Below are 230,686 nucleotides of genomic sequence, written 5' to 3'. Positions count from 1 at the left end.
CTCCGGGCGCCCGACCGCGGGCGCCCTTCCCCGGGGAGTGACAGGAGCGCGTGCGCGGGGCATCCTATGGGCACTCCTTGTCAGCCGGCGGACACCTTCCGTCAGCGCCCGGCCGAGACTCCGGTCCCCTTACGAGGAGGGACGTCCGCCATGCCCCGGGATGCCAGGATCCTCATCGTCGACGGCCACGACGACACCCTGTACGCGCTGGAGAGCGCCCTCGCCCCGCTGGGCCGCCCCCTGGGCCGGGCCACCACCGGCGAGGCGGCCTTGAAACAACTGCTGCGCGGGAACGTCGGACTGGTCCTGCTCAACCTGCGCCTCCCCGGCACCGGCGGCCTGGACGTGGTCGGCTACATGCGGCGCCTGGAACAGACCCAGCACATCCCGGTCGTGCTGCTCACCGCGCACGGCCGCGACCGCGAGTTCGGCGCCGCCGCCTACGCCCTCGGCGTCGCCGACGTGGTCGCCAAGCCCGTCGACCCCTGGACCCTGCGCATCAAGGTCCGCCACCTCTACGACGCGCACCAGCGCCGCCTCGCCCTCGAACGCGAACTGCGCGACCTGCGGGCCCGCCTCGCCCCGGTCCCCGCGACCGCCCGCCCGGCCCTGCCGCACCCGCACCCGCACCCCCACCTGCCCCCCGGACATCCCACGGGGGCGCACGGGGAGCTCGCACCGGACCGGACATAGGCCGCGTACCGGACCGACCCTGTGCCGTGCCGACGCCATCGGGCAGCATGGCCTGCATGTCCGTACTGACGCGCGACGAAGCGCAGAACCGAGCACAGCTCCTCGACGTCCACCGGTACACCGTCGAACTCGACCTGACCGTCGGGGAGGAGACCTTCGACTCCCGCACCGCGATCTCCTTCACCGTTCTCGCGGACCGGGACGCCACGGACACCTTCGTCGAGGTCAAGCCCGCCGAACTGCGCTCCGTCACCCTCGACGGACAACCCCTCGACCCCGGGATCCTGGACGGCAACCGCCTGCCGCTGAAGGGTCTCGCCCCCGGCGGGCACGAACTCCGCGTCGACGCGCGCATGCGCTACTCCCGCACCGGTGAGGGCATGCACCGCTTCACCGACCCCACCGACGGCGAGACCTACGTCTACACCCAGCTCTTCCTGGACGACGTGCAGCGCGTGTTCGCCGCGTTCGACCAGCCCGACCTCAAGGCCGTCTTCGAGCTGAGCATCACCGCCCCGCCCGCCTGGACCGTCCTCGCCAACGGCGTCACCGAACACCTCGGCGACGGCCGCTGGCGGGCCGCCCCCACCCCGCTCATCCCCACCTACCTCGTCGCCGTCGCCGCCGGCCCCTGGCACAGCGTCCGCGCCGAACACCGCGGCCTGCCCTTCGGCCTGCACTGCCGCCGCTCGCTGGCCCCCCACCTCGACGCCGACGCCGACGAACTCCTCGACATCACCCGCGCCTGCTTCGACCGCTACCACGAGAAGTTCGAGGAGCCCTACCCCTTCGACTCCTACGACCAGGCGTTCGTCCCCGAGTTCAACGCCGGCGCCATGGAGAACCCGGGCCTGGTCACCTTCCGCGACGAGTTCGTCTACCGCTCCGCCGTCACCGACACCGAGCGCCAGACCCGCGCCATGGTCATCGCCCACGAGATGGCCCACATGTGGTTCGGCGACCTCGTCACCCTCACCTGGTGGGACGACATCTGGCTCAACGAGTCCTTCGCCGAGTACATGGGCTACCAGATCACCTCCGAGGCCACCCGGTTCACCGACACCTGGACGGACTTCGGCGTCGCCCGCAAGACCTGGGGCTACGACGCCGACCAGCGCCCCTCCACCCACCCCGTCGCCCCCGAGCACGTCGAGGACACCGCCTCCGCGCTGCTCAACTTCGACGGCATCTCCTACGCCAAGGGCGCCTCCGCCCTGCGCCAGCTCGTCGCCTGGCTGGGCGAGAAGGACTTCCTGGCCGGCATCAACGTCCACTTCTCCCGGCACCGCTTCGCCAACGCCACCCTGGCGGACTTCATCGACTCCCTGGCCGCCGCCACCGACCGCGACGTCCACGCCTGGGCCGACGCCTGGCTGCGCACCACCGGCGTCGACCGGCTCACCGCCGACGTCGACTCCCGCCCCGGCCAGTGGACCCTCGCCCTCGGCCGCGACGGCCACCGGCCGCACCGCGTCACCGTCGGCGTCTACGATCGCGACCTCGGCGGCGGACGCGCCCTGGTCCTGCGGGAACGCTTCGAGACCGACGTCCCCGCGGACGCCGGCCCGGTGACCCGCCCCGGCACCCACCCCGCCCTCGTCGTGCCCAACGACCTGGACCTCACCTACGCCAAGATCCGCCTCGACGACACCTCCCTCGAAACGGTGCTGCGCGGCCTGTCCGGCATCCCCGACGCCCTCACCCGGGCCGTCGTGTGGAACTCCCTGCGCGACATGGTCCGCGACGGCGAACTCGCCCCCGGCGACTACCTCGCCACCGCCTGCGCCCACCTGCCCGAGGAGACCGATCTGGCGCTGGTGCAGGGCGTCCTGGCGTTCACCGCCACCCACGTCACCGACCGCTACCTCGCTCCCGACCGGCGGCCCGCCGCGCTCGGCGCCCTCACCGGCCTGTGCCGCGACCTCCTGCGCCGCACCGAGGACGGCGACCACCCCGGCCTGCGGCTGATCGCCGTGCGGCACTTCATCGACGCCGCCGCGCACCCCGAGACCATCACCACCTGGCTCGACGACGGCACCGTCCCCGGCGGCCCCGAACTCGACCCCGAGCTGCGCTGGCGGATCCTCGCCCGCCTCGCCGTCCTCGGTGCCACCGACGAGGCGGCCATCGCCGCCGAACTGGAACACGACCCGAGCGCCACCGGGCAGGAGGGCGCCGCCCGCTGCCGCGCCGCCCTGCCCGACGAGGACGCCAAGGCCCGCGCCTGGCAGGCCATGTTCGCCTCCGACGACCTGTCGAACTACCTGTTCACCGCCACCGCCCGGGGCTTCTGGCAGCCCGAACAGGCCGACCTGGTCCGCCCGTACGTGGCCCGCTACTACGAGGACGTGGTGCCGCTCGCGGCCCGCCGCGGCCCCGCCATCGCCGAGGCCGCCGGCCACTGGGCGTTCCCGGCCCACGCCGTCGACGCCGAGCACCTGGGCCTGGGCGAGCGGTGCCTGCGCGAGGGCGACCCGGTGCCCGCCCTGCGCCGCAGGCTCACCGACCAACTCGACGACCTCGCCCGCGCCCTGCGCGTCCAGGAGGCGTGACGGGGGCGGGCACCCGGGCCCGGCGGCACCGCCCGGGGCGGGCGGGGGGTCTGGGGCCGGGCACCCCCGCCGGCGCGGCCTCCGGCCTCCCGGACGGGGCGCCGCGGGGGACCGGCATCCTCTGCGCGGTGACCTCTCAACGGCGGGGGCCGACGGCCGGGGCGTCCCGGGACCGTGCCGCCGCCGTGGCCGGGTGCCGGTGACGCCGTCGGCCCCCCGGGCCGACGTGAGCCACCGCTTCCGCGGGCCCGCCCGCTGACCGGCCCGCTGTGGAGACGGGGGAGACCACTGTGGGAACGGGAAAGACCGCTGTGGGAACGGGCGTGAGCTGACACAGTGGGCGTATGGCCACCCCCCACGACGGACGCCCGGCGCCGCGGTCCGGTACGTACGGCACGCCCGCGGCCCCCCACCTCGCCGTGCGCGGGGAGGCCCGTCTCGACGTCGCCCCCGAACTCGCCCGCCTCGACATCACCGTCGGCGCCCGGGGCCGCGACCGGCGCGCCACCCTCGACGACCTGACCCGCCGCAACGCCACGGCCCTCGACCTCGTCAGGTCCTACGGTGACGGCGTCGAGCGCCTGGAGACCGGCAGTCTCACCGTGACGCCGGAACTCGGCCCCCGGGGCCGGGGCGAGCGCGTCCGCAGTCACCACGGCACGGTCCGTCTCGCCGCCGAGCTGAGCGACTTCACCGTGCTGGGGGACCTCGCCACCCGTCTCGCCGACCTGGAGCTGACCCGTGTCGAGGGCCCCTGGTGGTCCCTGCGGCCCGACTCGCCCGCCCACCGCCGGGCCCGGCAGGAGGCGGTCCACGACGCGGTCCGGCGGGCCCGTGAGTACGCCGAGGCCCTGGGCACCGCCCTCGACGCCCTCGTGGAGCTGGCCGACTCCGGCGTCCCGGACGTGAGGCACCCGGAGTCCTTCGCCGGGATGCGGTCGCGCGGCTTCGCCCGCTCCGCCGCCGGCGAGGAGCCGCCGCCCCTGGACCTGGAGCCGCAGCGGCAGCGGGTCCACGCGGAGGTCACGGCCCGCTTCACCCTGGTGCCGCCGGACCTCTAACCAGGCCCCGTGCCGGAATTCCGTACCGCGATCCGGCGCCGGCGTGCTCGTCCGAGCGTCCTGGCGCACATGTCGAAGGGTGTCGGCAACGCTTCACCGAGGCGCTTTCGAACCGTCACGGGACGCCACGTGCCTACTGGACGGTAAGCCATAGGCTCGTACCATGCGCCGAGCGAAAATCGTCTGCACCCTGGGCCCCGCCACCGATGCCTACGACCGGATCAAGGACCTGGTCGACGCGGGAATGGACGTGGCCCGTTTCAACCTCAGCCACGGCAGTCACGCCGAGCACGAGGAGCGCTACCGACGGGTGCGCAAGGCCGCCGACGAGACCGGTCGCAGCGTGGGACTCCTGGCCGATCTCCAAGGCCCGAAGATCCGGCTCGGCGAGTTCGCCGAGGGGCCGGTACTTCTCGAACGCGGTGACTCCTTCACCATCACCGTGGAGGAGGGCGCCGAGGGCGACCGGCACCGGTGCGGCACCACCTACGCGGGCCTCGCCGACGACGTCACCCCGGGCGAGCGCATCCTCGTCGACGACGGCAGGGTCACCCTCGAAGTCACCGCCGTGGAAGGGCCGGAGGTCCGCACGACGGTCGTGGAGGGCGGGGTCGTCTCCGACCACAAGGGCCTCAACCTGCCCGGCGTCGCCGTGTCCGTCCCGGCCCTGTCCAAGAAGGACGAGGACGACCTCCGCTGGGCCCTGCGGACCGGATTCGACATCATCGCGCTCTCCTTCGTCCGCAGCGGCCGGGACATCAAGGAGGTCCACCGCATCATGGACGAGGAGGGCCGTCGCCTTCCGGTCGTCGCGAAGATCGAGAAGCCCCAGGCGGTCGAGAACATCGACGACATCGTGGCCGCCTTCGACGCCATCATGGTGGCGCGCGGGGACCTCGGCGTCGAGATGCCCCTCGAACTCGTCCCCATCGTGCAGAAGCGCGCCATCAAGCTGGCCCAGCGCAACGCCAAACCGGTCATCGTCGCCACACAGATGCTCGACTCGATGATCGACCACGTCCGGCCCACCCGTGCCGAGGCGTCGGACGTGGCGAACGCGGTCATCGACGGCACGGACGCCGTGATGCTCTCCGGCGAGACCAGCGTCGGCAAGCACGCCACGGAGACCGTCCGCACCATGGCCCGCATCATCGAGGCCGCCGAGGAGGACATCCTCGCCAAGGGGCTGCCGCCGCTGACCGACCGCAACAAGCCCCGCACCCAGGGCGGGGCGATGGCCCGCGCGGCGGCCGAGATCGGCGACTTCCTGGGCGCCCGCTTCCTCGTCGCCTTCACCCAGTCCGGCGACACCGCCCGCCGCCTGTCCCGCTACCGCTCGCCGATCCCGCTGCTCGCCTTCACCCCGGACCCGGCCACCCGGTCCCAACTCAGCCTGTCCTGGGGGGTGGAGACCTTCCTGGGCCCGCACGTGGAGTCCACCGACGCCATGGTCGACCAGGTGGACGAGATGCTGCTGAAGTACGCCCGGTGCGAGAAGGGGGAGACGGCCGTCATCACGGCGGGCTCCCCGCCGGGGGTCTCCGGCTCCACCAACCTGGTCCGCGTCCACCACATCGGCGAGGACGACAGCCCGAAGTGAGACCCCCGGCCCCGGCAGGTCGGGGGGTGCGGTGCGGGGCATCCCGCGAGGGATCGAGGAGGGGTGCCGCGGCGCCGCGCCGGAGTTACGGGGAAGGATCCGGGGGGCCGGTCACGGGGGCGTATCGGCCCACTCCCGGGAAGAGACCTTGTAATCGGAGGAAAAGTACCCCGGGTCGGATTCGAACCGACGCTGGATGGTGTTTGAGACCATTGCCTCTACCGCTGGGCTACCGGGGCGCCCTTCGAAACGAAGGTCGGCGGTCACCCGCCGTTCACCCACCTTACCGCAGCTCGGTACGCTCTTGTCAGCAGTACCGGCCTGCCCCGCACCAAGGAGCCCACGTGAGCGCCCCCGAGTCGCCCCAGCCCGTCGACGTGCCCGATGACGACCAGTCGCACGTGCCCCCGATGACGACCCGTGTCGTCATCGCCGAGGACGAGGCGCTGATCCGGCTCGACCTCAAGGAGATGCTGGAGGAGGAGGGCTACACGGTCGTCGGCGAGGCCGGCGACGGCGAACGGGCCGTCGAACTCGCCCGGGAGCACCAGCCCGACCTGGTGATCCTCGACGTCAAGATGCCCAAGCTGGACGGCATCTCGGCGGCCGAGAAGATCGCCGAGGAGCGCATCGCGCCGGTGCTGATGCTGACCGCGTTCTCCCAGCGCGAGCTGGTGGAGCGGGCCCGGGACGCCGGGGCGATGGCGTACCTGGTGAAGCCGTTCTCCAAGAGCGACGTGGTGCCGGCGATCGAGATGGCGGTCTCCCGGTTCACCGAGCTGAAGGAGCTGGAACGCGAGGTCGCCGACCTCAGCCAGCGGCTGGAGACGCGCAAGCTGGTGGAGCGCGCCAAGTCGATCCTGCAGACCGGGTACGGGCTGACCGAGCCCGCGGCGTTCCGCTGGATCCAGAAGACCTCGATGGACCGGCGGATGTCCATGCAGCAGGTCGCCCAGGCGGTCATCGACGACGCCGAGGAGAAGAAGGCCGCCAAGGGCTGACGGACACCCGCCGGCACGCCACGAGGCCCGCGCCCCCCGAAGGGGACGCGGGCCTCGCTCTCGTGCGGTGCGGGGGTGTCAGTCCTCGCCGAGGTACGCCTTGCGCACGGACTCGTCGTGCAGCAGGTCGCGCCCGGTGCCGGACAGGACGATGTTGCCGGTCTCCATCACGTGGCCCTGGTCGGCCAGGGACAGCGCCGCCTGGGCGTTCTGCTCGACCAGCAGGATGGTGGTGCCCTGCGCCTTCAGCTCCGCGATGGTCGCCATGATCTTCTGCATCATGATCGGCGAGAGACCCATGGAGGGCTCGTCGAGCATCAGCAGCTTGGGCTGGGACATGAGGGCCCGGCCCATGGCGAGCATCTGCTGCTCACCGCCGGAGAGGGTTCCGGCGGCCTGCTTGCGGCGCTCCCCGAGGATGGGGAACAGGTCGTAGGCGCGCTTGATGTCCTTCTCGATGCCCGCCTTGTCGCTGCGCAGGAAGGCACCGAGGCGGAGGTTGTCCTCGATGGTCATGCGCGGGAAGATGTGCCGCCCCTCGGGGGAGTGGGCGAGCCCGTGGGACACGATGTCGTGGGGCGGGATCTTCTTCAGCGACTTGCCGTTGAACCTGATCTGGCCGCCGACCGGCTTCAGCAGGCCGGACAGGGTCCGCAGGGTGGTGGTCTTCCCGGCGCCGTTGGTGCCGATGAGAGTGACCACTTCGCCGGCCTCGACCTTGAAGGAGATGCCCTTGACGGCCTGGATCTTGCCGTAGGCGACCTTGAGGTCTTCGACTTCGAGGAGTGCGGTCATCGGTCGTTCTCCTTGCCGGGCGCTGCGTCGGTGGTGGCCTCGGCGGCTGCTTCCGCCGCTTCGACCTCGGCCGCCTCCTCGGCGCCGGGGTCGTCCGCGATGGGCTCTCCGATGTAGGCGGCGATGACGCGTTCGTCGCCCTGGACGGTCGCCGGGTCGCCCTCCACCAGCTTCTGGCCCTGGACCAGGACGGCGACGCGGTCGCAGAGGTTGAAGATGAACCGCATGTCGTGCTCGATCACCAGGACCGCGATGCCCTTGTCCCGGATGGCGAACACGAGTTCTTCGGTCTCGCGGGTCTCCTGGGGGTTCATGCCCGCGGTGGGCTCGTCCAGGAGGAGCAGCCCCGGCTCGCTGGCGAGCGCGCGGGAGATCTCCAGCCGCCGCTGCTCGCCGTAGGGGAGGTTGCGGGCGAGGTGGTCGGCCTTGTCGGCGAGGCCGACGAACTCCAGCAGCTCCATGGCCCGTTCGCGGGAGGCCGCCTCGGCGCGGTGGAAGCCCGGGCCGCGCAGGAGGGCGGACCAGAGCCCTTCCTTGGTGCGGGTGTGGCGGCCGACGAGGACGTTCTCCAGCACCGTCATGTTGCCGAACAGCCGGATGTTCTGGAACGTCCGGGCGATGCCGGCGGCGGTCACCTTGAAGGACTTGGGCGGCAGGACCTTGCCCTTGTAGCGGACTTCGCCCTCGGTGGGGATGTACAGACCGGTCAGGCAGTTGAAGAAGGTGGTCTTCCCCGCGCCGTTGGGCCCGATGAGTCCGACGATCTCCCCGCTGTTCACGGTGAGGTCGACCTCGCGGACGGCGGTGAGGCCGCCGAAGCGCATGGTCACGCCGCGGGCGTCGAGGATCGTCTCGCCCTTGGCGGCGCCGGCGGACGCGCTCTTGGTGGTGGTGTCGGTTGTCATGGTGGTCAGGCCCCTGCCTTGCTGAGGACTGTCGGCGCTTCGGCATCCTCGTGGAACTCGAGCTGACGGCGCCGGTTGGGGATGAGGCCCTCGGGCCGGAAGCGCATGAGCAGGACGAGCGCGAGGCCGAAGGCGAGGAGCTGGTAGTCGCCGAGGAACTGGAGCTTGGCGGGGATGAGGTAGAGCAGCGCCGCGCCGACCAGCGGTCCGCTGATGGTGCCCATGCCGCCGAGGACGACGGCGGCCAGCAGGAAGGCGCTGTTGGGCGGGACCACGTGGGCGAACATGTACTGCTCCGGCGTCACGGTGTAGGTGACGTGCGCCTGCACCGTGCCCGCCAGGCCGGCGAGGGTGGCGCCCAGGGCGAAGGCGATCAGCTTGACCCGGAAGCCGTTGATGCCCATGGCGCGGGCCGCGGTCTCGTCCTCGCGGATGGCGACCCAGGCCCGCCCGATGCGGGAGTCGCTGCTGCGCCGGAAGACCACCACGACGACCAGCGTGATGAGCAGCATCAGCAGGAAGTAGTTGGCGAACCGGGCGATGGTGAACCCGAAGATGGTGTGCTCCTGGCCGAAGTCGAAGCCCAGGATGTTCAGGTTCGGGATCGAGGAGATGCCGTTGGAGCCGTTGGTGACGTCGGGTCCGGAGGTGCCGTCGGTGTTGAGGACGGCGATGCGGAAGATCTCACCGAAGCCCAGGGTGACGATGGCGAGGTAGTCGCCGCGCAGCCGGAGCGTCGGGGCGCCGATGAGGACACCGAAGATCATGGCGACGAAGGCGCCGAGGAGGGCGCTGGCCCAGAACGGCAGCTGGATGTCGAACGGGCTGGACGGGCTGCCGGAGACCATGGCGGCGGTGTAGGCGCCGACGCCGAGGAAGGCGACGTACCCGAGGTCCAGGAGGCCGGCCAGGCCGACGACGATGTTCAGGCCCAGGGCGACGGTGGCGAAGATCAGGATGTAGACGCCGATGGTGGCGTACTGGTCGTCGGACTGGGTGAAGGGGAAGGCCGCCGCCGCGACGAACGCACCGATCATGGTGACGTTGCGGTGCTTGGCGGTGATCGCGGAGACCCGGTTGATCAGGCCGGCCTTGAGGAGGGCCGCGAAGCCGAACCCGGCCGTGATCAGGAAGCCGATGAACAGCTCGTCGTACTCGGTGGCGATGCCGTAGGTGAAGACCAGCAGGCCCACGGCGAGGGTGGCGACGATGATGAGGATCTCGGCGTAGGAGGGCAGCGGGCGCGGGGCGCGGGTGCGGCCGGTGGCTATGGAGGCGCGCAGGACGGCGAAGCCGTCACGGGCGTCGTGGCGGAACTTCTCCCAGCCGGTGTCGTCGGGGTCGTGCGGGTCGGGCTCCGGCCGCTCGAACGGCAGGGAAAGCGCGCCCACGACGGCGACGAGGGTGGCGACCGCGGCGACCCAGGCGCCGGGCTCCAGGTTGACCAGTCCGCCGAGCGTCGCGGACATGGCGAGCACGGTGTACCAGGTCGTGCCGAGGGCGGCGAGCGCGGACAGCTTCATGGCGCTGTCCGCGCCGGCCGGCGTCAGCCACTGCAGGCCCTTGACGCCGTAGGAGGCGAGGCCGAACAGCGCGGTGAGGGCGCCGCCGATGAGGACCAGGACCTGCAGGCCGCCCGGGTAGCCGTAGACCGTCAGGTCACCGGGGAACGCGGAGGTCCACGTCCAGGCGAGGAAGGTCGACAGGACGGTGAGGACGCCACCGCCGGTGGCGAGGGCGCGGCCGACGGGCTCCGGGAGGCCGATGAGGCCCCTGGAGGGCTCGACGGCGGGGGAGTCGGGGGTCTTTGCTGTGGTGGTCTGTGTCGTCATCGGTGTCACGCCCTGTCCGCCACGCGCTCGCCGAGCAGACCCTGCGGCCTGAAGAGGAGCACGAGGATGAGGAGTACGAAGGCCCAGACGTCGGCCCAGGACTGGCTGCCGAACTGCTGCATGCCGGGGATGTCGGAGATGTAGGCGGTGGACAGCGCCTCGGCGACGCCGAGGACCAGGCCGCCGAGCATGGCGCCGTAGATGTTGCCGATGCCCCCGAGGACGGCCGCGGTGAAGGCCTTCAGACCGAGGATGAAGCCCATGCGGAAGTCGATCTGGCCGTACTTCAGGCCGTAGGCGACTCCTCCCACGGCGGCGAAGACGGCGCCGAGGGCGAACGCGATGACGATGATGCGGTCGGTGTTGACACCCATCAGCTTGGCGGTGTCCGGGTCCTGGGCGGTGGCCTGCATGCCGCGCCCGGTCCGGGTGCGCATGACGAAGTAGCCGAGGATGGCCATGCTCAGCGGGGCGGCGCAGAACAGGAAGACGTCACCGGTCTGGATGGTGACGGAGCCGAACTCGAAGGGCCCGCCGGGGATGCTGGGGAAGGTCCGGGCGGACTTCGCCTCGGGGTACCAGGCCCAGACGGCCTGCTGGAGGGCCAGCGACAGGCCGATGGCCGTGATGAGCGGCGCGAGGCGGGGTGCGCCGCGCAGGGGACGGTAGGCGAACCGTTCCGCCCCGACGGCCACGGTGGTGGCCACGATCATCGCTCCGATGATCATGAGGGGCAGGGCGATCAGCATGGAGGTGCCGTCGGGCAGGATGTAGACGTAGACCGTGAGCGCGCCGAAGGCGCCGGTCATGAAGATCTCGCCGTGGGCGAAGTTGATGAGCTGGACAATGCCGTAGACCATTGTGTAGCCGAGGGCGACCAGCCCGTACATGGATCCCAGTAGCAGGCCGTTGACCAGCTGCTGCGGCAGTTCGTTCACCGCATGTCCTCCGAGACGTTCGGAAAGTTCGACGGATGGGGCCGGATGCGAGCCGCGCGGGGCGCCAGTGGTGCGGCGCCCCGCGCGGCTCGTTGGTGCTGGGCTGGGTCAGCCGGTGAAGGTGCCGGACTTGACGTCCTTCCAGTCGCCGTTCTCGACGGCGTAGACGGTCAGCTGCTTGTTGGTGGCGTCGCCGAACTCGTCGAAGGAGACCTTGCCGGTGACTCCGTCGAAGGAGACGTTCTGCATGGCCGCGGTGACCTTCTCGCGGGCGTCGTCGGGGAGCTTGCCGTCGTTGTCCTCGACGACCTTCTTCACGGCCTCGATGATCGCCCAGGCCGAGTCGTAGGAGTAGCCGCCGTAGGCCTCGAAGTCCTCCTTGTAGCCCTCGGCCTTGTAGTTGGCCACGAACTCCTTGGCGGAGGGCAGCTCCTCGACCGGCGCGCCGACCGAGGTGGCGAGGTCGCCGGTGCCGCTGGCGCCGGCCAGCTTGATGAAGTCGGCGCTGTAGATGCCGTCGCCGCCGACCAGCGGGATCTTGGCCCCGGCGGCCTTGATCTGCTTGCTGAGCGGGCCGGCCTGCGGGTACTCGCCGCCGTAGTAGACCACGTCGGCGCCGGAGTTCTTCACCTTGGTGGCGACCGCGGAGAAGTCCTTGGTCTCGGGGTTGATGTGCTCGGTGCCGACGACCTTGCCGCCGAGCTTCTTGAACTCCTCGGTGAAGGTGGCCGCGAGGCCGGCGCCGTAGGTCTTCTTGTCGTCGATGACGAAGACCTTGCGCTTCTTGGAGTCGTTGTACAGGTACTGCGCGGCGAACGGGCCCTGGATGGCGTCCGTCGTCGACGTACGGAAGTACGACTTGTACGGACGGACCTTGTTCGTCTGCCAGTCCTGGCCCTGGGAGAGGGACGGGTTGGTGTTGGCCGGCGAGACCTGGACCAGCTTGGCGTCGTCGAAGACCTTCTGCATGGACTCGCCGACGGAGGAGTTCAGCGGGCCGACGACGCCGAGGACGTCGTCGTTGGCGACCAGCTTGGTGGCGTTCTGCTGGCCCGAGGAGGGCTGCGCCTGGTCGTCCAGCGCCTCGATCTTGAAGGTGACGCCCTCGACGACCTTCTCCTTGTTGGCGGTCTTGGCCGCGAGGTCGACGGAGTTCTTGATGCCGAGACCCAGTGCCGACAGGTCGCCGGTCAGCGGCGCGTCGACGCCGATGACGACGGTGGTGCCACCGTTCCCGGAGTCCGAGCCGCCGCCGTTGTCGTCGCGCGAGCCGCAGGCGGTGAGGGTGAGTGCTCCCGCTGCCAGCGCGGCGGTGATGGCGATGAGCGAACGTTGACGCACGATCCAGTCCTTTCCCCTGACAACCGCTTCCCGGTGGAAACGGCCGAGTCGAGCGCTGGGCCGAAATGACGAGTGACAATCGGGCGGCGCGGTGACTGGCCGTGACTCTAAGCGGGTGTGGGGAACGTGGAGGAGGGTCTGGCCAAGGCTGTGACTCTCTTGTTATGACACGACGTATTGCAGAGCGGTACTGAGTGGGGGGAACGGCGGAATTCTCGCCGTTTTGCCCTGTCCGCATCCTGAGAAACCGCAGGACCCGAGCGGGTCGGTTCAGGCGTCTCAGGGGTTTTGGTGATTACCCGAATTCGTTGCCGCAGGCGACTTGCAGGGCCCGGGAGAGGTCCCGTGCGTAGCGCGGGCCGAGGATGAAGCTGTGGTCCTGCAGGGCACGCGCATTACGTAGAGTGACGTCCAGAAATGGGAGCCCGGCATTCCGTGGGACATTTCCACAATCGTTCACGCGGAGAGTGATCATGATCTTGCGCGAGGGGCCCGCTTTTGTCCGGAAAGGCGTGCGTGGGGTGGAGGTCACCGAACCCCCCTCGTATGGCTGGGAAATACGCGAGACGGTGACCGGAGGGCCGGAATCCACTTCGATCTCCACCTGGAAAGTGAAGATCCGAAAGGGTGTTCTTCCTTCGGATTCCTCTCCCGAAGTGGCTTCTGGCCGTGATTCCCGGTAGGAGAGGGTGGTCACCTGCGCGGGGAACGGCGGCGGCGCCGACGGTGCCGGAACGGGGCGCGTGGCGTACAGCAGGACGCCTCCCGCCAGGACGGCCGAGGCGGCGCACGCGCCCGCCAGAGCCCGACGGTGACGCCTCGACAGCCGTACGGCAGCCGACAGTCGGGCGCTACGGCGGGCGGGGGCGGCGTCGTGCACCCGGGTGCCCTCACCGGGTTCGACGGGGCCGACGCCGCTCATCACCAGGGCCTCTCGGCCGGCCCGTCGCCCCGGTGACGGTCGGCGCACGCCTCACGCACCCGACGGTCGATCAACCGGTGCGCCGCAGACCGTCCCTGACGGCGTTTCACCGGTCCCGCGGCGGCCACCGCCGCGCGCAGGATGTCGTACTGGCCGTTGGACAGGCCCATGGACTGGTAGTCGCCGTACGCGGTGCCGTCCAGCACCTTCCGGGACCAGTGGGCCACGAGCCGCACGCACACGTCCTCGGCGGATGTCGCCGACGCCGGCCCCGGCCGGGAGGGGGAGGGAGGGGGCGCGGGAGCCGGCGACGCCGCGGCGCGTTCCGGACCGGGAGCAGCGCAGCCGGCCGCCGAGGCACCCGCCAGGAGCACCGCCGCGAGCACGGCGGCTCCCGCCCCCGTGCCGGGCCGCCCACGGCCTCCCCGCTCCATGGCTGAAGACGCTAGAGCGCCCGCCGCTCAGCGGCAACAAGGGGGCGCGGGACGCGTGGGGTTGGGGCAGCCCCCGCACCGTCGCATCCGCCGCCGAGGCACCCGGAGGTTCCGGCGGGAGGGACACGGAGCGTCACGAGGACGACGAGGGCGACGAGGACGACGAGGACGAGGACGACGACGAGGACGAGGACGACGACGAGGACGGCGAGGGGGTGCGGGGCGCCGTGTGCCCCGCACCCCCGGGGTGTGCGGTGTCCGCGTGGCGGCCGGGCCGCCGGGCGGTCAGCCCGTCGCGCCGACCCGCTCCTGGTCACTGGGGTTCACGTCCCGCAGCAGGCAGGTCAGGCGGGCCGTGCACACCCGCTTGTCCGCCTCGTCGGTGATCACGATCTCGTAGGTCGCCGTGGACCGGCCGCGGTGCACGGGCGTGGCCACACCCGTCACCAGTCCCGACCGCACCCCGCGGTGGTGCGTGCAGTTGAGGTCCACGCCCACCGCGATCTTGGAGACCCCGCCGTGCAGCATCGAACCCACCGACCCCAGCGTCTCCGCCAGGACGGCCGAGGCCCCGCCGTGCAGCAGTCCGTACGGCTGGGTGTTGCCCTCCACGGGCATCGTCCCCACGACCCGCTCGGCCGACGCCTCGACGATCTGCACGCCCATCCGGTTGCCCAGGTGGCCCGCCGAGAAGAGCGCCTGCAGGTCCACGCCGAGGGCGGCGTACTCGTCGATGACCTCGCTCGGGAACTTCACGTTCTGCTGCTCACCCATGGGCCGGGCTCCGTTCGTCGTCGTCAACTGCGGCCACCGCACGGCACACCGGGCGCCGGGTCGGGCCGCACCGCACCGCGTGGTCGCTGAGCAAACGCTCAGTCGGTCGCCGATTGTTCCAGACGGACCACCACGGACTTGCTGGCCGGGGTGTTGCTGGTGTCCGCGGTGGCGTCCAGCGGCACCAGGACGTTCGTCTCCGGGTAGTACGCGGCGGCGCAGCCCCGGGCCGTCGGGTAGTGCACGACCCGGAAGCCGGGCGCCCTGCGCTCCACCCCGTCCTTCCACTCCCCGACCAGGTCGACGTACCAGCCGTCCGCGTGCCCCAGCGCCCGCGCGTCCTCCGGGTTGACCAGCACCACCCGGCGGCCGTTCTTGATGCCCCGGTAGCGGTCGTCCAGGCCGTAGATGGTGGTGTTGTACTGGTCGTGCGAGCGCAGCGTCTGCAGCAGCAGCCGCCCCTCGGGCACCTTCGGGTACTCCACCGGCGCGGCCGTGAAGTTGGCCTTGCCGGTGGCCGTCGGGAAGCGGCGCTCGTCGCGCGGCGCGTGCGGGAGCGCGAAGCCGCCCGGGCGGGCGACCCGCGCGTTGAAGTCCTCGAAGCCGGGGACCACGCGGGCGATGCGGTCGCGGATCGTCGCGTAGTCCTTCTCGAACTCCTCCCACGGCACCACGCTGTCCGCGCCGAGCACCCGGCGCGCCAGCCGGCACACGATCGCCGGCTCCGACAGCAGCCGCGGGCCGGCCGGTTCCAGCCGCCCGCGCGAGGCGTGCACCATGCCCATCGAGTCCTCGACGGTCACGAACTGCTCGCCGCCGTCCTGGACGTCGCGCTCCGTGCGCCCGAGGGTCGGCAGGATCAGCGCCCGCGCGCCGGTGACGGTGTGCGAGCGGTTCAGCTTCGTCGACACGTGCACCGTCAGCCGGGCCCGGCGCATCGCGGCCTCGGTGACCTCCGTGTCGGGGGAGGCGGAGACGAAGTTGCCGCCCATGGCGAAGAACACCTTCGCCTGTCCGTCGCGCAGGGCGCGGATGGCCCGCACGACGTCGTAGCCGTGCTCGCGGGGCGGCGCGAAGCCGAACTCCTTCTCCAGGGCGTCCAGGAAGGCCGGCGCGGGACGCTCGAAGATGCCCATGGTGCGGTCGCCCTGCACGTTGGAGTGGCCGCGCACCGGGCACACGCCCGCGCCCGGACGGCCGATGTTGCCGCGCAGCAGCAGGAAGTTGACGATCTCCCGGATCATCGGCACGGAGTGCTTGTGCTGGGTCAGGCCCATCGCCCAGCACACGATGATCCGCTCCGACTCCAGGACCATCCGCAGGCACCGCTCGATGTCCTCGCGCGTCAGCCCGGTGGCCGTCAGCGCCTCGTCCCAGTCGGCGGCGCGCGCGGTCTCGGCGAACTCCTCGAAACCGTGCGTGTGCTCCCGCACGAACTCCTCGTCCACCGCGCCGGGCGTCTGCAGGATCAGCTGGTTCAGCACCCGGAAGAGAGCCTGGTCGCCGCCGAGCCGGATCTGCAGGAACAGGTCGTTCAGCGGGGCGCCGGTGGTCAGGCCCTTGGCGGTCTGCGGGTTCTTGAACCGCTCCAGTCCGGCCTCGGGCAGCGGGTTGACGCTGATGATCCGCGCGCCGTTCGCCTTCGCCTTCTCCAGGGCGGACAGCATGCGCGGGTGGTTCGTGCCCGGGTTCTGGCCCGCCACGATGATCAGGTCGGCCCGGTACAGGTCCTCCAGCAGCACGCTGCCCTTGCCGACGCCGATCGTCTCGGACAGGGCCGAGCCGGACGACTCGTGGCACAGGTTGGAACAGTCGGGCAGGTTGTTGGTGCCCAGTTCGCGGGCGAACAGCTGGTAGAGGAAGGCCGCCTCGTTGCTGGTGCGGCCGGAGGTGTAGAAGACGGCCTCGTCGGGGGAGGACAGGGCGTCGATCTCCTCGGCGACGATGTCGAAGGCCCGCTCCCAGGTGACCGGCTCGTAGTGGTCACCGCCCTCGGGCAGGTACATGGGGTGGGTCAGCCGCCCCTGCTGGCCGAGCCAGTAGCCGCTGCGGCCGGCCAGGTCGGACACCGGGTGTGCGGCGAAGAACTCCGGCGTGACCCGGCGCAGCGTGGCCTCCTCGGCCACCGCCTTCGCACCGTTCTCGCAGAACTCCGCCCGGTGCCGGTGCTCCGGCTCGGGCCAGGCGCAGCCCGGGCAGTCGAAGCCGTCCTTCTGGTTGACGCTGAGCAGCGTCAGGGCGGTGCGCCGCACGCCCATCTGCTGGTGCGCCATGCGCAGCGTGTGCCCGATCGCGGGGAGCCCGGCGGCCGCCCGCTTCGGCTCGGTCACCTGCGGCGCGTCCTGAACCGGATCGCCCTTGGGCGGTTGCGTGGCCATCGCGCACTCCCCTTCGCGTACACGTGAGACGTCCCACTGTCGATCCTCGCACGTCGCGGACCGGAGCAGCGGGGCCGTGCGCGGGCGGGCGCCGGGGCAGCGGGCGGGCGCCCGGGCGCGGAAGGAGGCGTCGGGCGGTGGGAGAGCCGTCGCGGGCCCCGTGCGGGGTGCGCCGCGGGAACGTCCGGGGCGTGCTGCGGGCCCGTGCGGGGTGCGCCGCCCCGGGCCCGTGCGGGCTGCGCCGCGAGCCCGTGCGGCGCCTGCTGGGGGGAGGCGAAGGCGGGCGGCGACCGGCGGGCGCGCCTCCGTGGGCGGGCGGCGCGGCGGCCTGGGGAGACGGTGGCCCCCGGCCGGATCCGGGGGTGGCCCGCGGCGCGGGTACGTCGACCGCGGCGACGGGGTGGGGGCTCGTCGCGGGGCGCGGCGGGTCCGGCTGTCGGTGGGGCGTGGCAGGATCGGGGGCGTGGCAGAGACAGCATCGAAGAAGACCGACCAGACCTCCGGCGCCGACCGTCCCCGGCTGATGCTCATGGACGGGCATTCGCTGGCCTACCGCGCGTTCTTCGCGCTGCCCGCGGAGAACTTCACCACCGCGACCGGCCAGCCGACGAACGCGATCTACGGCTTCGCCTCGATGCTGGCCAACACCCTGCGTGACGAGGCGCCCACGCACTTCGCGGTGGCCTTCGACGTCTCCCGCAAGACGTGGCGCTCCGAGGAGTTCACCGAGTACAAGGCGAACCGCTCCAAGACCCCCGACGAGTTCCGGGGCCAGGTCGAGCTGATCGGCGAACTGCTCGACGCGATGCACGCCCAGCGCTTCGCCGTCGAGGGTTTCGAGGCCGACGACGTCATCGCCACGCTCGCCACCCAGGCCGAGGCCGAGGGCTTCGAGGTCCTGATCGTCACCGGCGACCGGGACTCCTTCCAGCTGGTGTCCGAGCACACCACGGTGCTGTACCCCACCAAGGGCGTCTCCGAGCTGACCCGGTTCACCCCCGAGAAGGTCGTCGAGAAGTACGGGCTGACGCCCGCCCAGTACCCGGACTTCGCCGCGCTGCGCGGCGACCCCTCCGACAACCTGCCCGGCATCCCCGGCGTCGGCGAGAAGACGGCCGCGAAGTGGATCAACCAGTTCGGCTCCTTCGCGCAGCTCGTCGAGCGGGTCGACGAGGTCAAGGGCAAGGCCGGGCAGAACCTGCGCGACCACCTGGAGGCGGTCAAGCTCAACCGCCGCCTGACCGAGCTGGAGCGGCAGGTCGAGCTGCCCAAGGGCGTCGCCGACCTGGCGAGGATCCCGTACGACCGCAAGGCCGTCGCGATGCTCCTGGACACCCTGGAGATCCGCAACCCGTCGCTGCGCGAGCGCCTGTTCGCCGTCGACCCGGGCGCCGAGGAGGCCGAGGCCACCCCGGTCGTCACGGAGGGCGTGGAGCTGGACGGCAGCGTGCTGGGCGCCGGCGAGCTGGCCGGCTGGCTCACCGAGCACGGCACCGCACCGCTCGGCGTCGCCACCGTCGACACCTGGGCGCTGGGCACCGGCTCCGTCGCGGAGGTCGCGCTGGCCTCGGCCGACGGACCGGCCGCCTGGTTCGACCCGGCCGAGCTGGACGAGGGCGACGAGCGCGCCTTCGCCGCCTGGCTCGCCGACGCGGACCGGCCCAAGGTGTTCCACAACGCCAAGGGCGCGATGCGGGTCTTCGCCGAGCACGGCTGGACCATCGAGGGCGTCACCATGGACACCGCGCTGGCCGCCTACCTGGTCAAGCCCGGCCGCCGCTCCTTCGACCTGGACGCGCTGTCCCTGGAGTACCTGCACCGCGAGCTGGCCCCCGCCGCGGCGGCCGACGGCCAGCTGGCGTTCGGCGCGGACGACGCCGCCGAGGCCGAGGCGCTCATGGTGCAGGCCCGCGCGGTGGTGGACCTCGGCGAGGCGTTCCGCACCCGTCTCGACGAGGTGGGCGCGGCCGACCTGCTCCGGGACATGGAACTGCCCACGTCGGCCCTGCTCGCCCGCATGGAACGGCACGGCATCGCCGCCGACCGCGCCCACCTGGAGGCCATGGAGCAGATGTTCGCGGGCGCCGTGCAGCAGGCCGTGAAGGAGGCGCACGCGGCGGCCGGGCACGAGTTCAACCTGGGCTCGCCCAAGCAGCTCCAGGAAGTCCTCTTCGGCGAGCTGGCCCTGCCCAAGACCAAGCGGACCAAGACCGGCTACACCACCGACGCGGACGCCCTCGCCTGGCTCGCCGGCCAGACCGACAACGAGCTGCCGGTGATCATGCTCCGCCACCGTGAGCAGGCCAAGCTGCGGGTGACCGTCGAGGGGCTGATCAAGACGATCGCCGCCGACGGCCGCATCCACACCACCTTCAACCAGACCGTCGCCGCCACCGGCCGGCTCTCCTCCACCGACCCGAACCTGCAGAACATCCCCGTCCGCACCGACGAGGGGCGCGCCATCCGCCGCGGCTTCGTCGTCGGCGAGGGGTACGAGTCGCTGATGACGGCCGACTACAGCCAGATCGAACTGCGCGTGATGGCCCACCTCTCCGAGGACGCGGGCCTGATCGAGGCGTTCACCTCCGGCGAGGACCTGCACACCACCGCCGCCGCACAGGTCTTCTCCGTCGAGCCCGCCGCGGTCGACGCCGAGATGCGCCGCAAGATCAAGGCCATGTCCTACGGCCTGGCGTACGGCCTGTCCGCCTTCGGCCTCTCCCAGCAGCTGAACATCGAGGCGGCCGAGGCCCGCGCCCTGATGGACGCCTACTTCGAGCGCTTCGGCGGGGTGCGGGACTACCTGCGCCGGGTGGTCGACGAGGCCCGGGCCACCGGCTACACGGCGACGCTCTTCGGCCGCCGCCGCTACCTGCCCGACCTCAACAGCGACAACCGCCAGCGGCGGGAGGCCGCCGAGCGCATGGCGCTCAACGCCCCCATCCAGGGGACGGCCGCGGACATCGTCAAGATCGCCATGCTGAACCTGGACCGCGCCCTGCGCGAGGCCCGCCTGACCTCCCGCATGCTGCTCCAGGTCCACGACGAGATCGTCCTGGAGATCGCGCCGGGGGAGCGGGACCGGGTCGAGGAACTGGTCCGCCGCGAGATGGGCGCCGCGGTCCGGCTCCGTGTCCCCCTGGGCGTCTCCGTCGGCGCGGGCCCGGACTGGGAGTCGGCGGCCCACTGACCGCAGACGTGCGAGCCCGCCGAGCCGGGCCGCACCCGCCTGCTGCCCTGGGCCGCCGCCCGGTGCATAGGGCAGCGGCCGGCGCACCGGGCGGCGGGGCCGGGCTTCCGACCTCCGCCGCCCGCCGGACGTCGCTCCCGGCCTGGACCCGCCCCCGGCCCGGTCGTCGCGCTCGGCTCGTAACGTCCATCGCCGTCGGGCCCAGGTCGTGGCGCGGCCCAGGCGCCGGACACCGGCTGCGGGCGCCCTCGCCCGGCCCGGCGGGTCGTCTGTCCTGCCGTCGCGGAGGGTCCGTTCCGCCGTGGTGAGTCGTCCGTCCTGCGCTGTCGGGGGCGCAGGGGTGAGCCGCCTGTCCTGCTGCAGCCGGCGGTCCGTCCGCTGCGGTGAGCCGCGCGTCCCGCCGCTGTCGCGGCCGGCGCTCCCCTGCCCCGGCGCGTCCCCCGTCCTGCTCCCGCCGTCCGCGCCGCCCGTTCCCCGCAAGGGCCCCGTCCGGTGTGTCACTCGCGTGGCCCCCGCGGAACGGCCGGGCGCGGACGCTGCGGCCAGGATGCGGGGCATGGGTATACGCATGCTTCACCGCACAGCGGGACCCCCGCCCCGGGCCGGCGCCGACGGCCCCGGACCCGAGGCGCGACCGGCGGTCCCCGTGTTCGCGTCCGCCGCGAGTACCGCACGCATCCCCGTCACCCTCGCCACCGCGCTGCGGCGCGCCTCCGCCGGCCTCGGCCGGCGCATCTCCCGGGCCGCCGGGCCGGTCACCGCCGTCCTGCCCGAGAGGCCGCTCCCGTGGCGGCTGTGGGCCGAGGTGGCCCGCGGCTATCTCACCCTCGCCCTGACCCTGCTGCCCCGGCCCCGCCCCGTCCGCACCATCACCGTGTTCGTCGCCGCGGGCGACCCCGTCAGCGTGCGGCGGTACGGCTCGGGGGCTCCGTACCGAGGGTTCCAGGGGCCCGGACGGCCGGAGCCGGGCGGCGCCACACCCTGACCGCCACCGCGAACAGCGGCAGGGCCACGGCCAGCCCCGCGCCCGCCCCGAAGCACACCGTCGGAATGATCTCCCAGGGCTTCGCGGACGGCCCCCAGTAGGCCCACCACCGCGCCGCCCGGTGCACCGCCCCCACCAGCATGCAGCCGCCGATCAGACCGACGGCGGCCCACCGGTCGGGGGCGGACAGCAGCGGAACTCCGGCCGCCCCGCCGCCGGAAGGCGTGCGGCGCAGGGCCCGCAGCACGAACCAGACGATCACCACCGCGGCCACGGCCGACCCCCCGTACTGGAGGTACCAGTACAACGGCGACCCCGCGAACTCCTCGCCGAGCACCGGGAAGAGCCGCGTCCCCCACCGGTCGAGATGGGTGAACGCGTCCCACACCACGTGCGTCAGCGCGCCCAGCACGGCCGACAGGTACCACTGCGCCGCCGACGACGGCCGCAGCGCCGTGCGCGGCGCCCCGCACCGCAGCAGGGTCGCCGGCCGGTCCTGCCGGGACCTCGGCAGCAGGCCCACCAGCGGTTCGCGGACCAGCAGCCACAGCCCCACCAGGGCCCAGGCGAGGAGCACATCCACGGTGAACACCCCCGCGAACGAGTGCGTCACGTCCCCGAACTCCATGGCCCCGGACACCACGCTCGCCGCGTAGTAGGTCAGATCGGGCGCGAAGGTGCCCGCGACGAGCACCGACGGCACCAGAGGGCCGCGACCCCGTCCGTCGGCCCGGAGAGCGGGCAGGACCGCCGCCGCGTGGCTCAGCGTGAACGGCAACTCGGCTCCTCGGGTGGGTCCTTGACCGGCGGGGAGCCGGGCCGGTGATCGTCCGCGCCGGCGCGACTCAGTATGCGGTACGGCCCGGACACCGGTCCGCCGCCGGTGAACATGGTGAAGCGGTGAACATCGGTCGGGAACGGGTGTCCGGTCCAAGGAAGTTGCCGTAGGGTCGCGAACGTCGCCGTGCCGGAGCGGGCCGGGCGGGTGCGGACGGGCGAACGACCGGGGCACCGCCCCCACCGTCACGCAACCGGTGGGGCGGGCCGACCGTCCCACACAGGACGGGCACGACACACGGGTCGACGGACGCCCCGGCGTCCAGGGGAGGGGTTCACTGTATGGCGGCGCATTTCGGCAGGAGGCTGCGCAAGGGAGCGACCACCACCGCCGTGGCCGCGGTCGCGGTGGCGGCCCTGTCCGCGTCCCAGGCACCGGGGGTGACGGTCGACCAGCACGGCCGGCAGTCCACCTCGGACGCCGTGCCCACCCCCGACACCGCCGACGGAGCCGACAGCGCGACCGGCAACTCGCCGTACTACACGGACCTGCCGCCGCTCAACAGCCCCAACCCGTCCCCCTCCGCGGGCGGCGACGGCCCGAGCGCGGGCGGCGGTGAGGCCGGGATCCCGGCGACCGTCCTCGACGCCTACAAGAAGGCCGAGGCCGCGCTGCGGGAGAAGAAGCCCGGCTGCAACCTGCCCTGGCAACTGCTCGCCGCCATCGGCAAGGTGGAGTCCGGGCAGGCCCGCGGCGGCAAGGTCACCGCCGACGGCACCACACTCTCCCCGATCCTCGGCCCCCAGCTCGACGGCAACGGCTTCGCCCTCATCAGGGACACCGACAACGGCGCCTACGACGGCAACAGCACCTACGACCAGGCCGTCGGCCCCATGCAGTTCATCCCCTCCACCTGGGCGTGGGCGGGCCGGGACGGCAACGGCGACGGGGTCGAGGACCCCAACAACATCTACGACGCCGCCCTGGCGGCCGGCCACTACCTGTGCCGCTTCGGCTGGGACCTGTCCGACAGCAAGGACCTCGACCGGGCGATCCTCAGCTACAACCAGTCGACGGACTACCTGAACACCGTCCTGTCGTGGCTGGAGTTCTACCGCAAGGGCACCCACGAGATCCCCGACGGCACCGGACCCCTGCCCGAGGGCCGCAGCGACGACCGCACCCCGCGCCCCGGCTCCCGCACGCCCGGCACCGCGGCACCCGGCACCACCTCCCCCAAGCCGCCCCGCACCGAACGGCCCTCCGACAACCGGCCGAGCCCCGGCCCGAGCAGGCCCGGTGGAGGCGCCACCGAGCCGCCCACCCGGCCCTCCCCGTCACCCACGACACCGCCCACGACCCCGCCCACCACTCCGCCCGGCACCCCGCAGACGCCCACCGACACGGTGCACCGCCTGAAGGACGCCGGCACCGCCGAACTCACCGCCCGGGCGGGCGACGCGTTCGCCCACCGGGCCGGCGCCCGCGCGGAGACCGAGGCCGGGAAGCCCGTGGCCAAGGTGCGGATCAGGTTCACCGTGACCGGTGACACCGACACGACCTTCACCGGCGGCGAGAAGGTCGCCACCGTCGTCACCGACGGCTCCGGTGTCGCCGTGGCTCCGCGGCTGAAGGCCGGTGAGAAGGTCGGATCGTTCACGGTCCGCGCCACGGTCGTCGGCCGCTCCGTCCCGGCCCTCGAACACCGGGCCACCGTCACCGAACGCACCGCCGACCGGCTCGTCCGCGTCGGCGACGAGGCACTGACCTGCACGCCGGGAGGCGCGTTCGAGCACCGGGTCACGGTGAAGGCCACCCACGACGGCTCCGCCGCCGACCGGGTCGCCGCCACCGCCACGCTCATCACCTCGGCCGACGAACCCGACGAGAACGACCGGGGACCGTACTTCAAGGACGCCGACGACCAGCCGGTCCGCACCCTCACCGGCCTCGAGACGGGTCCCGACGGCCAGCTGAAGCTGCCGCCCCTGTTCGCGGACGACACCACCGGCACCTTCCTGCTCCGCATCACCACCGCGGGCGGCGCCACGCTCACCGTCGAACTGACCGTGGCGCAGGACGCGGACGGCGAGGAGGAGACGGAGGCGTCACCGGTCCCGTCCGAGCCCGCGGGCGACTGACCCGGGCCCACTCCGGCACGAACGCGAGCAGGGCACCCCTGGAGCCGTCCGGGGGTGCCCTGCCCGCGTGTGTGGGTGCGGGATCCTGAGCGTCGCCCGGGAGTCGACGTGGACAGCTGTCTGACGGTGTGTCACCGACCGTCCGGCCGGGGGCCGTCCACGTCGGACACCGCTCGCCCGCCCGCGTGCCCGCTCCGCGCGGAGCCGCGTGCCGACGCTCCGCCCCGCGCGGCGGCCGGTGCCGCCGATCAGGGCTCAGGCTCCCCGGGTCGCCCGTTCAGGGCTCTGGCCCCTCGGGTCGCCGTTCGGGGCTCAGGCTCCGGGCCGCCGTCCGGGCCGTCGTTCACCGCCGGAGCCGGGCGTTGGTGTGCCGGGTCGGCTCCGCCGTGGCGGGGTCCTCCGGCCACGGGTGCTTCGGATACCGGCCCCGCAACTCAGCCCGCACAGCCCGGTAGCCGTCCTGCCAGAAGGAGGCAAGGTCGGCGGTGACGGCGGCCGGGCGCCCGGCCGGGGACAGCAGGTGCACCAGCAGGGGAACCCCGGCCACCCGGGGCGTCTCGCGCAGCCCGAACATCTCCTGCAGCTTCACGGCGAGCACCGGCCGGCCGGGGTCGGCGTAGTCGACGCGGATCGCGGACCCGCTCGGCACGGTGATCCGCTCGGGAGCCAGCTCGTCCAGCCGGGCGGCCTCCCCGGACGCCCACGGCAGCAGCCGGCCGAGCGCCTGTCCCGCGTCGATCCGCGCCAGATCGGCCCGCCGCCGGGCCCGCCCCAGCTCCGGCTCCAGCCACTCGTCCGCCCGCGCGATCAGCGCCTCCTCGGCCACGTCGGGCCAGGGCTCACCGCGCTGCCGACGCAGGAAGGCCAGCCGCTGCCGCAGCGCCACCGCCCCCGGCGGCCACCGCAGCAGGCCCGTCCCCTCCCGCCGCAGTCCGTCCAGCAGCGCGGCCCGGACGAGCCCGGGGTCCGCGTCCCGCAGCGGGCGCACCGACAGCTCGACCGCTCCCAGCCTCTCAACCCGGCGGGCGACGACATCCCCGTCGGCCCAGCGGACCTCCTCGGCCGACTCCGCGAACGCGTCCGCCGCGTACCGCGCCACGGCCTCGTCGACGGCCGCGCCCAGCCGCACGCGCGCGTGCCCGCGGCCCGCCGGCCGGTCGGCCACCGCGACCGCGATCCAGGGAGCGCCACGCAGCGCGCTGCCGTCCCCCGCCTCGGCACGGGTCCCGGACACCATCAGATACGAACCGCCGTCCGCCCGGGCGACCCGTTCCGGAAAGGCCAGCGCGGCCACCAGTCCGGCCCGGGCGTCCGGCCCCGTCAACGGCCCCGCACCGGGCTCCCGCCCGTCGCCCCGGACCGCGGGCGCGTCCCCGCCGGGCTCCCGCCCGTCGCCCCGGACCGCGGGCGCGTCCCGGCAGGACCCCTTGCCCGCGTCCCCGCCGGACCCCTCGCCCGCCTCCCCGGCGGACGACCGCAGCCGCCGCACCTCGGCCCGCCAGCGGGCCGCGTAGCCGTCGCCGCCGCGCCGGGCGGTCCGCAGGGCGGTGGCCAGGTCGTCGCCGTACTCGTGCGGCGCCTCCTCGCTCAGCAGGGCCACCACCTCGGCGGCCGGTTCGGCACCCACCACGGGCGCCGCGTCCAGCAGGGCCCGCCCCAGACGCGGGTGCAGCCCCAGCCGGGAGAGCCGCGCACCGCGCCGGGTGGCGCGCCCGTCGGGACCGACGGCACCGATCGCCGTCAGCACGCTCCGGGCAGCCGCCATCGCCCCGGCGGGCGGCGGGTCGAGCAGCGCCAGCCCGGTGGCGTCCGGGTCGCCCCAGCAGGCCGCCTGCAGGGCGAACGCCGTCAGGTCGGCCACCGCGATCTCGGGGGCGGGGAACCGGGGCAGCCGCGCGTCCTCCGCCTCCGCCCAGCAGCGGTAGACCGTGCCGGGCGCCTCCCGGCCGGCCCGCCCGGCGCGCTGCCGACCGGCCGCCCGGGAGGCCCGGACCGTGGTCAGCGCGCTCAGCCCGCGTGCGTGATCCACCCGCGGCTCGCGCGCGAGGCCCGAGTCCACGACGACCCGCACCCCCGGAACGGTCAGGGACGACTCCGCCACGGCGGTCGCCAGCACCACCCGGCGCCGCTGCCCGGGAGCGAGCACCGCGTCCTGCACGGCCGCCGGAGCCCTCCCGTGCACCTGGAGCACCTCCGCGCCCCCGGCGTCCCCCAGCAGCCCCGCCACGCGGACGATCTCGCCCACCCCGGGCAGGAACACCAGCACGTCCCCGTCCCGCTCGGCCAGCGCCCGCCGCACCACCGACGCCACATGTGCGAGGAACGCCGGGTCCACCCGCATGCCGTGCGGGGGCCGCACCGGCCGCGCGGGCGGCGCCCACACCACCTCCACCCCGAACGCCGTGCCGGTCGCCTCGACCACCGGCGCGTCGCCCAGCAGCCGGGCCCAGCCCTGTGCGTCGGTCGTCGCCGACGCGGCCACCAGCCGCAGCTCCGGCCGCAGGGTCTCGCGCACGTCCCACAGGAACGCGGCGGCCGTGTCCGCGTCCAGGTGCCGCTCGTGGCACTCGTCGAGCACCACCACGTCCACCCCGGACAACTCCTGGTCACGCTGCAACCGCTGCAGGAGCACCCCGGTGGTGACCACCTCCACGCGCGTGTCCCGCCCCACGGCCCGCGCCCCGCGGACCGTGTAGCCGACGGCCCCGCCCACCCGCTCGCCCAGCAGCCACGCCATGCGGCGGGCCGCCGCCCGTGCGGCGATCCGGCGGGGCTCGGCCACCACCACCCGCCGCGCGGGCCCGTCACCCACCAGCCCGGCCAGCTCCAGCGGCACCAGCGTCGTCTTGCCGGTGCCGGGCGGCGCCACCAGCACCGCGGTGCCCCGGTCGTCCAGCGCCTCCCGCAGCGCGGGCAGCGCGGACCGGACCGGGAGGGAGTCCAGGGCGTCGTGACGGATCACCCGCCCCGTCCCCGCCCGGCCGCTCGCCGCCTGCTCGGTCCCCGCCCGCTCGGTCCCGTCACCCACTGAGTCCGTCCCGTCCCCTGTTCGGTCTGGTCCCCTGCTCGGTCCCGTCCCCTGCGCGGTCCCGGTTCGCGCTCAGTCCCGTGCGCACACGAAGATCGCCGTGCCCGGGATCAGGTTCCCGCGCAGCGGCGACCAGCCGCCCCACTCGGACGTGTTCCAGGCGGGCCACTCCGGCTCCACCAGGTCCACCAGCCGGAAACCGGAGCCGACGACGTCCCGCACCCGGTCGCCCAGCGTGCGGTGGTGCTCCACGTAGACGGCGTGACCGCGCTCGTCCTGCTCCACGTAGGGCGTGCGGTCGAAGTAGGACCCGGACACGCTCAGGCCCTCCGGGCCGGGCTCGTCCGGGAACGCCCAGCGGATCGGGTGCGTGACCGAGAAGACCAGCCGCCCGCCGGGACGCAGCACCCGGTGCACCTCACGCAGCACCAGCCGCGGGTCGGCGACGAAAGGCAGCGCCCCGTACGCCGAGCAGGCCAGGTCGAAGGAGGCGTCCGGGAACGGCAGCGCCGAGGCGTCCGCGCAGACCAGGGGGAACGCCCCGCCGATGCGCAGCGCGTGCTGCAACTGCCGGTGCGAGATGTCCAGGGCCACCGGGCGGGCCCCCTGCGCGGCCAGCCAGCGCGAGCACTGGGCCGCTCCCGCCCCCAGCTCCAGCACGTCGCGGCCCTTGAGGTCCTCGGGCGGGCCGAGCAGTTCGGCCTCCACCTCGTCCAGCCCCTCGGGTCCCCACACGAAGCGGTCGTCGCCGAGGAACGTCCCGTGTTCGACCTGGTACTCGTCGGCGTTGCGGTCCCACCAGCCCCGATTGGCTCGGGCGCTCTCGGTGACGCCGGCCTCCCGCCGGGTCGCCTCCGGTTCGGGCGCTTCGGGCTCTTGGATGATCGGCTCCCTCGTCGTACTCTTCCGTCCAGCCGGACCCCGGCCGGCCGCCGGGCGCGTCACCGGATCCTGCGTGGTCCGGCTGCGGTGTCCGACGTGCGTCTTCGGCCGTGCGGGCGAATTGTGCCGGTTATGCGGCGATCCGCCCCGGGTGGGCGGCTTCGTGCATTGACCCTGCCCGGCTGCCCCCGTATGCTACAAGTTGCGCTGCGAGCCTGCGTGCCTCAGACGTAGCAGGCTGCGCTCGCGTCTGTTGTATGTCCCCTCGGTTCTCGAGGCGTCGTCACCAGTTCCTGGTGGGGCGCTTCCTTGGCTGTCCGGCTTCTACAGAGCGAAACGGGCTCCGGCGTAGCAGTACCTACGACTTCAATGTCCGTACCGGAGCCCTTTCCCACATGACGAGCAGCACCGAGACCACCGCCACCACCCCGCAGGTAGCGGTCAACGACATCGGTAACGAGGAAGCATTCCTCGCAGCGATCGACGAGACGATCAAGTACTTCAACGACGGCGACATCGTCGACGGCGTCATCGTGAAGGTCGACCGGGACGAGGTCCTGCTCGACATCGGTTACAAGACCGAAGGTGTCATCCCGAGCCGCGAGCTCTCGATCAAGCACGACGTCGACCCGAACGAGGTCGTCGCCGTCGGCGACGAGATCGAGGCCCTGGTCCTCCAGAAGGAGGACAAGGAAGGCCGCCTGATCCTCTCGAAGAAGCGCGCGCAGTACGAGCGTGCCTGGGGCACCATCGAGAAGATCAAGGAAGAGGACGGCATCGTCACCGGTACCGTCATCGAGGTCGTCAAGGGTGGTCTCATCCTCGACATCGGCCTCCGCGGCTTCCTCCCGGCCTCCCTGGTCGAGATGCGCCGTGTCCGCGACCTCCAGCCCTACGTGGGCAAGGAGCTCGAGGCGAAGATCATCGAGCTGGACAAGAACCGCAACAACGTGGTCCTGTCCCGCCGTGCCTGGCTGGAGCAGACCCAGTCCGAGGTCCGCCAGACGTTCCTCACCACCCTCCAGAAGGGCCAGGTGCGTTCCGGCGTCGTCTCCTCGATCGTCAACTTCGGTGCCTTCGTGGACCTGGGTGGCGTCGACGGTCTGGTCCACGTCTCCGAGCTGTCCTGGAAGCACATCGACCACCCCTCCGAGGTCGTCGAGGTCGGCCAGGAGGTCACGGTCGAGGTCCTCGACGTCGACATGGACCGCGAGCGCGTCTCCCTGTCGCTGAAGGCGACCCAGGAAGACCCGTGGCAGCAGTTCGCCCGCACCCACCAGATCGGCCAGGTCGTGCCCGGCAAGGTCACGAAGCTGGTTCCGTTCGGTGCGTTCGTCCGCGTGGACGAGGGCATCGAGGGTCTGGTCCACATCTCCGAGCTGGCCGAGCGCCACGTGGAGATCCCGGAGCAGGTCGTCCAGGTCAACGACGAGATCTTCGTCAAGGTCATCGACATCGACCTCGAGCGCCGCCGCATCAGCCTCTCGCTGAAGCAGGCCAACGAGTCCTTCGGTGCCGACCCGTCGGCGGTCGAGTTCGACCCGACCCTGTACGGCATGGCCGCGTCCTACGACGACCAGGGCAACTACATCTACCCCGAGGGCTTCGACCCCGAGACCAACGACTGGCTCGAGGGCTACGAGAAGCAGCGCGAGGAGTGGGAGCGCCAGTACGCCGAGGCGCAGAGCCGCTTCGAGCAGCACCAGGCGCAGGTCATCAAGTCCCGCGAGGCGGACGAGAAGGCTGCCGCCGAGGGCACCGAGACCGCTGCTCCGGTCGCGTCCGGTGGCGGTTCGTACTCCTCCGAGGGCCCGGACAACTCCGGCGCGCTGGCCTCGGACGAGGCGCTGGCCGCGCTGCGCGAGAAGCTGGCCGGCGGCCAGAGCTGACCGCAGCCCACCGGGCAGGCCACTGAGGGCCGACCTTTGACCGAGGGCCCGCACCCTTCCGGGGTGCGGGCCCTCGGTGCTGCCAGGACCCGGCCGCAGCCGCGTCCACGGGCCTGCGGCGTCGGCGCGGGATGTGCGCAGGCAGGCGGCCGTGCTTCGGACGTGCCGGAGCCGTCTTTCGGGGGCTGCGGCCCCGGGGTCGGCGCGGGCGGCGCGGGACGCGTTACGGGCCCGCGCGCCGGTCGGGCCGGACTGCTCCCGCGCGCCCGCGGCCCGGGGTCGGCGCCGGATGGGTACGGGCCGCGTGCCGAACCGGCCGGCCCGCCTCCGCGGGCCGAGGCACCCGCCGGCTCCCTCCACGCCGTGGCCCGGCGGCTCCCGGCACCACCAGGGGGGTGCCCCCGCCTGGGAATGTCGGCGCCGCATGGCACGTTGTCCCGTACGGACACGAGGAGGAGCGGTCACTGTGCTTGATCCGCAGGGTTTGTACTCATGGGAGCCGAAGGGGCTGGCCGTCGTCGACATGGCGCTCGCCCAGGAGTCGGCCGGCCTGGTCATGCTCTACCACTTCGACGGTTACATCGACGCGGGGGAGACCGGCGACCAGATCGTCGACCGGATGCTCGGCTCACTGCCGCACCAGGTCGTCGCGCGCTTCGACCACGACCGGCTGATCGACTACCGCGCCCGCCGCCCGCTGCTGACCTTCACCCGCGACCGCTGGACCGAGTACGACGACCCCGCCCTGGAGGTCCGCCTCGTCCAGGACGCCACCGGAGCGCCCTTCCTGCTGCTGTCCGGGCCCGAACCGGACGTGGAGTGGGAGCGGTTCGCCGCGGCCGTCCGCCAGATCGTCGAGCGGCTCGGCGTGCGCCTCGCCGTGAACTTCCACGGCATCCCGATGGGCGTCCCGCACACCCGCCCGGTCGGACTCACCCCGCACGGCAACCGCACCGACCTCGTGCCGGGCCACAGCGGCCCCTTCGACGAGGCCCAGGTGCCCGGCAGCGCCGAGGGGCTCGTCGAGTACCGGCTGATGCAGGCGGGCCACGACGTCCTGGGCGTCGCCGCCCACGTCCCCCACTACATCGCCCGCTCCCCGTACCCGGACGCGGCGCTCACCGTCCTGGAGGCCGTCACCGCCGCCACCGGACTGGTCCTGCCCGGCATCGCCCACACGCTGCGCACCGCCGCCCAGCGCACCCAGACCGAGATCGACCGGCAGGTCCAGGAGGGCGACGACGAGCTCACCGCCCTCATCCAGGGCCTGGAGCACCAGTACGACGCCGCCGCCGGCGCCGAGACGCGGGGCAACATGCTCGCCGAGCCGGTCGACATCCCGTCGGCGGACGAGATCGGCCGGGAGTTCGAGCGGTTCCTCGCCGAACGGGAGGGCGAGGGCTGATCGGCTACGCTGCCCTTCGCCCGGTCGGCTGCTCACCGGGTACCGAAGTCCCCGCCCCGGCGGGGCAGGCAGAGGTGGAGGCGCGGTCGTGCTGTCCGTGGGTCTGACCGGCGGCATCGGCGCCGGCAAGAGTGAGGTGTCGCGGCTGCTCGCCGAGCGCGGTGCCGTGGTGATCGACGCGGACCGCATCGCGCGGGAGGTCGTCGAACCCGGAACGCCCGGGCTGGCGGCGGTCGTGGAGGCGTTCGGCGAGGACGTGCTGGCCGAGGACGGCAGCCTGGACCGGCCCCGGCTCGGCTCGATCGTCTTCGCCGACCCGGAGAAGCTCGCGACCCTCAACTCCATCGTCCACCCCCTGGTGGGCGCCCGCTCCGCGGAACTGTCCGAGGCCGCCCCCGAGGACGCGGTGGTCGTGCACGACGTGCCGCTGCTCACGGAGAACGGCCTCGCCCCCCTCTACGATCTCGTGATCGTCGTGGAGGCGAGCCCGGACACCCAGCTCCACCGGCTCGTCCGGCTGCGCGGCATGACCGAGGAGGACGCCCGCGCGCGGATGGCCGCCCAGGCCACGCGCGAGCAGCGCCGGGCCGTCGCGGACGTCGTCATCGACAACGACGTGCCGCTCGACGAGCTGGAGCGGCGGGTCGACGCCGTCTGGACCGACCTCGTCCGCCGGGCGAAGGAGCCGAAGGATCGGTCCCCGCGGCCGGGAGCCGGATAGGGACGGACGGGCGGACGGCGCCGCCCCGGCCGACGCCGGGACGAGACGCGCGGAGGTCCAGTGCGAGGCGCGAGGCGCGAGGGTGAGAGGGCCACTGCGAGGCGCGGTGCGGGAGGGGTGCCCGGGAGGGTGCGGGAATAGCGGGCCGGACCGGAGGCGTTGAAAGACGTTCGACCAGGGGAAGGACGTCGCAGTGCCCGAGACCAGCGGTTCGACCGGACGCACGCCGGAGACGCACGTCATCGACTTCCGTGCCGCCGAGCAGTTGCTCGCCGCCCGGGACCCGCGAGGTGCGGTGAAACTGCTCGACGGCGTCATCGACATGCATCCGGAGAACACCGCGGCCCGCCTGCTGCGTGCGCGGGCCTTCTTCGCGGCGGCCCAGCTGCGCGCCGCCGAACTGGAGTTCTCGCTCGTGCTGGAGCGGGAGCCGGACAACGCCTTCGCCCACTTCGCCCTGGCCCGCACCTACGAGCGGCAGGGCCGCGCCCACCCGGCCAAGCGCCACTTCCGCCTGGCGGCCGCCCTGGACCCGAACCCGGAGTACCTCCAGGCCGCCCGCTTCGACGCGTAGCGGGCGGGCCGCCGCCCCGCCGGGACGCCGCGGCCCGTCCGGCCGGTGTCACGGCGGGTCCCTGGGCGGCAGGTACGGCGGCACGTCGCGGCCCGGCTGGTAGTGCGGGCCGCGGCGGATGTGCCGGACCACGATGATCAGGTCGACCGTCATGACGAGCCACAGCAGGCCGCAGGCCAGGGCCCAGCCCGGACGGTCCGTGAGGGCGAAGGCGGCGGTGCCGAACACCGTCCAGGCCACGCCCCACACACTCAGCCAGAACCGCAGCCGCAGGGCACTGCGCGCGGTCACCGGTTCACTGCCGGTACGCATCACGATCACCGTCCCGTCCTGACCCCGAGCTGCGCGGACTCCCGGACCGGGAGCCCGTTCAATCCCGTTCCTTTCACTGTCTCACTCGCTCCATCTCACTCGGTCGAGTGAATCCGTTCGGTTCCGGAACGCACGTGCGGATCCTGCCCGTTGGAACGGACATGGAGACGATCATGCGCGAGGGATACGCGGGGACGGGGCCGGGGGCGATCACACCCGACGGTTGTGCGGTGGAGCTCTACGCTCGGCTCCCCGTCGGGGACGAGCCGGACGTCATCGCTGCCGCGGTGCCGCCGGGGGCGCGGCTGCTGGAACTGGGGAGCGGCGCCGGCCGTGTGACGCATGCGCTGGTGGAGCGCGGCTTCCCGGTCACGGCGGTGGACGAGTCCGCCGATGCTGGAGCGGGTGCGTGGCGCCCGCACGGTGTGCGGCCCGATAGAGCGGCTCGCCCTGGGCGAGCGGTTCGACGTGGTATTGCTCGGATCCTTCCTCGTGCACGCGGGCGACCGTGCCGTGCGGCGGGGGCTGCTGCGGACCTGCGTGCGGCACGTGGCGGACGGGGGCTGCGTCCTCATCCAGCGCGAGGGCGAGAACTACCACGCCGATGTGCCGCGGGAGCGCGTGGACCCGGCCGGCTTCACCGTGCGCATCCGCTCGGCCACACCGGTCGGCGACGGCGTCGTCTCCGTCCACGCGGAGTACGAGTTTCCCGACGCCACCTGGACCCAGACGTTCCGATCCCGCCCGATGACGCGGGATCAGTTCGAGCAGGCGCTGGAGGAGGCGGGACTGAGAGTGGACCGGTACCTGACGGAGGACCGGACATGGGTGCGGGCGGTTCCGGCCGGGGAAACGGGCGGATCGGGCGGGGGAGCGAGCGGATCAGGTGGGGGAGGGGGCGAGGAGGGCCGAGGAACACTGCACGGGAACGCGGAGGGCTCAGAGACACAGCACGGGAACACGAAGGGCTGAGGGACACACGGCGGGAACAACGGTGCGCGTCGACCGATGAGTTCCGGGGCACGCACGGGTCCTACCTGTGACAGCGACACGACCACCGAACGCGTTCACCACAGGAGACCCCGATGTCCGAGACCACCGCCTCCGCCCCCACCGCCTCCGCCTCCACCGCTTCCGCTGCTTCCGCCTCGGCCACCACCTCGGCCTCCATCATCGGGCCGGGGCCCGTCCCGGGGCCCTCGGTGCCCCGGCGGGTACGGCGGGGTCGCGTCGCGCTCCGTGTCGTCCAGGTCCTGCTCGCCCTGTTCTTCGCGTTCGCCAGCGCACTGCCCAAGCTGATCGCCCACTCCTCGGCCGCCGAGTCCTTCGACACGATGGGCTGGGGGAGCGCCGGGATGTACGCCATCGGGGCGCTGGAACTCGCCGGGGCGGTCGGCCTGTTGGTCCCGGTGCTCCAGTCGGCGGCGGCGACCGGACTGAGCGCGCTGATGGTGGGCGCCTTCGTGGTGCAGGTCGCCGTCTTCGACGGCGAGTTCGCGGCGACGCCGCTCATCCTGATGGTGCCGCTCGTCCTGATCGCCTGGTCGCGACGCGGCCACCATGCCGACCTGCTGGGCCTGCTGCGGGGGAAGAGGAGCGCGTCGGCGCAGGCGTAGCACCGGGTGTGCGGCGAGGAGGGGAGGCGGGGCCGGCCGGGCCCGAGCGGGGTGCGGCACGGGACCGACCCCACCGATCCCACCGGGCCTGGAACGGCTTGTGAGGCGTCCGCTCACCATGCGGAGGGTGCCGGGATGCGCGGGGTCCCATCGCTTACCGCTTACCGCTTACCGCTTGCCGCGGGTGCGGCGGTCAGTGCCTTTGCGCCTGCCGTCTCGCTCACGGGGGCGGCCGGCAGCGACGCCCGGACCGTCGTGGTCGCGGGGGTCGGCGAACGGGAGGACCGGGTCCGCTGCGTCGGCGTCGCCGAAGGCACCGGGGCCGGGCGGCAGACCGCCCAGTCCGCCGGCTGCTCCGAGTCCGCGCAGCCGCTCCAGCTCACGCCGGTCCCGCTTCGTCGGACGGCCCGCGCCACGGTCGCGGACACCGGCCGGAGCGACGGCCTCACGGGGCGGGGGCGGCGGCGAGTTGTCGATGTAGCACTGAACGGCCACGGGGGCACCGACCCGCTTGCGGATCAGCCGTTTCACGACGACGACCCGCTCACGGCCCTCGTGCCGCAGCCGTACCTCGTCACCGACGCGTACCGCGTGGGCGGGCTTCACCCGCTCGCCGTTCACGCGTACATGTCCCCCGCGGCAGGCCGAGGCGCCGAGGGAACGCGTCTTGACCAGGCGCACGGACCAGATCCAGCTGTCGATCCGGACGCTGCCGCCCGCCGGCGGCCCGGCCGCCTCGGCGGCTGCCACGGCGGCGGCGACCTTGGGATCGGGGGCCGCAGTCGGCTCCGGACCGGTCGGCGCGTCCTGGGCCGCCGACGCGTCACCGGCTCCGTCCGTCCCCCGCGTCCGGTCGTCCTCCGCACCCTCAGAAGCCATGCTTCCGACCCTATCGCTCCCCGTTGCCCGCGTTCCCCGCGTTCCCCCCGTTCTTCCTGCTCCCTGCTCTCCCCCTCTCTCCCTGCTCTCCCCCTCTCCGTTCTCGCCCTACCGCTCCCCGGGCCGTTGTCCGTCTCCGCCGGGGGCCGACAGCCCGCATTCCCCAAAATGATTTTGCAAAATCTCTTTTGCAGAACGGCTCCGCTCTTCTACGCTCACCGCATGGTCAGAGACGAGCACAGGCGTGTCCTCGATCCCGAGCGCGACACCGCCGCGTTGAAGGCACTTACGCACCCTTTGCGGATCCGGCTGCTGGGCATGTTGCGTCAGGACGGGCCGGCCACTGCCAGTGAGCTGGCCGACCGGACGGGGGAGTCGTCGGCGTCGACCAGCTACCACCTGAGGGTGCTGGCGAAGCACGCCTTCATCACCGAGGCGGAGCACCGTGACGGGCGGGAGCGGCGCTGGAAGGCGGTGCACACCGTGACGTCCTGGAGCAACGAGGCGATGGAGTCCTCGACGGTCGGCCGCGCCTACGTCGGGTTGGCCCGGCGGCGCCAGATCGACCACCTGGACGCGTCGCTCACCCGGCACGAGGAGGACCTGGCCGCGGGACGGCTGGGCCGGGAGTGGGTCGAGCCCTCCGGGATCAACGACTACCTGCCCCTGCTGACCCCGGAGTCGCTCAGCGAACTGTGGGAGGTCCTGGGACGCACGCTGGACGCACTGACCGCACGCGACGAGCACGACCCGCGCGCCCGCCGGGTGGCGTTCGTCGCCGCGGGACTGCCCCTGGCCGCACCACCCGCCGAGGGAACCGACGACATCCACCACCGCCACGACCACCACGGCGGCAAGGGCGGGGACGGCAGCGCAGGCGGGGACAGCAGCGCAGGCGGTGACGGCAGCGCAGGCGGTGACGCCCGGGACGGCGACGGCGGCACCGACCGGGCCGCCGGTGACGGGAGTGCTCCCGGCGGCACCCGGGACTCCGGAACCAGGGGTGCAGTGTGACCGGTACCCCGCAGCAGGGCCCGGGCGGCGTGCTCCACGGGGCGGCCGGGCACGGAGCGGGGGCGGCGCTGAAGACCGCCCGCCGCCGGTATGTCATCGTCTGCGCGCTCTTCTGGCTGCCCCCGGGACTCGCCATGGCCCCGTTGGTGCTGTTGTTCACCGAGCGGGGCATGGCGCTCACCGCCATCGCGGGATTCTTCGCCGCACACTCCCTCACCGCCGCGGCGGTGGAACTGCCCACCGGTGGCCTCTCCGACGTGCTCGGACGACGGCCGGTGCTCGCCGCGGCGGGCGCCCTCAACGCGATCGCCCTGCTCATCGTGGGTTTGGCAGGGACCGCGTGGGTGCTCGTCCTCGGCATGGTGCTGATGGGAACCGCACGGGCCCTCGCCAGCGGCCCGGCGGAGGCCTGGTACGTGGACACCGTCCAGGCGACCGCCGGACCCGACGCCGATCTGCGCACCGGCCTGGCCCGCGGCAGTTCCGCCACCTCGGCGGCCCTCGCGATCGGCCTGATGCTCGGCGGCTCCGTGCCCTGGCTCATCGACCGGACCGCGGATCTCGGCCCGGGCTTGATCCGGGCGACGTCGGGCCTGGTGCTGCCGTTGTCCGTCCCGGTGCTGCTGGGGGCCGCCGTCGAGGTCCTCTTCCTCTGCTACGTGCTGGCCGCACTGCGGGAGCCGCCACGGCCGCCCGCCACCCTCCGCTCCGTGCTGCGTGGCGTCCCGGGCGCCGTACTGAGCGGTGTGCGGCTGGGTGGGCGGGACGCGATGGTGCGCAGGATCCTGCTCAGTGCGGCTGCCGCCGGCAGTGCCCTGGCCGCCATCGAACTGCTCATGCCGGGCCGTGCCGTGACGCTGACCGGAGCGCCCGAGTCGGGTGCCCTGCTCTTCGCCGCGCTGGCCTGCGGCGGCTTCGTCTGCGCCGGTCTCGGCAGCCACCTGGCGCCGTCGGCAGCCCGGCTGACCGGCAGCGGCGGGCGCGCGGTGCTGGCCGGACTGGGCACCGCCACAGCAGGTCTGCTGCTGCTCGGTGCGACGGCCGCCTGGTCGCATCCGGTCTCCACCGGACTCGTCGTCGCCGGGTTCGGCCTGGTCTACCTGGGACTCGGCGTGGCGGGACCGAACGAGAACGAGCTGCTGCACCGCCGGGTGCCCGGCGACGCCCGGGCCACCGCCCTGTCCGTCCAGTCGCTCGCCCAGCAGTCGGTCGGGGCCGTCACCGGCGTGGTGGTCGGCGCGCTCACCCCCGGGCCCCTGCCCTGGCTGCTGACCGCGGCCGTCCTCCTCGCCGGGGCGCTGCTGTGGACCCGCCGCGGTGACGGACCGCCGGACGACGGAGCACGCGACCGGCCCGCCGGTCCGGCCGACGTCCCGGAACGACGGAAGCCCGAACTGACGCCCGCGACCTCCACGGCCCCGGCGACCTCCACGGCCCCCGCGACCTCCACGACCCCTACCGTGGAGACATGACCCCCAGCGGCCCCTCCGGCCCGTCCGACCCCTTGGACCGCTCCGACCCCTCGGACCGCTCCGGCTCCTCGGAGCGGTCCGGCTCCTCCGGACCTCCCCGCACTTCCGGCCCGTCCAGCTCCTCTGGCCCGTCTGGCTCCCCTGGCCCGTCCGGCCTCTCCGAACGGTCCGGCCGCTACGGTCCTTCCCGCCCGTCCGGACCTCCCGACCGCTCCGACCCCTCCGAACGGTCCGGTTCGTCGGACGCCGTCGCTCTCGCCCGTCTCGACCGGCGCATCGCCGGCTGCCGTGCCTGCCCGCGGCTGGTCGACTGGCGGGAGGAAGTGGCCCGTACCAAGCGCGCCGCCTTCGCCGACCAGACGTACTGGGGGAGGCCGGTGCCCGGCTTCGGGCCGCCGGACGCCCGTCTGCTGATCCTCGGCCTCGCCCCCGCCGCACACGGGGGTAACCGTACGGGGCGGATGTTCACCGGGGACCGTTCCGGAGACGTGCTGTACCGCGCGCTGTACGACGTAGGGCTCGCCTCGCAGCCGACCGCCGTGCACGCGGACGACGGCCTCGCCCTGCACGGCGTGCGCATCACCTCTCCCGTGCACTGCGCGCCGCCCGCCAACAAACCCACCCCCGAGGAACGCGACACCTGCCGCCCCTGGCTGGTGCGCGAACTGCGGCTGCTGCGGCCGACCGTCCGGGCCGCGGTCGTCCTCGGCGCCTTCGGCTGGCAGGCCGCGTTTCCCGCGTTCGCCGAGGCGGGATGGACGGTTCCACGTCCCCGCCCGGCCTTCGGCCACGGCACCCGGGTCACGCTGCCCGCACCGGACGGCGACGACCTCGACGTCTTCGGCTGCTTCCACGTCAGCCAGCGCAACACCTTCACCGGCCGGCTCACCCCCGCCATGCTCCGCGAGGTCCTGCGCGACGCGGCACGGGCGGCCGGGCTCCCCACCCGGAAATGAGCTGAACGGACCCGGCACCACCCGTTACGGTGCCGCGATGAGCCTTTACCCGGAGATCGAACCCTACGACCACGGCATGCTCGACGTCGGTGACGGCAACCGCGTCCACTGGGCGACCTGCGGCAATCCCCGTGGCAAGCCCGCGGTGGTCCTGCACGGCGGCCCGGGCAGCGGCACCGGCCCACGAGCGAGGCGTTACTTCGATCCCGCGCGGTACCGCGTCGTGCTGCTGGACCAGCGCGGCGCCGGACGGTCCACGCCCCCGGCGAGCGATCCGGTCACCGACATGAGCGTGAACACGACCGACCGGCTGCTGGCCGACCTGGAGCGCCTGCGCACCCACCTGGGAATCGAACGGTGGCTGGTGTGGGGCGCCTCGTGGGGATCGGTGCTCGGTCTGCGTTACGCCCAGACCCACCCGGGGGTCGTGTCCGAACTGGTGCTGACCGCGGTCGCCACGGGGTCCCGCGCCGAAGTGGACCTGCTGACCCGGGGGTTGGGCACCATCTTCCCGGACGCCTTCGAACGGTTCCTCGCCGGTCTGCCCGCCGCCGAGCGGGACGGCAACCTCGCCGCCGCTTACAACAGGCTGCTGGAGTCACCGGATCCGCAGGTGCGGCACCGGGCCGCCCGGGCCTGGACCGACTGGGAGACGGCGACGATCCCCGCGCCGCCGCGCTCCATCGAGCGGTTCGAGGACCCGGACTTCCGTCAGGGCTTCGCCCGCACCGTCACCCACTACTGGGCCAACGACCACTTCCTCGGCGAAGGCCCCGACGAGGGCGTCGTCCTGAAGGACGCGCACCTGCTCAAGGGCATCCCCGGCACCCTGGTGCAGGGGAGTCTCGACTTCGGCAACCTGCTCGGCATCGTGTGGCGGTTGCACCACGCCTGGCCCGACAGCGAGCTGGTGATCGTGGACGAGGCCGGTCACGATGCCGGACCGGCCGGGGACAGGGCCCTGGTCGCCGCGACGGACGCCTACGCCGGCCCGCACCGCTGACCCCGTTCGCGCCCCACGAACCCCCGACCAGGAAGCACCGGCCCCCGCGGGCATCGCGTGAGCGTCTCGCCCTCCGCCCCGCCACCGCCCGTTCCGGTCCCCCTCACCCCGCACGATCGGCCGCCGACCCGCCGACCCGCCGACCCGCCGACCCGCCGACCCGCCGACCCGCCAGCCCGTCGGCTCGCCGACCACCGGCCGTCTACCGTCAGGAGCCCTGCCGTGCCGCCGTCCGCCCTCCCGGGCCAGGAGTTCCTCGACCGCACCGCCGACCGGCTCGCCGCGCTGCCCGGCGTCACCGCCGTCGCCCTGGGCGGTTCCCGTGCGCAGGGCACCGAGCGGCCGGACAGCGACTGGGACCTGGCGGTCTACTACCGGGGCGCCTTCGACCCGGACGACCTGCGGGCCGTCGGCTGGGAGGGCGAGGTCTCCGAGATCGGTGGCTGGGGCGGCGGCGTCTTCAACGGCGGTGCGTGGCTGACCGTCGAGGGCCGCCGGGTCGACGTCCACTACCGCGACCTCGACGTCGTCGAACACGAGTGGGCGGAGGCACGGGAGGGCCGCTTCCGCGTCGAGCCGCTGATGTTCCACCTGGCCGGCATTCCGACCTACCTGCTGGTCGCCGAACTCGCCCTCAACGTCACGCTCCGCGGCACACTGCCCCGCCCCTCCGGCTACCCGGAGGCCCTGCGCCGTACCGCTTTCGAACGCTGGCGCGGCACGGGCGCCGCGACGCTCGCCCACGCCGCCGCGCACCACGCGCCCCGGGGCCGACTGACGGAGGTCGCCGGGGCTGTGGCGACCGCGGCCATGCAGACCGGGCACGCGGTACTGGCCGAGCGAGGGGAGTGGGTGACCAACGAGAAGCGGCTGCTCGACCGTGCGGGACTGAGGGAGGTAGACGGCATCCTCGCCGGGATGCGGAGCCGCCCCGAGTCACTGACCTCTGCCGTCGCGGCGGCGGAGGCGTTGTTCACGGGAGCAGTGCGCTGACGCGGACCCACCCGGAGGAGCGCAGGCCCCGGTGAGTGTCGCCCTGCGGCCCGCGGTGCGGGGTGGGCGCCGGCTGAGCGCAGCCGCGGCAGGAGAGGCCATCCGTTATCACGACGAGTGAGGCGACTGATGCGGAAGGTGATCCGATACTCCGAAAAGCTGAGACCGGGCTCACACGTGGCGGTGAACGGGTGTCAACTACGTCTCAGTACCGTCACCGGACGAGGCATCCGCCCCATGGTTGGCGTTTAACTCTACGAGTACAGCGCGACATGGAGGTGGCAGGGTGAACGGGCGAACAGTGCTCGAACGCTTTCCCGCAGGTGGGCCGCGGGGGTCATGGCCCGCGGAGGAGTTCGCGCAGGCGCGACGCCTCGAGGGACTGCCCGCCGAAGTTGTCATGGACCTCGCTACCGACATGTTCCTGGTGATCGTGCGGAGCGGCGATGGGAGCGGTGCCGCGGCGTGAGCCCGCTCCGCCGCACCCCGTTCTGCTCCGCCCCGTGCCCGCCGGGTCGCGCGAACGCGCCGACACCCTGACCCTCCGGACAGGCCGGACCCCTGGCTGCTTCCGGCTCCCGGCCGGCCAGGGCACGGATCCGGTCGAAGACCTCCCGTTCGGCCCGGGCGTCCAGAGCGGCCGTCGGCTCGTCCACGATCAGGATGCTCCCGCGCCGGTACGCCGCCCGGGCGATCCCGAGCCGCTGCCACTGTCCCCCGGACGAGCTCGTGCCCGCCGCTGAAGTGGCGGGCCGGCAGCGTGTCGGGGCCGCGCGGGGGGCATCACGGGTGCAGGCCAGGCGTCCCAGGCGCAGGAGGGGGTGCAGGCCGGGTGGCATGCGTGAGGGTCGGCTGCAGGGCGGGATCGCGCGGATGCGGCGCGGGTTCGCCCGGAGTGGGCGGCGGAGGCCCCGGCGGCCTGTCCCGGACCGGTGGGTGCCGTGTCCGGCGTGAGCGTGTCTCAGGCGCTGATCGGCCGGGACCAGGTGGGCGTCGTACCGGTCAGGCGGCAGACGGCCAGATAGAGGGGTATCGGCGGGGTGTACGGGAGGGTGCCCTCCGGGCGGTGGATCAGTCCGGGCAGGTCCGGGGCGCCGGGGAGGAGCGCGCCGGTGGCGTAGCGGGCGGGGGCCGGCCACTCCAGCGCGTAGTCCGAGTCGGACGGGACCAGCCACCACCAGTGCGTCTCATCGGCGTAGACGCACCCCACCCGGGGCAGCCGGGGCATCACCATCGGCCCGAAACGGGCCGGTACCGCGACCGCGTCGCAGCCCATCGGGGCCGTCATCCCGTCCGGTACGGGCAGCCGCCGGGGGGTCCCGGGGGCCGTCGGCAGGGCGCGTCGCAGGCGGACCAGCGAGTCCAGGGTCAGGACCGGGGCACCCGTCACGCCTGCTCCCCTCCCCGGTGCCGCCGCCTGTGCGGCACACCCTGGCGGGCCGGGGGCCCGGGGTGCGGGCGGCTCGCCGTACGGGGGCCGTCGGCCTCCGCGCGGTTCGCCGAGCGGGCGCCGGCGGTGTCCGTGCGGCCCGTACGGGTGCCGTCGTCCTCGCCCTCGGTTCCGGATTCGGTACCGGACTCGGTTCCGGCGTCGTCCGGTCCCTCGGTCGGCGCCGGCTTGGGGCGTGCGCCCCAGCCGAGGTCGTCGCGAGGGTCGCCGGGGTCGCGCGGCGCGCGGGACCCGCGGGGCAGATCGGCCCATACGAGCAGCCCGAGCCCGTGCTCGTGGGCGCCCCAGGACCGGCAGAGGGCCTCGACGAGCAGCAGGCCCCGCCCGTGTTCCTCGTCCGTCCCCTGGCGGGTGGCGGCCCGAGGCTTGCCCGGGGCGCAGCCCTCGTCCTGCACGGCTATGCGCAGCAGGTCGTCACCGTCGTGCAACTCGCAGACGACACGGCTGCTCGCGGTGTGCACGATGGCGTTGGTGACCAGTTCGGAGACGACCAGGGCCGCGGTGTCACAGGTGTCCTCGCACACCGACCAGCCGTCCAGCCGGGCCCTCGTCAGGCGTCTGGCCTGTGCGGGGGAACCAGGGTGGGCGGCCAGTTCGAAGCGGAACCGGCGCTCGGCAGCGACCCCCGGAGGGGTGGCTTCCGGCGCGGCACCGAGAGCGACGGGGCCCGCGGCGGCGTCTGCTCCTAAGGGCACGGACGGAATCACGCTTGCCACTATCGCCCCGCCGGGAACACTTGGCAAGTGTCACTCTGAAAATTGCAGAGTGCTGTGTGACGGTCTGGACGGGCGTGGCACACTGCTCGCAACAGCACCTCGCGCGGCGCCAGTTGGGACCGTCGACGACGCGATTCGTTCGAACGAGGATTCGGACGGAAAGGTCGTTCGAACGTGTCTTCGAATGGCGCCGCCGGGCTGTCAGGAATCCTTTGTCATGGTGTCGTGGAGGTGGAGCGTGAGCGAACCGCGGTCCGCGCCGACGGTCGGGCAGGTTGTTCTCGGCAGGCGTCTGCTGGACCTGCGGGAGCGCGCCGGGCTCAAGCGCGAGGAGGCGGCCCGCATCCTCCGCGTCGCACCGGCCACCGTCCGCCGCATGGAGACGGCCGAGGTCGCCCTCAAGATCCCGTACCTCCAGCTCCTGCTCAAGGCGTACGGCGTCTCCGACGAGGAGGCCGACGCCTTCGTGCGCCTTGCCGAGGACGCCAACCGCCCCGGCTGGTGGCAGCGCTTCCACGACATCCTGCCCGGCTGGTTCTCGATGTACGTCAGCCTGGAGGGGGCCGCCTCCCTCATCCGTGGCTACGAGCCCCATTTCGTCCCCGGGCTGCTGCAGACGGAGGACTACGCCCGTGGCGTCCTGCGCTCGGGCGCCATCGGCCAGACCCGGCCCGAGGACATCGAACGCCACGTCGACCTGCGCATGCAGCGGCAGGACCTGCTCACCCGTGAGGACGCCCCCCGGCTGTGGTTCGTCATGGACGAGACCGCCCTCCTCCGCCCGGTCGGCGGGTCCGAGGTGATGCGGGCCCAGATCGACCGGCTTCTCGACGTCGCCCACCTGCCCCACGTGACCCTGCAGGTCGCCCCGTTCGCGGGCGGCCCGCACCCGGGCACGTACGGGCCCTTCGTCATTTTCCGGTTCGCCATGCCCGAACTTCCGGACATGGTCTACAGCGAGTACCTGACCGGCGCCGTCTACCTGGACGCCCGCAGCGAGGTGGCGACCCACCTCGAGGTCATGGACCGCATGGCGGCACAGGCCGCCGGCGCACATCGCACGAAGGAGATCCTCAGGGATCTCCGCAAGGAGCTCTGAATGAATTCCGTCAAAACCCTGCCCCAGCCGCGCGTCGCGGGCCGCCACATCTACAACGGCATGCCCGCACGGGAACTCGGCAGCGAGGGCTGGCACAAGCCGTGGAGCGGAGGCAACGGGGGCAACTGCCTGGAGGCCATGAAACTCGACGACGGCCGGATCGCCGTCCGGCAGTCCACCGACCCGGACGGACCCGCCCTCATCTACACCACCGCCGAGATGACGGCCTTCATCGAGGGCGCGAAGGCGGGAGAGGCGGACTTCCTGGTGGCCTGAGCCCGACCTGGGTCCAGTCCGCCGCATCGTTCCTGCGCGACCTTGCCTTCTACTCGCCGCATCGTTCCGGCACCCGTTCGTTCCGCACCGGCCCCCGACCTGTTCCCGACTTCGTCCGCTGTCCGCCGTCCGTTGTCCCCGGTCCGTTCCGACCCGTCCGCCGCCCGTCCTGTCCGTCACGCACCGACCTCACGAGCGATGCGCCGCGAACCGGTCCGTCACGCACCGCGCCCCACTGATCCGCCCGAACCGAACCGCCACGCTCCACCGAACAGCGATACGTCGCCCCCGGTGGAACGTCCCGTCCCGCAAGGCCGGCTCCGCGCCGGTACCGGAGGCGACCCAATTGACTGAGCCGACCGAATTGATCACCGACCCCCGCAGCCCCTTACGGAGTGCCTCATGACCGGACGACCCCCCGTCGGCATCGACACCAGCAAGCCGCACCCGGCCCGCATGTACGACTGGTACCTGGGCGGGAAGGACAACTACCCCGTCGACGAGGCCATGGGCCGGCAGATGCTCGCCCTCGACCCGAGGGTGCCGGTGATGGCGCGGGTCAACCGCGCCTTCATGCAACGGGCCACCCGGTGGCTGGCCGACCGCGGCATACGCCAGTTCCTCGACGTCGGCACCGGCATCCCCACCGAGCCGAACCTCCACCAGATCGCCCAGCGCGCCGCCCCCGACGCGCGGGTCGTGTACTGCGACAACGACCCCATCGTGCTGGCGCACGCCGAGGCCCTGCTGAGGGGGACGGACGAGGGCGTCACGGAGTACCTCCAGGCGGACGTGCGCGAACCCGAGACGATCCTGGAGGCCGCCCGGAAGATCCTCGACTTCACGGAACCCGTCGCCCTGTCCCTGATCGCGTTGCTGCACTTCGTCCCCGACGAGGACGGTGCGCACGACCTGGTCGCCCGGCTGATGGCCGAACTGCCCTCCGGCAGCCACCTGGTCGTCTCCCACGCGACGGCGGACTTCACCCCCGAGGAGTCGAAGGCCGCCACGGACAAGCTCAAGGCCGCGGGTGTCACTCTGGCCCTGCGCTCCCGTGAGGAGTTCGCCCGCTTCTTCGACGGCCTCGAACTGGTGGAACCCGGCGTCCGGGTGCCCCACGAGTGGCACCCCGAACTGGGGGAGCCGGTGGCCGGCCAGGACGACGGTGTCATCCCCGGCTACGGGGCGGTGGGGCGCAAGCCCTGACCTCGTCCGGGCACACATGGCCCGCGGGGACGCGGTGCGGGCGCACGTGATCCGCGCGGACCACGGGCGATCCGGTCAGCCGCCCGCCCGCCCGCCCGCCCTGCCCGCCCGGGCCGCGCCGCCGGGTTCGCATCCCGCCTCGCCCGGCCCGCCCGGCCCGGGCCGCACGCCCGAGCGGCACGCCGGAGTCGCGCGCACGCAGACCACGGCACGCGCTGACCACGGCACGCCGGAGTCGGGTGCACGCGGGCCACGGCATGCCCTGGTCGTGGCCAGCCCGGGGGCACAGCACGCCCGGGTCACGGGGGCCGGGGGCCTCACGTCCTCATGCCGTCATCGGCCGGTCGTACGGCCCGATCGGTGCCGGGAGGCGGGAGGTGCCGCCGGTGAGGCGGCGGTCGACGGCCGCCGCGACCGCCCGGCCCTCCGCGATCGCCCACACGATCAGCGACTGCCCGCGCGCGGCGTCCCCGGCCGCGAACACCCCCGGCACGTTGGTCGCGAAATCCGCGTCCCGGGCGATCGTGCCCCGCGGCTCCACGTCCACGCCCAGCCGGGCGAGCAGACCGTCGCTCCGGTCCGGCCCGGAGAACCCCAGGGCGAGCAGGACCAGGTCGGCGGGGAGAGCCCGTTCGGTGCCCGCCACGGGGCGACGACCCGCGTCCACGTCGACCAGGTGCGCCCACCGCACCCGCCCGTCCGCGTCACCGGAGAAGCGCAGGGTGGACGCCGCGAACAACCGCGCGTCGGCGTCCGCCACCGGAGCACTTCCCAGGTCGCGGGCCTCCTCGTGGGCCGCGGACAGGCGGTAGACCTTCGGGTAGGTGGGCCAGGGCTCGGTGTCCTCGTCCCGTTCCTCACCGGGCCGGCGGTAGATGTCCAGCTGGGTCACCGACGCCGCTCCCTCCCGCAACGCGGTGCCCAGACAGTCGGCACCGGTGTCCCCGCCGCCGACGATGACGACGTGCCGCCCGGCAGCCGACAGCGGGGACACCTCCAGGTCGCCCTCGCACACCCGGTTGGCCAACGGCAGGTACTCCATCGCCTGGTGAACACCCGTCAGTTCGCGTCCCGGGACCGGCAGTTCCCGCCAGGCCGTCGCCCCGGTGGCGATCACCACGGCGTCGTAGCGGCTCCGCAACGCGGCGGCGTCCAGGTCGCGTCCGACCGCCGTGCCCGTACGGAACTTCGTCCCCTCGGCACGCATCTGCGCGATGCGCCGTTCCAGGTGCCGCTTCTCCATCTTGAACGCGGGGATGCCGTAACGCATGAGCCCCCCGATCCGGTCGTCCCGCTCGTACACGACGACCGTGTGCCCGGCCCGGGTCAGCTGCTGGGCGGCCGCGAGTCCGGTGGGGCCCGAGCCGATCACCGCCACGGTCCGCCCCGACAGCCGGTCCGGAGGGGCGGGCGGGGCGAACCCCTCCTCGAAGGCCCGGTCGGCGACGGCGCACTCGACGTTCTTGATCGTGACCGCCGGCTGGTTGATGGCGAGTACGCATCCCGCCTCGCAGGGCGCCGGACACAACCGGCCGGTGAACTCGGGGAAGTTGTTGGTCGCGTGCAGCCGGTCCGCCGCCGCCCGCCAGTCCTCGCGGGAGACCAGGTCGTTCCACTCGGGGATCAGATTGCCCAACGGGCAGGCCTCGTGACAGAACGGAACGCCGCAGTCCATGCAACGGTCGGCCTGGGGTGCGATCAGCGGCAGCAGCGCACCCGGGACGTGGACCTCGTCCCAGTCGTGGACCCGCTCCTCGACAGGCCTGCGCGGCCATTCCCGGCGGGGAGTGGTGAGGAAACCCTTGGGATCGGCCATTGCCGTGTTCCTTGCGTGGGCGGGGCAGGCCGTACGGCGTCGGGCGGCACTCTCCCGGCCACGATACGTCCCGGTTCGCCCCACCGCAGGCCGCCGCCGGACCCGCAGGCCGCCGCCGGACCTGCAGGGCGCCGCCGGACCTGCAGGGCGCCGCCGGACCTGCTGGGCGCCGCCGGACCTGCTGGGCCTGCCGAGCCTGCGCCGGGGGCAGCTCGCTTCCTCGTTCCACGCTTCCTCGGCTCCTCGGCTCCTCGGTTCCTCCGTTCCTCGCTCCCGACCGGCCGAGGCCTCAGGCGAGGGCCAGTACGTACGCCAGGGCGGCCCCGGTGGAGGCGGCCGTGCGGACGTGGTTCCACCGGGTCCACTCCCGCACGTAGCCGGGCCAGTACGCCGCTGCCTCCGGGGTCCCCGGGGCGAGCCGGGCCAACGCCTCGTTGCGCGGCACGTTCGCCGCCACCGTCACCCCGAACGAGCCACCGAGGTGCAGCACGCTGCCCACCAGCAGTTCCGTGGCGCCGTCCGGCGGCCACACCATTACCGTCACGACGGCGATCACCGCACACAGCAGCGCCGAGCCGAGGAACAGCAGCATGAACGCCTTCGTCACCGCGGCCACGTTGACCGCCCGCATCGCGGCCACCCCCTGCGCCACCGGCAGCGCCGTCAGCCCCTTCATCACGAAGGCCGAGAAGGCGAAGAAGACCCCGGCCACCAGGGCGGTGCCCAGCGCCCCCAGTACCGTCAGCACGAAGTACGGTCCCTCGATCATGTCCTCGTCTCCCTCTCGTCGGACCGGGCGCCCCGCCCTCCCGGCCTGCCGTCGCCACCAGTGAACCGGCCCGCACGGGCGCCGCCCATGGCCGGACGGCGCAGGCGCATGCGCAATCGTCCACGCCGACCGCCCGGCTGTGGTCGGCACAGTCGACACGGCATGGCGCTCTCCGGGGCGACCTGCGGCAGGGGACCGTGCCGACGGTCGGCACGGTGGCGGTGCCCGGCGGTCCGGCGGCTGTCAGAGCTCCGGACGGCAGGCCCGACAAGAGGGACCGGTGCGGGCGAGGGCGCTCGGCAGGATTCGTCCCCCTCCCGAACGCTGACGCATCATGGCCGAGTGCGACTGGAAGCGATCACCTGGGACCGGCTCCGCGACCACCTCGCCGACCGTCTGCTGGACCTGCGGCCGGCCGACGACAGCCCCTGGCCGCGGGTGGCCCTGGACGGCGCCCCGGCCGCCCGCCCCGGGGAACTCGCCGCGGACATCGCCGAGGCCCTGCGGTTGCGAGGGCGCCCCTCGCTCGTCGTGGCGACCGAGGGTTTCCTGCGTCCCGCCTCGGTCCGGCTGGAGCACGGCCGTCAGGACGTCGACTCCTACTACGACGGCTGGTACGACACCGGGGCCCTTTGGCGCGAGGTCTTCGGCCCGCTCGATCCGGGCGGCAGCGGGCGAGTCCTGCCCGACCTGCGGGACCCGGTCACCGACCGGGCCACCCGCAGTCCCGCCGTGTCCCTCCCGCCCGGCGGCATCCTCCTGCTGCACGGGCCCTTCCTGCTGCGCCACTGGTTCCCCTTCGACCTCAGCGTCCACCTCCAGCTGTCGCCGGGCGCCCTGCGCCGCCGCACCCCCGAGGCCGAACACTGGACCATCCCCGCCTTCGAGCGCTACGCCCGGGAGGCCGACCCCGCCGACACCGCCGACGTCCTGGTCCGAGCCGACGACCCGCGCCGCCCGGCCTGGCGCGGCTGAGCAGGACGGTCCGCGTCACGGCACCCTGCCCCCGGCTCGTAGTCGCCGGGCCCGGACTCCCGTGTCCCGCACGGCGCACCCGGCACGAGGCGCCCAGCCGCAGGTCCGCACGGCGTCCCGGCGGGCCGGTGCCTCCGCATGCGGGCGGGGGAGCGCGCGACCAGAATGAGGGGCGTCGGGACTCGCGGCGCGCCCCCGCGCCGCGCCGGCCGTCCGGCACCGGGAGGTACTCCATGACCACCGCCGGAGACATCATGCACCGCGGCGCCCAGTGGATCCCCGCCCACGAAACCCTCGACCGCGCGGCCCAGTTGATGCGCGAACTGAACGTCGGGGCACTGCCGATCAGCGACGAGAACGAAAGGCTGTGCGGCATCCTCACCGACCGCGACATCGTGGTCGGCTGTGTCGCCATGGGCCGTGATCCGTCCCGGGTGACCGCGGGGGAGATGGCCAAGGGCACACCCCGCTGGATCGACGCGGACGCCGATGTCGGCGAGGTCCTCCAGGAGATGCAGGAGCACCGGATCCGCCGGCTGCCCGTCATCCGGGACAAGCGCCTGGTCGGCATGATCAGCGAGGCCGACCTCGCCCAGCACCTGACCGACGACCAGATCGCCACCTGGGCGGAGCAGGTCTACGCCCGCCGCTGAACGGCCCCCTCGGGGACCGGGTCCGGGCCCGACGGCGCGACGGGGCCTGCGGCACTCGGTCGCCGGAACCCCCGGCCTGCCGTCCGCCTGGCGTTCCGTCCGCCCGGCGTTCCGTCGGCCCGGCCCTCCGTTCGCCGGGTGACCACTGATCGTCCGTCGCGTCCCCTACCGGGAACAAGCCGTGCAAATGGGATGATCGCGGCATGATGCGATCCGACGGGAATCTGCTCGACCACCGGCCGGACGAGGCGGCCGAACACCTCGACGCCTTCGCCGCACTCTTCGACCCCACCACCTTCCGCCATTTCGAGGCGGTCGGTGTCGGTCCCGGCTGGCGCTGCTGGGAGGTCGGCCCGTCCGGTGGATCCGTGGTGTCGTGGCTGGCCAGGCGGGTGGGCCCGACCGGCCGGGTGCTCGCCACGACCACCCAACCGGCCCGTCTGGCCACAGCCGCCCGGCCGCCGGTGGAGGTGCGGACCCACGACATCGGCACCGAGGAACCTCCGGTGGAGGGCGGCTTCGACCTGGTGCACGCCCGGCTCCCGTTCATCGGCGCGGCGGACCCCGGCCGGGTCCTCCGTCTCATGGTCCGCGTGCTGCGACCCGGTGGGCGTCTGCTCGTCGAGGACACCGACCCCGCACTGCAGCCCCTGCTGTGCCCGGACGAGCACGGCCCCGAGCAGCAGCTCGCCAACCGGTTGCGCCAGGGGCTGCGCCGCCTCCTCGCCGACCGGGGATCGGACCTCGCCCACGGCCGCAGGCTCCCGCGGCTGCTGCGAGAGGCGGGCCTCGGCGGAGTACGGGCCGACGCGTACTTCCCGCTCGCCGAACCGGCCTGTGCGGCCCTGGAGTCGGCGACCATGCGACTGGCGCGCGACGGCCTCGTCGGAGCCGGCATCGCCACCGCCCAGGACATTGACCGCCACCTCGCGAACGTCGCCGAGGGGAACCTGGACCTGTCCACCGCCCCGCTGATCACGGCCTGGGGCCGCAAGGGCTGACCGCGCCGGGACCGGACGGACCACCCGACGCACGCCACGCACGCCACGCGCGCGGCACCGCACCACCGCAGCGCGGCACCGCCCCGACGTGCTGTCACCCCGCGACCCTGCCCCGCGCCCACCTCGTCCCCGCCCTCACCTCACCCCGCCCCGCGTCACCCCGAGCCGACGCGCAACCGTCGGGCCCGCGGACACACCGCAACCGTCGGCCATGCGGACACGCCGCAACCGCCGGTCACGCCGACGCACAGGGAGCCGGCGGTGCCCCGCCTTCCGGGGGCCGGGGCGGGCGACCGCCCACCACCTGCACCGCGTGCGCCCCCGCGCGGCACCCCTGCCGGACCGCGTCCCGGGCGTCGGCCCCCGCGAGCAGCGCCGCGAGGAAGGCGCCGGTGAAGGCGTCACCCGCGCCCGTGGTGTCCCGTGCGGTGGCCGCGACGGCGGGGACCCGGGCGCACACCGCGCCGGAACGCGCCAGCAGTGCTCCTCGCGCACCCTGCTTCACCACGACCAGCGGGACGTCCCGGCTCAGCTCCGCCGCCGCGTCAGCCGGGTCCGGCAGGCCGGTGAGCAGGCACGCCTCGTCCCGGCTGGGCAGCAGCACGTCCACCCCGGCGACGTGGGACAGGAACCGCTCCGCGCCCAGGGCTGCGAGGAAGCCCGCCGACGCGGGGTCCACGCTCACCGGCACACCGCGCGCCCTGGCCGACCCGACGGCCGCCGCCACGAAGGCCCGGCCCGTGTCGGAGAACAGCAGGTAGCCCGACAGGTGCAGCCGGGCCACGCCGTCCAGCAGCCCCTCGGACCAGTCGCCGGGTCCCAGCCGCAGGGACGCCCCGCTGTCCGTCAGGAAGGTCCGCTCGCCTCCGGCCTCCCCGTCGACGAGACAGATCACCGTCCCGGTGGGGGCCGCGTCGTCGACGACCAGCAGCGGGATCACCCCGTGCGCGGCGAGTTCCCGCGCGTGCCAGTCCGCCGAGTCGGCGCCCACCCGGCCGAGCAGCCGCACCGCCGCGCCACCCGACCGGGCGGCCCAGCACGCCACGTTGGCCCCGGCGCCGCCGGGCAGCCGGCGGATCGCCGCCACCGTGTCCGTCCCGGACGCGAGGGGGCCACGGTGCCGGGCGACCACGTCCGTGACGACGTCACCGACGACCAGCAGCCCACCACCACCCGCAAGCCGACCTTCCGTACGCCCCTCCGTACGCCCCTCCGCGCGCCCGGGGTCCGCGCGCCCGGGGTCCGCGCTCACGCCCCGGTCCGCGCCGCCGCGACGCGGGCGGCCAGCCGCACGTTGCCCCGCACCGCCGCCAGGTTGGCGGCCAGGGAGGCGCCGTCGGTGTGCCGGACGAGATGGTCCAGCAGGAACGGCGTGACCCCCTGGCCGGTGACGCCCGCCTCCGCGCAGGCGCGCAGCGCCTCGTCGAGCACCCGCGCGTGCACCGCGGGGTCCAGCTGCTGCTCCTCGGGCACGGGGTTGGCCACGATCAGCGCCGACGGGGGGCCGCCCAGCGCGTCCTGGGCCCGCATGACGTCGGCCACCTGCCCGGGGGAGTCCAGCCGCCAGTCCACGGGGTGACCCGAGTCGGACAGGTAGAAGCCGGGAAAGCGGTCCGTGCCGTACCCGGCCACCGCCACGCCCAGGGTCTCCAGGCGCTGCAACGTCGCCGGCACGTCGAGGATCGACTTCACGCCCGCGCAGACCACCGTGATCCGCGTCCGGGCCAGCAGCCCCAGGTCCGCCGACTCGTCCTGGGTCGCCGTCCACTCCCGGTGCACCCCGCCCAGGCCCCCGGTCGCGAACACCCGGACGCCCGCCCGCTCCGCCAGCAGCGCGGTGGCCGAGACCGTGGTGGCACCGCTCGTCCCCGTCGCGACCGCGAGCGGCAGGTCGCGGTGGCCCAGCTTGCGCATCCCGTCCTCGTTGGCGACCCGCTCCAGCTGCTCCTTGTCCAGGCCGACCCGGGGCACGCCGTCCAGCACCGCGATCGTCGCGGGCACCGCGCCCTCCTCCCGCACGACCGCTTCCAGCTCCAGGGCCACCCGGAGGTTCTGGGGCCGTGGCAGCCCGTGCGCGATGATCGTGGACTCCAGCGCCACCACGGGCCGGTCCGCGACGAGCGCCTCCCGTACCTCTTCCGACACCCTCAGCACCACGTGTCCGCCTCCCGTCAGCCGCTCCTTCCTCATCCCTGGCGACCCGCGCGCCCGGGCAAACCCCTTGCACGTCGGCACGGGGGTCCCGCAGCCTGGGACGCATGACGGACCACACGGCACGCCTCGACCACGTCGTCCTTTGGGTGCGCGACCCCGTCGCCGCCGCAGGCTTCTACGCCGAGGCGGTCGGACTGGCACCGGTCCGGCTCGCCGAGTTCTCCGCGGGAGCGGCCCCTTTCCCGTCGGTCCGCGTCAACGACGACACGATCATCGACCTCATGCCGGCGGAGATGGCCCGGCGCATGACCATGCTGCCCGGGGCCGCCGACAGCTCGGGTCACCCCGTCAACCACGTGTGCCTGTCGCTGCCCGCCGCGGACTTCGACGCGCTCCGGGCCCGGCTCGCGGAGCGCTCGGTGCCGCTGACGGACTTCTCCCACGACTCCTTCGGGGCGCGCGGCCCGGCCAGGCGCAGCTTCTACTTCCGCGACCCCGACGGCAACGTGTTCGAAGCACGCCACTACGACTGAACGGGCACCTCACCTGAACTCGCGCCTGCCGGAACCGGCTGACCTCCCCCGAACGGGCTCGACCCGACTGAACGGGCCCGCCCCGACCTGTCTCCCGCCGACCCGCCCAACCCTTCTCCGCCGCTGATCCCGCCCGGCTCCACCCGACGAGGCCGCCCCGGCGAGGCGGCCCAGACGAGGCCGCCGCGGCGAGGCGGCCCAGACGAGGCGGCCCGGACAAAGCTGCCCCCGTCAGAACAACGGCTCGGGCAGGACCCCCTCCAGGGCGAGCAGCCGCCGCTTGGTCTCCAGTCCGCCGCCGAAGCCGCCGATCCCGCCGTCGCTCTCCACCACGCGGTGGCAGGGCACGACCACGGGCAGCGGATTGGCGCCCATCGCCATGCCCACAGCCTGCGCGCCGCCGGGCCGGCCCACCCGCCGCGCCAGGTCGCCGTAGCCGACCACGTCGCCGAACGGCACCCCGGTGGCGAGCTCGCGCAGGACCGCCCGGTTGAAGCCGGAGATCAGCGACCAGTCGAGCGGCACGTCGAAGGTGTGCCGCTCACCCGCCAGATAGGACCGGACCTGGCGTATCGCCTCGGCGGGCAGGGGCGCGGCGGGATCCTCGACCGGGGCGGTGCCCAGCCGCTCGGTCAGCCGTGCCAGCGCGCGGTCGCGCACCGCGGCGGTGGCGTGGAACACGACGTTGACCAGGCCCGCGTCGGTGGCGGCCAGCATCAGCGGGCCGATGTCCGTCTCCACGACGGCCCACACCGGTGCCCGGTCGCGCTGCCCGTCCTGCCCGTGACTGCTCATGCGCCCACGGTACGGCCCGCCACCGACAACCCGGTGGCGCGGAGGACCCGCCGGGCACCCCCGGGCCGCGGCCACGGGCTCGGGGGTGCCCGGCCGGTGCCACGGCCGGGTCAGCCCACCGCGTCCCGCACCACGTCCGGGACGTTGCTGATGATGCCGTCGACGCCGTAGCCGGCCACCCGCCGGGCGGCGGCGGCGTCGTTCACGGTCCAGGTGAGCACCTCGAGCGGCGAGCCGTGCGGTCCCCGGAAGGACTGCACGGCGGCGACGTAGCCGCTGGTCAGCGACGCGTACGACGGGTTGATCTGGTCGGCGAAGGCCGCGTAGCCGGGCAGGTCGCCCACCGGAGGCTTGCCGAGCAGTCCCGTCCGCACCGCGGGCTTCAGCTCGTGGACGGTGCGCACGCTGGCCGCGCTGAAGCTCTGCACGACCAGCCGGTCCCCGACGTGCTGACGGTCCAGCCAGCCCTCGTTGGCGAGGACCTTCAGGGTGTCCCGCTCGATGCCGGGGTACAGCTCGGGATTCTTGATCTCCAGCAGCAGCTTCTGACCGTGCCGCTCCACCCGCCGCACGAACTGCTCCAGCGTCGGCACGCGCGTGCCCCGGAAGGACGGCGAGAACCAGCTGCCCGCGTCGAGACGGGCGATCTCCGCGGCGGTGAAGTCCTTCACCTTCCACGGCGACCGGCCCGGGAAGACCTCCTCCGCATCGGTGGTGCGCCGCAGGTCGTCGTCGTGGACGACCACCAGCGTGCCGTCCTTGGTGCGCTGTACGTCGTTCTCCACCCACTCGATGCCCAGTGCCGCCGCCCGGTCGACGGCCGCCAGCGTGTTCTCCGGCGCGTAGCCGGAGCCCCCCCGATGGGCGACGACCACCGGTGTGCCGCTCGTGTCGGCGGCGCCGGCCGGGGACATGGGGAACAGGAGGGCGGCGGCTCCCAGAAGCGCGGTGATCGATGCGGTGACGGAACGCGCGTGCATGCGTACTCCTCACGTGCAGTAATCCGGACATCACGGACCGTTCAACTGTGACATCCGTCGGTCAACGTGAAAGGGGCGCACGATGACCACAGAATGAACGCGACTTCCCCAACTCCGCACACCACTGGCTCACAACTGGGGCGAGGACGTGTTTCTTTGCCGGAAAGTCGTTCGACCATTCCGGTGGAGGTCATACTCTCTGCGTCTACCCTGGCCGCCGGTGCGGTCCTGGGACGGGGGTCGTATCGGGGGTTCCAGGGCGAAACAACGGCGGGAAGGGCACCGCGCATGCAAGGCACCGTCGACGGTTTCAACTACGGCCTGGTCACACCGCTCGTGGCCTACCTCATGGCCTGCCTCGGCGGCGCCCTGGGACTGCGCTGCACGGCCCGGTCCCTGACCGCCTCCCGGTCCCGGCGGGCGGCCTGGCTGGCGCTCGGCTCGGCCGCCATCGGCTCGGGCATCTGGACCATGCACTTCATCGCCATGATGGGGTTCACCATCGAGGGCACCCCGATCCGCTACGACGTCCCGACGACCTTCGCGAGCCTCGCGGTCGCCGTCGTCATGGTCGGCATCGGCACGTTCATCGTCGGCTACCGGGGAGCGGCCGGCACCGCCCTGTTCACCGGCGGCACCATCACCGGGCTGGGCATCGCCTCCATGCACTACCTGGGCATGGCGAGCATGCACCTCGACGGGGCGCTGGAGTACGACACCCTCCTGGTCGCGGCGTCCGTGGTCATCGCCATGGCCGCCGCCACCGCCGCCCTCTGGGCGGCCGGACAGGTCAAGGGCCTGCGGTGGAGCGTCGGCGCCGCCCTCGTAATGGGGCTCGCCGTCACCGGGATGCACTACACCGGCATGGCCGCCCTGGAGGTCCACGTCCACGGCGGCACCGCCCCCGCCACGGGCGAGTCCGCGGCCACCCTGCTGGGCCCGATGCTGATCGGGCCGCTGGCCTTCCTGGTCCTCCTCGGCCTGCTGGTGGTCTTCGACCCGCTGGTGATCACCGGCCGCCCCGCCCCGGTGCGCGAGCGCCGGCCCGGTATCCCCGCCCACCCGGACCTGCACCACTCCCCGGCGCGCCCCCGCCCGCGCGCCCGCGGGCCCGTCGAGCACCGGCACCGCACCCCGCAGAAGCGCTGACCGGCGGCGGGAGACCGCGCGGGAACGCCGGCCGGGACCCGTTGTCAGTGGCGGGTCGTACCGTTGATGGCATGCGGCCCGTTTCCCACATCGAACGCACGGTGGCGCCCTTCGAGGTCGTCAGCCCCTACCAGCCGAACGGCGACCAGCCGGCGGCCATCGCCGACCTCGCCCGGCGCATCGAAGCCGGCGAGAAGGACGTCGTACTGCTGGGTGCGACCGGCACCGGCAAGTCCGCCACCACCGCGTGGATGATCGAAAAGCTCCAGCGCCCCACCCTGGTGATGGCGCCGAACAAGACGCTGGCCGCCCAGCTGGCCAACGAGTTCCGCGAACTCCTGCCGAACAACGCGGTCGAGTACTTCGTCTCGTACTACGACTACTACCAGCCCGAGGCGTACGTCCCGCAGTCGGACACCTACATCGAGAAGGACTCCTCGATCAACGAGGAGGTGGAGCGGCTGCGGCACTCCGCGACGAACTCGCTGCTCACCCGCCGCGACGTGGTCGTGGTCGCCTCCGTGTCCTGCATCTACGGCCTGGGCACGCCCCAGGAGTACGTGGACCGCATGGTCCCGCTGCGGGTCGGCGAGGAGATCGACCGGGACCAGCTGCTGCGCCGCTTCGTCGACATCCAGTACACCCGCAACGACATGGCCTTCAGCCGCGGCACCTTCCGCGTCCGCGGCGACACCATCGAGATCTTCCCGGTGTACGAGGAGCTCGCCGTCCGCATCGAGATGTTCGGCGACGAGATCGAGGCGCTGTCCACCCTGCACCCCGTCACCGGCGAGATCGTCAGCGACGACCAGCAGCTGTACGTCTTCCCGGCCTCCCACTACGTCGCGGGCCCCGAGCGCATGGAGCGCGCGGTCAACGACATCGAGAAGGAGCTGGCCGAGCGCCTCACCGAGCTGGAGCGCCAGGGCAAGCTGCTGGAGGCGCAGCGGCTGCGCATGCGCACCACCTACGACCTGGAGATGCTCCGCCAGATCGGCACCTGCTCCGGCGTCGAGAACTACTCGATGCACTTCGACGGCCGCCTGCCCGGCTCCCCGCCCAACACCCTGCTGGACTACTTCCCCGACGACTTCCTGCTCGTCATCGACGAGTCGCACGTCACCGTCCCGCAGATCGGCGCCATGTACGAGGGCGACGCCTCCCGCAAGCGGACCCTCGTCGACCACGGCTTCCGGCTGCCCTCCGCCCTGGACAACCGGCCCCTGAAGTGGGAGGAGTTCCAGGAACGCATCGGCCAGACCGTCTACCTGTCGGCCACCCCCGGGCAGTACGAGCTGTCCCGCTCGGACGGCGTCGTCGAGCAGATCATCCGCCCCACCGGCCTCGTCGACCCGGAAGTCGTCGTCAAGTCCACCGAGGGCCAGATCGACGACCTGGTGCACGAGATCCGCACCCGCGTCGAGAAGGACGAACGCGTCCTGGTCACCACCCTCACCAAGAAGATGGCCGAGGACCTCACCGACTACTTCCTGGAGCTCGGCATCCAGGTCCGCTACCTGCACAGCGACGTCGACACCCTGCGCCGCGTCGAACTGCTGCGGGAGCTGCGCAGCGGCGAGTACGACGTGCTCGTCGGCATCAACCTGCTTCGTGAGGGCCTCGACCTGCCCGAGGTGTCCCTGGTGGCGATCCTGGACGCCGACAAGGAGGGCTTCCTGCGCTCCGGCACGTCCCTGATCCAGACCATCGGCCGGGCCGCGCGCAACGTCTCCGGACAGGTCCACATGTACGCCGACAAGATCACCCCGGCGATGGAGAAGGCCATCGACGAGACCAACCGCCGCCGGGAGAAGCAGATCGCGTACAACCAGGAGAACGGCATCGACCCCCAGCCGCTCCGCAAGAAGATCAACGACATCGTCGCCCAGATCGCCCGCGAGGACGTCGACACCGAGCAGCTGCTCGGCACCGGGTACCGCAAGCAGCGCAAGGACGGCGGCGGCACCAAGGCCCCCGTGCCCGCCCTCGGCGGCGCGGCGGCCAACGGTGCGAGGACGGCCAGGGGCAAGGCCGGGGCGAGCGTGCCGACGGACCGTCCCGCCGCCGAGCTCGCGGAGCAGATCGAGGAGCTCACCACGCGGATGCGCGCCGCCGCCGCGGAACTCCAGTTCGAGATCGCGGCCCGGCTGCGCGACGAGGTCTCCGAGATGAAGAAGGAGCTGCGCCAGATGCGCGAGGTGGGCCTGTCCTGACAGCCCCCTGAGGGCCCGTGACGGCGTCGGCCCGCCCCTGGACGTGCGGCCGGCGCCCGTCGCCGTGCCACCCCGCCCGGGGCGGGGACGGGCTGTGTTGCAAGACCGACACAAAGTGCGGGCCAGGGTACGTGGCTGTCAGTGCCCCTGCGTAGGGTTCTGGTCAACCGCGGTTCTCGCGGCAACAGGGGACGTCCGAGAGGGGAATCAGCGCGTGACCGTCAACATGACCAAAGGTCAGGCCATCAGTCTGCAGAAGGACGACGGCGGCAGCCTGAGCGCGGTGCGCATGGGTCTCGGGTGGCAGGCGGCTCCCCGTCGGGGCCTCTTCGGCTCGCGCACCCGGGAGATCGACCTGGACGCCTCCGCCGTCCTGTTCGCGGACAAGCAGCCCGTCGACGTCGTCTTCTTCCGCCACCTCGTCAGCGACGACGGCTCGGTGCGCCACACCGGCGACAACCTCGTCGGCGGCGTCGGCCAGGGCGGCGACGACGAGGCCATCCTCGTCGACCTGTCCCGGGTCCCGGTCCACATCGACCAGATCGTCTTCACCGTGAACTCCTTCACCGGCCAGACGTTCCAGGAGGTGCAGAACGCCTTCTGCCGCCTGGTCGACGAGACCAACGGCCAGGAGCTGGCCCGCTACACGCTCGCCGGCGGCGGCGCCTACACCGCCCAGATCATGGCCAAGGTGCACCGCTCGGGCAGCGGCTGGACGATGACGGCCCTCGGCAACCCGGCCAACGGCCGCACCTTCCAGGACCTGATGCCGGCGATCCTGCCGGTCCTGTAGGTCCAGGGCGCACCGGGCTCCGGGGATCCCGGCGGGACCACACCACACACGCGACACAGGGGGACGAGGGCGATGACGGCCGAGCTGGTGCGGGGACAGAACCATCCGCTGTCCCGGTCCCGCCTGGAGGTCCGGATCTCGGCCGGCACACCGGTCGTGGCCGCGGCCGCGCTGGGCGACGAGAACGGACGCATCCACGGCGCGGACTGGGTCGCCCACCCGGGCGCACCCACCCGGCCCGGCCTCGAAGTGTCCCGGCAGGCCGCCGCCGACCACCGTCTCGCGGTCGATCTGGACGCCCTGCCGGACGCGGTGCACCGCGTCAGCGTGCTGCTCTCCCTGCCGGCCGCGGGCGGCGGGCCGGGACCGGCCCGGTTCGGCACCGTGGCGGCCCCCTTCGTCGCCGTCACGGGCCTGGACGGCACCGAGGTCGCCAGCTACACCGTCACCGGCCTGGACAGCGAGTCCGCCGTCATCGCCCTGGAGCTCTACCGGCGGCAGGGCGCCTGGAAGGTGCGCGCCATCGGCCAGGGATACGCCGGCGGACTCGCCGAACTCCTCGCCGACCAGGACCTGGCCGAGGCGCAGCGCCTGGCGTCCGACATGCACGGGGCCATCGCCCAGGGGCTCGCCCGCTCCGTGCAGGCCCCGCCGCCCCGCACCCCGGAGGGCGACCGTTCCCGCCAGGCCACCGCCCCGGCCCTCGGTGCCGACCAGGGCGGCTCGGCCTCCCCGGGCGCCCCCGGCCCGGCCGGGCCGTCCTACGGGGACCGGCCGCAGCCGGGCCGGCCCGAGCCGCAGCCCGCCCCGGGGAGCGCGGCCGACCCGGCCGACCCGTCCCCGGCGGGCGGGCCCGTCGACTACCGCCACCCGCGTCGGCAGCACACCGCCCCGCCTCCGCCGCCCCCCGCCGCCCCGCCGTCCCGGCCCGGGGAGCCGGCCCGTCCCGTGGCCGGCGACGCGACCGGCTGGTCCATGGACGAGCGGCTCTACAACCAGGTCTGGGGCATGTTCGAGGACCTGGCCCGCACCACCGCCGCCTACCGCAGCGCGGTCGACTTCGCCGAGTCGCGCAGGGACAAGGAGCTCGAACAGGTCCTGTCCGACCCGCGCAGCCGGATCGGCGGCCAGGCCGACGCGGCCCGTGAGGCGGCCCAGGCCCGCCGGGACCAGCTCGTCGACCAGGCCCGTGAGGTCCTCGACCGGGACCTCGCCCAGCTGACCGCCGAGGCCGAGGTCGTCGAACCGGCCCTGCCGCCGGCCTTCGCGCGCTGGGACAGTCCCGTCTGGCAGGCCTACCGGGTGCCGATGGAGATCCCCATGGCCCTGCGCCTGGGCGACCTCCACCTTCCGGAGGCCGACGCGGTGCGCATCCCGATGCTGCTCCGGCTGCCCCTGGAGCGCGGCCTGTGGATCGACAGCGGACGCACCGGAGGGCTGGACGAGTCCTTCGCCGACGCGCACGACCTGCGGCGCCTGGCCCTGGAGACGGCCGTGGCGCACGCGGCCCGGCTGCTCGCCGTGTATCCGGCGGGCGAGTTCACGGTGCACGTCGTCGACCCGGCCGGTTCCGGCGCGCAGGCCCTCACCCCGCTCACCCGGTCCGGGGCGCTCGCCGCTCCGCCGGCGCGGGGCGCCGCCGGTGTGACGGACGTACTGGGCAGGCTCACCCAGCGGGTCGACCTGGTCCAGATGGCGCTGCGCGCGGGTGCCCCCGACTCGCTGCCGCCCGGTTTCGACACCTCCCAGCAGCTGCTGATCGTCAACGACTTCCCGCACGGCTTCGACGACCGGGCCGTCAACCAACTGCGGTACCTCGCCGACGAGGGCCCCGCCGTGGGCGTCCACCTGATGATGGTGGCCGACCGGGAGGACGCCGCGGCGTACGGACCGCTGCTCGACCCGCTGTGGCGCGGGCTGCTGCGGCTGACGCCGGTGGCCGACGACCACCTCGCCGACCCGTGGGTCGGGCACGCCTGGACCTACGAGCCGCCGGTGGTGCCGCCCGGCAGCGCGGTGCTCGATCAGGTGCTCACCCGCGTGACGGAGGCCCGGCGCACCTGGAACCGGTGAGCCCTCAGAAGGCGATGTGGCCAGCGACACACAGGCGCTGACCTGGCGCTTTGGTTTTCCTTTTACCCTGCTCTTTACCAATCCTTGGTGATGCCGGTACTGTTCAACCCACGGAGGGGAGTACTCCCCATCTGTGCGGTGACCCCGTCAGTACGGATCAGGCCAGATCCCGGGGCGTCGGCCCGGGACTCATCAAGCGCTGTGGGAAGCGCCGGAGTCCTGGGTGGAAGAGACCTCCGGCAGCGACGACGCTGACTTTTGCCGTGAACGTATCTGCCGGAGGCGCAGTGGATGTTTCCCTGACCCTATGGGTCCTGACGATCGTGGGCCTGGCGGCCCTGATCTCGGTCGACTTCTTCATCGGCCGCAAACCGCACGACGTGTCCATCAAGGAAGCCGGGATCTGGACGGTCGTCTGGATCGTCCTGGCCGTCCTCTTCGGCATCGGCCTGCTGATCTTCGGCGGCGGACAGCCCGCCGGTGAGTTCTTCGCCGGCTTCATCACCGAGAAGTCGCTGAGCGTCGACAACCTCTTCGTCTTCGTCCTGATCATGGCGAAGTTCGCGGTGCCCTCGCAGTACCAGCAGCGGGTGCTGCTCGTCGGCGTCCTCATCGCCCTGGTCCTGCGGGCGATCTTCATCGCCGCCGGCGCGGCGATCCTGGCCAGCTTCTCCTGGGTCTTCTACATCTTCGGTGCGTTCCTCATCTGGACCGCCTGGAAGCTCATCCAGGAGGCCCGCGCCGACCAGGAGGACGAGGAGTTCGAGGAGAACAAGCTGCTCAAGGCGGCCGAGCGGCGCTTCGGAGTCGCCGACCGCTACCACGGCACCAAGCTGTGGATCGAGCAGAACGGCAAGCGGATCATGACGCCGATGCTGGTCGTCATGCTCGCCATCGGCACCACGGACGTGCTGTTCGCGCTCGACTCGATCCCCGCGATCTTCGGCCTGACCCAGGACCCGTACATCGTGTTCACGGCGAACGCGTTCGCCCTCATGGGTCTGCGCCAGCTGTACTTCCTGATCGGCGGCCTGCTGAAGAAGCTGGTCCACCTCTCGTACGGCCTGTCCGTCATCCTCGGCTTCATCGGTGTGAAGCTGGTGCTGCACGCGCTGCACGAGTCCGGCGTCCACGTACCCGAGATCAGCATCCCGGTCTCCCTGGGCGTCATCTGCTCCGTCCTGGTGATCACGACGATCACCAGCCTCCGGGCCTCCCGCAAACTGGCGGAAGCCGGAGCGGCGAAGGACGGCAGCGGCGACACCGACAGCGGCGACAAGGACAGCGTCGACGCCTGACGCACGGACACCACGCCGGGAGCGGCGGGCCGCGACACGCCGGCCACCGCTCCCGGCGCGCCCTGCCGTCCACCGGCCCGGCCCGCACGGGCCGACCCACCGCGCATCACCGGCGCCGCTCCGGGCGGCGCCCCCCGAACCGACCCCGACACGTACAGGAGGCCATGCGCACTCATGACGGACCCCGAGGCGACCAGGACGGTGGAACGGACGGGTGCCCCGGGCGCCGACGACCGGAGTGCAGCGGGTCGGGAGGTCTGCGACGATCGCCGCATGAGCGCTCGGATCAGGTCGCTCGCGACACGGTGGACGATCCTGGTACCGGCGCTGGCGGCCGTCCTGCTCGTCCTCACGTGGGGCCGCGACCTGCCCGGCATCGTCGTGGGCGTGGCGACCGCCGTCCTCGCGGGCTCCGTCCTGGCGGCGGTGCACCACGCGGAGGTCGTCGCCCACCGGGTCGGAGAACCGTTCGGCTCCCTGGTCCTGGCCGTCGCCGTCACGGTCATCGAGGTGGCGCTGATCGTCACGCTGATGCTCGACGGCGGCGACAAGAGCGCCACGCTCGCCCGGGACACCGTCTTCGCCGCCGTGATGATCACCTGCAACGGCATCATGGGGCTCAGTCTCCTGGTGGGTTCGCTGCGCCACGGCACGGCGGTGTTCAATTCGGAGGGCACCGGAGCCGCCCTCGCCACGGTCGCCACCCTGGCGACCCTCAGCCTGGTGCTGCCGACGTTCACCACGAGCCAGCCCGGCCCCGAGTTCTCCACGGTCCAGCTGACCTTCGCCGCCATCTCCTCCCTGGTCCTCTACGGCCTGTTCGTGGCCACCCAGACCATCAGACACCGGGACTACTTCCTGCCCCTCACCCGGCAGGGCGAGGTCATCTCGGGCGAGGAGCACGCCGAGGCCCCGTCGAACCGCACCGCCCTGATCAGCCTCGGCATGCTGGCACTCGCCCTGGTCGGAGTGGTCGGCCTCGCCAAAGGAGTGTCGCCGACCATCGAGTCCGGGGTGGAGGCCGCCGGGCTCCATCACGCCGTCGTCGGTGTGATCATCGCCCTGCTGGTGCTGCTGCCCGAGACCATCGCCGCGGTCCGTGCCGCGCGCCGCGACCGCGTGCAGACCAGCATGAACCTGGCGCTCGGCTCGGCCATGGCCAGCATCGGCCTGACCATCCCGGCGGTCGCCCTCGCCTCCCTGTGGCTCTCCGGGCCGCTGGTCCTCGGGCTCGGCAGCACGCACATGGTGCTCCTCGCCCTGACCGTCGTGGTGAGCGCGCTCACCGTGGTGCCGGGACGGGCCACACCCCTGCAGGGCGGCGTCCACCTGGTGCTGTTCGCCGCCTACATGGAGCTGGCGCTCAACCCGTAGCGCCGCCCGTACGCCCGGGCTTCGGGGCGGCGTCAGTAGCCGACGGTGATGCGCCGCGCGGGCCCGTCGACGCGCACCGTGCCGCCGTAGGGGATCACCACCTGCGGATCCGTGTGACCGAGGTCCACGTCGAAGACCACCACGGTGCCGGGGGCGTACGTCCGCACGGCACGCAGCACGGCCTCCCGCTGCTCGGCCGCGTAGGCCGCGCCCTCCTCGGGGCTGTGGGGGCGGTCGAAGAACCAGGTCTTCGGCCGCCCCCACAGCAGGGCCGGGAAGCGCCCGAGGAGGCCCCGCTCGCCCATGTTCCGCAGGAGCGCAGCCGGGCGAGCAGGTGGGTGTTGTCGCTCATCCCGAAGAACGGCTTCGGGTGGGCCCGCACCAGCTCCCGGTCCAGCAGCGGCAGCACCGTGATCTGGTCGTCGCCGCCGATCGCCGCCATCACCGCCTTGATGCCGGGGTCGGCGAACGCGGCATGCAGGTCGTCGGCACGCTGCCGGGGCGTCGAGCCCATGACCCGTGTCGCCGGGTACTCCACCGGCTCCAGCCCGTACTCCTCGCGCAGCCGCCGCAGGCCCAGCTCGAACGGGAGCGGGAACACCCCGGCGAGGCCGGAGGAGGGCGACAGCACGGCGATACGGTCGCCCGGTGCGGGTTTCGGCGGGTACACGGCGTCGATCACGAGGCGGGCGTAGGACGTGGCCGGTCCGCCGCGCACCGTGATAGACCGGGTCCCAGCGGCGGCCCCGGGAGGGTCCGCCCGCCCGTACGCCGAACGGACCGGAGGAACCGTGCCCCGCACGCTGGCCAGCGCCCCGATCATGATTCTCAACGGCCCCACCCTGAACCTGCTCGGAGAGCGCCAGCCGGAGATCTACGGGTCCGACACGCTCGCCGACGTCGAGGCCCGGTGCGCCGAGGCGGCGGCCGCGCACGGTGGCACCGTGGACCTGCGCCAGTCCAACCATGAAGGCGTGCTGGTGGACTGGATCCTGGAGGCACGGCTGAACCACTGCGGGATCGTCATCAACCCCGGCGCCTACTCGCACACCTCGGTCGCGATCCTGGACGCCCTCAACGCGTGTGACGGCCTGCCGGTGGTGGAGGTCCACATCTCCAACATCCACCGGCGCGAGTCGTTCCGGCACCACTCCTACGTCTCGCTGCGGGCCGACGGCGTCATCGCCGGGTGCGGGACGCAGGGGTACGTGTTCGCCGTCGAGCGGATCGCCGCCCTGGCCGGCCCGGCACGGGCCGAGGCGTGACCGCCTCGGGGGCAGGGGGATCGCGGGTGCGGGGGAGGGACCCGGGCTCCGCGCTCGAGCCCTTGAGACTCGAGCCCTCGAGACTCGAGCCCTTGAGACTCGAACCTCTGAGACTCGGGCCCTGAGGCTCGAACCTCACGGAGCGGGGAGGCCCGACGCCCGCTCAGCGGACCCCGCGTCCCCGGCCTCCCGGCATGCTTCCCGGCGGTGGACCGTCCGGTGATCCCGCCCGGAGCCGCCGGCCGAGGGCGGGGATGTGGACCGGCGGCCCGACCGCCGGGAAGCCGGCCTCCCGAGCGGAACGTCACCAGTTGACTGCGCTCGGCCACGCGCCGGGAGCGTGCGCGGGGCGCGAAAGTGTGCGAACGGTTCACACCGGGTGTGCGCCGCGCTTCGGTTGCCGGCTCTCCGTCGGGAACCGACGCGCGGGGGGAGCGGTGGGGTGCCGGTCCAGGAGGGGTCACCAGCCCCGCGCGCGCCACTCCGGCAGGTGCGGGCGCTCGGCGCCCAGGGTGGTGTCGTTCCCGTGGCCGGGGTAGACCCAGGTCTCGTCCGGGAGCACGTCGAAGATCTTGGTCTCGACGTCGTGGATCAGGGAGGCGAACGCCTCCGGATCCTGGTGGGTGTTGCCGACCCCGCCCGGGAACAGGCAGTCCCCGGTGAACACGTGCGGGTGCCCGTGCGGGTCGTCGTAGACCAGGGCGACGGAGCCCGGCGTGTGGCCGACCAGGTGCCGGGCGGTGAGCTCCACCTGCCCGACCCGGACCGTGTCGCCGTCGTCGAGCAGCACGTCGGTCGGTACCGGGATGCCCTCGGCGTCGTACCGGCCGGCGAGGGTGCGGGCCCCCGTGGCGGCCACCACCTCGGCGAGCGCCTGCCAGTGGTCCCCGTGCCGGTGGGTGGTGACGACCGCGGTGATGCCGTCGTCGCCGATGGTGCCGAGCAGGGTCCGCGCGTCGTTCGCCGCGTCGATGAGCAGCTGCTCGTCGGTGGCCCGGCAGCGCAGCAGGTACGCGTTGTTCTCCATGGGACCGACCGCGACCTTGGTGATCATCAGGTCCTTGAGTTCGTGCACGTCGGCCGGACCGCCGACCGTCACCCGACCGCTGTACGTCATGGCCGTCAGCCTATAGCGGACGGCCCGCCCGGTCGCCCCCGCCGGCCGCCCCCGCGCGGGCACCGCCGGGGGAACCGCGCGGGGCGCGGGGGCGCCGGCCGATCATGCGGCGGTCACAGCGGGGGCAGGGCCGGCAGCGCGCCGTTCTTCACGGTCAGTCCGGAGCCGTCGCGGCGGCCCGCGAGCCAGCCCACCAGGTCGGCGGGGCTCCCCTCCACGACGACCGGGACGTCCCCCGCCCCGCCGGTCGTCCAGGAGCGGCCGTCCGTGGTGCCGAGCCGGGTGGCGGGCACGTCGCGGTGCCCGGTGAACCGCTCCGCCAGGAAGCCGATCTCCCGCCGCACGAACTCCGCGGGCAGGTCCTCCAGCTCGTGGCCGATCCCGAGGTCCACGTGGTGCAGGGCGACCTCGGCCCAGCGCCGGAACGGCACCCGGCCGGCCCGGTCGGTGACGCCGTTGCGCAGCTCCACCGTGCGCGTCCAGTCCGACTCGGCGGCGCACACGGCGTCGAAGCGGGCCGCGCTCTCGCGCAGGTCGGCGAGCTGGTCGGTGACCGGACGCGGCGCGTCCCGCTCGATGTCGGCCTCCCGCGCCTCGGCGGAGACGTACATGGGGCGGCCCTCCATGACGTTCACCAGGGCGTCCGCGTTGCGCGCGAGGTGGGCCAGCACATGGCCCCGGGTCCAGCCCGGCAGGCGCGACGACTGGGTCACAGCCGTGTCGTCCAGCGCGGCGACGGCAGTGAGCAGCCGTTCGGTAGCGGCTTGTACAGAGGCCAGGTCATGGGCGTGATCATTCATGGTTGCTGACATTAGTCGCGCCACACCTTCGGGTGAAGGTGTCGACAACCGGCCATGATTCGAATGCACGTGCTATAAGGTCGGACGTGGCGTCGGGCATTCTGGAAAGCCGGGGATTGTTGTCAACCGTGAATCCGACCGGCGTTGTCAGTGGCTCCCCCTAGTCTGAGGAAGACGGGGGCCCCGCCCCTGTCACTTCTCTCAAGAAAGGTGCGGACCGGCGTGGCCGACCGTCTCATCGTCCGTGGAGCGCGCGAGCACAACCTCAAGAACGTCTCGCTCGACCTCCCGCGCGACTCGCTCATCGTCTTCACGGGCCTGTCGGGGTCGGGCAAGTCCTCGCTGGCCTTCGACACCATCTTCGCCGAGGGGCAGCGGCGTTACGTGGAGTCGCTCTCCTCGTACGCCCGGCAGTTCCTCGGGCAGATGGACAAGCCCGACGTCGACTTCATCGAGGGCCTCTCCCCGGCGGTCTCCATCGACCAGAAGTCGACCTCGCGCAACCCCCGCTCGACCGTCGGCACCATCACCGAGGTCTACGACTACCTCCGCCTGCTCTTCGCGCGCATCGGCAAGCCGCACTGCCCCGAGTGCGGACGCCCGATCTCCCGCCAGTCGCCGCAGGCCATCGTCGACCGCGTGCTGGAGCTCCCGGAGGGGAGCCGCTTCCAGGTGCTGTCGCCGCTGGTGCGCGAGCGCAAGGGCGAGTTCGTCGACCTCTTCTCCGACCTCCAGACCAAGGGCTACTCCCGCGCCCGGGTGGACGGCGCGACCGTCCAGCTGTCCGACCCGCCCACCCTGAAGAAGCAGGAGAAGCACACCATCGAGGTGGTCGTCGACCGCCTCACCGTGAAGGACAGCGCCAAGCGCCGCCTCACCGACTCCGTCGAGACCGCCCTCGGTCTGTCCGGCGGCATGGTCGTGCTGGACTTCGTCGACCTCCCCGAGGACGACCCCGAGCGCGAGCGGATGTTCTCGGAGCACCTGTACTGCCCGTACGACGACCTGTCCTTCGAGGAGCTGGAGCCCCGTTCCTTCTCCTTCAACTCGCCCTTCGGCGCCTGCCCGGAGTGCACCGGCATCGGCACCCGCATGGAGGTCGACCCGGAACTGATCGTGCCCGACGGGGACAAGAGCCTCGACGAGGGCGCCATCCACCCCTGGTCGCACGGCCACACCAAGGACTACTTCGACCGCCTGGTCGGAGCCCTGGCCGACGCGCTCGGCTTCCGCACCGACATCCCCTTCGCGGGCCTCCCGCAGCGCGCGAAGAAGGCGCTGCTGCACGGCCACAAGACGCAGGTCGAGGTGCGCTACCGCAACCGCTACGGAAGGGAACGCCGCTACACCACGGCGTTCGAGGGCGCCATCCCCTTCGTCAAGCGCCGGCACAGCGAGGCCGAGAGCGACTCGAGCCGTGAGCGCTTCGAGGGATACATGCGCGAGGTCCCGTGCCCCGCCTGTGAGGGCACTCGCCTCAAGCCGGTCGTCCTGGCGGTCACGGTCATGGGCAGGTCCATCGCCGAGGTCTCCGCCATGTCCATCAGCGACTGCGCGGACTTCCTGGGCGAGCTGAAGCTCACCGACCGCGACAAGAAGATCGCCGAGCGCGTGCTGAAGGAGGTCAACGAACGGCTGCGCTTCCTGGTCGACGTCGGCCTGGACTACCTCTCGCTCAACCGTGCCGCGGGTACCCTGTCCGGCGGTGAGGCCCAGCGCATCCGCCTGGCCACGCAGATCGGCTCCGGACTCGTCGGCGTGCTCTACGTCCTGGACGAGCCCTCCATCGGACTCCACCAGCGCGACAACCACCGGCTGATCGAGACCCTGGTCCGGCTGCGCGACATGGGCAACACGCTCATCGTCGTCGAGCACGACGAGGACACGATCAAGACGGCCGACTGGATCGTCGACATCGGCCCCGGCGCCGGCGAGCACGGCGGCCGGGTCGTGCACAGCGGCTCCCTCAAGGAACTCCTCGCCACCGAGGAGTCGCAGACCGGCCAGTACCTGTCGGGCCGCAAGTCCATCCCGCTGCCCGACGTCCGACGCCCGCTGGACCCGTCCCGCGTGCTCACCGTGCACGGAGCCCGCGAGAACAACCTCCAGGACATCGACGTGTCCTTCCCGCTGGGCGTGTTCACCGCGGTCACCGGCGTCTCCGGCTCGGGCAAGTCGACGCTGGTCAACGACATCCTCTACACCCACCTGGCCCGCGAGCTGAACGGCGCCCGCAGCGTGCCCGGACGGCACACCCGCGTGGACGGCGACGACCTCGTCGACAAGGTCGTGCACGTCGACCAGTCGCCGATCGGCCGCACGCCCCGCTCCAACCCGGCCACGTACACGGGTGTGTTCGACCACGTCCGCAAGCTGTTCGCCGAGACCACCGAGGCGAAGGTCCGCGGCTACATGCCCGGCCGCTTCTCCTTCAACGTCAAGGGCGGCCGCTGCGAGAACTGCGCGGGCGACGGCACCATCAAGATCGAGATGAACTTCCTCCCGGACGTGTACGTCCCGTGCGAGGTCTGCCACGGCGCCCGGTACAACCGGGAGACCCTGGAGGTCCACTACAAGGGCAAGTCCATCGCCGACGTGCTGAACATGCCGATCGAGGAGGCCATGCACTTCTTCGAGGCCGTCCCGGCGATCTCCCGCCACCTCAGGACGCTCAACGACGTGGGCCTCGGCTACGTCCGGCTCGGCCAGGCGGCGACGACCCTGTCCGGCGGTGAGGCCCAGCGCGTGAAGCTCGCCAGCGAGCTGCAGAAGCGCTCCACCGGCCGCACCGTCTACGTGCTGGACGAGCCGACCACCGGTCTGCACTTCGAGGACATCAACAAGCTCCTGAGGGTGCTGTCCGGACTGGTCGACAAGGGCAACACGGTCATCGTCATCGAGCACAACCTCGACGTGATCAAGACCGCCGACTGGATCGTCGACATGGGCCCCGAGGGCGGTTCCGGCGGCGGTCTGGTCGTCGCGGAGGGCACCCCCGAGGAGGTCGCCGGCGTGCCGACCAGCCACACCGGCAAGTTCCTGCGGGAGGTCCTCGGCGCGGAGCTGGTCAGCGACGCCGCTCCCGCCCCGGCCCGGCGCAAGACGGCGGCGCGGAAGACGGCCGCCGCGTCGGCGAGCGCCCGGACGGCCACCGCCCGGGCGAAGAAGCCGGCCCGCGCGGCCAAGGCAGGGTCGGCCGAGACCGGGTCGGCCGAGGCCGCGGAGTCCGCGGTGCCGGCCGAGGCCGCGAAGCCGGTGCGGACGACCGCCGCCAAGCGGGCGACGCGGGCCGCCAAGGCCTGACCCGGCGGGCCCGCCCCCGGGGCCACCGCCCGTCCCGGCACCGCGCCCACCCGCGCGCCCCTTCCCGAGCGTCCTCGGGAAGGGGCGCGCGGGCGCGCGTGCGGCCGGGTGCGCGTTCAGCTGTCCAGTTGGTGGGCGTGCGGTCAGCCGTCCAGTTGGTGGGCGTGCGGTTCAGCCGTCCAGTTCGTGGGCGTACGGCGGCTCAGCGCCCGCCCGGGAGCAGGTGACCGCCGCCGCCCGGGCGGCGAAGCCGAGCAGTCCCGCCCAGCCGTCGGCACCGAGTCCTGCCACTCCCGCCTCGCTCAGTGCTCCCCGGGCCGCGAGACCGTGCAGCAGGGCGGCGTTCACCGTGTCGCCCGCGCCGATCGTGTCCACCACGCGCACCGGCTCACCCGGCACCGCGTACTCGCCGCCGTCCCGGGTGAAGGCGACCAGCCCGTCACCGCCCCGGGTGAGCACGACCGCCGCCGGCCCGGCCGCCAGCCACTCCCGCGGGCTCCCGCCGAGCCACCGCGCGTCCTCCTCGGACAGCTTCAGCAGCGACACCGACGGCAGCCAGCCGCCGAACCGGGCCCGGTAGGCATCGGCGTCCGGGATCAGACCCGGCCGGATGTTGGGGTCGAGGGCGGTGAACACGCCCTGGGCCGACGCCGCGCGCATCAGCTCCTCGTAGGCCCCGGCTCCCGGCTCCAGCACCAGGGAGCAGGTGCCGAAGGACACCGCCCGCGTCCCGGCCGGCAGCGCCTCGGGCGCCGTGAACAGCCGGTCCGCGGTCCCCTCCACGTAGAAGGAGTAAGCCGCCGAGCCGTCCGCGCCGAGGGTGGCGAGGGCGAGCGTCGTCGGCTCGTCGCCCCGCTGCACCGCGGACACGTCGACGCCCGTGTCCCGCAGCCGGCCGAGCAGCGCCTCCCCGAAGGCGTCCCGGGAGACACGGGAGCAGAAGGCGGTGGGGGACCCGAGCCGCCCCAGCGCCACGGCCGTGTTGTACGGGCCGCCGCCGAGCGCGGGGGTCAACGGCGCGAGGGCGCCCGTTCCTCCGGGTACCAGGTCGATCAGTGCCTCACCGGCTACGACGATCACGAGGGGTTTCCTTTCCGGGAAGCGCGGGCTGTGTCACGGACGTGCGCGGGCCGCCGGGGGGCGGGGGACGCACCGCCTTCGCGACCGCCGGGTGCGCGGGACGAGCGGGGCCGGCCGACGGGGGTGCGCTCCTCCGGTCCGTCCGGGCAGCCGCAGGACGTGCGGTGCACGAAGGTGCACGGCAGCCGCACGGTCCGCGCGGGGGCGTCCGGCGCGGCGAGGCGGTCCAGGAGCACCTCGACCGCGCGGATGCCCATCTCCCGGCTGGGCTGGGCGATCGCGGTGAGCCGGGGCGAGAACAGGTCCGCCCAGGAGAAGTCGTCGAAGCAGCACAGCGCGAGGTCGTCGGGCACGGCCACGCCGTGGGTGCGCAGGGCGCGCAGGGCTCCGATGGTCATGGCGTTGTTCGCGGTGACCAACGCGGTGGGGGAGAGGCCCGACGCCAGCAGGTGGGCGGTGGCGCGCTCGCCGCCCGCCGACTCCGAGTCGCCGTGCACCAGCAGGCGCTCGTCGAACGGAAGTCCGGCCGCCGCGAGTCCCTGACGGTAACCGGCGATCCGCTCGTCGGTGGTGCTGAGTCCCGGCAGGCCCGCCACCATGGCGATGCGGCGGTGTCCGAGCCCGGCGAGGTGGGTCACCAGACGGGCCGTGGGCTCCGTGTTCTCGGCGCACACCTGGTCGAAGCACGGCCCGTCGTGGCCGAGGCGTGGCCCGTACCGGTCGGAGCGTGGCACGTCCTGGGGGGAGCCCGGCCGGTTCCGGGCGGAACCGGAACCCGGAGCGTCCCGGTCGAGGCGGGTCCCGTCCTGGGTGGGGGCCGGCTTTCCGTGGGGGACGCCCGGTCCCTCCTCCGGGTGGTCAGGTCCTTCCTGGAGGAGGCCCTCTCCGTCGCCGTCGAGGCTCCGGTCGGTCCGGGGCGCCCCGACGCGGTGGGGTGTGTCGTCGGGCGCCTGCTCCGCGGGCGGGGCCACCAGCCGGTCCAGGAACACCGCCGGTACGCGGTGGCGCGTGAGGTGGTCGACCAGCGCGTGGGGGCGCGGTGACGGTGCGACGATCACACCGTCCACCCGGCGCTCGTGCAGCAGCCTGGCGGCCCTGAGCTCGTGCTCCGGGTCGTCGTGCGGGTCGGCGACCAGCAGGCTGTACCCGTGTTCCAGGGCGGCTGCCTCGACTCCCTGCAGGATCTCGGTGAAGTACGGGTTGCTGATCGCCGAGACGGCCAGCCCGATCGACCGGGTCCGGGACGTCACCAGGGAGCGGGCCAGCGTGTTGCGGGTGTAGCCGAGTGCCTCGACGGCGTCCAGGACCGCCCGGCTGGTGTGGGGGAGGACCGCCCTGGTGCCGTTCAGGACGTGGGAGACGGTCGCTACGGAGACACCTGCCCGTCGCGCCACGTCGGCCATGGTCGCCATCGCGCTCCTCGTTCCCTTCCTCCGGCTCCTGCCTCCGCGCCGGGTTGGGGCGCGCACGGTGGCCGGGCGGCCAAGCCGTCGGCCGGGGCGGGGTCCCGTGGGCCCGGGCGGGCCCGGCCCGGGTACGGACGCACGCCTCGGTCCTCGCCCACGAGTCGCGGACCGTGCCGGCCTCGCGCAGGGTGGGGAGGCTGCGCGTTCCGGGCGCCGGGGCTGCGGTTCTCCGTCCCGCGCAGGACGGTAGCTCATCCGGACGGGGAGGTAAACGCTTGCGCGAACGATTGCGCAAGCGTTTACCTCCCGCTGCCGCTGCCGCTGCCGCTGCCGCTGTGCCGCCTCCGCCACTGCCCGAACCCGGACGGCCGCCGGTGCGGCCCTGGAGCGGTGTCCGAGCCGTCGGCCCGGCCCTGGTCACCCGGGTCCGTCACCCGCGTCGCCGTCACGGGGCCCACCCGTCATCCGGAACCAGCACCCCCGGTATCGTCCCTGTCGACCCTCGCACCGCGCCGCCGTCGTGTCGGCGCCGTGCCGTAACCCTCCGACCAGCAGGAGCCCGTGATGTCCGCCCGTCCCGCCGCGAGTCGCCGTACCGTCCTGAGGGGTGTGGCCCTCGCGCCGGTCGCAGGGCTGGGGCTCACCGCCTGCGGCCGTGTCGAGGACAAGCCGGCCGCGCTGACGGAGCCGGTCGAGCTCGGCGCCGAGACGGAGGTGGCCGCGGGCAGCGCCCGCCTCTACCCGGACCACAACGTCGTCGTCAGCCGGGCGGAGGACGGCACGCTCACGGCCCACAGCACCATCTGCACCCACGCGCGGTGCCCCGCCAACAAGCTGGACGGGACCAGGCTGATCTGTCCCTGCCACGGCAGTGAGTTCGACGTCACCACCGGCAAGGCGACGCGCGAACCGGCTGTCGCGCCCCTGGACCGCCTGACGGTCGAGGTGAAGGACGGAACCATCGTCGCCGCTCCGGAAGCCTGACCCGTGCCGGCGACGGTCACCGGCTGAGCAGCCGCTCCGCGTCGACGCCGGGCCCCGCACGCCGGTGCCTCGGCCCCGTGCCGGTGCCGTGGGGCCGGCCGCCCGTCGCCCGCCCGGTGACGCTCCTGCCCGCGGTGGCCGTCAGGCCCAGTCCCAGGCGATGCCCACGTATCCCGACCGGACGCGCGGTTCCACCAGGTGCACCGAGCGGTGTCGACCACTGAGCGGGAGGGACTGACGGCCGCCGCGCGGCGCCGCCGCGGTGTGCTGGGTGAAGCGGTGGCAGCGCACGGGCATGGCCCCGGCGTCGAAGCCGACCTGGAGCGCGTACTGGCCCCCCGGCGTGCCGGTCCGGTGGACGTACTCGCGGGAGATGCCCGCCGTGCCGTCCTCCACGGCGTAGCGGAACAGATAGGTGTCCCCGGCCCGCAGCCGGGTGTCGAAGAGGAGCTCGACGGCGAGGACGCCCGAGTCGTGGTGCCGGCGGACGCGCCCCGCGCGGCAGTTCTCCAGGGCGTGCACGGTCATCCGCGCGGGCGCCGCCCCCGGATCACCGTGGTGGACGGCGACGAAGCGGTCCACGCCGTCCAGGTGGGCGCGCACGATGAGGTGCGACTCGCGTCCGGCCAGTTCACGGCGTGCGCCGATGCGGACCCGCTCGTGCTCGCCCAGGATGTGCAGCCCGCTGTCCCGGGGGACGCCGAAGTCGGCGAGCAGTCGCTCCACGACCCCGGACGCCTCCACCAGCGAGCGGTAGGACGGCCCGCCGGGCCGCGGGTTCGCCGAGCGTTCGGCGGACCCCCCGGGATCGGCGAGCAGCCGGATGAGCGACTCCTCGGGCAGCTGCAGGATCTCCTCCAGGGCCCGGACGGCCCGCAGCGACTCCGGGCGCTGCGGGCGCCGGGCACCCTGCTGCCAGTAGCTGAGGCTGGTGACACCGACTTTCACGCCGTGGCGCGACAGGTGGTGCTGCACCCGCTGCAGGGGGAGGCCGCGGGCGGCGATCGCGGCCCGCAGGGCTACGTGGAAGGGGCCGCCGCGCAGAACCGCGTCCAGGTCCGCGGTGGCAACGTCCGCGTGCGGTGTGGCGTGCGGCATGCAGGGGCCTTTCTGTGAATGTCCACAACGGGGGTCGGACCGTTCGCGCCCGCGCCCGGGCCGCTTCGCCGGCACGGCGGGGGGTCCCACATCCGTACGCCGCCGCCCGGAGCCCGGAGTTCCCCCGCATTGAAGCGTGTTGACCAGGTCCCGACAACACCTCGGTCCCACAGTCGCCGCCAACCGCCGCACACGGGAGAGGGCCGTACCGGCCGTGGGGCCGGTACGGCCCTCCCGACCGTCCCGTGATGCACTCTTTGTCGCGTCGGGGCCCGTCGCCCGTGCGTGACAGCTCGCCCCGGACGGCCCTTCCGGCGAGGGACGCCCCCGAAGGGCGACGCTCCTGTCCGCCTGCCGCACCGCCGGGTCGCTGCCGGAACGGAACCGCCCACTCGACCGCCTCGTGGTCGCCCCCAGGCGGGCCGGGGCCGCCTCAGCAGGCGGTCGGGGTAGCCCAGCGGCTGGGCGGGGGCCGCCCCAGCGACCGGCTCGGGCTCGCCCCAGTGAGCGGACCGTCCCGCTCCTCAGCTCCGGCCGGAGCTGTCCAGTTCCCGTGCCCGGAGTCTCTTGGCCCGCACGATGTCCGGGTCGCGGGGGTCGAGGGAGCCGGTGAAGGGCGGGACCTCGTCCGTGTACCGGCGGGTCCGGGCAGGCCGTCGGGGTTTCTCGATCCGCGTCTGTCGCATTCGACCAGCCCTCCGCACTCGTGACCGTCCGTCCCGCGGCATCCCGGTCGCCCGTTCCACGGCCGTTTAGCAGCGCGTCCGGCTCGTGGCCGGTCCGCTGCCGCCCGGCTCACGGTCGTCCGTCTCCGCCCCGAGGCGTGGACCCCCCACCTTCCCGCTCCGACAGCCGCTAACCCCTCCGGGTCCGGCGGTTCCGCCGCGCCCGTCCTCGCCTCACCCCGTGGGCCCGCCGGGGTGTCGGTCCCCGCCAGTAGGGTGTGAGGCATGGCCGACCCCTCCAGCTACCGCCCCAAACCGGGCGAGATCCCCGACTCGCCGGGGGTCTACCGGTTCCGCGACGAGCACCGCCGGGTGATCTACGTCGGGAAGGCGAAGAGCCTGCGCCAGCGCCTGGCGAACTACTTCCAGGACCTGGCCGGACTCCACCCGCGCACCCGTTCGATGGTCACCACGGCCGCGTCCGTGGAGTGGACGGTGGTGTCCACGGAGGTCGAGGCGCTCCAGCTGGAGTACTCCTGGATCAAGGAGTACGACCCCCGGTTCAACGTCAAGTACCGCGACGACAAGAGCTACCCGTACCTCGCCGTCACGATGAACGAGGAGTTCCCGCGCGTCCAGGTGATGCGCGGGCACAAGAAGAAGGGCGTGCGCTACTTCGGCCCGTACGCGCACGCCTGGGCGATCCGCGACACCGTGGACCTGCTGCTGCGGGTCTTCCCGGTGCGGACCTGCTCGGCCGGGGTCTTCAAGAACGCCGCCCGCACCGGGCGCCCGTGCCTGCTCGGCTACATCGACAAGTGCTCGGCGCCCTGCGTGGACCGCATCTCCGCCGAGGACCACCGGGAACTGGCCGAGGAGTTCTGCGACTTCATGGCCGGCCGCACCGGCACCTATCTGCGCCGCCTGGAGCAGCGGATGGCGCGGGCCGCGGAGGACATGGAGTACGAGCGGGCCGCCCGGCTGCGCGACGACATCGGAGCCCTGAAGAAGGCCATGGAGAAGAACGCGGTCGTGCTCGCCGACGCGACCGACGCCGACCTGATCGCGGTGGCCGAGGACGAGCTGGAGGCGGCGGTCCAGATCTTCCACGTGCGCGGCGGGCGGGTGCGCGGCCAGCGCGGCTGGGTCACCGACAAGGTCGAGGAGATCACCACCGGCGCCCTGGTGGAGCACGCCCTGCAGCAGCTCTACGGCGAGGAGACCGGCGACGCGGTCCCCCGCGAGGTCCTGGTCCCCGCCCTGCCGGACCCCGTCGAACCGGTCCAGGAGTGGCTCACCGGGCGGCGTGGGGCGAACGTCTCGCTGCGCGTCCCGCAGCGCGGCGACAAGAAGGCGCTGATGGAGACGGTGCAGCGCAACGCCCAGCAGGCGCTGGTGCTGCACAAGACCAAGCGGGCGTCGGACCTGACCACGCGCTCCCGCGCGCTGGAGGAGATCGCCGAGGCCCTGGACCTGGACAGCGCGCCCCTGCGGATCGAGTGCTACGACATCTCCCACCTCCAGGGTGACGACGTGGTGGCCTCGATGGTCGTCTTCGAGGACGGGCTGGCGCGCAAGAGCGAGTACCGCCGCTTCCAGATCAAGAGCTTCGCCGGGCAGGACGACGTCCGCTCCATGCACGAGGTGATCACCCGGCGCTTCCGCCGCTACCTCGCCGAGAAGGAACGGACGGGGGAGTGGACCGACTCCGGTCCCGCCGGGGCCGCGGAACCCGCCACGTCCACGGAACCCGCCACCTCGTCGGAAGGCACGGAAGGCACGGAAGGCACGGAAGGCGCGTCGGGCGCGGCCCCCGGCGGCCTCGCCGAGCCGCCGGCCGACACCCTCACCGAGCCGCCGACCGACACCCTCACCGAGGACGACGGGCGTCCCAAGCGCTTCGCGTACCCGCCCCAGCTCGTCGTGGTCGACGGCGGCGCCCCGCAGGTCGCGGCGGCCCGGCGGGCGCTGGACGAGCTCGGCATCGACGACATCGCCGTGTGCGGCCTCGCCAAGCGCCTGGAGGAGGTCTGGCTGCCGGGCGAGGACGACCCGGTGGTGATGCCCCGCACCAGCGAGGGCCTCTACCTGCTCCAGCGGGTCCGCGACGAGGCGCACCGCTTCGCGATCACCTACCAGCGGACCCGGCGGGCCAAGCGCTTCCGGGCGGGCCCGCTGGACGAGGTGCCCGGCCTGGGCGAGGCCCGTAAGCGGGCCCTGATCAAGCACTTCGGTTCGGTGAAGAAGCTGCGCTCGGCGACCATCGAACAGATCTGTGAGGTTCCGGGCATAGGCCGCAAGACCGCCGAGGTGATCGCCGCGGCCTTCGCCCGGGCGGCACTCCCGGCCCCGGCCGTGAACACGGCCACGGGAGAGATCATGGATGACGAGGAAGAACCCGGGCAGGCGACGGGTTCTCCCGGGGAGCCCGTGTCCGCGGGCGCCCCGGACGACCGACGGGGGCAGGAGAGATGACCGAGCACGACGAACGGCCCGGCACGCGGCAGGACCGCGCGGAGCACGAGCACGCGCACCGGGACACCGCACCCCAGGACCGCCCGCACCAGGAGCCCGCGGAACAGCGGGCCGCCGGCGCCCCGACCGGCCGCGGCAGCCACGCCGGCCACGGCGGCGGCAGGGACGGCGGCGGGAACGGCGCCGGCAGCGGCGACGACAGGGGCCCCGGCGGCGACAGCGGCCCGGCCCAGGACAACGGAGCACAGGTGAGTACGGGCAAGGAAAAGGCCGGGGTGCCCGAGGCGGCCATCCCCGAGCTGGTGATCATCTCCGGCATGTCCGGAGCCGGCCGCTCCACGGCGGCCAAGTGTCTGGAGGACCTCGGCTGGTTCGTCGTCGACAACCTGCCGCCCGCGCTGATCCCCACCATGGTGGAGCTCGGCGCGCGCTCCCAGGGCAACGTGGCCCGCATCGCGGTCGTCGTCGACGTGCGCGGCCGGCGCTTCTTCGACAACCTGCGCGAATCCCTCGCCGACCTGGACTCGCGAGGCGTCACCCGGCGGATCGTCTTCCTGGAGTCCTCCGACGACACCCTGGTCCGCCGCTTCGAGGGCGTGCGCCGGCCCCACCCCCTCCAGGGCGACGGCCGCATCGTGGACGGCATCGCCGCCGAGCGGGAACTGCTGCGCGAGCTGCGCGGCGACGCCGACCTGGTGATCGACACCTCCAGCCTCAACGTCCACGAGCTGCGCGCCAAGATGGACGCCCAGTTCGCCGGCGAGGAGGAGCCCGAGCTGCGGGCCACCGTGATGTCCTTCGGCTTCAAGTACGGGCTGCCCGTCGACGCCGACCTGGTCGTCGACATGCGCTTCCTGCCCAACCCGCACTGGGTCCCGGAGCTGCGCCCGTACACCGGCCTCAACGAGGAGGTCGCGTCGTACGTCTTCGAGCGTCCAGGCGCCAAGGAGTTCCTCGACCGGTACACCGAGCTGCTGCGCCTGGTCGCCGCCGGCTACCGCCGCGAGGGCAAGCGCTACGTCACCATCGCCGTCGGCTGCACCGGCGGGAAGCACCGCTCGGTCGCCATGTCGGAGAAGCTCGCCGCGCGGCTCGTCGCCGAGGGCGTGGAGACGGTGGTCGTCCACCGGGACATGGGACGGGAATGACCGGACGTTCACCGCGGCTGGGCCGGCTGCGCCGGGCGGTGCCCGAGGGGCGCTCCGGACGGCCGGCCGACGCCCGGGGCGGCAGACCGCGGCGCCGGGGCACCCAGCCCAAGGTCGTGGCCCTCGGCGGCGGCATGGGCCTGTCGGCCTCGCTGGCCGCGCTGCGCCGGATCACCGGCGACCTCACCGCCGTCGTCACGGTGGCCGACGACGGCGGCTCCAGCGGGCGCCTGCGGGACGAGCTGGGTGTGCTGCCGCCCGGCGACCTGCGCAAGGCGCTGGCCGCGCTGTGCGGCGACGACGACTGGGGCCAGACCTGGGCCCGGGTCATCCAGCACCGCTTCCAGTCCCACGGCGACCTGCACGAGCACGCGGTCGGCAACCTGCTGATCGTCGCCCTGTGGGAGCAGCTCGGCGACCATGTGCAGGCCCTGGACCTGGTGGGCCGGCTGCTCGGCGCGCACGGGCGGGTGCTGCCCATGTCCGCGGTGCCGCTCGAGCTCCAGGCCCTGGTCAGGGGCCACGACCCCGAGCGGCCGGACGACGTCGACACCGTCCGCGGCCAGGCGACCGTGGCCCTCACCCCCGGCGAGGTGCAGTCCGTGCACCTGGTGCCGAAGGACCCGCCCGCGGTGCCCGACGCGGTCGAGGCGGTGCTCGACGCGGACTGGGTGGTGCTCGGCCCCGGCTCGTGGTTCTCCTCGGTGATCCCGCACCTGCTCGTGCCCGATCTGCTCGACGCCCTCGTCCGCACCAAGGCCCGTCGGGTGCTGTCGTTGAACCTCGCCCCGCAGCCCGGAGAAACCGAGGGCTTCTCCCCGCAGCGTCATTTGGAGGTTTTGGGACGACACGCCCCTAAACTCGCCCTGGACGTGGTGCTCGCCGACGAGGCCGCCGTACCCGACCGCGACTCGCTGACCGATGCCGCCAAGGGACTCGGTGCGGCGGTCGAACTGGCGCCGGTGGCCCGCCCCGACGGCAGTCCCCGGCACGACCCGGAACTGCTGGCCGCCGCGTACGACCGTATTTTTCGGATGCATGGAAGGATCGGCCCATGGCGATGACGGCAGCGGTGAAGGACGAGATCTCCCGGCTTCCCGTCACCCGGACCTGCTGCAGAAAGGCGGAGGTCTCCGCCCTGCTGCGGTTCGCCGGCGGCCTTCACCTGGTGAGCGGGCGCATCGTGATCGAGGCGGAGCTGGACACCGCGATGGCGGCCCGCCGTCTCAAGCGGGACGTGCTGGAGATTTTCGGCCACGGTTCGGAACTGATCGTGATGGCCCCCGGCGGACTGCGCCGGGGTTCGCGTTACGTCGTCCGGGTGGTCGCGGGCGGTGACCAGCTGGCCCGCCAGACGGGTCTGGTGGACGGCCGCGGGCGCCCGATCCGCGGTCTGCCCCCGCAGGTGGTCTCGGGGGCCACCTGCGACGCGGAGGCGGCCTGGCGGGGCGCCTTCCTGGCGCACGGCTCGCTCACCGAGCCCGGCCGCTCCTCCTCCCTGGAGGTGACCTGCCCCGGACCCGAGGCCGCGCTGGCCCTGGTCGGCGCCGCCCGCCGGCTGGCGATCGGCGCCAAGGCGCGCGAGGTGCGCGGCGTGGACCGGGTCGTGGTCCGCGACGGGGACGCCATCGGGGCGCTGCTCACCCGGCTCGGCGCGCACGAGTCGGTGCTGGCCTGGGAGGAGCGCCGGATGCGCCGCGAGGTGCGGGCCACGGCGAACCGGCTGGCCAACTTCGACGACGCCAACCTGCGCCGTTCCGCCCGCGCGGCCGTCGCCGCCGGTGCCCGGGTGCAGCGTGCTCTGGAGATCCTCGCCGACGACGTCCCCGAGCACCTCGCCGCGGCCGGCCGGCTGCGCATGGAGCACAAGCAGGCGTCCCTGGAGGAGCTGGGCGCCCTCGCCGACCCGCCGCTGACCAAGGACGCCGTCGCCGGCCGCATCCGCCGGCTGCTCGCCATGGCGGACAAGCGCGCCGCCGACCTGGGCATCCCGGGTACGGAGGCCAACCTCAGCGAGGAGCTGGCCGACAACCTCGTCGGCTGATCCGCACGGCCGCCGGACGGCGCGTCGGTCCGGCGTCGTCCCGTACGCCACGGCGAAGGGCCGACGGGTCCGGCCGACGGGTCCGGCCGACGGGTCCGGACGGCGCGCCGGACCGGCCACCGCCCCCTCCCTCCCGGCTTCCCTCCAGCGTCCGACACACCGTCAGAACGCCGGTGCCGCCGCCCACTCGGGTGACCGGCACCGGCGTTCGCGTGTCGATCCGGCGCCCTTGACTCGATCATGGACTGTCATGAGCCTGGCATCCGTTCGCTGCTGGGGCGGACACACGCTAGGGGGCTTCATGAGACACCGAGCGAGACCGATCCTCGCCGTCGCCGCGCTCCTGATCGGCGGTGCGGGCCTCGCGCCCGTGGCACAGGCACAACCCGGCACCACGGCGACACCGGACGCGGACGAGGTCAAGGTCTTCCGCGCCGAGATCACCGGGCGGCAGGTACCCCTGCTGCTGGCCGCCGGACAGGACGGCCACGAACTCGGCGAGCAGGTCCCCGACCGGGGCACCGCCACCGTCGAGGTCCAGCTCACCGAACCGCAGGCCGAGGCGCTGCAGCGCCAGGGCGTCGACCTCACCGAACACTCCCTGTCGGCCACCGCGGAGAAGCGCGTCGAGAAGGCCGCCGAGGGCGTCTTCCGCCCGTACGGCGGCAAGGGCGGCCTCAAGGAGGAGATCCTGCGCACCGCGCGGGAGCACCCGGACCTGACCAAGGTCGTCTCCATCGGCCGGACCGTCCGCGGCGAGGACATCCTCGCGCTGAAGCTCACCAAGCGGGCGAAGAGGACCCGTGACGGCTCCCGGCCCGCCGTCCTCTACATGTCGAACCAGCACGCGCGGGAATGGATCACCCCGGAGATGACCCGGCGGCTGATGCACCACTACCTCGACTCCTACCGCACCGACCGGCGCGTGAGGAGCATCGTCGACTCCACCGAACTGTGGTTCGTGCTGTCGGCCAACCCCGACGGCTACGACCACACCTTCACCTCCGACGCCAACCGCCTGTGGCGCAAGAACCTGCGCGACGTCAACGGCGACGGAGTGATCGGCACCGGTGACGGCGTCGACCTCAACCGCAACTTCCCCTACAAGTGGGGCTACGACGACGAGGGGTCGTCCCCCAACCCGGCCAGCCAGACCTACCGCGGCGCCGCCCCCGGGTCCGAACCCGAGACGAAGGCCATCGACGCGCTGCAGAAGCGGATCGGCTTCGCCTACGGCATCAACTACCACTCCGCCGCCGAACTCCTGCTCTACGGCGTCGGCTGGCAGGTGGCCACCCCGACCCCCGACGACGTCCTCTACGAGGCCCTGGCCGGCACGCCCGGCAACCCGGCGGTCCCCGGCTACCACCCGCAGCTCTCCTCGGAGCTGTACACCACCAACGGAGAGGCGGACGGGCACGCCTCCAACGTCAACGGCATGGCGATGTTCACCCCCGAGATGTCGACCTGCCAGACGGCGTCCCAGGTCGACCCGGACGACGCCTGGGAGCCCGGCGACTGCCGGTCGATCTTCACCTTCCCGGACGACGAGAAGCTGATCCAGCAGGAGTTCGCCAAGAACGTCCCGTTCGCCCTGTCCGTGGCCGAGAGCGCCGCCCACCCCGACCGGCCGTCCTCCGCGGTCGGACTGGAGGCCGCCGACTTCACCCCGGCCGTCTTCGACACCTCCTACGCGCGCGGCGGCGACCAGGAGGTCTCCGTGGTGGTGCGCCGGGCCGTGCGCGACAAGGAGCTGAAGTACCGCGTCAACGGCGGCCGGACGCACGAGGCCCGCCTGCGCGCCTGGCAGGGCGGCGAGCGGTTCGGCGGCGAGGACGACCTCCACTTCGACGAGTACCGCGCCCGGGTCCGCCACGGGCGGCCGGGCGACCGGGTCGAGGTGTGGTTCACCGGCGAGGACCGACGCGGCCGGGACGTCTCCAGTGAGCGCTTCACCTACACCGTGGCCGAGCGGCCCCGCGCGGACGTGCTGGTGGTCGCCGAGGAGGGGGCCGGGGCGGTCCACGCGCGGACGTACGCCGACGCGCTGCGGGCGAACGGGCGCCGGGCGGCCGTCTGGGACGTCGCCGAGCGGGGCGCGCCCGACGCGCTGGGGGTGCTGAGCCACTTCCGCACCGTCGTCCACTACACGGGGGCGAACGTCCCCGGCGTCGCCACCCAGCTCCAGCTGCGGGCCTTCCTCAACGAGGGCGGCAAGCTGATCGAGGCGGGGGAGCGGGCCGGAGGCAGCGTCGACCTCGGGGACGGCACCCCGTCCGACGACTTCAGCCAGTACTACCTGGGCGCCTACACCCGCACGTCGGCCCCGGGCGCGACCGGGTTCACCGGCAGCGGCGCGCTGCGCGGCGTCACCGGCCCGCTCGCCGACGCCCCCGGGAACCCGCTCGACCAGGCGGGCACCTACGGCGTCACCTCCGACGAGCTGCCGCCGGAGCGGTTCCCGCAGTTCGCGAGCGCGGGAGCGGGAACCTTCCCCGGCGCGGTGAACCCCTACGCTCCGTACGCCGGGTCGTTCATGGCGGCCGCGGTGCACACCGACGACGGTTACCAGCGCCTCACCCGGACCATCGACCTGACCGGTGTCACCGCGGCCGAGCGGCCCGCCCTGCGGGCGCACCTGCTGTGGGACACCGAGGAGGGGTACGACCACGTCCTCGTCGAGGCGCGCACCGCGGGCGGCGACGACTGGACGACCCTGCCCGAGGCGGGCGGCGCCACCTCCACCACCGTGCCCTCCCAGTGCGAGGCCGGGTTCTACGCCGCCGGGCACCCCTGGCTGGAGCACTATCTGACCGTCGCCGCCGACGGCTGCACCCCGGCCGGCAGCACCGGCACCTGGAACAGCCTGACCGGCTCGTCGGGCGGCTGGCAGCAGGTGGAGTTCGACCTCTCCGCCTACGCCGGGAAGCAGGTGCAGGTCGCGCTCGCCTACGTCACCGATCCGGGCAGCGGCGGCCGGGGCGTCCTCGCCGACGAGACCGCCGTGGTGGTCGGCGGCACGGCGACCGGGACCGAGGGCTTCGAGACGTCCCTGGGCCCCTGGACGGTCTCCGGTCCGCCCGCGGGCAGCCCTGCCGTGCCGAAGGACTGGACGCGCACCGGAACCCTGTTCCGCACCCACGCGGCGGTGACCACCGAGGACACCGTGCTGCTGGGCTTCGGCCTGGAGCACCTGACGAACGCGGCGGACCGGGCGGCCCTGATGCGAAAGGCGCTGGTTGCGCTGGACGCCTGACGGGCACCCGGAACAGGTCCCCGCCGCACCCGGCGAAACGGCGTGAAAAGCCCCCCGGCCGGGCGGTCCGTACCCTACTGGCGGGTACGGGCCGCACTGCCGGGTATGAGGCGACTCGATGTCACGGCCGGGGTCCCGGAGAGGTAGGGTCGACAGTGGTCGGGGACATCCCAAATACAGCTCGCCGGCATCACAGCCGGCGCACCAACGAGGAGATCGGTTCGTGACGATCCGCGTAGGCATCAACGGGTTTGGCCGCATCGGGCGCAACTACTTCCGCGCACTGCTGGAACAGGGCGCCGACATCGAGATCGTGGCTGTCAATGACCTGGGTGACACCGCGACCACCGCACACCTGCTGAAGTACGACACCATCCTGGGGCGCATCAAGCAGGAGGTCACCCACACCGAGGACTCCATCACCGTCGGGGACAAGACGGTCAAGGTCCTCTCCGAGCGCAACCCCGCCGACATCCCGTGGGGCGAGCTCGGCGTCGACGTCGTCATCGAGTCGACCGGCATCTTCACCAAGAAGGAAGACGCCGAGAAGCACATCACCGGTGGCGCCAAGAAGGTCATCATCTCCGCTCCGGCGAAGAACGAGGACGTCACCATCGTGATGGGCGTCAACCAGGACCAGTACGACCCGGCGAACCACCACGTCATCTCCAACGCCTCCTGCACCACCAACTGCGTGGCGCCGCTGGCGAAGGTGCTCGACGAGAACTTCGGCATCGTCAAGGGCCTGATGACGACGGTGCACGCGTACACCAACGACCAGCGGATCCTGGACTTCCCGCACAAGGACCTGCGTCGCGCGCGTGCCGCCGCGGAGAACATCATCCCGACCACCACCGGTGCCGCCAAGGCCACCGCGCTGGTGCTGCCGCAGCTCAAGGGCAAGCTGGACGGCATCGCGATGCGCGTGCCCGTCCCGACCGGCTCGGTCACCGACCTGGTCGTCGAGCTGGGCCGCGAGGTCACCAAGGAAGAGGTCAACGCCGCCTTCCAGAAGGCCGGCGAGGGCGAGCTCAAGGGCCTGCTGGAGTACACGGAGGACCCGATCGTCTCCTCCGACATCGTCAACTCCCCGGCCTCCTGCACCTTCGACTCGTCCCTGACCATGGTCCAGGACGGCAAGAACGTGAAGGTCATCGGCTGGTACGACAACGAGTGGGGCTACGCCAACCGCCTCGTCGACCTGACCGTCTTCGTGGGCAACCAGCTCTGAGCGTGGAGCAGGCAACCTGATATGAGTGCAGGGCTCGGCCGGCGCACCGACGCGTCGACCGGGCCCTGACGCACGTATCGGAGCAGCCGCGCTCTTTCGATCACGAGCGATCACGAGCGAACACGAAGCTCTACAGGGAGCCCTCATGAAGACGATCGACGAACTCCTCTCCGAGGGAGTCGCGGGCCGGCGGGTCTTCGTCCGCGCCGACCTCAACGTGCCGATGGACGGCACGGCCATCACCGACGACGGACGCATCCGCGCCGTGCTGCCCACCGTCAACGCGCTCGCCGAGGCGGGCGCCCGCGTGATCGTGGCCTCGCACCTGGGCCGCCCCAAGGGCGCCCCGGACCCCGCCTTCTCCCTCGCGCCCGCCGCCGCCCGTCTCGGTGAACTGCGCGGCACCGAGGTCGCGTTCGCGACCGACACGGTCGGCGAGTCCGCCGCCTCCACCGTCGCCGGCCTGGCCGACGGGCAGGTCGCCGTGCTGGAGAACCTGCGCTTCAACGCCGGCGAGACCAGCAAGGACGACGCCGAACGCGCCGCCTTCGCCGACCGCCTGGCCGCGCTCGCCGACCTCTACGTCGGCGACGGCTTCGGCGCGGTCCACCGCAAGCACGCCTCCGTCTACGACCTCCCGGCCCGCCTGCCGCACGCCGCCGGGTACCTCATCGCCACCGAGGTCGGCGTGCTGAAGAAGCTCACCGAGGACGTCGCGCGGCCCTACGTGGTCGCCCTCGGAGGGGCCAAGGTCTCCGACAAGCTCGCCGTCATCGACCAGCTGCTCGGCAAGGCCGACCGCATCCTCATCGGCGGCGGCATGGCCTACACCTTCCTCAAGGCCCAGGGCCACGAGGTGGGCGCCTCCCTGCTGCAGGAGGACCAGATCCCCGTCGTCCGCGAGTACCTGGAGCGCGCCGAGAAGACCGGCGTCGAGCTGGTGCTGCCGGTCGACACCCTGGTCAGCGGCTCCTTCCCGGACATGAAGGCCAAGGCCCCGACCCACCCCGACACCGTCGCCGCGGACGCCGTCCCGGCCGACCGGATGGGCCTGGACATCGGCCCGGAGACCCGCAAGCTGTACGCCTCGAAGCTGGCCGACGCCGCCACCGTCTTCTGGAACGGCCCGATGGGCGTCTTCGAGCACCCCGACTACGCCGAGGGCACCCGCGCGGTCGCCCAGGCCCTCATCGACTCCCCGGGCTTCACCGTGGTCGGCGGCGGCGACTCCGCCGCGGCGGTCCGTACCCTGGGCTTCGACGAGCAGGCATTCGGCCACATCTCGACCGGAGGCGGCGCCTCCCTCGAATACCTCGAGGGCAAGACGCTCCCCGGCCTCGCCGCACTGGAGGACTGACCCTCAATGACCACCCGTACGCCGCTGATGGCGGGCAACTGGAAGATGAACCTCAACCACCTCGAGGCCATCGCCCACGTCCAGAAGCTGGCCTTCGCCCTGGCCGACAAGGACTACGAGGCCGTCGAGGTCGCCGTCCTGCCGCCCTTCACCGACCTGCGCTCCGTGCAGACCCTGGTCGAGGGCGACCAGCTCAAGATCAAGTACGGCGCCCAGGACATCTCCGCCCACGACGGCGGCGCCTACACCGGCGAGATCTCCGGCCCGATGCTCGCCAAGCTGAAGTGCACCTTCGTCGCGGTCGGCCACTCCGAGCGCCGCCAGTACCACGCCGAGACCGACGAGATCGTCAACGCCAAGGTCAAGGCCGCCTACAAGCACGGCCTCACCCCCATCCTGTGCGTCGGCGAGGAGCTGGAGGTCCGCGAGGCGGGCAACCACGTCGCCCACACCCTCGCCCAGGTCGAGGGCGGTCTGAAGGACGTCCCGGCCGAGCAGGCCGAGACCGTGGTGGTCGCCTACGAGCCCGTCTGGGCCATCGGCACCGGCAAGGTCTGCGGCGCCGAGGACGCCCAGGAGGTCTGCGCCGCGATCCGGGGCAAGCTGGCCGAGCTGTACAGCCAGGACGTGGCCGACAGGATCCGCATCCAGTACGGCGGCTCCGTCAAGTCCGGCAACGTCGGCGAGATCATGGCGCAGCCCGACATCGACGGCGCGCTGGTCGGCGGCGCCTCGCTGGACTCCGACGAGTTCGTGAAGATCGTCCGCTTCCGCGACCAGTGAGCGGGCCGGCGGGCGGAGCAGCGAGTATGCGCTGACCGCGATCCGTCGTACCCTTGCGGGGTCCGGTATCGTGCCGGGCCCCGCGTCGTCCATCCGAATCCGAGGAAGTTGGTCCAGTCGTGGTCATGGGGTTCTCGATCGCCCTGATCGTCTTCAGCCTGCTGCTGATGCTGCTGGTGCTGATGCACAAGGGGAAGGGCGGCGGCCTCTCCGACATGTTCGGTGGCGGCATGCAGTCCTCCGTCGGCGGCTCCTCGGTCGCCGAGCGCAACCTCGACCGGATCACCGTCGTGGTCGGTCTGCTGTGGTTCGCGTGCATCGTCACCCTCGGCATCATGATGAAGATGAACAACTGAGCGACGCACACCGTCCGGACGCGGATCCGGACTCCCCCCGTACCCATTCGGTACGTAAGGCCCCATGTTCGGTACGCGCGGCCACGCGCGGCCTATCATGGGGCTCGCGTCTGGAATGCGGGGGCGGTAACTCCCACCACTGGACGCGCGTTGGGCCTTACGTAAACTGAGGCGCTCGCAGTGAAGCGGAACGCCGACTCGCTTCGCGGCACCATCACGCAGGGAGTTACGACCGTGGCAAGTGGCAACGCGATCCGGGGAAGCCGGGTCGGGGCGGGGCCGATGGGCGAGGCCGAGCGCGGCGAGTCCGCGCCGCGGCTGCGCATCTCCTTCTGGTGCTCCAACGGACACGAGACCCAGCCCAGCTTCGCGAGCGACGCGCAGGTCCCCGACACCTGGGACTGCCCCCGCTGTGGCTTTCCGGCCGGGCAGGACCGCGACAATCCGCCGGACCCGCCGCGCACCGAGCCCTACAAGACGCACCTCGCCTACGTGCGGGAACGGCGCAGCGACGCCGACGGCGAGGCGATCCTCGCCGAGGCCCTCGCCAAACTCCGGGGCGAGATCTAGCAGTTGACGGCCACGCCGGCCCGTACCGGACAGCCCGGGCGCCCACCGGACCGGCCCGCCCCCCGATAGCCGTCCCGGCAGCCACCCCGACCGTACTGCGGCCCGTCCTCCGCGGCCCGTTGTCAGTGGCACCCCCTACGGTTCCCGCATCGGCGCACACGCGCCGGTGGGACCGTGAGGAGCGGCAGTGACGACGGTGGAGCCGACCCGTTCTCGCGCCCCCGCGTGGCGCGGGGGATTCGGGCGCCTGTGGAGCGCCGCGGTGCTGTCCAGCTTCGGGGACGCGCTGCGCACGGCCGCCCTGCCCCTGCTGGCGGTGACCCTCACCGACGATCCGCTCCTCATCGCCTCCGTCACCGCCTGCGGCTACCTCCCGTGGATCGTCTTCGGCCTGCTCGGCGGCGCGGTCGCGGACCGGGTGGACCAACGGCGCGCCATGTGGACCGTCGACGCCCTGCGCGGCCTCCTGGTCGCCGCCTTCGCCCTGGCCGTCGGACTGGGCCAGGCGTCCATCGGCCTGCTGATCGCCCTCGCCTTCACCCTCACCACCCTCCAGACCCTCTTCGACAACGCCGCCACCGCCCTGCTGCCGTCCCTGGTGGGCCGGGAGGCCCTGGGCAGCGCCAACGCCCGCCTGATGACCGGCCAGCGCCTCGCCGGCGGCCTGCTGGGCGGCCCCGTCGTCCCGGTGCTGCTGCTCGCGGGCGCCGCCGCGCCGTTCGCCGTCGACGCGGCCACCTACCTGCTGGCCGCCGCCCTGATCGCCACCCTGCGCGTCCCCGTCCCCGACCGTGCGCCGAGACCCCCGGGCAGCACCCTGCGCCGGGAGATCGCCGAGGGCCTGCGCACCCTCGCCCGGGACCGGACGCTGCGCGGACTGTGCACCGCCACCGCCCTGTGCAACATCGGCATGGGCGCCCTCATCGCGACCCTCGTCCTCGTGGTGACCGACTGGCTCGGTGCCGGGAACACCGGCTACGCGGTGGCCCTCACCGCCTACGCGGCCGGCAGCCTCGCCGGGGGAGCGCTCACCGGACGCCTGTCCGGCCGCCTCGGGCGGACCCTGGCCGTGCTCCTGGCCGGCACCGCGCAGTGCGCCGCCCTCGTCGCCATGGGCACGATCCGCCACCTCGGCGCCCTCACCGCCGCCCTGGCCGTGTTCGGCTTCATGGGCATGGTGTGGAACGTCAACACCACGACCCTGATGCAGGAACGCAGCCCCGCCGCGCTGCTCGGCCGGGTCAGCTCGGCCCACCGCACCCTCGCGGTCGCCGGTGCGCCCCTGGGCGCGCTGCTCGGCGGGGCCGTCGCCGCCGCCTGGGGCACCCGCACCCCGCCGCTGCTCGCGGCCGGGTTCTTCCTGCTGTCCGTCGCCGCACTGATACCGGGGACCCGCCCGGACGTACCTGAGGGTGCGCCGGACGACGGCGCCACGACCGCTCATGTCCACCGCTGATCAATTAGGTTGGTAAGGGCAGCGGGGCAGGTACGCACAGGCAGCAAGGAAGAAGGCTGAAGTCCGAGATGAACGCAGACGGCCGTACCAGGCTCAACCAGACGCCGGAGTGGACCGCACTGGCCAAGCACCGCGAGGAGCTGGGCGAGGTGGATCTGCGCGCACTGTTCGCCGCCGACCCCGGCCGCGGCACCGGGTACACCCTGAGCGTCGGCGACCTGTACGTCGACTACTCCAAGCACCTGGTCACCGACGACACCCTGCGGCTGCTGCGCGACCTGGCCGCCGCCACCGACGTCGCCGGCCTGCGCGACGCCATGTTCCGCGGCGAGCGGATCAACACCACCGAGGACCGCGCCGTCCTGCACACCGCGCTGCGCGCCCCCCGCGACGCCGTCATCGAGGTCGACGGGGAGAACGTGGTGCCGGCCGTGCACGCCGTCCTCGACAAGATGATCGCCTTCGCCGACCGGGTCCGCTCCGGGGAGTGGACCGGCCACACCGGCAAGCGCATCCGCGCCGTCGTCAACGTCGGCATCGGCGGCTCCGACCTCGGCCCCGCCATGGCGTACGAGGCGCTGCGCGCCTACACCGACCGCGACCTCACCGTGCGCTTCGTGTCCAACGTGGACGGCGCCGACCTGCACGAGGCCACCCGCGACCTGGACCCGGCCGAGACGCTGTTCGTCATCGCGTCCAAGACCTTCACCACCATCGAGACCGTCACCAACGCCACCTCGGCGCGGACCTGGCTGCTGAACGGGCTGGGCGGGGACGAGGCCGCCGTGGCGAAGCACTTCGTCGCGCTGTCCACCAACGCGGAGAAGGTCGCCGAGTTCGGCATCGACACCGCCAACATGTTCGAGTTCTGGGACTGGGTCGGCGGCCGGTACTCCTACGACTCCGCGATCGGCCTGTCCCTGATGATCGCCATCGGCCCGGACCGCTTCCGGGAGATGCTCGACGGGTTCCGGATCGTCGACGAGCACTTCCGCACTGCGCCCCCGGAGTCCAACGTCCCGCTGCTGCTGGGCCTGTTGGGCATCTGGTACAACAACTTCCACGGCGCCCAGTCCCACGCCGTCCTGCCGTACTCGCACTACCTGTCGAAGTTCACCGCCTACCTCCAGCAGCTCGACATGGAGTCCAACGGCAAGTCCGTCGACCGCGACGGGCGGGAGGTGGACTGGCAGACCGGTCCGGTCGTGTGGGGCACGCCCGGCACCAACGGGCAGCACGCCTACTACCAGTTGATCCACCAGGGCACCAAGCTGATCCCGGCGGACTTCATCGGCTTCGCCGAGCCGGTCGCCGAGCTGAGCGACGAACTCAAGGCCCAGCACGACCTGTTGATGGCCAACTTCTTCGCCCAGACCCAGGCGCTGGCCTTCGGCAAGACCCCGGAGGAGGTGCGTGGCGAGGGGGTGCCGGAGGACCTGGTGCCGCACAAGACCTTCCGCGGCAACCACCCCACGACCACGATCCTGGCGCGGGAGCTGACGCCGTCGGTGCTCGGCCAGCTCGTCGCCCTCTACGAGCACAAGGTGTTCGTGCAGGGCGCCGTCTGGAACATCGACTCCTTCGACCAGTGGGGCGTCGAGCTGGGCAAGGTGCTCGCCAAGCGGGTGGAGCCCGCGCTGACCGAGGGCGCCGACGTGCCGGACCTGGACCCCTCCACGCGGAACCTGGTCGACCGCTACCGGGAGCTGCGCGGACGGAAGTGAGCCTGCGGGCGCGCGTGGTGGCGGACCCCGGTCCGCCGCCCCGCGCGCCCGTGCCCGGCCGGGCTGCCCCACCCGGCGTGTCCCCGTGCCCGGCCCGTGCCCGCCGTCCGCCCCGCGCCTGGCCGCCCGCCCCGTGTGCCCGCGCCCGGCCGGGCCGCCCGGCGCGCAGGCCACCGCGCCCGGGGGTCGTGGACCAGGGCGAAGACCGCTCCGACGACCGCTCCCCGGGGCGCACGGAGGACGCCGCCGCCCGGGCGAGCGCGGGGGCCACGGCACGGGCCGGCCCGTGCGGCCGGGCCCGGGACGCGGGCACACGGGCCGGGACACGGACACCGGCACGCCGGCCCGGGGCGCCTCGTCCCGGCGGCCTCCGTTCAGGCGACCGCGCTCAGGGTGTCCGCGAGACGGCGGCGGGCGGCTCGGGCGGCCGGGACGGCCGCCAGCGCGGCGGCCCCCAGGATGGCCGCCGCCCCGAGGACCAGCAGGAGGACGGCCGAGGGCCCCTGGGCGATGCCGGCGCCGATCCCGCTGGAGCGCCCCTGGGCGTCGATCAGCCAGTGCGCCAGCGGCACCCCCAGGGCGACCGCGACGACGGCCGCCGCCAGCGCCGTCCCCGCCGTCGAGGTGACGGTGATGGCGGTGATCTGCCGGGGGGAGAGGCCGATCGCCTTGAGCGCCAGCAGGTCCCGCTCGCCCTCGCGCACCGCGCCGCCGATCGCGGTGAGCACCTCGATCAGCCCGATCAGGGCGAGCACGACGACCAGCCCGAGCACCACCGCCCGCAGCGGGGACAGCCCGTCGGCCGGGTTCGCCACCGCGTGCACGTCGAGATGGCCGTCGCCCGCCGCGGTCAGCCGGTCGGCGACCGCCCCGGGATCGGCCCCGGGGGCCAGTTCCAGCTGGTAGAGGGTGGGCCGCAGCGTGGGGTCGTTGGCGCGCAGCGTGTCCAGCGGGGTGGAGATCACCCGGCCGGCGTTCTCCGGTTCGATGCTGCGGCCCACGATGTGCAGGATCTGCGGCCGGTCGCCGACGGTGACCCGCACCCAGTCGCCGACGCGGACGTGCAGCAGGTCCAGCAGCCCCTGCCCGGCCACCGCCTCGTCGGGGCCGCGCGCGGCCCGCCCCTCGGCCAGGGTGAACGGGTAGGGCTCCGCCCGGGTGCCCAGGCCGCGCAGGGCGATGGTCGCGGTCTGTCCGGGCACCAGGGCGGCCACCTCCACCCCCGGGTGCGCGGCGACGACCTCGGGGTCACGCTCCAGCAGGGCCCGTGCCCCGGCGTCGTCGAGGCCGGCGTCCGCGCGGGCGCTCAGCGCCGCGGGCAGGCCCATCCGCTCGGGGGTGGAGTGGAAGCGGTCGATGGTGGTCCACGCGCTCATCGCCACCACGATCAGCAGCAGCGGCAGCGCCAGCCGCGCGATCGTGCCGAGGGAGCGCGGACGGCGCGAGAACGCCTTGTGCCAGCCCAGCACCAGTGCCGGCGGCACCCGCAGACCCAGCGCCCCCCGCGCGGCCCGCGTCAGCCGGCCGGCGGGCGGGGCGGCCGGCCGGGGCACCGGCACGGGGGGCACCCGTCCGGCCCGCCAGGCGGCCAGCCCGGTGGTCGCGCCGATGAACAGCACCGCCCCCGCCGGCACGGCGACCAGGGCCGCCGTGTGGCCGGGCAGTCCCTGCCACACGGCCAGCGCGTCCCCGAGGCGCCCCGGCACGGCCCCGCCCAGCGCCTCGATGAGGACGGCGGCGGCGACGGCGCCCAGCAGGGCGTAGAGCAGGTGCTGGACGAGGAACACCCGCACCACCTGGCCCGGTGTGAAGCCGATGGCCTTCAGCACGGAGATGTCCCGCAGGTGACCCCGGATCCGGGTGGTGATGGCGCCGTGCACGGCGAACCCGGCGGCCACCAGCGCGCCCAGCCCGAACAGGCCGAGCACCTGCCCCAGCAGCCGGTTGTCGCCCTGCGCCTCGGCCCGCGCCTGCTGCCAGGTCGACACCTCGCCGATGGCCCCGGCGCCCAGCACGGTCACCGCCCGCTGCACCGCGTAGCCGGTGTCGCCGGGGTCGGTCAGGCGCAGCCCGATCACCTGCCCGTCCGGGTCGGCCAGGGCGGACGGCGGGGCCCACACCACGCCCCGCTGTTCACCCGGCCGGTAGCGGGGCTCGGCGCTGTCGGCGACGCCCACCACGGTCAGCGTGCGTCTCGTGCCGGGCACCGTCAGGGTGTCCCCGGGCGCGGTGAGCAGGGCCCGGGCGAGACGGCTCTCCAGGACCACGCCGTCCGGCACGGCCGGGTCCAGCCAGTGGCCGGAGACGATCAGCGGGCGGCCGGTGCCGGGCCGTTCGGTGGTGCCGCGCAGCTCCACGGAGGCCCGGCTGCCGCGCGAGGCGAGCGTCACGGGCTCGGTCGGGTAGGGGCCGGCGACGGAGTCCACGCCGTCCAGGGCGGTCAGTTCGCCGGCGTCGGCCCCGGCGGTGGTGTGCAGGGTGACGTGCGCGCCGCGGGCCTGGGCGAAGACACGCTGCCACGGGTTGGTGGCGTAGCCGAACAGCGCGGTGGCCAGCAGCAGGGACGCCACGATGCCCGCGGTGGCGAGCACGAGGAACAGCGCCTCGCCGCGGTGCGTGCGCAGGTCGGACTGCGCCCAGCGCAGGGTGGCTCGCACGGGTCTCACTCCCTCGGCGCGCGACGGTCGGACACCGGCATGTCAGTCCTTGAGCTCCAGCACGCCGGAGATGCCCTTGCCGCGCGGCGCCGGGCCGTCGAGGCGGGCGTCGTCGGCGATCCGGCCGTCGAAGAAGCTGATCACCCGGTCCGCGGCACTCGCCAGCCGCGCGTCGTGGGTGACCATCACGATCGTCTGGCCGCGCTGGTGGAAGCGGGACAGCAGCCGCATCACCTCGCGGGTGCCCTTGCTGTCCAGGCTGCCCGCGGGCTCGTCGGCGAGCAGCAGCGGCGGGTGGTTGACCAGGGCCCGGGCGAGGGCGACCCGCTGCTGCTCGCCGCCGGACAGCTCGCCCGGCATGCTGCGCTCCTTGCCGGTCAGGCCCAGCTCCGCGAGCAGCGCCTCGCGCTCCTCGCGGGCCTTGCGGGGCGGCACCCCGGCGAGCAGGGCGGGCAGTTCCACGTTGTCGGACACGGACAGGTCGGAGACGAGGTTGAAGAACTGGAAGACGATCCCGATGCGCTTGCGGCGCTCCACCGCCCAGCGGGCCTCGCCGTAGCCGTCGGTGCACTCGCCGTCCAGCCAGAGGGTGCCCTCGTCCGGCCGCTGGAGCCCGCCGAGCAGGTGCAGCAGCGTCGACTTGCCCGCGCCGGAGGGGCCGGTGATCGCCACGAACTCGCCGCGGTCCACGGACAGGTCCACGCCCCGCACGGCGTGCGCCGGGGCGCCCTCGCCGTGGTGGGTCTTGACCAGGCGTTCGGCGCGCAGCACGGGAGCGGTGCTCTCGCTCACTCCAGCTCCTCCAGCTCTTCCTGGCACCGTTCGAGCCAGTCGAGGTCGGCCTGCAGGTGTAGCATCGCTCCCTCGATCAGGAGGTGGGCGATGCGGTTGTCCCGGTCTTCCGCGGCGGCCAGCCTCGACAGCTCCCGCATGGTGTTGAGGTACTGCCGCCGCTGCTTGTTGATCAGGGTGACCTGGTCCACGCCACCGGACCGGGGCGCGAGCGCCAGTTTCATGAAGAACTCGTCCCGCACCCGCGGCTCGTCGGCGGTCTCCTCGAACCAGGCGTCCAGTGCCTCTCGCCCGGCGTCGGTGAGGTGGTAGACCTTCTTGTTGGGCCGGCTCGACTGCTCGACGCTCTCGCCCTCGATCAGCCCCGACTTCTCCAGGCGGCCGAGGGTCACGTAGATCTGGCCGACGTTCGGCTGAGGGTACGCGGAGCCCAGCAGTTGCTCAAGGTCCTGCTTGAGCTCGTAGCCGTGCGCCGGGCCGCGCGCGAGCAGCGCCAGGAGGGGCAGCCGCACTCGTGCTCTCCTCCTCCTGTGGGTAATGTGCCGCAGGCCCTAGTATCGCCCATACCTAACCGGTATACATGGCCTCTGACTCCCGGACGAAGGTGACCGGGTGCCGGTGTACAGGGAGGAACCTATGCGGTGGATCCATGCCGCGGGTAGGGGCCTTCTCGTCCTCGTCGTCGTGCTGACCGGCTACGTGGCCTCCGGGGCGCGGGCGGACGAGGGCCCGGGGGACGGCCGCGGCCCGCTCACGCTGGCCACCGCGGGGGACCTCACCGGCTATCTCGGCCCCCTGCTGGAGGGCTGGAACCGCAGGCATCCCGGCGAGCGCGTCACCCTGGTGGAACTGCCCGACTCGGCCGACGAGACGCGCGCCCAGATGATCACCGACCTGCGGTCCCGGGACCGCGGGCGGTTCGACGTGCTCAACATCGACGTGAGCTGGACCTCGGAGTTCGCCGCGGCGGGCTGGATCCGTCCGCTGCCGCGGGAGAGCTTCCCGCTGGACACCTTCCTGCCCCGGGTCGTCGACACGGCCACCTACGACGACCGCCTCTACGCGGTGCCGTACGTCACCAACGCGGGGCTGCTGCTCTACCGCGAGGACGTCCTCGCCGCCGAGGGCGTGGCGCCGCCGCGCACCTGGGCCGACCTGGAGCGGGCCGCGCGCACGCTCGCGCCCAAGCACGGACTGGACGGCTACGCGGGCCAGTTCCTGCCCTACGAGGGCCTGACCGTCAACGCGGCCGAGGCCGTCTACTCGGCGGGCGGCACGATCCTCGGCGACGAGGGCGAGCGGGTCACGGTGAACTCCCGCGCGGCCCGCGAGGGCATCGGCTTCCTCGCCCGCGGGGTCCGCGAGGGCTGGATCCCCGAGGAGGCGCTGGCCTACAAGGAGGAGGAGTCCAAGCAGGCGTTCCAGGACGGACGGCTCCTGTTCCTGCGGAACTGGCCCTACGCCTACGTCGCCGCCTCCGCCTCCGGGTCGAAGGTCGCCGGGAAGGTCGGCGCCGTGCCGCTGCCGGGGCCGGACGGGCCGGGGACCAGTGTGCTCGGCGGCTCCAACCTGGCCGTCAGCAGCACGTCGGCGCACCCGGAGTCCGCCGCACGCCTGATCGCCTACCTCACCAGCGAGTCCGTGCAGCGCCAGGTCCTCACCCGGGGCGCGCTGCCCCCGGTGCGGGCGGATCTGTACGACGACCCGGAGCTGGTCCGGCGGTTCCCCTACCTGCCGACCCTGCGCGAGAGCGTGCTGGCCGCCGCGCCGCGCCCCAAGAGCCCGCACTACGACCAGGTGAGCCTGGTGGTGCAGGCGGTCGTGCACGACGCGATGACCGGGCGGCAGACGCCCGAGGCCGCCGTGCGCCGGCTGGCGGCCGAGCTGGCCGCCGTCTCCTCCCGCTAGCCCCTTCCCGGCCCTCCGCCGCCTCCTCCTAGTTACTTGTTAAGTAACGCGGGCGTCTCGACTGTGCCGGCTATGCCCGACATCATCCCACTTTGTGTAGGTCAACCGCCCGGTAGCTTCCGTGCACTTCATTGACACCGTCCCGACATGCCTACCTAACATGCATGCATAACGAACAGCACTCCTCACAGACAGGTCAATGGGGTGAACAGGCACCACTGGTGGCGTGACGCGGTGATCTATCAGGTGTACGTCCGCAGCTTCCTGGACAGCACCGGTGACGGCATCGGCGATCTCGCCGGCGTCAGGGCGGGACTGCCGTACCTGAAGAAGCTCGGCGTGGACGGGATCTGGCTCAGCCCGTTCTACCCCTCACCGCAGCACGACCACGGCTACGACGTCGCCGACTACTGCGACGTCGACCCCGTCTTCGGCGACCTCGACGAGTTCGACCACCTGGTCGCCACCGCCCGCCGGCTCGGCATCAAGGTGCTGCTCGACATCGTCCCCAACCACTGCTCCAGCGAGCACCCCTGGTTCCGCGAGGCCCTCGCCGCCGCGCCCGGCAGCCCGGAACGCGCCCGCTTCCACTTCGCCGACGGCCGCGGCCCCGACGGCGCCGAGCCGCCCAACAACTGGCACGCCATGTTCGGCGGCCCCGCCTGGACCCGCGTCACCGAGCCGGACGGCCGGCCCGGCCAGTGGTACCTGCACATGTTCACGCCCGAGCAGCCGGACTGGAACTGGCGCGACCCCGAGGTCGCCGAGGAGTTCGACCGCACCCTGCGGTTCTGGCTCGACCGGGGCGTCGACGGCTTCCGCATCGACGTCGCCGCCGGCCTCTTCAAGCACCCGGAACTGCCCGACTCCCCGGACCCGGAGGCCGACGCCCGCACCCGCGACTCCGTCAACCCGCTCGCCTGGAACCAGCCCGAGGTCCACGACGTGTGGCGGCACTGGCGCGCGGTGTGCGAGGAGTACACCGCCCGCGACGGCCGCGAACGCCTCCTGGTCGGCGAGGTCTCCGTGCCCTCCGCCCGCGAGCACGCCCAGTACGTCCGCCCCGACGAACTGCACCAGGCGTTCTTCTTCGACCTGCTGGGCGCCCCCTGGGACGCCGACGCCTTCCGCAAGGTCATATCCGAGGCCATGCAGGACATCGCCGGCACCGGCTCGACCGTCACCTGGGTCCTCAACAACCACGACCAGGTCCGCACCGTCACCCGCTACGGCGAACCCACCCCCGAGAGCAGCGGCCTCGGCCCCGCCCGCGCCCGGGCCGCCGCCCTGCTGATGCTGGCGCTGCCCGGCGCCGCCTACATCTACCAGGGCGAGGAACTGGGTCTGCCCGAGGTCGTCGACCTGCCCGACGACGTGCTCACCGACCCGATCTTCCGCCGCACCGGCAGCCGGGCCCGGATCCGCGACGGCTGCCGCGTCCCGCTGCCCTGGTCGGGCCAGGCCTCCCCGTTCGGCTTCACCTCCGGCACCGAGGCCGCCCGGCCCTGGCTGCCGCAGCCGGACTGGTTCGCCGAGTACGCCACCGACCGCGCCCTCGCCGACACCCGGTCCTTCTGGCACCTCTACCGCGACGGCCTCCAGCTGCGCGCCGCCCTCGACCAGCTCGGCGACGGCCCGCTGCGCTGGCTGGACACCCAGCCCGGCGTCCTCGCCTTCGTCCGCGGCGACGACCTGGTCTGCGCCGTCAACTTCGGCACCGCCCCCGTACCCGCCCCGGTGGACGGCGTCCCGCTGCTCGCCAGCGGACCCTGCCCGCCCGGGGTGCTGCCCGGCTCCACCGCCGCCTGGTGGATCACCGGCACCTGAACCCCCACGCCTGCCGTTCTCCCCTCTCCACGTATCCCGAAGGGACATCAACGATGATGCGACGACGCACCACCCTGATCACCGGATGCACCGCCCTCGTCCTCGCCCTCGGCGCCACCGCCTGCGGCGGCGGCGAGCCCGTCGCGGCCGGCGGCGGCGACAAGTCGCTCGACGGCCAGACCGTGACCGTCGCCGGCGTCTGGTCCGGCAGCGAGCAGCAGAACTTCCAGAAGGTGCTGGACGCCTTCACCGAGAAGACCGGCGCCAAGACGCAGTTCGTGTCCACCGGCGACAACGTCTCCACCGTCGTCGGCAGCAAGATCGAAGGCGGGAACGCCCCCGACGTCGTGATGGTCCCCCAGGTCGGCGTGCTCAAGCAGTTCGCCGAGAAGGGCTGGCTCAAGCCGCTGGACAAGGACGTCCGCTCCACGGTGGAGGACAACTTCGCCCAGGTGTGGCGCGACTACGGCACCGTCGACGACACCCTGTACGGCCTCTACTTCAAGGCCGCCCACAAGTCGACCGTCTGGTACAGCCCCGAGGCCCTCGAACAGGCCGGGGTGAAGGAGCCCAAGACCTTCGACGAGATGCTGGAGAACGGGAAGACGATCTCCGACTCCGGTCTCGCCGCGTTCTCCGTCGCCGGTCAGGACGGCTGGACGCTCACCGACTGGTTCGAGAACGTCTACCTCTCCCAGGCCGGGCCCGAGAAGTACGACGCCCTCGCCGCCCACGAGATCAAGTGGACCGACCCCACCGTGGTCGACGCGCTCACCACCCTCGGCAAGCTGTTCAAGGACAAGCAGCTCATCGCCGGCGGCCAGAAGGGCGCCCTGAACACCGACTTCCCCGGCTCCGTGGAGAAGGTCTTCGGCCCCAAGGCCGAGGCCGCCATGGTCTACGAGGGCGACTTCGTCGCCGGGGTGGCCAAGGACCAGTTCGGCCGGACCATCGGCACCGACGCCAATTTCTTCCCCTTCCCGCCGGTCGGTGACGGCAAGGCGCCCGTGGTCAGCGGCGGCGACGCGGCCGTCGTGCTCAAGGACGGCAAGAACGCCGAGGCGGGCATGGCGCTCATGGAGTACCTGGCCACCCCCGAGGCCGCGGCCGTGTGGGCCGAGGCCGGCGGCTTCCTCTCCCCGAACAAGAAGCTGGACCTCGCCTCCTACGGCGACGACGTCACCCGCGCCACCGCCGAGTCCCTGATCAACGCCGGCGACTCGGTCCGCTTCGACATGTCCGACCAGGCACCCGCGGCCTTCGGCGGCACCAAGGGCGCCGGCGAGTGGAAGATCCTCCAGGACTTCCTGCGCGACCCGGCCGACCCGGCGAAGACCGCCGCCGAGCTCGAGGCCGCCGCGGCCAAGGCCTACGGGAACTGACCGCCGTGACCGCCACCGTGGTGAAAGAGGCGAAGCCTCCGGCACCCGTGCATCCCGACGGCGCGCGCGGCCGGCGCGCGCGCCGCCGGGGGCGGGTCATCGCCCTGCTGTTCGTCCTGCCCGCACTGCTCCTGCTGGGCGCGCTCGTCGTCTACCCCGTGCTGTTCTCCGTCGGCCGCAGCCTGTTCGACGCGTCCGGCTCGCAGTTCGTGGGGGTCGACAACTACACCGAGATGTTCCGCGACCCGACCACCCTCACCGCCGTGCGCAACACGGCGATATGGGTGGTCGTCGCCCCCACCCTGCTCACCGGCCTGGGCCTGATCCTGGCCGTGCTGGTGGAGAAGATCCGCTGGGCCACCGCCTTCAAGCTGCTGCTGTTCATGCCGATGGCGGTGTCCTTCCTGGCGGCCGGCATCATCTTCCGGCTCGCCTACGACGAGGACCCCGACAAGGGCGTCCTCAACGCGGCCGTCGTCGGCGTCCACGACGCCTTCCAGGGCACCTCGTCCTACCCGGACGCCCGCCCCCGCGACGACGAGGGCCTGACCCGGCAGCCGGACGGCTCGTACGCCACCGGCGCCGACGTCTCGCCCGGCGGCACGGCCGCACTCGGCCTGGTCGGCGTCGCCCCCAAGGACCTGCCCGGCGACGCCGAACCCGCCCGCGAGGCGGCGGCCCGCCCGGCCGGCGCCGACGAGGTCAGCGGGGTCGTCTACCTCGACTTCACCCCCGGCGGGGGAGGGGAACCGGGAGTCGTCGACGACCGGGAGAGCGGACTGCCCGGAATGAAGGTCGAGGCGGTCCGGGACGGGAAGACCGTCGCGAGCACCACCACCGCGGCCGACGGATCCTTCCGCTTCACCGGCCTCGAAGGCGGCGGCTACACCCTGAAGCTGCCCGCCGACAACTTCGCGCCGCCCTACGAGGGCATCTCCTGGCTGGGCCCCACCCTCGTCACCCCGGCCATCATCGGCGCCTACCTGTGGATCTGGACCGGCTTCGCCATGGTGCTGATCGGCGCGGGCCTCGCTGCCCTGCCCCGGGACGCGCTGGAGGCGGCCCGGATGGACGGCGCCAACGAGTGGCAGATCTTCCGCAGGATCACCGTCCCGCTGCTCGCGCCGGTGCTCACCGTCGTCTTCGTCACCCTGGTGATCAACGTGATGAAGGTCTTCGACCTGGTCTACATCATCGCCCCGGGCCCGGTGCAGGAGGACGCGACCGTGCTGGCCACCCAGATGTGGCTGGTGTCGTTCGGCGGCGGCAACGACCAGGGGCTGGGCAGCGCCCTCGGCGTGCTCCTGCTGCTGCTCGTCATCCCCGCCATGGTCTTCAACGTCCGACGCTTCCGAAGGAGCCAGCGATGAACGCGATCCGGCGCGGACTGAGCAGCGCCGTGGTGCAGGCCTTCCTGGTCGTCATCGGCCTGGTGTGGATGACCCCGCTGGCCGGGCTGTTCCTGTCCTCGATGCGGTCCGCCGAGGACACCGCCAAGGGCGGCTGGTGGACGGTCTTCACCAGCCCGGGGCAGTTGTCCTTCGACAACTACACGGCGCTGCTGAAGAACTCGGGCATGACCCAGGCGTTCTGGAACACCGTGCTGATCTCGGTGCCGACCACCGTCCTGGTCGTGGTCGTCGCCGCGCTCGCCGGATACGCCTTCGCCTGGCTGGACTTCCCCGGCCGCGAGCCCGTCTTCCTGCTCGTGGTCGCCCTGCTGGTCGTGCCCGTGCAGATCGGTCTGCTGCCGGTCGCCAAACTCTTCGGCCAGCTGGGGCTGTTCGGCACCATCCCCGGAGTCGTGCTGTTCCACGTGGCGTACGGGCTGCCGTTCGCCGTGTTCCTGCTGCGCAACTACTTCGCGGAGATGCCCAAGGAGATGCTGGAGGCCGCCCGGATGGACGGCGGCACCGAATGGCGGATCTTCACCCGCCTGGTGCTGCCGGTGGGCCGCCCGGCCATCGCCAGCCTGGCCATCTTCCAGTTCCTGTGGGTGTGGAACGACATGCTGGTGGCGCTGCTCTTCGCGGACAGCTCCTCGCAGCCGCTGACGGTCGCACTGCAGTCGCAGATCCGTCAGTTCGGCAGCAACATCGACGTGCTGGCGCCGGGCGCGTTCCTGTCGCTGATCGTGCCGGTGGTCGTGTTCTTCGCGTTCCAGCGGCACTTCGTGCAGGGCGTCATGGCCGGCTCGGTCAAGTAGCGCCGCCGCGGCACGCGGAAGGGGCGGTGAGGGTTGCGAACCCTCACCGCCCCTTCCGCGTCCTTATGCGTCCGACGGGCCGCTACTCCGACGCCGTCGGCACCAGCGACCGCGGCACCCGCGCCGCCGCCGCCGCGTCCAGCAGCCACACGGTGCGCTCCCGCCCCCGGGCGCCCGCCGCCGGTGCCTGCACCTCGCCCGTGCCCGACAGGGCGACGGCCGCGGCCTCGGCCTTGTCCTCCCCGGCGGCCAGCAGCCACACCTCGCGGGCCGCCCGGATCGCCGGCAGGGTCAGGGAGACCCGGGTCGGCGGGGGCTTGGGCGCGTCCCGCACCCCCACCACGGTCCGCTCGGTCTCCCGCACCGCGGGCAGCTCCGGGAACAGGGACGCCACATGCGTGTCCGGGCCCACGCCCAGCATCAGGACGTCGAACTCCGGGACCGCGCCGTGTCCCCCGGGGCCCGCGGCCCGCGCCAGCTCCTGCGCGTACGCGGCGGCTGCCGCGTCCACGTCGTCGCCGTGCGGTCCGTCCGAGGCGGGCATGGCGTGCACCCGCTCCGGGTCCAGCGGCACCGCGTCGAGCAGCGCCTCACGGGCCTGGGTGACATTGCGCTCCGGGTCGCCCTCGGGCAGGAACCGCTCGTCCCCCCACCACAGGTCGACCCGTTTCCAGTCCACGGCGTCCCGGGCGGGGGCCGCCGCCAGCGCGGCCAGCAGACCGTTGCCGTTGCGTCCCCCGGTCAGCACGACGGACGCGGAGCCCCGCGCGGACTGTGCGTCCACGACCGCGGTGATCAGCCGGGCCGCCGCGGCCTGCGCCATCAGCTCCTTGTCGCGGTGCACGACCAGCTGGGGTGCCGTACTCATGCCGAACTCATTTCGCCGCCGCCTTCTTCACCGGTGCTTCCTGCGTCGCCCGGTCCGCGGGTGCTTTCGCAGCCGACTCGACCGGAGCGGGGACCGCTGCGCCGCCGTCCCCTTTGTGGGGCCCGTCACCGCCCGGTCCCTGCGCGTCCTTGCCCAGCCGTTCGATGCCGTAGCGCAGCGCCGACGCGTAGGTGTCGTCCGGATCCAGCCGGCGCAGCTCCTCCGCGATCAGCTCCGCGGTGTCCCGGCGCTTGAGCGCCACCGCGCGCTTGGGCTGGCCCTGGATGGACAGCGTCGCCAGCGAGCCGTCCGCCCGGTCCAGCACCACCGGCCCGCAGTCGGTGTCCATGCGGACCGCGGTGAGGCCGGGCCCGCTCGACACCGAGCGCTTCACCGGCACGTCCAGCCGGTCCGCGAGCCACATCGCCAGCAGCTCGCAGCTCGGGTTGAACTCCTCGCCCTCCACCTCGACGTGCTGCACCCGGCAGTCGACCTGGTCCAGCGCCGCGGCCAGCATCGAACGCCACGGCGTGATGCGGGTCCACGACAGGTCCGTGTCGCCGGGGGTGTAGGCGTCGGCGCGGGCGGTGAGCTCCCGCACCGGGTGCTCGCAGGCGTAGGTGTCGGTGACCCGGCGCTGGGCCAGCGCGCCCAGCGGGTCACCGGCCGGGTCGAGCGGGGCGTTGACCGGCCACCACACCACCACCGGGGCGTCCGGCAGCAGCAGCGGCAGCACCACCGACTGGGCGTGGTCCACGACCTCGCCGTACAGCCGGAGCACCACCGTCTCGCCGGTGCCCGCGTCCGCGCCCACCCGCACCTCGGCGTCCAGCCGGGACTGGGTGCGGTCGCGGGGCGAACGGGACACGCGCCGGATGACGACCAGCATCCGCGAGGGGTGCTCGTGCGAGGCGTCGCCCGCCGCCTTCAGCGCGTCGTAGGCGTTCTCCTCGTCCGTCACGATGACCAGGGTGAGGACCATGCCGACGGCCGGGGTGCCGATCGCCCGGCGGCCCTGCACCAGCGCCTTGTTGATCTTGCTGGCCGTGGTGTCCGTGAGGTCTATCTTCATGGCCGGCGCCAGCTCCGTCCGTCTCGCTCGAGCATTTCGTCCGCCTCGACGGGCCCCCACGTGCCGGCCGGGTACTGGGCCGGCCTGCCGTTGGCGTCCCAGAACTCCTCGATCGGGTCGAGGATCTTCCAGGACAGCTCGACCTCCTCCGTGCGCGGGAAGAGGTTGGAGTCGCCGAGCAGGACGTCCAGGATGAGCCGTTCGTACGCCTCCGGGCTGGACTCGGTGAACGACTCGCCGTAGGCGAAGTCCATCGACACGTCCCGGATCTCCATCGACGTGCCCGGCACCTTCGAACCGAACCGCACCGTGACGCCCTCGTCGGGCTGCACCCGGATGACGATCGCGTTCGAGCCCAGCTCCTCGGTGGCCGTCGTGTCGAAGGGGGAGTGCGGGGCGCGCTGGAAGACCACCGCGATCTCGGTGACCCGGCGGCCCAGCCGCTTGCCGGTGCGCAGGTAGAAGGGGACACCCGCCCAGCGGCGGTTGTCGATGCCCAGCTTGATCGCCGCGTAGGTGTCGGTCGTGGAGGAGGCGTCGATGCCGTCCTCCTCCAGGTATCCGACCGCCTTGGCGCCGCCCTGCCAGCCGGCCGCGTACTGCCCGCGCACCGTGTCCCGGCCCAGGTCCTTCGGCAGCCGCACGGCACCCAGCACCTTGGTCTTCTCCGCCGCCAGCGCGTCCGCGCCGAAGGAGGCGGGCTCCTCCATCGCGGTCAGCGCCAGCAGCTGGAGCAGGTGGTTCTGGATGACGTCGCGGGCGGCGCCGATGCCGTCGTAGTAGCCGGCCCGGCCGCCGATGCCGATGTCCTCGGCCATGGTGATCTGCACGTGGTCCACGAACGACCGGTTCCAGATCGGCTCGAACATGGTGTTGGCGAAGCGCAGCGCCAGGATGTTCTGGACGGTCTCCTTGCCCAGGTAGTGGTCGATCCGGAAGACCTGGTCCGGCGCGAACACCTCGTGGACGATCGCGTTCAGTTCCTCGGCCGACTTCAGGTCGTGCCCGAACGGCTTCTCGATGACCGCCCGCCGCCAGGACCCGCCGTTCTGGTCGGCCAGGCCGTGCTTCTTCAGCTGCTGGATGACCACCGGGAAGGAACGCGGCGGCACCGACAGGTAGAACGCGAAGTTGCCGCCCGTGCCCTGGGCCTTGTCCAGCTCCTCGATGGTGGCGCGCAGCCGCTCGAAGGCGTCGTCGTCGTCGAAGGTGCCCTGGACGAAGCGCATCCCCTGGATCAGCTGCTGCCAGACCTCCTCCCGGAAGGGAGTGCGGGCGTGCTCCTTGACCGCGTCGTGGACCTCCTGCGCGAAGTCCTCGTGGGCCCACTCCCGGCGGGCGAAGCCGACCAGCGAGAAGCCCGGCGGCAGCAGGCCCCGGTTGGCCAGGTCGTAGACCGCGGGCATGAGCTTCTTGCGCGACAGGTCGCCCGTGACACCGAAGATGACCAGGCCCGACGGCCCCGCGATGCGCGGGAGCCGCCGGTCCGCTGGGTCACGCAGCGGGTTGCTGCTCGACAACGTGTCAGCCCTCCGAGGGGGCGAGACGCGACAGCTCCGCCTCGGTCGACTTCAGCAGGTCGTTCCAGGACGCCTCGAACTTCTCGACGCCCTCCTCCTCCAGGAGCTGGACGACCTCGTCGTAGGAGATCCCCAGCGCCTCCACCGCGTCCAGGTCGGCGCGGGCCTGCTCGTAGGTGCCGGAGACGGTGTCACCGGTGATCTCGCCGTGGTCCTCGGTGGCGAACAGGGTGGCCTCGGGCATGGTGTTGACCGTGTTCGGCGCGACCAGCTCGGTGACGTACATGGTGTCCTGGTACGCCTTGTCCTTCACCCCGGTGGACGCCCACAGCGGACGCTGCTTGTTGGCGCCCGCCCGCTCCAGCGCGTTCCAGCGGTCGGAGGAGAAGACCTCCTCGTACGCCTGGTAGGCGAGGCGCGCGTTGGCGATGGCGGCCTTGCCGCGCAGCGCCTTGGCCTCGTCGGTGCCCAGGGCGTCGATCCGCTTGTCGATCTCGGTGTCCACGCGGGACACGAAGAACGAGGCCACGGAGTGGATCTCCGACAGGTCCAGGCCGCGCTCCTTGGCCTTCTCCAGGCCGGTCAGGAACGCGTCCATCACCTTGCGGTAGCGCTCCAGGGAGAAGATCAGCGTGACGTTGACGCTGATGCCCAGGCCGATGGTCTCGGCGATCGCCGGGATGCCGGCCTCGGTCGCCGGGATCTTGATCAGGGTGTTGGGGCGGTCCACCAGCCACGCCAGCTGCTTGGCCTCGGCGACCGTCGCCCGGGTGTCGTGCGCCAGGCGCGGGTCGACCTCGATCGAGACCCGGCCGTCCCGGCCGTCGGTGGAGTCGAACACCGGGCGCAGGATGTCGGCGGCGTCCCGGACGTCCGCCGTGGTGATCATGCGGATGGCCTCTTCGACGGTGACCCTGCGGGCGGCGAGGTCGGTGAGCTGCGTGTCGTAGCCGTCGCCCTCGCTGATCGCCTTCTGGAAGATCGTCGGGTTGGTGGTGACGCCCACGACGTGCTGCTGGTCCATCAGCTCGGCGAGGTTGCCGGACGTGATGCGCTTGCGCGACAGGTCGTCCAGCCAGATCGCGACGCCTTCCTCGGAGAGGCGCTTGAGTGCGTCGGTCATGGAATTTCCATCTCCTACGTGTCGTGTATGAGCGTCAGCGCTGAGCAGCGGTGAGCGATTCCCGGGCGGCGGCGGCCACGTTGCCGGCCGTGAAGCCGAACTTCTCGAACAGCACCTTGCCGTCGGCCGACGCACCGAAGTGCTCCAGGGACACGATGCGGCCGGCGTCCCCGACGTACTTGTGCCAGGTGAGACCGATGCCGGCCTCGACCGCGACGCGCGCCCGCACGGACGGCGGAAGGACGCTGTCCCGGTACCCCTGGTCCTGCTCCTCGAACCACTCCACGGACGGCATCGACACCACCCGCGTCGGCACGCCCTCGGCCTGGAGCTGCTCGCGCGCCGCCACGGCCACGTGCACCTCGGAACCGGTGGCGATCAGGACGACCTGCGGCTCGGCGCTCTGCCCGGAGGGCCCCTCGGCCTCGAACATCACGTAGCCGCCGCGGGCCGCGTCCTCGTTCGGCTCGTACGTCGGCACGCCCTGCCGGGTCAGCGCCAGGCCGTGCGGGGCGCCCACGCCGAACTCCTTGGTCCAGCGCCTGAGGATCTCGCGCCAGGCGATCGCGGTCTCGTTGGCGTCCGCGGGGCGCACCACGTTCAGACCGGGGATGGCGCGCAGCGAGGCCAGGTGCTCGACCGGCTGGTGCGTGGGGCCGTCCTCGCCCAGACCGATGGAGTCGTGCGTCCACACGTACGTCACCGGCAGGTGCATCAGGGCGGACAGCCGCACCGCGTTGCGCATGTAGTCGGAGAACACCAGGAAGGTGCCGCCGTAGATGCGGGTGTTGCCGTGCAGCGCGATGCCGTTCATCTGCGCGGCCATGGCGTGCTCGCGGATGCCGAAGTGGATCGTCCGGCCGTAGGGGTCCGCCTCGGGCAGCGGGTTGTCCGCCGGGAGGAACGACGACGTCTTGTCGATCGTGGTGTTGTTGGAGCCCGCCAGGTCGGCCGAGCCGCCCCACAGCTCCGGGATCACCCCGCCGAGCGCCTGCAGCACCTTGCCGGAGGCGGCGCGGGTGGCGACGCCCTTGCCCGGCTCGAACACCGGGATGCTGTCCTCCCAGCCCTTGGGCAGCTCACCGGCGGCGATGCGGTCGAACTCGGCCGCGCGCTCCGGGTTGGCCGAGCGCCACTCCTGGAAGGACTTCTCCCACTCGGCCTTCGCGCGGCTGCCGCGCTCCAGGGCCTTGCGGGTGTGCGCGATGACCTCGTCGGAGACCTCGAAGCTCTGCTCCGGGTCGAAGCCCAGCACGCGCTTGGTGGCCGCGACCTCCTCCTCGCCCAGCGCGGAGCCGTGCGCGGCCTCGGTGTTCTGCGCGTTCGGCGCCGGCCAGGCGATGATCGAGCGCATCGCGATGAAGGACGGCCGGTCGGTGACCTTCTTCGCCTCCTCGATCGCGTCGTACAGCGCGTGCGGGTCCAGGTCGCCGTCCGGCTTGGGGGCCACCCGCTGCACGTGCCAGCCGTACGCCTCGTACCGCTTGCAGGTGTCCTCCGAGACGGCCGTCTCGGTGTCGCCCTCGATGGAGATGTGGTTGTCGTCCCACAGCAGCACCAGGTTGCCCAGCTTCTGGTGACCGGCCATCGAGGACGCCTCGGCGGAGATGCCCTCCTGGAGGCAGCCGTCACCGGCGATGCAGTACACGAAGTGGTCGAAGGGGGACTCGCCCTGCGGCGTCTCGGGGTCGAACAGGCCGCGCTCGTACCGGGCGGCCATCGCCATGCCGACCGCGTTGGCGACACCCTGGCCCAGCGGGCCGGTCGTCGTCTCCACGCCCGTGGTGTGTCCGTACTCCGGGTGGCCCGGGGTCTTCGAGCCCCAGGTGCGGAAGGACTTCAGGTCGTCCAGCTCCAGGCCGAAGCCGGCCAGGTACAGCTGGGTGTAGAGGGTCAGGGACGAGTGGCCGGCGGACAGCACGAAGCGGTCGCGTCCGACCCAGTTCGCGTCGGCCGGGTCGTGGCGCATCACCTTCTGGAAGAGGGTGTAGGCAGCGGGCGCGAGGCTCATCGCCGTACCCGGATGGCCGTTGCCAACCTTCTGTACGGCATCGGCGGCCAGGACGCGGGCGGTGTCCACGGCCCGCTGGTCCAGTTCGGTCCACTCGAGGTCTGTGGTGGTCGGCTTTGTGCTCACCCTGAGTCAGGGCTCCTCTCCACATGATCGGATGCCGGTGATTTCCCACCGGCGTGGTCGAGCCTACCCCCGTAGTACGTGCGATTTTCCGAGCCGTTCCAGACTGCCGGGCCTGCCCGGGATCCGCCTCCCGACCGGGCAACACCCGCATTCGGCAGATGAATACGGAGCCGCTCATCCGGGTGCTCAATCGAGCCCGGATCCGCACTTCGGGGAGCCCTGCACCACCCCGTACGGCGGCACGTCGGGGAGCCCTGCGCCACTCCGTCCGGCGGCACCTGGGGGAGTCGTGTGCCACCCCGTCCGGCGGCACCTCGGGGAGCCCTGCGTCACTCCGTCCGGCGGCACCTGGGGCAGTCGTGTGCCACCCCGTCCGGCGGCACCTCGGGGAGTCGTGCACCACCCCGTCCGGCGGCACCTCCCAACACGAGCCCACCCCCGCGAAGGGCGGGGTCTGGGCAACGTCTACAGTGGCGTGGTACGCGCGGGCCTTTACCGTGGCTTCACACGCCGGGGCTCGCTGGGATGTCTCTGTAGGGGTGTGCGTGACGGCCGTTGAATCCCGTCCACCGGGAGTACTGGGGGCCAGCCAGAGCCCGGCCCGTCGGCCGTTCGGGGCCCGTGTGATGGCGTTCGTGGCCCTCACCAAGCCGCGGATCATCGAGCTGCTCCTGATCACCACCGTCCCGGTGATGTTCCTGGCGCAGCAGGGCGTGCCCGACCTGACGCTGGTGCTGCTCACCTGTGTGGGCGGTTACCTCTCCGCGGGCGGCGCCAACGCGCTCAACATGTACATCGACCGCGACATCGACGCCCTGATGGACCGCACCGCGCAGCGGCCGCTGGTGACCGGCATGGTCAGCCCGCGCGAGTGCCTGGCCTTCGGCATCACCCTGGCGGTCGTCTCGACCCTGCTGTTCGGCCTCACCGTCAACTGGCTGTCGGCCTGGCTCGCCCTCGGCGCGCTCCTCTTCTACGTCGTCGTCTACACGATGATCCTCAAGCGGCGCACCGCGCAGAACATCGTGTGGGGCGGCATCGCCGGCTGCATGCCGGTCCTGATCGGCTGGTCCGCGGTCACCAACTCGCTGTCCTGGGCGCCGGTCGTCCTCTTCCTCGTCATCTTCTTCTGGACGCCGCCGCACTACTGGCCGCTGTCCATGAAGGTGAAGGAGGACTACGCGCGGGTGGGCGTGCCGATGCTGCCGGTCATCGCCGGCAACAAGGCCGTCGCCAAGCAGATCGTCCTCTACAGCTGGGTCATGGTGGGCGTCTCCCTGCTGCTGACCCCGCTCGGCTACACCGGCTGGTTCTACACCGCGGTCGCCCTGGCGGCCGGCGGCTGGTGGCTGTGGGAGGCGCACGCGCTGCTGAACCGGGCCAAGGCCGAGGTGACGGGCGCCAAGCTCAAGGAGATGCGGCTGTTCCACTGGTCCATCACCTACGTCTCCCTGCTGTTCGTCGCGATCGCCGTGGACCCGTTCCTGCGATAGCGGCCGGCTCCCCGGACACTCGGCGGGCGGGGTCAGTGGCCAAGGCCACGGACCCCGCCCGTCGCCGTTTGATCTACCCGTCGGTAGCATCCTGACCATGGCAGACACGCAGCAGGCGGACCCGAAGGCCGCGCAGAAGGCCGCACGCAAGGCGGACCGGATCGCCCAGCAGATCACCAGCTTCGCCAAGCGCCACGGCACGACCGAGGGGCACGTCGCGTACCTGGGCGAACGCGGCGCCCGCATCGTCCTGGTCGCCGAGAACGGCGACTGGGGCGACCTGGTGGCCCCCTCCACCGACATCGCCCGGCAGGCCGTCGAGAAGGCGGGCATCACGGTCCACGAGGAGTTCGACGGCGAGTTCGCCGCCCGGGTGCGGACCGGCCCGTACGAGTGGTCCCGCATGGCGGGCATCCAGGTGGGCGGCCCCAGCAACACCTGAGGGCGCCCTCACCCGTTAGGACGGTAGGAGCGCGGGACCCGACCACGGGTCGGTGGCAAGCGCACGGTCCGTCACGGGGAGCCCGGATGATCGACACGCCGTCCCTGGTGGACCAGTACTGCCACGGCGTGCTGCGCACGGAGCTGGGCCTCGGGACCTTCGAGGCCCAGCTGGCGCGCACCGAGGGCCCGCCCGCCCCGGGCACCACCCTCTTCGACACCCAGACCGGTTTCGCGGTGCGCCGCTGGTGCCCGCCGCTGCTCGGCCTGGAGCCGCACTGCCCGCCCGCCCGGTACCTCGCCCGGCGCCGGGAACTGGGCGTCGCCGAGGCCGGGCGCCGCCTGCTGCGGGGCAGCGGCATCACCACCTACCTGGTCGACACCGGGCTGCCCGGCGACCTCACCGGCCCCGCCGAACTAGCCACCGCCTCGGACGCCGCCGCCCACGAGATCGTGCGCCTGGAACAGCTCGCCGAACAGGTCGCCGACACCTCCGGCACCGTGATGTCCTTCCTCGCCAACCTCGCGGAGTCCGTGCACGGCGCGGCGGCGCACGCGGTCGCCTTCACCTCCGTCGCCGGTCTGCGCCAGGGGACGGCCCTGGTGCCCGAGCCGCCCGGACCGGGGGAGGTGCGGGGCGCGGCGGGCCGCTGGCTGGCCGCCCGCCGTGTGGGCGACGAGCTGGACGACCCGGTGCTGCTGCGGCACCTGCTGTGGATCGCCGTGGCCACGGGCCGGCCGCTGCAACTGCACGCCGGGCTCGGCGCGCCGGGCGCCCGCGTCGACCCGGTGCTGCTGGGCGACTTCGTCCGGACCACCGCCGGCCTGGGCACCGATCTGGTGCTGCTGCACGGCTACCCCTACCACCGGCACGCCGCCCACCTGGCCGGGGTCTTCCCGCACGTCTACGCCGATTCCGGGGCCGCCCTGGTGCGGACGGGCGCGCGGGCGGCGACCGTGCTCGCGGAGATCCTGGAGCTGGCCCCGTTCGGCAAGATCCTCTTCTCCAGCGGCGCCCGTGGACTGCCGGAGCTGCACGTGGTGGGCGCCCGGCTGTTCCGGGAGGCGCTCGGGCGGGTGCTCGGCGCCTGGGTCGCGGAGGGCGCGTGGGCACCGGCGGACGCGGAGCGGGTGGTGGGCCTGCTGGCCGAGGGCAACGCGCGGCGGGTCTACGGCCTCGCCTGACCTCCGGCCTCGCCGACCGTCCCGCGCGGGCCCGGCCCGCCGGGGGAGGTGCGGGCCGGTCAGGCCTTCGTCAGCGCGGCCTCGGCGGACGGGCCCGGCAGACCACCGGTGACCGCCTCCTCCGGGCGTTCCCGCAGGGACAGCAGCAGCCGCACGACCCAGATCCACATCACGCACGAGCCGAACATGTGCAGCCCGACCAGAACCTCCGGCAGGTCGGTGAAGTACTGGACGTAGCCGATGGCCCCCTGCGCCAGCAGGATGACGAACAGCTCCCGGGTGCGGTGCAGCGGCCCCTTCGGCGCGTCGACGGCCTTGAGCACGAACCACAGCGCGAACGTCAGCGTGACCACGATCCACGCCAGGACGGCGTGCAGCTTGCTCACCGTCTCCCAGTCCAGCGGCATCCGCTCGACCTCGCTGGAGTCGCCCGCGTGCGGCCCCGCACCGGTCACCACCGTGCCGACCGCGATCAGCAGCACCGCGGCGGCCACCAGGAACCACACCAGCTGCTGCACGGCCTTGCCGACCAGCGGCCGGGGCGCCCCGTCACCCTCGCGGACCCGCTGCCACATCACCGTGGCCACCGCGATCAGCGCCGACGACAGCATGAAGTGCGCCGCGACCGTGTACGGGTTCAGGCCGACCAGGACCACGATCCCGCCGAGGATCGCGTTGCCCATGACGATCCAGAACTGGGCCCAGCCGAGACGGACCACGCCCCGCCGGTACGGCTTCGTGGAGCGCGCGGCGACGATCGCCCAGCCGACGGCCGCGCAGAGCACGTAGGTCAGCAGCCGGTTGCCGAACTCGATGACGCCGTGCACGCCCATCTCGCGGGTGGCGGCGATGGAGTCGTCGGTGCACTTGGGCCAGGTCGGGCAGCCGAGGCCGGAGCCCGTCAGCCGCACGGCGCCGCCGGTGACCACGATGACCACCGACATGACGAGCGCGGCGAGGGCCGCCCGCCGGACCGTCCGGGGATCCGGGGTCCAGCGCGCGGCGATGAAGGCGAGCGGGTTGCGCAGGGCGCTCGGGGCGTCGGCGCGGGTCACGTTTGGCACGGGTCCATCGTAGGCCGCGGCTTGTGCACGCTTTCACGAGGGTCGGGGGTGCCGGAGCGGCCCGCTCCGTCCGCCGCGGGCTCCGTCATCCGCCCCCTCACTCCCACCGGAAGAACCTCCCCGCGGCGGCCAGCCCCGCGACCGCCCACCCGGCCAGCACGGCCAGGCTGCCCCAGGGCATCCCTGCCCCGTGCTGCAGGACGTCCCGCAGCCCTTCCGACAGGGCGGAGATCGGCAGCAGGCCGAGCACGCCCTGCGCCGCGTCCGGGAACTTGTCCAGCGGGACCACGACCCCGCCACCGATCAGCAGCAGCAGGAACACCAGGTTGGCCGCGGCGAGGGTCGCCTCCGCCTTGAGGGTGCCGGCCATGAGCAGGCCGAGCCCCGAGAAGGCCGCGGTGCCGAGCGCCAGCAGCAGGAACACCGCGAACGGGTTGCCCCGCGGCGACCAGCCCAGGGCGAGGGCGATCACGGTCACCAGGAGGACCTGGAGGATCTCGGTGACCAGGACGGACAGCGACTTGGCGGTCATCAGGCCCCAGCGGGGCAGCGGGGAGGCGGCGAGCCGCTTCAGCACCCCGTAGCGCCGCTCGAAGCCGGTCGCGATGGCCTGCCCGGTGAACGCCGTCGACATCACGGCGAGCGCCAGGATGCCGGGGGCGAGGAAGTCCACCGCCCGCCCCTCGCCGGTGTCGACGATGTCCACCGTGCTGAACAGCACCAGCAGCAGCGTCGGGATCACCACGGTGAGCAGCAGTTGCTCGCCGTTGCGCAGCAGCATCTTCGTCTCCAGCACCGCCTGCGCCGCGATCATGCGGGGCAGCGGGGCGGCGCCGGGCCGGGGCGCGTAGGTGCCGGTCGCCGTCATGAGCGCAGCTCCTTGCCGGTCAGTTCCAGACTGTGCTGTCCCGGGGGGCGACCCCCGGACCCCCGGCCGGTGGGCGTGCGGGTGGCCGTCATGAACGCAGCTCCTTGCCGGTCAGCTCCAGGCTGTGCTGTCCCGGGGGGCGACCCCCGGACCCCCGGCCGGTCGGTGTGCCGGTCGCCGTCATGAACGCAGCTCCTTGCCGGTCAGCTCCAGGAAGACGTCCTCGAGGGTGTGCCGCTCCACGGAGATCCGCTCCGGCATGACCCCGTTCTGCGCGCACCAGGACGTGACGGTGGCCAGCAGCTGCGGGTCGACCGTGCCGAGCACCCGGTAGGTGCCGGGCGCCGGTTCGTCGGCCGTGGTGTCCGGGGGCAGGGCCTTGAGCAGCGAGGCCAGGTCCAGGCCGGGCCGTCCGCCGAAGCGCAGGGTGTTCTCGGCGCCGCCCCGGCACAGCTCCTCGGGGGAGCCCTGGACGACCACCCGGCCCGCGTCGATGATCGCCACGTCGTCGGCGAGCTGTTCGGCCTCGTCCATGTGGTGCGTGGTGAGGATGACGGAGACCCCGTCGTCGCGCAGGTCGCGCACGAGGTCCCAGGTGGCGCGGCGGGCCTGGGGGTCGAGGCCGGCGGTCGGCTCGTCGAGGAACACCAGCTCGGGCCGTCCGACCACCGCCATGGCGAGGGCGAGCCGCTGCTGCTGGCCGCCGGAGAGCCGCCGGTAGGAGGTCCGGCCGCAGGAGCCGAGCCCGAGCCGTTCGATCAGGGCGTCCACGTCCAGCGGGTGCGCGTGCAGCTTCGCCACGTGCCGCAGCATCTCCTCGGCGCGGGCGCCCGAGTAGACGCCGCCGGACTGGAGCATGACGCCGATCCGGGGGCGGAGTTCGGCGGACTGGCGCACCGGGTCGAGGCCCAGGACGCGCACCGTGCCGGAGTCCGGCCGCCGGTAGCCCTCGCAGGTCTCGACGGTGGTCGTCTTGCCCGCCCCGTTGGGTCCGAGCACGGCGGTCACGCCCGGCCGGGCCACCAGGTCGAGGCCGTCCACCGCGGTCTTCGGGCCGTACCGCTTCACCAGGGCCTGGACCTGGACCACGGGCTCGCTTCGCATGGGTCACGAGTCTAGGGAGGGCGCCGGGCACCCCGGTCCGGGGGTGCGGGGAGCGGCGCGGGAGGATCTTCGACGGGCCGCCGGGAGGGTCGTGGGCCGGACCGCGCCGGCGGTGGACGGGCCCCCGCTCCTGATCGATCAAAGATCGTTTCCGCAGGTCGGCTTAGGTTTGCCTAAGTGATGCAGTGCACGATCGCATGATCCGGACGCGGCTTGCCCGGGCCCGATGAATTACGCAACAATGGTGTTGTGAAAAACGTTGGCGAGGCTTCCCACGAGGAACTGGCAACCGGTGAGCGGTCCACCCGCAACCGCGTCGCCCGGTCCATCCTGGACCACGGCCCGTCGACCGTCGCCGAGCTGGCCGAGCGCCTCGGGCTCACCCAGGCGGCCGTCCGCCGCCACCTGGACGCCCTGGTCACGGACAACGTCGTGGCGGCACGCGAACGACGGGTCTACGGCGCACGCACGCGCGGGCGCCCGGCCAAGGTGTTCGCGCTCACCGACGAGGGCCGGGACGCGTTCGACCAGTCCTACGACGAACTGGCCGCCGACGCCCTGCGCTGGATCGGCGAACAGTTCGGCGGCGGTGACGCGGTCGCCGCGTTCGCCCGGGCCCGCATCGCGGCCCAGGCGGAGGCGTACCGGGCCGCGGTCGAGGCCGCTCCCCCGGAGGAGCGGACCGAGGCGCTGGCCAGGGCGCTGAGCGCGGACGGGTACGCTGCTACGGCGCGCAGCGCACCGGTCGGTGAGCAGCTCTGCCAGCACCATTGCCCCATCGCGCACGTCGCCGAACAGTTCCCGCAGCTCTGCGAGGCCGAGACGGAATTTTTCGCCGAACTTCTCGGTACGCATGTGCAGCGGCTGGCGACCATCGCGCACGGCGACGGCGTCTGCACGACGTACATCCCGAAGATTTCCCACCACGCACCTGCAAGCACGTCCGGGAGGAACCCCGCATGACTCTCCCCACGGAGACTGCCCACCCCGAGCTCGAAGGGCTGGGCACGTACGAATACGGCTGGGCCGACTCCGACGAGGCCGGCGCCACCGCCCGGCGTGGTCTCAACGAGGACGTCGTCAAGGACATCTCGTCGAAGAAGGACGAGGCGGAGTGGATGACCAAGCTCCGCCTCAAGGGCCTGCGCCTGTTCGAGAAGAAGCCCATGCCGAACTGGGGCTCGGACCTGTCGGGCATCGACTTCGACAACATCAAGTACTTCGTACGCTCCACGGAGAAGCAGGCGCAGTCCTGGGAGGACCTGCCCGAGGACATCAAGAACACCTACGACAAGCTGGGCATCCCGGAGGCGGAGAAGCAGCGCCTGGTCGCCGGTGTCGCCGCGCAGTACGAGTCGGAGGTCGTCTACCACCAGATCCGCGAGGACCTGGAGGAGCAGGGCGTCATCTTCCTGGACACCGACACCGCCCTGAAGGAGCACCCCGAGCTCTTCAAGGAGTACTTCGGCACGGTCATCCCGGCCGGTGACAACAAGTTCGCCGCGCTGAACACGGCCGTGTGGTCCGGCGGCTCCTTCATCTACGTGCCGCCGGGCGTGCACGTGGAGATCCCGCTCCAGGCCTACTTCCGGATCAACACCGAGAACATGGGCCAGTTCGAGCGGACCCTGATCATCGTCGACGAGGGCGCCTACGTGCACTACGTCGAGGGCTGCACCGCGCCGATCTACAAGTCGGACTCGCTGCACTCCGCGGTCGTCGAGATCATCGTCAAGAAGAACGCCCGCTGCCGCTACACGACCATCCAGAACTGGTCGAACAACGTCTACAACCTGGTCACCAAGCGCGCCGTGGCCTACGAGGGCGCGACCATGGAGTGGGTCGACGGCAACATCGGCTCCAAGGTGACGATGAAGTACCCGGCCGTCTACCTGATGGGCGAGCACGCCAAGGGCGAGACCCTGTCCATCGCCTTCGCCGGCGAGGGCCAGCACCAGGACGCGGGCGCCAAGATGGTCCACATGGCCCCGAACACCTCGTCCAACATCGTCTCCAAGTCGGTGGCGCGTGGCGGTGGCCGCACCTCCTACCGCGGTCTGATCGAGATCGGCGAGGGCGCCCCGGGCTCCAAGTCCAACGTGCTCTGCGACGCGCTGCTGGTCGACACAATCTCCCGCTCGGACACCTACCCCTACGTGGACGTCCGCGAGGACGACGTGTCCATGGGCCACGAGGCGACCGTCTCCAAGGTCTCCGAGGACCAGCTCTTCTACCTGATGAGCCGCGGTCTGAGCGAGGACGAGGCGATGGCCATGATCGTGCGCGGCTTCGTCGAGCCGATCGCCAAGGAGCTGCCGATGGAGTACGCCCTCGAGCTCAACCGGCTGATCGAGCTGCAGATGGAAGGCGCGGTCGGCTGAGGCACCACGCCGTTCCCTCAAGCCCTTACGCACAGGAAAGCGAGCACTACGACAGCCATGGCTGAGGCTCAGAACATCCCCGTGGGGTCCACCACCACGGGTTCGATCGCGGTCGCCGCGGAGTCGACCGTCGCCACCCGCATGAGCGCGCCCCCGTCCTTCGACGTGGCGGACTTCCCCGTCCCCCACGGCCGTGAGGAGGAGTGGCGGTTCACCCCGCTGGAGCGGCTGCGCGGGCTGCACGACGGCACCGCCACCGCCACCGACGGAGGCGTCAAGGTCGCCGTCCAGGCGCCCGAGGGCGTCGTCGTCGAGACCGTCGGGCGGGACGACGCGCGGCTCGGCCGCGCCGGCACCCCGGTGGACCGGGTCGCCGCCCAGGCGTACTCCGCCTTCGAGCAGGCCTCGGTCGTGACGGTGCCCAAGGAGGCCGTCCTCACCGAGCCGATCCGCATCGCGGTGCACGGCGAGGGCGGCACCGCCTACGCCCACCAGGTGGTCGAACTCGGCGCCTTCGCCGAGGCGATCGTGGTCATCGACCACACCGGCGACGCGGTGCTCTCGGCGAACGTCGAGTTCGTGCTCGGCGACGGCGCCAAGCTGACCGTCGTGTCCGTGCAGGACTGGGACGAGAAGACCGTGCACGCCGCCCAGCACAACGCGCTGGTCGGCCGCGACGCCACCTTCAAGTCGGTCGTCGTCACCTTCGGCGGCGACGTCGTCCGGCTGCACCCGCGGGTCGCCTACGCCGGCCCCGGCGGCGAGGCCGAGCTGTTCGGCCTGTACTTCACCGACGCCGGCCAGCACCAGGAGCACCGCCTCCTGGTCGACCACAACGTCCCGCACTGCAAGTCCAACGTCGTCTACAAGGGCGCGCTCCAGGGCGACGACGCGCACGCGGTGTGGATCGGTGACGTGCTCATCGAGGCCGCGGCCGAGGGCACCGACACCTACGAGATGAACCGCAACCTGGTGCTCACCGACGGCGCCCGGGTCGACTCCGTGCCCAACCTGGAGATCGAGACCGGCGAGATCGTCGGCGCCGGCCACGCCTCGGCGACCGGCCGCTTCGACGACGAGCAGCTGTTCTACCTGATGGCGCGCGGCATCCCGGAGAAGGACGCCCGCCGCCTGGTGGTGCGCGGCTTCTTCGCCGAGCTGGTCCAGCAGATCGGCGTCGCCGACATCGAGGAGCGCCTGATCGCCAAGATCGAGGAGGAGCTGGAGGCCGCGGTCGGATGAGCTTCGTACGCGCCTGCGGGCTGAGCGAGCTGGAGGAGGACACCCCCAAGCGGGTGGAACTCGACGGCACGCCGGTCTCCATCGTGCAGACCTGCGGGGAGGTGTTCGCGATCAACGACATCTGCTCGCACGCGAACGTGTCCCTGTCGGAGGGCGAGGTGGACGACTGCCACATCGAGTGCTGGCTGCACGGCTCGCGTTTCGACCTCCGGTCCGGCAAGCCCGACGCCCTCCCGGCGACCCGCCCCGTTCCCGTATACCCCGTAAAGATCGAAGGGGACGATGTGCTCGTCTCCGTCACCCAGGAGTCCTGAGGCACCCATGGCAACGCTTGAAATCCGAGACCTGCACGTCACCGTCGAGGCCGACAACGCCACGAAGGAAATCCTCAAGGGCGTCGACCTCACCGTGAAGCAGGGCGAGACGCACGCCATCATGGGCCCCAACGGCTCGGGCAAGTCGACGCTCGCCTACGCGCTCGCCGGTCACCCCAAGTACACCGTCTCCGGCGGCACCGTCACCCTCGACGGCGAGGACGTCCTGGAGATGTCCGTCGACGAGCGCGCCCGCGCCGGCGTGTTCCTCGCCATGCAGTACCCGGTCGAGGTCCCCGGCGTCTCGGTCTCCAACTTCCTGCGCACCTCCGCCACCGCCATCCGCGGCGAGGCCCCCAAGCTGCGCACCTGGGTCAAGGAGGTCAAGGAGGCCATGGAGCGCCTCAACATGGACCCCTCCTTCGCCGAGCGCAACGTCAACGAGGGCTTCTCCGGCGGTGAGAAGAAGCGCCACGAGATCCTCCAGCTGGAGCTGCTCAAGCCGAAGATCGCCGTCCTCGACGAGACCGACTCCGGCCTGGACGTCGACGCCCTGCGCGTCGTCTCCGAGGGCGTCAACCGCGTCCGCGAGGCCGGTGACGTGGGCACCCTGCTCATCACGCACTACACGCGCATCCTGCGCTACATCAAGCCCGACCACGTCCACGTGTTCGCCGACGGCCGCATCGTCGAGTCCGGCGGGGCCGAGCTGGCCGACAAGCTGGAGGCGGAGGGCTACGAGGCATACGCGAAGCGCGACGAAGTCGACACGAAGGGTGGCGCATCCGCGTGACATTGCTGCCGGGCCTCCTCGACACCGAGGCGATCCGCAAGGACTTCCCCGTCCTGGACCGTCAGGTCCACGACGGCCGGAAGCTCGTGTACCTGGACAACGCGGCGACCTCGCAGAAGCCGCGCCAGGTGCTGGACGCACTCAGTGAGTACTACGAGCGCCACAACGCCAACGTCCACCGCGGTGTGCATGTGCTCGCCGAGGAGGCCACGGCGCTGTACGAGGGCGCGCGCGACAAGGTCGCCGCGTTCATCAACGCGCCCAGCCGCGACGAGGTGATCTTCACCAAGAACGCCTCGGAGTCGCTCAACCTCGTGGCCAACATGCTCGGCTGGGCCGACGACCCCTACCGGGTGGACCACGAGACCGAGATCGTCATCACGGAGATGGAGCACCACTCCAACATCGTGCCGTGGCAGCTGCTCGCGCAGCGCACCGGGGCGAAGCTGAAGTGGTTCGGCCTGACCGACGACGGCCGGCTCGACCTGTCGAACATCGACGAGGTCATCACCGAGAAGACGAAGATCGTCTCCTTCGTGCTGGTCTCCAACATCCTGGGCACGCAGAACCCGGTCGAGGCCATCGTCCGCCGCGCCCAGGAGGTCGGTGCGCTCGTCTGCATCGACGCCTCCCAGGCCGCCCCGCACATGCCGCTGGACGTGCAGGCCCTCCAGGCCGACTTCGTGGCCTTCACCGGTCACAAGATGTGCGCCCCGACCGGCATCGGCGTCCTGTGGGGCCGTCAGGAGCTGCTGGAGGACCTGCCCCCGTTCCTCGGCGGCGGCGAGATGATCGAGACCGTGTCGATGCACTCCTCGACCTACGCGCCCGCCCCGCACAAGTTCGAGGCGGGCACCCCGCCGATCGCGCAGGCGGTCGGCCTGGGCGCGGCGATCGACTACCTCCAGGCCATCGGCATGGACAAGATCCTCGCCCACGAGCACGCGCTGACCGAGTACGCCGTCAAGCGGCTGGGCGAGGTGCCCGACCTGCGCATCATCGGCCCCGCCACGGCCGAGGACCGCGGAGCGGCGATCTCCTTCACGCTCGGGGACATCCACCCGCACGACGTGGGCCAGGTCCTCGACGAGCAGGGCCTCGCGGTCCGGGTCGGTCACCACTGCGCGCGCCCGGTCTGCCTCCGGTACGGAATTCCTGCGACCACGCGGGCGTCGTTCTATCTGTACTCCACGCCGGCCGAGATCGATGCTCTGGTCGACGGACTGGAGCACGTACGGAACTTCTTCGGCTGAGGGGCTGGCTGCGCGTGAAGCTGGATTCGATGTACCAGGAAGTCATCCTGGACCATTACAAGAACCCGCACGGGCGGGGCTTGCGGGACGGCGACGCCGAGGTGCACCACGTCAACCCGACGTGCGGTGACGAGATCACCCTCCGTGTGAAGTACGACGGCACGACCGTCCGGGACGTCAGCTACGAGGGCCAGGGCTGCTCGATCAGCCAGGCGAGCGCCTCCGTGCTGAACGAACTGCTGGTCGGCAAAGATCTGACGGACGCGCGGCGGGTCCAGGAGACCTTCCTGGAGCTGATGCAGTCCAAGGGGAAGATCGAGCCGGACGACGCGATGGAGGAGATCCTGGAGGACGCGGTCGCGTTCGCCGGGGTCTCCAAGTACCCGGCCCGGGTGAAGTGCGCCCTCCTCAGCTGGATGGCGTGGAAGGACGCGACGGCCCAGGCTCTGGGCTCCGACGCCGAAAGGACAACGGCATGAGCGAGACCGTGCAGATGAAACCGGCCTCGGAGGAGGAAGTCCGCGAGGCCCTGATGGACGTCGTCGACCCCGAACTGGGCATCGACGTCGTCAACCTCGGCCTGATCTACGGCGTCCACGTCGACGACTCCAACGTGGCGACCATCGACATGACCCTGACGTCGGCGGCCTGTCCGCTGACGGACGTGATCGAGGACCAGGCCAAGTCCGCCACGGACGGGCTGGTCAACGAGCTGCGCATCAACTGGGTCTGGATGCCGCCGTGGGGCCCCGACAAGATCACGGACGACGGCCGTGAGCAGCTGCGGGCGCTCGGCTTCAACGTCTGAGACCCCGCACCACCGCGCACCACCGCACGACGGCCCCCGGCGAACCCGCCGGGGGCCGTCGTCGTGTCCGGACGCCCTCCCGGCGGGCCCCGGGGCGCGCGCCGGTGCGGCGGTATGTACGGGCGTCCACATCGTTGGGTACGCTTGTACACATGGGATACCTGCTGCTGGCCGGGGCCATCGCCGCCGAGGTCGGTGCCACCACCGCCATGAAGTACAGCGACGGCTTCAGCCGGCTCTGGCCGTCGCTGCTCACCCTGATCGGCTACGTGATCTCCTTCACCCTCCTCGCGCAGACCCTGCGCACCCTCTCGATCGGCACCGCCTACGCCATCTGGGCCGGGGTGGGCACCGCCGCCATCGCCGCCATCGGCGTGGCCTTCCTCGGGGAGGGCCTGACCGTGGTCAAGGCCGTCGGTATCGGCCTGATCATCGTCGGAGTGGTGGTGCTCAACCTGGGGGGCGCGCACTGATGGCCCGGCGCTACGACCCCGAACGCCGGCAGCGGATCATCGACGCGGCCATCCGCGTCGTCGGCCGCGACGGCATCGCCGGGCTGACCCACCGCACCGTGGCCGCCGAGGCCGACGTCCCGCTCGGCTCCACCACCTACCACTTCCGTACCCTCGACGAACTGCTGGTCGCCGCCCTGCGCCAGGCCAACGAGGGCTTCGCCAAGGTGGTCGCCGCCCACCCCGGTCTGCGTGACCCCCGCACCGACCTGGCGGCCGAACTCGCCTCCGTGATGGGGGAGTGGCTGGCCGGCGAACGCACCGGCGTCGAGCTGGAGTACGAGCTCTACCTCGCCGCCCTGCGCCGCCCCGCCCTGCGCCCGGTCGCCGCCGAGTGGAGCGAGGGCGTCGTCGCCGAACTCGCCCACCGCGTCGACCCCGTCACGGCCCGCGCCGTGGTCGCCCTCCTGGACGGCATCTGCCTCCAGGTCCTCCTCACGGACACGCCCTACGACGAGGCGTTCGCACGCGAGGCCCTGGCCCGGATCGTCCCGCCCGGCACACCACACCCCGACGAGGACACCCCGGGCTGACCGACGGACCGCCACCCGAGACGGCGGGCCCACCGGTTCGCCTCGCCGGGCCCCGGCCGGTTAGGTTGCCCTCATGACCGACACGACTGCTCAGAGCCCCTCCGGCGCAGTGGCCGCCGGCCTCGCCACCATCGCCGCCGACGGCACCGTCCTCGACACCTGGTACCCCGCGCCCGAACTGACCGCCGCATCGGCCGAGGGCCCGTCCGGCACCGAGCGGCTGTCCGCCGAGCGCGCCGCCGAACTCCTCGGCGGGGGCGCCACCGCGGCGGTCGGTCCGGACGCCCGCCGGGGCGTCGAGGTGGTCGCGGTCCGCACGGTCATCTCCTCCCTCGACGAGAAGCCGGTCGACGCACACGACGCCTACCTGCGCCTGCACCTGCTCTCCCACCGCCTGGTCCGCCCGCACGGCCAGAACCTGGACGGCATCTTCGGCTGCCTCGCCAACGTCGCCTGGACCTCGCTCGGCCCGGTCGCCGTGGACTACGTCGAGAAGGTGCGCCTCAACGCCCGCGCCGAGGGCCTGCACCTGACCGTCACCTCCATCGACAAGTTCCCGCGCATGACGGACTACGTGGCCCCCAAGGGCGTCCGCATCGCCGACGCCGACCGGGTCCGCCTGGGCGCCCACCTGGCCGCCGGCACCACGGTCATGCACGAGGGCTTCGTCAACTTCAACGCCGGCACCCTCGGCACCTCGATGATCGAGGGCCGCGTCTCGGCCGGCGTGGTCATCGGCGACGGCTCCGACATCGGCGGCGGCGCCTCCACCATGGGCACGCTGTCCGGCGGCGGTGACGTCATCATCTCCATCGGCGAGCGCTGCCTGATCGGCGCCGAGGCGGGCGTCGGCATCGCCCTCGGCGACGAGTGCGTGGTCGAGGCCGGCCTGTACGTCACGGCGGGCACCCGCATCACCATGCCCGACGGCGAGATCGTCAAGGCCCGCGTCCTGTCCGGCGCGTCCAACATCCTCTTCCGCCGCAACTCCGTCAGCGGCACGGTCGAGGCCCGGCCCAACCACGCCAACTGGGGCGGACTGAACGAGGTGCTGCACAGCCACAACTGATCATTGGCGGCCGCGAGCTGCGGCCGCGTGGCCGGTATCCGTGGACGACCGGTCCACGGCGAGCGCCCTTCCACGGCCCAGGGGCGGCCGGGAGGGGCGCTCGTGCGTGCGGCGCGACCCCCTCCGGGGCGCCTCCGCACAGAAGCCCGGCAGGCGGCTCGGGGTTGGTCGGGAATCGGGACGGCCTCCCGCGAGGTTCTCCGGGACAGCGGTCACCGTCCCGCCCCCGCCACGCCCCAGGAGGCTTCATCCATGGCACAGCCGGAGATCGACGCCGTCGTGGTCGATGTGCTCGGCACCCTCGTCGACGAACCCGCCGGCCTCCGGGCCGGACTGCGTGAACTGGCACCGTCCCTCGACGGGGCCGGAACCGAGGAACTCCTGGCGCTGTGGCAGCGGCACATCGCCCGCGAGCAGCGCTGTGTCGTCGACGGTGTTCGGCCGTACGTCCCCAGCGATGTCCTGGACCTGGAGGCGGCCCGTCTCGTGGCCGACGCCGCCGGGGTCGGCGATCCGGCCGCCGTGGCGGCCCTGGCGCGCTCGGGCCGCCGGCTCCCGCCGTGGTCCGACAGCGTGGCGGGGCTCGCCGGGCTCGCGGACCGTTTCCCGGTGATCGGGCTCTCCAACGCGAGCCGGACGGCCCTGCTGGAACTCAACGCCCACGCCGGACTGCGCTGGCACCAGGCCCTGTCCGCCGAGGACGCCCGCACCTACAAGCCGGACCCAGCGGTCTACCGGCTGGCCGTCTCCGTCTCCGGACGGCCGCCGGAGCGGCTGCTGATGGTCGCCGCCCATGCCTGGGACCTGCGCGGAGCCCAGGCCGTCGGCCTGCGCACCGCCTACGTCGCCCGTCCCGTCGGCGACCCGCCCGCCCCCTCGGACCGCTTCGACCTGCACGCCGACGGTCTGGCCGACCTGGCCGAGCGGCTCGGCGGCGCGTAGTCACCGGATGCCCCTGCCGTCGTGTCATCCGTTCGACACGACGGCCTCGTAGGCGGACATCAGCCGGTCCGTCGTGGTGCGGTCGGCGGGGCGGAGCGGTGCGCGGGGCGGGCCCGCGGGGTGGCCGAGCGCGTTGAGCAGGGCCTTGGCGGCGACGGTGCCGGGGAGGCCGCTCGCCATGACGGCCTCGACGAGGGGGATCGCCGCGTGCTGGAGGCGGGCCGCCCGGGACGTGTCGCCCGCGTCGAAGGCGTCGAGCACGGCGCGCAGGTGGCCCGGGGCGACGTTGGCGACCGTGCTGACGTATCCGGCGCCGCCGACCGCGTAGAGGGGCAGGTTGTGCTCCTCGCAGCCCGCGTAGTAGGCGAGGCCGGTGGCGGCGATGACCTTCTGGGCGGCGAGGAGGTCGTACGAGCAGTCCTTGACCGCCACGATCCGGGGGTGCCCGGCGAGCCGGAGCAGGGTGTCCGGCTCGATGCGGGTGCCCGTGCGGGCCGGGACGTCGTAGAGGGCCACCGGGAGACCCGTGCTGTCGGCGATCTCCCGGAAGTGGGCCTCGACCGCGTCCTGCGGGGGACGGCTGTAGTAGGGGGCGACCAGCAGCAGGCCGTCGGCGCCCGCCTGCTCGGCCTGCCGGGCCAGGTCGGCGGTGTGCGCGGTGTCGGGCGTGCCGACCCCCGCGACGATCCGGGCACGGTCGCCGACGGCCTCGCGGACCGCCGTGATCAGGGCTGACTTCTCCGCGTCCGTGGTGGTGGGGGCCTCGCCCGTGGTGCCCGACAGGACGAGGCCCTCACAGCCCCGGGTCACCAGGTGGTCGGCGAGGCGCTGGGCGCCGTCGAGGTCCAGGGCGCCGTCGGGGGTGAACGGCGTGACCATCGCGCACAGGGCGCGGCCGAAGGGCGGAGCGGGCGGCGGTGCCGTCCCCGCGGCCGTCGTCACGGGAGCCGTGGGAGGCGCGGGAGGCGCGGGAGCACCAGGAGAGGTGGGAGCACTGGGAGGCATGGGAGGCGGAGGTGTGGGAGCCATGGGAGCAGTCTCTGCCCGACGACCGTGAAGCTCCACTTAATTTTTCACGTCATGACGCGTAAGCAGCGCTGCGCGGTGGGGAGGAGACGTGTCCAGGCGTAGTCGTGGCGCGGTGCGGGTACTCGGGTGCCTTCCTACCGAGAGGAGGCGGACCACTGTGACCGGAACCATCAACCACCGGCCGGTTCGCGACGAGCACAGCGTGGGTGAGCTCGTCGGACAGGCCACCGAACAGCTTTCCCGGCTCGCCCGGCAGGAAGTGGCCCTGGCGAAGGAGGAACTGGCCGCCAAGGGCAAACGCGCCGGGCGGGGCGGCGGCATGCTCGGAGCCGCGGGGGCCTTCGCCTACGCCGGTCTGCTGGCGCTGGCCGGTACCGGTGCGGCGGCGCTGGCGCTGGTGCTGCCCGTCTGGCTGGCGGCACTGATCGTCACGGCCGTGCTGTTCGCGATCGCGGGCGTGCTGGCCGTGGCCGGACGCGCGCAGTTGCGCCGGGCCACACCCGCCACGCCCGAGGAGGCGCTGGGCAGCGTGAAGGCCGACGTGGAGGAGATCAAGGGAAGGGCACACCGATGACACAGGACGTGACGGGCACGGGCGGGGCCGGCTCCGGCTCCACCGCGGGGGGTGAGGCCGCCGCGCGGGGCGCCAAGGGGCCGGACGAACTGCGTCGGCAGATCGAGCGGACCCGCCACGAACTGGGCGACACCGTCGAGGAGCTGGCCGGGAAGATGGACGTCAAGGGGCGGGCCCGGGCCAGGGCGGAGGACCTGCGGGACAAGGCCGGGGCGATGTCCGTGCAGCTGCGCAGCAGTGCCACGCAGGTGGGCCGTGACGGGCGTCGGCACCCGCGCCCGGTGCTGATCGCCGGGGCGGCGGCAGGAGCGGTGGTGGCCGCCGGGGTCGTCCTGCGCCGCCAGAGCAGTCACCGCTGAGCGGGACGTGTCCCGCGTGGGACACGGGGTGCGGGGTGCGCCTCGGGCCGGCCGGACGGTTCCTCCCGTCCGGCCGGCCCGACGTGCGTCGGCCGTGGAGCCGGAGCCCGTCGTGAGCCCGCGAACGCCTGCGGGTCACGGCCGTCCACGGAGGGCGTTCCCGTAGGGGCCCTCCACCGCGGTTTCACTCACGGGCTTCCCCGGGCTTCCCCCACGGGCGCCCCCTCACGGCCGGAAGCGCAGGACCTGCGGGTCGTGGTCGCTGATCTGGTCGTGGAACTCGGCGTTGATGTGCACGCTGTCGTAACTGAACGTGCGGCCCCGGCGGATCGCGGGGCTGATCAGGATCTGGTCCAGCACCTGGCTGTTGCCCTGGTACACGTACGAGTAACGCTCGCTCTTCGGCAGGGACTTGATGGCCGGCCAGAGCACTCCGTCGCCCTGGAGGATCTTCGTCGTCCGGGAGAACTCGAAGTCGTTGATGTCGCCCAGGGCGACGACGCGCGCGTTCTTCTCGGTCTTCAGGACCTCGGCGGTGAAGTCGTGAACCGCCTGCGCCTGGAGGTGGCGCTGGGTCTCCGAGCTCCGGGCCGGCGGCTGGTACTGCGAGGTCAGGCTCTGGTCGCCGCCCTTGGAGGCGAAGTGGTTGGCGATCACGATGACCGTCCGGCCGCGGAAGACGAACTCGCCGGCCAGGGGCTTGCGGCTGTCCTCGAACGCCGCCGAGGCCGGGTCGACGCGGCCGGGGGAGTGCGTCAGCGCCGCCTTGCCGTGGACCTTGGTGACGCCGACGGGGGTGGTGGCGTCGCCGCCGGGCCGGTCGGTGAAGGAGACCCGCTTCGGGTTGTAGAGGAACGCCTGGCGGATGTTGCCGCCGGGCTGGCCGCCGTCCGCCTTGTCGGCCGGGTCCACCGAACGCCAGGCGTAGCGCGGACCGCCGGCCGCCTCGACGGCCTCGATCAGCTTCGTCAGGGTCAGGTCCGCGGCGACCGTGCCGTCGTCGGTGGCACCGCTGTTGTCCTGGATCTCCTCCAGGGCCACGATGTCCGGCGAGCGCAGGTTGTTCACGATCGCGGCGGCGTGCGCGGCGAAGGTGTCGTCGGAGGGGTCGAGGTTCTCCACGTTGTAGGTGGCCACGGCGAGTTCGCCCGCCCGCTGCTTGCGGGTGCTCTCGCGCCGCAGGCCCCTCTCCTCGAGGGTGCCGAGCTCGTTGGCGACCAGGGTGTAGCCGCCGAACTGGTTGTAGTCCAGCGGGCCCGCGGTGGTGCCGGTGAGCCGGTCGCCGACGTTCGCGTCGGGGAAGTCCGCGGCGCTGCCCAGCGACTGGATCTGCAGACGGCCGGTGTTCTGGGCCTCGTAGGAGCCGTACACCGTGCCGCCCCGGGCGCTCCGGTTCTCCCACGGCTTCACCGTGACCCACAGCTCGGTGTACGGGTCGGTGGCGCCGACCACCCGGGTGTCGGCGACCCGGACGTTCATCCCCTCCAGGGACTCGTACCGGTCCAGGGCGTAGCGGTCCGGGCGCAGCGGGAGGGCGTTGACGGAGCCGTCCGCGGCGGGGTCCCCGTCCGGGGTGTAGGCGGACGGCACGGACCGGGCGTCCAGGGTGAAGGGGGCGGGGACGGGGTTGCCGCTGGAGGTCACCGTGACGGTGGGGCGGCTGATCTGCGTCAGCGACTGGTTGCCGGAGGCGAGGCCGCCGGGGACGTATTCGGTCACCGTTCCGGAGACGGTGACCGCGTCTCCCACGGCGACGCCCGCGGGGGTCGACCCGGTGTAGACGAACACGCCCTCGCTGGTGGCCGGGTCGGCGTCCGGCTGCGGATCCTGGATCCAGAAGCCGCGGGACGAGCCGTAGGTGCGGACGCCGGTGACGATTCCGGCCACATCGGCGACCTGACGGCCGACGTACGGCGATATCCGGGTGTCACCCTGGATGTCGTGGATGCGCACGGAGTCGGCGTGCGCCGGTGAGCTGAGGACGACGGCCGACGCCGCCGAGCAGACGGCGGCGACGGTGAGCGCGGCGAGACGCGCGGACGGTGTGAGCGGCAACGGAATTTCCCTCCGGGGACGTGTGGAGCGCCGGGACGAGGGTGGAACGGGACAACGCGAGCACGGGGACAGCGGGAACGGCGCGGACCGCACCCGTGGGGCGGCCCGGCGTGCGGGGGGACCGACGGGTGCGACGGGGCCCCGCGGTTCCGGTGAACACCTGTCCGCCGATTTCTACGCGCGTCAATCTCCAGCCTGGCCACGCCACTTGTCAAGGTTTCGGCCACGTACGTCCGGCGGAGGGGGGAGGAAGCGGGCGGCATGGGTTCACATCCGTCTAGGCTGAGCGATTGAGTCCTCACCAGGCGTGCTAGGAGATCCAGCCGATGTCAGACAGCTCCACTCTGCCGCCCGCGCGGCTGCGTCCCGAAGCGGAGCTGGCGCGCGACGCGCTGTCCACCCCGTTGCTCTCCCGGGCCGTCCGGCTCGCCCGCTGGGCCGGTGCCGCCACCCGGGTCGACGCGGGCGGCGGACTCGTCGAGGACCAGGTGGCGGCCGCCGCCGAGGAGCTGGGGCTGACCGGCGAGGACGCGGCGGCCGAGGCCGCGGAGGCCTGGCGTGCCGCCGTGGACGCCGGGCTCGTCGAGGTGACCGACGAGGACGAGGGCACGGTCGCCGCCGGTGCCGACCTCGGGGTGGTCACCGGGGGCGGCTCGCCGCACGAGGTGCTGGAGGTATGGCTCGCCGCCCTGGAGACCGTGCTCGCCGACGCGAGCGTCCCGGACCTCGGCGGACTCGTCGACGCCATCGCCGCCGACGAGGGCTCCGGCGAGCTGGACCTCTCCTCGCTCGACTGGGACCCCGAGGCCGACGCGGAGTTCCTCGACGGCGTCCTCGGCAACCTGTACCTGCTGACGGTCGGCGACGAGGGCGTGGAGCCGGCCGCGGTGCCGCTGCCCGCGCTCGCCGCGTCCGTCATCCTGCCGGACGACATGGGCGAGCCCACCGACGACGTCCTGGAGCAGGTGTCCGAGGCGATGATGCGCCTGGACGACCAGTTCCGGATGCTGGAGCCGGCCGGACTCGTGGAGTACCAGCCGGTGGACGAGGCGCTGATGGCCGACGCCGACGAGGAACCGGCCGCTCCCGTGGACGACGTCGAGGTCTCCCGCTACGGCATGGTGCGCCTCACGCCGCTCGGGCTGTACGGGCTGCGCGCCCGGCTGCTGGAGGCCGGCTTCGACGCCCCGGCGGTCGGGGACCTGGCGGACAAGGGGGCGGACGCGCTGCTCGACGGCACCGCCGTCTTCCCCCCGGCGGCGGCCCACGCGGAGACCGAGCAGTGGCTGACCCGGCGTGAACCCCTCACCGCGGCCCGCGAGTTGCTCGCTGCGGCCCGGGGTGCGGACGAGGGCGCGCCGCTGCGACGGCTGCGCTGCCAGCAGGCGCTGTCGCTGGTCGGCCCGTCCGCGGAGCCCGCCCTGCGGGAGGTGCTGGACGACGCCGAACTCGGAGGCCTGGCCCGGGTCTGGCTGACCGAGCAGGGGGCGGCGGACGTGCCCCCGCCCTCCGAGGCCATGATCTTCTGGCTGACCATCGACACCGTGGCCGCCCAGCTCGCGGCCGAGGGCAACTCCGAGGAGCTGCGCGGCCTGGTCGAGGGCCTGGCGGCCCAGCACAGCGGCTTCTTCGCCACCGTCTGGCGCGTGGACCACCCGGCCACGGCGGACGTCCTGGAGGCGATGGGGCGGCTGCACCCGGACAAGAAGATCGCCAAGGAGGCCCGGAAGGCGGCGTTCAAGGCGCGCTCCCAGCACGGCGGTTGACGCCGCGGTCAGCCGGCCCCGCCCGCGGTGGCTGCCCGCGCCTGTCGCGTGTGGGGGGCCACTTCGTCGAGGATCGCTTCGCGCCTGTCCCAGGTCGTGGTGTCCGCTGCCGTCCGTCCCGGGGCGTGGTGCCCGCTGTCGCCTGGCCTGCGTGGAGTGCTCGCGCCCGCGTGTCCCGGTCGGGGTGGCCGCGCCGTCAGTCCCGGGGCGTGGTGTCCGCTGCCGTCCGTCCCGGGCCCCCGCTCGGCGCTGTCTCCTCGCTGGGCCCCCGCTCGGGCCGTCCCCTCGCCGGGCCCCCGCTCGGCGCCGTCTCCTCGCCGGGCCTCTGCTCGGCGCCGTCTCCTCGCCGGGCGCCCCTTCCCCCCGACGGTCTCTGACCTGATGCCCCCGCATCCCCGTGCGGGGGCACGGTCTTGTGTGCCCGTCGCTCTGACATCTAACATGTCAGTCATGAACGCCCTGCGCCCCGTCTCCCGCACCCTCCTGAGGGACCGCGCCCACGCGGCGATCCGGGACGCCATCGTGGCGGGCGAGATCGAACCCGGGACCGTCGTGCGGGACGCCGACCTCGCCGAGCGGCTGGGGCTGTCCCGGGCGCCGGTGCGGGAGGCGTTCTCGCGGCTGGTCGACGAGGGCCTGCTGGAGAGCAAGCCGCAGAGCTACACCCGGGTGACCCCGCTGGTGGCCGCCGACGTGCGGGACGCCGCGGCCGTCGTCGGCGCCCTGCACGAACTGGTCACCCGGGTCGCGGTGCCCCGCCTGCGGGAGGCCGACACGGACGCGATGCGCGCCGCCAACGAACGGTTCGCTGCGGCCGTGCGCGCCGGGGACGTGGACGCCGCCCTGCGCGCGGACGACGCTCTGCACGACGTCCTCGTACGGGTGAGCGGCAACCGGGCCGCCGCCGCGACCGTCGCCCGCTACACCCCGCTCATCCGGCGGCTGGAGCGGCGCCGCTTCGGCGAGGGCGGCGCCTGCAACTCCGCCGGGCTGCACGACCGGCTGATCGACGCCTGCGCGAGCGGCGACACGGACGGGGCGGTGCACATCACCGCCGAGATCTGGCGGGGCCTGGAGGAGCTCGCCGACACGCCCTGACCCGGCCCTGCCGTACCGGCGCGGCCCGAGCGGAAGGAACCCTCATGTCCCTCGCCTCCCACGCGCGGTACCCGCTGTTGTTCGGACCCTCGCCCGTGCACCCGTTGGAACGGCTCACCGCCCACCTCGGCGGTGCCGCCCTCTGGGCCAAGCGGGAGGACTGCAACTCCGGCGTGGCCTACGGCGGCAACAAGACCCGCAAGCTGGAGTACCTGGTCGCCGACGCCCTCGCGCAGGGCTGTGACACCCTCGTCTCCATCGGCGGCGTGCAGTCCAACCACACCCGTCAGGTGGCCGCCGTCGCCGCCCGCGCCGGACTCAAGTGCGTTCTGGTGCAGGAGAGTTGGGTGGACTGGCCGGACGCCGTGTACGACAAGGTCGGCAACATCCTGATCAGCCGGCTCGCCGGCGCCGACGTACGGCTGGTACGGGCCGGGTTCGGCATCGGCTTCAAGGAGAGCTGGGAGCAGGCCCTGCGGGAGGTCGAGGAGTCCGGCGGCAGGCCGTACGCCATCCCCGCCGGCGCCTCCGACCACCCGCTCGGCGGGCTGGGGTTCGCCGGCTGGGCCTACGAGGTGGCGGAGCAGGAGCGGGCGGCGGGCGTCTTCTTCGACACCGTGGTCGTGTGCTCGGTCACCGGCTCCACCCAGGCGGGCATGGTCGCCGGCTTCCGGGCGCTTCAGGAGGCGGGCGGCCGACCCCGTCGGGTGATCGGCATCGACGCCTCGGCGGACCCGGGCCGGACGCGGGAGCAGATCGCCCGGATCGCGGACCGGACCGGCCGGCTCATCGGCGTCGAGGCGGAGCTGACCGTGGACGACGTCGAGCTGGACGAGCGGTACCACGCCGGGACCTACGGGATACCGGACGAGACGACCCTGGACGCCATGCGGCTCGCCGCGCGGACCGAGGGGATGGTCACCGACCCGGTGTACGAGGGCAAGTCCATGGCCGGGATGGTCGACCTGGTGTCCCGGGGCGAGATCGGCCGCGACTCGACCGTCCTCTACGCCCACCTCGGCGGCCAGCCGGCGCTGAACGCCTACAGCGCCCTGTTCTGACCGCCCCGTCCGCCCGCCGGGCCCCTCCCTTTCCCTGGATAGGGTGGGACGGAGGGACCGGCGGGCGGACGAGGAGGGCCGATGGCACAGGTCAGGCCCCTGCGTGCCGACGCCCGGCGGAACCGCGAGCGGCTGCTGGAGGTCGCGGCCGAGGCGTTCGCCGAACAGGGCGAGGGAGCGAGCCTCGACGACATCGCCCGGCGGGCCGGGGTCGGATCGGGCACGCTCTACCGGCACTTCCCCACCCGCCGCGCACTGCTGGAGGCCGTGTACGCCGACCGGATCGCGGTGCTCGCGGCCCGTGGCGGCGACCTGGCGGACCGGTTGCCGCCCGGCCCCGCGCTGCGCGCGTGGCTCGAGGAGCTGGGCGCCGGGATGATCCGGGTGCGCGGCCTGAAGGCCCTGCTGGGTCCGGCCGTCGGCGGCGGCGGGGACGGCGGTCCGGGCTGCTGCGAGCCGCTGCTGGGCGCGGCCCGGCTGCTGGTCGGGGCGGCGCAGGAGGCGGGGGCGCTGCGCCGGGACGTCGGGCCCGTCGACGTGCTGCGGCTCGTGCACGGGGTGGCGACGGCCTCGGAACTCGCGGACGGCGAGGGCGATGACGTCCGCCGGTACGTGGGGCTCCTGGTGGAGGGGCTGCGCCCCTGACCCCGGAATGAGCCGTGGTGGGGAGCCGCGGGGCCGGCCGAGGCGTCACAGGGGTCCCCGCCCCGGGAGGGGAGCACGGGGCGGGGACGTCTGCGGGCCGCGGCGGCGGTGGCCGCGCGGCGTCGGCGGCTAGAGGGCCTGCGCGGCAGGCTTGACCATGCCGCGCACGGTGCGGGACTTCACGAAGTCGCCCATGGCCGTCATCTCCCACTCGCCGGAGAACTGGCGGATCAGCTTCGCCATCATCACGCCGGTCTGCGGCTCGGCCGAGGTGAGGTCGAAGCGGACCAGTTCCTCACCGGTGGTGCCGTCCAGCAGGCGGCAGTAGGCCTTGGCGACCTCGGTGAACTTCTGCCCGGAGAAGGAGTTGACGGTGAAGACCAGGCCGGAGACCTCCTGCGGGAGCCGGCCGAGGTCGACGCTGATCACCTCGTCGTCCCCGGCCCCCTCGCCGGTGAGGTTGTCGCCGGAGTGCTGGATCGCGCCGTGCAGGATCTGCAGCTTGCCGAAGTAGCAGCTGTCGATGTGGTTGCGCTGCGGACCGTAGGCGATGACCGAGGCGTCCAGGTCGATGTCCTTGCCGCGGTACGCGGGCTCCCAGCCGAGACCCATCCGCACCTGCGAGAGCAGCGGCCGGCCGCCCTTCATCAGGGAGACCGTCTGGTTCTTCTGGAGACTGACCCGGCCCTTGTCCAGGTTGATCTTCCCCGAGCCGGCGGCCGGGGCGGCCGGCGCCGGGGGAGCGGCGGGCGCGGGCGGCGCCTGGGGCGCGCTCACCGGCGGGGCCGGCGGAACGGGCGGCGGCTGGACGGCGGCGGGCGGCGGGGCGACGGGCTGGGCCGCGGGGGTGGCGGGCTCCTCGACGGAGACGCCGAAGTCCGTGGCGATGCCGGCCAGCCCGTTGGCGTAGCCCTGGCCGACGGCCCGGGCCTTCCAGGCACCGTTGCGCAGATAGATCTCGACGACCACCAGGGCGGTCTCGGCGCCCAGGCGCGGCGGGGTGAACGTGGCCAGGACGGACTGGTCGTCCGCGCCCCGGATGGTGGCCGTCGGTTCGATGCCCTGGAAGGTCTGGCCCGCGGCGTCGGGGCTGGCGGTGATGACGATCTTCTCGATACCGGGCGGGAGGGCGGTGGTGTCGACCGTGATCGCGTCGGGGGCGGTGCCGCCGCCGGAGCGGTAGGTCACACCGGGCCCCGAGGGCTGGTTGTAGAAGATGAAGTCGTCGTCGGAGCGCACCTTGCCGTCGGCGGTGAGCAGCAGGCCCGATACGTCGAGCCGCACCGGAGCGGCGACGTCCACCGTCACGCGGGCGGTGGGGAGGGGGATGTTCGAGCCGGGGGTCATAGCTGTCATGCCGGATGAACGAGCGGGACGGTTTTGCCGTTCCCTTACTCGTGGCCCGAATGGCGCAGTCGGTTTCCGGCCGGTTTCAACGGCGGTTGCGGGGGTGGTTGCGGGCGGTCCGTTCGTTGCCGCGCCTGTAGTTCCCGGTCCAGCGGGCCATGACGAGCTGGGGGTCGGGGGAGGTGGTCACCTCGGTGAGGAAACGGGCGGCCCGGTCGCCGTTGAGGGTGGTGGCGGGGCGGTTGTGGTGGGTGATGTCCACGCTGCCGTTCGCGTGGTCGGTGAAGGCGAAGCCGTGGGGTCGGGGCATGCCCGCAGGGTAGTGGGCCGGGACGGGGCGGCCCCAGCGGTTTTCGCCCCGCCGGACCGGCCCCGCCGCCGGCCCCCGTCCGCATGCGACTCCCGCCGTCGCCCGGTCCCGGCCCGGTCGCCCGCCCCCGGCCCGGTCGGCGGTGCCGGTCCGGTAGGCGGTGCCGGCCCGCTCGGCGGTCCGGCGCTCCCGGCCCAGACGGCGTTCCCGGTGCTCCGGCCCGGACGACGTACTCGCCCCGGCCGACGCCGGCACCTTCGCCCCAGCCGGCGCTGCCGGCAGTCCGCCCCGCCGCCCCGCCTCCGACCGGCGCTCCCGGCAGTCCGCCCCGCCGCCCTACGGAACGACGACGATCTTCCGGCCCACGCCCGACGCGAACTGCTCCAGGGCCTGCGGGTAGCGGTCCAGCGGGACCCGGTCGCTGATGAAGACGTCCGGGTCCAGCACCCCGTTGGCGAACAGCTCGGCCGCCCGCTCGTAGCTGTGCAGCACGGCCATCGAGCCGGTGATGGTGATCTCCTGGTTGTAGATCCGGTACGGGTCGATGGTCACGCGCGTCGCGTAGTCGGCGACACCGAACTGCAGGAACGTTCCGACCTTCGCCACCCGCTCCAGGCCGTCCTGGATCGCCTCGGCGTTGCCGGTCGCGTCGATGACCAGGTCCCACCCCTGCGGGCGGTCCAGCTCGTCGGGGTTCGCGGCGGAGGCGGACACGCCCAGCCGGACCGCCGTTTCCAGCCGGGCCGGGTTCACGTCCACCACGTCGACGCTCGCCGCGCCGGTGCGCTTGGCCAGCTCCAGCATCATCAGGCCCATGGTGCCCGACCCGTAGATCAGCACGTGGGCGCCGAGGCGGGACTGGAGGACGTCGTAGCCGCGCACCGCGCAGGACAGCGGTTCTATCAGGGCCGCGTCCGCGGTGCGCACGTGCTCGGGCAGTTTCACGCAGTTCGCCACCGGGGCCACCGCGTACTGGGCGGCGCCGCCGGCCGTGGTGACGCCGATCGCCCCCCAGCGTTCGCACATGTTGTTGTGGCCGACACGGCAGTAGCGGCACTCGTGGCAGTACAGGGACGGGTCGACGGCGACCCGGTCGCCGACCGCCACCTCGGTGACCGCCGAGCCGACGCCGACCACCTCGCCCGCGAACTCGTGCCCCGGCACGATCGGCAGCTCGGGCGCGAACTCGCCCTGGAGGATGTGCAGATCGGTGCCGCACAACCCGCAGGCCGCGACCTCCACGACGACGTCGCGCGGCCCGGGCGTCGGGTCCGGGACCTCGGCGACGACGGCCCGGCCCACGGACTCGATGACGGCGGCCTTCATTTCACGGCTCCCAACGACAGGCCCTGGACGAGTTTGTCCTGGGCGGCGAACCCCGCGGCGAGCACCGGCAGGGAGATGACGAGCGACGCGGCGCACACCTTGGCCAGGAACAGGCCCTGGCTGGTGATGAAGGTGGTGAGGAAGACGGGGGCGGTCTCGGCGACCACGCCCGTGAGCACCCGCGCGAACATCAGCTCGTTCCAGCTGAAGATGAAACAGATCAGGGCGGTCGCCGCGATGCCGGGCAGGGCGATCGGCGCGACCACGCGGCCCAGCACGGTCGGCAGTCTCGCGCCGTCGATCTGGGCGGCCTCGATGATCGCCACCGGGACCTCGGACAGGAACGACTGCATCATCCAGACCGCGATCGGCAGGTTCATCGCGGTGTAGAGGATGACCAGCGTCCAGATGTTGTCGAGCATGCCGGTGTTCTTGGCGAACAGGTAGATCGGCAGCAGCGCGGCCACCAGCGGCAGCATCTTGGTGGACAGGAAGAAGAACAGGACGTCGGTCCACTTCTTCACCGGCCGGATGGACAGCGCGTAGGCGGCGGGCAGGGCGAGCAGCAGCGTCAGCAGCGTGGAGACCAGCGAGGCGGTCATCGAGTTGATCAGCGACGGCCAGGGGCTGGCGCCGCCGGTGAGACCGAAGAACTCGCGGTAGCCGTCCAGGGTCAGGGACGCCGCCACGGACGGCGGGTTGGTCGCGGCGTCCGCCTCGGAGTGCAGGGACGTCAGGACCATCCACAGGACGGGCAGCACGAAGACGATGCCGGCCAGCCAGGCGGCGACGCCCGCGGCGGCCCCCCGGACCCTGCCCGGCGCCCGGCGCTGCCGCGGGGCGGTGGGGGCGACGGTGGCCATCAGCGGGACACCTCCTCACGGAACAGCGACGACACCACGCGCAGCGCGAAGGTCGCCAGGACGAGCGAGCCGAGGACGACGACGACGCCCGCCGCGGAGGCGAGACCGTTCTCGTGCGCCTGGTAGAAGGTCTGGTAGATCGTGTACGGCAGGTTTGCCGTGCCCAGGCCGCCGGAGGTGATGGTGAACACGGCGTCGAAGTTCTGCACGATGTAGATCGAGCCGAGCAGCACGCCGAGTTCGAGGTAGCGGCGCAGGTGGGGCAGCGTGATGTGGACGAACACCTGCCAGTCGCTCGCGCCGTCCATCCGGGCCGCCTCCACCAGCTGGGGGTCACGGCTCTGCAGCCCCGCGAGCAGGATCAGCATCATGAACGGGGTCCACTGCCAGATCAGCGCGGCCTCCACCGCCATCAGCGGCATCTCGGAGATCCAGTCCGGCTGCGGCGCCCCGTCGCCGCCGACGGCGTTCAGGATGCCGTTGAACAGCCCGTACTCCGGGTTGAACAGCAGGTGCTTCCACATCAGCGCGGCGGCGACCGGCACCAGCAGGAACGGGGCGATCAGCATCGTCCGCACGGCGCCCCGGCCCCGGAAGCGCCGGTTCAGCAGCAGCGCCAGGAGCAGGCCGAGCAGCAGGCTGACCAGCACCACGGTGACGGTGAGCAGGATCGTCGTCCACACCGACCCCCGCAGGTCCGGGTCGGTCAGCACCTCGCCGTAGTTGGCGAAGCCGGCGAAGCTGCGCTGGTCCGGGTAGAGCGCGTTCCAGTCGAAGAACGAGATCACCAGGGTGGCCACGAAGGGCAGTTGGGTGACGACGATCAGGAAGACGAGCGCCGGCATCAGGGGCGCCCGGGTGGCCCAGGCGCGCATCCGGTTCGGGCGGGGGGCCGCCGGCCGTCCGGGGACGGTCGCGGCGGCCCGCTTCGGGGACGTCACGGTCATGACGCCTCGTACTTCTCGGCGACGGCCTCGGCCAGCTTCTGCGACTTCTTCAGCGCGCTGTCCACGGACTGCCGTCCGGCGATGGCGGAGCTGATCTCCTGGGAGACCTTGGTGCCCAGGTCGGTGAACTCGGGGATGCCGACGAACTGGATGCCGGGCGCGGGACGGGGCTGCACGCCCGGGTCCTCGGGCTTGGCGCCCGCGATGGCGTCCCGGGTGACGTCCGCGAAGGCGGCGGCCTCCTCGCGGTACTCCGGTATGTCGTAGGTCGAGGCGCGCTTGCCGGCCGGCACGTTGGACCAGCCGACCTTCTCGCCGACCAGCTTCTCGTACTCCTTGCCGGAGGCCCAGGAGATGAACTTCCAGGCGTTGTCGGCGTTCTCGGACGCCTTCTGGATGCCCCAGGCCCAGGTGTAGAGCCAGCCCGAGCTGTCGGTCTTCTCCACCGGCGCCGGGACGTAGCCGATCTTGCCCTTGACCGGGGAACCGTCGGCCTCCAGGGAGCCGGCCCCGGCGGTGGCGTCGTACCACATCGCCGTCTTGCCCTGGGTCATGTTGTTGAGGCACTCCGCGTACCCGGACTGGGCCGCGCCGGCCTCACCGTGCTCGCGCACCAGGTCGACGTAGAACCGCGTGGCCTCCTTGAACTCCTTGGAGTCCAGGCGGGCCGTCCAGTCCTCGTCGAACCAGGTGCCGCCGAAGGTGTTGACGACCGTGGTCAGCGGGGCCATGACCTCGCCCCAGCCGGGCAGTCCGCGCAGGCAGATGCCCTTCATGCCGGCACCGGAGCCGTCCACCTTCGCGGCGATGTCGGCGACCTGCTTCCAGGTGGGCTTGTCCGGCATGGTCAGGCCCTCCTTCTCCAGGACGTCCTTGCGGTACATCAGGAAGGAGGACTCGCCGTAGAAGGGCTCGCCGTAGAGCTTGCCGTCCTCCGCGGTGAGGGCCTTGGTCATCGGGGGCAGGATGTCGTCCTGGTCGAAGCCGGTGTCCTTCTCGACGTGCTCGTCCAGGGGGTGCAGCCAGCCGTTCTTGGCGTAGATCGGGATCTCGTAGTTGCTGAGCGTGGCGACGTCGTACTGGCCCGCCTGGTTGGCGAAGTCCTGGCTGATCTTGTCGCGGACGTCGTTCTCCGGCAGCACGGTGAAGTTCACCTTGATCCCGGTGTCCTTGGTGAAGTTCGCGGCGGTCAGCTTCTGCAGCTCCACCATCTGCGGGTTGTTCACCATCAGGACGTTGAGGGAGTCGCCGCCGGACGACCCCTGGGAACCGCCGGCGCCCGAGCAGGCGGCGAGCGGAGCGATCAGCGTCACTGTCGCCACCGCGGCGAGGAGGTTCCGTGGCGAGCGTCGGCTCTGGGTGCGCATGGGTACTCCAGGAAATGTCGGTATGTGCGGAGGTCTGTGGGGGACAGGGGTGCCCGTGGGAGGTGGGGCGGGCGTACTGCGGGGACGGTGTGGGGAGTTGTGGTCGTGAGCGCGTGCGGTGGGTGCGTGCGGTGCGGCCGTCAGACGCGGACGACCTGCGGCCCGAGCAGCGCGTAACGGTGCGCCTCGGACGCCGGGAGCAGGGTGCTGGTGACGATCGCGTCCAGGTCGCCGATCCCGGCGAACCGGCAGAAACTGACCGCCCCGAACTTGGTGTGGACGCCCGCGAACACCACACGCCGTGCGGACCGGACGGCCTGTGCCTTGACGTCACCGACCGCCGGGTCGGGCGTGGTCAGGCCGTGTTCGCGGGAGATCCCGTTGGCGCCGATGAACGCCAGGTCGATGACGAAGCCGGAGAGCATCTTCGTCGTCCAGTGGTCCACGGTGGCGAGGGTGCCCGAGCGCACCCGGCCGCCGAGCAGCAGGACGGTCGCTCCGGTCTCGGCGAGCGCGCCCGCGACCGGCAGGGAGGCGGTGACCACGGTGAGCGGCCGGTCGGTGGGCAGGGCCTCGGCGATGAGCTGCGGGGTGAAGCCCTCGTCGACGAAGACCGTCTCGGCGTCCCCGAGGAGTTCGGCGGCGGCGGCCGCCACCCTGCGCTTCTCGGGGACGTGGCTGGTGGCGCGGAAGGCGAGGGTCGTCTCGAAGCCGGCGCTCTCCACGGGGTAGGCGCCCCCGTGGGTGCGGCGCACCAGCCCGTGGTCCTCCAGGGCCCGCAGGTCCCGCCGCACCGTCTCCTTGGCCACGCCCAGGTCGGCGGCGAGCACGGTCACGTCGACCGAGCCGGTGGCGCGCGCCAGCCGCACGATCTCGCGCTGGCGCTCCTCGGCCGTCCACTGCCCCATGGACCGACCACCTGCTTCCTGATCTCGCTGCCCGTTCGGGCCCGGTTCGGCCCTTGCAGGATGTTGTACAGCGGGCCCATGGTTCTGACCAGGCTTGTTATCGCTTCGTTCCTGCCCGCTTGTGCCCGTTCCGCTCGGCCTGTGCCCGCCTCGGACCTGCAGGGGGGCGGCGCGGAACGTGAGAACGGGCGTCGTGCGTGCCCGAACGGGGTGGCGGGCGAGCCCGTTCGGTGCCCGCGCCCCTCCGCCGGCGTCCCTTTTTCGCCTCCGGGCGGGCCGGGTGGCCCGATCCCGACGGTCCCGGGCCGACGGTGCGGCCGGGCCGGCGGACCGCTGCCGAAGGCGGGGACGCGCCGGGCCGCACGGCCCCGGGCGTCACCCCTGCCGCTCCGTCCCCCGCGCCTGCGGTGACGGCCCCGGGTCGGCCGGCCCGGCTCCCGCCCGGCTCCGGGACAGCGCCACCGCCACCCCCACCAGGGCGAGCCCCGAGACCACCAGCGGCACCCGGTGTCCGGCCGGTCCGACCAGCGCCGCCCCGCCCGCCAGCCCGAGCACGTTCGGGGTGAACACCAGCGTCTGGGCGGTGGCGGTGACCCGGCCCAGCAGCGGGCCGGGCGTCTCGCGCTGCACGGCGGTCAGCGCGGCCACCAGCACGGCGGGCAGACCCGCCCCGATCGCCAGGCTGCACACCAGCGCCGACGCGTCGTCCGGCACGGCCCGCAGCGACACCGCCGCGCCCAGCAGTGCGATCCCGCAGGCCGCGAACCGCCGTTCGCCGACCCGGCGCAGGAGGGGGCCCGCCGACAGGCCGAGCACCACCGACCCCGCGCCCTGCACGGCGTACAGGACACCGGCGTACGCGGGGGAGCGGCCCAGATCCTCGACCACCGCGTACACCAGCGCCCCGCTGAGGCCCGCGCACAGCATGGTGGCGCCGCCCGCCGTCACCAGCGGGCGCAGTCCGGGGTGCGACCACAGGTGACGGGCGCCGTCCACGGTCTGCCGCCAGGTACCCGCCGACGGCCGTACGGGCCGCTCCTCCCGCACCCGCAGCAGTGCGTACAGGACCACGGCGAGCAGGAAGGTGGCGGCGTCCAGCAGGGCGACGCCCGGCCCGCCGTACGCGGTGTACAGGCCCGCGCCCGCGAGGGGCGCCAGGAGCTTCATGCCCTCGCCGGCGGTGGTGCGCAGGCCGTTGAAGTCACCGAGCAGGGACCCGTCGACGGCCGTGGCGACCAGCGCCGACTCGGCCGCGTCGTGGACGACGCCCGCCGCGCCGTACACGAACAGCACCGCGTACAGCAGCCACAGGCCGTGCGGTGAGTCCACGCGGAGGAGGGTCGTCAGCAGTCCCGCCATCAGCAGGCTCGCCGCGATCAGCAGCGGCTTGCGGCGGAACCGGTCCGCGAGCGTGCCCAGCAGGGGGCCCACCAGGACGGGGGCCCACAGGGCGAGCATGCACAGCGCGGCCAGCCCGTCCGATCCGGTGAGGTCCTTGACCCACACCCCGGAGGCGAGCCACAGCGCCGACGTGCCGAAGCCCGACACCACCACCCCGGCGAGGCAGAGCCCCGCGTTCCTGTCCCGCAGCAGGCGTGCCGCGGCCCCGCCCCGGCCGTCCACCGCCGGGTCCGTTCTTCCGGTCGTCATGACCGGTCATCCTGGGACCCGGGGGACCGGGCGCACATCGGGCAGATGCCGGGTCTCCGGGGGCGGCGAGCGATGAGTCCGGACGGCGGGACCGGTCTTCCTCCTCAGAGGCGGCGGCATCCGCCGCTGCCCGGACGGTCAGGACCTGAGGAGCACCCGATGACCGACACCCCACTCGACCTCGGACCGCAGGCGCGGATCGTGGCCTGCCTGGCCGAGGACGTCACCGAGGACCAGCTGACGGACCGCACCCCGTGCCCCGACTACCGGGTGAGCCATCTGCTCGGCCATCTGACCGGGCTGGCCGTCGCCTTCCGTGACGCGGCCCGCAAGGACCTGGGCGGGACCACCGACACCGACCCGGGGAGCACCCTGCCCGGCATCGGGCCGGACTGGCGCCGGGACCTGACCGAGGCGCTGCACGACCTCGCCGAGGCGTGGCGGGACCCGGGGGCGTGGACCGGCACCACCCGGGCCGGCGGGGTGGACCTGCCGGGCGAGGTCGCCGGTGCGGTCGCCGTGGACGAACTGCTCCTCCACGGCTGGGACCTGGCCCGCGCCACCGGCCGCGACTACGCACCCGACCCGGCCGCCCTGGCGGCGTCGCACGCCTTCCTACGGGCCGCCGCGGAGGAGTCGGGCGGCGCGGGCAACGGCATCTTCGGCCCGGTCGTGTCCGTACCGGCCGATGCCCCGCTGCTGGACCGGACGGTGGCCCTGAGCGGCCGCGACCCGGGCTGGACACGGCCCGGAGGCACTCCGCAGGCGCGTCCGTAGGGTCTCTCGTCGTCGGCGTGAGCGGGGAGGCCGGGCTGCTCCCGGCGTGCCTCACCGTCGCCGGCGTGCCGTTCACGTACTCGATCACCAACGGCATCGCCGCAGGCGTCTTCGCCTGTGTGGCCGTCAGGACCGTGCTCGGCCGGGCCCGGGAGGTGCACCGGCTGCTGTGGGGGACCTCGGCGCTGTTGCCGGTGTACTTCGCGATCGACCCGACCGAGCAACTGCTGGGCGTGAAGCAGCCGCGGGGCGTGTGTTGAGGGCAGGGAGCGGGCCGCCCCCCGGGGGGAGGGGGGCGGCCCGTCCGTCCCTACAGACGGCGGCGGGGCCGCGAAGGTTCATCCGCGCGCCCAACTGCCCGGCCGAACGGCAACGGTCGCGTCACCGGCCGAGCGTGAGGACCAGTTCCTCGATCTCCGCTCCGCGCGCCGGCGCGTAGCCGGTGGCCCGGGCGGACACCTCGAAGCCGCACTTGCGCAGCACCCGCAGCGAGGCCGCGTTGTCCGCGGCCACGCGCGCGAACAGCGGGCGTTCGTCCACCTCGGCGAGCAGGGCGCGCAACGCGGCGGTGGCGATGCCCCGTCCCCAGTACGCGCGGTCGATCCAGTACGTCACCTCGCGCTCGCCGGGCTCGCCGTACACCGCGGCGCTGCCCAGCACGTCACCGTCGCCCAGCACGGTGCGCACGTCGACCTGGTCGGACGCGCGGATGCGTGCCCAGTGCGCCTCGAACGCGTCCCGGTCGGCCGGGTTCTCGGGGGTGAAGGCCGCCATGTGCAGCGCCTCCGGGTCGTTCGACTGCCGGAAGAAGACCGGCAGGTCGCTGTCGTGGACCGGGCGCAGGGACACGTCCATGGTGTACGGAACCTCCGGGTGGCCAGGGTCGCGGGTGTGCGGGTGTGCGGTGCGGGACGGCCACCGGGTGGCGGGGCAGCCCGACGGCGGCCATGGCTTCGACCCCTTCGCCGCCGGGAGGCTGAAGTTATAGTCTCCGACAACAGTTCATCATTCTGGACGACGTTCAGTATATCGAACAGAGCCGGCCCGAAGGCGTCGTCCCTACTGCGGCAGTGAGAGCGGCAGTCGAGTGGAGGGATCCGCGGTGGCAGCAGCACCAGTGTGGAGTGTCGACCCCCGAACCGGTAAGCAGCGGGAACAGGTTGCGGTGGAGGCGACGCCCCAGGAGGTGGACTCCGTCGTCCGCGCCGCGCACGCGGTGCGCGGCGCGCTGACCGACCGCACCGTCCGCGCGGCCTTCCTGCGCGCCGCCGCCGAGGAACTGGAGGCGGCCCGGGACGCGCTCGTGGAGACCGCGGACGCCGAGACGGCACTCGGCCCCGTCCGTCTCACCGGTGAACTCGCCCGCACCTGCTACCAGTTGCGGGCCTTCGCCGACATCGTCGACGAGGGCGCCTTCCTCGACGTGGTCGTCGACCACCCCGACGACACCGCCACGCCCCCTGTTCCCGACCTGCGCCGCTACAAGGTGCCGCTGGGCGTCGTCGCCGTCTACTCCGCCTCCAACTTCCCCTTCGCCTTCTCCGTCCCCGGCGGCGACACGGCGAGCGCCCTCGCGGCCGGCTGCCCCGTCGTCGTCAAGGCCCACCCCGACCATCCCGCCCTGTCCGAACTGGTCGCCGCGGTCCTGCGCCGCGCCGCCGCCCGGCACGGCCTCCCCGGGGACGTCGTCGGACTGGTGCACGGCTTCGACGCCGGCGTCGAGCTGGTCCGGCACCCGCTGGTCACCGCGGCCGGCTTCACCGGCTCGGTCCGCGGTGGACGCGCCCTCTTCGACGCGGCGGCGGCCCGCCCCGTGCCGATCCCCTTCCACGGCGAACTCGGCTCGCTGAACCCGGTCGTCGTCACCGAGGCCGCCGCCGCCGAGCGGGCCGAGGCGATCGGCGCGGGCCTCGCCGGATCCATGACCCTGGGCGTCGGCCAGTTCTGCGTGAAGCCCGGCCTCGTGCTGGTCCCGGCGGGCGGGGCGGGCGACCGTCTCGTGAAGTCCCTGACCGACGCCGTCAGCGCCACCGAGGCCGGCGTCCTGCTCGACCACCGCATGCGGGACGCCTTCCTCGCCGGCGTCACCGAGCGGGCCCAACTGCCCGACGTGCAGACCCCGGTGACCCCGGGCGCGGGCGGCGAGCACACCGTCGTCGCGGGCTTCCTCACCGTCCCGGCGGGCCGGCTCGCCGCGGACGGCCCGCACGACCTGCTCCTGGAGGAGTGCTTCGGCCCGGTCACCGTGGTCGTCCGGTACGAGGACGAGACCGAGGTGCGGTCCGTGCTCGGCCGGCTGCCCGGCAACCTCACCGCGACCGTCCAGCTGTCGGAGGGGGAGGCCCGCGGCGAGGGCCGCGGCGCCGAGCTGCTGGCGGAACTGACCCCGCTCGCCGGACGCGTCCTGGTCGACGGCTGGCCCACGGGAGTCGCCGTCGCCCCCGCCCAGCACCACGGCGGCCCCTACCCGGCGACCACCTCCACCTCCACCTCCGTCGGCGGCACCGCCATCGAGCGCTGGCTCAGGCCGGTGGTGTACCAGAACACCCCCGAGGCCCTGCTGCCGCCGGAATTGCGCGACGACAACCCGCTCGGGCTGCCCCGCCGCTTCAACGGGACGCTGGAGCGCTGACCTCCCGCGCGGCGGGCGGGCAGGAGACCTGGCAGACTCCGGCGATGGACCTGACTCTGCCCGAACTCCCCTTCCCGCTGCGCGCCTACGGCCCCGACGGCGCCTGGGCCCACGCGGACGGCGTCCTCACCGGACGGGCCGGTCCGCGCCAGGACCGGTTCGTCCCGCCCACCGGCGAGGCCCTGGACCCGGCCGCCGACGCACCGCGCCTGCTCGGCGCGCCCGAGGGGGACTTCCAGCTCATCGCCCGCGTCACGGTGGGCTTCGCCGCCGCCTTCGACGCGGGCGTGCTCTACGTCCACGTGGGGCAGCGGGCCTGGGCCAAACTGTGCCTGGAGTACTCCCCGGACGTCCCGACCGTCTGCACGGTGGTCACCCGGGGCCACTCGGACGACGCCAACTCCTTCACCGTGGAGGGCAGTTCGGTGTGGCTGCGGGTGAGCCGCACCGGCCGTGCCTTCGCCTTCCACGCCTCCCGGGACGGGGAGCGGTGGACCTTCGTCCGGCTGTTCACCCTCGGTGACGCGGACCGGTCGGGGGCGGCGCTGGTCGGCTTCCTGGCCCAGTCCCCGACGGGCGAGGGCTGCGCGGTGACCTTCGACCACCTCGCCTTCCGCCCGCACTGGCCCGAGGACCTGCGCGACGGCAGTTGAGCCCGGCGGCCCCGCTCCCGCACCCGCTCCCGCCTCGGGGCAACCACCCCGGGGCCCGGAGCGTCCTCCCTCTCATGATCGAACCGCACCGGACCGCCGCACTCCCGCTGCTCGTCAGAACGGTCCTGCCCGACGAGGCCGACCACGTGGCCGCACTGCACCACCGGGCCCGGTCGACGTACTACCCCGACGGTCTCCCGCAGGACGGCACCGACTGGCCGGCCCGCTGGCGGGAGGCGATCGGCCGGCCCGACGGCACCGTGCTGTGCGCGGTGCGGGACGGGTGCCTGGTGGGGATCGCCTCCTTCCGCGTCCCGGAGGGCGGCCCCGCGGACACGGTGAAGCTGTTCCAGTTCCACGTCGAGCCGGACCGCTGGGGCAGCGGCGTCGGCACCGCCCTGCACCGTGCCTGCGCGGAGCAGTGGTACGCCGACGGCCGCCGGACCGCCGTGCTGGACGTGCACGCCGACAACCACCGCGCCCGCCGCTTCTACGCCCGCCACGGCTGGACCCCCGACCCCCGGCAGCCGAGCGCCGCGGACGACCACCACCTCCACCTGTGCCTCCTCGTGCCCGCACCGGCCCGGGGAGGCGGCGCGGGCGGGTCCGGTCCGGGAATGAACCCCACTGGTTGAATGTTCACGCGGTCGACGGAGGGAGTCTCCGTCCCCCGTACGACGTGGAGAGTGTCTGCCCGATGCGTGTCGAGATCTGGTCCGATATCGCCTGCCCCTGGTGCTATGTCGGCAAGGCCCGCTTCGAGAAGGCGCTGGCCGCCTTCCCGCACCGTGACCATGTCGAGGTCGTGCACCGTTCCTTCGAACTGGACCCGGGCCGCGCCAAGGACGACATCGAGCCGGTGCTGACCCTGCTCACCCGCAAGTACGGCATGAGTGAGGCACAGGCGCAGGCCGGCGAGGAGAACCTGGCCACCCAGGCCGCCGCCGAGGGCCTGCCCTACCGCACCCGCGACCGCGACCACGGCGGCACCTTCGACATGCACCGCCTGCTGCACCACGCCCGCGCCGAGGGCCGCCAGTCCGAACTGCTCGACGCGCTGTACCGGGCCAACTTCGCCGAGGAGCGGTCCGTCTTCGACGACGACGAGCGCCTCGTCGAACTCGCCGTCGCCGCCGGGCTCGACGCGGACGGCGCCCGCCAGGTCCTCGCCGACCCGCAGGCGTACGCCGACGAGGTCCGCGAGGACGAGCGGGAGGCCGCGCGGCTCGGCGCCCGCGGGGTGCCGTTCTTCGTCCTGGACCGCGCCGTCGGCGTCTCCGGGGCCCAGCCCGTCGAGGTCTTCACCCGCGCGCTGACCCAGGCCTGGGGCGACCGCAGCCCCCTGCGGAGCGTCGCCGGCCAGGACGACGCGGACGGCGCCGTCTGCGGCCCGGACGGGTGCGAGGTCCCGCAGCGCTGAACCGGGCCCCCGGCGGCACCCCTCACCGTCGGGGACGCACGGACCGTACGGCACCCCTCACGGGCCGGGGACGCAGGAACCGCCCGGCACCCACCCACCGCCCGGCCGGGCACGGACCGTCCGGCACCCTCCCCGCCGACCGACCGACCGACCGGCCGACCGGCCGGCCGGGCACACCCGGACCGTCCCCACCCGCGCCCGCCGCGGGTGGGGACCCCGCAGGTCAGGACGCACGTATAAGCGGTCCTTGGCAGTACCGTGCAGAAACCGGCGATGGACGGGGAGATCCGGACGCCGCACAGTGGACGGATGGAGACCTTCGAGAGCCTCGTCCGCGCCGAGTTCGCCCCGGAGCACACCTACCTCAACACCGCGAGCAACGCCCTCCTGCCGGCCCGCACCGTGGCCGCGCTCGCCGAAGCCGCCCGGATGCGGGCGGGGGGCCGGTCCCTCGGCCCGCTGTACGAGGACGTCGAGGCGTCCCGCTCGGCCTACGCCCTGCTGGCCGGTGTCCCCGTCGAGCGGGTCGCCACGGGCTGCACGGCCGCCCTGTACACCGCGCTGGTCGCGGCCTCGCTGCCGCCGGGCGCCGACGTGCTGACCGCCGAGGACGACTTCGCGTCCGTCGTCAACGCCTTCCACGTCCGCGGCGACCTCAAGGTGCGCGCCGTGCCCCTGGAACGGCTCGCCGACTCGGTGCGGCCGGACACCGCGCTGGTCGCGGTCAGCGCCGTGCAGTCCGCCGACGGCCGGATCGCGGACCTGCCCGCGCTGCGCGAGGCGGCCCGCGCCCACGGGGCGCGCACCTACGTCGACTTCTCCCAGGGCGCCGGCTGGCTCGACATGGACGCCGGTGCCTACGACTACAGCGTCTCGATCACCTACAAGTGGCTGCTCGGCCCGCACGGCGCGGCGTTCCTGGTGGTGCCGGAGGACTTCGGCGACCTGCGCCCGGTGCAGACGAGCTGGGTGGGGGCGGAAGTGCCGTGGGAGAGCTGCTACGGGCCGGTCACCCGACCGGCCCGCTCCGCCCGCCGGTTCGACACCAGTCCTGCCCTGTTCACGTTCGCCGGACTGCGCCCCTCCCTCGAACTCGTCGCGGAGGCGGGCGTGGACGCCGTGCGCGCCCACGACCTGGCCCTGGCCGACCGGTTCCGCGCGGGACTCGCCGAGGCCGGGCACACGCCGGTGCCCGCGCCCGGCTCACCGATCGTGTCGGTGCCCGGACTCGGCCACCGGCAGGCGGAGCTGGCGGAGTCGGGCTTCCAGGTGTCGGACCGCGCCGGTCACCTGCGGGCGTCCTTCCACCTCTACAACACGGCCGCCGACGTGGACCGGCTGCTGGACGCGCTGACCGGCTGACCGCACGGCAGCGGGCCGGTGCCTCCCAGTCCCACACCAGGAGGCCCGGCCCGCAGTCCCGGGTGCCGGCCGCGTCGGCGGACCGGCGTACCGCCTACTTCACCGGGGTGAAGTCACGCGCCCCGATGAACTCGGGACGCCGCACGGGAGCCGCGAAGGGCTCCACCGCCGTGTTCTCGACGCTGTTGAACACGATGAACACGTTGCTGCGCGGGAACGGCGTGATGTTGTCCCCGGAGCCGTGCATGGCGTTGCAGTCGAACCAGGTCGCCGAGCCGGCCTTGCCGGTGAACAGCTTGATGCCGTGCTCCGACGCCATCGACGTGAGCGCCTCGTCCGACGGGGTGCCCGCGTCCTGCATCTGCAGCGACTTCTTGTAGTTGTCCTTCGGGGTCTCCCCGGCGCAGCCGAGGAACGTCTTGTGCGACCCCGGCATGATCATCAGGCCGCCGTTGGTGTCGAAGTTCTCGGTCAGCGCGATGGACACGGACACCGTCCGCATCCGGGGCAGACCGTCCTCGGCGTGCCAGGTCTCGAAGTCCGAGTGCCAGTAGAAGCCACTGGCCCCGAAGCCCGGCTTGACGTTGATCCGCGACTGGTGGACGTAGACGTCCGAGCCGAGGATCTGGCGGGCCCGGCCGACGACGCGCTCGTCGCGCACCAGGCGCGCGAACACCTCGCTGATCTTGTGGACCTCGAAGACCGAGCGGATCTCCTTGGACTTCGGCTCCACGATCGACCGCTCGTCGGCCCGGATGTCCGGGTCGGTCACCAGCCGGTTGAGCTCGTTCTGGTAGACGGCCACCTCGTCCGCACCGATCAGTTCGTCGATGGCGAGGAAACCGTCCCGCTCGAACGACCCCAGCTCGGCCGGGGCGAGCGGCCCGGGCGCGTCGGGGGCGCCCCAGACGACCGGGTCCTGGCGCGGGGTGAGCACCTCGGTGGTGCCGCGCGTCGGATAGAGGTCGGGGACCTGGGTGGGGCTGGGAGTGGTCGCGGTGGTCATGTGAACCTCACACCTCCTCGGTGAGCAGCGGATAGACGCCGTTCTCGTCGTGGTCCTCCCGTCCGGTGACGGGCGGGTTGAAGACACAGATGCAGTGGAAGTCCTCCTTGACCTTGAGCGTGTGCCGCTCGTGGCCGTCCAGGAGGTACATGGTGCCGGGCGTGATGGTGTACGTCTTCCCGGTCTCCCGGTCGGTCAGCTCGGCTTCGCCCTGGGTGCAGACGACGGCCTCGATGTGGTTCGCGTACCACATGTCGGTCTCCGTACCCGCGTACAGGATCGTCTCGTGCAGGGAGAAGCCGACCTTCTCCTTGGCGAGGACGATGCGCTTGCTCTCCCACGTGCCCGACGCCGATTTCACGTGCCGGTCGGTGCCTTCGATCTCCTTGAACGAACGGACGATCACGGTTCTGCGATGCCTCCTAGGCTGTGGTGTGTGTGGGTCAGGCGGTTTCGCGGACGGCACGGGCGAGCGTCGTCAGACCCTCGTCCAGCTCGTCCGGGGTGATGGTCAGGGCCGGCAGCAGCTTCGCCACCTCGCTCTCGGGGCCGGACGTCTCGACCAGCAGCCCGAGCTCGAACGCCCGCTGGGCGACCTTCCCGGCGCGGTCCTTGTCGTGGAACTCCAGGCCCCAGACCAGTCCGCGGCCGCGGTACTCCTTGACGTCGGCGAGGTTCTCCTCGGTGATGGAGATCAGCGCCTGCTCGACCTGCTCGCCGCGCGAACGGGTCTGCTTCTCCATCGCGGACCCGTCGGCCCAGTACGCCTCCAGGGCCGCGGTGGCCGTGACGAAGGCGGGGTTGTTGCCGCGGAAGGTGCCGTTGTGCTCGCCCGGCTCCCAGACGTCCAGCTCGGGCTTGAACAGGGTCAGCGCCATGGGCAGGCCGTAGCCGCTGATCGACTTGGACACGGTGACGATGTCCGGCGTGATGCCCGCCTCCTCGAAGGAGAAGAAGGCACCGGTGCGGCCGCAGCCCATCTGGATGTCGTCGACGATCAGCAGCATGTCCTGGCGCTCGCACAGCTCGGCCAGGGCGCGCAGCCACTCGGGCCGGGCGACGTTGATGCCGCCCTCGCCCTGCACGGTCTCGACGATCACCGCGGCGGGCTTGTTGAGGCCGGAGCCCTGGTCCTCCAGGAGACGCTCGAACCACAGGAAGTCCGGGACCCGGCCGTCGAAGTAGTTGTCGAACGGCATGGGGGTGCCGTGGACCAGCGGGATGCCCGCGCCGGCCCGCTTGAAGGCGTTGCCGGTCACGGCGAGCGAGCCCAGCGACATGCCGTGGAAGGCGTTGGTGAAGGACACGATCGCCTCGCGGCCCTTGACCTTGCGGGCCAGCTTCAGCGCGGACTCCACGGCGTTGGTGCCCGTGGGGCCCGGGAACATGACCTTGTAGGGCAGGTCGCGGGGGCGCAGGATCCAGTTCTGGAAGGACTCCAGGAAGGCCCGCTTGGCCGTGGTCGACATGTCCAGGCCGTGCGTGACGCCGTCCCGCTCCAGGTAGTCGATCAGGGCGCGTTTCAGGACGGCGTTGTTGTGGCCGTAGTTGAGTGAGCCGGCTCCGGCGAAGAAGTCGAGGTACTCGTGGCCGTCCTCGTCGTACATGCGGCTGCCGTGCGCACGGTCGAAGACGGTGGGCCAGCCGCGGCAGTAGCTGCGCACCTCGGACTCAAGGGTCTCGAAGACGCTCAGGTCGGGCTGGGTGATGGTCACGACGAATCGCTCCTCGGTGGCGTGGGAGGTCAGAGGGAGTCGGGCGGTCGGCCGGCCGCTCGGCCCGTGGGGCCGGGGCGGCCCGCCGCATCGATCGGGCCGGCTGGGCGGCGCGTGATCGACAGGTCGGAGGTGACCTTTTCGGTGGGTTTCGGTCGGTTCGGATCGTGTGCGGCCGGACCGGCCGGCGCGGCGGTGGGCCGGCCGGACCGGTCGGCCGGTCAGTCCGCGAGAGGTCCGATGCGGTACAGCACCTCGGGGTCGTGCGGTCCGTCGGGGAACTGTCCGGCCTCGAACAGCACCTCGCGCTCCAGCGGAGCGCCGTGACGCTCGGCGAACGCGGTGAACAGGCGCTCGGAGGCGGTGTTGCCCGGCGTGATGGTGGTCTCCACGGTCGTCACCCCGCGCTCGGCCGCGGTCCTGGCGGCCAGGCTGTCGAGCATCGCCGCGGCCAGGCCCCGGCCGCGGTGCGTGCCGTCGACCGCGACCTGCCAGACGAGCAGGGTGTGCGGGCTGTCGGGGCGTACGTATCCGGTGATGAAGCCGATCGGCTCGCCGTCGTCGTCGCGGGCCACGGCCGAGGTGGCGGCGAAGTCCCGGCACCACAGCAGATAGCTGTACGACGAGTTCAGGTCGAGGACCTTCGAGTCCCTGGCTATCCGCCACAGCACGGCTCCGTCCGCCACGGTCGGGCGGTCGATTTGCAGGTCTGCTTGTGCGGCAGTCATGCGAATTGAATTTACCGAGGGAAATTCAAAATTGCATCGCCCGATGGGGTTACGTACGGGCTTGATCTGTGTTATCACGCGGGCACGTGGGGACGCGCGAGCTGTGCCCGACCTGTCCCGGTTTCGACCGGAAATAAGCCGCATACCGGGCGACCTGTGAAGCCGGTCACAAGTATGTAACTCCCGTGACCGGTGTCCGGATTACGTCGTTTTCCGTTCTCGGAATCGTTGCGTTTAGGCCCGGGAAAAGCGGGCAGAAGAAGATGGGAAGCTGCTCTGGAATGTAATCGCGGTATAAGCAGGAGAATGTGCTGGAGATTGCGTGTTCAGCATTTCCTATTATCCCTCCGATTCGCGTTCCGGTCACCGCGCGGACACGCTCCGGAAGGGTGGCGGACGGCGGAACCGGCCCGCCACCCGCCCTTGCTCACCCCTCCGCCGGCCCGGACCGGCCCGCCTCCTCGGCCGCGCGCAGCGCCTCGCCCAGGCGCACCGGGACGCCCCGCTCCGTGAGCGCGGTGGCCAGCGCCGTCAGCGCGGCACGGACCACGCCCGGCGTCGCGTCGGGGCCGTAGTGGTTGACCCGGATCATCTCCCCGGCCAGCGCCCCGCCGCCCGCGCTCAGCGGCACCCCGGGATCGGCCGCCAGCGCACGGGCCACCAGTTCCGAGGCCACCGTGCCGGACGGCGCCCGCAGGGTCGTCGCCACGGGAGCCGCCTCCGCCGCGTCGTGCACGTACGGCTCCAGACCGCCGCCCAGCGCGAGCGCCCCCGCACGGGTGGCCGCGGCCACCGCCGCGTGCCGCGCCGTCACCGCGTCGAGCCCGGCCGCCTCGATGCTCTCCAGACACGCCTCCAGCGCCAGCATCTCCAGCTGCGCGGGGGCGTGCGGCAGCGCCCTGCGCCCGGCGTCGACCCAGCGCTCCTTCCAGTCCAGCAGGGACAGGTACGAGTGGCGCGGCGCCCCCGGGTTGGCCGCCATCCGCGCCCACGCCCGCTCGCTCACCGACACCGCCGACACCCCGGCCGGACCGCCCATCGCCTTCTGCGCGCCGATCACGCACAGGTCCACGCCCCAGGCGTCCACCAGCACCGGCTCCGCGCCGACCGAGGCCACCGCGTCCAGGTAGAACAGGGCGCCGTGCTCCCGCACCACCGGACCGATCTCCGCGACCGGGTTGGTGTTCCCGGTCGCCGCCTCGGCGTGCACCAGGGACACGAAGTCGATCTCCGGGTTCCGCGCCAGGGCCTCCCGGATCTGCCCGGCCGTCACCGCCGTGTGGAACGGCACGGCCAGGTCGATCACCGTGGCACCGCAGTCCCGCAGCCAGTCGCCGAAGGTCTGCCCGTAGGGGCCGGTGACGACGTTCAGGGCGGTCGTCGAGGGCCCCGCGGTCCCGCGGATCGCGGCCTCCAGCGGCAGCAGCGCCTCGCCCTGCATGATCACGACGTCCTGCCGGGTGCCCAGCAGCCGCGCCACCCGCTCCTCGATCGAGGCGAAACGCGCGGCGCTCAGCGGGGCCAGGCCGAGGAGGGGATGGGTCACTTCGGTGCTCTCTTCACTTCGCGGACGGCACGCCTGCGGCACGGGGACGCGGTACGGCGCACGACGGGTGCCATCGACTGTAACCGCACTCCACAGCCCGCCCGGCCGGGGGTTTCTCGCCCCCGGCGGCCCTGATTAGGGTGCGGGGCATGAGCGAACGCGCGGTGCTGCACGTGAAGGGGCGGATCCTCGCCGGGCCGGACGAGGACCGGGTCCACGACGAGCTGTGGGTGGTCGACGGGCGCATCACCTACGACCGCCCCGCCGGCGCCCACGACGTCCGCACCGTCGAGGGGTGGGCGCTGCCCGGACTCGTCGACGCGCACTGCCACGTCGGCCTCGACCGGCACGGCGCCGTCCCCGACGAGGTCGCCGAGAAGCAGGCGCTCACCGACCGCGACGCCGGCGCCCTGCTGCTGCGCGACGCCGGTTCGCCCTCCGACACCCGCTGGGTCGACGACCGCGACGACCTTCCGAAGATCATCCGCGCCGGCCGGCACATCGCCCGCACCCGCCGCTACATCCGCGGCTACGCCTGGGAGGTCGAGCCCGAGGACCTGGTGGCGTACGTCGCCCAGGAGGCCCGGCGCGGGGACGGCTGGGTGAAACTGGTCGGCGACTGGATCGACCGCGACCTGGGCGACCTGTCGGCCTGCTGGCCGCGCGGCGCGGTCGAGGCCGCCATCTCCGAGGCGCACCGGCTAGGCGCCCGGGTCACCGCGCACTGCTTCGCGGAGGACTCCCTGCGGGACCTCGTCGAGGCGGGCATCGACTGCGTCGAGCACGCCACGGGCCTGACCGACGAGACCATCCCGCTGTTCGCCGAGCGGGGCGTCGCGATCGTGCCGACGCTGGTCAACATCGCCACCTTCCCGGACCTCGCCGACGGCGGGGAGAGCAAGTTCCCCCGCTGGTCGGCCCACATGCGCCGGCTCCACGAGCGACGCTACGAGACCGTGCGTGCGGCCTACGACGCAGGCATCCCGGTCTTCGTCGGCACGGACGCGGGCGGCACCCTCCCGCACGGCCTGGTCGCGGAGGAGGTCGGCGAGCTGGTCCGCGCGGGCATCCCGCCCGCCGACGCCGTCGCGGCCGGCACCTGGGCCGCCCGGGACTGGCTCGGACGCCCCGGCCTCGACGAGGGCGCCCCGGCGGACCTGGTCGTCTACGCCTCCGACCCGCGCCAGGACGTCCGCACCCTCACGGACCCGCTCCGGGTGGTGCTCAACGGGAACGTGGTCGCCTAGGAGGTGTCGTCGAAGTGCCACGCTCACGTCAGGAGCGAGGCGCACGGCTGCTGGTAGAACTGGGGCGTGCCCGCTCCGGAGCCGGCACGGACGACTCTCTTGCCGGCGACCCCCCCCGGCCCCGGCCTTCACCATGGAGCCCGCTGTGCGCCTGCGGACAGGTACCACCCGCCCGATATCCGTGCTCCTGGCGACCGCGCTCGCAGCCGCGACGCTCACCGGCTGCACGTTGCTGGAACTCGCCGGCGGTTGCGAGGGGACCGACGACCGGGTGAAGGAGATGGCGACGCTCGACATCCTCGACTCCCGGCCCGACGGGGCCGCCGTCGCCCGGGGCTTCGAGCAGGTGGACGCCGGCTGCTGGGCGGACAGCGGCGATGTCGTGGTGTACGCCGGCCGGACGTACACCTTCCCCGGCACACGGGACGAAGTGACCGCGCACTACCGGACAGAGGCGGTACGGGACGGATGGAATCCGGACCCCGAAGCCTCGCCCGGCGACCTGTGCTTCACCAGACAGGGCATGGCCCTGTCGATCGTCTTCCTCACCGCCGAGCGCCTCGCGGAGGACGGTCACGGAAGCCGCCCCGACCTCACCACCGGGGCCGGTTACTCGGTCAACGCCGACTCGTACGTGAACAGCGGCACCGAGGCCGGTTGCTAGGTTCCGTCGTCCATGCGATCTCGATCGGACGCGGCCGGGGACGTCGACTGGCTGGTGTCGGTCGACTCCGGCATCGTCCGGGCGCATCAGCACGCAGCCGGTGCGCCAAAAAGGCGGCACCGCAGCCCGGTGCCCGGATGCTCCAGAGGCGCTCTGACCAGCAAGACTCATCTGGCTTGCGACGGTCTGGGCCGCCCGCGCGCTCCGGTGGTCATGGGTGGCAACACCAACGACTGCCCGAGCAGCCGGCACCCTCGCCCCACTCCTGATGTGGGCGTGCCCCTGTGACGACAACTCCTGGCGCGGGACGGGCACGGCCACCCGCCCGGCGGCCTCCGTCCCCGAGGCCGCCGGGCCTCCGTCCTGCTGCTCCGCCCTGCTCCCTCCCGCACCGAGACACGCCACCGTTCACCACCCCGCGCTCGCCCGCACGGGCGTATGTGAGGCACGGCCGGGGAACAGCCGTACTCCCGTAATCGAATGAATCCGCTAAACATCCCCGAAGGGGTGAAGTGTCCGAGGTTTGCTGACGGCCCGGGGCCGGTGCGGAGATTCTTTCGGGGTCCCACCCGAGTCTCATGGGGGTCCCACCATCTTGAACAGCATCAATTTCCGTATGCCCGCACGCCGTTGGGCCGTCGTGGCCGCGGCCACCGTCCTCGCCGCAGGTCCCGCGGCGCTGGCCGGAGCGGGTTCCGCGCACGCCACCGGTGACGAGGGCTCCGCGAGCGCCGCCGTGCTGCGCACCGGGCTCGACGTGGCCCTGCTCAACAAGAGCGTGCAGGCTCCGCTCGCGGTCTCCCTCAACGCCGTCGAGGCGCCGGAGAGCGCACGGAAGACGGCCCTGACCGCCACCCTGGACGGCGTCGACGGCGGCAAGCCCTTCAGCGTGCTGCGCGCCGAAGTGGCCGACGCGCAGGCGACGGTGGAGGGGGCGCGGGCGGAGGCGTCCACCACGCTCGCCAAGGCCCGCGTCCACGTGCCCGGCCTGCCCCTGCTGTCGCTGATCGAACTGGAGAAGGTCACCTCCAAGGCGGTCTGCGAGGCCGGGAGGACCCCGCTCGCCTCGGCGACCTTGCCGGGCTCGGTGACCGTCCTGGGCAAGCGCGTCACGCTGACCTCCAACGGCACCACCGAGGTCCGGGTGCCGGGCGTCGGCGAGGTCCGGCTGGAGCTGTCGAAGACCGAGACCACCTCCCGCACCGCCGCCGCCACCGCGCTGCGGCTCCAGGTGGCCGTCAACCCCGCGAAGCTCAACGTCGCCGAGGTCGACGGCACGGTCACGCTCGCCGAGGCCAAGTGCGAAGCCCCGGGGACCGCCGAGGCCCCCGCCGGGGAGCAGGAGGCGGCGGCGCCGGACACCGGGGAGAAGGCCGCCCCCGGCAAGCAGGAGGCCGAGGACGTGCGGCCGCAGGGGGCCCGCGCCGAGGAGGCCGCCCCCGAGAAGGGCAAGGACGGGGCCAACCTGGCCGAGACCGGCGGTGACTCCACCACCCCGTACATCGCGGGCGGAGCGGTCGCGCTCCTCGCGGCGGGCGGCGCGGCGGTCGCGATCTCCCGCCGGAGCCGCCGCACCTGACGCGCCGGCCCCCGGGGGACCCGGCCCTCGGGGGCAGACGGGGGAGGGCCGGGAGCACCGGAACGGCCGGGCGGCCGGGCGGTGCCCCGCCGACTCCGCTGAGAGAGGTCCGGGCGGACGGGCGGTATCCGCCGGCACCGCCGTGCGAGCCCTGACCGCGCCAGGGGTTGCCCCGGCCGTTCCGGCCGCCCCAGCCGTTCCCGGTCGGGCTGCCACCCCGTCGTCGTCACCCGGCCGTCGTCCGGCCGCCGTTCACGTGCCCGTCCCCGTCCCCGGGGCGGGCACGTCCGGCGTCGGCCGTCCGGCCCGGGGCGCGGCGCGGGGCACACGGTCCGGGGACGGGGACCCGCGTCGGACCGGAGAGCGTGGGCGGGCGCGGGCAGCGGTGGACGTCCGCGGCCCGCGCCCACCCCGTCGCCCCTCACTCCGGCGGCTCGGGCATGCGGAAGGGCACGCGCCGGAGAGCCTCGCGCCCGCAGGGCTACAGGTGAGCCGGGACCGGGCGTAGTGGGCGTACTGGGTGGGCAGGGCGGACAGGCGGGCGGGCCGGGTCCGGTCGCTCCGCCGCGCCCTCCCGCCGCGCCCCGGGGACTGTCGGTGCCCCGCCGGCGCCCCGTCAGCCTCCCGTCAACGACCGCTCCAGCGCCGACAGGAAGCCGTCCACCGTTTCCTGGTCGCGCACCGCGAGCCGCAGCCACTCCTCGTCCAGGCCGGGGAAGGTGTCCCCACGGCGCACCGCGTAGCCCCGGTCCCGCAGCCGCTCCCGTACCGCCGCCGCGTCCGGCAGCCGGACCAGGACGAAGGGGCCCTCGGCCGCCCGCACCACCCGCACCCCGTGGTGGGCCAGCCGCCCGAGTCCCGCGACCAGGTGGGCCCGGTCCGCCGCCACCCGCAGGGCCGCGCGCTCCGCCTCCGCCAGGGCCTCGGCGCCCACGCACGCCTCGGCCGCCACCAGGGCGGGCGTGGACACCGGCCACAGCGGCTGAGCCTTCTCCAGAGCCGCCACCGTCCCCGGCGCGGCGAGCACGTAGCCGATCCGCAGTCCGGCCAGTCCCCAGGTCTTGGTGAGGCTGCGCAGGACCACCAGGCCCGGCACGTCCGTCCGCCCGGCCAGCGCCTCCCGTTCGCCCGGCACGGCGTCCATGAACGCCTCGTCCACCACCAGCGTCCGGCCGGGACGGGCGAGCCCGGCGAGGACCCCGGCCGGGTGCAGCACCGACGTGGGGTTGGTCGGGTTGCCGACGACGACCAGGTCCGCGTCCTCGGGGACGGCGGCCGGGTCCAGGCGGAAACCGTCCGCCTCCCGCAGCAGCACCCGCCGGACGGTGTGCCCGGCGTCCCGCAGGGCCGCTTCCGGCTCCGTGAACTGCGGGTGCACCACCACCGGCCGACGGGTCCGCAGCGCCCGCGCCAGCAGGACGAACGCCTCCGCCGCCCCCGCCGTCAGCAGCACCCGTTCCACCGGCAGCCCGTGCCGCGCGGCCACCGCCGCCCGCGCCGCCCGCCCGTCGGGGTAGGCGGCGAGCCCGGTCAGCGAGGCGGCGACGCGTTCGCGCAGCCAGGCCGGAGGGGTGTCCGCGCGGACGTTCACGGCCAGGTCGACCAGGGCGGCCCCGTCGTCGCGGACCTCGGCGTCACCGTGGTGCCGCAGGTCGTGCGCGGCACCGGCGGCGGGCGCGGCGGCGGGCGGAGCGACTGGCGGGGTGGCCGGCGGGGCGGTGCGCGGCGGTGTGTGCGTGTCCATGCCGGTGATGGTGCCGGGGGCGCCGTCCCGGGCCGTCACCGGGGTGCCCGCGCCGGTCCGGGACGCGGCCGGTCCCGTCGGCCGCCGGGCGACGGCGCACGTGGCCCGGGCCGGCCGCCCGTCCGCCGGCGCCGACACCCGCTTGGGCACCAGCAGCACGCCTCCGCCCACCAGCGCGGCGGCCTCCGCCACCGACGGGGTGCCGGCCGCGGCCAGCACGGCGGCCGACGGGTGGGGCACCGGCACCCGGGACAGGTCGCCGGCCCCGTGGGCCACCAGCGGCACCCCGAGCCGCCGTGCCGCCGCCACGACACCGGGCTCGGCGGCCCGGGCGTCGACGGTGGCGAGTTCGGCGACGCGGGTCAGCGGCAGCCCCGCCTCCCGTAGGCACCCCTCGACCAGGGCGAGCACCTCCTCGGCGTCCACGCCCGTGGACGCGCCCACGCCCACGACGACGTCGGCGGGCGGCCCGGTCACGATGCCGGTCTCGGCCATGGGGGTCGTCCTCTCCCGCTCCCGGTCACGACGCCGGGCGACATACGGCCGTCACGCGTGCGCCCCGCGGACCCGATCCGCTACGAAGGGCGCATGGCCGTACTCGTCGCGCTCGGCGCGTTCCTGATGACGCTGGCCGGCGGCTGGACGGCGGACCGCGTCACCGACCGCCGCCACCTCGTGCTGGGCCTGGCCGGCGGTCTGATGCTCGGTGTCGTCGGCCTGGAACTGCTCCCTGAGGCCCTGGAGGCCGCCGGGCAGGAGGTGTACGGGGTGCCCGCCGGTCTGCTGCTGTTCGTGGCCGGCTTCCTGCTGGCCCACCTGGTGGAACGGCTGCTCGCGCATCGGCAGGCCGCGCACGGCGCGGAGGAGCACCACGGCCGCACCCCGCAGGTGGGACTCACGGCAGCCGCCGCGATGGTCGGGCACAGCGCCATGGACGGGGTGGCGATCGGCGCCGCCTTCCAGATCGGCGGGGGCATGGGCGCCACCGTGGCGGTGGCGGTCATCGCGCACGACTTCGCGGACGGCTTCAACACGTACACGCTCACCCGGGTGTACGGCAACGCCCGCCGCGGGGCGCTCGGCATGCTCGTCGCGGACGCCGCCGCGCCCGTGCTGGGAGCCGCCTCCACCCTGTTCTTCACGCTCCCCGAACCCGTCCTCGGCGGCTACCTCGGGCTGTTCGCCGGCGCGCTGCTCTACCTGGCGGCGGCCGAGATCCTGCCCGAGGCCCATCACACCCACCCGGCCCGCTCGACGCTGCTCTGCACGGTCCTGGGCGTGCTGTTCATCTGGCTGGTGGCGGGCACCGCCCACTGACGACCGCCGCACACTGCCCCCCGGACGTGGACGACCCGGCCCGCCGCACACCGGCCCCCGGGCGTGGACGACCCGGCCTGCCGCACACGGCCCCGGACGCGGACGCCCGGTTCGTCACACTCCGGCCCCGGACGCGGACGACCCCGCCCGCCGGCCCGCGGACCCGCCTCGCGGCTGCCCGGCCCCGTCCTCCCGCACCCGCTCACGACGCGCCGCTCACGACGCGCCGCTCACGACGCGCCGCTCACCAAGGGCCCGCTCAGCAGGCGCCCGCTCGCCAAGGGCCCGCTCGGCAGGCACCGGCACACCACGGACCCGCTCACCACGGACCCGCTCACCAAGTACCCCCTGACCACAGCCCGCTCGGCAGGCGCCCGCCCACGGGCGCAGGTGCCCGGCCAGGGGCCGGCGCACGCGCCCGCTCACCACGCCCCGCACCGCTCGACGAACCGCCGGGCGACCCCGGGCTCGGCCGCCCAGTGGGTGTGCAGGTAGCTGGCGTGCACGCCGTCCCGCACGAACCCCTCGACGCGCCGCTCCGGCGTCCGCATGCCCCAGGCGGGCGCGGGCCCGGCGCCCGGCTCCACGACGGTGCGGTGGAACTCGTGGCCCCGCAGCCGCGTCCCGGCCCCGGCCAGGGCACTGTCGGTCAGGGCCACGGCGTCGCGGTAACCGAGCGTCAGCCGGCCCGTCATCCGCGCCGAGGCGTCCAGCACCCCGCACATCGGCAGGCCGTCCAGCTCCCGGCACAGGTACAGCAGCCCCCCGCACTCGGCCGCCACCGGCGCGCCGCCGAGGGCCAGCGCGGCCACGGCCTTGCGCAGCTGCTCGTTGGCCGACAGCTCAGCCGCGTGCACCTCGGGGAACCCGCCCCCGATCACCAGGCCGTCCACCCCGTCGGGCAGCTGCTCGTCGCGCAGCGGATCGAACGGGACCACCTCCGCCCCGGCCGCGGTGAGCAGTTCGGTGTGCTCGGCGTAGGTGAAGGTGAACGCCCGGCCGCCGGCCACGGCCACGCGCACCGGGCGGTCCCCGCGACCGGGCCCGGCGGGTCCCGCAGCCCCGGACGCGACGGCCCCGGCGGCCCCGGCGGCCGGAGCGGCGGCGTCCAGCGCCCGCCGGGGGTCCCAGGCCGCGTCGGGGAGCGCCCCCGCGCTCCGGGCGAGCGCCACGAGCCCCTCCAGGTCGCACCCGGCCGCCACCTGGGCGGCCATCGCGGCGACCGCGTCCAGGGCCGCGGCCCCCCGCTCGGCGACCGGCACCAGCCCCAGGTGGCGCGACGGGGTCTCCACCCGCGCTGCTCGCCGCAGCACCCCCAGCACCGGCACGCCGACCGCCTCCAGGGCGTCCCGCAGCAGTGCCTCGTGCCGGTCGGAGGCCACCTTGTTCAGGATGACGCCACCCACCCGCACCTCGGGGTCCCAGCTCACGAAGCCGTGGACCAGCGCCGCCACCGACCGCGACTGCGACGAGGCGTCGACGACCAGCACCACCGGCGCCCGCAGCAGCTTCGCCACATGCGCGGTGGACGCCAGTTCGCCCTGCCCGGACACCCCGTCGTACAGGCCCATCACGCCCTCGACCACGGCGATGTCGCAGCCGCGCGCGCCGTGCGCGAACAGCGGGGCGATCCGCTCCGGTCCGCACAGGTAGGCATCCAGGTTGCGGCCCGCCCGGCCGGTGGCGAGCGCGTGGTAGCCGGGGTCGATGTAGTCCGGCCCCACCTTGTGCGGGGACACGGCGAGCCCTCGTCCCGCCAGCGCGGCCATCAGCCCGGTGGCCACGGTCGTCTTGCCGCTGCCCGAGGCGGGCGCGGCCACGACCAGCCGGGGCACCGACGGGGTCGCACTCACCACTCGATGCCCCTCTGCCCCTTCTGCCCGGCGTCCATCGGGTGCTTGACCTTCGACATGTCGGTGACCAGGTCGGCGAAGTCCAGCAGCGCCTGCGGCGCGTTGCGCCCGGTGATCACCACGTGCTGGGTCCCCGGGCGCCCGCGCAGCACCTCCACCACCTCGTCGGTGTCGACCCAGCCCCAGTGCAGCGGGTACGCGAACTCGTCCAGCACGTACAGCCGGTAGCGCTCGGCCGCCAGGTCCCGCTTGACCTGCTCCCACCCCTCCCGGGCCTTCTCCTCGTTGTCGAGCTGCGCGTCCCGCTGCACCCAGGACCAGCCCTCGCCCATCTTGTGCCAGTCGACGCTCCCGCCCTCACCGGTGGCGCCCAGCACCCGCAGCGCCCGCTCCTCGCCGACCTTCCACTTCGCCGACTTGACGAACTGGAACACCCCGACCGGCCAGCCCTGGTTCCAGGCCCGCAGCGCGAGCCCGAAGGCGGCCGTCGACTTCCCCTTCCCGACCCCGGTGTGCACCATCACCAGCGGCCGGTTGCGACGCTGACGGGTCGTCAGACCGTCGTCCGGTACCACGCTCGGCTGTCCCTGCGGCACTACGCTGCCCTCCTCGTCCCGTTCCCACGGGCGTCCTGTACCTCACGCACGTCCCTGACCAGTCCGGCGATCGCGTCCGCCCGCAGGTCGTCCAGCGTCACCGCGCCGCCCCCGAGTTCCCCGGCGAGCTGCCCCGCGAGGCCCAGCCGCACCGGTCCCGTCTCGCAGTCCACGACCACCGACGCCACGCCCTCGGCCGCGAACAGCCGCGCCGCCCGCCCGGACAGCGCGACCGGCTCGGGCCCGCCGGTCGCCCGCCCGTCGGTCACCACGACCATCAGCGGCCGGCGCGCGGGGTCGCGCAACCGCTCCACCCGCAGCACGTCGTGGGCCTTGAGCAGGCCCGCCGCCAGCGGCGTGCGGCCGCCGGTCGGCAGCGACTCCAGCCGGGCCGCCGCCGCGTCCACCGACGAGGTCGGCGGCAGCGCCACGTCAGCCCCGGAGCCGCGGAAGGTCACCAGGCCCACCTTGTCCCGCCGCTGGTAGGCGTCCAGCAGCAGCGACAGCACGGCGCCCTTGACCGCGCCCATCCGCTGCCGGGCCGCCATCGACCCCGAGGCGTCCACCACGAACAGCACGAGGTTGCCCTCCCGGCCCTCGCGCGCCGCCTGCCGCAGATCGTCCCGGCGCACCACCAGCCCCGGCCCGGACCGGCCCCGCGCCCGCTGGTGCGGGGCCGCGGCCTGCACGGTCGCCGCCAGGTGCAGTTTCGTCAGCGCGCCCCGGGGCCGGCGCGCCCCGGTCGTGCGCCCGTGCTCCGTGCGCGCCCGCGACCGCCGCCCGGCGGCGCCCTCGCCGATGCCGGGCACGCTCAGCACCTTCGTGCGGAACGGCTCCGACGCCTTCGCCGGGGCCTGCTCACCGGCCCCCGGTCCGCCGGGCGGCGGCGCGGCGGGGTCCGCCGCATCCTCGCCGTCCCCGGCCCGCTCCGGCCCGGAGGCGTCACCGCCCTGCGGACCGTCGTCGGCCGGCGGCCGTCCGCCCCCGCCGCCCCCGTCGTCGTCGGGGCCGTCCGGTTCCGGGTCGGGCTCGTCGTCGCCGAACTCCTCCAGCGTCTGGTCGAGCTTGTCCTCGTCGAGCCCCGGCGCGTCGAACGGGTTGCGCCGCCGCCGGTGCGGCAGCGCCAGCAGGGCCGCCTGCCGCACGTCCTCGGCGAGCACGTCCGTCCGCCCCGCCCAGGCCGCCAGCGCGGTCGCCGTGCGGGCCATCACGATGTCCGCCCGCATGCCGTCCACCTCGAAGGCCGCGCAGGTCGCCGCGATCTGCCGCAGCGCCCCGTCCCCGAGGCGCACCGACGGCAGCAACTCCCGCGCCGCCACGATCCGTTCCCGTACGGCCGCCTCCTCCTCGGCCCACCGGGCGGCGAAGGCGGCCGGGTCGTCGTCGTGGGCCAGCCGCCGCCGGACGACCTCCACCCGCTCGTCGGGCTCCCGGGAGGCGGCCACCTCGACCGTCAGGCCGAACCGGTCCAGCAACTGCGGCCGCAGCTCGCCCTCTTCGGGGTTCATCGTCCCCACGAGCAGGAACCGCGCCGCGTGCCGCACGGAGACGCCCTCCCGTTCGACGTACGAGGCGCCCATCGCGGCGGCGTCCAGCAGCAGGTCGACCAGGTGGTCGTGGAGCAGGTTGACCTCGTCCACGTACAGGATCCCGCGGTGCGCGTCGGCCAGCAGGCCCGGCTCGAACGCCTTCACGCCCTCCGCGAGCGCCCGCTCGATGTCCAGGGCGCCCACCAGCCGGTCCTCGGAGGCGCCGACGGGGAGTTCCACCATGCGCGCGGCCCGCGCCGTGCCGCCGCCGGCCTCGTGGGGGCCGTCCGGGCAGTCGGGAGCGGGCGCCGCCGGGTCGCAGGAGAAGCGGCAGCCCGGTACCACCGCCACGGGGGGCAGCAGCGACGACAGGGCGCGCACGGCCGTGGACTTGGCGGTGCCCTTCTCCCCGCGCACCAGCACACCGCCGACCGCCGGGGAGACGGCGTTCAGCAGCAGTGCCAGCCGCAGGTCGTCCTGCCCCACCACCGCGGTGAACGGAAAGGGAATGCTCACGTGTCCTCGCCCTCCGAGTCGCCGACGCGTACGCCGTCGGGTCCGTGTTCGTACGGGAGTTGTCGTCGTTGCCGCTCGTACCGTCGTGCGTGCCGGTGCCGGTGCCGGTGCCGGTGCGGGTGCCGGTGCGGGTGCGTGCGCCGGTGCCTGCCCCGGTGCCGGGGCCCGCCCGCGCCGCCCGGTGTCGTGCTCACGCGGGTGCTCCGGGCGGGACGAAGGGCGACCCGGCCGGTGGACCCGACTCGACGAGCCGCCACAGGGCGTCCGTGTCCGCGTGCTGTTCGATCAGATCCCCGAGCCGGTCGAGCTGTTCCTCGCGCAGCGCGGCGAACGACGTACCGGGGTCCGGCACGAAGCGGCGTCCCGCGGCGGCGGCCACCTCGCGCAGGAAGGCCCGCCGGAAGCCGTCGGACTCCAGCGAACCGTGCCAGTGCGTGCCCCAGGTCTGCCCGGAGCGGCAGCCGTCGAGGAAGGGCGTGCCGCCGGTGACCTCGGCGACCCCGTGGTGGATCTCGTACCCCTCGACCCGCTCGCCCAGGGCCTCGCCGGACGGCCGGGCCAGGGTCTTCTCCCGCGCGAACCGCACCCGCACCGGCAGCAGTCCGAGCGCGTCGACCCGCCCGGCGCGGCTCTCCACGTCGTCCTCGATCCGCTCGCCCAGGATCTGGTAGCCGCCGCAGATGCCCAGCACCGGGCGCCCCTCGGCGGCCCGCCGCCGCAACGCCCCGGCCAGACCCCGCTCGCGCAGCCAGCGCAGCGCCCGCACCGTGCCGCGCGTGCCGGGCACCACGACCAGGTCGGCGTCGGCCAGTTCCTCCGGCCGGTCCACGAACCGCACCACCACGCCCGGCTCGGCGGCCAGCGCGTCCACGTCCGTGAAGTTCGACATCAACGGCACCGCGCACACCGCGACCCGCAGCACGTCCTCACCGACCGGCGCGGCCACCGCCGACTCCCGCACGGCGCCGCGCAGCGACACCCGCAGGCCGTCCTCCTCGTCGATGCCGAGCCCGTGCCGGAACGGCAGCACACCGTACGTCCGCCGGCCGGTCAGGCCGTGCAGCATGTCCAGCCCGGGCTCCAGCAGCGACACGTCGCCCCGGAACTTGTTCACCAGGAAACCGGCCACCAGGTCCTGGTCCTCGCGGGACAGCAGGGCCAGCGTGCCGAAGAAGGAGGCGAACACCCCGCCCCGGTCGATGTCGCCGACCACCAGCACCGGCAGCCGCGCGCCCCGCGCGATGCCCATGTTGACGATGTCGGTGCGGCGCAGGTTGATCTCGGCCGGGCTGCCGGCCCCCTCGCAGATCACCGCGTCGTACGTGCCCCGCAGCTGCTCCAGACAGTCCAGCACCGTGCCGAGCAGCCGCTCCTGGCGCCCGGCGTGGTAGCCGCGGGCGCTCAGCTCGCCGACCGGCCTGCCGAGCAGCACCACCTGGCTGCTCTGCTCCCCGCCGGGCTTGAGCAGCACGGGGTTCATCAGCGCCGTCGGCTCGATCCGGCACGCCTGCGCCTGCATGGCCTGCGCCCGCCCGATCTCCGCCCCCTCGCGGGTGACGAAGGAGTTCAGCGACATGTTCTGCGCCTTGAACGGCGCCACCGCGACGCCCTGCCGGGCCAGCCACCGGCAGATCCCCGCGGTCACCACGCTCTTGCCCGCGTCCGACGTGGTCCCGGCGACCAGCAGGCCGCCCCCGCGCCCGCTCACCGCCCGCGCCCCCGCGCCAGGAGCCGCGCGGCGGCGCCCACGCCGAGCGCGAGCCAGCCCACGCGCCGGGACAGCCGGACCGCCCGGCCGATGTCCGGCACGGTCACCGGCCGGCCGCCGCCGTTGAGGACGGGACGGTGCTCGACCCGCCCGGCGTAGGAGAGCGTCCCGCCGAGCCGGACGCCGAGGGCGCCCGCGAAGGAAGCCTCCACCGGGCCCGCGTTGGGACTCGGATGCCGTCCGGCGTCGTCCCGCCAGGCCCGCACGGCGCCCCGGGGGTCGGGGCCGGCGGCCGCGGCGAGGGCGGCGGTCAGCCGCGCGCCGGGCCAGCCCGCGACGTCGTCGAGCCGGGCGGACGCCCAGCCGAACCGCAGGTGACGGGGGGACTTGTGCCCGACCATCGCGTCCAGGGTGTTGACGGCCCGGAAGCCGAGCAGTCCCGGCACTCCCGCCACGGCGCCCCACACCAGGGCCCCCACCACGGCGTCGGAGGTGTTCTCGGCGACGGACTCCACCACAGCGCGGGCGATCCCGTCGGCGTCCAGGGCCTCGGGGTCCCGCCCGCACAGGTGCGGCAGCCGCGCGCGGGCGGCCTCGACGTCCCCGGACTCCAGCGCCCGCCCGATGGCGCGCGCCTCCCGGGCCAGCGACGTCCCTCCGACGACCGCCCAGGTGGCGGCGGCGGTCAGGGCGACGGAGGCGGCGGGGGAGGAGCGGACGCGGCGGGCCGTGAGCCCGCCGAGCGCCACGGCCCCGCCCACGCAGACGGCGGTGTGCAGGGCGCCCGCGCCCCGGTGGTCCCGCCACAGCACTCGTTCCACGGCGCCCGCGGCCCGGCCGAACGCGGCGACCGGGTGCCCGCGGCGGGGATCGCCGAGCAGCAGGTCGCCGAGGAGGCCGGCGGCGGCGCCGTACGCGAAGACGCGATCGGCACGCACGGGTTCAGCCGGTGACGGTTCCGGAGGGGGCGGCCCCGGAGCGGGGCGGGGAGGGGAGGGTCGACCTCGACAGGCAGCCGCGCATGGCGATATGTCCTCACTCAGGGTGTCCGCGCCCTGGCTCGACGAGACCGGCGGCGAGAGTTCCTGGCTCCCGGGGGCTCCACCCCCGGTGACAGTGGCGGGACCGCGCCGGAGTCGCACCGGCTTCCTCTCCTGCCGCCGTGTTGGCCCCGGCAGTCCACCATGGGCCCCGAACACCCGTCAACTTGCCGCTGACCTGCGGGACTGAAGTGTGCCGAGGCACACAGCGGGACGCGTCTCCCCCGCCGCCGGACCCAAGGGGGACACGACGGCGGGAAAGACGACGGCAGGAAAGGCGACGGCAGGAAAGGCGACGGCGGGGAAGGCGGTGGCGGGGAACGCGACTGCGGTGGCGGGAAACGCGACGGCGGGCGGTCGCGGAGCCGGGGCCCCGCGACCGCCCGCCGGGCGGAACGGTGTGGTCAGGCGGTGGTCACGCCATGATCAGGTAGATGCCGTACCCCACCGCCGCCGCACAAGCGGCGAAGCAGGCGTAGGCGCCGGTGACCGCCAGGGCCGCGGACTGGCCCTGCTCGGCGGCCTGGTCCCGGCGGGACAGGCCGGCGATGCCGAGGGTGAACAGGCCCACCAGGGCGATGGTGACCACGAGACTGACGCCGAAGACGGAGCCGAGGGCTGCCCAGTCGATGTCCATGGTGCTCTTCTTCCTTCGTACCGGGTCGCGGTCAGACGGTGGTCGGGGCCGCGGGGGCCGCCGGGTCCGCGGGGGCGGTCGCCGGGGCCGGGATGGTGGCCGACAGCTCCTCGGAGAGGGCGCCCGCCGGGGGCGGGGTCACCGCGGCCATGGCCGTGGTCACCACACCGGCCGGCTCGTCGGCCGTGGCGCCGGTGCCGGGGTCGTCGGTGTCGTTGACGTTGGTGTGGTCCACGACCTCGCGCCGGGAGATCTTCCAGATCGCCGCGCTGGAGACGACCAGGAAGGCGGCCACCAGGCCGGTGCCCCAGGCGCCGAAGCCGCAGACCCACTCGGCGATCGCCGCGACGACGGCCGCCGCGGGCAGCGTCAGGCCCCAGGCGACGAACATCCGCGTCGCGGTCGACCAGCGGACGACACCGCCCTTGCGGCCCAGCCCCGCGCCCATCACGGCGCCGGAGACGGAGTGGGTGGTGGAGAGGGAGAAGCCGAGGTGCGAGGAGGCCAGGATGACCGTCGCGGCGCTGGTCTGGGCGGCGAAGCCCTGCTGCGGCTGGAGGTCGGTGAGGCCCTTGCCCATGGTGCGGATGATGCGCCAGCCGCCGAGGTAGGTGCCGAGCGCGATGGCCACACCCGCGGAGACGATGACCCACAGGGGCGGGTCGGAGTCCGGCACGAGCACGCCGCCGGAGACCAGGGCCAGGGTGATGATGCCCATCGTCTTCTGCGCGTCGTTGGTGCCGTGGGCCAGGGAGACCAGGCCGGCGGAGGCGATCTGTCCGGCGCGGTAGCCCTTCTCGGCCGCCTTGCCGTTGGCCTTCTTGCCCATGCGGTAGGTCAGCTTGGTCGCGTACATCGCGGCGAGACCGGCGACGATCGGGGCGGCGATCGCGGGGATCAGGACCTTGGTGATCAGCACGTCGCCGTGCACCGCGCCCAGGCCGGCCGAGGCGACGGTGGCGCCGATCAGGCCGCCCATGAGGGCGTGCGAGGAGCTGGACGGCAGGCCGACCAGCCAGGTGAGGAGGTTCCAGAGGATCGCGCCGACCAGAGCGGCGAAGATGACCTCGGGACGGATGCCGGCCTCGTCGACGAGGCCCTTGGAGATCGTGTTGGCGACCTCCACCGAGAGAAAAGCACCGACAAGGTTCAGCACGGCGGACATGGCGACCGCCGTCTTGGGGCGCATGGCACCGGTCGAAATGGTCGTTGCCATCGCGTTCGCGGTGTCGTGGAAACCGTTCGTGAAATCGAACGCGAGTGCGGTCACCACCACAATCGCGAGGATCAGCGAGAAGCTTTCCATTTACCCAGGCAATCGTTCGAGGTCATTGGCGCGTCGAACGTAAGTAACCCGGGTGAACGGAAGATGAACTGGGACGGGCGTCGCGGTGACCGGAAGAGGGGGGTGCCGCTCCGTCGTCCGGCCGCTCTGCGTGACCCCGTGAAAGCCCTCTGTCCGCACGCCGTTCGTCGACCGTTGCCCCGCCTGGGCCGAGGCGCCGGAGCGGGCCTGGGAGGATCACGTCATGACTGAGGAACCGACGCGTGACGCACGGAACATGGCGGGCGAAACGGACGGCGAGCGGGAGGGTGACTTGCGTCACGCCGAGGGTCGTGCGTGGGCCGAACTCGTCGCGACCGCCCGCCGAACGGTCGCCGACGGGCTCGTCGTCGGCACCTCCGGCAACGTCTCGGTGCGGGTCGGCGACGTCGTCCTCGTCACCCCGTCGGGCGTCCCGTACGACCGGCTGACCCCCGAGGACCTGACCGGCGTCGACCTGGACGGGCGCCAGGTGCGCGGCTCACTCGTCCCGACCAGCGAACTGCCCCTGCACCTGGCCGTCCACCGGACGACCGGGGCGCGCGCCGTGGTCCACACCCACGCCGTGCACGCGACGGCCGTCTCCACGCTCGTCGACGAACTGCCGCCGATCCACTACATGGCCGCCGCCCTCGGGGGCCCCGTCCGCGTCGCCCCGTACGCCCCCTACGGCTCCGACGAGCTGGCCGCCCACGCGCTGCGGGCTCTGCGGGACCGCTCCGGCTGCCTCCTGCGCAACCACGGCACCCTCACCCACGGCACCACCCTCGACCAGGCGTACGACCGCACCGCCCAACTGGAGTGGATGTGCCGCCTGTGGCTCACCGCCTCGTCCGTCCCCCACCTGACCCCGTCGCTGCTGACCCGGGAGCAGGTGGCGGAGGTGGGGGAGCGTCTGCGGGGGTACGGACAGCCGGGGTGAGGGCCCGGCCGGACGGCCCCGCGGGCCACGGCGGGGCGGCCGGGGTGCGGCGGCCACCGCCGGGCGCGGTCCCGTGAGCCCAGCCGGCCGGGTGCGCGGTACGGAGGGCGAGCGTGCGGTGGCCGGCCGTCACCCTGGACCCCGACCCCGGACGCCTCACCCCGGACGCCCCGCCCACTGGCCCGGGGCACGGTCGACCAGGACACTGGACGGGTGCGCACTGTCAGAGCGACGGCCGCTGCCGTCACCGCCGTGATCGGGGCCGGCGCCGCCGCGGTGGCCGCCGGCCGACTCGCCAGCGATGCAGCCCTCAGGACTCCCGCCGGCCGACCCCTGCCCACCGAACCCAGGCTCACCGTGCACGGCACGGCCGCGGGCCGCGTCACCCTCACCCGGCACCTCGCCGCGCTGCGGCCCGGCCGGTACGGCCTGTCCGGTGACGGTGTCCACGCCGTGGTCGGCCCCGTGCTCGACGGGGCGTCGGACACCGCCGACACCGTCGTGCGGCGGCTGGAAAGCGTCGCCCAGGGATCCCTGGAACCCGGCAACCGGGTGCGCCTCGTGCCGCACCTGCACGTCGGCGACCCCGGGACCGCGCTCGGACTGGACCACACCGACGTCTCGCTCGCGGGCGAACTCGGACCGCTGCCCGCCTGGTTCGTGCCCGCCCCCCGCGACACCTGGGTGATCGCCGTGCACGGCCTCGGGGCGGGCCGGGAGCACGCGCTGAACGTGCTGGACTTCCTGCACCGCCTCGGCTTCCCCGTGCTCGTGCCGGCCTACCGCGGCGACCGCGGCGCCCCGCGCCCACCGGACGGCCTGAACCACCTCGGCGAGACCGAGTGGCGGGACCTGGACGCGGCGATCCGGTACGCCGTGGACCGCGGCGCCCGGCAGGTGGTCCTGTACGGCTGGTCCACCGGCGCGACCATGGCGCTGCGCGCGGGCGCCCGCTCCGGCCTGCGCGAACGGGTGGCCGGGCTCGTCCTGGACTCGCCGGTGCTCAGTTGGGAGACGACGCTGCGCTCCCTCGCCACCGCCCGGCACACCCCCGGCGCCCTGCTGCCGCTGGCGGTCCGCGCCGCCCAGGGGCGCACCGGGCTCTACGGCGACCGCCGCGCCGCAGCGGTCCGGCTGGACCGGGTCGCGGTCCCCGCCGTGATCTTCCACGGGCCCGGCGACACCGTGGCCCCCTGGTCGCTCTCCCGCCGGCTCGCCTCCGCACAGCCGAACACGGTCACCCTGCGGACCGTCCCGGGCGCGCCCCACGGCGCGATGTGGAACGCCGGCCCCGCCGCCTACGAGGAGCACCTGCGCCGCTTCCTCACCCCGTTCATGACCCCGTTCGCGTGAGGCGCGCGGGGCTCCGGCCGCCCGGTCCGCGTGACGCGGACAGGGCTCCGGCCGCCGGCCGGGCAAACCGGCCGGGCGACCCGCTCCGGCCGGTGCGCACCGCACCGTTCAAAGCCGTACGACTGGCCTGATATCGCCCCTCGACCGCCCGTGCGCGCCCGCGTGTTGGCCTCCCGCGGCACCGCTCGCGGCCCTCCGTTTGGGATTTCGGACCGTCACCCGCAAGACTGCATCCGTGACGTCCCGTATCCCGCGCGACTCCAGGCTTCGACTCGTTGGCCCACGTCCCCTGGCCGCCGCCCCCGCAGTGATCGACCAACGGCGCCCGCGCCGTCCCGCGCCGCGCCCTCCGCAGGGCACGCCCGCCCGCTCCGAGCTGGCCGGAATGGCTCGCTCCGGTCTGGCCGGCGCGGCCCGCGTCGCCCGCTGGGCGGACACCGCCCTCGGCCCCGGCCGGGGCAGCCCCACGGACGACGGCAAGGCCACCCTCTCCGACGCGAGCGCCGAACGCGCCGCCGCCGACCTCGGCCTGACCCCGGCCCAGGTCCGCGCCGACTGGGACACCGCCCGCCTCGCCGGTCTCGTCGAGGTGCACGGCGGCAGCGCCCGCCCCGGCTGGCGGCTGCGCGCCTGGAACCGGGACGACAGCGCGGTGCTGCGCGGCTGGGTGGCGCTGTTCGACGCCTGGTCGCTCGCCGTCCCGGAGCCCGCGGACCAGGAGCCGGCGGCCGTCGCCGAGGTCGTCTCGGCCATGCCCCAGGTGCTCTCCTTCCTCCAGCTCTCCGCCGGCCCCGTCCCGGTGTCCCAGCTGCTCGACCTGCTCCAGCAGCGGGTGACCGAACTGCGCACCGCGCGCTGCGAGATCGACTACGCCGACCGCGGCGAACCGGACGAGCCCGGTGCCGCCGGGGTTCACGGCCTCCGCCTCGCCCCCGCCGCCGCCGAACCCCCCGCTCCCGCGCCCGCCCCGCTGGAGCCCCTCCTGGACTGGTCGCTGCGCGCCCTCGCCTCCGTGGGCGCCCTCACCTACGGCGCCGGGCAGGCGACGCTCACCGCCCTCGGCAGCTGGGCGGTCTGGGTCAAGCTGGAGCAGATCTGCGTGGCCGCCCAGAGCCCGGCCGGCAACATCGAGCAGGGCGCCGAGGACATGCTCCGCGGCTGCGCCCAGCTACGCCCCAACGCCGCCCGCGCCGAGTACCGCGCCTGGCTGGCCGCCCGCCCCGTCGGCAGCGCCGTCACCGAACTGATCGGCGCCGCCCGCGGCGAGGACGCCCTGCTGCGCGGCCTCGCCTTCGAGGCGCTGCGCGTGGTCGGGGCGCCCGCCGAGCCCGAGGTGCGCGCCGTCCTCGACGACCCGACGCTGCGCCCCTACGCGCTGCTGTGGCTCGCCGAGCACGACGGCGCCGACCCGGAGGACGCCCACGAGGTCCTCACCCGGGAGGAGGCGACGTGGCTGTGGGTGGACACCGCCGCCGCCGTCGCCGACCACGGTGAGGCGCCGCTGCTGGTGCGGCACCTGGAGTCCGCGGTGCAGCCGACCGTGCCCGCGCTGCTCAAGGAGGTCCGGGCGGTCGGACACCCGCGCACCGTGCAGGTCCTGGTCGCGCTCGCCGCCGCGCACCCCGACCCGGCGCTGGCCAAGGCCGTCCGCCGGGCCGCCTTCCAGGTGCACACCGGAGGCTGACGGCACCCGGCGGCGCGCTCCGGCCGGCCCCGGGGCCCCGCGGCCGGCGGTGTGCGTCAGGTGAATGCCAGGTGTGCGCCGCGGTGCCCGTCAGTCGGGGACCCGGGGCGCGTACGTGCCGAAGCTCCAGATGTTGCCCTCCAGATCGCGGGCCATGTAGTCCCGCGATCCGTAGTCCTGGTCGGTCGGGGGCATGAGGATCTCCGCGCCCTGCTCCACCGCACGGGCGTGGTGCGCGTCCGCGTCCTCCACCACGACGTACGCCGCGGCCGGGCCGGCGTCCTTCATCGCGGTGTCGAAGGCGCCACCCCGGCCCTTGGAGCCGAGCATCACCACGCCGTTGCCCTGCGCCAGTTCGGCGTGCGACACCGCGCCGTCGCCGTCCTCGTACAGCGCCAGCGTGCGGAACCCGAAGGCCTCCGTGAGCTGCCGCACGGCCGCTTTCGCGTCCGCGTACAGCAGCGTCGGGACGATGGTCGGACGCGCTCCGTCCGTGTCTGCCATGGCGATCACTTCCTCGTGTCTCGCGGCGGGATGTGCCGATTCTTCCGATCCGCCGCCCAGTGTGACACCGGCCACTGACAACGCCCCGCGGCCCGCCCCACGCCCCCTCCGGGAACACCCGGACGCAGAAAAAGCGGTTGCCACGCCCCGTTAGAATGGCCCGCATGGCCATTCTCCTCGCGCATTAGACGGCGGGACCGTCCTCAGCCGCCCACCGCCACCCTCCCCGCTCGTGACTCCGACCGAGCCGGGACCCCAACGCCCAGGAGTCTGACCGTGATCTCCGCCTCCGGCATCGAGCTGCGCGCCGGTGCCCGCGTCCTCATCGAGAGCGCCACCTTCCGGGTCGCCAAGGGCGACCGCATCGGCCTGGTCGGCCGCAACGGCGCCGGCAAGACCACCCTCACCAAGGTCCTCGCCGGCCAGGGCATCCCCGCGGCCGGCACCGTCACCCGCTCCGGCGAGGTCGGCTACCTGCCCCAGGACCCCCGCACCGGCGACCTCGACGTCCTCGCGCGGGACCGCATCCTGTCCGCGCGCGGACTGGACGTGCTGATCCGCAAGATGCGGGAGAACGAGCAGCGCATCGCGAGCGGCCAGGGCGCCACCCGGGAGAAGGCGCTGCGCCAGTACGAGCGGCAGGAGACCGAGTTCCTCACCAAGGGCGGGTACGCCGCCGAGGCCGAGGCCGCCACCATCGCCGCCGCCCTGAACCTCCCCGACCGGGTGCTGGGCCAGCCGCTGCACACGCTCTCCGGCGGTCAGCGCCGCCGTATCGAACTGGCCCGCATCCTCTTCTCCGACGCGGACACCCTGCTGCTCGACGAGCCGACGAACCACCTCGACGCCGACTCGATCATCTGGCTGCGCGACTACCTCAAGACCTACCGCGGCGGCTTCATCGTGATCTCCCACGACGTCGACCTGGTCGAGACGGTCGTCAACAAGGTGTTCTACCTGGACGCCAACCGCGCGGCCATCGACATCTACAACATGGGCTGGAAGCTCTACCAGCAGCAGCGCGAGGCCGACGAGAAGCGCCGCAAGCGCGAGCGGGCCAACGCCGAGAAGAAGGCCGCCGCGCTGAACGCCCAGGCGGACAAGATGCGCGCCAAGGCGACCAAGACGGTCGCCGCGCAGAACATGGCCCGCCGCGCCGAGCGGCTGCTGTCCGGCCTGGAGGAGGCCCGCCAGTCCGACAAGGTGGCCAAGCTGCGCTTCCCCGAGCCCGCCCCCTGCGGCAAGACCCCGCTGATGGCCGAGGGGCTGTCGAAGTCGTACGGCTCGCTGGAGATCTTCACCGACGTCGACCTGGCCATCGACAAGGGCTCCCGGGTTGTCATCCTGGGCCTCAACGGCGCCGGCAAGACCACCCTGCTGCGCCTGCTCGCGGGCGTCGAGCAGCCCGACACCGGCGCCGTCGTCCCCGGTCACGGGCTCAAGCTCGGCTACTACGCGCAGGAGCACGAGACCCTCGACCAGGACCGCACGGTGCTGGAGAACATGCGCTCGGCCGCCCCCGACATGGATCTGGTCGAGGTCCGCAAGGTGCTCGGCTCGTTCCTGTTCTCCGGCGACGACGTCGACAAGCCGGCCCGGGTGCTCTCCGGCGGCGAGAAGACCCGCCTGGCGCTCGCCACCCTGGTGGTGTCCGCGGCGAACGTGCTCCTCCTCGACGAGCCGACCAACAACCTCGACCCGGCCAGCCGTGAGGAGATCCTCGGCGCGCTGCGCACCTACAAGGGCGCGGTCGTCCTGGTCACCCACGACGAGGGTGCCGTCGAGGCGCTCCAGCCGGAGCGGATCATCCTGCTCCCGGACGGCATCGAGGACCTGTGGGGCGCCGACTACGCGGATCTCGTCGCCCTCGCCTGAGCGACTCCTGGTGAACGGCCGGTCACGCACCGCGGGTGCGGGGCCGGCCGTCGGTCGTGATCCACTCGGGATGGATCATTCGGCCCATCGGTGATCCACCATCTGTGTGAGATCTCCTCATCCCGAGGTGTGTCCTACACGGATTTCCCCGCCGTGTCCGGCATGGGCCGGGGGTCGGCGGAAGCGACCCCCCTGACCAGGGACTTCGCGGAAGAACCCGTTCGGCGGTGCCGTCGGCACCGCCCGGAATCTCTTCTTCCGGTTGTGGGGGTGTGCTCCTGTCGTCACAACCTTGTCCCATCGACCTTGCCGAATGGGTGGCCATCGGGCCCGGTAGGGGTGATCATGAGAAGACCAGAGCGCACTTCCCATGAGGAGGCACGGGTGGCCGAGACTCTGAAGAAGGGCAGCCGGGTGACCGGCGCCGCGCGCGACAAGCTCGCGGCAGACCTGAAGAAGAAGTACGACGCCGGTGCAAGCATCCGGGCGTTGGCCGAGGAGACCGGCCGCTCGTATGGCTTCGTGCACCGCATGCTCAGCGAGTCGGGCGTCACGCTCCGAGGGCGTGGCGGGGCGACCCGGGGCAAGAAGGCCTCGTCGGCCTGATCCCGGCGCCGCGGTTCCGAGGGTGACCACCCGGTCGGGCGACTGACCGGCCGGGTGGTTACTGTGCAGTCACTTAGGTGTGCCAGGGTGCGAGGTCCCCGGGATCCCGCCGTCCCCGGCACGCACGACGACCGCACCCATCGGAGGCGCCCCATGGCTTCGCCCGCCCAGGACCTCGGTCCGGTACTCGACAAGGACGGCGTACGGCTGACCGTGGACGACGCGATCGCCACGGTGACGCTGACCAACCCCGCCAAGCGCAACGCGCAGAGCCCGGCCCTGTGGCGGGCGCTGACCGAGGCGGGCCGGCTGCTGCCGGGCTCCGTCCGGGTCGTGGTGCTGCGCGGGGAGGGCAAGTCCTTCTCCGCGGGACTCGACCGGCAGATGCTCTCGCCCGAGGGCATCGAGGGCGAACCGTCGTTCGTCGACATGGCGCGCGGCGACGAGGCCACGCTCGACGCGATCATCGCCGAGTACCAGGAGGCGTTCACCTGGTGGCGGCGCAGCGACCTGATCTCCATCGCCGCCGTCCAGGGCCACGCCATCGGTGCCGGGTTCCAGCTGGCGCTCGCCTGTGATCTGCGCGTCGTCGCCGACGACGTGCAGTTCGCCATGCGCGAGACCAGCCTCGGCCTGGTCCCCGACCTGACCGGCACCCACCCGCTGGTCGGACTCGTCGGCTACGCCCGCGCGCTGGAGATCTGCGCGACGGGCCGCTTCGTCCTGGCCGAGGAAGCCGTCAACACGGGCCTGGCCAACCTGGCGGTGCCCGGCGGTGAACTCGACGCCGCGGTGCAGGACCTGGCGGCGGCGCTGCTGGCCGCGCCCCGCGACGCCGTCATCGAGACCAAGGCGCTGCTGCGCGGCGCCCAGGAGCGCACCTACGAGGAGCAGCGCGTCGCCGAACGCGCCGCCCAGGGCCGCCGGCTGCGCGACCTGGCCGGCCTCGGCGACTGACACCGCCCCGGCCGACCGTCCTGGTCACGGCTGCCGCGCGACAGGCTGCCGCCCGCCCGACCGCCGCTGGCTCGGCCGCCGCTCGCTACTCGGCGGCCGTGACCAGGACGGCCACCGCCGGACGGTCCGGCAGCGCCGCTGCCACCGCCGCGCGGACGGCCAGGGCCACGTCCAAGGCACGGTGCCCCGTGCCCACGGCGAGGTCCACCCGCACCTGCCGGTGCGGCAGCGCGGCCTCGCCCGGCACCGACGTCAGCCGTACCGCGCGGCCCGGCGAGCCGGTCAGCCGGGCGACGCCCGGCACGGCCAGCGCGGCTTCGGCCACCCGCCGCTCGTCACCGTCCTCCGGGCCGGCCACCGGGCCGTTCTGCGGACCGTCCTCCGGTCCGGCCGCCGGGGGGCCGTCCCCGTCCGCCGGCGGGCCGTCGGCCCCGGCTGCCGGAGTCGCGTCCGCGGCCCCGCCGGTGCCGGGTGCGTCCCGCGCCGTCTCGACCGGGGACGGCCCGGACGGCCCGGACGGCCCGGACGGCCCGGGCGATCCGGACGACCCGGTCGGCTCGGACGACGCCGCCGGTGCCGCCGGCGCGTCCCGCCGGTCTCCCGCGACCGGCCGCGTGGCGTCACCGGAGCCGTCCAGGAGGTCCGTGACCCGCAGGTCCACCTCCTCGACCACCAGCCCCACCCGTTCGGCGCAAGCCCGCACCAGTGCCCTCCGCAGCCGCTCCGCCGCCACGGGCAACGGCTCCGCGGCCGTCGCCGCGCACTGAGCCGTCACCCGCAGCGGGCCCGGCGGCAGGGCACTCGGCGGCGCCGGTACGACCGGCTCACCCGCCGACCCCGGCGCGGCGAGCGCGATCCGCAGCGCGCCCAGGCGCACGCCGTCCACGTCCCGCACCGCCGACCGCAGGACCGCCGCCGCGGCCCGCTCGGCGATCCATGCCCCGTCGTGGGGCCCGCCCAGGGGCAGGAACCGGCCCAGCCCCACCTGCTCCCGCACCGCTCGCGTCCACCGCTCAGCCGTCATTCCTCCAGCCTGCCGCATCCCTGGCGCGCGACCACGCAACCGCGCATACGGTGGTCGTAGGACCACGACCGGAAGGACGCGCGGCATGACCGACATGACCGAGGGCGGCTCCACGAGGACCGCCGAGCTGGAGAAGACGTCGGGCGAGACCTCCCGCAAGGGGCAGCCCACCCGGCGTGGCGGCGGTGACCCGGCCGGCCGGGGCCGCACCACCATCGCGGACGGCGTCGTCGAGAAGATCGCGGGCATGGCCGCCCGGGACGTGCTCGGCGTGCACGCCATGGGCAGCGGGCTGTCCCGCACCTTCGGGGCCGTGCGGGACCGGGTGCCCGGCGGGTCGAAGGCGGTGACCCGGGGCGTGAAGGCCGAGGTCGGCGAGGTGCAGACCGCGCTCGACCTGGAGATCGTCGTCGACTACGGGGTGTCCATCAAGGACGTGGCCCGGGACGTCCGGGAGAACGTCGTGGCGGCCGTGGAGCGGATGACCGGTCTGGAGGTCGTCGAGGTCAACATCGCGGTGAGCGACGTCAAGCTGCCCGACGAAGAGGACGACGAGGAGCCCGAGTCCCGGCTCCAGTGAACCCGTGACCGGGCCGGGACGCGCGGGCGGGCGACGACGTCGTCCGCCCGGCCCGGCGACCGGCCGCACGCGGGCGCGGTCGCGCGGCGGCAGGGACGTCGCGGAGGCAGGGACGGTCGCACGCAGGGACAGTCGCGCAGGGAGCACGGAGCACGGAGCACGGCGCGCGGCCACGAGGGTGCGCGGCCACGACGGGTCGGCCGTGCGGGAGCGCACACGCGGCCGCGCACCCGCACGGCCGCGCACACGGGAGCAGCAGCGGCGACGGGCACGGACGGGCACGGACGGGCACGGACGGTACGGACGGGTACGGCTGAGGAGCTGAGGAGCGCACCATGAACATGGCCGTGGTCGGCATGATCGCCGGCATGGCACTGGGCTTCGCCGGATACTTCGGCGGGTTCGGGGCATTCCTGCTGGTGGCGGCCCTGGGCGCGGTGGGGTTCGTCGTCGGGAGGTTCCTCCAGGGGGACCTGGAACCGGGCGACCTCTTCCGCACCCGTGACGAACGGCGGCGGTGACCGGTGACCCCGGCGAACACCGTCGCCGGTGAGCTCGGCCGGGGCCCGGGCGTGGTGGCCCCGGGCGACCGCGGCGCGACCCGGATCGCCGACCGGGTGATCGCCAAGATCGCCTCCCGGGCGGCGCGCGAGGCACTGGGACCGCTGCCGCCGGACGCCGCCCCGCCGCACGCCACGGTCGTCGTCCACCACGACACCGCCCGCTTCCGGGTGCACGTCGAACTCGACTACCCGGGCGACCTCGGCGACCGCTGTGCCCGGGTGCGCCACCGGGTGACCGAACGCGTGACGGACCTGGTGGACCTGCACGTCACCGAGGTCGCGGTCGAGGTGGAGCGGCTGCACCTGACCGCGGCCCTCGGCGCGCCCCGGGGGAGGACCCGATGAGCGGGGCCCCGGAGCGGCACGCGACGGACCGGGCCCCGGACGCCGGGACGGGCACCGGCACCGTGTCGCCCGGCTCCGGGAACCCCGCCCCCGGGCACCCCGGCCCCGGGCCGGAACCCGCGCCCGCGGACCGGGACCTGCCGGGCGGGCACCGCCGTTTCTGGTCCACCCGCCGGGTGCCCGCCGCCCTGGTGGCCCTGGTGCTGCTGGTGGTCGCCGGCGCGTTCCTCTACGACGTCGCCGCGGTCCGCGCCGGCCGCCCCGCGTCGGCCTGGCGCCGCGAACTGGCCCGGCAGCTCGCGGAGCGGCCCCTCGACGACCTCTGGGTGCGGATCGGCGCCGGGGTGGCCGCGGCCCTCGGGCTCTGGCTGCTGCTGCTCGCCCTCACCCCCGGCCTGCGGGCCCTGCTCCCGATGCGGCGCACCCACCCCGACGTGCGGGCCGCGCTGCACCGGGACGCGGCGGCGATGGTCCTGCGGGACCGCGCCATGGAGGTGGCCGGGGTGCAGGCGGTGCGGGTCCGCGTCCGGCGGCGCCGCGCCGACGTGCGCGCGGTGTCGCACTTCCGTGACCTGGACGACGTCCGACACGACCTGGACCTGGTGCTCGCCGAGGCGGTCCGGGGGCTGGGGCTCGCCCGGCCGCCCGTGCTGTCCCTGCGGGTGCGACGGCCCGGACGGAAGGGGTGAGAGCGGTGCTCACGACCGTCAACCGGGTGCTGCTGGGCATCGCGGGACTCGTGCTGGTCGCACTCGGCGGCTCCGTGCTGGCGGTGGGCTTCGGGGCGCCGGCGCCCTCCTGGTGGATCCACCACGGGCGGCACGACGTGCTGCTGGACGCGTCGGAGCGGACCCGGTGGCGGGCGGAGGACTGGTGGTGGCCGGCCGTCATCGCCGCGCTCGCGGTCCTGGTCCTGCTCGCCCTGTGGTGGCTGGTCGCGACGCTGCGCCGACGGCGGCTGGGCGAGGTGTACCTCGACACCGGGGACGGCGAGGGCGCGACGCTGCGGGGGCACGCCCTGGAGGACGCCCTGGTCCGGGACGCCGGCCAGGTGGACGGCGTCCACCGGGCGCGGGTGCGGCTGACCGGCCGGGCCGACGCCCCGGCGGCCCGGGTCCGGCTCCAGCTGGAACCGGACGTGGACCCCGGCACCGCCCTGGACACCCTCACCTCCGGCGCCCTCACCCACGCCCGCACGTCGGCGGGCACGGCCGCGCTCCCCTCCGAGGTCCGCCTGCGCGCCGTCAAGCACGGTGCGGAGCGGGTGAGTTGACCGGCCCGCCGCGGACACCGGCGAGGGCGCCGCGTTCAGAATCTGTGCCGGACGCCGTTCACAAGCCGTGCCGGACGTCGTTCAGAACCCGTGCCGGACGCCGCCGTCCACCGGCAGCATCACGCCCGACAGGTACGAGGCGGCCGGGGACAGCACGAACGCCGCCGTGCGGCCGAACTCCTCCGGGGTGCCGTAGCGGCGCAGCGGGATCCGCGACTCGGTGGCCCGGCGCGTGGCCTCGGGGTCGGCGGACAGGGCGTCCAGCTCGCGCACGCGGTCGGTGTCGATCCGTCCGGGCAGCAGGCCGACCACGCGGATGCCGCGCGGACCCAGCTCGTCGGCGAGGGACTTGGCGAATCCGGCGAGCCCCGGACGCAGTCCGTTGGAGATGGTCAGCCCCGGGATCGGCTCGTGCACCGAGCCCGACAGCACGAAGCCGATGACGCCGCCCTCACCCAGTTCCGCCGCGGCCGTGCGGGCCAGCCGCACCGCGCCCAGGAACACCGACTCGAAGGCCGCCCGCCACTGCTCGTCGGTGGTGTCGGCGACGAACCCCGGCGGCGGCCCGCCCACGCTGACGAGGATGCCGTCCAGGCGGTGGAACCGCTCGCGCGCGGTCGCCACCAGCCGCTCCGGCGCCGTGGGGTCGGCGTTGTCGACGGCCACGCCGACCGCGTTCGGCCCCAGGGCCGCGGCCGCCTCGGCGACGTTCTTCTCCTCCCGCCCCGTGACGACCACCTTCGCGCCGTCGGCGACCAGCTCGCGCGCGGTGGCGTGGCCCAGCCCGCGGGTCGCCCCGGTGACGACGTACACCCGGTCCTTCAGTCCAAGATCCATGGCCCTATCCTGCCTCCTCGCCTTCTCCGCCGAACAGGGCGAGAGCGGTGTTCACCAGACCGATGTGGCTGAACGCCTGCGGCACGTTGCCCAGCTGCCGCCGGCCCACCGTGTCGTACTCCTCGGACAGCAGGCCCACGTCGTTGGCGAGTCCCAGCAGCCGTTCGAACAGCTCGCGCGCCTCCCGGGTCCTGCCGGTCATGTGCAGGGCGTCCGCCAGCCAGAAGGAGCACACCAGGAACGTGGCCTCGTCCCCGGGCAGCCCGTCCACCGCGGTCGTCGCGGCGGGCGTGTACCGGCGCAGCAGTCCGTCCCGTCCCAGTTCCGCGCGGACCGCCTCGATGGTGCCGAGCACCCGTGGATCGTCGGGCGGCAGGAAACCCACCCGGGGGATGAGCAGCAGCGCCGCGTCCAGTTCCCGGGAGCCGTAGGACTGGGTGAAGGTGTTCCGCTCGGGGTCGAAGCCCTTCTCGCACACCTCCCGGTGCACCTCGTCGCGCAGCTCGCGCCAGCCGTCGAGGTCGCCGTGGAGCTCCGGGTCGTCCTCCAGGGCGCGCACCGCGCGGTCCGCGGCGACCCACACCATGACCTTGGAGTGCACGAAGTGCCGTCGCCCGCCGCGTACTTCCCACAAGCCCTCGTCCGGCTGCCGCCAGACCGTGCGCAGGAAGTCCATCAGCACGGTCTGCAGCGCCCACACGTCGGGCTGCGCCGACAGGCCCGAACGGCGGGCCAGGTCCAGGGAGTCCATCACCTCGCCGTACACGTCGAGCTGGAGCTGGTTGACCGCCTCGTTGCCGACCCGTACCGGTGTGGCGCCGCCGAAGCCGGACAGCCAGGGCAGTTCGAACTCCGGCAGCCGCCGCTCGCCCGCCAGGCCGTACATGATCTGCAGGTCGGCCGGGTCGCCCGCGACCGCCCGCAGCAGCCAGTTCCGCCAGGCCTCCGCCTCCTGCTGGTACCCGGCCGCCAGCAGCACGTTCAGGGTCAGGGTGGAGTCCCGCAGCCAGCAGAACCGGTAGTCCCAGTTGCGCACCCCGCCCGGGTCCTCCGGCAGCGAGGTGGTGGCCGCGGCGACGATGCCGCCGGTGGGGGCGTACGTCAGCGCCTTCAGCGTGATCAGGGACCGGACCACCATGTCCCGGTGCGGGCCGTGGTACCGGCAGTGCGACGCCCACGCCTGCCAGTCCGCCACGCTGTGCCGCAGCGAGGTGTACGGGTCGACGAGCGGCGGGCGCGGCTCGTGGGAGGGGTGCCAGGTCAGCACGAACGCGACCCGTTCGCCCTCCTTCACCGTGAACTCCGAGACGGTGCTCAGGTCCTCGCCCCAGGTGCGCACCTCCGGTTCGCTGCGCAGCCACACCGAGTCGGGCCCGGCGACCGCGACCCGGTGCCCGTCGGCCCGGCGCACCCAGGGGACGACCGAGCCGTAGTCGAAGCGCAGCTTGAGCGTGCTGCGCACGGTGACCTCCCCGCTCACGCCCTGCACGATCCGCACCACGTCGGGGGCCCGGTGGCGTTGGGGCATCAGGTCGGTGACCCGGACGGTCCCGCCGTCGGTCTCCCACTCGGTGTCCAGGACCAGGGTGTCCTGCCGGTAGGCGCGGCGCGTGCAGCGCTCCGCCCCGGCGGGGGCGATGCGCCAGTGCCCGTTGTCCTCGTCGCCGAGGAGCCGGGCGAAGCACGCGGCGGAGTCGAAGCGGGGCAGGCAGAGCCAGTCGATGGAGCCGTCCGTGCCCACCAGGGCAGCGGTCTGCTCGTCGCCGATGAGCGCGTAGTCCTCGATACGGTGCACGAGGTGCGGGTTCCCGGCCGCCCGGGCCCGCAATCAGGTCGGGAGCCGGGGGAGTGACGGGCCGTCGGCGGACGGGGACCCGGTGCCGGAGAAGATCACCCCGGGCTCGGCGGGCGCCTGGTTGAGCACCCACAGGCCGATCAGGACGGCCAGCGCGAAGACGACGGCGACCAGCACCGCGAGGACGAGCCGGCGCCGGCGTTCCCGGCGCAGCCAGGTCCCGCGTGCCGCGCGGTAGGCGTCCGGGTCGGGCAGCACACCCCCGGCGAGTGCGGAGAGGGCGTCGCGCAGCTCCCGTTCGGTGCGGTCGGCGCCCGGCGGTCGGGGCAGGGGCCGGTCGGGGCGGGCGGGGTCCGCGCCGGTGCCGTGCGACGGAGTCGCCTCTCGGTGCGTCATCGCCGGGCCTCCATCGCCTGGGTCAGCGCGGCGATGCCGCGCGAGGTGTGCGTCTTCACGGAGCCGCGGGTGATGCCCATCGCGGCGGCGATCTCGCGCTCCGTCAGCCCGAGCCAGTGCCGCAGCACCAGCGCCTCGCGCTGCCGGGTGGGCAGCTGCCGGAGCGCGTCGATCAGCACCCGTTGGTCGTCGCGGAGCAGCGCGGTGTTCTCGGCGGACGCGACGGTGTCCTCCGGGGCGCCCTGCGGCACGACGCGGCGCACCACCTGGAGGTGCCGTATCCGCATCCGGGTCAGGTTGCAGACGGTGGACCGCAGATACGCCTCCGCCGCGCCCACGTCCGTCAGCCGCCGCCACCTGCGGTAGACCTGGTAGTACGCCTCGGCCACCACGTTCTCCGGGTCGTCGGCGCCGAGCAGGACGGCGAGCCGCAGCATGGAGGAGTAGTGGGCCTCGAAGAGGCGGGCGACGCCGGCCTCGCGCTCCCGGTCGGCCGGATCGGCGGCGGCCGGCGGCTCCGCGCGGACCGCCGTCGGGGGCGGCGCCGGGGGAGGGGCCGCCGGGGCCGGCGGCAGGGTGCCGGGGGAGTGCTGTCGGCGTCTCACGTGGTGTTCGCTCCCGTCTCCGGGCGCCGCCCCGCCACCGGGCCGGACGGCAGGTCGGTGGCGTCCGCACCGCGCGGGACGCCGATGCGGTCCAGCGCCGGCGTGGCGGCGACCGCGACGGTCAGGTTGAGCAGCAGGGCGGCGACCCCGGCGTAGATCTCCACCGGACCGCCGGCGGGGCCGAGGGGCACGATCGAGGAGAACCCCTCGCGGACCACCAGCCACGTCCCGGCGGCCATGCCGACGGCCCACCCGGCGAGCAGCGCCCGCGGGTGCAACCACCGCGTGTACAGGCCCACGGCCACCGCCGGGAACACCTGGAGCATCCACACCCCGCCCAGCAGTTGCAGGTTGATGGCGGCCTGGTCGCGCAGCCCGAAGACGAACGCCACGGCGCCCAGTTTCGCCGTGAGGGAGACCGCCTTGGCGATGCGCACCTGGCGTTTGGGGGTGGCCGTCGGGTGCACGTACTCCACGTACACGTTGCGCACGAAGCTGGTCGCCGCGGCGATCGACATGACCGCCGCCGGGACCAGCGCGCCCACCACGATCGCGCCGAACACCAGCCCGGCGAGCGGGCCCGGCATGAGCCGGTCGACCAGCATCGGCACGGCCGCCTCCGCGCCGCCCTCGGGGGCGCGCACCCCGGCCGCGAGGGCGGCGATGCCCAGGAAGCCGAACAGCGCCAGCAGCGCCGTCCAGGCGGGCAGGCCCACCGTGACCTTGCGCAGGGTGCGTGGTCCGTCGGCCGCGAAACCGGCGGTGAGCACGTGCGGGTACATCAGCAGGGCCAGCGCGGAGCCGAGCGCGAGGGTGGCGTACGCGGGCTGCTGCCCGGGGGTCAGCAGCAGCGGCGAGTGGGCCGTGTCCGTCCCGCCGAGCGCGCGGGCCGCACCGTCGAAGACGGCGCCGGGCCCGCCGAAGCGCCGCAGCACCAGCCAGCACACCGCGGTGAGCGAGACGAACACCGCGACCGCCTTCAGAGCCGCGATCACGGTGGGCGCCCGCAGCCCGTGCCGGTAGGTCGCCACCGCGAGACCGGCGAAGACCGCCACCATCACCAGGTCGCCGGTCGCCCCGTGCGGGTACAGCCCGCCGGCGGTGAGCACCGCGCGGATCCCGAGCAGTTGCAGCGCCAGGTAGGGCATCGTCGCGAGGATCCCGGTCAGCGCCACCACCAGGGCCAGCGGCGGCGACCCGTACCGGCCGCGCACGAAGTCGGCCGCGGTGACGTAGCCGTGCCGCCGGGCCACGCTCCACAGCCGGCTCAGCAGCACGAACGCCAGCGGGCAGACGATCACCGTGTACGGCACCGCGAAGAACGCCGGCGCCCCGTTGCCGTACGCCAGCCCGGGTACCGCGGTGAAGGTGTACGCGGTGTAGACGGTGCCGCCGAGCAGCAGCCAGATCCAGCCGGCGCCGAGGGAGCGGTCGGCCAGCGCCCAGCTCTCCAGGGACGGCAGCCGGTCGCTGGGCCGGAGCCGGCGCGCGGTGACGGCGAGCAGCGACGCCCCGCCGATCACGGCGAGGAACGTCGCGGTCATGGCGCCGTCGGCCACGCGTCACCGTCCTAGGTGTGCCCTGTACCCGGTGGAGAGTTGCGCCACAGGCCGGTCCGGGGGACAGGAACGGAACGGCTGTCCGCTCCTGGGTCCGCGGCGGCCGGGTCCGCGGGCCCGCACACTCTCGCACACGGGGCGGGCGGGCCGGGAGGGGTGCACGGGCGGCGGCCGACGCACGGGGCGCTCGGGCGGGTTCCCGGTCAGACGGGGGCCGGCTCCGACTCCGGGGCGTCCGCCGGTCCCGCCGCCGGCCGGGCCGCCCGCTCCCGGGTCTCGCGGCGCACCAGCACCACCCAGCCGACCGGCACGGCCGCCGCGAACAGCCACCACTGCAGGGCGTACGCGTAGTTCAGGGCGGCGTTCTCCTCGCCCGGGCCGCCGAGCAGCTGCGGGCTGCCGTCCCGCGGCTCGGGCGCCGTCTGCACGACGTGGCCGCCGAGCACCTCGGCGCCCAGGCGCCGGGCCTCCAGCTCACTGTTGATCAGCATGATCTGCCGGTCGGGCAGGCCCTGGAGGTTCTTGATGCCGCTGGCCTCGGTGGTCTCGTCGGGCATCAGCCGGCCGGTGATCGTGACCTCGCCGGAGGGCGGCGGGGGGACGTCCGGGAACGCCGTCTGGCTGGGGCCGTCCGAGGGGATCCAGCCGCGGTTGACCAGCAGGACCCTGCCGTCCCGGAGGATCAGCGGGGTGAGGACGTGGTAGCCGACCTCGTCGTCGGAGTTGGTGCGGCGGCGCACCACGACCTCGGCGTCGGTGTCGAAGCGGCCCGTGGCGGTCACCGTGCGGTACCGCTCCTCGCGGGTCACGGCGTGGCCGGGGGAGGCGAGCCGCTGCACGGGCACCGGCTCCGCGTCCAGCGCCTCGGCGACGAGCCGGTTGCGGGCGGAGCGCTGTTCGTAGCGTTCCATCTGCCAGGAGCCCAGCCAGATCATCGTGGGGATGAGCAGCAGGGCGACCAGGGTGATGGTCACCCACTGGCGGGACAACAGGAAGCGGTACACCCCACGACCGTACAACTCGGTCGTGGGGTGCACGGAGGCGGGTACGCCCGGCGCGTTGTCACACCCGGTCCACGATGCCCGTCCTTCCCTCCGCCCGGGCGCAGTGGGCCCCGCAGTACCAGTGGCCCTCGGCCTCCACGCCCTGGCCGATGATCTGCACCCGGCAGTGCTCGCAGATCGGGGCCATGCGGTGGATCGCACAGGAGAAGCAGTCGAACACGTGCACGGCCCCTTGGGCGTGCACCTCGAAGGTCATTCCGTAACTGTTGCCGCATACTTCGCAGGTCGCCATGGGCCACAGGGTGTGCCGTCCCTCCCGTGGGGGCGAGCGGGCGGCAGGCGAGTCGCCGGGCAATCACCCGTCCGTACGGTCACCCGCCGGCCGGGGCCGGATCAGCCCTCGGACGCCGGTTCGACGTTGCCGAGCAGCTGTCCGAACGCCGCCTCGTCCACGACCGGGGTGCCGAACTGGCGGGCCTTGACCACCTTGGACGTCCCGGAGCCGGGGTCGTTGGTGACCAGGAGACTGGTCAGCCGGGACAGGCTGCCGGCCACGTGCAGCCCCGCCTCCGTCGCCCGGTCCTCCAACAGCTCCCGGTCGACGGAGGTGTCGCCGGAGAACGCCACCCGCATGCCCTGCTTGAGCGGCTTGCCCGGCTCGTACCGCCCCGGGTTGGGGTACGGGCAGGCGGGCCGTTTGCGCGAGGGGCGCCAGGTGGCCGGGCGTCCGCCGTAGGCGGCCTGCTGCCCGATCCGCGGCCGGTCCGACCACTCCGTCAGCGGCCGGCACTCGTGCAGCGGCAGCCGGACGTTCGCCGCCGCGGCGGCCCGCAGGCTGGGCCGGAACGCCTCGGCCAGCACCCGCGCGTCGTCCAGCGCGTGGTGCGCCCGCTGCTGCACGACACCGAAGTGCGCGGCCAGCGACTCCAGCTTGTGGTTGGGCAGCGGAAGCCGCAGCTCCTTGGCGAGGGCGATGGTGCACAGCCGCTGCCGCACCGGAGCCTCGGCGCGCGCCCGGGCGTACTCCCGGGCGATCATCTGCCAGTCGAAGACCGCGTTGTGCGCCACCAGCACCCGGCCCTCCAGCCGGGTCGCGAACTCCGCCGCGATGTCCCCGAACAGCGGCGCGCCCTCCAGCGCCTCGCTCGTCAGGCCGTGGATCCACACCGGGCCGGGGTCCCGCTCCGGGTTGACCACCGTGTACCAGTGGTCCTCGACCTCGCCGCGCGCGTCCAACCGGTACACGGCCGCCGAGATGATGCGGTCGTCACGGGCCAGCCCCGTCGTCTCCACGTCAACGACCGCGTAGCCCCGGGGATACGCCGCCGGCCACACGCCGGGGGAGGGGGCTGCGGTCGTCAGGTCTTCGAGCATGGTCACCGAGGATACGGGGCGCGGCCGACACTGCGGTCCGTCAGGTCCCCTGTCTCGCGCGGGCGTTCGCGTGCCGGATATGTCCGCGGATGCTCGATGTGTGCGGGTGGTCGTGACTCCTCGGCGAACGGCGAACGGCGAACGGCGAACGGCGAACGGCGGCCGGGGGCGGGGTTTCGCGGGCGAGTGCGGTGCCGTTGCCTGACGACTCGTCAAGTTAAGTGTGCTGCCGACGCGTTGCGCTCCGCGCTCACCAGCGGATCGGGACCGGGAGGGCCGTGAGCAGTCCCGACACCGCCACCACCAGGCCCAGGACGAACACCTCCGCCCGCGCGGGGGAACAGGCGGACAGCGGGTCGGCCGCCCGGCCCAGCCGGATCCGGGCCCACAGGGCGAGGGCGGCGACCCCCGCCATCAGCAGCACCTTGGCGAGCAGGACCCGGCCGTAGGCGGTGTCCGTCAACTGCTCCATGATCGTCTCGGGGGGCATCCTGCGCAGCGAACTGCCGATGCCCGTCGCGGTGAGGGCGGCCAGCAGGACGGCGGCCACCCGCGCGTAGAGGCCCAGCAGGGCGCTGCCCGCCTCCGTGACCCGCCACCGCCGCAGCGTGCGCAGGGTGTACACCAGGCCGCCCACCCACATCGAGGCGCAGGTCAGGTGCACCAGCGTCAGCCCGGAGCCCAGCAGGGGCGAGTACTCCGTGGTCGGGTGCGCGCGCAGCGCCTCCGCCACCACGACGGCGGCCAGCGGCCACACCTGCGTGCCGGGCCGGGCCGAGGCGGCGCACAGGGCGGCGGCGAGGAAGCCGTTGACCTCCAGGAGGGCGAGCTTGCCGTCCCGGGTGCCGTAGAGGCCGCCCACGTCGATGTCGGCGATGCCGCCGGGGACGAGGTTGCCGGTGGCCACCACGGAGGCCAGCCCCAGGGCGGCCACGAACCCCACCGAGTTGGCCACCGTGGACCAACTGCGGGGCAGGACGGGGGGCGCGCCCGGTACGGAACGGGCCAGCCGCCGCACGAACAGTTCGCCCACGGGCACGGCCAGCGCCGCGAACAGCACCGTCCGCAGCAGGGCTATGCCGCCCGTGCCGGGAGCCGGGTCCTCCCCCGTGCCGTCCAGTGCGGGAGCCGGGCCGAGCAGGGGTATGAGCGCGCCCAGCGTCACCAGGACGAGGACGGCGACGGCCGGTCCGACGCCGGAACGCCGCTCGCCCCTGTGGGCACCGGTCGTCCTGGACCGGGGGTTGGTCAGAGTCACCCCAGGATCTTCACAAGCGCCCGCGGAGCCGGGCAAGCCCGGGACCGAAGTGGGCCCGGACATTCCGTGCGTCATGCATATATCGGGACGGTTCCGTTCCGAGGCCGTTACATTCCCGGCGGCGGAAGGCCCCGCCGCCGGGTGCCGGAGGCCGCGCGCCCCCGGTCGGCAGCGCACGCGAGACGCCCCTTCCGTCCGCCTTCGTTCCCGACCGGCCGTCGTCCCCGTGCGCTTCGTCCCCGCCCGGCCGTCGTCTCCCCGTGCGCCTTCGTCTCCGTCCGGGTCCCGTCCCCCTGCGCCTTCGTCCCCGCCCCGCCGCCGTCACTCCCAGCGCGCCGCGTCCGCCCCCCACGGGCCGGGCGGACGGGTCCAGTCGCGCGGTCCGCCCGCGAACGTCACCGGGGGCAGGGCGTACCGCAGCCGGCCGAGCGGGCTGTCGGTCCCGGCGAGCCAGGGGCCGGGTTCCGGGGCCGGTGTCCCGGCGGCCGGAGCGTCCTCGAGCGCCGCCCCGGCGGGTGCGGACTCCAGCAGCCACCGCGCCGTACGGGCCAGCGTCACCCGGACCAGCCGGCTGCCGCCCGCCTCCGCACGGTCCGTCAGGGCCCGCAGCACGGCCGCCGCGAGGAGGTACCCGCTGCCGTGGTCGAGCGCCTGGGCCGGCAGCGCGCCCGGACGCCCGTCCCCGCCCTCGGCCGACGCGATGCCCGTGGCCACCTGCACCAGGCTGTCGAAGCCCCGCCGGCCGCCCCACGGTCCGTCGACGCCCCACGCCGACAACTGGGCCACCACCACCCCCGGCCGTCGCTCGGCCAGCGCCCGCGGGTCCAGCCCGAACCGGTCCAGCGCGCCCGGGCGGTAACCGGTGACGACGACGTCCGCACCGGCGAGCAGTTCCTCGAAGGCGTCCCGGCCCGTGGCCAGGTCGAGCAGGGCGGACCGCTTCCCGAAACCGGTGTCGGCGTGCTGGTCGGCGATCTCGGGCAGGCCCGGCGGATCCACCCGCAGCACGTCCGCGCCGAGCAGCCCGAGCACGCGGGTGGCGACCGGCCCGGCGATGACCCGGGTGAGGTCCAGCACCCGCACCCCGGCGGCCGGCAGCAGGGGACCTCCGTCCACCCCCGGCAGGGTCCGGCCGGGCGCGGAGTCCAGCCGGACGCGCTCCACCAGGGGCCGGCGCGCCACCGCCACGCCCTGCGGATGCGCCGCCCACTGCGCCGGCGTGCGCAGCGCGACCGCGAGCCCCCCGGCCGCGCTCACCGTGTCCTCCACCTCCCGCGCGGAGCGTCCGGCCAGCGCCGCCGCCACCGCGTCCGGGTCGCCGGGTACGTCCAGCGCGGCGAGCAGCCGCTCCCGGTGGTGCGGGTAGTTGGCGTGGGTGCGCACCCAGCCGTCCGCCGTCCGCCAGAACCGTGACAGCGGCGCGAAGGAGACCGGGGCCCGCCCGTCCACCCGCAGGTGCCGCTCACTGACGAACGCCGTCGCCACCGCGCCGTCGTCCACCCGTACGGCGGGCACCTCCGCGAGCCCCGCCCGGCGGGCCGCCAGTTCGGCGGCGGCCAGCGCGCACGCCGCCACGCACGTCCGTGCCGTCCGCCGCACCGGGAGCCGTGCCGACAGCACCTCCGGCCGCTCCACGGCCGTGACCCGGCCGAGCAGGCCGGGATCACCGCCGAGCGCGGACCAGGCGTCGGCCGTATCGGTCATCGTGCTTCCTCCGTGGACCCGGCCGCCCGGACCGGGGATGATCGGGGCCCCGCTGGAGCGGAAGCGGCCGGGACCGTGTGCGGTGGGCAGCATGCCGCACGGCGGGAGGGCCGGGCGAACCGCCCGGCCCTCCGTGTTGCGCTCCGGGAACCGTGCCCCGGTGGCGGTCCTGCCTACTTCACGGCGCGCAGCGCGTTGACGATGCCGTGGCCGTAGAAGCCGTTGACCAGCTTGCCGCCCTCGCAGGTGGCGTCCTGCACACCGTCGCCGTCCTGGTCGTAGGAGGCCGGGCAGCCCGGGTTGTCCGCCTGGGCCTTCAGCAGCGCCTGGACCACGGCGGGCGGGGCCCACGGGTGCTTGGACTTCAGCAGCGCGGCGACGCCGGCGGCGTGCGGCGCGGCCATCGAGGTGCCCTGGAGGAAGGCGTACTGCCCGTTCGGCATGGTGGACAGGATGCGGCCGTCCTTGGACGGGGTGTCCGGCAGCTGGTAGCGGCGGTCACCGCCCGGCGCGGCCACGTCCACGACCCGGTGGCCGTAGGTCGAGTAGTACGACTTCTGGTTGTCCACACCCGTCGCGCTGACCGTGACCACGCCCGGCAGCTGGGTCGGCAGATCCAGGCACTCGCTCGGGTCGATGGTGCGCTCGACCGGAGTGGTGTCGTTGGGACTGGAGGCGTCGTCGATCGCGTCCGAGGCCAGGTCGTGGTTGGAGTTGCCGGCCGACGCCACGTGCAGGGTGCCCTTGCCCTGGGCGTACAGCTGGGCGCGGTTGACCGCGTCCAGGATCGCCTTCTGGTCCGGGTCGTCCTTGCAGTTGTACAGCCACGGGTCGACGTAGTAGCTGTTGTTCGTGATCTCCACGCCGTGGTCGGCGGCGAACACGAAGGCGCAGACGACGTTCTCCGGGTAGAAGAGGCCGTTGTCCGGGTCGCTCACCTTGATGCTGGACACCTTCACACCGGGCGCGACGCCGGCCACGCCGATGCCGTTGCGGGCGGCGGCGATCTCACCGGCCACGTGGGTGCCGTGGTAGTCCTCGTCCGTGTACGGGCGCCAGGCACCCTCGCTGGTGTCCGCCACGCCGCCGACGCAGTTGGCGGACTGGGAGGCGGAGAAGTTCGGGGCGAGGTCCGGGTGGGTGTCGTCGACGCCGGTGTCGATCACGGCGACGGTCACCTTGCTGCTGCCCGGGTTGATCTTCGCGGCCTTGTCGGCGCCGATCGCCCGCAGGTCCCACTGGTCGGCCTCGAGCGGCTCGCTGTCCGGCGTCTTCGCCGAGGCGGCCCCGATGCGCGCCGCGTCCGCGGCCGTCACGTACTCGGCCGCGCCGACGTCGGTGGTGCCGGCCGGGGTCAGGGGCGCGGTGCGGGTGGCACCCGCCGACTGCACGCCCCGGACCTTGCGTATCTCCGTGCCGAAGTCCGGGTTCGCCGAGTGGACGACGATGACACCGATCCTGTCGTGGGTGACCACGACCTTCCCGCCGGCCTGGGCGATCGCCTTCTCCACCGACGCGATCGTGCGGCGGTCCGCCTTGGTGTTCACCACGTACGCCAAGGCGGGCGCGTCCGTCGCCTGCTCCGCCGTCGACGCGGTCCGCTCGGCGGCCGAGGCCGCCGCCGGCAGGAAGCCGAGCGAGGCGGTCAGCGACAGCGCGACGGGCACGGCGAGGGCGAGCCGGCGTCTGGAACGCAGATGAGCCATGGGGTCTCCACATCATCCGGAACGGAAGCTGCCCGAGACACAGGTGGTGCTCGGGCAGGTACATGACGGGTTGTGCAGGGTGAAGCTATCCCGCGAGGTCTCGGGCCAGCAACGTTTTCCCTCAAGGTCTTCACAGTCCGCGCCCGAATGTCCCGGAGGGTCCCCTGCGGTCCCCCGGACGGCTCTCCCCGTCCCCGGCCGCCCCCGCCTCTCCGTCCCCGCCTCTCCGTCCCCGCCTCCCCGTCCCGCGGCCCCGGCACCCGAGCTCGCGTCGCCCCGGGGCCCGGTCGCACCCGGCCTCCCACCCGCCTCCCACCCCGCCCCCGCCCGGCGCGTCCGGCCGGACGGAAAGAAGCAGAACCCGTTTGAACCACCCCCGGCCGGGCGCCGTGCCCTTGGGCAGGGAGCGCGAGGACACTCGCCTCCGTCCCTGTCGGACCGCACGATCGCGAGGAGACTCCGTGGCCGCCGAAGCACCGCCCCCCTCGACAGCAGAGACCAAACTCCCGACGCCGGAGGAGTTCACCGAGGTTCAGCAGAGCGCGGAGTTCGCCGAACTGCGCCGCACGCACCGCTCCTTCGCGTTCCCGCTGACCGTCGCCTTCATCGCCTGGTACCTGCTGTACGTCCTGCTGTCCAACTACGCGGGCGGCTTCATGGGCACCGAGCTGTTCGGCAACATCAACGTCGCCTTCGTCTTCGGCGTCCTGCAGTTCGTCACCACGTTCGCCATCGCCTGGTGGTACTCCCGCCACGCCGCCGCCAAGTTCGACCCGAAGGCCGAAGCCATCAAGACCCGTATGGAGGGCGGCGCATGAGCCCCTCGATCGCCCACGTCACCCTCGCCGCGAACGAGGCCAGCGAGCACCGCGGCCTGATCATCACCCTGTTCGCGCTGTTCGTCGTCGCCACCCTCGGCATCACCGTCTGGGCCGGGCGCCAGACCAAGGACGCCGCCGACTTCTACGCCGGCGGCCGGCAGTTCAGCGCCTTCCAGAACGGGCTCGCCGTCTCCGGCGACTACATGTCGGCCGCGTCCTTCCTCGGCATCGCGGGCGCCATCGCCCTGTTCGGCTACGACGGCTTCCTCTACTCCATCGGCTTCCTGGTCGCCTGGCTGGTGGCGCTGCTGCTGGTCGCCGAGCCGCTGCGCAACTCCGGCCGCTACACCATGGGCGACGTGCTCGCCTACCGGATGCGCCAGCGCCCGGTGCGCACCGCCGCCGGCACCTCGACCATCGTCGTGTCGATCTTCTACCTGCTCGCCCAGATGGCCGGCGCGGGCGTCCTGGTGTCGCTGCTGCTCGGCATCACCTCCGACGCCGGCAAGATCCTCATCGTCGCCCTGGTCGGCGTCCTGATGATCGTCTACGTCTCCATCGGCGGCATGAAGGGCACCACCTGGGTGCAGATGATCAAGGCCGTGCTGCTCATCGGCGGCACCATCCTGATCACCTTCCTGGTCCTGCTGAAGTTCAACTTCAACATCTCCGACCTGCTCGGCAAGGCCGCCGAGAACAGCGGAGCGGGAGCCGCCTTCCTGGAGCCCGGCCTGCAGTACGGCGCCAGCGGCACCACCAAGCTGGACTTCATCTCCCTCGGCATCGCCCTGGTGCTCGGCACGGCCGGCCTGCCGCACATCCTGATCCGCTTCTACACGGTGCCCAACGCCAAGGCCGCCCGGAAGTCCGTCAACTGGGCCATCGGCATCATCGGCGGCTTCTACCTGATGACCATCGCCCTCGGCTTCGGCGCCGCGGCCCTCATCTCGCGCACCGAGATCATCGAGTCCAACCCGTCCGGCAACACGGCCGCCCCGCTGCTCGCCCTGCACCTCGGCGGCGTCGACTCCACCTGGGGCGCGATCCTGCTCGCCACCATCTCGGCGGTCGCCTTCGCGACCATCCTGGCCGTGGTCGCGGGCCTCACCCTCGCCTCCTCGTCCTCCTTCGCGCACGACATCTACGCCAACGTCATCCGCAAGGGGAAGGCCACCGAGAAGGAGGAGATGCGTGCGGCCCGTCTGGCGACCGTCCTCATCGGCGTCGTCTCCATCGCCCTGGGCGCCCTCGCCCGCGACCTGAACGTGGCCGGCCTGGTCGCGCTCGCCTTCGCGGTCGCCGCCTCGGCCAACCTGCCGACCATCCTCTACAGCCTGTTCTGGAAGCGGTTCACCACCCAGGGCGCGCTGTGGTCGATCTACGGCGGTCTGATCATCGCCGTCGGCCTGGTGCTGTTCTCGCCCGTCGTCTCCGGCGACCCCACGTCGATGTTCCCCGACGTCGACTTCTCGTGGTTCCCGCTGAAGAACCCGGGCCTGATCTCCATCCCGGCCGGCTTCCTGCTCGGCTGGCTCGGCACCGTCCTGTCCAAGGAGGAGCCGGACACCGAGAAGTACGCGGAGCTGGAGGTCCGGTCCCTCACCGGCGCCGGCGCCCACTGATCCACCCCGCCCGACGGCCGCGTCGTAGGAACCTCCAGGTCCCCACGACGCGGCCGTCGTCGTTCTCGTCGCATCGGGCGGCTGTGGCCGTCGGTGCCGTCACGTACGCTCGCAGGTACGGGATGTCAGCGATCCGCGTCGAGGGAGGGGGCCCACGTGCTCATCGACACCTACGGCCGAGTGGCCACCGATCTGAGGGTCTCGCTCACCGACCGGTGCAATCTGCGCTGCACCTACTGCATGCCCGAGGAGGGTCTGCAGTGGCTCGCCAAGCCCGACCTGCTCGACGACGACGAGATCGTCCGCCTGGTCGGCGTCGCCGTGACCTCCCTCGGTATCGAGGAGGTCCGCTTCACCGGCGGGGAGCCCCTGCTGCGGCCCGGCCTGGCCGGCATCGTCGAACGCGTCGCCGCCCTCGAGCCCCGCCCGCAGATCTCCCTCACCACCAACGGCATCGGCCTGCGCCGCACCGCCGACGCCCTGAAGCGGGCGGGCCTGGACCGGGTGAACGTCTCCCTGGACACGCTCCGCCCGGACGTCTTCAAGCGCCTCACCCGCCGCGACCGCCACCAGGACGTCATCGACGGCCTGTACGCGGCCCGCGAGGCCGGTCTGACCCCCGTGAAGGTCAACTCCGTGCTCATGCCGGGCCTCAACGACGACGAGGCGCCCGACCTGCTCGCCTGGGCCGTGGAGCACGACTACGAGTTGCGTTTCATCGAGCAGATGCCGCTGGACGCCCAGCACGGCTGGAAGCGCGAGGGCATGGTCACGGCCGGCGACATCCTCGCCTCGCTGCGCACCCGCTTCGAGCTGACCCCCGAGGGCTCCGAGGCCCGTGGCTCGGCACCCGCCGAGCGCTGGCTCGTCGACGGCGGCCCGCACCGGGTGGGCGTCATCGCCTCCGTCACCCGCCCGTTCTGCGCGGCCTGCGACCGCACCCGCCTCACCGCCGACGGGCAGGTCCGCACCTGCCTGTTCGCCACCGAGGAGACCGACCTGCGCGGCGCCCTGCGCTCCGGTGCCCCGGACGAGGAGATCGCCCGAGTGTGGCGGCAGGCCATGTGGGGCAAGAAGGCCGGCGCGGGCCTGGACGACCCGTCCTTCGTCCAGCCGGACCGGCCGATGTCCGCCATCGGCGGCTGAGCGCGCGGAGGACAGGCTCCGGGGCCGCTCAGGCCTCCCGGGCCTGCCACTCGGCGAAGGGGACGACGTCCTTCAGGAACCCGCGCACGCCCAGGAACTGCGACAGGTGCTCCCGGTGCTCCTCGCAGGCGAGCCAGGTCTTGCGCCGCTCAGGCGTGTGCAGCTTCGGGTTGTTCCAGGCCAGCACCCAGGCGGCGGCGGTGCGGCAGCCCTTGGCGGAACAGATCGGCGTCTCGGGATCGGGGACCATCACACCGCCGACCCTAACCCGGCCCGGACACCCGCCCCCGACGGGGCGGTGGCCCCCCTCACAAGGCGACGCCGAGCAGCCACGGGGGGAGCTGCCCGGCGTCGGTCCGTCGCTCCGACGGGGGATGCGGAGCGCGTACGAAGTATGTCACGGGTCACCCCGGCACCGGCACCGGAACACCATGATTGATCTGAGCTTTTCTTGAGCTTGGCGCGGAACCTGCTTCCGCTCCCGCCGTCCACCCGTCCGTACCCGGCGGTCACGGCCCTTCGGAACGCTCCGCACCCGCTTCCGCGGCGGTCCGCGACCCCGCGTCCCGCGGGTCGTCCGCCGGGGCGCCGTCCTCCCCGGGCGGCGGCGTGATCATGGGCCGCATCGGCGTGGTCACGAAGGTCGACGGCAGGGAAGGGGCGTTCTCCCGGCCCGCGTTGGCGATCACCACCGCGATGTACGGCAGCACCGCGCCGAGGACCAGCGCCACGATCGCGACGTGCTTCTCCACGTTCCACAGCACCGCGGCGAGGATGACCGAGATCGTACGGACGGTCATCGAGATCACGTACCGGCGCTGCCGTGCCCGCACGTCGTCCTGGAGGCCCGCCCGGGCACCGGTGATCCGGAACACCTGGGCGCCATGCTGCTTCGGCATCGCAATCCACCACCCGCCCGCATCGGACTTCCCCGTCCCTGACCGCTCCGCGACCGATCGGGGACACCGGGCCCGGACATCCACCACATTACGCCCGCCCGGCCGCCGGGCCACTACCGGGGCAGCCCCTCCACCCCTCGCCCGGCCGCTCCGTCGCGCGGACGGCGCCGCCCGGCATGCGGCACGCGGAGCCCGGGCCGACACTGGCCGTAATGCACGCGTCAAGCCGTACGAGGAGGCACTCATGGGCTGGTTGTGGGCGATCATCGTGGGATTCGTGCTCGGCCTGCTCGCCAAGGCGGTGATCCCCGGCAAGCAGCACATCCCGCTGTGGCTGGCGACCATCTGCGGCATGATCGGCGCCGTCATCGGCAACGCCATGGCCCGGGGCTTCGGCATCGAGGAGACCCGCGGCATCGACTGGGGGCGGCACATCTTCCAGCTGGGCGCGGCCATCGTCGTCGTGCTCCTCGTGGAGATGATCTACAACGCGATGCAGCGCCGGAAGCACGAACGCCGCACGACCTGACCCGGCACGGGGACGGCGAGGGAGGACAGCGAGGGGCGGGAGGCGAGGGGGCGGCTCCCGCCCGCGGGAACCGCCCCCTCGTCCACCCCTGTGGCTCAGCCGGCCGTGACCTCGACGGCCGCCAGGTTCTTCTTGCCCCGGCGCAGCACCAGCCAGCGCCCGTGCAGCAGGTCCTCCCGCGCCGGGACGGCGTCCTCGGCGGTGACCTTCACGTTGTTCACGTAGGCGCCGCCCTCCTTCACCGTGCGCCGCGCGGCCGACTTGCTGGCCACCAGGCCGACCTCCGCGAAGAGGTCCACCACCGGGGCCGGCTCCGTGACCCGGACGTGCGGCACCTCGGAGAGCGCCGCGGCCAGCGTGCGCTCGTCCAGCTCCGCCAGCTCGCCCTGGCCGAACAGCGCCTTCGAGGCGGCGATCACGGCGGCCGTCTGGTCCGCGCCGTGCACCAGCGTGGTCAGCTCCTCCGCCAGCGCCCGCTGCGCGGCACGGGCCTGCGGGCGCTCCGCGGTCTGCCGCTCCAGCTCCTCCAGCTCCTCGCGGGACCTGAAGGACAGGATGCGCATGTAGCCCGAGATGTCCCGGTCGTCCACGTTCAGCCAGAACTGGTAGAACGCGTACGGCGTCGTCATCTCCGGGTCCAGCCACACCGCACCGCTCGCGGTCTTGCCGAACTTGGTGCCGTCCGCCTTCGTCATCAGCGGGGTCGCGTACGCGTGCACCGTGGCGTCCGGCTCCAGCCGGTGGATCAGGTCCAGGCCCGCCGTGAGGTTGCCCCACTGGTCGCTGCCGCCCTGCTGCAGCGTGCAGCCGTACCTCCGGTAGAGCTGGAGGAAGTCCATGGCCTGCAGCAGCTGGTAGCTGAACTCGGTGTAGCTGATGCCCTCGGAGGACTCCAGCCGCCGGGCGACCGAGTCCTTCGTCAGCATCTTGTTGACGCGGAAGTGCTTGCCGACGTCCCGCAGGAACTCGATCGCCGACAGGTTCTGCGTCCAGTCCAGGTTGTTGACCATCTCGGCCGCGTTCTCGCCCTCGAAGGACAGGAACGGCTCGATCTGCCGGCGCAGTCGCTCCACCCAGCCGGCCACCGTCTCCGGCGAGTTCAGCGTGCGCTCCGCGGTCGGCCGCGGGTCACCGATCTGGCCCGTCGCCCCGCCGACGAGGGCCAGCGGCCGGTGCCCGGCCTGCTGGAGCCGGCGCAGGGTGAGCACCTGCACCAGATGCCCCACGTGCAGGGACGGCGCGGTCGGGTCGAAGCCGCAATAGAAGGTGACGGGACCGTCCGCGAGCGCTTTGCGCAATGCGTCCTCGTCGGTGGACTGGGCGAACAGCCCGCGCCACTGCAGCTCGTCGACGATGTCCGTCACGGTTCTCGTGTCTCCTAGGTGATGCCGGAAGAGGGGCGCCGAGGGTGCTCGGCTCCGCGCGCCCGGCCGGCGGCCGGACGCGGACGCCTACGAGGTTATACGCCCCGGCTGACCGAGCTCATATTGAAATCGGGGATGCGCAGCGCGGGCATCGCGGCCCGGGTGAACCAGTCGCTCCACTCCCTGGGCAGCGTCTTCTCCGTCCGCCCCGCCTCCGCCGCCCGGCCCAGCAGGTCCACCGGCGACTCGTTGAACCGGAAGTTGTTCACCTCCCCGGTCACCTCGCCGTTCTCCACCAGGTAGACGCCGTCCCGGGTCAGACCGGTCAGCAGCAGCGTCGCCGGGTCCACCTCGCGGATGTACCACAGGCAGGTCAGCAGCAGCCCGCGCCCGGTGTCGGCGACCATCTCCTCCAGCGAGCGGTCCCGGCCGCCCTCCAGGATCAGGTTGTCGATCCCCGGCGTCACCGGCAGCCCGGTCAGCTCCGCGCTGTGCCGGCTGGTGGTCAGGTGCCTCAGCTCGCCCTCGCGGACCCACTCCGTGGCCGCCAGCGGCAGCCCGTTGTCGAACACCGACCGGTCACCCCCGGAGGAGTGCGCCAGCACGAACGGCGCCGACTGAAGTCCCGGCTCGTGCGGGTCGCTGCGCAGGGTCAGCGGCAGCCCGGTGAGCCGCTCACCGATCCGGGTGCCGCCGCCGGGCGCGGAGAACACCGTGCGGCCCTCGGCCGCGTCCCGCCCGGAGGCCGACCACAGCTGGTAGATCAGCAGGTCCGCCACCGCGGTCGGCGGCAGCAGCGTCTCGTACCGGCCCGCGGGCAGCTCCAGCCGCCGCTCGGCCCAGCCGAGCCGCACCGCCAGTTCGGCGTCCATCGTCCTGGGGTCCACGTCCGTGAAGTCCCGGGTGGAGCGCCCCGCCCACGCCGACCGGGTACGGTCCGGCGACTTGGCGTTCAGCTCCAGCGTCCCGTTCGGCTGGTCGTGCCGCAGCCGCAGCCCCGTCGACGTGCCCAGGTAGCTGGACACCATCTCGTGGTGGGCGAACCCGTACAGCTCGCGCCCGCCCGCCCGGGCCCGGGCGAACGACTCCCCGAGCGCCGGGGCGAAGTCCGTGAACACCGCCGACGAGGTCACGGCGGGCTCCTGGGCGAAGTCGGGGGACTCGGGCACCCCGGCGACCAGCGGTCCCGCGTCCTCCGCAGGACCCGCCCCGCGCGCCGCCGCCTCGGCCGCCCGCACCAGCGGCTCCAGCTCCTCGGCGGTCACGGCCGACCGCGACACCACCCCGGACGCCGTCCCCTCCCGGCCGTCCACCGTGGCCACCACGGTGAGGGTGCGTCCGCGCGTGACCCCGTTGGTGGTGAGCGCGTTGCCCGCCCAGCGCAGATTGGCCGTCGACCGCTCGTCGGCGATCACCACGCACCCGTCGGCCCGGGACAGCGCGAGCGCGCGCTCCACGATCTCGTGCGGCTTGCTGCTGCGCCCGCTCATCGACCGGCCTCCTGAGTCGTGTCGAGACGGTGCTGTCCCGGGGGACGACCCCCGGACCCCCGGCCGGTCCCGGTCCTGGCGCTCATCGGCCGGCCTCCTGAGTCGTGTTGAGACGGTGCTGTCCCGGGGGACGACCCCCGGACCCCCGGCCGGTCCCGGTCCTGGCGCTCATCGGCCGGCCTCCTGAGTCGTGTTGAGGATGTTGACACCCCGGAACAGGGCCGAGGGGCAGCCGTGCGAGACCGCCGCGACCTGTCCCGGCTGGGCCTTGCCGCAGTTGAACGCCCCGCCCAGCACATACGTCTGCGGGCCGCCGACCGCCGCCATGGAGCCCCAGAAGTCGGTCGTCGTCGCCTGGTAGGCCACGTCCCGCAACTGCCCCACCAGCCGCCCGTTCTCGATGCGGTGGAACCGCTGGCCCGTGAACTGGAAGTTGTAGCGCTGCATGTCGATGCTCCACGAGCGGTCCCCGACCACGTAGATGCCCCGCTCCACACCGCCGATCAGGTCCTCCGTCGACATCCCGGCCGGATCGGGCCGCAACGACACGTTCGCCATCCGCTGCACCGGCACGTGCTCCGGGGAGTCCGCGAACGCGCACCCGTTGGACCGCTCGAAGCCCGTGAGCCTCGCGATCCGCCGGTCCAGCTGGTAACCGACCAGGGTGCCGTCCTTCACCAGGTCCCAGGACTGCGCCTCGACGCCCTCGTCGTCGTAGCCGACGGTCGCCAGCCCGTGCTCGGCGGTGCGGTCGCCGGTGACGTTCATCAGCTCCGAGCCGTACCGCAGCTTCCCCAGCTGGTCGAAGGTGGCGAACGAGGTGCCGGCGTACGCCGCCTCGTAGCCGAGCGCCCGGTCCAGCTCCGTGGCGTGCCCGATGGACTCGTGGATGGTCAGCCACAGGTTGGAGGGGTCGACGACCAGGTCGTAGAGCCCCGGGTCCACGCTGGGCGCCCGCATCTTCTCCGCGAGCAGCTCCGGCAGCCGCGCCAGCTCCTCGTCCCAGTCCCAGCCGGTGCCGGTCAGGTACTCCCAGCCGCGCCCCACGGGCGGCGCCAGGGTGCGCATGGAGTCGAACTCCCCGCTGGAGTCGTCCACCGACACGGCCGTGAACGACGGGTGCAGCCGGACCCGCTGCTGCGTGGTCACGGTCCCGGCGGTGTCGGCGTAGAACTTGTTCTCGTGCACGGTGAGCAGCGAGGCGTCCACATGGTCGACCCCGCGCGCCGCCAGCAGCCGGGCGCTCCAAGCGGCGAGCAGCGCGGCCTTCTCCTCGTCCGGCACCGAGAACGGGTCGACCTCGTACGACGACACCCAGGTCTTCTCCGCGTGCACCGGCTCCTCGGCCAGCTCCACCGGGCCGCCGGGCCCCGCACCCGCCGCCCGGACCACCCGCGCGGACAGCTGCGCCATCGCCACCGCCTGCGAGGCGACCTTCGCGGCGGCGTCCGGCGTCAGATCCACCCCGGAGGCGAACCCCCAGGCCCCGCCGTGCACCACCCGCACCGCGTAGCCGAGGTCGGTGGTGTCCGACGTCCCGGCGGGCCGGGCGTCCCGCAGGTTCCAGGACGCGCTGCGCACCCGCTCCAGCCGGAAGTCGGCGTGCGCCGCCCCCAGCGACCGCGCACGGGCCAGCGCGGCGTCGGCGAGGGGGCGCAGCGGCAGGGCGAGGAACGACTGATCGACTTCATGGGGCACGGGCGGACATCCCTTCGGGGCTTGCCTGTGGTGACCGTCGCAGGAAGTGAACCATGCCTCGCCCCACCGGCGAGCGGACACCGTGGCGGCCGGCGGGTGGGTACCGGAGCGATCCCCGTACCCACCCGCCGGCCGTCACGTACGACGCGAACTCAGCCGTCCCCAGGCACGCCGACCACGAGTGCCGCGAACGCCGTCCACGCGGCCGGCGTGACGACGAGGCGCCGGATGTGCCTGTCCTCGGAGTCGTGGACGTGGACGGCCGCTGATCCACCCGGACACCTCCGCGCCGGGCACCCGGACGACCCGGCGGTCACCGGAGTACGGCGGACCGACCGCGGCGACCGACTGTAGGAACCCGACAGGAGCCCATGGGCGCCACTGTCGGTGCCCGAATGTCCCGGGGCGTCTCCCGAACGATAGGTTTTCGGGGAAGCCGCCTGTCATCCAGGTGTTCGGGCGGGGGATTCCGACCGCTATCGAAAGGGTGATCCGTTGAGCCGCTCGGTTCTCGTCACCGGAGGCAACCGGGGCATCGGCCTCGCCATCGCCCGTGCATTCGCCGACGCCGGCGACCAGGTCGCCATCACGTACCGCTCGGGTGAGCCGCCGGCCGGCTTCCTCGCGGTCCGCTGCGACATCACCGACCCCGAGCAGGTGGAGCAGGCCTACAAGGAGATCGAGGCCCAGCACGGCCCGGTCGAGGTCCTCGTCGCCAACGCCGGCGTCACCAAGGACCAGCTCCTGATGCGCATGTCCGAGGAGGACTTCACCTCCGTCGTCGACACCAACCTCACCGGCACCTTCCGCATCGTGAAGCGTGCCAACCGGGGCATGCTCCGCGCCAAGAAGGGCCGCGTGGTGCTGATCTCCTCGGTGGTCGGCCTGGCGGGCTCCGCGGGGCAGGCCAACTACGCCGCCTCCAAGGCCGCCCTGGTCGGCTTCGCGCGCTCCCTCGCCCGTGAGCTGGGGTCCCGCAACATCACCTTCAACGTCGTGGCGCCCGGCTTCGTCGACACCGACATGACCAAGGTGCTCACCGAGGAGCAGCGCACGAAGATCGTGTCGCAGGTACCGCTCGGCCGGTACGCGCAGCCGGAGGAGGTCGCCGCGACGGTGCGGTTCCTCGCCTCCGACGACGCCTCGTACATCACTGGAGCCGTCATTCCCGTTGACGGCGGACTGGGAATGGGTCACTGAACGACATGAGCGGAATTCTCGAGGGCAAGCGCGTCCTGATCACCGGTGTGCTGATGGAGTCCTCCATCGCGTTCCACACCGCCAAGCTCGCCCAGGAACAGGGCGCCGAGATCATCCTGACCGCCTTCCCGCGGCCCACCCTGACCGAGCGCATCGCCCGGAAGCTGCCCAAGCCCACCAAGGTCATCGAGCTCGACGTGACCAACGACGAGCACCTGGGCCGTCTCGCGGACGTCGTCGGCGAGGAACTCGGCGGCCTCGACGGCGTGGTGCACTCCATCGGCTTCGCGCCGCAGGACGCGCTCGGCGGCAACTTCCTCAACACGCCGTTCGAGTCGGTCTCCACCGCCATGCACGTCTCGGCCTTCTCCCTGAAGTCCCTGACCATGGCCTGCCTGCCGCTGATGCAGAACGGCGGCTCCGTCGTCGGCCTCACCTTCGACGCGCAGTACGCCTGGCCGCAGTACGACTGGATGGGCCCGGCCAAGGCCGCCCTGGAGGCCACCAACCGGTACATGGCGCGCGACCTGGGCAAGCAGAAGATCCGCTGCAACCTCATCTCCGCGGGCCCGATCGGCTCCATGGCGGCCAAGTCCATCCCGGGCTTCGCCGAGCTGGCCTCCGTGTGGGACACCCGCGCCCCGCTGGAGTGGGACCTGAAGGACCCCGAGCCGGCCGGCCGCGGTGTCGTGGCCCTGCTGAGCGACTGGTTCCCGAAGACCACCGGCGAGATCGTCCACGTCGACGGCGGTCTGCACGCCGTCGGCGCCTGATCCGCCGGGACCGCGCCCGGTCCACCCCGGCCGCACACGGCACACGGCACACGGCACATGGCACACGGGCCCGCGCCCCAAGGGGGGGCGGGCCCGCGCCGTGCTTCGCGGCGCGGGTCCGTCCGTACCGCCCGGGGGCCTGGTCGTGCCGCCCGAGGCCAGTCCGGGCCGCTCAGGGGCATGGTCGTACCGCCCGAGGCGAGTCCGTCCCGTTCACCCGAACGGCGCACCAATCCGGGCGCGAGGGACCCGGGACCAGGCACCGTGGAGGACACGTCCGTCGCGCTTTCTGCCCTCCCCAGCCACGCCGAGGAGGTCCCGTCGTGCGCGTGTACCGTCTGGCCTCAGCGACCCTTGCCGCCGCCCTCGTCCTGGCCCTGCCGTATCAGGCGTTCCCGCACACTGCCGTGCGGTCCGCGCAGCCCGCGCCCCGGAAACCGGCCGCGGACGATCCGTTCGGCGCCGCCTGCCGGATCCGGGTGGACGGTTCCAGCGTGACCGCGTACTGCCACAACCCCTATCCCGTCACCGACCGCGTGAGTCTGCACGTCGAGTGCGTCCGCTGGTGGGACCTCGACGCCGACAGCGCCCCGGTGGCCGCCGGGCCGGCGCAGACGGTGCGCCTGACCGGGCGCTGCTGGAAGGAGGTCGGCGCCGCCTGGGTCAGCCACCGGAAGGCGGAGCGGTGACCCGGCCCGGACGGCACGCCAGCGGATAGGCGGCGGCCACCTCGGCCGCCGCCGCCGCGTCACCGGCGCGGATCGCGTCCACCAGCCGCCCGTGCTCCATGTGCGTCTCCGGGGACAGCTCCGCGCCCACGTCGTCGCGCAGCCAGTCCCGCAGCACCTCGCCCAGGTCCGCGTACATCGCGGTCAGCACGTCGTTGTGGGAGGCCGCCACCACCGCCAGGTGGAAGGTGGCGTCCGCCGTCACGAACGCCTCGGCCTCGCCCGACTCCCACGCCTCCTCGCGGCGCAGCAGCAGGGCGTCCAGCTGTTTGAGGTCCTTCTCCGTCCGCCGCTGTGCGGCCAGCCGTGCCGCGGCCGACTCCAGCGTGGAGCGCAGTTCGGCCACGTGCCGGGGATCGGCGTCGGCGAAGCGGCGGTGCATCACGCCCGCCAGTTCGCTCGTCGCCGCCACGTACGTGCCCGACCCCTGGCGGATGTCCAGCAGACCGTTGTGCGCGAGGGCACGGACCGCCTCGCGGACCGTGTTCCGTGCCACGCCGAGCTGCTCGACCAGCTCCGGCTCGGTCGGGATGCGGGAGCCGACCGGCCACTCACCCGTGGTGATCTGCGCGCGCAGTGCGGCGATGACCTGCTCGGACAGGGCCGCGCGACGCGGATGGCTCAGGGGCATGGCTCACCTTCGCACACGGGGGGCCGCCGGGCGGCGGCCGGACACTGGACCGGCAATCATCCCATGATTCTATGATGGGTTTCATGGCTGGTGAAGAGACCCGGGCGCTCGCGTCCACGACGACCGAAGACACCCCGGCCGGTCGATCCCGGCCCGCACCGCCATCACCCCGGACCCCCGGGCCGGCTCCCTCCTCCCGCCCGCGCGGGTGGACCGCCCGCCTGCTGGTCGTGGCCGTCGTCCTCGCCGCCCTCAACCTGCGGCCCGCCATCACCAGTCTGGGCGCCCTGCTGGAGGAGGTCCGCGTCGCGCTCGGCATGAGCGGCAGCGTGGCCGGACTGCTGACCTCCGTGCCCCCGCTGTGCTTCGCCGTCTTCGGCGTCACCGCCCCGCGCCTCGCCCGCCGCTTCGGTCCCGGCGCGGTGGTGTGCGGTGGCATGGCCGCCATCGCCGCCGGCCTGCTCGTCCGCCCCTTCGCGGGCGGCACGGCCGGGTTCCTCGCGGGCACCGCGCTCGCCCTGATGGGCATCGCCGTCAGCAACGTCCTGATGCCCGTCATCGTCAAGCGCTGGTTCCCGGACCGGATCGGCTCCATGACGGGCCTGTACTCCATGGCCCTCGCCCTCGGCACCTCGACCGCCGCCGCCGTCACGGTGCCGGTGACCGACCTGCTCGGCGGCCACTGGCGGTCGGGACTCGTCCTCTGGTCCGCCCTCGCCGCCGCGGCCGTCCTGCCCTGGCTGGCGTTCGTGCGGGGTGGCGACGCGGGCACCTCCGGCGGGCGGGGCCGGGGCCGGGCGGTCGGCGGTGCGGACACCTCCGGCGGGCGGGGCCGGGGCCGGGCGGTCGGCGGTGCGCCCGAGGAGGCGGGAGCCAGGGAGGCCGCGGCGTCGGGGACCGCTCCTGGCGGGGCGGTTTCCGACGGGAGTGCTCCTGCCGGGGGCGTATCCGCCGGGGCTGCGTCCGCTGGGGCCGCGCCAGCCGAGGCCGCGTCCGCTGAAGCCGCGCCAGCCGGGGAGACGCCGGCCGGGGAGGCGCCCGCCTCCGTGCCCGGCCCGCGCGCGGAGGCGGCCCCGCCGCGCATCTCCCGGAGCCCCACCGCCTGGGCCCTGGCCGTCTTCTTCGGGCTCCAGGCCACCGCCGCCTACATCACGATGGGGTGGATGCCGCAGATCTTCCGGGACGCCGGCGTCCCCGCCGGCACGGCCGGACTGCTGCTCGCGGTCACCATGGTGATGGGCGTGCCGCTCGCCTTCGTGATACCCCGGCTCGCCACCCGGCTGCCCCACCAGGGACCGATCGTGCTCGTGCTCGGCGCCAGCGGTCTCGCCGGGTACGCCGGTCTCCACTTCGCCCCGGCCGCCGGCGCCTGGGCCTGGGCGCTGCTGCTGGGCATCGCCGGCTGTGCCTTCCCGCTCGCGCTGACCCTGGTCGGCATGCGGGCCCGGACCGGCCCCGGCGTCGCCCAGCTGTCCGCCTTCGCCCAGAGCACCGGCTACCTGATCTCCATCCCGGGACCGCTGCTGGTCGGTGTGCTCTACCAGCACAGCGGCGGCTGGGGGCTCCCGATCGGGCTGATGGCCGCCCTGCTGGTGCCGCAGACCGTGTTCGGCTACCTGGCCGGCCGCCCCCGCACGGTGGAGGAGGAGACGGCGCGCTGAGCGCGCCCCCGCACCGGGGCACCGCGCCGGGGATGCGAGACTGGCCCCATGCCAGTCCTCGACCCGAACCCGCAGAACGGCCAGAAGAAGCTCCTCCTGGTCTTCGGCTCGTTCTTCGCCATTTTCATCGTCATCGGCGTCGTCGCCAGCCTCCTCGCCCCCTGACGCACGGACCGTCCCGTGCGGTGGCCCCGGCGGTCCCGCGCGGACGTCCAAGATGTCCCGCGCGGTCGCCCCGGGGATCGCGCGTGGACGTCCGGGCTGTCCTGCGCGGTCACCCCGGCCGTCCCGACCGACCGAGGCCGAGGCGGCCCCGTCGTCGCCGGGAGGCGCCTCCCGGGTACCGGCCGCTCCGGGGGAGGCGCCCACCGCCCCTGCCGTTCCGCCCGTCCGGTGCTCCCCTTCGCCCCGGCGCCTCGGCCGTACCGTCCGCCCCGGGCCGTCCGCCCCGGGGATCCGCGCCGTCCGGCGCGTGGTAGGGCTCGCCCCCGTATCCCCTAGGGGGACAGGCTCAGGGTCAAGTGGGTGGATCACCGGATGGGTTGGTGCCCGTCGGGTCCGTACCTTCGAGATGTGGCCGCGGGACGCGGTCATCGGAACGGATTCCTCGCGGAGCGGAGGCCCTCATGACGGCACGCACCCATCCCCGGCCCCGCCCCGCCCCGCAGGGCGGCGGCCCCAATACCCGGCTGCCCTGGTGGGCCCTGGCCCTGCCCGCGCTCGCCTTCGTCGCGCTGCTGACGCTCGTCCTGAACCCCTCCGAGGCCCACGCGGCGGGCGGTGAACCCGCGATAGCGCATCTCGTCGAACGCGCGCAGCAGCTCATGGGCCGGTGAGCCCTCCGGGGGAGGGCCGTCAACTCCCTGCGCCTCGTGGCCTGTTTCATGCGAAGCTGGATGACATGAGCGTCGCAGAACCCCGCAGGATTGTCCTCTTCCGGCATGCGAAGGCCGACTGGCCCCCGGTCAACGACCATGAGCGCCCGCTCGCCGAGCGGGGCCGCATGGACGCGGCAGTCGCCGGTCGCAAGCTGGCCGACTCCGGCATCGCCTTCGACCTGGCCCTGTGCTCCACCGCGACCCGCACCCGGGAGACCTGGAAGCTGGCGGTCCAGGAATTCCCGCAGCGACCGAAAACCGTCTACGAGGAGCGGATCTACGAGGCGTCGCCCGGCGAGCTGATCGCCCTGCTGAACGAGACCTCCGACGACGCGCAGAACGTCCTGCTGGTCGGCCACAACCCCGGCATCCAGGGCCTCGCCGACATCCTGGCCGGCTCCGACGAGGCGGACGCCCGCGAGCGGATGAACCGGCGGGGATACCCGGCCGCGGCCTTCGCCGTGCTGTCCTTCACCGGTTCCTGGAAGTCCCTGGAGCCGGGCGTCGCCACGCTGGTCGACTACTGGGCGCCCAGCGAGTGACGTCCCGCGCCTGACGGGCGTCCGGCACCCGGCGAGAAGAGGTGCCGCACCCGGTGAGAAGCGGTGCCGGACCTCTCACACACGGTGCACGGCCCGGACACGCGGCGTATCGTGCGTGTCCGGGCCGTGCCGTGTCCCGTGCGGCTGTCCGTGTGCGGTGGGGAGGGCGGCGATCCGCTCAGCCGAGGTCGATCGTGTCCGCCGCCTCGACCTCCTCGCGCGTGATGCCCAGCAGGTACAGCACCGTGTCCAGGAAGGGCACGTTGACCGCCGTGTGGGCCGCCTCGCGCACCACCGGCTTGGCGTTGAAGGCCACTCCGAGACCAGCCGCGTTCAGCATGTCCAGGTCGTTGGCGCCGTCGCCGATCGCCACCGTCTGGGAGAGCGGCACTCCCGCCTCCGCCGCGAAACGACGCAGCAGCCGTGCCTTGCCCGGCCGGTCGACGATCTCCCCGGTGACCCGGCCCGTCAGCTTCCCGTCGACGATCTCCAGCGTGTTCGCGTGGGCGAAGTCCAGCCCCAGCCGCTCCTTGAGATCGTCCGTGACCTGGGTGAACCCGCCGGACACCACGCCGACTTGGTACCCCAGCCGCTTGAGCGTGCGGATCAGGGTGCGCGCACCGGGCGTCAGCCGGACCTCGCTGCGCACCTTGTCCACCACGGACGCGTCCAGCCCCTCCAGCAGCGCCACCCGGGCGTGCAGGGACTGCTCGAAGTCCAACTCCCCGCGCATGGCCGCGGACGTCACGTCGGCCACTTTGTCCTCGCAGCCCGCGTGGGCGGCGAACAGCTCGATCACCTCGTCCTGGATGAGCGTCGAGTCCACGTCCATGACGACCAGGCGCTGCGCCCGCCGGTGCAACCCGGCCGCGACGACCGCCACGTCGACCCCGAGCCGTGCGGACTCGGTCACCAGCGCGGTGCGCAGCGGCTCGGTCTCCACCCCCGACACCGCGAACTCCACGGCGGTGACCGGGTACTTGGCGAGCCGGAAGATCCGGTCGATGTTGCCGCCGGCGTCGGTGATGCGGGCGGCGATCGACGCCGCCGCCTCGGAGGTGAGGGGATGGCCCAGCACGGTGATCAGGGAACGGCCCAGCCCGCGCGGACGGTTGTCGCCGATGCCGGAGATGATCTCCGCCTGCAGCTTCATCGACTCGGCCCAGCTGTGCACGGTGGCCCGCAGATTGCCCTCCAGGCCCCGGGGCGGCTCGGTCACGAGCGCGCACAGCACGATACGGCCACGGGTGACGACCTGCTCGATGTCGACGACGTCGACCGAGTAGGCGGCGAGGGTGTCGAAGAGGCCGGCCGTGATGCCCGGCCTGTCCTTGCCGAAGATCTTGACAAGGAGAGTGGGTACGTCGGTGGTCTGCGATGCGCTCATGGTGGTCTTACCGTATCCGGCACCCAGTGCCCCTCGCCGCCTCGGTCCGCCTGACGGACAGCCCGACGACCGGCGGGGCGGACAGCCCGACAGGCAGCCGGGCGCGAGCGCCGGAAGGGCGGCGAGGGCGGGCCCTCGGGGCAGCCGGCGCCTCGGGGGAGGACCAGCTGGGGGGAACGACGGGAGTGACGTGACCCGGGCCCCCGGCGGTGGCCGTGACCGCCGTCGGGGCCGCCGTCCGGGCCGTCGTCCGGGCCGTCGGTGACGGGGGAGCGTCCGGCCCGTCCGGCAGCAGTTTCCGCGGGCGGGGAGGGGACGCGGGCCGGGGAGCTGGGGGCCATGGGGCCATGGGGGCGAGGCCGTGGAGCCAGGAGGGCTGGAGGGTCGGGATGGGTCGCTCCGAGCCCGGGAAGAGGAGACGGGAGGTTCTCAGGACGCCGGGAGCCCCGCAGCAGCAGACCCTGCAGCGGAGCCCCGGAAGCGGCCGGCTCCAGCTCCCGGGTCAGCCCCGGCCGCCCGACCCGGGCGGTGCCGGGGGAGGGGGCGGTGGCGGAGGGGGTGGTCCGTCGTCCGGTCGCCGGGGGGTGCGCCTCCGTGCGGCGCCGCCCTGCGGTCCGCGCCGGGGCGGCTCGACGGGCCGGATCACGGTGGGCGCCCCGTGGACGTCGTCCTCGCCGGAGTTGCCAGGGCTATTGGAGCGGCTACGGGAATCGCCGGAGCTGCTGGAGTCGCCGGGGCCGCTGGAGCCTTCGGGAGGGGCGGGCTCCGCGGGATCCGGCCGAGTCCGGTCCGCGCCCGGCGGCCGGGGGCTCCCGGACGGTGGCGGGGGCACCCACGACGGCCGCCGGAATGACTTGGCACCGGCGTCCCCGTCGTCCCGCGGCCGAGCCTGTCGGGCCGGGTCCCCGGCGCCGTGCGCATCCGGCCAGGAAGGGGCTCCAGGGTCGTGCGCCTCGGGTCGGGGCGGGCCCCAGGCGCCGTGCGCCTCCGCTTGGCCTTGCGCCTCCGCTCGGCCCTCCGCTGGTGCGGGCCACCCGTCGGACGGCCGAGCGCCATGCGGCCCGCCGGTCTCCTCCGCCCCGGGCATCCGCAGATACGGGTTCGTGTCCGGGTTCGGCGGTCGGTAGGGCGTCCCCGGCGTGTACGGCCCGTGCCGCACCCCGCCCTCCCGGTCCTCGCCCTGCCCACCAGGCCCCGTAGACGCTTCGTCCGCCGCCGGGGCCTCACGGCGGCCGTCGTACCCCGCACCGTCCGCGGACCCCCCGGACCCCCGGGGCGACCCGGACCACCCGACCGGCCCGGATGCCCCAGACCCCGCGGACCCCCCGGCCTCCCGGGGCCACCCGGCCGGTCCGGCCGGCCCCCACCGCCCCGTTTGCCCGGACCCCCCAGCGACGACCGTACCCCTCGGGTTTCCCGCACCCCTCGCGTCTCCCGCGTCTCCCGCCCCCCTCGCGCCCCCCACACCCCCAGAGCCCACCACCCCCGCCCCGGCGTCGCCCCCCGTGGCCCCGATGCCACCCCGTGCCGCCGGGGCCGGTGCCGCCCGGGTGCCCGCCGCGCCGGCCGCACGGGCCAGCAGCGCCCCCGCGCCCCCGGCGACCGCGCCCCAGACGGCGCCCAGCAGCAGCGCCGTGGCCGTGTCACCGTGCAGCAGCAGCCCGGCGTCGAAGGCGTCGAAGCCGAGGACGGTCAGTGAGGCGTCGACGGACACCCGCGTCAGCCGTACCAGCACCGGGAGGGCGACGGCGCCGGCGGCGCCCAGGCGCAGGGCGCAGTGTCCGGCGAAGGCGGCCGGTGTCCCCACGACCGGTGTGCGCACCGCCGTCAGCACGCCCGCCAGCAGCATCGCCACGGCGGACGCGACGCCCAGCAGCCACACCCGCCCGTCGAGTTCGGCCAGCCGCCCCAGGGTGACGGACCCGCCGGACGTGCCGTGCAGCAGTTCGTCCAGCGGATGCGGCAGCACCCCGAGCAGTGCTCCGGACGCCCGTGCGTCCCAGGGCACGCCCAGGCCCAACGGCAGACCGAGCCCCACCCCGTTCGGCGCCCCGAGCAGCGCGGCCCCCACGATCCGCCGGGGCCGGTCGTCGCCCACGGCCGCGTACCCGGCCGCCGCGCACCCCGCCGCCACCGCCACCAGCAGCACCGTGACGAGGGCGGACACCGCCGGGCGCACCACCCGGTGCACCGCCGCCCACCCGTGCGGCAGGGGCGTACGGCGCGAGGCGGCCAGGGCGACGGCCGACACCCCGAACCCCCACAGCGCGGCGCCGAGCACCGTCGGCACCGCGTCGACGCGGTATCCCACCGCGACCTCCGCCCCCACGAGGTCAGCGGCTCCGTCCGGCGTCGCCCCGCCGGGCTCGCCGAGACCGCCCAGGCCAGGCAAGTCGATCCCGCCACCCGCGCCCGGATCGGGCAGACCGCCACTCCCGCCCCAATCGGGCAGACCGCCACCCTCGCCCCAGCCGGGCAGACCGCCGAGCCCGAGCGAGCCGCCGTCGACGATGATGACGTCGTCGCCCGCCCACACCAGGCCGCCCGCCACCGCCGCGCACAGCACGACCACCGCCCCGGCCCGGGCGGCCAGTTCGGCCACTGGGACCGTCCCTCCCACCCCCGCCGACCGCAGCGACCGCAGGAGGACGAGGGCCAGCAGCAGTGCGCCGGCCAGGCTCACGCCCAGTGGCGTGACCCCGAGCGCGGTGGTCGCCTCCGCGCCCGGCAGCCCGACCGCGGACACGTCGACCGGTCCGACCGCGGACACGTCCGCGGACGGCGTGACCGAGCCACCGGCCGCCATCGCCACCACCGCCGCCGTCATCGGCCCGAGGGCGCCCACCGCGTCCGCGTCCAGCAGGCGGAGGCCCAGCGCCGCGGTGCCGGCCATCCCGATCAGCGCCCAGCCGACCGCCGTGACCGCGCAGATCACGACGTCCGCCCAGGGCACCCGCCCGGCGCCCCGTTCCGCGGTGCCCGCACGCGTGGCAGCCCCCATGGCGAACCCCCCGGTCCCCGGCGCGGCACGGTTGCCGCGCATGTCCCCCTCGCCTGGATTACCACGCTCCGGGCCGATTTCAACCCCGTCGGCGTGATGGGTCGAAAAACGTTGGTGCGGGCTCGTGACAAGGCCCGACTTTCGGTCAGGGGGGCGACCCTGGAATAGTGCCCCCCGATGTTCGACATCCCTAGACTCCCTGCGACGGGGGAAATTCGGGGGACAACTCAGTGGGGCATGGAGTGCCGGAACTCGTACTGGAATCAAACGGACGTACCTGGACGCTCGATCCGTCCAGGACCTACGCCCTGGGACGCGATCCGCAGGGCGATGTCGTGCTCGACGACGCCAGGGTCTCCTGGCGGCACGCCACGATCAGCTTCAACGGCCACAGTTGGGTCATCGTGGACCACGGCAGCACCAACGGCACGTTCGTGCAGGGGCAGCGGATCCACCATCTGGAGGTCGGCTCCGACACGGCGCTGAATTTGGGCAACGCCACCGACGGCCCGCGCGTGACGCTGACCGGTGTCGGGGCGGCGTCGCACCAGGCGCCGCCGCAGCAGGCGCAGCCCCAGCAGCAGCCGTACGCGGCCCAGGGGGCTCCGGGTGCCCATCCGGGCTGGCAGCAGCAGGCGCCGCCGCAGCAGCCGCCCGCGCACGCCGGCCACCAGCAGCCGCAGCAGGGCGCGCCGCAGCAGCCCGCACCGCGGATCCCGCACCAGCAGAGCCCCGGCGGCGGACCCGGCGCGCCGGTCTACGGCGACCGCAGCCCGACCACGTTCCACCAGTTCTCCCTCGGCCGCGTGATGCGCATCGGCCGCGCCCTGGAGAACGACCTCGTCGTCTCCGACCTCCAGGTCTCCCGCAACCACGCCGAGTTCCACTCGACGCCCGACGGGCGCATGGAGATCCGTGACCTCGGCTCGCACAACGGCACGTACGTCAACGGTGTGCCGATCCCCAAGGGCGGCACGCAGCTGCTCGGCCCGACCGACATCGTCGGTGTGGGCCACTCGACGTTCCGGATCGTCGGGGACCGGCTGGAGGAGTTCGTCGACACCGGTGAGGTGTCCTTCTCCGCCCGTCACCTGACCGTCACCGTCGACGGCGGCAAGCAGATCCTCAAGGACGTCTCCTTCGGCGTGCCGGAGAAGTCACTGATCGCGGTCATCGGCCCCTCCGGCTCGGGCAAGTCGACCCTGCTCAAGGCGCTCACCGGCTACCGCCCCGCGAACCAGGGCGAGGTCCTCTACGACAACCGCGACCTCTACAAGCAGTTCGCCGAGCTGCGCCAGCGCATCGGTCTGGTCCCGCAGGACGACATCCTGCACAAGGAACTGAGCGTCAAGAAGGCCCTCACCTACGCGGCGAAGCTGCGCTTCCCGGCCGACACCACGGCGGCCGAGCGGGCGTCCCGCATCGACGAGGTGCTGCGCGAGCTGAAGCTGGACATCCACAAGGACAAGAAGGTCACCTCCCTGTCCGGCGGCCAGCGCAAGCGCGTGTCGGTGGCGCTGGAGCTGCTGACCAAGCCCTCGCTGATCTTCCTGGACGAGCCGACGTCCGGTCTCGACCCGGGCATGGACCGTGACGTGATGCAGCTGCTGCGCGGCCTCGCCGACGACGGCCGCACGGTGCTGGTCGTCACCCACTCGGTGGCCGAGCTGGCGATCTGCGACAAGCTGCTGGTGATGGCGCCGGGCGGCTCGGTGGCCTACTTCGGTCCGCCCGAGGAGGCGCTGAACTTCTTCGGCTACGACACCTGGGCCGACGTCTTCTCCGCCTTCGAGAACTACCGCGACTACGACTGGGCGGGCCGCTGGAAGGGTTCGCAGCACTACCAGATGTACGCGGCGGACATCGACGCGGTGGCCCCGCAGTCCGTACAGGTCCCGGCGATGCAGGCGATGAAGCCGCCGAAGCCGCAGGGCTGGATGTCGCAGTTCGCCACCCTGGTGCGCCGCTACGTCTCGGTGATCGCCTCGGACAAGGGCTTCCTCGCGCTGATGGTGATCCTGCCGGCGGTGCTCGGCGCGGTCAGCCTGCTCATCGACGCGGACAAGGGCCTCCTGCCGAACCCGCCCAACCCGCAGACCGGCCGGATCGTCCCGAACGGTACGGCGACGACGGTGCTGCTGATCCTGGCGGTCGGCGCCTGCTTCGCGGGCGCGGCGAACTCCGTGCGCGAGCTGATCAAGGAGCGGGTCATCTACGAGCGGGAGCGCGCCACCGGCCTGTCCCGCTCGGCGTACCTGATGTCCAAGGTGTTCGTGCTCGGCATGATCACGGTGTTCCAGGGTCTGCTGGTCGGCGTGATCGGCTTCTCCAGCCGGGAGCTGCCGGAGGAGGGCCTGGTCCTCGGGGGCTTCACGCTGTTGGAGCTCTCCCTGCCGATCATGGCGCTCGGCTTCACCTCGATGATGTTCGGCCTGATCATCTCCTCGCTGGTGAAGACCGCCGAGAAGACCATGCCGCTGCTGGTGATGTTCGCGATCATCCAGGTGGTGTTCACGGGCTGTCTCTTCGCGCTGCACGGCTCGATCGGCGTCAACCAGTTCTCGTTCCTGATGCCGTCCCGCTGGGCGGTCGCCGCGGCGGGCGCCACGCTGGACTTCAACCGGATCAGCCCGCCGGAGACGCCCGGCGACACCGACCCGCTGTGGGAGCACACGGTCGGCGCGTGGGCGATGGACATGGGCGCGCTCATCGTGCTCGGCGTGATCTGCGGGTTCTTCGTGGCCCGCTTCCTGCGCCGCCACGAGCCGGAGGTCATGCGGAAGTAGCCGCTGCCGCGTCCCGGCTCCACGACGCCACGATGCCCGAAGGGCGGCACCCGGTCAGGAGGGTGCCGCCCTTCGGCGTGTGCGTGCGCGTCGGACGCGAGGTACAGAGGTCCGCGCCGACCTCAGTACGCGCTGTCGACGTTGTCCATGGTGCCGTAGCGGTCCGCCGCGTAGTTGCAGGCGGCCGTGATGTTGGCGACCGGGTCGTAGATGTTCTTCGAGGTGCCCGGGACGTGGTAGGCCTCGAACGTCGGCGGGATCACCTGCAGCAGGCCCTTGGACGGGATGCCGTTCTTGGCGTTGATGTCCCAGAGGTTGATCGCGTTGGGGTTGCCGGAGGACTCGCGGATGATGTTGCGGTGGATGCCCTCGTAGGAGCCGGGGATCCCGTGCTTCTTCATGATGTCGAGGGACTCGCGGATCCAGCCGTCGAGGTTGTTCGCGTAGGTCTTCTTGGCGGCCTTCTTCACCTGCGTGCGCTCGGCGGCGCGGCTGGCGCTCTCCTGGGCCTGGCGGGCCTTCTCCGCCTTCTTCGCGGCGGCGGCCTTCTTCTTCGCGGCGGCCTGGGCCTTCGCGTGGGCCTCGGCCTTCTTCTTCGCCGCGATCTGCTCGGCCTTCACGCTGGCGCCCGCGAGCTGGTCGGTGACGCTGGCCTTGACGTCGGTGATCTGCTCGGTGCTGTAGGCCACCTCGGCTGCCGGAGCAGCTGCCTCGCTCGAGACGGTCGTCGACGCGTCGCTCGGCACGGCCGAGATCCCGATCGCGGCGGCACCGAGGGCGGCGACACCGGCGGCGGCGATCTTGTGATGGCGGCTCAGGGCGCGACTGTGACCACGGGTGAGGATGTTCTTCGGCATGGGGGGTTGGACCTCTTCGAATAGCGCGGAGGTCGCTCGGGGTCCGGTGGGGACAGTGGTGCTTCCGGCACGAACGCCGCGGGCAAGACCCACGGCGCTGAGCGACGGCAGCCATTCTTAGCGGCCGCAAAATGGGGTGGCAAAGGTGTGACGTACGAAGCCGGGTAGTGGACCCGGTAGGGGTAAATCGGTACAAGCTGGACTGAACGGGCCGCTCACGTGGGCGGTATGTATCTCCTACTCCCGTTCGTACGTGATGTGCGCCCTATGCCCGGCCTCACATCGGACCCTCTCCCTTCTCACACGCAGTTGCTGACGCAATGCACTGGGTGAGGTGTTCGCGGGCGGCCCCCCGCGACGTGCCCGCGCCCCTCTACGGCAGCGTCCGCGGCAGGAGCAGGTGCACGTCCCCGAACTCGTGCCACAGGTACCGCGCGCGCAAGGCCTCCTCGTAACCCCGCGCCACCGCCTCCCGCCCGGCGACCGCCTCCAGCATCAGCAGGTGCGACGCCTCCGGCTCGTGCAGCCCCGTCAGCAGCCCGTCCACCACCCGCACCCCGCGGGCCGGCGTCACCACCAGGTCCGTCCAGCCCGCACGGGCCCGCACCACACCGTCCGCACCGGCCGCCGACTCCAGCGCCCGCACCGCCGTCGTCCCCACCGCGACCACCCGCCCGCCGCGCGCCCGCACCGCGTTGACCAGCCACGCCGACGCCTCCGGCACCTCGAACCGCTCCGGGTACGGCGGCTCGTGCACCTCCGCCGACGCCACCCCGGTGTCCAGCCGGACCGGGGCGAAGGCCACCCCCCGGCTCACCAGCTCCGCCACCAGGGCCGCGGTGAACGGGCGACCCGCACTCGGCATCTCCGCACTGCCCGCCCCGTCCGGCGACGGCAGCGCGAACACCGTCCGGTACGCCGACAGCGGCTGGTCCCGTTCCGTGTACGCGTACCGGATCGGCCGCCCGTACTCCCGCAGCAGCCCGAGGACGTCCCGGCTCACCCGCGCCCACCACAACCGGTCGCCCCGGGTGCTCAGCGGCTCCTCCAGCACCAGCCGCGCCCCGCCCGGCAGCCGCACCCCCGTCCCCGCGCGCCGCGCGGCACGCGGGCGGGTGGTGCCCCGCCCGTCCGGCTCCCGCAGCTCCACCGCCCAGCGGCCGTCGTCACCGCGCGTGGAGAAGTGCACCACCACCCGCTCGCCGCCCGTCCGCCCGTCGACGGCCGCCGCCAGGGTCGGCGAGGTGTTCACCACCAGCAGGTCCCCGGCCCGCAGCAGCCGCCCCAGCTCCCCGAAGGCATGGTGCGTCACCCGCGTCCCCCGGGAGACCAGCAGCCGCACGGAGTCCCGGCCGAGCCCCGGCCCCCGCTGCTCCGCCGGCACCCGGGCCGACAGCTCCGCGGGCACCCGCACCGCCACGGTCACGGCCGGACCCCCGCGAGCGCCGCCGCCGCGTACCGCCCGCTCGCCGGCCGCTCGTCCAGCAGCCGCAGGAAGGCGGGCACCACCCCGGACGGCTCCGGCCGCGGCGCGTCGTCGTCCGGCACGGCCGCCGCGTACAGGTCCGTCGCCATGTCCCCCGGGTCCACCGCCCACACCCGCAGCCCGGGCTCCTCCACCCCCAGCACCGCCGCCAGGTGGTCCAGCGCCGCCTTGGACGCCCCGTACCCGCCCCACTCCGGGTACGCCTCGACGGCGGCGTCCGAACTCACCGTGATCACCGTGCCCTCCCGGGACACCCGCAGCAGCGGCAGCGCCTCCCGCACCAGCCCCAGCGCCGCCACCAGGTTCACCTCCAGCGCCCGCCGCAGCCCGTCCAGCGGCAACCGCTCCAACGGCACGAGCGGCTCCGCCCCCAGCGCGCTCGCGTTGTGCACCAGCAGGTCCGCCCCGCCCAGCCGCCGGGCCGCCGCCACCAGCTCCGCGCGGTGCCCGGCGTCCGCCACGTCACCCGCCAGGGCGGTCACGCGCGTGCCGTGCGCGGACACCCGCCGGGCCGCCTCCGCCAGCGGCCCCGGACTCCGCGCGTCGAGCACCAGGTCCCAGCCGCGCTGCGCCAGCGCCCCCGCCAGCGCCCGCCCCAGCCCCTTCGACGCCCCCGTGATGATCGCCACCGGCATGTCGTTCCCCTCTCGTCGTGCGCCGCTCGGACGGCGTGATCACAACGTAGGGACGGCGCCGCCCGCCCCGCCTCGGACGGGGGACGCACTCCGCCGCGTCCGTTCGCCCTACACCGCGCGCCCCGGGCCCCCGGCCCTACGCCCCGCCCCGCGACCGGCCCCGGATCCGCCCCGCGACCTAGGTCCCGGGGCCCCCGGCGGGGGACCGCCGGGCCGATCCGGGGCGCCGGCGCCCGCCGGTACCGTGAGGACATGAGCCACCGTCCCCGGTCCGGCCTCGCCGCGGTCAGTTCCGCGCTGCTGGCCATGAGCAGGCACCTGGAGGTGCGCGACGTCCTCAAGACGATCGTCGCCTCGGCCCGCGAACTGCTCGACGCGCAGTACGCCGCGCTCGGCGTGCCCGACGACCACGGCGGCTTCGCCCAGTTCGTCGTCGACGGCGTCAGCGAGGCCCAGTGGAAGGCCATCGGCCCCCTCCCGCGCCGGCACGGCATCCTCGCCGCGATGCTCGACGAGGCCACCCCCCAGCGCCTCGCCGACGTGCGCCGGGACCCCCGCTTCGAGGGCTGGCCCAGCGCCCACCCCGACCTGGTCGACTTCCTCGGCCTGCCCGTCCGCGACGGCGACGAGGTCATCGGCGCCCTCTTCCTGGCCAACAAGAACTGCCCCAAACCCGAGGGCACCTGTGGCTTCACCGAGGACGACGAGGAACTGCTCGGCATCCTCGCCCAGCACGCGGCGATCGCGCTCACCAACGCCCGCCTCTACGAACGCAGCCGCGAGCTGACCATCGCCGAGGAGCGCTCCCGGCTGGCCCACGAACTGCACGACGCCGTCAGCCAGAAGCTGTTCTCCCTGCGCCTGACCGCCCAGGCCGCCGCCCGCCTCGTCGACCGCGACCCCTCCCGGGCCAAGGGCGAACTCCAGCAGGTGGCGGCCCTCGCCGCCGAGGCCGCCGACGAACTGCGGGCCGCCGTCGTCGAGCTGCGCCCGGCGGCCCTGGACGAGGACGGACTCGTCGCCACCCTTCGCACCCAGGTCCAGGTCCTCGACCGCGCCCACACCGCCCGGGTCACCTTCACCGCCCACGGCGTACGGGCCCTGCCCGCCGCCCAGGAGGAGGCGGTGCTGCGCGTGGCCCAGGAAGCCCTGCACAACGCCCTGCGGCACGCGGACGCCGACCGGGTCGACGTCACCCTGGAGCGGCGGGGCGCCGGCGCCGTCCTGCGGGTCACCGACGACGGCGACGGCTTCGACCCGCGCCTCGTCCGCCGTGCCGGACGCCACCTCGGACTGGTCTCCATGCGGGACCGGGCGAGCGGCGCCGGCGGCAGCCTCGGCGTGACGTCCGAGCCCGGCAAGGGCACCACGATCGAGATGGAGGTCCCCGGTGGCTGACGCAATCAGGGTGCTCCTGGTCGACGACCACCAGGTGGTCCGCCGGGGACTGCGCACCTTCCTGGAGGTGCAGGACGACATCGAGGTCGTCGGGGAGGCCGCGGACGGCGCCGAGGGCGTCGCCCTCGCCGGGGAGCTGCGGCCGGACGTCATCCTCATGGACGTGAAGATGCCCGGCATGGACGGCGTGGAGGCGCTGCGCCGACTGCGCGAGCTGGACCACCCCGCCCGCGTGCTGGTCGTCACCAGCTTCACCGAGCAGCGCACGGTGGTCCCGGCCCTGCGCGCGGGCGCCGCCGGATACGTCTACAAGGACGTCGACCCCGACGCCCTGGCCGGCGCCATCCGCTCCGTGCACGCCGGGCACGTGCTGCTCCAGGCGGAAGTGGCCGGCGCGCTCCTGGCGCAGGAGGACACCGGGCCGGGGCACGGCCGGGCGGGCTCGCTCACCGACCGGGAGCGCGAGGTGCTCGGGCTGATCGCGGACGGCCGCTCCAACCGCGAGATCGCCCGCGCCCTGGTGCTCTCCGAGAAGACGGTGAAGACGCACGTCTCCAACATCCTCATGAAGCTGGACCTCGCGGACCGCACCCAGGCCGCCCTGTGGGCGGTACGGCACGGAGTGACCGGCTGACCCGCTACGCCCCGGCCGGGCGGATGGTTCCCCTCCGGTGAGAGATTCATACCGTCGTGGGAATGTCCCCCGGATGGCGCATCCTTCTCCGGCCCTCGGCGTTGCTCAGTGCGTGCCGCGGCGCCTGCCGCGGCCTCGCAAGGAGGGGTTGGAAAGTGAAGAACCTGAAGAAGGCAGCGGCCGTCACGATGATCGCCGGCGGTCTGCTCGCCGCCGGCACGGGCATGGCCTCCGCCACGGACGGCGCCCACGCCGACGGCATCGCGGCCGGCTCCCCGGGCGTCGTCTCGGGCAACGTCATCCAGGTCCCGGTCGACGTCCCGGTCAACGTCTCCGGCAACACCGTCAACGTCATCGGCCTGCTGAACCCGGCCTTCGGCAACCTGGCCGTCAACCACTGACGCGCCCCGTACCGACGAGGTGACCTCCGGCCTCCCGGCCCCACCCGGGAGGCCGTCCGCGTCCGTGCCGACGCCGGCCCGCCCTCGCGTCGGCGCCGGCCGTGCTCCGCCGCGGCGCCCGTGCGCCGGCGTCCGCGTCCGTCGCCGCCGATGCTTCCGCGCCCACGCCGTCGTCCTGGCGGGCGCCCACGCCGTGCGGTGCGTGCCGGGCCACGCCCCGGAAGCGGCCACCGATCGGCAGGCCCCGGGTCCGCGTGCCCCGTCCGCGGCCCGCACGCCCTGACGCACGGCTCGCGCGCCCTCGGCCGCGGCCCACGCATCCCGCTCCACGCCCCCGCGGGCGGCCGAGGCCCGGCCCCGCTCAGCGGACGCCGCGCTCGCGCTCCTCCACCGCCGCGTTGTACGCGGCGACCTGCGCCCGCCGCGCCGTCCGCTCCACCGGCCGCAGCGCCGACCCGCGCGCCGCCATCTCCGCCGCGCTCACCGCGCCCCCGTGCCCGTGGGTCCCCGCCAGCGCCACCAGCGCCCCGACCCGCTGCGCCAGCTCCAGCACCCGCACCGCCCGCGGCGGGTACCCCGGCGCCAGCACCTCCCGCCCGCGCTCCGCCCGCGCCCGGTAGGCGTCGATCGCCGCCTCGGCCACCGGCCCCGACCCGGCCACGTCCAGCCGCGTCAGCACCTCCGTCGCCTCCCGCAGCGCCTCCGCCAGCTCCCGCTCCGCCTCACCCAGCGACGGCACGTCGGCGGGCGGCGCCTCCCGCACCGCGAGACAGTGCCAGACGACCTCCACGTGCACATCACCCTCGGGCCCCGCCTCGGCGACCTCCGGCACCAGACCCAGCGCGGCCCCGTGGCAGACCACCGCCTCCCCGGCCTCCAGCGCCCGCGCGTTGAACTCCGGCGGCCCGCTCAGCCCCAGGGGATGCCCCGCCGCCGGCAGCGCGACCCGCAGGCCGGTCACCCCCAGCGACCGCAGCCGCCCCAGCGCCAGCGTCAGCCCCACCGGGACCGGCTCGCCCGGCAGCCCCGCCACCCGGTGCACGGCGTCCTCGCCGACGATCTCCCCTACGGCGTCATCCGGCGGGACAAGTCCGGCAAGAAGGGCATTTCCCCATGCGGCGAGGCGTCCAGAGCGTGGTTCCGACAGCATCCCCCCACCTTAGGCGGGCCCCCGGCCCACCGCGGCAGGCCCGCGAGCGGCCCGAGTACCGGACCGAGGGACCGCCCCGCCCGGCCGGTGGCGTAGATTTCAGGGAGGGCTGCGCCCGATCGGCGCGGCGGACCGAGCCACTGGCGTAAGCGACTGCCGAGACCGGCCACACTGCAAGGGGAGACAACGCGCTCATGAGCGATGTTCTGGAGCTTCAGGACGTATCCGTGGTCCGCGAGGGCCGGGCTCTGGTGGACCAGGTCTCCTGGTCGGTCAAGGAGGGGGAGCGCTGGGTCATCCTCGGCCCCAACGGAGCCGGCAAGACCACCCTCCTCAATATCGCGTCCAGCTACCTCTACCCCAGCAAGGGCACCGCCACCATCCTCGGCGAGACCCTCGGCAGGCCCGGCACGGACGTCTTCGAGCTGCGCCCCCGCATCGGCATGGCCGGCCTCGCCATGGCCGACAAGCTCCCCAAGAAGCAGACGGTCCTGCAGACCGTGCTCACCGCCGCCTACGGCATGACCGCCGGCTGGCAGGAGGAGTACGAGGACATCGACGAGCAGCGCGCCCGCGCCTTCCTCGACCGCCTCGGCATGTCCGAATACCTCGACCGCAGGTTCGGCACCCTCTCCGAGGGCGAGCGCAAGCGCACCCTCATCGCCCGCGCCCTCATGACCGACCCCGAGCTGCTGCTCCTCGACGAGCCCGCCGCCGGCCTCGACCTCGGCGGCCGTGAGGACCTCGTCCGCCGGCTCGGCCGCCTCGCCCGCGACCCGATCGCCCCGTCCATGATCATGGTGACCCACCACGTCGAGGAGATCGCCCCCGGCTTCACCCACGTCCTGATGATCCGTCAGGGCAAGGTGCTCGCCGCCGGCCCGCTGGAGCTCGAACTCACCTCCCGCAACCTCTCCCTCTGCTTCGGGCTGCCCCTCGTGGTCGAACAGGTCGGCGACCGCTGGACCGCCCAGGGCCTCCCGATGGGCTGAGCGGCACCCCACCGTCCGTCAAGGCCCCTGCCCCTGAACCGTTTTCGGCCGACTTCGGGCAACCGGCGCCCTGTCGGCGACGGGTGTGCGGTCCTACCATGACCATGTGGACATCGACGCATGGTTGTGGTGGCTGATCGGCGCGGCAGGACTCGGCATCGCCCTGGTGATCACCGCGATGCCCGAACTCGGCATGCTCGCGGTGGGAGCCGTGGCCGCGGCCGTGACCTCCGGCATCTTCGGCGGCGGCGCGGTCGCCCAGGTCGTCGTCTTCACCGTCGTCTCGACCGCCCTGATCGCCGTGGTGCGGCCCATCGCGAACCGGCACCGTGCCGGACGCCCACCCCAACTCTCCACGGGCGTCGACGCCCTGAAGGGCAGACAGGCCGTCGTCCTGGAACGCGTCGACCGCTCCGGCGGACGCATCAAGCTCGCCGGCGAGGTCTGGTCCGCCCGCGCGCTGGAGGCCGACCACGCCTACGAGGTCGGCCAGGAAGTGGACGTCGTCGACATCGAGGGAGCCACGGCCATCGTCATGTGACCGGTCCTGCGACCTCACACGACGCAACTGGGCCGATACGGTCCCGAGTTGCTCCGCGGTCTGACAGACTCGACCAGCAAGATCTTTCCAGGCACACGACCTGCCGAAGGCGCCGAGGCGAAGAAGGGTACGGGGAACCGTCGATGGAACCGATCATCATCGTCCTGATCATCCTGGTGGTGTTGGTCTTCATCGCCCTGATCAAGACCATCCAGGTCATCCCGCAGGCCAGCGCCGCCATCGTCGAGCGCTTCGGCCGCTACACACGGACCCTGAACGCGGGCCTGAACATCGTCGTCCCGTTCATCGACACCATCCGCAACCGCATCGACCTGCGCGAACAGGTCGTCCCCTTCCCGCCCCAGCCGGTCATCACCCAGGACAACCTGGTCGTCAACATCGACACCGTCATCTACTACCAGGTGACCGACGCGCGGGCCGCGACCTACGAGGTGGCCAGCTACATCCAGGCCATCGAGCAGCTCACCGTCACCACCCTGCGCAACATCATCGGCGGCATGGACCTGGAGCGGACCCTGACCTCCCGCGAGGAGATCAACGCCGCCCTGCGCGGCGTCCTCGACGAGGCCACCGGCAAGTGGGGCATCCGCGTCAACCGCGTCGAACTCAAGGCCATCGAACCGCCCACCTCCATCCAGGACTCGATGGAGAAGCAGATGCGCGCCGACCGCGACAAGCGCGCCGCGATCCTCCAGGCCGAGGGCGTACGCCAGTCCGAGATCCTGCGCGCCGAGGGCGAGAAGCAGTCCCAGATCCTGCGCGCCGAGGGCGAGGCCAAGGCCGCCGCCCTGCGGGCCGAGGGCGAGGCCCAGGCAGTGCGCACCGTCTTCGAGGCCATCCACGCCGGAGACCCGGACCAGAAGCTGCTGTCCTACCAGTACCTCCAGATGCTCCCGAAGATCGCCGAGGGCGACGCCAACAAGCTCTGGATCGTGCCCAGCGAGATCGGCGACGCCCTGAAGGGCCTCTCCGGCGCGGTGGGCAACTTCGGCGCCATGGGCGGCGGCGGGACGAGCGGCAACGGCGGCGGCTCCACCGGCAGCGTCCCGGCCCAGGAACGCCGCGAGAAGCCCTCCATCGACTGACCCGGCCCGCCTCCTCCCGGCCGGTACTACCGCGTCCTGGCGCTCCCCGCACCGATCAGGGTGCGGGGAGCCCGTACGTGGAGGGCAGCCGACGCCGGTCGCCCCCGCGGACACACCTCGGGCGGCGAGGGGCGTCCGTGGTAGCGCACACCTGCCTACGCGGCGTCCACCGTCAGCCACTCCGGAAGCGCCTCGAACTCGGCGGCCCCCAGCGCCAGCAGCATCGCGTCGGCGGGCGTCGGCTCGAACGGCTCGCGCAGCAGCGGCATCCCCGCCTGCTCCGGCGTCCGGTTCGCCTTGCGGTGGTTGTCCTCCGCACACGACGCCACCGTGTTCAGCCAGGTGTCCTGACCCCCATGGGACCGCGGCACCACGTGGTCCACGGTCGTCGCCCTCCGCCCGCAGTACGCGCACCGGTGACGGTCCCGCACCAGCACGCCCCGCCGGGACCAGGGCGCCCGTCTTCGGAACGGCACCCGCACGTAGTGGCAGAGCCTGATCACCCGGGGCGCCGGTATGTCGACCGCGGCTCCCCGCATGCGCAGTTCGGGGTGGGCCTGCTCGACGACGGCCTTGTCCTGGAGCACCAGAACGACGGCTCGGTTCAGCGTCACCGTCGACAGCGGCTCGAAGCTCGCGTTCAGTACCAGCGTGTCCCGCATACCAGCCCACCTCCTGTGCGCACCGGCCCACCCCCTGGCGGGCTGGGGTCAACTCTGGCCGGGCACGCCGAGATGGACAACGCAATATCCGCTGCTCCACGGGAGGCTTCCGGCACCTCCCGAGACAGAAAATGCCCGCCCCTGGTCAATTCCAAGACCAGGGGCGGGCAAACGTTCCGTGAACGCGGGGATCCGTTCAGGATCCCGTCAGGATTCGGCGGCCACCTCGTACTCGGCGATCAGGTGCGCTCGCGCGAGCGTGTGGAAACGCAGGTTGAAGCCCACGGCGGCGGGAGTGGCGTCCGCGTCCGGGCCGAGCTTCTCCTGGTCCACGGCGTACACCGTGAACACGTACCGGTGCGGACCGTCGCCGGGCGGCGGAGCGGCACCGCCGAAGTCGCGGCTGCCGTAGTCGTTGCGCACGTGCACCGCGCCCTCGGGCAGACCCTCGAACTTCCCACTGCCCGCACCCGTCGGCAACTCGGTCACCGAGGCCGGGATGTCGAACACCACCCAGTGCCAGAAACCGCTGCCCGTCGGCGCGTCCGGGTCGAAGCACGTCACCGCGAAGCTCCGGGTCCCCTCCGGGAAACCCTCCCACCGCAGATGCGGCGAGGTGTTCCCGCCGGCGTGGACCTGGGCGTCCCCCAGCGTCGCCCCGTCCTTGACGTCCTCACTCGTCACCGTGAAGGACGGCACGGGCGGATGGAAGTCGTGGGGCAGCGGCCGCCGCGCGAGCTCGGTCACCTGGGTCACCTCGGTACCTCCTGAATCGTCAGCCTTCGGTCACCACCGAGCCTAGAACCAGTTGCGCTTGCTGCCGACCTCCGACAGCCACTGGTTCAGGTACGCGGCCCAGTCGGTGCCCTGGTAGTCGTTCAGGCCCACGGTGAAGGAACGGAAGGTGTCGCTGCCCTCGCTGAACAGCCCGGGCTTCTTGTCCATCTCCAGCACGACGTCCATGGCCTGCTCGTCGGCCACGAAGCTCAGCTCGACCTGGTTCAGCCCGCGGTACTGCTGCGGCGGGAAGAACTCGATCTCCTGGTAGAACGGCAGCTTCTGCCGCGTCCCGCGGATGTGGCCGCGCTCCATGTCGGCGCTCTTGAAGCGGAAGCCCAGCTGGATGAACGCGTCCAGGATCGCCTTCTGCGCCGGCAGCGGGTGCACGTTGATCGGGTCCAGGTCACCGGAGTCGACCGCACGCGCGATCTCCAGCTCGGTGCTCACCCCGATGTTCATCCCGCGCAGGGCCTGACCGTCGATCATCGTGACCGGCGTCTCCCACGGGATCTCCAGACCGAACGGCACCGCGTGCACCGCCCCCGCCTGCAGCTCGAACGCGCCCCCGAGCCGCGACTTGGTGAACTCGATGTCCTGCTTGTACTCCTGGTCGCCGCTCTCCACCTCGACCTTGGCCTGGAGCCCGACCGACAGCGCCTCGATCTGCTGGTTCACCGAGCCGCCCTGGATCCGCACCTCACCCTGGACGACGCCGCCCGGCACGACGTTGACCTCGTGCAGCACCGTCTCGACCGATGCGCCCCCGGCCCCCAGGCTCGCGAGCAGCTTCTTGAACGCCATGTGTCTCCCCTTGTCGCCCTGCGGCTTGTGTGGCCCGTGGCTCGTCCGTGTCCTGAGGACCGTCGTGTCGTGCGGACCGTCGCTCCATAACAACGCGATCGGGCCGTGACCGGTTCCGTGGACGTCACCCTGACAAGAACGGCGCCCCCTGACCACCCCGCGGCACGAGCCGCCTCCAGTACCCTCGGACGGCATGATCGCGACCCCCGACCGTACGCCTCTGCCCAGAGAGTTCTTCGACCGCCCCGTCCTCGACGTGGCCCCCGACCTCCTGGGCCGGATCGTCGTACGCAGCACTCCGGACGGTCCGATCGCGCTCCGCCTGACCGAGGTCGAGGCGTACGACGGCGAGAACGACCCCGGCTCGCACGCCTACCGGGGCCGCACCGCACGCAACGCCGTGATGTTCGGCCCGCCCGGCCACGTCTACGTCTACTTCACGTACGGCATGTGGTTCTGCATGAATCTGGTCTGCGGCCCCGAGGACCGTGCCGGCGGTGTCCTGCTGCGCGCCGGGGAGATCGTGGAGGGCGCGGAACTCGCCCGAGCCCGTCGCCTCTCGGCCCGCAACGACAAGGAACTGGCCAAGGGTCCCGCCCGCCTCGCCACGGCACTCGGGGTCGACCGCTCCTTCGACGGCACGGACGCCTGCGCCCCGCACGACACCCCGCTGAGGGTGCTCGGCGGGCAGCCCGTCCCGGCCCACCAGGTGCGCAACGGACGCCGCACCGGAGTGGCCGGCGAGGGGGCCGTGCACCCGTGGCGCTACTGGATCGCGGACGACCCGACCGTGAGCCCGTACCGCGCCCACGTGCCGAGGCGCCGCCGAAGTTGACTCGGCCCAGCGGGACGCGTAATGTACTCCGGGCCGCTTGAACCGGGTACGGCGATCGCCTGCAGCCGGAAGCGGCCAACCCACTACCTACGATCACCCCTCGGCGGGGTCGAATTCGTCATGTTCCCATGCCCGAATTCGAATCCGCAGGGCCCGATTATGAATCGGGCCGGGATATCGGTTAACGTAGTGATCGTCGAAAGGTCGACGGGCGAAAGCCCACGGACCGACGGCAACCCCGCTGACTGGGGGTCAGGTCGAGAAAAGGATCTGATAGAGTCGGAAACGCAAGACCGAAGGGAAGTGCCCGGAGGAAAGCCCGAGAGGGTGAGTACGAAGGAAGCGTCCGTTCCTTGAGAACTCAACAGCGTGCCAAAAGTCAACGCCAGATATGTTGATACCCCGTCTCCAGCATCAGCTGGGGCGAGGTT

The 230,686-nt window shown here is 73.3% G+C and carries 204 protein-coding genes, 1 tRNA gene, 5 pseudogenes and 1 riboswitch; of the genes and pseudogenes, 116 read left to right on the top strand and 94 right to left on the bottom strand.

All coding sequences use genetic code 11. The features are described 5' to 3' along the window. The first annotated feature begins 150 nt into the window (after positions 1–150). The 4 genes from AB0F01_RS01050 to pyk all read left to right on the top strand — a co-directional run bounded on the left by AB0F01_RS01050 (position 151) and on the right by pyk (position 5,906). Positions 151–693 (top strand): response regulator, encoded by a 543-nt coding sequence (locus tag AB0F01_RS01050; RefSeq protein WP_362088987.1) that lies wholly within the window; start codon positions 151–153, stop codon positions 691–693. Between the two features lie 47 nt (positions 694–740). After that, positions 741–3,245 carry an aminopeptidase N gene (gene pepN, locus AB0F01_RS01045; RefSeq protein WP_362090165.1) on the top strand — a complete coding sequence of 835 codons (2,505 nt, stop codon included), beginning with the start codon at positions 741–743 and terminating at the stop codon, positions 3,243–3,245. A 344-nt stretch (positions 3,246–3,589) separates the two neighbouring features. Beyond that, positions 3,590–4,306: an SIMPL domain-containing protein gene (locus tag AB0F01_RS01040; protein WP_362088986.1), complete on the top strand. Its 717-nt coding sequence runs from the start codon at positions 3,590–3,592 to the stop codon at positions 4,304–4,306. Positions 4,307–4,469: 163 nt separating this feature from the next. Beyond that, entirely contained in the window at positions 4,470–5,906 is a 1,437-nt protein-coding gene (gene pyk / locus AB0F01_RS01035; RefSeq protein WP_362088985.1) for a pyruvate kinase, read from the top strand. A gap of 166 nt (positions 5,907–6,072) precedes the next feature. Here pyk and AB0F01_RS01030 read toward each other — a convergent pair. Then, a tRNA-Leu gene (locus AB0F01_RS01030) sits at positions 6,073–6,145 on the bottom strand. A gap of 105 nt (positions 6,146–6,250) precedes the next feature. On the opposite strand from AB0F01_RS01030, the gene AB0F01_RS01025 reads away from it, so the two are divergent. Then, positions 6,251–6,907, top strand: a complete 657-nt coding sequence (locus tag AB0F01_RS01025; RefSeq protein WP_362088984.1) for a response regulator — start codon at positions 6,251–6,253, stop codon at positions 6,905–6,907. 78 nt (positions 6,908–6,985) lie between these two features. Here AB0F01_RS01025 and AB0F01_RS01020 read toward each other — a convergent pair whose 3' ends face one another. From AB0F01_RS01020 to AB0F01_RS00985, 8 genes are all read right to left on the bottom strand, one after another. Beyond that, the gene (locus AB0F01_RS01020; RefSeq protein WP_362088983.1) at positions 6,986–7,702 is read right to left on the bottom strand and encodes an ABC transporter ATP-binding protein; all 717 of its coding nucleotides are present in this window, start codon (positions 7,700–7,702) and stop codon (positions 6,986–6,988) included. Beyond that, positions 7,699–8,607, bottom strand: coding sequence for an ABC transporter ATP-binding protein (locus tag AB0F01_RS01015; RefSeq protein WP_362088982.1), 909 nt, complete (start codon positions 8,605–8,607; stop codon positions 7,699–7,701). The genes AB0F01_RS01020 and AB0F01_RS01015 overlap by 4 nt, the downstream gene beginning before the upstream one ends. A 5-nt stretch (positions 8,608–8,612) precedes the next feature. Then, positions 8,613–10,439: a branched-chain amino acid ABC transporter permease gene (locus AB0F01_RS01010; protein ID WP_362088981.1), complete on the bottom strand. Its 1,827-nt coding sequence runs from the start codon at positions 10,437–10,439 to the stop codon at positions 8,613–8,615. Between the two features lie 5 nt (positions 10,440–10,444). Next, positions 10,445–11,377 (bottom strand): branched-chain amino acid ABC transporter permease, encoded by a 933-nt coding sequence (locus tag AB0F01_RS01005; protein ID WP_362088980.1) that lies wholly within the window; start codon positions 11,375–11,377, stop codon positions 10,445–10,447. A gap of 108 nt (positions 11,378–11,485) precedes the next feature. Further along, complete coding sequence (locus AB0F01_RS01000) at positions 11,486–12,718, bottom strand: branched-chain amino acid ABC transporter substrate-binding protein (protein ID WP_362088979.1); 1,233 nt, start codon at positions 12,716–12,718, stop codon at positions 11,486–11,488. Between the two features lie 921 nt (positions 12,719–13,639). Next, the gene (locus AB0F01_RS00995) at positions 13,640–13,876 is read right to left on the bottom strand and encodes a hypothetical protein (RefSeq protein WP_362088978.1); all 237 of its coding nucleotides are present in this window, start codon (positions 13,874–13,876) and stop codon (positions 13,640–13,642) included. Positions 13,877–14,359: 483 nt separating this feature from the next. After that, complete coding sequence (locus AB0F01_RS00990; protein WP_362088977.1) at positions 14,360–14,848, bottom strand: hotdog fold thioesterase; 489 nt, start codon at positions 14,846–14,848, stop codon at positions 14,360–14,362. 98 nt (positions 14,849–14,946) lie between these two features. Beyond that, positions 14,947–17,226, bottom strand: a complete 2,280-nt coding sequence (locus tag AB0F01_RS00985) for an FdhF/YdeP family oxidoreductase (RefSeq protein WP_362088976.1) — start codon at positions 17,224–17,226, stop codon at positions 14,947–14,949. 463 nt (positions 17,227–17,689) lie between these two features. On the opposite strand from AB0F01_RS00985, the gene polA reads away from it, so the two are divergent. Continuing rightward, positions 17,690–20,416, top strand: a complete 2,727-nt coding sequence (gene polA / locus AB0F01_RS00980; RefSeq protein WP_362088975.1) for a DNA polymerase I — start codon at positions 17,690–17,692, stop codon at positions 20,414–20,416. Positions 20,417–20,972: 556 nt separating this feature from the next. Further along, on the top strand, positions 20,973–21,401 hold the full coding sequence (locus AB0F01_RS00975) for a hypothetical protein (protein WP_362088974.1): 429 nt from the start codon (positions 20,973–20,975) through the stop codon (positions 21,399–21,401). On the opposite strand, the gene AB0F01_RS00970 is transcribed toward AB0F01_RS00975, so the two are convergent. After that, positions 21,316–22,179 (bottom strand): DUF4184 family protein, encoded by an 864-nt coding sequence (locus AB0F01_RS00970; protein WP_362088973.1) that lies wholly within the window; start codon positions 22,177–22,179, stop codon positions 21,316–21,318. The genes AB0F01_RS00975 and AB0F01_RS00970 overlap by 86 nt on opposite strands. Positions 22,180–22,520: 341 nt before the next feature. Here AB0F01_RS00970 and AB0F01_RS00965 point away from each other — a divergent pair, with 341 nt between their 5' ends. Further along, positions 22,521–24,320: a lytic transglycosylase domain-containing protein gene (locus tag AB0F01_RS00965; RefSeq protein WP_362088972.1), complete on the top strand. Its 1,800-nt coding sequence runs from the start codon at positions 22,521–22,523 to the stop codon at positions 24,318–24,320. A 343-nt stretch (positions 24,321–24,663) separates the two neighbouring features. On the opposite strand, the gene AB0F01_RS00960 is transcribed toward AB0F01_RS00965, so the two are convergent. Both AB0F01_RS00960 and AB0F01_RS00955 read right to left on the bottom strand, forming a co-directional pair. After that, positions 24,664–27,282 (bottom strand): ATP-dependent helicase C-terminal domain-containing protein, encoded by a 2,619-nt coding sequence (locus AB0F01_RS00960; protein WP_362090163.1) that lies wholly within the window; start codon positions 27,280–27,282, stop codon positions 24,664–24,666. Positions 27,283–27,420: 138 nt separating this feature from the next. Continuing rightward, positions 27,421–28,293 (bottom strand): class I SAM-dependent methyltransferase, encoded by an 873-nt coding sequence (locus tag AB0F01_RS00955; protein WP_362088971.1) that lies wholly within the window; start codon positions 28,291–28,293, stop codon positions 27,421–27,423. 332 nt (positions 28,294–28,625) lie between these two features. Here AB0F01_RS00955 and rpsA point away from each other — a divergent pair, with 332 nt between their 5' ends. The 4 genes from rpsA to AB0F01_RS00935 all read left to right on the top strand — a co-directional run bounded on the left by rpsA (position 28,626) and on the right by AB0F01_RS00935 (position 32,819). Beyond that, complete coding sequence (gene rpsA / locus AB0F01_RS00950) at positions 28,626–30,119, top strand: 30S ribosomal protein S1 (protein WP_362088970.1); 1,494 nt, start codon at positions 28,626–28,628, stop codon at positions 30,117–30,119. A 466-nt stretch (positions 30,120–30,585) separates the two neighbouring features. Further along, the gene (locus AB0F01_RS00945; RefSeq protein ID WP_362088969.1) at positions 30,586–31,524 is read left to right on the top strand and encodes a PAC2 family protein; all 939 of its coding nucleotides are present in this window, start codon (positions 30,586–30,588) and stop codon (positions 31,522–31,524) included. An 88-nt stretch (positions 31,525–31,612) separates the two neighbouring features. Continuing rightward, positions 31,613–32,245 carry a dephospho-CoA kinase gene (gene coaE, locus AB0F01_RS00940; RefSeq protein WP_362088968.1) on the top strand — a complete coding sequence of 211 codons (633 nt, stop codon included), beginning with the start codon at positions 31,613–31,615 and terminating at the stop codon, positions 32,243–32,245. A 193-nt stretch (positions 32,246–32,438) separates the two neighbouring features. Further along, on the top strand, positions 32,439–32,819 hold the full coding sequence (locus AB0F01_RS00935; RefSeq protein ID WP_362088967.1) for a tetratricopeptide repeat protein: 381 nt from the start codon (positions 32,439–32,441) through the stop codon (positions 32,817–32,819). A gap of 48 nt (positions 32,820–32,867) precedes the next feature. Here the strand turns inward: AB0F01_RS00935 and AB0F01_RS00930 are convergent, their stop codons facing one another. Beyond that, positions 32,868–33,131, bottom strand: a complete 264-nt coding sequence (locus AB0F01_RS00930) for a DUF6343 family protein (protein ID WP_362088966.1) — start codon at positions 33,129–33,131, stop codon at positions 32,868–32,870. A gap of 173 nt (positions 33,132–33,304) precedes the next feature. Here AB0F01_RS00930 and AB0F01_RS00925 point away from each other — a divergent pair. Then, positions 33,305–33,974, top strand: a pseudogene (locus AB0F01_RS00925) (methyltransferase domain-containing protein); the annotation flags it as partial. A 242-nt stretch (positions 33,975–34,216) separates the two neighbouring features. Continuing rightward, positions 34,217–34,747 (top strand): DoxX family protein, encoded by a 531-nt coding sequence (locus tag AB0F01_RS00920; RefSeq protein WP_362088965.1) that lies wholly within the window; start codon positions 34,217–34,219, stop codon positions 34,745–34,747. A 168-nt stretch (positions 34,748–34,915) separates the two neighbouring features. Here AB0F01_RS00920 and AB0F01_RS00915 read toward each other — a convergent pair whose 3' ends face one another. Then, positions 34,916–35,626, bottom strand: coding sequence for an RNA-binding S4 domain-containing protein (locus AB0F01_RS00915; protein WP_362088964.1), 711 nt, complete (start codon positions 35,624–35,626; stop codon positions 34,916–34,918). Positions 35,627–35,848: 222 nt separating this feature from the next. On the opposite strand from AB0F01_RS00915, the gene AB0F01_RS00910 reads away from it, so the two are divergent. The 6 genes from AB0F01_RS00910 to AB0F01_RS00885 all read left to right on the top strand — a co-directional run bounded on the left by AB0F01_RS00910 (position 35,849) and on the right by AB0F01_RS00885 (position 41,533). Beyond that, positions 35,849–36,640 (top strand): helix-turn-helix domain-containing protein, encoded by a 792-nt coding sequence (locus AB0F01_RS00910; RefSeq protein ID WP_362088963.1) that lies wholly within the window; start codon positions 35,849–35,851, stop codon positions 36,638–36,640. 29 nt (positions 36,641–36,669) lie between these two features. Next, complete coding sequence (locus AB0F01_RS00905) at positions 36,670–38,112, top strand: MFS transporter (protein ID WP_362090161.1); 1,443 nt, start codon at positions 36,670–36,672, stop codon at positions 38,110–38,112. A gap of 275 nt (positions 38,113–38,387) precedes the next feature. Beyond that, complete coding sequence (locus AB0F01_RS00900) at positions 38,388–39,068, top strand: uracil-DNA glycosylase (protein ID WP_362090160.1); 681 nt, start codon at positions 38,388–38,390, stop codon at positions 39,066–39,068. A gap of 37 nt (positions 39,069–39,105) precedes the next feature. Next, positions 39,106–40,071, top strand: coding sequence for a prolyl aminopeptidase (pip, locus tag AB0F01_RS00895; protein WP_362088962.1), 966 nt, complete (start codon positions 39,106–39,108; stop codon positions 40,069–40,071). Positions 40,072–40,293: 222 nt separating this feature from the next. Next, on the top strand, positions 40,294–41,064 hold the full coding sequence (locus AB0F01_RS00890; protein WP_362088961.1) for a nucleotidyltransferase domain-containing protein: 771 nt from the start codon (positions 40,294–40,296) through the stop codon (positions 41,062–41,064). A 286-nt stretch (positions 41,065–41,350) separates the two neighbouring features. Beyond that, entirely contained in the window at positions 41,351–41,533 is a 183-nt protein-coding gene (locus tag AB0F01_RS00885) for a hypothetical protein (protein WP_362088960.1), read from the top strand. Between the two features lie 112 nt (positions 41,534–41,645). Here the strand turns inward: AB0F01_RS00885 and AB0F01_RS00880 are convergent. The 3 genes and pseudogenes from AB0F01_RS00880 to AB0F01_RS00870 all read right to left on the bottom strand — a co-directional run. Then, positions 41,646–41,841, bottom strand: a pseudogene (locus AB0F01_RS00880) (ATP-binding cassette domain-containing protein); the annotation flags it as partial. 184 nt (positions 41,842–42,025) lie between these two features. Next, positions 42,026–42,454 (bottom strand): hypothetical protein, encoded by a 429-nt coding sequence (locus tag AB0F01_RS00875; RefSeq protein ID WP_362088959.1) that lies wholly within the window; start codon positions 42,452–42,454, stop codon positions 42,026–42,028. Next, positions 42,451–43,230, bottom strand: a complete 780-nt coding sequence (locus AB0F01_RS00870; protein ID WP_362088958.1) for an ATP-binding protein — start codon at positions 43,228–43,230, stop codon at positions 42,451–42,453. Before AB0F01_RS00870 ends, AB0F01_RS00875 begins: the two co-directional genes overlap by 4 nt. A 238-nt stretch (positions 43,231–43,468) precedes the next feature. On the opposite strand from AB0F01_RS00870, the gene AB0F01_RS00865 reads away from it, so the two are divergent. The 3 genes from AB0F01_RS00865 (at position 43,469) to AB0F01_RS00855 (ending at position 45,811) form a co-directional block, all read left to right on the top strand. Further along, entirely contained in the window at positions 43,469–44,329 is an 861-nt protein-coding gene (locus AB0F01_RS00865) for a helix-turn-helix transcriptional regulator (protein ID WP_362088957.1), read from the top strand. Next, a complete protein-coding gene (locus tag AB0F01_RS00860) occupies positions 44,330–44,605 on the top strand; it encodes a DUF397 domain-containing protein (protein WP_362088956.1) in 276 nt (91 codons plus the stop codon). Between the two features lie 402 nt (positions 44,606–45,007). Beyond that, positions 45,008–45,811 (top strand): SAM-dependent methyltransferase, encoded by an 804-nt coding sequence (locus AB0F01_RS00855; protein WP_362088955.1) that lies wholly within the window; start codon positions 45,008–45,010, stop codon positions 45,809–45,811. 325 nt (positions 45,812–46,136) lie between these two features. Here AB0F01_RS00855 and AB0F01_RS00850 read toward each other — a convergent pair whose 3' ends face one another. Together AB0F01_RS00850 and AB0F01_RS00845 are read right to left on the bottom strand one after the other, a co-directional pair. Further along, positions 46,137–47,627 (bottom strand): glutamate synthase subunit beta, encoded by a 1,491-nt coding sequence (locus AB0F01_RS00850; protein WP_362088954.1) that lies wholly within the window; start codon positions 47,625–47,627, stop codon positions 46,137–46,139. Positions 47,628–47,916: 289 nt separating this feature from the next. Continuing rightward, complete coding sequence (locus AB0F01_RS00845) at positions 47,917–48,396, bottom strand: anthrone oxygenase family protein (RefSeq protein WP_362088953.1); 480 nt, start codon at positions 48,394–48,396, stop codon at positions 47,917–47,919. 342 nt (positions 48,397–48,738) lie between these two features. Between AB0F01_RS00845 and AB0F01_RS00840 the strand changes: the two genes are divergently transcribed. From AB0F01_RS00840 to AB0F01_RS00830, 3 genes are all read left to right on the top strand, one after another. Then, positions 48,739–49,371: a uridine kinase gene (locus tag AB0F01_RS00840; RefSeq protein WP_362088952.1), complete on the top strand. Its 633-nt coding sequence runs from the start codon at positions 48,739–48,741 to the stop codon at positions 49,369–49,371. A 233-nt stretch (positions 49,372–49,604) separates the two neighbouring features. Next, positions 49,605–50,024: a CBS domain-containing protein gene (locus tag AB0F01_RS00835; RefSeq protein ID WP_362088951.1), complete on the top strand. Its 420-nt coding sequence runs from the start codon at positions 49,605–49,607 to the stop codon at positions 50,022–50,024. Between the two features lie 203 nt (positions 50,025–50,227). Continuing rightward, positions 50,228–51,025, top strand: coding sequence for a methyltransferase domain-containing protein (locus AB0F01_RS00830; RefSeq protein WP_362088950.1), 798 nt, complete (start codon positions 50,228–50,230; stop codon positions 51,023–51,025). A gap of 235 nt (positions 51,026–51,260) precedes the next feature. On the opposite strand, the gene AB0F01_RS00825 is transcribed toward AB0F01_RS00830, so the two are convergent. Continuing rightward, positions 51,261–52,187, bottom strand: a complete 927-nt coding sequence (locus AB0F01_RS00825; RefSeq protein WP_362090158.1) for a PfkB family carbohydrate kinase — start codon at positions 52,185–52,187, stop codon at positions 51,261–51,263. 86 nt (positions 52,188–52,273) lie between these two features. Beyond that, on the bottom strand, positions 52,274–53,182 hold the full coding sequence (locus tag AB0F01_RS00820) for a pseudouridine-5'-phosphate glycosidase (RefSeq protein ID WP_362088949.1): 909 nt from the start codon (positions 53,180–53,182) through the stop codon (positions 52,274–52,276). A gap of 101 nt (positions 53,183–53,283) precedes the next feature. On the opposite strand from AB0F01_RS00820, the gene AB0F01_RS00815 reads away from it, so the two are divergent. Next, complete coding sequence (locus AB0F01_RS00815) at positions 53,284–53,712, top strand: VOC family protein (protein WP_362088948.1); 429 nt, start codon at positions 53,284–53,286, stop codon at positions 53,710–53,712. 231 nt (positions 53,713–53,943) lie between these two features. On the opposite strand, the gene AB0F01_RS00810 is transcribed toward AB0F01_RS00815, so the two are convergent. Next, complete coding sequence (locus tag AB0F01_RS00810) at positions 53,944–54,507, bottom strand: methylated-DNA--[protein]-cysteine S-methyltransferase (RefSeq protein ID WP_362088947.1); 564 nt, start codon at positions 54,505–54,507, stop codon at positions 53,944–53,946. A gap of 110 nt (positions 54,508–54,617) precedes the next feature. Next, a complete protein-coding gene (locus AB0F01_RS00805; protein WP_362088946.1) occupies positions 54,618–55,487 on the bottom strand; it encodes a glycerophosphodiester phosphodiesterase family protein in 870 nt (289 codons plus the stop codon). 288 nt (positions 55,488–55,775) lie between these two features. Here AB0F01_RS00805 and AB0F01_RS00800 point away from each other — a divergent pair, with 288 nt between their 5' ends. The 6 genes from AB0F01_RS00800 to AB0F01_RS00775 all read left to right on the top strand — a co-directional run bounded on the left by AB0F01_RS00800 (position 55,776) and on the right by AB0F01_RS00775 (position 64,387). Beyond that, a complete protein-coding gene (locus AB0F01_RS00800) occupies positions 55,776–56,636 on the top strand; it encodes an MHYT domain-containing protein (protein WP_362088945.1) in 861 nt (286 codons plus the stop codon). 71 nt (positions 56,637–56,707) lie between these two features. After that, the gene (gene uvrB, locus AB0F01_RS00795; RefSeq protein ID WP_362088944.1) at positions 56,708–58,849 is read left to right on the top strand and encodes an excinuclease ABC subunit UvrB; all 2,142 of its coding nucleotides are present in this window, start codon (positions 56,708–56,710) and stop codon (positions 58,847–58,849) included. Positions 58,850–59,063: 214 nt separating this feature from the next. After that, positions 59,064–59,642, top strand: a complete 579-nt coding sequence (locus tag AB0F01_RS00790) for a TerD family protein (RefSeq protein ID WP_362088943.1) — start codon at positions 59,064–59,066, stop codon at positions 59,640–59,642. 72 nt (positions 59,643–59,714) lie between these two features. Beyond that, complete coding sequence (locus tag AB0F01_RS00785) at positions 59,715–61,715, top strand: TerD family protein (protein ID WP_362088942.1); 2,001 nt, start codon at positions 59,715–59,717, stop codon at positions 61,713–61,715. Between the two features lie 287 nt (positions 61,716–62,002). After that, the gene (locus tag AB0F01_RS00780; protein ID WP_362088941.1) at positions 62,003–63,013 is read left to right on the top strand and encodes a TerC family protein; all 1,011 of its coding nucleotides are present in this window, start codon (positions 62,003–62,005) and stop codon (positions 63,011–63,013) included. A 273-nt stretch (positions 63,014–63,286) separates the two neighbouring features. Then, entirely contained in the window at positions 63,287–64,387 is a 1,101-nt protein-coding gene (locus tag AB0F01_RS00775) for an ionic transporter y4hA (RefSeq protein ID WP_362088940.1), read from the top strand. 32 nt (positions 64,388–64,419) lie between these two features. Here AB0F01_RS00775 and AB0F01_RS00770 read toward each other — a convergent pair. Further along, positions 64,420–65,066, bottom strand: a pseudogene (locus AB0F01_RS00770) (LD-carboxypeptidase). 112 nt (positions 65,067–65,178) lie between these two features. Between AB0F01_RS00770 and aroQ the strand changes: the two are divergent. After that, a complete protein-coding gene (aroQ, locus tag AB0F01_RS00765; RefSeq protein WP_362088939.1) occupies positions 65,179–65,652 on the top strand; it encodes a type II 3-dehydroquinate dehydratase in 474 nt (157 codons plus the stop codon). A gap of 460 nt (positions 65,653–66,112) precedes the next feature. Here aroQ and AB0F01_RS00760 read toward each other — a convergent pair whose 3' ends face one another. Together AB0F01_RS00760 and AB0F01_RS00755 are read right to left on the bottom strand one after the other, a co-directional pair. Continuing rightward, entirely contained in the window at positions 66,113–66,769 is a 657-nt protein-coding gene (locus tag AB0F01_RS00760; RefSeq protein WP_362088938.1) for an MBL fold metallo-hydrolase, read from the bottom strand. Between the two features lie 113 nt (positions 66,770–66,882). Next, positions 66,883–67,569, bottom strand: coding sequence for a maleylpyruvate isomerase family mycothiol-dependent enzyme (locus AB0F01_RS00755; RefSeq protein ID WP_362088937.1), 687 nt, complete (start codon positions 67,567–67,569; stop codon positions 66,883–66,885). Positions 67,570–67,791: 222 nt separating this feature from the next. On the opposite strand from AB0F01_RS00755, the gene uvrA reads away from it, so the two are divergent. After that, positions 67,792–70,872: an excinuclease ABC subunit UvrA gene (gene uvrA / locus AB0F01_RS00750; protein ID WP_362088936.1), complete on the top strand. Its 3,081-nt coding sequence runs from the start codon at positions 67,792–67,794 to the stop codon at positions 70,870–70,872. A gap of 171 nt (positions 70,873–71,043) precedes the next feature. Here the strand turns inward: uvrA and AB0F01_RS00745 are convergent, their stop codons facing one another. Continuing rightward, entirely contained in the window at positions 71,044–71,952 is a 909-nt protein-coding gene (locus tag AB0F01_RS00745) for a carbohydrate kinase (protein ID WP_362088935.1), read from the bottom strand. Next, positions 71,949–73,364 (bottom strand): LacI family DNA-binding transcriptional regulator, encoded by a 1,416-nt coding sequence (locus AB0F01_RS00740; protein WP_362088934.1) that lies wholly within the window; start codon positions 73,362–73,364, stop codon positions 71,949–71,951. Before AB0F01_RS00740 ends, AB0F01_RS00745 begins: the two co-directional genes overlap by 4 nt. A 558-nt stretch (positions 73,365–73,922) precedes the next feature. Between AB0F01_RS00740 and AB0F01_RS00735 the strand changes: the two genes are divergently transcribed. Beyond that, positions 73,923–74,342, top strand: coding sequence for a Rieske (2Fe-2S) protein (locus tag AB0F01_RS00735; protein WP_362088933.1), 420 nt, complete (start codon positions 73,923–73,925; stop codon positions 74,340–74,342). A gap of 141 nt (positions 74,343–74,483) precedes the next feature. Here AB0F01_RS00735 and AB0F01_RS00730 read toward each other — a convergent pair whose 3' ends face one another. Both AB0F01_RS00730 and AB0F01_RS00725 read right to left on the bottom strand, forming a co-directional pair. Continuing rightward, on the bottom strand, positions 74,484–75,440 hold the full coding sequence (locus tag AB0F01_RS00730) for a hypothetical protein (protein WP_362088932.1): 957 nt from the start codon (positions 75,438–75,440) through the stop codon (positions 74,484–74,486). Positions 75,441–75,964: 524 nt separating this feature from the next. Next, positions 75,965–76,126 (bottom strand): hypothetical protein, encoded by a 162-nt coding sequence (locus AB0F01_RS00725; RefSeq protein ID WP_362088931.1) that lies wholly within the window; start codon positions 76,124–76,126, stop codon positions 75,965–75,967. A gap of 264 nt (positions 76,127–76,390) precedes the next feature. Between AB0F01_RS00725 and uvrC the strand changes: the two genes are divergently transcribed. From uvrC to pgi, 12 genes are all read left to right on the top strand, one after another. After that, on the top strand, positions 76,391–78,580 hold the full coding sequence (gene uvrC, locus AB0F01_RS00720; RefSeq protein ID WP_362088930.1) for an excinuclease ABC subunit UvrC: 2,190 nt from the start codon (positions 76,391–76,393) through the stop codon (positions 78,578–78,580). Next, positions 78,577–79,728: an RNase adapter RapZ gene (gene rapZ, locus AB0F01_RS00715; RefSeq protein WP_362088929.1), complete on the top strand. Its 1,152-nt coding sequence runs from the start codon at positions 78,577–78,579 to the stop codon at positions 79,726–79,728. Before uvrC ends, rapZ begins: the two co-directional genes overlap by 4 nt. Further along, a complete protein-coding gene (gene yvcK, locus AB0F01_RS00710; protein WP_362088928.1) occupies positions 79,725–80,792 on the top strand; it encodes a uridine diphosphate-N-acetylglucosamine-binding protein YvcK in 1,068 nt (355 codons plus the stop codon). The genes rapZ and yvcK overlap by 4 nt, the downstream gene beginning before the upstream one ends. Next, entirely contained in the window at positions 80,783–81,772 is a 990-nt protein-coding gene (whiA, locus tag AB0F01_RS00705) for a DNA-binding protein WhiA (RefSeq protein WP_362088927.1), read from the top strand. The genes yvcK and whiA overlap by 10 nt, the downstream gene beginning before the upstream one ends. Positions 81,773–82,073: 301 nt before the next feature. Further along, positions 82,074–85,028 carry a M14 family zinc carboxypeptidase gene (locus AB0F01_RS00700; RefSeq protein ID WP_362088926.1) on the top strand — a complete coding sequence of 985 codons (2,955 nt, stop codon included), beginning with the start codon at positions 82,074–82,076 and terminating at the stop codon, positions 85,026–85,028. Between the two features lie 223 nt (positions 85,029–85,251). Continuing rightward, positions 85,252–86,259 (top strand): type I glyceraldehyde-3-phosphate dehydrogenase, encoded by a 1,008-nt coding sequence (gene gap, locus AB0F01_RS00695; RefSeq protein WP_362088925.1) that lies wholly within the window; start codon positions 85,252–85,254, stop codon positions 86,257–86,259. 145 nt (positions 86,260–86,404) lie between these two features. After that, positions 86,405–87,616 (top strand): phosphoglycerate kinase, encoded by a 1,212-nt coding sequence (locus AB0F01_RS00690; protein WP_362088924.1) that lies wholly within the window; start codon positions 86,405–86,407, stop codon positions 87,614–87,616. Between the two features lie 6 nt (positions 87,617–87,622). Continuing rightward, complete coding sequence (tpiA, locus tag AB0F01_RS00685; RefSeq protein ID WP_362088923.1) at positions 87,623–88,399, top strand: triose-phosphate isomerase; 777 nt, start codon at positions 87,623–87,625, stop codon at positions 88,397–88,399. Positions 88,400–88,524: 125 nt separating this feature from the next. Further along, positions 88,525–88,755 (top strand): preprotein translocase subunit SecG, encoded by a 231-nt coding sequence (secG, locus tag AB0F01_RS00680; RefSeq protein WP_203609785.1) that lies wholly within the window; start codon positions 88,525–88,527, stop codon positions 88,753–88,755. Between the two features lie 234 nt (positions 88,756–88,989). Then, positions 88,990–89,325, top strand: a complete 336-nt coding sequence (locus tag AB0F01_RS00675; RefSeq protein WP_003957010.1) for an RNA polymerase-binding protein RbpA — start codon at positions 88,990–88,992, stop codon at positions 89,323–89,325. Positions 89,326–89,512: 187 nt separating this feature from the next. Further along, positions 89,513–90,781 (top strand): MFS transporter, encoded by a 1,269-nt coding sequence (locus AB0F01_RS00670; protein WP_362088922.1) that lies wholly within the window; start codon positions 89,513–89,515, stop codon positions 90,779–90,781. 68 nt (positions 90,782–90,849) lie between these two features. Beyond that, the gene (pgi, locus tag AB0F01_RS00665; protein ID WP_362088921.1) at positions 90,850–92,505 is read left to right on the top strand and encodes a glucose-6-phosphate isomerase; all 1,656 of its coding nucleotides are present in this window, start codon (positions 90,850–90,852) and stop codon (positions 92,503–92,505) included. Positions 92,506–92,879: 374 nt separating this feature from the next. On the opposite strand, the gene AB0F01_RS00660 is transcribed toward pgi, so the two are convergent. Genes AB0F01_RS00660 through AB0F01_RS00650 form a run of 3 tightly spaced genes read right to left on the bottom strand, consistent with a single transcriptional unit; the run spans position 92,880 to position 96,466 of the window. Beyond that, on the bottom strand, positions 92,880–95,162 hold the full coding sequence (locus AB0F01_RS00660; RefSeq protein WP_362088920.1) for an FtsX-like permease family protein: 2,283 nt from the start codon (positions 95,160–95,162) through the stop codon (positions 92,880–92,882). A gap of 42 nt (positions 95,163–95,204) precedes the next feature. Further along, on the bottom strand, positions 95,205–95,954 hold the full coding sequence (locus tag AB0F01_RS00655; protein WP_362088919.1) for an ABC transporter ATP-binding protein: 750 nt from the start codon (positions 95,952–95,954) through the stop codon (positions 95,205–95,207). Further along, a complete protein-coding gene (locus tag AB0F01_RS00650) occupies positions 95,951–96,466 on the bottom strand; it encodes a PadR family transcriptional regulator (protein ID WP_362088918.1) in 516 nt (171 codons plus the stop codon). Before AB0F01_RS00650 ends, AB0F01_RS00655 begins: the two co-directional genes overlap by 4 nt. A 124-nt stretch (positions 96,467–96,590) precedes the next feature. Between AB0F01_RS00650 and AB0F01_RS00645 the strand changes: the two genes are divergently transcribed. From AB0F01_RS00645 to AB0F01_RS00625, 5 genes are all read left to right on the top strand, one after another. Then, complete coding sequence (locus AB0F01_RS00645) at positions 96,591–97,862, top strand: ABC transporter substrate-binding protein (protein WP_362088917.1); 1,272 nt, start codon at positions 96,591–96,593, stop codon at positions 97,860–97,862. Between the two features lie 204 nt (positions 97,863–98,066). Beyond that, a complete protein-coding gene (locus AB0F01_RS00640; RefSeq protein ID WP_362088916.1) occupies positions 98,067–99,689 on the top strand; it encodes an alpha-amylase family glycosyl hydrolase in 1,623 nt (540 codons plus the stop codon). 53 nt (positions 99,690–99,742) lie between these two features. Beyond that, positions 99,743–101,071, top strand: a complete 1,329-nt coding sequence (locus tag AB0F01_RS00635; RefSeq protein WP_362088915.1) for an ABC transporter substrate-binding protein — start codon at positions 99,743–99,745, stop codon at positions 101,069–101,071. A 5-nt stretch (positions 101,072–101,076) separates the two neighbouring features. Continuing rightward, complete coding sequence (locus AB0F01_RS00630; RefSeq protein WP_362088914.1) at positions 101,077–102,441, top strand: ABC transporter permease subunit; 1,365 nt, start codon at positions 101,077–101,079, stop codon at positions 102,439–102,441. Continuing rightward, the gene (locus AB0F01_RS00625; protein ID WP_362088913.1) at positions 102,438–103,277 is read left to right on the top strand and encodes a carbohydrate ABC transporter permease; all 840 of its coding nucleotides are present in this window, start codon (positions 102,438–102,440) and stop codon (positions 103,275–103,277) included. The genes AB0F01_RS00630 and AB0F01_RS00625 overlap by 4 nt, the downstream gene beginning before the upstream one ends. A gap of 82 nt (positions 103,278–103,359) precedes the next feature. Here AB0F01_RS00625 and pgl read toward each other — a convergent pair whose 3' ends face one another. The 5 genes from pgl to tkt are packed head-to-tail and all read right to left on the bottom strand — an operon-like array spanning position 103,360 to position 109,997. Beyond that, positions 103,360–104,145 carry a 6-phosphogluconolactonase gene (pgl, locus tag AB0F01_RS00620; RefSeq protein WP_362088912.1) on the bottom strand — a complete coding sequence of 262 codons (786 nt, stop codon included), beginning with the start codon at positions 104,143–104,145 and terminating at the stop codon, positions 103,360–103,362. Positions 104,146–104,152: 7 nt separating this feature from the next. Continuing rightward, positions 104,153–105,217 carry a glucose-6-phosphate dehydrogenase assembly protein OpcA gene (opcA, locus tag AB0F01_RS00615; RefSeq protein ID WP_362088911.1) on the bottom strand — a complete coding sequence of 355 codons (1,065 nt, stop codon included), beginning with the start codon at positions 105,215–105,217 and terminating at the stop codon, positions 104,153–104,155. After that, positions 105,214–106,737 (bottom strand): glucose-6-phosphate dehydrogenase, encoded by a 1,524-nt coding sequence (gene zwf, locus AB0F01_RS00610; RefSeq protein ID WP_362088910.1) that lies wholly within the window; start codon positions 106,735–106,737, stop codon positions 105,214–105,216. The genes opcA and zwf overlap by 4 nt, the downstream gene beginning before the upstream one ends. Before the next feature lie 4 nt (positions 106,738–106,741). Further along, entirely contained in the window at positions 106,742–107,860 is a 1,119-nt protein-coding gene (tal, locus tag AB0F01_RS00605; RefSeq protein ID WP_362088909.1) for a transaldolase, read from the bottom strand. Between the two features lie 34 nt (positions 107,861–107,894). Continuing rightward, a complete protein-coding gene (tkt, locus tag AB0F01_RS00600) occupies positions 107,895–109,997 on the bottom strand; it encodes a transketolase (protein WP_362088908.1) in 2,103 nt (700 codons plus the stop codon). A gap of 539 nt (positions 109,998–110,536) precedes the next feature. Here tkt and AB0F01_RS00595 point away from each other — a divergent pair. The 3 genes from AB0F01_RS00595 (at position 110,537) to AB0F01_RS00585 (ending at position 113,116) form a co-directional block, all read left to right on the top strand. Further along, positions 110,537–111,490, top strand: a complete 954-nt coding sequence (locus AB0F01_RS00595; RefSeq protein ID WP_362088907.1) for a heme o synthase — start codon at positions 110,537–110,539, stop codon at positions 111,488–111,490. A gap of 97 nt (positions 111,491–111,587) precedes the next feature. Beyond that, positions 111,588–111,932: a hypothetical protein gene (locus AB0F01_RS00590; protein WP_362088906.1), complete on the top strand. Its 345-nt coding sequence runs from the start codon at positions 111,588–111,590 to the stop codon at positions 111,930–111,932. An 86-nt stretch (positions 111,933–112,018) separates the two neighbouring features. Beyond that, positions 112,019–113,116, top strand: a complete 1,098-nt coding sequence (locus AB0F01_RS00585) for an amidohydrolase family protein (RefSeq protein WP_362088905.1) — start codon at positions 112,019–112,021, stop codon at positions 113,114–113,116. A gap of 59 nt (positions 113,117–113,175) precedes the next feature. Here the strand turns inward: AB0F01_RS00585 and AB0F01_RS00580 are convergent, their stop codons facing one another. The 3 genes from AB0F01_RS00580 to AB0F01_RS00570 all read right to left on the bottom strand — a co-directional run bounded on the left by AB0F01_RS00580 (position 113,176) and on the right by AB0F01_RS00570 (position 116,152). Beyond that, on the bottom strand, positions 113,176–114,171 hold the full coding sequence (locus AB0F01_RS00580) for a COX15/CtaA family protein (protein WP_362090156.1): 996 nt from the start codon (positions 114,169–114,171) through the stop codon (positions 113,176–113,178). A gap of 106 nt (positions 114,172–114,277) precedes the next feature. Continuing rightward, positions 114,278–115,048, bottom strand: coding sequence for an ABC transporter permease (locus AB0F01_RS00575; RefSeq protein ID WP_362088904.1), 771 nt, complete (start codon positions 115,046–115,048; stop codon positions 114,278–114,280). A gap of 180 nt (positions 115,049–115,228) precedes the next feature. Beyond that, a complete protein-coding gene (locus tag AB0F01_RS00570) occupies positions 115,229–116,152 on the bottom strand; it encodes an ABC transporter ATP-binding protein (protein WP_362088903.1) in 924 nt (307 codons plus the stop codon). A gap of 249 nt (positions 116,153–116,401) precedes the next feature. Here AB0F01_RS00570 and AB0F01_RS00565 point away from each other — a divergent pair, with 249 nt between their 5' ends. The 12 genes from AB0F01_RS00565 (at position 116,402) to AB0F01_RS00510 (ending at position 125,999) form a co-directional block, all read left to right on the top strand. Then, complete coding sequence (locus AB0F01_RS00565; protein WP_362088902.1) at positions 116,402–117,115, top strand: ArsR family transcriptional regulator; 714 nt, start codon at positions 116,402–116,404, stop codon at positions 117,113–117,115. Beyond that, on the top strand, positions 117,112–118,533 hold the full coding sequence (gene sufB, locus AB0F01_RS00560) for a Fe-S cluster assembly protein SufB (protein WP_362088901.1): 1,422 nt from the start codon (positions 117,112–117,114) through the stop codon (positions 118,531–118,533). Before AB0F01_RS00565 ends, sufB begins: the two co-directional genes overlap by 4 nt. Before the next feature lie 57 nt (positions 118,534–118,590). Beyond that, entirely contained in the window at positions 118,591–119,775 is a 1,185-nt protein-coding gene (sufD, locus tag AB0F01_RS00555; protein WP_362088900.1) for a Fe-S cluster assembly protein SufD, read from the top strand. Continuing rightward, positions 119,772–120,089: a non-heme iron oxygenase ferredoxin subunit gene (locus AB0F01_RS00550; protein ID WP_164337496.1), complete on the top strand. Its 318-nt coding sequence runs from the start codon at positions 119,772–119,774 to the stop codon at positions 120,087–120,089. The genes sufD and AB0F01_RS00550 overlap by 4 nt, the downstream gene beginning before the upstream one ends. 7 nt (positions 120,090–120,096) lie before the next feature. Then, positions 120,097–120,882 (top strand): Fe-S cluster assembly ATPase SufC, encoded by a 786-nt coding sequence (sufC, locus tag AB0F01_RS00545; protein WP_362088899.1) that lies wholly within the window; start codon positions 120,097–120,099, stop codon positions 120,880–120,882. Beyond that, positions 120,879–122,135: a cysteine desulfurase gene (locus tag AB0F01_RS00540; RefSeq protein ID WP_362088898.1), complete on the top strand. Its 1,257-nt coding sequence runs from the start codon at positions 120,879–120,881 to the stop codon at positions 122,133–122,135. Before sufC ends, AB0F01_RS00540 begins: the two co-directional genes overlap by 4 nt. Positions 122,136–122,149: 14 nt before the next feature. Further along, entirely contained in the window at positions 122,150–122,614 is a 465-nt protein-coding gene (gene sufU / locus AB0F01_RS00535) for a Fe-S cluster assembly sulfur transfer protein SufU (protein ID WP_362088897.1), read from the top strand. Beyond that, positions 122,611–122,943 carry a metal-sulfur cluster assembly factor gene (locus tag AB0F01_RS00530; protein WP_164337500.1) on the top strand — a complete coding sequence of 111 codons (333 nt, stop codon included), beginning with the start codon at positions 122,611–122,613 and terminating at the stop codon, positions 122,941–122,943. Before sufU ends, AB0F01_RS00530 begins: the two co-directional genes overlap by 4 nt. A gap of 152 nt (positions 122,944–123,095) precedes the next feature. Next, the gene (locus AB0F01_RS00525) at positions 123,096–123,416 is read left to right on the top strand and encodes a multidrug efflux SMR transporter (protein ID WP_362088896.1); all 321 of its coding nucleotides are present in this window, start codon (positions 123,096–123,098) and stop codon (positions 123,414–123,416) included. After that, positions 123,416–123,988: a TetR family transcriptional regulator gene (locus AB0F01_RS00520; protein WP_362088895.1), complete on the top strand. Its 573-nt coding sequence runs from the start codon at positions 123,416–123,418 to the stop codon at positions 123,986–123,988. Before AB0F01_RS00525 ends, AB0F01_RS00520 begins: the two co-directional genes overlap by 1 nt. A 73-nt stretch (positions 123,989–124,061) precedes the next feature. Beyond that, positions 124,062–125,057: a 2,3,4,5-tetrahydropyridine-2,6-dicarboxylate N-succinyltransferase gene (gene dapD / locus AB0F01_RS00515; RefSeq protein WP_362088894.1), complete on the top strand. Its 996-nt coding sequence runs from the start codon at positions 124,062–124,064 to the stop codon at positions 125,055–125,057. Between the two features lie 252 nt (positions 125,058–125,309). Beyond that, positions 125,310–125,999, top strand: a complete 690-nt coding sequence (locus tag AB0F01_RS00510; RefSeq protein ID WP_362088893.1) for a haloacid dehalogenase type II — start codon at positions 125,310–125,312, stop codon at positions 125,997–125,999. A gap of 24 nt (positions 126,000–126,023) precedes the next feature. Here AB0F01_RS00510 and dapA read toward each other — a convergent pair whose 3' ends face one another. After that, positions 126,024–126,941 (bottom strand): 4-hydroxy-tetrahydrodipicolinate synthase, encoded by a 918-nt coding sequence (dapA, locus tag AB0F01_RS00505; RefSeq protein WP_362088892.1) that lies wholly within the window; start codon positions 126,939–126,941, stop codon positions 126,024–126,026. 244 nt (positions 126,942–127,185) lie between these two features. Here dapA and AB0F01_RS00500 point away from each other — a divergent pair, with 244 nt between their 5' ends. Next, complete coding sequence (locus AB0F01_RS00500) at positions 127,186–127,602, top strand: phage holin family protein (RefSeq protein ID WP_362088891.1); 417 nt, start codon at positions 127,186–127,188, stop codon at positions 127,600–127,602. Further along, on the top strand, positions 127,599–127,961 hold the full coding sequence (locus tag AB0F01_RS00495; RefSeq protein WP_362088890.1) for a DUF3618 domain-containing protein: 363 nt from the start codon (positions 127,599–127,601) through the stop codon (positions 127,959–127,961). Before AB0F01_RS00500 ends, AB0F01_RS00495 begins: the two co-directional genes overlap by 4 nt. Before the next feature lie 225 nt (positions 127,962–128,186). Here the strand turns inward: AB0F01_RS00495 and AB0F01_RS00490 are convergent, their stop codons facing one another. Beyond that, positions 128,187–130,016 (bottom strand): endonuclease/exonuclease/phosphatase family protein, encoded by a 1,830-nt coding sequence (locus AB0F01_RS00490; protein ID WP_362088889.1) that lies wholly within the window; start codon positions 130,014–130,016, stop codon positions 128,187–128,189. A 326-nt stretch (positions 130,017–130,342) separates the two neighbouring features. On the opposite strand from AB0F01_RS00490, the gene AB0F01_RS00485 reads away from it, so the two are divergent. The 4 genes from AB0F01_RS00485 (at position 130,343) to AB0F01_RS00470 (ending at position 134,586) form a co-directional block, all read left to right on the top strand. Then, a complete protein-coding gene (locus AB0F01_RS00485) occupies positions 130,343–131,782 on the top strand; it encodes a hypothetical protein (protein WP_362088888.1) in 1,440 nt (479 codons plus the stop codon). A gap of 450 nt (positions 131,783–132,232) precedes the next feature. Next, positions 132,233–132,880, top strand: coding sequence for a GntR family transcriptional regulator (locus AB0F01_RS00480; RefSeq protein WP_362088887.1), 648 nt, complete (start codon positions 132,233–132,235; stop codon positions 132,878–132,880). A gap of 44 nt (positions 132,881–132,924) precedes the next feature. Next, positions 132,925–133,941 (top strand): 1-aminocyclopropane-1-carboxylate deaminase, encoded by a 1,017-nt coding sequence (locus tag AB0F01_RS00475; protein ID WP_362088886.1) that lies wholly within the window; start codon positions 132,925–132,927, stop codon positions 133,939–133,941. Positions 133,942–134,022: 81 nt separating this feature from the next. Next, positions 134,023–134,586, top strand: a complete 564-nt coding sequence (locus AB0F01_RS00470) for a helix-turn-helix domain-containing protein (RefSeq protein ID WP_362088885.1) — start codon at positions 134,023–134,025, stop codon at positions 134,584–134,586. Positions 134,587–134,715: 129 nt separating this feature from the next. Here the strand turns inward: AB0F01_RS00470 and AB0F01_RS00465 are convergent, their stop codons facing one another. From AB0F01_RS00465 to AB0F01_RS00430, 8 genes are all read right to left on the bottom strand, one after another. Continuing rightward, the gene (locus tag AB0F01_RS00465) at positions 134,716–135,933 is read right to left on the bottom strand and encodes a TerD family protein (protein ID WP_362090154.1); all 1,218 of its coding nucleotides are present in this window, start codon (positions 135,931–135,933) and stop codon (positions 134,716–134,718) included. An 85-nt stretch (positions 135,934–136,018) separates the two neighbouring features. Beyond that, positions 136,019–136,243 carry a hypothetical protein gene (locus tag AB0F01_RS00460; protein ID WP_362088884.1) on the bottom strand — a complete coding sequence of 75 codons (225 nt, stop codon included), beginning with the start codon at positions 136,241–136,243 and terminating at the stop codon, positions 136,019–136,021. 336 nt (positions 136,244–136,579) lie between these two features. Next, positions 136,580–137,569 carry a zinc-dependent alcohol dehydrogenase family protein gene (locus AB0F01_RS00455; RefSeq protein ID WP_362088883.1) on the bottom strand — a complete coding sequence of 330 codons (990 nt, stop codon included), beginning with the start codon at positions 137,567–137,569 and terminating at the stop codon, positions 136,580–136,582. Next, positions 137,566–138,432 carry a carbohydrate ABC transporter permease gene (locus tag AB0F01_RS00450; protein ID WP_362088882.1) on the bottom strand — a complete coding sequence of 289 codons (867 nt, stop codon included), beginning with the start codon at positions 138,430–138,432 and terminating at the stop codon, positions 137,566–137,568. Before AB0F01_RS00450 ends, AB0F01_RS00455 begins: the two co-directional genes overlap by 4 nt. Then, positions 138,432–139,379, bottom strand: a complete 948-nt coding sequence (locus AB0F01_RS00445; RefSeq protein ID WP_362088881.1) for a sugar ABC transporter permease — start codon at positions 139,377–139,379, stop codon at positions 138,432–138,434. Before AB0F01_RS00445 ends, AB0F01_RS00450 begins: the two co-directional genes overlap by 1 nt. Next, positions 139,376–140,746, bottom strand: a complete 1,371-nt coding sequence (locus AB0F01_RS00440) for a sugar ABC transporter substrate-binding protein (protein WP_362088880.1) — start codon at positions 140,744–140,746, stop codon at positions 139,376–139,378. Before AB0F01_RS00440 ends, AB0F01_RS00445 begins: the two co-directional genes overlap by 4 nt. Positions 140,747–140,886: 140 nt before the next feature. Continuing rightward, positions 140,887–141,654, bottom strand: coding sequence for a DeoR/GlpR family DNA-binding transcription regulator (locus AB0F01_RS00435; RefSeq protein WP_362088879.1), 768 nt, complete (start codon positions 141,652–141,654; stop codon positions 140,887–140,889). A 375-nt stretch (positions 141,655–142,029) separates the two neighbouring features. Then, the gene (locus AB0F01_RS00430) at positions 142,030–143,304 is read right to left on the bottom strand and encodes an MFS transporter (protein ID WP_362088878.1); all 1,275 of its coding nucleotides are present in this window, start codon (positions 143,302–143,304) and stop codon (positions 142,030–142,032) included. 159 nt (positions 143,305–143,463) lie between these two features. On the opposite strand from AB0F01_RS00430, the gene AB0F01_RS00425 reads away from it, so the two are divergent. Both AB0F01_RS00425 and AB0F01_RS00420 read left to right on the top strand, forming a co-directional pair. Further along, complete coding sequence (locus AB0F01_RS00425) at positions 143,464–144,081, top strand: TIGR03086 family metal-binding protein (protein ID WP_362088877.1); 618 nt, start codon at positions 143,464–143,466, stop codon at positions 144,079–144,081. A 38-nt stretch (positions 144,082–144,119) separates the two neighbouring features. After that, a pseudogene (locus tag AB0F01_RS00420) lies at positions 144,120–144,341 on the top strand (NCS2 family permease); the annotation flags it as partial. 121 nt (positions 144,342–144,462) lie between these two features. On the opposite strand, the gene AB0F01_RS00415 reads toward AB0F01_RS00420, so the two are convergent. Beyond that, positions 144,463–144,936, bottom strand: coding sequence for a GNAT family N-acetyltransferase (locus AB0F01_RS00415; protein ID WP_362088876.1), 474 nt, complete (start codon positions 144,934–144,936; stop codon positions 144,463–144,465). Between the two features lie 247 nt (positions 144,937–145,183). Here AB0F01_RS00415 and AB0F01_RS00410 point away from each other — a divergent pair, with 247 nt between their 5' ends. The 5 genes from AB0F01_RS00410 (at position 145,184) to AB0F01_RS00390 (ending at position 150,148) form a co-directional block, all read left to right on the top strand. After that, positions 145,184–146,713: an aldehyde dehydrogenase (NADP(+)) gene (locus AB0F01_RS00410; RefSeq protein ID WP_362088875.1), complete on the top strand. Its 1,530-nt coding sequence runs from the start codon at positions 145,184–145,186 to the stop codon at positions 146,711–146,713. A 44-nt stretch (positions 146,714–146,757) separates the two neighbouring features. Then, complete coding sequence (locus AB0F01_RS00405) at positions 146,758–147,366, top strand: DUF1349 domain-containing protein (RefSeq protein WP_362088874.1); 609 nt, start codon at positions 146,758–146,760, stop codon at positions 147,364–147,366. Between the two features lie 74 nt (positions 147,367–147,440). Further along, on the top strand, positions 147,441–148,001 hold the full coding sequence (locus AB0F01_RS00400; protein WP_362088873.1) for a GNAT family N-acetyltransferase: 561 nt from the start codon (positions 147,441–147,443) through the stop codon (positions 147,999–148,001). A 62-nt stretch (positions 148,002–148,063) separates the two neighbouring features. After that, positions 148,064–148,786 carry a DsbA family oxidoreductase gene (locus tag AB0F01_RS00395; RefSeq protein ID WP_362088872.1) on the top strand — a complete coding sequence of 241 codons (723 nt, stop codon included), beginning with the start codon at positions 148,064–148,066 and terminating at the stop codon, positions 148,784–148,786. A gap of 309 nt (positions 148,787–149,095) precedes the next feature. Beyond that, a complete protein-coding gene (locus AB0F01_RS00390) occupies positions 149,096–150,148 on the top strand; it encodes an aminotransferase class V-fold PLP-dependent enzyme (protein ID WP_362088871.1) in 1,053 nt (350 codons plus the stop codon). Between the two features lie 94 nt (positions 150,149–150,242). Here AB0F01_RS00390 and thpD read toward each other — a convergent pair whose 3' ends face one another. The 5 genes from thpD to AB0F01_RS00365 form a co-directional block, all read right to left on the bottom strand. Continuing rightward, positions 150,243–151,154, bottom strand: a complete 912-nt coding sequence (thpD, locus tag AB0F01_RS00385) for an ectoine hydroxylase (protein ID WP_362088870.1) — start codon at positions 151,152–151,154, stop codon at positions 150,243–150,245. Positions 151,155–151,161: 7 nt separating this feature from the next. Beyond that, positions 151,162–151,560 (bottom strand): ectoine synthase, encoded by a 399-nt coding sequence (locus AB0F01_RS00380; protein WP_164336476.1) that lies wholly within the window; start codon positions 151,558–151,560, stop codon positions 151,162–151,164. Between the two features lie 37 nt (positions 151,561–151,597). Then, the gene (ectB, locus tag AB0F01_RS00375; protein WP_362088869.1) at positions 151,598–152,869 is read right to left on the bottom strand and encodes a diaminobutyrate--2-oxoglutarate transaminase; all 1,272 of its coding nucleotides are present in this window, start codon (positions 152,867–152,869) and stop codon (positions 151,598–151,600) included. A gap of 221 nt (positions 152,870–153,090) precedes the next feature. Then, on the bottom strand, positions 153,091–153,597 hold the full coding sequence (gene ectA, locus AB0F01_RS00370) for a diaminobutyrate acetyltransferase (RefSeq protein WP_362088868.1): 507 nt from the start codon (positions 153,595–153,597) through the stop codon (positions 153,091–153,093). Between the two features lie 427 nt (positions 153,598–154,024). Next, positions 154,025–155,143 carry an aminotransferase class V-fold PLP-dependent enzyme gene (locus AB0F01_RS00365; RefSeq protein WP_362088867.1) on the bottom strand — a complete coding sequence of 373 codons (1,119 nt, stop codon included), beginning with the start codon at positions 155,141–155,143 and terminating at the stop codon, positions 154,025–154,027. A gap of 149 nt (positions 155,144–155,292) precedes the next feature. On the opposite strand from AB0F01_RS00365, the gene AB0F01_RS00360 reads away from it, so the two are divergent. From AB0F01_RS00360 to AB0F01_RS00345, 4 genes and pseudogenes are all read left to right on the top strand, one after another. Further along, on the top strand, positions 155,293–156,390 hold the full coding sequence (locus AB0F01_RS00360; protein ID WP_362088866.1) for an amidohydrolase family protein: 1,098 nt from the start codon (positions 155,293–155,295) through the stop codon (positions 156,388–156,390). 145 nt (positions 156,391–156,535) lie between these two features. Next, the gene (locus tag AB0F01_RS00355) at positions 156,536–157,054 is read left to right on the top strand and encodes a hypothetical protein (protein WP_362088865.1); all 519 of its coding nucleotides are present in this window, start codon (positions 156,536–156,538) and stop codon (positions 157,052–157,054) included. Positions 157,055–157,069: 15 nt separating this feature from the next. Then, a pseudogene (locus AB0F01_RS00350) lies at positions 157,070–157,288 on the top strand (IS5/IS1182 family transposase); the annotation flags it as partial. A 361-nt stretch (positions 157,289–157,649) separates the two neighbouring features. Next, positions 157,650–158,633: an SCO1860 family LAETG-anchored protein gene (locus AB0F01_RS00345; RefSeq protein WP_362088864.1), complete on the top strand. Its 984-nt coding sequence runs from the start codon at positions 157,650–157,652 to the stop codon at positions 158,631–158,633. 616 nt (positions 158,634–159,249) lie between these two features. Here AB0F01_RS00345 and cobC read toward each other — a convergent pair. Continuing rightward, positions 159,250–160,872 carry an Rv2231c family pyridoxal phosphate-dependent protein CobC gene (gene cobC, locus AB0F01_RS00340; protein WP_362088863.1) on the bottom strand — a complete coding sequence of 541 codons (1,623 nt, stop codon included), beginning with the start codon at positions 160,870–160,872 and terminating at the stop codon, positions 159,250–159,252. A 93-nt stretch (positions 160,873–160,965) separates the two neighbouring features. On the opposite strand from cobC, the gene AB0F01_RS00335 reads away from it, so the two are divergent. Continuing rightward, complete coding sequence (locus AB0F01_RS00335; RefSeq protein ID WP_362088862.1) at positions 160,966–161,694, top strand: ZIP family metal transporter; 729 nt, start codon at positions 160,966–160,968, stop codon at positions 161,692–161,694. A 422-nt stretch (positions 161,695–162,116) separates the two neighbouring features. Here the strand turns inward: AB0F01_RS00335 and AB0F01_RS00330 are convergent, their stop codons facing one another. From AB0F01_RS00330 to AB0F01_RS00300, 7 genes are all read right to left on the bottom strand, one after another. Continuing rightward, positions 162,117–163,547, bottom strand: a complete 1,431-nt coding sequence (locus AB0F01_RS00330) for a cobyrinate a,c-diamide synthase (RefSeq protein ID WP_362088861.1) — start codon at positions 163,545–163,547, stop codon at positions 162,117–162,119. Beyond that, positions 163,544–164,143, bottom strand: a complete 600-nt coding sequence (gene cobO, locus AB0F01_RS00325) for a cob(I)yrinic acid a,c-diamide adenosyltransferase (RefSeq protein ID WP_362088860.1) — start codon at positions 164,141–164,143, stop codon at positions 163,544–163,546. The genes AB0F01_RS00330 and cobO overlap by 4 nt, the downstream gene beginning before the upstream one ends. Then, positions 164,143–166,188 carry a putative cobaltochelatase gene (locus AB0F01_RS00320; protein WP_362088859.1) on the bottom strand — a complete coding sequence of 682 codons (2,046 nt, stop codon included), beginning with the start codon at positions 166,186–166,188 and terminating at the stop codon, positions 164,143–164,145. Before AB0F01_RS00320 ends, cobO begins: the two co-directional genes overlap by 1 nt. A 190-nt stretch (positions 166,189–166,378) precedes the next feature. Beyond that, complete coding sequence (locus AB0F01_RS00315; RefSeq protein WP_362088858.1) at positions 166,379–167,896, bottom strand: cobyric acid synthase; 1,518 nt, start codon at positions 167,894–167,896, stop codon at positions 166,379–166,381. After that, on the bottom strand, positions 167,893–168,834 hold the full coding sequence (locus AB0F01_RS00310) for a cobalamin biosynthesis protein (protein ID WP_362088857.1): 942 nt from the start codon (positions 168,832–168,834) through the stop codon (positions 167,893–167,895). Before AB0F01_RS00310 ends, AB0F01_RS00315 begins: the two co-directional genes overlap by 4 nt. Positions 168,835–168,975: 141 nt before the next feature. Further along, positions 168,976–169,049, bottom strand: a riboswitch (cobalamin riboswitch). A gap of 302 nt (positions 169,050–169,351) precedes the next feature. Then, a complete protein-coding gene (locus AB0F01_RS00305; RefSeq protein WP_362088856.1) occupies positions 169,352–169,573 on the bottom strand; it encodes a hypothetical protein in 222 nt (73 codons plus the stop codon). Positions 169,574–169,604: 31 nt separating this feature from the next. Beyond that, a complete protein-coding gene (locus tag AB0F01_RS00300; RefSeq protein ID WP_362088855.1) occupies positions 169,605–170,879 on the bottom strand; it encodes an inorganic phosphate transporter in 1,275 nt (424 codons plus the stop codon). 256 nt (positions 170,880–171,135) lie between these two features. Here AB0F01_RS00300 and AB0F01_RS00295 point away from each other — a divergent pair, with 256 nt between their 5' ends. From AB0F01_RS00295 to AB0F01_RS00285, 3 genes are all read left to right on the top strand, one after another. Next, positions 171,136–171,819, top strand: a complete 684-nt coding sequence (locus AB0F01_RS00295; RefSeq protein ID WP_362090152.1) for a class II aldolase/adducin family protein — start codon at positions 171,136–171,138, stop codon at positions 171,817–171,819. A gap of 213 nt (positions 171,820–172,032) precedes the next feature. After that, entirely contained in the window at positions 172,033–173,172 is a 1,140-nt protein-coding gene (locus AB0F01_RS00290) for an alpha/beta fold hydrolase (protein ID WP_362088854.1), read from the top strand. Positions 173,173–173,407: 235 nt separating this feature from the next. After that, on the top strand, positions 173,408–174,856 hold the full coding sequence (locus AB0F01_RS00285) for a hypothetical protein (RefSeq protein WP_362088853.1): 1,449 nt from the start codon (positions 173,408–173,410) through the stop codon (positions 174,854–174,856). Positions 174,857–174,946: 90 nt separating this feature from the next. On the opposite strand, the gene AB0F01_RS00280 is transcribed toward AB0F01_RS00285, so the two are convergent. Further along, positions 174,947–175,360, bottom strand: a complete 414-nt coding sequence (locus AB0F01_RS00280) for a VOC family protein (RefSeq protein WP_362088852.1) — start codon at positions 175,358–175,360, stop codon at positions 174,947–174,949. Between the two features lie 276 nt (positions 175,361–175,636). On the opposite strand from AB0F01_RS00280, the gene AB0F01_RS00275 reads away from it, so the two are divergent. From AB0F01_RS00275 to AB0F01_RS00265, 3 genes are all read left to right on the top strand, one after another. Continuing rightward, positions 175,637–177,235, top strand: a complete 1,599-nt coding sequence (locus AB0F01_RS00275) for an ABC-F family ATP-binding cassette domain-containing protein (RefSeq protein ID WP_362088851.1) — start codon at positions 175,637–175,639, stop codon at positions 177,233–177,235. Between the two features lie 384 nt (positions 177,236–177,619). Continuing rightward, on the top strand, positions 177,620–177,841 hold the full coding sequence (locus AB0F01_RS00270) for a helix-turn-helix domain-containing protein (protein ID WP_030404458.1): 222 nt from the start codon (positions 177,620–177,622) through the stop codon (positions 177,839–177,841). A gap of 153 nt (positions 177,842–177,994) precedes the next feature. Then, positions 177,995–178,798: an enoyl-CoA hydratase/isomerase family protein gene (locus AB0F01_RS00265; protein ID WP_362088850.1), complete on the top strand. Its 804-nt coding sequence runs from the start codon at positions 177,995–177,997 to the stop codon at positions 178,796–178,798. 85 nt (positions 178,799–178,883) lie between these two features. Here the strand turns inward: AB0F01_RS00265 and AB0F01_RS00260 are convergent, their stop codons facing one another. Beyond that, positions 178,884–179,822, bottom strand: a complete 939-nt coding sequence (locus tag AB0F01_RS00260) for a hypothetical protein (protein WP_362088849.1) — start codon at positions 179,820–179,822, stop codon at positions 178,884–178,886. Between the two features lie 85 nt (positions 179,823–179,907). Here AB0F01_RS00260 and AB0F01_RS00255 point away from each other — a divergent pair, with 85 nt between their 5' ends. From AB0F01_RS00255 to amaP, 5 genes are all read left to right on the top strand, one after another. After that, on the top strand, positions 179,908–180,402 hold the full coding sequence (locus tag AB0F01_RS00255) for an Asp23/Gls24 family envelope stress response protein (RefSeq protein ID WP_362088848.1): 495 nt from the start codon (positions 179,908–179,910) through the stop codon (positions 180,400–180,402). Positions 180,403–180,737: 335 nt separating this feature from the next. Then, on the top strand, positions 180,738–180,923 hold the full coding sequence (locus AB0F01_RS00250; protein ID WP_362088847.1) for a hypothetical protein: 186 nt from the start codon (positions 180,738–180,740) through the stop codon (positions 180,921–180,923). A gap of 3 nt (positions 180,924–180,926) precedes the next feature. Continuing rightward, complete coding sequence (locus AB0F01_RS00245; RefSeq protein ID WP_362088846.1) at positions 180,927–181,310, top strand: hypothetical protein; 384 nt, start codon at positions 180,927–180,929, stop codon at positions 181,308–181,310. Then, complete coding sequence (locus tag AB0F01_RS00240) at positions 181,307–181,999, top strand: DUF6286 domain-containing protein (protein WP_362088845.1); 693 nt, start codon at positions 181,307–181,309, stop codon at positions 181,997–181,999. The genes AB0F01_RS00245 and AB0F01_RS00240 overlap by 4 nt, the downstream gene beginning before the upstream one ends. Continuing rightward, positions 181,996–182,583 carry an alkaline shock response membrane anchor protein AmaP gene (gene amaP, locus AB0F01_RS00235; protein ID WP_362088844.1) on the top strand — a complete coding sequence of 196 codons (588 nt, stop codon included), beginning with the start codon at positions 181,996–181,998 and terminating at the stop codon, positions 182,581–182,583. Before AB0F01_RS00240 ends, amaP begins: the two co-directional genes overlap by 4 nt. 81 nt (positions 182,584–182,664) lie before the next feature. Here amaP and AB0F01_RS00230 read toward each other — a convergent pair whose 3' ends face one another. The 11 genes from AB0F01_RS00230 to AB0F01_RS00180 all read right to left on the bottom strand — a co-directional run bounded on the left by AB0F01_RS00230 (position 182,665) and on the right by AB0F01_RS00180 (position 194,821). Continuing rightward, positions 182,665–183,420, bottom strand: a complete 756-nt coding sequence (locus AB0F01_RS00230; protein ID WP_362088843.1) for an SDR family oxidoreductase — start codon at positions 183,418–183,420, stop codon at positions 182,665–182,667. A 4-nt stretch (positions 183,421–183,424) separates the two neighbouring features. Then, entirely contained in the window at positions 183,425–185,215 is a 1,791-nt protein-coding gene (locus tag AB0F01_RS00225; protein ID WP_362088842.1) for a glycoside hydrolase family 15 protein, read from the bottom strand. A 33-nt stretch (positions 185,216–185,248) separates the two neighbouring features. Further along, entirely contained in the window at positions 185,249–185,611 is a 363-nt protein-coding gene (locus AB0F01_RS00220; RefSeq protein WP_362088841.1) for a hypothetical protein, read from the bottom strand. Beyond that, positions 185,608–186,216 (bottom strand): sigma-70 family RNA polymerase sigma factor, encoded by a 609-nt coding sequence (locus AB0F01_RS00215; RefSeq protein ID WP_362088840.1) that lies wholly within the window; start codon positions 186,214–186,216, stop codon positions 185,608–185,610. Before AB0F01_RS00215 ends, AB0F01_RS00220 begins: the two co-directional genes overlap by 4 nt. Continuing rightward, the gene (locus tag AB0F01_RS00210) at positions 186,213–187,775 is read right to left on the bottom strand and encodes a sodium:solute symporter (RefSeq protein ID WP_362088839.1); all 1,563 of its coding nucleotides are present in this window, start codon (positions 187,773–187,775) and stop codon (positions 186,213–186,215) included. Before AB0F01_RS00210 ends, AB0F01_RS00215 begins: the two co-directional genes overlap by 4 nt. 203 nt (positions 187,776–187,978) lie before the next feature. Continuing rightward, entirely contained in the window at positions 187,979–188,779 is an 801-nt protein-coding gene (locus AB0F01_RS00205; RefSeq protein WP_362088838.1) for an SURF1 family protein, read from the bottom strand. A gap of 58 nt (positions 188,780–188,837) precedes the next feature. Further along, complete coding sequence (locus tag AB0F01_RS00200; protein ID WP_109379926.1) at positions 188,838–189,071, bottom strand: hypothetical protein; 234 nt, start codon at positions 189,069–189,071, stop codon at positions 188,838–188,840. 101 nt (positions 189,072–189,172) lie between these two features. Beyond that, positions 189,173–190,153 carry a DEDDh family exonuclease gene (locus tag AB0F01_RS00195; RefSeq protein ID WP_362088837.1) on the bottom strand — a complete coding sequence of 327 codons (981 nt, stop codon included), beginning with the start codon at positions 190,151–190,153 and terminating at the stop codon, positions 189,173–189,175. 250 nt (positions 190,154–190,403) lie between these two features. Then, on the bottom strand, positions 190,404–191,411 hold the full coding sequence (locus tag AB0F01_RS00190; RefSeq protein ID WP_362088836.1) for a CopD family protein: 1,008 nt from the start codon (positions 191,409–191,411) through the stop codon (positions 190,404–190,406). A 321-nt stretch (positions 191,412–191,732) separates the two neighbouring features. Next, entirely contained in the window at positions 191,733–193,115 is a 1,383-nt protein-coding gene (locus tag AB0F01_RS00185; protein WP_362088835.1) for a CoA transferase, read from the bottom strand. Positions 193,116–193,288: 173 nt separating this feature from the next. Next, on the bottom strand, positions 193,289–194,821 hold the full coding sequence (locus tag AB0F01_RS00180; RefSeq protein WP_362088834.1) for a S8 family serine peptidase: 1,533 nt from the start codon (positions 194,819–194,821) through the stop codon (positions 193,289–193,291). A gap of 461 nt (positions 194,822–195,282) precedes the next feature. On the opposite strand from AB0F01_RS00180, the gene AB0F01_RS00175 reads away from it, so the two are divergent. The 3 genes from AB0F01_RS00175 (at position 195,283) to moaA (ending at position 198,410) form a co-directional block, all read left to right on the top strand. Further along, positions 195,283–195,639, top strand: coding sequence for a DUF485 domain-containing protein (locus tag AB0F01_RS00175; protein ID WP_362088833.1), 357 nt, complete (start codon positions 195,283–195,285; stop codon positions 195,637–195,639). Beyond that, positions 195,636–197,264, top strand: a complete 1,629-nt coding sequence (locus AB0F01_RS00170) for a cation acetate symporter (RefSeq protein ID WP_362088832.1) — start codon at positions 195,636–195,638, stop codon at positions 197,262–197,264. Before AB0F01_RS00175 ends, AB0F01_RS00170 begins: the two co-directional genes overlap by 4 nt. Before the next feature lie 156 nt (positions 197,265–197,420). Next, on the top strand, positions 197,421–198,410 hold the full coding sequence (gene moaA / locus AB0F01_RS00165) for a GTP 3',8-cyclase MoaA (protein WP_362088831.1): 990 nt from the start codon (positions 197,421–197,423) through the stop codon (positions 198,408–198,410). Positions 198,411–198,438: 28 nt separating this feature from the next. On the opposite strand, the gene AB0F01_RS00160 is transcribed toward moaA, so the two are convergent. Then, positions 198,439–198,660: a hypothetical protein gene (locus AB0F01_RS00160; RefSeq protein WP_362090150.1), complete on the bottom strand. Its 222-nt coding sequence runs from the start codon at positions 198,658–198,660 to the stop codon at positions 198,439–198,441. Positions 198,661–198,919: 259 nt separating this feature from the next. Next, on the bottom strand, positions 198,920–199,309 hold the full coding sequence (locus AB0F01_RS00155; protein WP_362088830.1) for a DUF3099 domain-containing protein: 390 nt from the start codon (positions 199,307–199,309) through the stop codon (positions 198,920–198,922). A gap of 244 nt (positions 199,310–199,553) precedes the next feature. Here AB0F01_RS00155 and AB0F01_RS00150 point away from each other — a divergent pair, with 244 nt between their 5' ends. Continuing rightward, positions 199,554–199,838, top strand: a complete 285-nt coding sequence (locus tag AB0F01_RS00150; RefSeq protein WP_362088829.1) for a GlsB/YeaQ/YmgE family stress response membrane protein — start codon at positions 199,554–199,556, stop codon at positions 199,836–199,838. A gap of 95 nt (positions 199,839–199,933) precedes the next feature. On the opposite strand, the gene tyrS is transcribed toward AB0F01_RS00150, so the two are convergent. From tyrS to AB0F01_RS00130, 4 genes are all read right to left on the bottom strand, one after another. Continuing rightward, the gene (gene tyrS / locus AB0F01_RS00145) at positions 199,934–201,202 is read right to left on the bottom strand and encodes a tyrosine--tRNA ligase (protein WP_362088828.1); all 1,269 of its coding nucleotides are present in this window, start codon (positions 201,200–201,202) and stop codon (positions 199,934–199,936) included. Between the two features lie 95 nt (positions 201,203–201,297). After that, positions 201,298–202,692, bottom strand: coding sequence for a metallopeptidase TldD-related protein (locus AB0F01_RS00140; protein WP_362088827.1), 1,395 nt, complete (start codon positions 202,690–202,692; stop codon positions 201,298–201,300). A 168-nt stretch (positions 202,693–202,860) separates the two neighbouring features. Next, positions 202,861–204,390 carry a TldD/PmbA family protein gene (locus AB0F01_RS00135; RefSeq protein WP_362088826.1) on the bottom strand — a complete coding sequence of 510 codons (1,530 nt, stop codon included), beginning with the start codon at positions 204,388–204,390 and terminating at the stop codon, positions 202,861–202,863. A 152-nt stretch (positions 204,391–204,542) separates the two neighbouring features. Then, on the bottom strand, positions 204,543–204,707 hold the full coding sequence (locus AB0F01_RS00130) for a DUF397 domain-containing protein (RefSeq protein WP_362088825.1): 165 nt from the start codon (positions 204,705–204,707) through the stop codon (positions 204,543–204,545). 178 nt (positions 204,708–204,885) lie between these two features. Between AB0F01_RS00130 and fabG the strand changes: the two genes are divergently transcribed. From fabG to AB0F01_RS00115, 3 genes are all read left to right on the top strand, one after another. Next, positions 204,886–205,590 carry a 3-oxoacyl-[acyl-carrier-protein] reductase gene (fabG, locus tag AB0F01_RS00125; RefSeq protein ID WP_362088824.1) on the top strand — a complete coding sequence of 235 codons (705 nt, stop codon included), beginning with the start codon at positions 204,886–204,888 and terminating at the stop codon, positions 205,588–205,590. 5 nt (positions 205,591–205,595) lie between these two features. Beyond that, positions 205,596–206,363, top strand: a complete 768-nt coding sequence (gene fabI / locus AB0F01_RS00120; RefSeq protein WP_362088823.1) for an enoyl-ACP reductase FabI — start codon at positions 205,596–205,598, stop codon at positions 206,361–206,363. A 323-nt stretch (positions 206,364–206,686) separates the two neighbouring features. Then, positions 206,687–207,052, top strand: a complete 366-nt coding sequence (locus AB0F01_RS00115) for a hypothetical protein (protein WP_362088822.1) — start codon at positions 206,687–206,689, stop codon at positions 207,050–207,052. On the opposite strand, the gene AB0F01_RS00110 is transcribed toward AB0F01_RS00115, so the two are convergent. Further along, positions 207,027–207,722, bottom strand: a complete 696-nt coding sequence (locus AB0F01_RS00110) for an FCD domain-containing protein (protein WP_362088821.1) — start codon at positions 207,720–207,722, stop codon at positions 207,027–207,029. The genes AB0F01_RS00115 and AB0F01_RS00110 overlap by 26 nt on opposite strands. A gap of 83 nt (positions 207,723–207,805) precedes the next feature. On the opposite strand from AB0F01_RS00110, the gene AB0F01_RS00105 reads away from it, so the two are divergent. The 4 genes from AB0F01_RS00105 (at position 207,806) to AB0F01_RS00090 (ending at position 210,803) form a co-directional block, all read left to right on the top strand. Further along, complete coding sequence (locus AB0F01_RS00105; RefSeq protein WP_362088820.1) at positions 207,806–209,383, top strand: MFS transporter; 1,578 nt, start codon at positions 207,806–207,808, stop codon at positions 209,381–209,383. A 48-nt stretch (positions 209,384–209,431) separates the two neighbouring features. Next, positions 209,432–209,548, top strand: coding sequence for an SGM_5486 family transporter-associated protein (locus AB0F01_RS00100; RefSeq protein WP_362088819.1), 117 nt, complete (start codon positions 209,432–209,434; stop codon positions 209,546–209,548). Positions 209,549–210,009: 461 nt separating this feature from the next. Next, on the top strand, positions 210,010–210,219 hold the full coding sequence (locus AB0F01_RS00095) for a hypothetical protein (protein WP_362088818.1): 210 nt from the start codon (positions 210,010–210,012) through the stop codon (positions 210,217–210,219). 65 nt (positions 210,220–210,284) lie between these two features. Continuing rightward, the gene (locus AB0F01_RS00090; protein WP_362088817.1) at positions 210,285–210,803 is read left to right on the top strand and encodes a histidine phosphatase family protein; all 519 of its coding nucleotides are present in this window, start codon (positions 210,285–210,287) and stop codon (positions 210,801–210,803) included. A gap of 178 nt (positions 210,804–210,981) precedes the next feature. Here the strand turns inward: AB0F01_RS00090 and serB are convergent, their stop codons facing one another. Then, positions 210,982–212,190, bottom strand: coding sequence for a phosphoserine phosphatase SerB (gene serB, locus AB0F01_RS00085; RefSeq protein ID WP_362088816.1), 1,209 nt, complete (start codon positions 212,188–212,190; stop codon positions 210,982–210,984). Between the two features lie 502 nt (positions 212,191–212,692). Continuing rightward, complete coding sequence (locus AB0F01_RS00080; protein ID WP_362088815.1) at positions 212,693–215,191, bottom strand: streptophobe family protein; 2,499 nt, start codon at positions 215,189–215,191, stop codon at positions 212,693–212,695. A 242-nt stretch (positions 215,192–215,433) separates the two neighbouring features. Between AB0F01_RS00080 and AB0F01_RS00075 the strand changes: the two genes are divergently transcribed. Next, positions 215,434–217,977 (top strand): FHA domain-containing protein, encoded by a 2,544-nt coding sequence (locus AB0F01_RS00075; protein ID WP_362090148.1) that lies wholly within the window; start codon positions 215,434–215,436, stop codon positions 217,975–217,977. Positions 217,978–218,099: 122 nt separating this feature from the next. Here AB0F01_RS00075 and AB0F01_RS00070 read toward each other — a convergent pair whose 3' ends face one another. The 3 genes from AB0F01_RS00070 to AB0F01_RS00060 form a co-directional block, all read right to left on the bottom strand. Beyond that, the gene (locus tag AB0F01_RS00070) at positions 218,100–218,834 is read right to left on the bottom strand and encodes a transglycosylase SLT domain-containing protein (RefSeq protein WP_362088814.1); all 735 of its coding nucleotides are present in this window, start codon (positions 218,832–218,834) and stop codon (positions 218,100–218,102) included. A gap of 373 nt (positions 218,835–219,207) precedes the next feature. Continuing rightward, the gene (locus AB0F01_RS00065) at positions 219,208–220,260 is read right to left on the bottom strand and encodes an S-adenosylmethionine:tRNA ribosyltransferase-isomerase (protein ID WP_362088813.1); all 1,053 of its coding nucleotides are present in this window, start codon (positions 220,258–220,260) and stop codon (positions 219,208–219,210) included. After that, positions 220,257–220,955, bottom strand: coding sequence for an SDR family oxidoreductase (locus AB0F01_RS00060; protein ID WP_362088812.1), 699 nt, complete (start codon positions 220,953–220,955; stop codon positions 220,257–220,259). Before AB0F01_RS00060 ends, AB0F01_RS00065 begins: the two co-directional genes overlap by 4 nt. Before the next feature lie 252 nt (positions 220,956–221,207). On the opposite strand from AB0F01_RS00060, the gene AB0F01_RS00055 reads away from it, so the two are divergent. From AB0F01_RS00055 to AB0F01_RS00045, 3 genes are all read left to right on the top strand, one after another. Beyond that, positions 221,208–222,353, top strand: coding sequence for a GAF domain-containing sensor histidine kinase (locus AB0F01_RS00055; RefSeq protein ID WP_362088811.1), 1,146 nt, complete (start codon positions 221,208–221,210; stop codon positions 222,351–222,353). After that, a complete protein-coding gene (locus AB0F01_RS00050; protein WP_362088810.1) occupies positions 222,346–222,987 on the top strand; it encodes a response regulator transcription factor in 642 nt (213 codons plus the stop codon). Before AB0F01_RS00055 ends, AB0F01_RS00050 begins: the two co-directional genes overlap by 8 nt. Before the next feature lie 155 nt (positions 222,988–223,142). After that, the gene (locus AB0F01_RS00045; protein ID WP_362088809.1) at positions 223,143–223,388 is read left to right on the top strand and encodes a chaplin; all 246 of its coding nucleotides are present in this window, start codon (positions 223,143–223,145) and stop codon (positions 223,386–223,388) included. Between the two features lie 361 nt (positions 223,389–223,749). Here AB0F01_RS00045 and AB0F01_RS00040 read toward each other — a convergent pair whose 3' ends face one another. Next, positions 223,750–224,538, bottom strand: coding sequence for a hypothetical protein (locus AB0F01_RS00040; RefSeq protein WP_362088808.1), 789 nt, complete (start codon positions 224,536–224,538; stop codon positions 223,750–223,752). 194 nt (positions 224,539–224,732) lie between these two features. Between AB0F01_RS00040 and AB0F01_RS00035 the strand changes: the two genes are divergently transcribed. The 3 genes from AB0F01_RS00035 to AB0F01_RS00025 all read left to right on the top strand — a co-directional run bounded on the left by AB0F01_RS00035 (position 224,733) and on the right by AB0F01_RS00025 (position 227,177). Continuing rightward, entirely contained in the window at positions 224,733–225,530 is a 798-nt protein-coding gene (locus tag AB0F01_RS00035; protein WP_362088807.1) for an ABC transporter ATP-binding protein, read from the top strand. A 106-nt stretch (positions 225,531–225,636) separates the two neighbouring features. Beyond that, positions 225,637–226,071 carry an NfeD family protein gene (locus AB0F01_RS00030; RefSeq protein WP_362088806.1) on the top strand — a complete coding sequence of 145 codons (435 nt, stop codon included), beginning with the start codon at positions 225,637–225,639 and terminating at the stop codon, positions 226,069–226,071. Between the two features lie 143 nt (positions 226,072–226,214). After that, positions 226,215–227,177: an SPFH domain-containing protein gene (locus tag AB0F01_RS00025; protein ID WP_362088805.1), complete on the top strand. Its 963-nt coding sequence runs from the start codon at positions 226,215–226,217 to the stop codon at positions 227,175–227,177. Between the two features lie 155 nt (positions 227,178–227,332). Here the strand turns inward: AB0F01_RS00025 and AB0F01_RS00020 are convergent, their stop codons facing one another. The 3 genes from AB0F01_RS00020 to AB0F01_RS00010 form a co-directional block, all read right to left on the bottom strand. Next, positions 227,333–227,839, bottom strand: a complete 507-nt coding sequence (locus AB0F01_RS00020; protein WP_362088804.1) for an HNH endonuclease — start codon at positions 227,837–227,839, stop codon at positions 227,333–227,335. A gap of 207 nt (positions 227,840–228,046) precedes the next feature. Next, positions 228,047–228,586: a YbhB/YbcL family Raf kinase inhibitor-like protein gene (locus AB0F01_RS00015; protein ID WP_362090146.1), complete on the bottom strand. Its 540-nt coding sequence runs from the start codon at positions 228,584–228,586 to the stop codon at positions 228,047–228,049. A 51-nt stretch (positions 228,587–228,637) separates the two neighbouring features. Next, positions 228,638–229,420: a sporulation protein gene (locus AB0F01_RS00010; protein WP_362088803.1), complete on the bottom strand. Its 783-nt coding sequence runs from the start codon at positions 229,418–229,420 to the stop codon at positions 228,638–228,640. 193 nt (positions 229,421–229,613) lie between these two features. On the opposite strand from AB0F01_RS00010, the gene AB0F01_RS00005 reads away from it, so the two are divergent. After that, positions 229,614–230,255: a DNA-3-methyladenine glycosylase gene (locus AB0F01_RS00005; RefSeq protein WP_362088802.1), complete on the top strand. Its 642-nt coding sequence runs from the start codon at positions 229,614–229,616 to the stop codon at positions 230,253–230,255. Positions 230,256–230,686 lie beyond the last annotated feature (431 nt).

The sequence above is a fragment of the Streptomyces sp. NPDC029526 genome, assembly GCF_040637405.1.
Lineage (GTDB): Bacteria > Actinomycetota > Actinomycetes > Streptomycetales > Streptomycetaceae > Streptomyces.
Note: the sequence above shows the minus strand (reverse complement) of the source record. Positions and strands in the feature narration are given on the sequence as shown.

Coding starts and splice junctions, on each gene's coding strand:
- AB0F01_RS00730 (WP_362088932.1), bottom strand. CDS start 75,440: ATGCCGCACGCCACACCGCACGCGGACGTTGCCACCGCGGACCTGGAC.
- AB0F01_RS00570 (WP_362088903.1), bottom strand. CDS start 116,152: ATGCGAAGCGAGCCCGTGGTCCAGGTCCAGGCCCTGGTGAAGCGGTAC.
- AB0F01_RS00475 (WP_362088886.1), top strand. CDS start 132,925: ATGTCCCTCGCCTCCCACGCGCGGTACCCGCTGTTGTTCGGACCCTCG.
- AB0F01_RS00910 (WP_362088963.1), top strand. CDS start 35,849: ATGGTCAGAGACGAGCACAGGCGTGTCCTCGATCCCGAGCGCGACACC.
- AB0F01_RS00645 (WP_362088917.1), top strand. CDS start 96,591: ATGCGGTGGATCCATGCCGCGGGTAGGGGCCTTCTCGTCCTCGTCGTC.
- AB0F01_RS00095 (WP_362088818.1), top strand. CDS start 210,010: ATGACGGCACGCACCCATCCCCGGCCCCGCCCCGCCCCGCAGGGCGGC.
- AB0F01_RS00060 (WP_362088812.1), bottom strand. CDS start 220,955: ATGCCGGTGGCGATCATCACGGGGGCGTCGAAGGGGCTGGGGCGGGCG.
- AB0F01_RS00575 (WP_362088904.1), bottom strand. CDS start 115,048: ATGACGGCGACCGGCACCTACGCGCCCCGGCCCGGCGCCGCCCCGCTG.
- AB0F01_RS00445 (WP_362088881.1), bottom strand. CDS start 139,379: ATGACCGTGACGTCCCCGAAGCGGGCCGCCGCGACCGTCCCCGGACGG.
- AB0F01_RS00220 (WP_362088841.1), bottom strand. CDS start 185,611: ATGACGCACCGAGAGGCGACTCCGTCGCACGGCACCGGCGCGGACCCC.
- AB0F01_RS00295 (WP_362090152.1), top strand. CDS start 171,136: ATGGCGGGCGAAACGGACGGCGAGCGGGAGGGTGACTTGCGTCACGCC.
- AB0F01_RS00305 (WP_362088856.1), bottom strand. CDS start 169,573: ATGGACATCGACTGGGCAGCCCTCGGCTCCGTCTTCGGCGTCAGTCTC.
- AB0F01_RS00040 (WP_362088808.1), bottom strand. CDS start 224,538: ATGCTGTCGGAACCACGCTCTGGACGCCTCGCCGCATGGGGAAATGCC.
- AB0F01_RS00405 (WP_362088874.1), top strand. CDS start 146,758: ATGGACCTGACTCTGCCCGAACTCCCCTTCCCGCTGCGCGCCTACGGC.
- AB0F01_RS00180 (WP_362088834.1), bottom strand. CDS start 194,821: ATGGCTCATCTGCGTTCCAGACGCCGGCTCGCCCTCGCCGTGCCCGTC.
- pgi (WP_362088921.1), top strand. CDS start 90,850: ATGAACGCAGACGGCCGTACCAGGCTCAACCAGACGCCGGAGTGGACC.
- AB0F01_RS00055 (WP_362088811.1), top strand. CDS start 221,208: ATGAGCCACCGTCCCCGGTCCGGCCTCGCCGCGGTCAGTTCCGCGCTG.
- AB0F01_RS00025 (WP_362088805.1), top strand. CDS start 226,215: ATGGAACCGATCATCATCGTCCTGATCATCCTGGTGGTGTTGGTCTTC.
- AB0F01_RS00100 (WP_362088819.1), top strand. CDS start 209,432: ATGCCAGTCCTCGACCCGAACCCGCAGAACGGCCAGAAGAAGCTCCTC.
- AB0F01_RS00450 (WP_362088882.1), bottom strand. CDS start 138,432: ATGGCCACCGTCGCCCCCACCGCCCCGCGGCAGCGCCGGGCGCCGGGC.
- AB0F01_RS00170 (WP_362088832.1), top strand. CDS start 195,636: ATGAGCCCCTCGATCGCCCACGTCACCCTCGCCGCGAACGAGGCCAGC.
- tal (WP_362088909.1), bottom strand. CDS start 107,860: ATGACCGACGCACTCAAGCGCCTCTCCGAGGAAGGCGTCGCGATCTGG.
- AB0F01_RS00480 (WP_362088887.1), top strand. CDS start 132,233: ATGAACGCCCTGCGCCCCGTCTCCCGCACCCTCCTGAGGGACCGCGCC.
- AB0F01_RS00520 (WP_362088895.1), top strand. CDS start 123,416: ATGGCCCGGCGCTACGACCCCGAACGCCGGCAGCGGATCATCGACGCG.
- sufC (WP_362088899.1), top strand. CDS start 120,097: ATGGCAACGCTTGAAATCCGAGACCTGCACGTCACCGTCGAGGCCGAC.
- AB0F01_RS00105 (WP_362088820.1), top strand. CDS start 207,806: ATGGCTGGTGAAGAGACCCGGGCGCTCGCGTCCACGACGACCGAAGAC.
- AB0F01_RS00990 (WP_362088977.1), bottom strand. CDS start 14,848: ATGGGTGAGCAGCAGAACGTGAAGTTCCCGAGCGAGGTCATCGACGAG.
- AB0F01_RS00760 (WP_362088938.1), bottom strand. CDS start 66,769: ATGACGTACAGCGGTCGGGTGACGGTCGGCGGTCCGGCCGACGTGCAC.
- AB0F01_RS00965 (WP_362088972.1), top strand. CDS start 22,521: ATGGCGGCGCATTTCGGCAGGAGGCTGCGCAAGGGAGCGACCACCACC.
- AB0F01_RS00070 (WP_362088814.1), bottom strand. CDS start 218,834: ATGCCGAAGAACATCCTCACCCGTGGTCACAGTCGCGCCCTGAGCCGC.
- AB0F01_RS00625 (WP_362088913.1), top strand. CDS start 102,438: ATGAACGCGATCCGGCGCGGACTGAGCAGCGCCGTGGTGCAGGCCTTC.
- AB0F01_RS00400 (WP_362088873.1), top strand. CDS start 147,441: ATGATCGAACCGCACCGGACCGCCGCACTCCCGCTGCTCGTCAGAACG.
- AB0F01_RS00785 (WP_362088942.1), top strand. CDS start 59,715: ATGACGGCCGAGCTGGTGCGGGGACAGAACCATCCGCTGTCCCGGTCC.
- AB0F01_RS00155 (WP_362088830.1), bottom strand. CDS start 199,309: ATGCCGAAGCAGCATGGCGCCCAGGTGTTCCGGATCACCGGTGCCCGG.
- AB0F01_RS00010 (WP_362088803.1), bottom strand. CDS start 229,420: ATGGCGTTCAAGAAGCTGCTCGCGAGCCTGGGGGCCGGGGGCGCATCG.
- AB0F01_RS00585 (WP_362088905.1), top strand. CDS start 112,019: ATGATCGACACGCCGTCCCTGGTGGACCAGTACTGCCACGGCGTGCTG.
- AB0F01_RS01015 (WP_362088982.1), bottom strand. CDS start 8,607: ATGACAACCGACACCACCACCAAGAGCGCGTCCGCCGGCGCCGCCAAG.
- AB0F01_RS00430 (WP_362088878.1), bottom strand. CDS start 143,304: ATGACGACCGGAAGAACGGACCCGGCGGTGGACGGCCGGGGCGGGGCC.
- AB0F01_RS00740 (WP_362088934.1), bottom strand. CDS start 73,364: ATGGCGACCATGGCCGACGTGGCGCGACGGGCAGGTGTCTCCGTAGCG.
- AB0F01_RS00395 (WP_362088872.1), top strand. CDS start 148,064: ATGCGTGTCGAGATCTGGTCCGATATCGCCTGCCCCTGGTGCTATGTC.
- AB0F01_RS00090 (WP_362088817.1), top strand. CDS start 210,285: ATGAGCGTCGCAGAACCCCGCAGGATTGTCCTCTTCCGGCATGCGAAG.
- yvcK (WP_362088928.1), top strand. CDS start 79,725: ATGACCGGACGTTCACCGCGGCTGGGCCGGCTGCGCCGGGCGGTGCCC.
- AB0F01_RS00230 (WP_362088843.1), bottom strand. CDS start 183,420: ATGGATCTTGGACTGAAGGACCGGGTGTACGTCGTCACCGGGGCGACC.
- AB0F01_RS00185 (WP_362088835.1), bottom strand. CDS start 193,115: ATGACCGATACGGCCGACGCCTGGTCCGCGCTCGGCGGTGATCCCGGC.
- cobC (WP_362088863.1), bottom strand. CDS start 160,872: ATGGCCGAGACCGGCATCGTGACCGGGCCGCCCGCCGACGTCGTCGTG.
- AB0F01_RS00805 (WP_362088946.1), bottom strand. CDS start 55,487: ATGCACGCGCGTTCCGTCACCGCATCGATCACCGCGCTTCTGGGAGCC.
- AB0F01_RS00390 (WP_362088871.1), top strand. CDS start 149,096: ATGGAGACCTTCGAGAGCCTCGTCCGCGCCGAGTTCGCCCCGGAGCAC.
- AB0F01_RS00360 (WP_362088866.1), top strand. CDS start 155,293: ATGAGCGAACGCGCGGTGCTGCACGTGAAGGGGCGGATCCTCGCCGGG.
- sufD (WP_362088900.1), top strand. CDS start 118,591: ATGGCTGAGGCTCAGAACATCCCCGTGGGGTCCACCACCACGGGTTCG.
- AB0F01_RS00415 (WP_362088876.1), bottom strand. CDS start 144,936: ATGGACGTGTCCCTGCGCCCGGTCCACGACAGCGACCTGCCGGTCTTC.
- AB0F01_RS00845 (WP_362088953.1), bottom strand. CDS start 48,396: ATGATCGAGGGACCGTACTTCGTGCTGACGGTACTGGGGGCGCTGGGC.
- AB0F01_RS00470 (WP_362088885.1), top strand. CDS start 134,023: ATGGCACAGGTCAGGCCCCTGCGTGCCGACGCCCGGCGGAACCGCGAG.
- AB0F01_RS00265 (WP_362088850.1), top strand. CDS start 177,995: ATGGCTTCGCCCGCCCAGGACCTCGGTCCGGTACTCGACAAGGACGGC.
- AB0F01_RS00460 (WP_362088884.1), bottom strand. CDS start 136,243: ATGCCCCGACCCCACGGCTTCGCCTTCACCGACCACGCGAACGGCAGC.
- AB0F01_RS00425 (WP_362088877.1), top strand. CDS start 143,464: ATGACCGACACCCCACTCGACCTCGGACCGCAGGCGCGGATCGTGGCC.
- AB0F01_RS00985 (WP_362088976.1), bottom strand. CDS start 17,226: ATGGCCACGCAACCGCCCAAGGGCGATCCGGTTCAGGACGCGCCGCAG.
- AB0F01_RS00800 (WP_362088945.1), top strand. CDS start 55,776: ATGCAAGGCACCGTCGACGGTTTCAACTACGGCCTGGTCACACCGCTC.
- AB0F01_RS00440 (WP_362088880.1), bottom strand. CDS start 140,746: ATGCGCACCCAGAGCCGACGCTCGCCACGGAACCTCCTCGCCGCGGTG.
- pip (WP_362088962.1), top strand. CDS start 39,106: ATGAGCCTTTACCCGGAGATCGAACCCTACGACCACGGCATGCTCGAC.
- tpiA (WP_362088923.1), top strand. CDS start 87,623: ATGACCACCCGTACGCCGCTGATGGCGGGCAACTGGAAGATGAACCTC.
- AB0F01_RS00140 (WP_362088827.1), bottom strand. CDS start 202,692: ATGAGCGGGCGCAGCAGCAAGCCGCACGAGATCGTGGAGCGCGCGCTC.
- AB0F01_RS00830 (WP_362088950.1), top strand. CDS start 50,228: ATGATGCGATCCGACGGGAATCTGCTCGACCACCGGCCGGACGAGGCG.
- AB0F01_RS01020 (WP_362088983.1), bottom strand. CDS start 7,702: ATGACCGCACTCCTCGAAGTCGAAGACCTCAAGGTCGCCTACGGCAAG.
- sufB (WP_362088901.1), top strand. CDS start 117,112: ATGACTCTCCCCACGGAGACTGCCCACCCCGAGCTCGAAGGGCTGGGC.
- AB0F01_RS00455 (WP_362088883.1), bottom strand. CDS start 137,569: ATGAAGGCCGCCGTCATCGAGTCCGTGGGCCGGGCCGTCGTCGCCGAG.
- AB0F01_RS00160 (WP_362090150.1), bottom strand. CDS start 198,660: ATGGTCCCCGATCCCGAGACGCCGATCTGTTCCGCCAAGGGCTGCCGC.
- AB0F01_RS00435 (WP_362088879.1), bottom strand. CDS start 141,654: ATGGGGCAGTGGACGGCCGAGGAGCGCCAGCGCGAGATCGTGCGGCTG.
- AB0F01_RS00755 (WP_362088937.1), bottom strand. CDS start 67,569: ATGAATGATCACGCCCATGACCTGGCCTCTGTACAAGCCGCTACCGAA.
- AB0F01_RS00035 (WP_362088807.1), top strand. CDS start 224,733: ATGAGCGATGTTCTGGAGCTTCAGGACGTATCCGTGGTCCGCGAGGGC.
- AB0F01_RS00975 (WP_362088974.1), top strand. CDS start 20,973: ATGGGTATACGCATGCTTCACCGCACAGCGGGACCCCCGCCCCGGGCC.
- whiA (WP_362088927.1), top strand. CDS start 80,783: ATGGCGATGACGGCAGCGGTGAAGGACGAGATCTCCCGGCTTCCCGTC.
- AB0F01_RS00635 (WP_362088915.1), top strand. CDS start 99,743: ATGATGCGACGACGCACCACCCTGATCACCGGATGCACCGCCCTCGTC.
- thpD (WP_362088870.1), bottom strand. CDS start 151,154: ATGACCACCGCGACCACTCCCAGCCCCACCCAGGTCCCCGACCTCTAT.
- AB0F01_RS00005 (WP_362088802.1), top strand. CDS start 229,614: ATGATCGCGACCCCCGACCGTACGCCTCTGCCCAGAGAGTTCTTCGAC.
- AB0F01_RS00485 (WP_362088888.1), top strand. CDS start 130,343: ATGTCAGACAGCTCCACTCTGCCGCCCGCGCGGCTGCGTCCCGAAGCG.
- AB0F01_RS00525 (WP_362088896.1), top strand. CDS start 123,096: ATGGGATACCTGCTGCTGGCCGGGGCCATCGCCGCCGAGGTCGGTGCC.
- AB0F01_RS00725 (WP_362088931.1), bottom strand. CDS start 76,126: ATGCGACAGACGCGGATCGAGAAACCCCGACGGCCTGCCCGGACCCGC.
- AB0F01_RS01040 (WP_362088986.1), top strand. CDS start 3,590: ATGGCCACCCCCCACGACGGACGCCCGGCGCCGCGGTCCGGTACGTAC.
- AB0F01_RS00855 (WP_362088955.1), top strand. CDS start 45,008: ATGACCGGACGACCCCCCGTCGGCATCGACACCAGCAAGCCGCACCCG.
- AB0F01_RS00465 (WP_362090154.1), bottom strand. CDS start 135,933: ATGACCCCCGGCTCGAACATCCCCCTCCCCACCGCCCGCGTGACGGTG.
- AB0F01_RS00775 (WP_362088940.1), top strand. CDS start 63,287: ATGAGCGCTCGGATCAGGTCGCTCGCGACACGGTGGACGATCCTGGTA.
- fabI (WP_362088823.1), top strand. CDS start 205,596: ATGAGCGGAATTCTCGAGGGCAAGCGCGTCCTGATCACCGGTGTGCTG.
- AB0F01_RS00020 (WP_362088804.1), bottom strand. CDS start 227,839: ATGCGGGACACGCTGGTACTGAACGCGAGCTTCGAGCCGCTGTCGACG.
- pyk (WP_362088985.1), top strand. CDS start 4,470: ATGCGCCGAGCGAAAATCGTCTGCACCCTGGGCCCCGCCACCGATGCC.
- AB0F01_RS00250 (WP_362088847.1), top strand. CDS start 180,738: ATGAACATGGCCGTGGTCGGCATGATCGCCGGCATGGCACTGGGCTTC.
- pepN (WP_362090165.1), top strand. CDS start 741: ATGGCCTGCATGTCCGTACTGACGCGCGACGAAGCGCAGAACCGAGCA.
- AB0F01_RS00495 (WP_362088890.1), top strand. CDS start 127,599: ATGACACAGGACGTGACGGGCACGGGCGGGGCCGGCTCCGGCTCCACC.
- AB0F01_RS00080 (WP_362088815.1), bottom strand. CDS start 215,191: ATGGGGGCTGCCACGCGTGCGGGCACCGCGGAACGGGGCGCCGGGCGG.
- AB0F01_RS00110 (WP_362088821.1), bottom strand. CDS start 207,722: ATGCCCCTGAGCCATCCGCGTCGCGCGGCCCTGTCCGAGCAGGTCATC.
- AB0F01_RS00240 (WP_362088845.1), top strand. CDS start 181,307: ATGAGCGGGGCCCCGGAGCGGCACGCGACGGACCGGGCCCCGGACGCC.
- AB0F01_RS00920 (WP_362088965.1), top strand. CDS start 34,217: ATGTCCGAGACCACCGCCTCCGCCCCCACCGCCTCCGCCTCCACCGCT.
- opcA (WP_362088911.1), bottom strand. CDS start 105,217: ATGAAGATAGACCTCACGGACACCACGGCCAGCAAGATCAACAAGGCG.
- rapZ (WP_362088929.1), top strand. CDS start 78,577: ATGACCGAGCACGACGAACGGCCCGGCACGCGGCAGGACCGCGCGGAG.
- AB0F01_RS00700 (WP_362088926.1), top strand. CDS start 82,074: ATGAGACACCGAGCGAGACCGATCCTCGCCGTCGCCGCGCTCCTGATC.
- AB0F01_RS00150 (WP_362088829.1), top strand. CDS start 199,554: ATGGGCTGGTTGTGGGCGATCATCGTGGGATTCGTGCTCGGCCTGCTC.
- ectA (WP_362088868.1), bottom strand. CDS start 153,597: ATGACTGCCGCACAAGCAGACCTGCAAATCGACCGCCCGACCGTGGCG.
- AB0F01_RS00860 (WP_362088956.1), top strand. CDS start 44,330: ATGAATTCCGTCAAAACCCTGCCCCAGCCGCGCGTCGCGGGCCGCCAC.
- AB0F01_RS00815 (WP_362088948.1), top strand. CDS start 53,284: ATGACGGACCACACGGCACGCCTCGACCACGTCGTCCTTTGGGTGCGC.
- AB0F01_RS00280 (WP_362088852.1), bottom strand. CDS start 175,360: ATGGCAGACACGGACGGAGCGCGTCCGACCATCGTCCCGACGCTGCTG.
- AB0F01_RS00510 (WP_362088893.1), top strand. CDS start 125,310: ATGGCACAGCCGGAGATCGACGCCGTCGTGGTCGATGTGCTCGGCACC.
- AB0F01_RS00810 (WP_362088947.1), bottom strand. CDS start 54,507: ATGAGCAGTCACGGGCAGGACGGGCAGCGCGACCGGGCACCGGTGTGG.
- AB0F01_RS00735 (WP_362088933.1), top strand. CDS start 73,923: ATGTCCGCCCGTCCCGCCGCGAGTCGCCGTACCGTCCTGAGGGGTGTG.
- AB0F01_RS00590 (WP_362088906.1), top strand. CDS start 111,588: ATGGCAGACACGCAGCAGGCGGACCCGAAGGCCGCGCAGAAGGCCGCA.
- AB0F01_RS01050 (WP_362088987.1), top strand. CDS start 151: ATGCCCCGGGATGCCAGGATCCTCATCGTCGACGGCCACGACGACACC.
- AB0F01_RS00255 (WP_362088848.1), top strand. CDS start 179,908: ATGACCGACATGACCGAGGGCGGCTCCACGAGGACCGCCGAGCTGGAG.
- AB0F01_RS00530 (WP_164337500.1), top strand. CDS start 122,611: ATGAGCGAGACCGTGCAGATGAAACCGGCCTCGGAGGAGGAAGTCCGC.
- AB0F01_RS00835 (WP_362088951.1), top strand. CDS start 49,605: ATGACCACCGCCGGAGACATCATGCACCGCGGCGCCCAGTGGATCCCC.
- AB0F01_RS00550 (WP_164337496.1), top strand. CDS start 119,772: ATGAGCTTCGTACGCGCCTGCGGGCTGAGCGAGCTGGAGGAGGACACC.
- AB0F01_RS00335 (WP_362088862.1), top strand. CDS start 160,966: ATGGCCGTACTCGTCGCGCTCGGCGCGTTCCTGATGACGCTGGCCGGC.
- AB0F01_RS00195 (WP_362088837.1), bottom strand. CDS start 190,153: ATGCTCGAAGACCTGACGACCGCAGCCCCCTCCCCCGGCGTGTGGCCG.
- serB (WP_362088816.1), bottom strand. CDS start 212,190: ATGAGCGCATCGCAGACCACCGACGTACCCACTCTCCTTGTCAAGATC.
- rpsA (WP_362088970.1), top strand. CDS start 28,626: ATGACGAGCAGCACCGAGACCACCGCCACCACCCCGCAGGTAGCGGTC.
- AB0F01_RS00200 (WP_109379926.1), bottom strand. CDS start 189,071: ATGGCGACCTGCGAAGTATGCGGCAACAGTTACGGAATGACCTTCGAG.
- AB0F01_RS00850 (WP_362088954.1), bottom strand. CDS start 47,627: ATGGCCGATCCCAAGGGTTTCCTCACCACTCCCCGCCGGGAATGGCCG.
- secG (WP_203609785.1), top strand. CDS start 88,525: ATGGGGTTCTCGATCGCCCTGATCGTCTTCAGCCTGCTGCTGATGCTG.
- AB0F01_RS01010 (WP_362088981.1), bottom strand. CDS start 10,439: ATGACGACACAGACCACCACAGCAAAGACCCCCGACTCCCCCGCCGTC.
- AB0F01_RS00260 (WP_362088849.1), bottom strand. CDS start 179,822: ATGACGGCTGAGCGGTGGACGCGAGCGGTGCGGGAGCAGGTGGGGCTG.
- AB0F01_RS00690 (WP_362088924.1), top strand. CDS start 86,405: ATGAAGACGATCGACGAACTCCTCTCCGAGGGAGTCGCGGGCCGGCGG.
- dapD (WP_362088894.1), top strand. CDS start 124,062: ATGACCGACACGACTGCTCAGAGCCCCTCCGGCGCAGTGGCCGCCGGC.
- uvrC (WP_362088930.1), top strand. CDS start 76,391: ATGGCCGACCCCTCCAGCTACCGCCCCAAACCGGGCGAGATCCCCGAC.
- AB0F01_RS00300 (WP_362088855.1), bottom strand. CDS start 170,879: ATGGAAAGCTTCTCGCTGATCCTCGCGATTGTGGTGGTGACCGCACTC.
- AB0F01_RS00915 (WP_362088964.1), bottom strand. CDS start 35,626: ATGGCTTCTGAGGGTGCGGAGGACGACCGGACGCGGGGGACGGACGGA.
- uvrB (WP_362088944.1), top strand. CDS start 56,708: ATGCGGCCCGTTTCCCACATCGAACGCACGGTGGCGCCCTTCGAGGTC.
- pgl (WP_362088912.1), bottom strand. CDS start 104,145: ATGAGTACGGCACCCCAGCTGGTCGTGCACCGCGACAAGGAGCTGATG.
- AB0F01_RS00930 (WP_362088966.1), bottom strand. CDS start 33,131: ATGCGTACCGGCAGTGAACCGGTGACCGCGCGCAGTGCCCTGCGGCTG.